The 228409-nt window shown below is 63.1% G+C and carries 204 protein-coding genes and 2 pseudogenes (2 of these 206 running past the window's edge); 97 read left to right on the forward strand and 109 right to left on the reverse strand.

Annotated elements, in window-relative coordinates:
• The 4 genes from ACFQX9_RS22215 to ACFQX9_RS22230 all read right to left on the reverse strand — a co-directional run.
• Nucleotides 1-455: the 5' portion of a GNAT family N-acetyltransferase gene (locus ACFQX9_RS22215; RefSeq protein WP_018454550.1), read on the reverse strand. It extends 367 nt beyond the left edge of the window; 455 of the gene's 822 nt are visible here — the first part of the coding sequence; its start codon is at nt 453-455; the stop codon falls past the left edge of the window.
• Nucleotides 442-1479: an NAD(P)-dependent oxidoreductase gene (locus ACFQX9_RS22220; RefSeq protein ID WP_018454549.1), complete on the reverse strand. Its 1038-nt coding sequence runs from the start codon at nt 1477-1479 to the stop codon at nt 442-444. The genes ACFQX9_RS22215 and ACFQX9_RS22220 overlap by 14 nt, the downstream gene beginning before the upstream one ends.
• A gap of 18 nt (nt 1480-1497) precedes the next feature.
• On the reverse strand, nt 1498-2268 hold the full coding sequence (locus ACFQX9_RS22225; RefSeq protein ID WP_026232760.1) for an ABC transporter permease: 771 nt from the start codon (nt 2266-2268) through the stop codon (nt 1498-1500).
• 84 nt (nt 2269-2352) lie between these two features.
• Nucleotides 2353-3000, reverse strand: coding sequence for a TetR/AcrR family transcriptional regulator (locus ACFQX9_RS22230; RefSeq protein ID WP_377790503.1), 648 nt, complete (start codon nt 2998-3000; stop codon nt 2353-2355).
• A 100-nt stretch (nt 3001-3100) separates the two neighbouring features.
• On the opposite strand from ACFQX9_RS22230, the gene ACFQX9_RS22235 reads away from it, so the two are divergent.
• From ACFQX9_RS22235 to ACFQX9_RS22255, 5 genes are all read left to right on the forward strand, one after another.
• A complete protein-coding gene (locus ACFQX9_RS22235) occupies nt 3101-4117 on the forward strand; it encodes an ABC transporter substrate-binding protein (protein WP_018454546.1) in 1017 nt (338 codons plus the stop codon).
• Nucleotides 4118-4390: 273 nt separating this feature from the next.
• Nucleotides 4391-5089 carry a septum site-determining protein MinC gene (gene minC / locus ACFQX9_RS22240; protein WP_026232759.1) on the forward strand — a complete coding sequence of 233 codons (699 nt, stop codon included), beginning with the start codon at nt 4391-4393 and terminating at the stop codon, nt 5087-5089.
• 19 nt (nt 5090-5108) lie between these two features.
• Nucleotides 5109-5924 carry a septum site-determining protein MinD gene (gene minD, locus ACFQX9_RS22245; RefSeq protein WP_007591740.1) on the forward strand — a complete coding sequence of 272 codons (816 nt, stop codon included), beginning with the start codon at nt 5109-5111 and terminating at the stop codon, nt 5922-5924.
• On the forward strand, nt 5921-6202 hold the full coding sequence (gene minE, locus ACFQX9_RS22250) for a cell division topological specificity factor MinE (protein WP_007591739.1): 282 nt from the start codon (nt 5921-5923) through the stop codon (nt 6200-6202). The genes minD and minE overlap by 4 nt, the downstream gene beginning before the upstream one ends.
• A 176-nt stretch (nt 6203-6378) precedes the next feature.
• Complete coding sequence (locus tag ACFQX9_RS22255; RefSeq protein ID WP_018454544.1) at nt 6379-6564, forward strand: hypothetical protein; 186 nt, start codon at nt 6379-6381, stop codon at nt 6562-6564.
• Between the two features lie 13 nt (nt 6565-6577).
• Here the strand turns inward: ACFQX9_RS22255 and ACFQX9_RS22260 are convergent, their stop codons facing one another.
• The 4 genes from ACFQX9_RS22260 to ACFQX9_RS22275 all read right to left on the reverse strand — a co-directional run bounded on the left by ACFQX9_RS22260 (nt 6578) and on the right by ACFQX9_RS22275 (nt 9044).
• The gene (locus ACFQX9_RS22260) at nt 6578-6829 is read right to left on the reverse strand and encodes a hypothetical protein (protein WP_018454543.1); all 252 of its coding nucleotides are present in this window, start codon (nt 6827-6829) and stop codon (nt 6578-6580) included.
• A gap of 108 nt (nt 6830-6937) precedes the next feature.
• Nucleotides 6938-7327 (reverse strand): hypothetical protein, encoded by a 390-nt coding sequence (locus ACFQX9_RS22265; RefSeq protein WP_018454542.1) that lies wholly within the window; start codon nt 7325-7327, stop codon nt 6938-6940.
• A gap of 92 nt (nt 7328-7419) precedes the next feature.
• A complete protein-coding gene (locus ACFQX9_RS22270) occupies nt 7420-7650 on the reverse strand; it encodes a DUF6894 family protein (protein ID WP_007591727.1) in 231 nt (76 codons plus the stop codon).
• A 371-nt stretch (nt 7651-8021) separates the two neighbouring features.
• Entirely contained in the window at nt 8022-9044 is a 1023-nt protein-coding gene (locus ACFQX9_RS22275) for a hypothetical protein (RefSeq protein ID WP_377790508.1), read from the reverse strand.
• Nucleotides 9045-9410: 366 nt separating this feature from the next.
• Here ACFQX9_RS22275 and ACFQX9_RS22280 point away from each other — a divergent pair, with 366 nt between their 5' ends.
• Complete coding sequence (locus ACFQX9_RS22280) at nt 9411-10028, forward strand: L,D-transpeptidase (protein WP_018454540.1); 618 nt, start codon at nt 9411-9413, stop codon at nt 10026-10028.
• A gap of 7 nt (nt 10029-10035) precedes the next feature.
• Here the strand turns inward: ACFQX9_RS22280 and ACFQX9_RS22285 are convergent, their stop codons facing one another.
• A complete protein-coding gene (locus ACFQX9_RS22285) occupies nt 10036-10464 on the reverse strand; it encodes a hypothetical protein (protein WP_018454539.1) in 429 nt (142 codons plus the stop codon).
• Between the two features lie 179 nt (nt 10465-10643).
• On the reverse strand, nt 10644-11108 hold the full coding sequence (locus ACFQX9_RS22290; protein ID WP_085353562.1) for a MarR family winged helix-turn-helix transcriptional regulator: 465 nt from the start codon (nt 11106-11108) through the stop codon (nt 10644-10646).
• Nucleotides 11109-11211: 103 nt separating this feature from the next.
• On the opposite strand from ACFQX9_RS22290, the gene ACFQX9_RS22295 reads away from it, so the two are divergent.
• The 3 genes from ACFQX9_RS22295 (at nt 11212) to ACFQX9_RS22305 (ending at nt 14742) form a co-directional block, all read left to right on the forward strand.
• Nucleotides 11212-13134 carry an FAD-binding monooxygenase gene (locus ACFQX9_RS22295; protein ID WP_085384030.1) on the forward strand — a complete coding sequence of 641 codons (1923 nt, stop codon included), beginning with the start codon at nt 11212-11214 and terminating at the stop codon, nt 13132-13134.
• A gap of 168 nt (nt 13135-13302) precedes the next feature.
• Nucleotides 13303-14289 carry an SH3 domain-containing protein gene (locus tag ACFQX9_RS22300; protein WP_085353596.1) on the forward strand — a complete coding sequence of 329 codons (987 nt, stop codon included), beginning with the start codon at nt 13303-13305 and terminating at the stop codon, nt 14287-14289.
• A gap of 174 nt (nt 14290-14463) precedes the next feature.
• Complete coding sequence (locus ACFQX9_RS22305) at nt 14464-14742, forward strand: hypothetical protein (protein WP_026232756.1); 279 nt, start codon at nt 14464-14466, stop codon at nt 14740-14742.
• A gap of 54 nt (nt 14743-14796) precedes the next feature.
• On the opposite strand, the gene ACFQX9_RS22310 is transcribed toward ACFQX9_RS22305, so the two are convergent.
• Entirely contained in the window at nt 14797-15039 is a 243-nt protein-coding gene (locus ACFQX9_RS22310) for a DUF3551 domain-containing protein (RefSeq protein ID WP_231188564.1), read from the reverse strand.
• Nucleotides 15040-15178: 139 nt separating this feature from the next.
• Here ACFQX9_RS22310 and ACFQX9_RS22315 point away from each other — a divergent pair, with 139 nt between their 5' ends.
• Both ACFQX9_RS22315 and ACFQX9_RS22320 read left to right on the forward strand, forming a co-directional pair.
• On the forward strand, nt 15179-15358 hold the full coding sequence (locus ACFQX9_RS22315) for a hypothetical protein (protein ID WP_026232755.1): 180 nt from the start codon (nt 15179-15181) through the stop codon (nt 15356-15358).
• A gap of 83 nt (nt 15359-15441) precedes the next feature.
• Nucleotides 15442-15756 carry a hypothetical protein gene (locus tag ACFQX9_RS22320; RefSeq protein ID WP_085353560.1) on the forward strand — a complete coding sequence of 105 codons (315 nt, stop codon included), beginning with the start codon at nt 15442-15444 and terminating at the stop codon, nt 15754-15756.
• Between the two features lie 254 nt (nt 15757-16010).
• Here ACFQX9_RS22320 and ACFQX9_RS22325 read toward each other — a convergent pair whose 3' ends face one another.
• Nucleotides 16011-16745, reverse strand: a complete 735-nt coding sequence (locus ACFQX9_RS22325; RefSeq protein WP_377790513.1) for an O-methyltransferase — start codon at nt 16743-16745, stop codon at nt 16011-16013.
• Nucleotides 16746-16772: 27 nt separating this feature from the next.
• On the opposite strand from ACFQX9_RS22325, the gene ACFQX9_RS22330 reads away from it, so the two are divergent.
• From ACFQX9_RS22330 to pdxY, 3 genes are all read left to right on the forward strand, one after another.
• Nucleotides 16773-17417, forward strand: a complete 645-nt coding sequence (locus ACFQX9_RS22330; RefSeq protein ID WP_026232754.1) for a TetR family transcriptional regulator — start codon at nt 16773-16775, stop codon at nt 17415-17417.
• A 92-nt stretch (nt 17418-17509) separates the two neighbouring features.
• The gene (locus ACFQX9_RS22335; RefSeq protein ID WP_085353559.1) at nt 17510-18151 is read left to right on the forward strand and encodes an FMN-binding negative transcriptional regulator; all 642 of its coding nucleotides are present in this window, start codon (nt 17510-17512) and stop codon (nt 18149-18151) included.
• A 49-nt stretch (nt 18152-18200) separates the two neighbouring features.
• Nucleotides 18201-19013, forward strand: a complete 813-nt coding sequence (gene pdxY / locus ACFQX9_RS22340; RefSeq protein WP_018454527.1) for a pyridoxal kinase — start codon at nt 18201-18203, stop codon at nt 19011-19013.
• A 10-nt stretch (nt 19014-19023) separates the two neighbouring features.
• On the opposite strand, the gene ACFQX9_RS22345 is transcribed toward pdxY, so the two are convergent.
• Nucleotides 19024-20334 carry a hypothetical protein gene (locus ACFQX9_RS22345; protein ID WP_247368626.1) on the reverse strand — a complete coding sequence of 437 codons (1311 nt, stop codon included), beginning with the start codon at nt 20332-20334 and terminating at the stop codon, nt 19024-19026.
• Nucleotides 20335-20661: 327 nt separating this feature from the next.
• Between ACFQX9_RS22345 and ACFQX9_RS22350 the strand changes: the two genes are divergently transcribed.
• The 4 genes from ACFQX9_RS22350 to ACFQX9_RS22365 all read left to right on the forward strand — a co-directional run bounded on the left by ACFQX9_RS22350 (nt 20662) and on the right by ACFQX9_RS22365 (nt 22699).
• On the forward strand, nt 20662-20865 hold the full coding sequence (locus tag ACFQX9_RS22350; protein WP_377790516.1) for a hypothetical protein: 204 nt from the start codon (nt 20662-20664) through the stop codon (nt 20863-20865).
• A gap of 174 nt (nt 20866-21039) precedes the next feature.
• Nucleotides 21040-21294, forward strand: a complete 255-nt coding sequence (locus ACFQX9_RS22355) for a hypothetical protein (RefSeq protein WP_085353555.1) — start codon at nt 21040-21042, stop codon at nt 21292-21294.
• A gap of 247 nt (nt 21295-21541) precedes the next feature.
• Entirely contained in the window at nt 21542-21688 is a 147-nt protein-coding gene (locus ACFQX9_RS22360) for a hypothetical protein (RefSeq protein WP_018454523.1), read from the forward strand.
• 90 nt (nt 21689-21778) lie between these two features.
• Nucleotides 21779-22699 carry a DMT family transporter gene (locus tag ACFQX9_RS22365; RefSeq protein ID WP_247370969.1) on the forward strand — a complete coding sequence of 307 codons (921 nt, stop codon included), beginning with the start codon at nt 21779-21781 and terminating at the stop codon, nt 22697-22699.
• 123 nt (nt 22700-22822) lie between these two features.
• Here the strand turns inward: ACFQX9_RS22365 and ACFQX9_RS22370 are convergent, their stop codons facing one another.
• The gene (locus ACFQX9_RS22370; RefSeq protein WP_018454521.1) at nt 22823-23173 is read right to left on the reverse strand and encodes a zinc ribbon domain-containing protein YjdM; all 351 of its coding nucleotides are present in this window, start codon (nt 23171-23173) and stop codon (nt 22823-22825) included.
• 191 nt (nt 23174-23364) lie between these two features.
• Between ACFQX9_RS22370 and ACFQX9_RS22375 the strand changes: the two genes are divergently transcribed.
• The 3 genes from ACFQX9_RS22375 to ACFQX9_RS22385 all read left to right on the forward strand — a co-directional run bounded on the left by ACFQX9_RS22375 (nt 23365) and on the right by ACFQX9_RS22385 (nt 25193).
• Nucleotides 23365-23901, forward strand: a complete 537-nt coding sequence (locus ACFQX9_RS22375; RefSeq protein ID WP_026232752.1) for a helix-turn-helix domain-containing protein — start codon at nt 23365-23367, stop codon at nt 23899-23901.
• Nucleotides 23902-24122: 221 nt separating this feature from the next.
• Nucleotides 24123-24773 carry a cell envelope biogenesis protein TolA gene (locus tag ACFQX9_RS22380; RefSeq protein ID WP_377790520.1) on the forward strand — a complete coding sequence of 217 codons (651 nt, stop codon included), beginning with the start codon at nt 24123-24125 and terminating at the stop codon, nt 24771-24773.
• A 144-nt stretch (nt 24774-24917) separates the two neighbouring features.
• Nucleotides 24918-25193 (forward strand): hypothetical protein, encoded by a 276-nt coding sequence (locus ACFQX9_RS22385; RefSeq protein ID WP_377790522.1) that lies wholly within the window; start codon nt 24918-24920, stop codon nt 25191-25193.
• 119 nt (nt 25194-25312) lie between these two features.
• Here the strand turns inward: ACFQX9_RS22385 and ACFQX9_RS22390 are convergent, their stop codons facing one another.
• Entirely contained in the window at nt 25313-26110 is a 798-nt protein-coding gene (locus tag ACFQX9_RS22390; RefSeq protein ID WP_247368616.1) for a transglycosylase SLT domain-containing protein, read from the reverse strand.
• A gap of 205 nt (nt 26111-26315) precedes the next feature.
• Here ACFQX9_RS22390 and ACFQX9_RS22395 point away from each other — a divergent pair, with 205 nt between their 5' ends.
• A complete protein-coding gene (locus ACFQX9_RS22395) occupies nt 26316-27323 on the forward strand; it encodes an acyl-CoA desaturase (RefSeq protein ID WP_018454517.1) in 1008 nt (335 codons plus the stop codon).
• Nucleotides 27324-27446: 123 nt separating this feature from the next.
• Nucleotides 27447-27917 carry an SMI1/KNR4 family protein gene (locus ACFQX9_RS22400; protein WP_377790524.1) on the forward strand — a complete coding sequence of 157 codons (471 nt, stop codon included), beginning with the start codon at nt 27447-27449 and terminating at the stop codon, nt 27915-27917.
• Nucleotides 27918-28041: 124 nt separating this feature from the next.
• On the opposite strand, the gene ACFQX9_RS22405 is transcribed toward ACFQX9_RS22400, so the two are convergent.
• A complete protein-coding gene (locus tag ACFQX9_RS22405) occupies nt 28042-28776 on the reverse strand; it encodes a DUF1236 domain-containing protein (protein ID WP_377790525.1) in 735 nt (244 codons plus the stop codon).
• A gap of 374 nt (nt 28777-29150) precedes the next feature.
• On the opposite strand from ACFQX9_RS22405, the gene ACFQX9_RS22410 reads away from it, so the two are divergent.
• The 3 genes from ACFQX9_RS22410 to ACFQX9_RS22420 all read left to right on the forward strand — a co-directional run bounded on the left by ACFQX9_RS22410 (nt 29151) and on the right by ACFQX9_RS22420 (nt 29951).
• On the forward strand, nt 29151-29348 hold the full coding sequence (locus tag ACFQX9_RS22410) for a hypothetical protein (RefSeq protein WP_085353549.1): 198 nt from the start codon (nt 29151-29153) through the stop codon (nt 29346-29348).
• Nucleotides 29345-29650: a GlsB/YeaQ/YmgE family stress response membrane protein gene (locus ACFQX9_RS22415; RefSeq protein WP_085353548.1), complete on the forward strand. Its 306-nt coding sequence runs from the start codon at nt 29345-29347 to the stop codon at nt 29648-29650. The genes ACFQX9_RS22410 and ACFQX9_RS22415 overlap by 4 nt, the downstream gene beginning before the upstream one ends.
• Nucleotides 29651-29732: 82 nt before the next feature.
• Nucleotides 29733-29951 carry a hypothetical protein gene (locus ACFQX9_RS22420; RefSeq protein WP_007609614.1) on the forward strand — a complete coding sequence of 73 codons (219 nt, stop codon included), beginning with the start codon at nt 29733-29735 and terminating at the stop codon, nt 29949-29951.
• 435 nt (nt 29952-30386) lie between these two features.
• On the opposite strand, the gene ACFQX9_RS22425 is transcribed toward ACFQX9_RS22420, so the two are convergent.
• The gene (locus ACFQX9_RS22425) at nt 30387-31445 is read right to left on the reverse strand and encodes a hypothetical protein (protein ID WP_377791049.1); all 1059 of its coding nucleotides are present in this window, start codon (nt 31443-31445) and stop codon (nt 30387-30389) included.
• Between the two features lie 222 nt (nt 31446-31667).
• Between ACFQX9_RS22425 and ACFQX9_RS22430 the strand changes: the two genes are divergently transcribed.
• The 3 genes from ACFQX9_RS22430 (at nt 31668) to ACFQX9_RS22440 (ending at nt 33462) form a co-directional block, all read left to right on the forward strand.
• A complete protein-coding gene (locus ACFQX9_RS22430) occupies nt 31668-31964 on the forward strand; it encodes an HdeA/HdeB family chaperone (RefSeq protein ID WP_240543383.1) in 297 nt (98 codons plus the stop codon).
• A gap of 335 nt (nt 31965-32299) precedes the next feature.
• A complete protein-coding gene (locus tag ACFQX9_RS22435) occupies nt 32300-32590 on the forward strand; it encodes a hypothetical protein (protein WP_377790529.1) in 291 nt (96 codons plus the stop codon).
• 365 nt (nt 32591-32955) lie between these two features.
• Nucleotides 32956-33462: a hypothetical protein gene (locus ACFQX9_RS22440; RefSeq protein WP_026232748.1), complete on the forward strand. Its 507-nt coding sequence runs from the start codon at nt 32956-32958 to the stop codon at nt 33460-33462.
• A 142-nt stretch (nt 33463-33604) separates the two neighbouring features.
• On the opposite strand, the gene ACFQX9_RS22445 is transcribed toward ACFQX9_RS22440, so the two are convergent.
• Complete coding sequence (locus tag ACFQX9_RS22445) at nt 33605-34120, reverse strand: ParB N-terminal domain-containing protein (RefSeq protein WP_018454508.1); 516 nt, start codon at nt 34118-34120, stop codon at nt 33605-33607.
• 228 nt (nt 34121-34348) lie between these two features.
• Nucleotides 34349-35131 (reverse strand): NYN domain-containing protein, encoded by a 783-nt coding sequence (locus ACFQX9_RS22450; protein WP_377790531.1) that lies wholly within the window; start codon nt 35129-35131, stop codon nt 34349-34351.
• 179 nt (nt 35132-35310) lie between these two features.
• On the opposite strand from ACFQX9_RS22450, the gene ACFQX9_RS22455 reads away from it, so the two are divergent.
• Together ACFQX9_RS22455 and ACFQX9_RS22460 are read left to right on the forward strand one after the other, a co-directional pair.
• Entirely contained in the window at nt 35311-35697 is a 387-nt protein-coding gene (locus ACFQX9_RS22455) for a hypothetical protein (RefSeq protein WP_377790533.1), read from the forward strand.
• An 18-nt stretch (nt 35698-35715) separates the two neighbouring features.
• On the forward strand, nt 35716-35895 hold the full coding sequence (locus ACFQX9_RS22460; protein WP_377790535.1) for a hypothetical protein: 180 nt from the start codon (nt 35716-35718) through the stop codon (nt 35893-35895).
• A gap of 511 nt (nt 35896-36406) precedes the next feature.
• Here ACFQX9_RS22460 and ACFQX9_RS22465 read toward each other — a convergent pair.
• The 13 genes from ACFQX9_RS22465 to ACFQX9_RS22525 all read right to left on the reverse strand — a co-directional run bounded on the left by ACFQX9_RS22465 (nt 36407) and on the right by ACFQX9_RS22525 (nt 53278).
• The gene (locus ACFQX9_RS22465) at nt 36407-37561 is read right to left on the reverse strand and encodes a patatin-like phospholipase family protein (protein ID WP_377790537.1); all 1155 of its coding nucleotides are present in this window, start codon (nt 37559-37561) and stop codon (nt 36407-36409) included.
• A 362-nt stretch (nt 37562-37923) separates the two neighbouring features.
• Nucleotides 37924-38982 carry a ComEC/Rec2 family competence protein gene (locus ACFQX9_RS22470; protein WP_377790539.1) on the reverse strand — a complete coding sequence of 353 codons (1059 nt, stop codon included), beginning with the start codon at nt 38980-38982 and terminating at the stop codon, nt 37924-37926.
• A gap of 2 nt (nt 38983-38984) precedes the next feature.
• Complete coding sequence (locus ACFQX9_RS22475) at nt 38985-41810, reverse strand: hypothetical protein (protein WP_377790541.1); 2826 nt, start codon at nt 41808-41810, stop codon at nt 38985-38987.
• Nucleotides 41811-42390: 580 nt separating this feature from the next.
• Nucleotides 42391-43947 carry a TniQ family protein gene (locus tag ACFQX9_RS22480; RefSeq protein WP_377790544.1) on the reverse strand — a complete coding sequence of 519 codons (1557 nt, stop codon included), beginning with the start codon at nt 43945-43947 and terminating at the stop codon, nt 42391-42393.
• A 2-nt stretch (nt 43948-43949) separates the two neighbouring features.
• Nucleotides 43950-45059 carry a TniB family NTP-binding protein gene (locus tag ACFQX9_RS22485; protein WP_377790546.1) on the reverse strand — a complete coding sequence of 370 codons (1110 nt, stop codon included), beginning with the start codon at nt 45057-45059 and terminating at the stop codon, nt 43950-43952.
• Entirely contained in the window at nt 45059-45322 is a 264-nt protein-coding gene (locus ACFQX9_RS22490; RefSeq protein WP_377790548.1) for a Mu transposase C-terminal domain-containing protein, read from the reverse strand. The genes ACFQX9_RS22485 and ACFQX9_RS22490 overlap by 1 nt, the downstream gene beginning before the upstream one ends.
• A gap of 14 nt (nt 45323-45336) precedes the next feature.
• Complete coding sequence (locus tag ACFQX9_RS22495; RefSeq protein WP_377790550.1) at nt 45337-47508, reverse strand: Mu transposase C-terminal domain-containing protein; 2172 nt, start codon at nt 47506-47508, stop codon at nt 45337-45339.
• A complete protein-coding gene (locus ACFQX9_RS22500; protein ID WP_377790552.1) occupies nt 47505-48332 on the reverse strand; it encodes a TnsA endonuclease N-terminal domain-containing protein in 828 nt (275 codons plus the stop codon). Before ACFQX9_RS22500 ends, ACFQX9_RS22495 begins: the two co-directional genes overlap by 4 nt.
• A 459-nt stretch (nt 48333-48791) precedes the next feature.
• Complete coding sequence (locus ACFQX9_RS22505) at nt 48792-49460, reverse strand: hypothetical protein (protein WP_377790554.1); 669 nt, start codon at nt 49458-49460, stop codon at nt 48792-48794.
• A gap of 50 nt (nt 49461-49510) precedes the next feature.
• Nucleotides 49511-51445, reverse strand: a complete 1935-nt coding sequence (locus ACFQX9_RS22510; protein WP_377790557.1) for an AAA family ATPase — start codon at nt 51443-51445, stop codon at nt 49511-49513.
• Complete coding sequence (locus tag ACFQX9_RS22515; protein WP_377790559.1) at nt 51442-51945, reverse strand: hypothetical protein; 504 nt, start codon at nt 51943-51945, stop codon at nt 51442-51444. Before ACFQX9_RS22515 ends, ACFQX9_RS22510 begins: the two co-directional genes overlap by 4 nt.
• A 164-nt stretch (nt 51946-52109) precedes the next feature.
• Nucleotides 52110-52616 carry a hypothetical protein gene (locus tag ACFQX9_RS22520; RefSeq protein ID WP_377790561.1) on the reverse strand — a complete coding sequence of 169 codons (507 nt, stop codon included), beginning with the start codon at nt 52614-52616 and terminating at the stop codon, nt 52110-52112.
• Nucleotides 52613-53278: a hypothetical protein gene (locus ACFQX9_RS22525; protein ID WP_377790562.1), complete on the reverse strand. Its 666-nt coding sequence runs from the start codon at nt 53276-53278 to the stop codon at nt 52613-52615. Before ACFQX9_RS22525 ends, ACFQX9_RS22520 begins: the two co-directional genes overlap by 4 nt.
• A gap of 227 nt (nt 53279-53505) precedes the next feature.
• On the opposite strand from ACFQX9_RS22525, the gene ACFQX9_RS22530 reads away from it, so the two are divergent.
• Nucleotides 53506-53763 carry a hypothetical protein gene (locus tag ACFQX9_RS22530; protein WP_377790564.1) on the forward strand — a complete coding sequence of 86 codons (258 nt, stop codon included), beginning with the start codon at nt 53506-53508 and terminating at the stop codon, nt 53761-53763.
• Nucleotides 53764-54027: 264 nt separating this feature from the next.
• Nucleotides 54028-58932: an AAA domain-containing protein gene (locus tag ACFQX9_RS22535; RefSeq protein ID WP_377791050.1), complete on the forward strand. Its 4905-nt coding sequence runs from the start codon at nt 54028-54030 to the stop codon at nt 58930-58932.
• Nucleotides 58933-59527: 595 nt separating this feature from the next.
• On the opposite strand, the gene ACFQX9_RS22540 is transcribed toward ACFQX9_RS22535, so the two are convergent.
• Nucleotides 59528-60523 carry a helix-turn-helix transcriptional regulator gene (locus ACFQX9_RS22540; protein WP_377790565.1) on the reverse strand — a complete coding sequence of 332 codons (996 nt, stop codon included), beginning with the start codon at nt 60521-60523 and terminating at the stop codon, nt 59528-59530.
• 81 nt (nt 60524-60604) lie between these two features.
• On the opposite strand from ACFQX9_RS22540, the gene ACFQX9_RS22545 reads away from it, so the two are divergent.
• Nucleotides 60605-61363, forward strand: a complete 759-nt coding sequence (locus ACFQX9_RS22545; RefSeq protein WP_377790567.1) for a pentapeptide repeat-containing protein — start codon at nt 60605-60607, stop codon at nt 61361-61363.
• Nucleotides 61364-61445: 82 nt separating this feature from the next.
• On the opposite strand, the gene ACFQX9_RS22550 is transcribed toward ACFQX9_RS22545, so the two are convergent.
• Nucleotides 61446-61586, reverse strand: a complete 141-nt coding sequence (locus ACFQX9_RS22550) for a hypothetical protein (protein WP_377790569.1) — start codon at nt 61584-61586, stop codon at nt 61446-61448.
• 57 nt (nt 61587-61643) lie between these two features.
• Between ACFQX9_RS22550 and ACFQX9_RS22555 the strand changes: the two genes are divergently transcribed.
• The 10 genes from ACFQX9_RS22555 to ACFQX9_RS22600 all read left to right on the forward strand — a co-directional run bounded on the left by ACFQX9_RS22555 (nt 61644) and on the right by ACFQX9_RS22600 (nt 79399).
• Nucleotides 61644-64094, forward strand: a complete 2451-nt coding sequence (locus tag ACFQX9_RS22555; RefSeq protein ID WP_377790571.1) for a PD-(D/E)XK nuclease family protein — start codon at nt 61644-61646, stop codon at nt 64092-64094.
• Entirely contained in the window at nt 64091-67426 is a 3336-nt protein-coding gene (locus ACFQX9_RS22560; RefSeq protein WP_377790573.1) for a UvrD-helicase domain-containing protein, read from the forward strand. The genes ACFQX9_RS22555 and ACFQX9_RS22560 overlap by 4 nt, the downstream gene beginning before the upstream one ends.
• Nucleotides 67416-68816, forward strand: a complete 1401-nt coding sequence (locus tag ACFQX9_RS22565) for a hypothetical protein (protein WP_377790575.1) — start codon at nt 67416-67418, stop codon at nt 68814-68816. The genes ACFQX9_RS22560 and ACFQX9_RS22565 overlap by 11 nt, the downstream gene beginning before the upstream one ends.
• Nucleotides 68817-70775 (forward strand): hypothetical protein, encoded by a 1959-nt coding sequence (locus ACFQX9_RS22570; protein WP_377790577.1) that lies wholly within the window; start codon nt 68817-68819, stop codon nt 70773-70775.
• A complete protein-coding gene (locus tag ACFQX9_RS22575) occupies nt 70775-72910 on the forward strand; it encodes an SNF2-related protein (RefSeq protein WP_377790579.1) in 2136 nt (711 codons plus the stop codon). The genes ACFQX9_RS22570 and ACFQX9_RS22575 overlap by 1 nt, the downstream gene beginning before the upstream one ends.
• 1124 nt (nt 72911-74034) lie before the next feature.
• On the forward strand, nt 74035-74538 hold the full coding sequence (locus ACFQX9_RS22580) for a hypothetical protein (RefSeq protein WP_377790581.1): 504 nt from the start codon (nt 74035-74037) through the stop codon (nt 74536-74538).
• A 25-nt stretch (nt 74539-74563) separates the two neighbouring features.
• Nucleotides 74564-76657, forward strand: a complete 2094-nt coding sequence (locus tag ACFQX9_RS22585) for a hypothetical protein (protein WP_377790583.1) — start codon at nt 74564-74566, stop codon at nt 76655-76657.
• Nucleotides 76654-77484: a hypothetical protein gene (locus ACFQX9_RS22590; protein WP_377790585.1), complete on the forward strand. Its 831-nt coding sequence runs from the start codon at nt 76654-76656 to the stop codon at nt 77482-77484. Before ACFQX9_RS22585 ends, ACFQX9_RS22590 begins: the two co-directional genes overlap by 4 nt.
• Complete coding sequence (locus ACFQX9_RS22595) at nt 77485-78231, forward strand: DUF6339 family protein (protein WP_377790587.1); 747 nt, start codon at nt 77485-77487, stop codon at nt 78229-78231.
• A gap of 223 nt (nt 78232-78454) precedes the next feature.
• Nucleotides 78455-79399 (forward strand): HNH endonuclease, encoded by a 945-nt coding sequence (locus tag ACFQX9_RS22600; protein WP_377790589.1) that lies wholly within the window; start codon nt 78455-78457, stop codon nt 79397-79399.
• Here the strand turns inward: ACFQX9_RS22600 and ACFQX9_RS22605 are convergent, their stop codons facing one another.
• The 4 genes from ACFQX9_RS22605 to ACFQX9_RS22620 all read right to left on the reverse strand — a co-directional run bounded on the left by ACFQX9_RS22605 (nt 79400) and on the right by ACFQX9_RS22620 (nt 84268).
• Complete coding sequence (locus ACFQX9_RS22605; RefSeq protein WP_377791051.1) at nt 79400-79801, reverse strand: very short patch repair endonuclease; 402 nt, start codon at nt 79799-79801, stop codon at nt 79400-79402.
• A gap of 28 nt (nt 79802-79829) precedes the next feature.
• On the reverse strand, nt 79830-81041 hold the full coding sequence (dcm, locus tag ACFQX9_RS22610) for a DNA (cytosine-5-)-methyltransferase (protein WP_377790591.1): 1212 nt from the start codon (nt 81039-81041) through the stop codon (nt 79830-79832).
• A gap of 438 nt (nt 81042-81479) precedes the next feature.
• Nucleotides 81480-82493, reverse strand: coding sequence for a hypothetical protein (locus ACFQX9_RS22615; protein WP_377790594.1), 1014 nt, complete (start codon nt 82491-82493; stop codon nt 81480-81482).
• A 1073-nt stretch (nt 82494-83566) separates the two neighbouring features.
• A complete protein-coding gene (locus ACFQX9_RS22620) occupies nt 83567-84268 on the reverse strand; it encodes a metallophosphoesterase (protein WP_377790595.1) in 702 nt (233 codons plus the stop codon).
• Nucleotides 84269-84417: 149 nt separating this feature from the next.
• Between ACFQX9_RS22620 and ACFQX9_RS22625 the strand changes: the two genes are divergently transcribed.
• From ACFQX9_RS22625 to ACFQX9_RS22635, 3 genes are read left to right on the forward strand one after another with little or no spacing between them, the layout of a single operon-like run.
• Nucleotides 84418-85671 carry an MBL fold metallo-hydrolase gene (locus tag ACFQX9_RS22625; RefSeq protein WP_377790597.1) on the forward strand — a complete coding sequence of 418 codons (1254 nt, stop codon included), beginning with the start codon at nt 84418-84420 and terminating at the stop codon, nt 85669-85671.
• The gene (locus tag ACFQX9_RS22630; RefSeq protein ID WP_377790599.1) at nt 85661-86677 is read left to right on the forward strand and encodes a hypothetical protein; all 1017 of its coding nucleotides are present in this window, start codon (nt 85661-85663) and stop codon (nt 86675-86677) included. Before ACFQX9_RS22625 ends, ACFQX9_RS22630 begins: the two co-directional genes overlap by 11 nt.
• Nucleotides 86656-87669, forward strand: coding sequence for a hypothetical protein (locus ACFQX9_RS22635; protein WP_377790601.1), 1014 nt, complete (start codon nt 86656-86658; stop codon nt 87667-87669). Before ACFQX9_RS22630 ends, ACFQX9_RS22635 begins: the two co-directional genes overlap by 22 nt.
• A gap of 542 nt (nt 87670-88211) precedes the next feature.
• Here the strand turns inward: ACFQX9_RS22635 and ACFQX9_RS22640 are convergent.
• Nucleotides 88212-88553, reverse strand: coding sequence for a hypothetical protein (locus tag ACFQX9_RS22640; protein WP_377790602.1), 342 nt, complete (start codon nt 88551-88553; stop codon nt 88212-88214).
• Between the two features lie 1191 nt (nt 88554-89744).
• Nucleotides 89745-89969, reverse strand: a complete 225-nt coding sequence (locus ACFQX9_RS22645; protein WP_377790604.1) for a hypothetical protein — start codon at nt 89967-89969, stop codon at nt 89745-89747.
• Nucleotides 89970-90134: 165 nt separating this feature from the next.
• Here ACFQX9_RS22645 and ACFQX9_RS22650 point away from each other — a divergent pair, with 165 nt between their 5' ends.
• Nucleotides 90135-92483 (forward strand): EVE domain-containing protein, encoded by a 2349-nt coding sequence (locus ACFQX9_RS22650; protein ID WP_377790606.1) that lies wholly within the window; start codon nt 90135-90137, stop codon nt 92481-92483.
• 452 nt (nt 92484-92935) lie between these two features.
• On the opposite strand, the pseudogene ACFQX9_RS22655 reads toward ACFQX9_RS22650, so the two are convergent.
• The 4 genes and pseudogenes from ACFQX9_RS22655 to ACFQX9_RS22670 form a co-directional block, all read right to left on the reverse strand.
• Nucleotides 92936-93128: pseudogene (locus ACFQX9_RS22655) on the reverse strand (transposase); the annotation flags it as partial.
• 326 nt (nt 93129-93454) lie between these two features.
• Nucleotides 93455-94552: an agmatine/peptidylarginine deiminase gene (locus tag ACFQX9_RS22660; protein WP_377790608.1), complete on the reverse strand. Its 1098-nt coding sequence runs from the start codon at nt 94550-94552 to the stop codon at nt 93455-93457.
• Nucleotides 94504-95115: a DNA-3-methyladenine glycosylase gene (locus ACFQX9_RS22665; protein ID WP_377790610.1), complete on the reverse strand. Its 612-nt coding sequence runs from the start codon at nt 95113-95115 to the stop codon at nt 94504-94506. Before ACFQX9_RS22665 ends, ACFQX9_RS22660 begins: the two co-directional genes overlap by 49 nt.
• 184 nt (nt 95116-95299) lie before the next feature.
• Entirely contained in the window at nt 95300-95521 is a 222-nt protein-coding gene (locus ACFQX9_RS22670; protein WP_377791052.1) for a WYL domain-containing protein, read from the reverse strand.
• A 143-nt stretch (nt 95522-95664) separates the two neighbouring features.
• On the opposite strand from ACFQX9_RS22670, the gene ACFQX9_RS22675 reads away from it, so the two are divergent.
• Both ACFQX9_RS22675 and ACFQX9_RS22680 read left to right on the forward strand, forming a co-directional pair.
• The gene (locus ACFQX9_RS22675; protein WP_377790612.1) at nt 95665-96006 is read left to right on the forward strand and encodes a S16 family serine protease; all 342 of its coding nucleotides are present in this window, start codon (nt 95665-95667) and stop codon (nt 96004-96006) included.
• A 141-nt stretch (nt 96007-96147) separates the two neighbouring features.
• Nucleotides 96148-96348: a hypothetical protein gene (locus ACFQX9_RS22680; RefSeq protein ID WP_377790614.1), complete on the forward strand. Its 201-nt coding sequence runs from the start codon at nt 96148-96150 to the stop codon at nt 96346-96348.
• Nucleotides 96349-96948: 600 nt separating this feature from the next.
• Here the strand turns inward: ACFQX9_RS22680 and ACFQX9_RS22685 are convergent.
• From ACFQX9_RS22685 to ACFQX9_RS22700, 4 genes are all read right to left on the reverse strand, one after another.
• Nucleotides 96949-97902 (reverse strand): hypothetical protein, encoded by a 954-nt coding sequence (locus ACFQX9_RS22685; protein WP_377790616.1) that lies wholly within the window; start codon nt 97900-97902, stop codon nt 96949-96951.
• Complete coding sequence (locus ACFQX9_RS22690; protein ID WP_377790617.1) at nt 97899-99038, reverse strand: patatin-like phospholipase family protein; 1140 nt, start codon at nt 99036-99038, stop codon at nt 97899-97901. The genes ACFQX9_RS22685 and ACFQX9_RS22690 overlap by 4 nt, the downstream gene beginning before the upstream one ends.
• 662 nt (nt 99039-99700) lie before the next feature.
• Nucleotides 99701-100150, reverse strand: coding sequence for a hypothetical protein (locus ACFQX9_RS22695; protein WP_377790619.1), 450 nt, complete (start codon nt 100148-100150; stop codon nt 99701-99703).
• Nucleotides 100151-100192: 42 nt separating this feature from the next.
• On the reverse strand, nt 100193-100510 hold the full coding sequence (locus tag ACFQX9_RS22700; RefSeq protein ID WP_377790621.1) for a hypothetical protein: 318 nt from the start codon (nt 100508-100510) through the stop codon (nt 100193-100195).
• 254 nt (nt 100511-100764) lie between these two features.
• Between ACFQX9_RS22700 and ACFQX9_RS22705 the strand changes: the two genes are divergently transcribed.
• Nucleotides 100765-101616 (forward strand): DUF3883 domain-containing protein, encoded by an 852-nt coding sequence (locus ACFQX9_RS22705; protein ID WP_377790623.1) that lies wholly within the window; start codon nt 100765-100767, stop codon nt 101614-101616.
• 29 nt (nt 101617-101645) lie between these two features.
• Here the strand turns inward: ACFQX9_RS22705 and ACFQX9_RS22710 are convergent, their stop codons facing one another.
• The 7 genes from ACFQX9_RS22710 to ACFQX9_RS22740 form a co-directional block, all read right to left on the reverse strand.
• Nucleotides 101646-102647 carry a hypothetical protein gene (locus ACFQX9_RS22710; protein WP_377790625.1) on the reverse strand — a complete coding sequence of 334 codons (1002 nt, stop codon included), beginning with the start codon at nt 102645-102647 and terminating at the stop codon, nt 101646-101648.
• 63 nt (nt 102648-102710) lie between these two features.
• The gene (locus ACFQX9_RS22715; RefSeq protein ID WP_377790627.1) at nt 102711-103805 is read right to left on the reverse strand and encodes a hypothetical protein; all 1095 of its coding nucleotides are present in this window, start codon (nt 103803-103805) and stop codon (nt 102711-102713) included.
• Nucleotides 103806-104030: 225 nt separating this feature from the next.
• Nucleotides 104031-105887: a TniQ family protein gene (locus ACFQX9_RS22720; RefSeq protein WP_377790629.1), complete on the reverse strand. Its 1857-nt coding sequence runs from the start codon at nt 105885-105887 to the stop codon at nt 104031-104033.
• Nucleotides 105884-106951, reverse strand: a complete 1068-nt coding sequence (locus ACFQX9_RS22725; protein WP_377790631.1) for an ATP-binding protein — start codon at nt 106949-106951, stop codon at nt 105884-105886. Before ACFQX9_RS22725 ends, ACFQX9_RS22720 begins: the two co-directional genes overlap by 4 nt.
• On the reverse strand, nt 106951-109128 hold the full coding sequence (locus tag ACFQX9_RS22730) for an integrase (RefSeq protein WP_377790633.1): 2178 nt from the start codon (nt 109126-109128) through the stop codon (nt 106951-106953). The genes ACFQX9_RS22725 and ACFQX9_RS22730 overlap by 1 nt, the downstream gene beginning before the upstream one ends.
• 84 nt (nt 109129-109212) lie before the next feature.
• Nucleotides 109213-109944: a hypothetical protein gene (locus tag ACFQX9_RS22735; RefSeq protein ID WP_377790635.1), complete on the reverse strand. Its 732-nt coding sequence runs from the start codon at nt 109942-109944 to the stop codon at nt 109213-109215.
• Between the two features lie 508 nt (nt 109945-110452).
• Nucleotides 110453-111418, reverse strand: coding sequence for a hypothetical protein (locus ACFQX9_RS22740; protein ID WP_377790637.1), 966 nt, complete (start codon nt 111416-111418; stop codon nt 110453-110455).
• Between the two features lie 126 nt (nt 111419-111544).
• On the opposite strand from ACFQX9_RS22740, the gene ACFQX9_RS22745 reads away from it, so the two are divergent.
• Nucleotides 111545-111763 (forward strand): hypothetical protein, encoded by a 219-nt coding sequence (locus tag ACFQX9_RS22745; protein WP_377790639.1) that lies wholly within the window; start codon nt 111545-111547, stop codon nt 111761-111763.
• 235 nt (nt 111764-111998) lie between these two features.
• Nucleotides 111999-113741 carry a diadenylate cyclase gene (locus ACFQX9_RS22750; protein ID WP_377790641.1) on the forward strand — a complete coding sequence of 581 codons (1743 nt, stop codon included), beginning with the start codon at nt 111999-112001 and terminating at the stop codon, nt 113739-113741.
• Here ACFQX9_RS22750 and ACFQX9_RS22755 read toward each other — a convergent pair.
• The 6 genes from ACFQX9_RS22755 to ACFQX9_RS22780 all read right to left on the reverse strand — a co-directional run bounded on the left by ACFQX9_RS22755 (nt 113738) and on the right by ACFQX9_RS22780 (nt 122389).
• Entirely contained in the window at nt 113738-114247 is a 510-nt protein-coding gene (locus ACFQX9_RS22755; protein WP_377790643.1) for a Mov34/MPN/PAD-1 family protein, read from the reverse strand. The two genes, ACFQX9_RS22750 and ACFQX9_RS22755, sit on opposite strands and share 4 nt — an antisense overlap.
• The gene (locus ACFQX9_RS22760; RefSeq protein ID WP_377790645.1) at nt 114244-115968 is read right to left on the reverse strand and encodes a ThiF family adenylyltransferase; all 1725 of its coding nucleotides are present in this window, start codon (nt 115966-115968) and stop codon (nt 114244-114246) included. Before ACFQX9_RS22760 ends, ACFQX9_RS22755 begins: the two co-directional genes overlap by 4 nt.
• Complete coding sequence (locus ACFQX9_RS22765; RefSeq protein ID WP_377790647.1) at nt 115965-117014, reverse strand: cyclic GMP-AMP synthase DncV-like nucleotidyltransferase; 1050 nt, start codon at nt 117012-117014, stop codon at nt 115965-115967. The genes ACFQX9_RS22760 and ACFQX9_RS22765 overlap by 4 nt, the downstream gene beginning before the upstream one ends.
• On the reverse strand, nt 117011-118126 hold the full coding sequence (locus ACFQX9_RS22770; RefSeq protein ID WP_377790650.1) for a patatin-like phospholipase family protein: 1116 nt from the start codon (nt 118124-118126) through the stop codon (nt 117011-117013). Before ACFQX9_RS22770 ends, ACFQX9_RS22765 begins: the two co-directional genes overlap by 4 nt.
• Nucleotides 118127-118374: 248 nt before the next feature.
• Nucleotides 118375-122139 (reverse strand): vitamin B12-dependent ribonucleotide reductase, encoded by a 3765-nt coding sequence (locus ACFQX9_RS22775; RefSeq protein ID WP_377790652.1) that lies wholly within the window; start codon nt 122137-122139, stop codon nt 118375-118377.
• 61 nt (nt 122140-122200) lie between these two features.
• Nucleotides 122201-122389 carry a hypothetical protein gene (locus tag ACFQX9_RS22780; RefSeq protein ID WP_231188561.1) on the reverse strand — a complete coding sequence of 63 codons (189 nt, stop codon included), beginning with the start codon at nt 122387-122389 and terminating at the stop codon, nt 122201-122203.
• 509 nt (nt 122390-122898) lie between these two features.
• On the opposite strand from ACFQX9_RS22780, the gene ACFQX9_RS22785 reads away from it, so the two are divergent.
• Complete coding sequence (locus ACFQX9_RS22785; RefSeq protein WP_377790654.1) at nt 122899-123795, forward strand: DMT family transporter; 897 nt, start codon at nt 122899-122901, stop codon at nt 123793-123795.
• 123 nt (nt 123796-123918) lie between these two features.
• Here ACFQX9_RS22785 and ACFQX9_RS22790 read toward each other — a convergent pair whose 3' ends face one another.
• The 3 genes from ACFQX9_RS22790 to ACFQX9_RS22800 all read right to left on the reverse strand — a co-directional run bounded on the left by ACFQX9_RS22790 (nt 123919) and on the right by ACFQX9_RS22800 (nt 128012).
• Nucleotides 123919-124356 (reverse strand): hypothetical protein, encoded by a 438-nt coding sequence (locus ACFQX9_RS22790; protein WP_377790656.1) that lies wholly within the window; start codon nt 124354-124356, stop codon nt 123919-123921.
• Nucleotides 124357-125178: 822 nt separating this feature from the next.
• Nucleotides 125179-125880, reverse strand: coding sequence for a cellulose biosynthesis protein BcsS (gene bcsS / locus ACFQX9_RS22795; RefSeq protein WP_377790658.1), 702 nt, complete (start codon nt 125878-125880; stop codon nt 125179-125181).
• Between the two features lie 50 nt (nt 125881-125930).
• The gene (locus tag ACFQX9_RS22800; RefSeq protein ID WP_377790660.1) at nt 125931-128012 is read right to left on the reverse strand and encodes a glycosyltransferase family 2 protein; all 2082 of its coding nucleotides are present in this window, start codon (nt 128010-128012) and stop codon (nt 125931-125933) included.
• 3440 nt (nt 128013-131452) lie between these two features.
• Here ACFQX9_RS22800 and ACFQX9_RS22805 point away from each other — a divergent pair.
• On the forward strand, nt 131453-131917 hold the full coding sequence (locus ACFQX9_RS22805; RefSeq protein WP_204511068.1) for a GrpB family protein: 465 nt from the start codon (nt 131453-131455) through the stop codon (nt 131915-131917).
• A 178-nt stretch (nt 131918-132095) separates the two neighbouring features.
• On the opposite strand, the gene ACFQX9_RS22810 is transcribed toward ACFQX9_RS22805, so the two are convergent.
• The 3 genes from ACFQX9_RS22810 to ACFQX9_RS22820 all read right to left on the reverse strand — a co-directional run bounded on the left by ACFQX9_RS22810 (nt 132096) and on the right by ACFQX9_RS22820 (nt 132956).
• Nucleotides 132096-132290, reverse strand: coding sequence for a hypothetical protein (locus tag ACFQX9_RS22810; protein ID WP_018454499.1), 195 nt, complete (start codon nt 132288-132290; stop codon nt 132096-132098).
• 123 nt (nt 132291-132413) lie between these two features.
• Nucleotides 132414-132572 carry a hypothetical protein gene (locus ACFQX9_RS22815; RefSeq protein WP_204511069.1) on the reverse strand — a complete coding sequence of 53 codons (159 nt, stop codon included), beginning with the start codon at nt 132570-132572 and terminating at the stop codon, nt 132414-132416.
• 156 nt (nt 132573-132728) lie between these two features.
• Entirely contained in the window at nt 132729-132956 is a 228-nt protein-coding gene (locus ACFQX9_RS22820) for a hypothetical protein (protein WP_085353535.1), read from the reverse strand.
• 333 nt (nt 132957-133289) lie between these two features.
• Here ACFQX9_RS22820 and ACFQX9_RS22825 point away from each other — a divergent pair, with 333 nt between their 5' ends.
• On the forward strand, nt 133290-134213 hold the full coding sequence (locus tag ACFQX9_RS22825; protein WP_377790665.1) for an arginase family protein: 924 nt from the start codon (nt 133290-133292) through the stop codon (nt 134211-134213).
• On the opposite strand, the gene ACFQX9_RS22830 is transcribed toward ACFQX9_RS22825, so the two are convergent.
• From ACFQX9_RS22830 to ACFQX9_RS22840, 3 genes are all read right to left on the reverse strand, one after another.
• Entirely contained in the window at nt 134210-136462 is a 2253-nt protein-coding gene (locus tag ACFQX9_RS22830; RefSeq protein ID WP_085353533.1) for a CHASE3 domain-containing protein, read from the reverse strand. The genes ACFQX9_RS22825 and ACFQX9_RS22830 overlap by 4 nt on opposite strands.
• Nucleotides 136459-136881: a response regulator gene (locus tag ACFQX9_RS22835; RefSeq protein ID WP_377790668.1), complete on the reverse strand. Its 423-nt coding sequence runs from the start codon at nt 136879-136881 to the stop codon at nt 136459-136461. The genes ACFQX9_RS22830 and ACFQX9_RS22835 overlap by 4 nt, the downstream gene beginning before the upstream one ends.
• 240 nt (nt 136882-137121) lie before the next feature.
• The gene (locus tag ACFQX9_RS22840; RefSeq protein WP_377790670.1) at nt 137122-137829 is read right to left on the reverse strand and encodes a BA14K family protein; all 708 of its coding nucleotides are present in this window, start codon (nt 137827-137829) and stop codon (nt 137122-137124) included.
• 246 nt (nt 137830-138075) lie between these two features.
• Here ACFQX9_RS22840 and ACFQX9_RS22845 point away from each other — a divergent pair, with 246 nt between their 5' ends.
• Nucleotides 138076-138483, forward strand: coding sequence for an NADH:ubiquinone oxidoreductase subunit NDUFA12 (locus ACFQX9_RS22845; RefSeq protein WP_026232746.1), 408 nt, complete (start codon nt 138076-138078; stop codon nt 138481-138483).
• A gap of 421 nt (nt 138484-138904) precedes the next feature.
• On the opposite strand, the gene ACFQX9_RS22850 is transcribed toward ACFQX9_RS22845, so the two are convergent.
• Complete coding sequence (locus ACFQX9_RS22850) at nt 138905-139591, reverse strand: DJ-1/PfpI family protein (RefSeq protein ID WP_085353530.1); 687 nt, start codon at nt 139589-139591, stop codon at nt 138905-138907.
• A gap of 91 nt (nt 139592-139682) precedes the next feature.
• Here ACFQX9_RS22850 and ACFQX9_RS22855 point away from each other — a divergent pair, with 91 nt between their 5' ends.
• On the forward strand, nt 139683-140624 hold the full coding sequence (locus tag ACFQX9_RS22855; protein ID WP_026232745.1) for a GlxA family transcriptional regulator: 942 nt from the start codon (nt 139683-139685) through the stop codon (nt 140622-140624).
• Nucleotides 140625-140806: 182 nt separating this feature from the next.
• Nucleotides 140807-140983 (forward strand): hypothetical protein, encoded by a 177-nt coding sequence (locus ACFQX9_RS22860; protein ID WP_018454491.1) that lies wholly within the window; start codon nt 140807-140809, stop codon nt 140981-140983.
• Between the two features lie 79 nt (nt 140984-141062).
• On the opposite strand, the gene ACFQX9_RS22865 is transcribed toward ACFQX9_RS22860, so the two are convergent.
• On the reverse strand, nt 141063-142079 hold the full coding sequence (locus ACFQX9_RS22865) for a Na+-dependent transporter (RefSeq protein WP_377790673.1): 1017 nt from the start codon (nt 142077-142079) through the stop codon (nt 141063-141065).
• Between the two features lie 13 nt (nt 142080-142092).
• A complete protein-coding gene (locus tag ACFQX9_RS22870) occupies nt 142093-143040 on the reverse strand; it encodes an alpha/beta hydrolase (RefSeq protein ID WP_377790675.1) in 948 nt (315 codons plus the stop codon).
• A 204-nt stretch (nt 143041-143244) separates the two neighbouring features.
• On the opposite strand from ACFQX9_RS22870, the pseudogene ACFQX9_RS22875 reads away from it, so the two are divergent.
• Nucleotides 143245-144293, forward strand: a pseudogene (locus ACFQX9_RS22875) (DUF2155 domain-containing protein).
• Nucleotides 144294-144300: 7 nt separating this feature from the next.
• On the opposite strand, the gene aat reads toward ACFQX9_RS22875, so the two are convergent.
• The 10 genes from aat to ACFQX9_RS22925 all read right to left on the reverse strand — a co-directional run bounded on the left by aat (nt 144301) and on the right by ACFQX9_RS22925 (nt 154260).
• Nucleotides 144301-144981 carry a leucyl/phenylalanyl-tRNA--protein transferase gene (aat, locus tag ACFQX9_RS22880; RefSeq protein WP_026232743.1) on the reverse strand — a complete coding sequence of 227 codons (681 nt, stop codon included), beginning with the start codon at nt 144979-144981 and terminating at the stop codon, nt 144301-144303.
• A 50-nt stretch (nt 144982-145031) separates the two neighbouring features.
• Nucleotides 145032-146135, reverse strand: coding sequence for a sensor histidine kinase (locus ACFQX9_RS22885; RefSeq protein ID WP_018454486.1), 1104 nt, complete (start codon nt 146133-146135; stop codon nt 145032-145034).
• Nucleotides 146132-146572 (reverse strand): response regulator, encoded by a 441-nt coding sequence (locus tag ACFQX9_RS22890; RefSeq protein WP_018454485.1) that lies wholly within the window; start codon nt 146570-146572, stop codon nt 146132-146134. Before ACFQX9_RS22890 ends, ACFQX9_RS22885 begins: the two co-directional genes overlap by 4 nt.
• Nucleotides 146569-148086, reverse strand: coding sequence for a CHASE3 domain-containing protein (locus ACFQX9_RS22895; RefSeq protein WP_377790678.1), 1518 nt, complete (start codon nt 148084-148086; stop codon nt 146569-146571). The genes ACFQX9_RS22890 and ACFQX9_RS22895 overlap by 4 nt, the downstream gene beginning before the upstream one ends.
• A gap of 107 nt (nt 148087-148193) precedes the next feature.
• Complete coding sequence (gene accC, locus ACFQX9_RS22900) at nt 148194-149552, reverse strand: acetyl-CoA carboxylase biotin carboxylase subunit (RefSeq protein ID WP_377790680.1); 1359 nt, start codon at nt 149550-149552, stop codon at nt 148194-148196.
• Between the two features lie 60 nt (nt 149553-149612).
• Entirely contained in the window at nt 149613-150101 is a 489-nt protein-coding gene (gene accB / locus ACFQX9_RS22905; RefSeq protein ID WP_007591611.1) for an acetyl-CoA carboxylase biotin carboxyl carrier protein, read from the reverse strand.
• Between the two features lie 36 nt (nt 150102-150137).
• Nucleotides 150138-150605, reverse strand: coding sequence for a type II 3-dehydroquinate dehydratase (gene aroQ, locus ACFQX9_RS22910; RefSeq protein ID WP_247297418.1), 468 nt, complete (start codon nt 150603-150605; stop codon nt 150138-150140).
• A 228-nt stretch (nt 150606-150833) separates the two neighbouring features.
• Nucleotides 150834-151697 (reverse strand): DUF1236 domain-containing protein, encoded by an 864-nt coding sequence (locus ACFQX9_RS22915; RefSeq protein ID WP_247405123.1) that lies wholly within the window; start codon nt 151695-151697, stop codon nt 150834-150836.
• A gap of 265 nt (nt 151698-151962) precedes the next feature.
• Entirely contained in the window at nt 151963-152730 is a 768-nt protein-coding gene (locus tag ACFQX9_RS22920; protein ID WP_018454480.1) for a DsbA family protein, read from the reverse strand.
• A gap of 126 nt (nt 152731-152856) precedes the next feature.
• A complete protein-coding gene (locus tag ACFQX9_RS22925; protein WP_085357769.1) occupies nt 152857-154260 on the reverse strand; it encodes a M48 family metalloprotease in 1404 nt (467 codons plus the stop codon).
• 234 nt (nt 154261-154494) lie between these two features.
• Between ACFQX9_RS22925 and ACFQX9_RS22930 the strand changes: the two genes are divergently transcribed.
• The 3 genes from ACFQX9_RS22930 (at nt 154495) to ACFQX9_RS22940 (ending at nt 157743) form a co-directional block, all read left to right on the forward strand.
• Nucleotides 154495-155682 carry a pyridoxal phosphate-dependent aminotransferase gene (locus ACFQX9_RS22930; protein ID WP_377790684.1) on the forward strand — a complete coding sequence of 396 codons (1188 nt, stop codon included), beginning with the start codon at nt 154495-154497 and terminating at the stop codon, nt 155680-155682.
• An 87-nt stretch (nt 155683-155769) separates the two neighbouring features.
• The gene (locus ACFQX9_RS22935) at nt 155770-156324 is read left to right on the forward strand and encodes a biotin transporter BioY (RefSeq protein ID WP_377791053.1); all 555 of its coding nucleotides are present in this window, start codon (nt 155770-155772) and stop codon (nt 156322-156324) included.
• Between the two features lie 84 nt (nt 156325-156408).
• Nucleotides 156409-157743 carry a dicarboxylate/amino acid:cation symporter gene (locus ACFQX9_RS22940; RefSeq protein WP_018454476.1) on the forward strand — a complete coding sequence of 445 codons (1335 nt, stop codon included), beginning with the start codon at nt 156409-156411 and terminating at the stop codon, nt 157741-157743.
• Between the two features lie 92 nt (nt 157744-157835).
• Here the strand turns inward: ACFQX9_RS22940 and ACFQX9_RS22945 are convergent, their stop codons facing one another.
• Both ACFQX9_RS22945 and ACFQX9_RS22950 read right to left on the reverse strand, forming a co-directional pair.
• Nucleotides 157836-159068 (reverse strand): FAD-binding oxidoreductase, encoded by a 1233-nt coding sequence (locus ACFQX9_RS22945; RefSeq protein ID WP_085353519.1) that lies wholly within the window; start codon nt 159066-159068, stop codon nt 157836-157838.
• Between the two features lie 64 nt (nt 159069-159132).
• A complete protein-coding gene (locus ACFQX9_RS22950; RefSeq protein WP_247405130.1) occupies nt 159133-162204 on the reverse strand; it encodes a ribonuclease E/G in 3072 nt (1023 codons plus the stop codon).
• Nucleotides 162205-162911: 707 nt separating this feature from the next.
• Between ACFQX9_RS22950 and ACFQX9_RS22955 the strand changes: the two genes are divergently transcribed.
• From ACFQX9_RS22955 to ACFQX9_RS22985, 7 genes are all read left to right on the forward strand, one after another.
• Nucleotides 162912-164204 carry an N-acetylmuramoyl-L-alanine amidase gene (locus ACFQX9_RS22955; protein ID WP_204511084.1) on the forward strand — a complete coding sequence of 431 codons (1293 nt, stop codon included), beginning with the start codon at nt 162912-162914 and terminating at the stop codon, nt 164202-164204.
• Nucleotides 164205-164477: 273 nt separating this feature from the next.
• Nucleotides 164478-166985 (forward strand): penicillin-binding protein 1A, encoded by a 2508-nt coding sequence (locus ACFQX9_RS22960; protein ID WP_018454472.1) that lies wholly within the window; start codon nt 164478-164480, stop codon nt 166983-166985.
• A 111-nt stretch (nt 166986-167096) separates the two neighbouring features.
• A protein-coding gene (prfB, locus tag ACFQX9_RS22965) for a peptide chain release factor 2 (protein ID WP_143273426.1) occupies nt 167097-168228 on the forward strand; the annotation gives its coding sequence in 2 pieces (ribosomal slippage) (nt 167097-167165 and nt 167167-168228; 1131 coding nt in all).
• Nucleotides 168228-169109: an NAD(P)-dependent oxidoreductase gene (locus ACFQX9_RS22970; protein WP_247338036.1), complete on the forward strand. Its 882-nt coding sequence runs from the start codon at nt 168228-168230 to the stop codon at nt 169107-169109. Before prfB ends, ACFQX9_RS22970 begins: the two co-directional genes overlap by 1 nt.
• A 13-nt stretch (nt 169110-169122) precedes the next feature.
• A complete protein-coding gene (locus ACFQX9_RS22975) occupies nt 169123-169998 on the forward strand; it encodes a DMT family transporter (RefSeq protein WP_204511085.1) in 876 nt (291 codons plus the stop codon).
• 80 nt (nt 169999-170078) lie between these two features.
• Complete coding sequence (locus tag ACFQX9_RS22980; protein WP_204511086.1) at nt 170079-170990, forward strand: DMT family transporter; 912 nt, start codon at nt 170079-170081, stop codon at nt 170988-170990.
• Between the two features lie 106 nt (nt 170991-171096).
• Nucleotides 171097-172332 (forward strand): ABC transporter substrate-binding protein, encoded by a 1236-nt coding sequence (locus ACFQX9_RS22985; protein WP_018454467.1) that lies wholly within the window; start codon nt 171097-171099, stop codon nt 172330-172332.
• Between the two features lie 117 nt (nt 172333-172449).
• Here ACFQX9_RS22985 and ACFQX9_RS22990 read toward each other — a convergent pair whose 3' ends face one another.
• The 3 genes from ACFQX9_RS22990 to ACFQX9_RS23000 form a co-directional block, all read right to left on the reverse strand.
• Nucleotides 172450-172935, reverse strand: coding sequence for a low affinity iron permease family protein (locus ACFQX9_RS22990; RefSeq protein WP_204511087.1), 486 nt, complete (start codon nt 172933-172935; stop codon nt 172450-172452).
• A 99-nt stretch (nt 172936-173034) separates the two neighbouring features.
• A complete protein-coding gene (locus tag ACFQX9_RS22995) occupies nt 173035-174393 on the reverse strand; it encodes a M23 family metallopeptidase (RefSeq protein ID WP_198957644.1) in 1359 nt (452 codons plus the stop codon).
• Nucleotides 174394-174503: 110 nt separating this feature from the next.
• Complete coding sequence (locus ACFQX9_RS23000; protein WP_377791054.1) at nt 174504-175196, reverse strand: peroxiredoxin; 693 nt, start codon at nt 175194-175196, stop codon at nt 174504-174506.
• A 204-nt stretch (nt 175197-175400) separates the two neighbouring features.
• Between ACFQX9_RS23000 and ACFQX9_RS23005 the strand changes: the two genes are divergently transcribed.
• On the forward strand, nt 175401-179198 hold the full coding sequence (locus ACFQX9_RS23005) for a DUF3971 domain-containing protein (RefSeq protein ID WP_204513931.1): 3798 nt from the start codon (nt 175401-175403) through the stop codon (nt 179196-179198).
• A gap of 32 nt (nt 179199-179230) precedes the next feature.
• Here ACFQX9_RS23005 and ACFQX9_RS23010 read toward each other — a convergent pair whose 3' ends face one another.
• The 4 genes from ACFQX9_RS23010 to tyrS all read right to left on the reverse strand — a co-directional run bounded on the left by ACFQX9_RS23010 (nt 179231) and on the right by tyrS (nt 184515).
• Nucleotides 179231-180925, reverse strand: coding sequence for a methyl-accepting chemotaxis protein (locus tag ACFQX9_RS23010; protein ID WP_377790690.1), 1695 nt, complete (start codon nt 180923-180925; stop codon nt 179231-179233).
• Nucleotides 180926-181308: 383 nt separating this feature from the next.
• Nucleotides 181309-181713: a DoxX family protein gene (locus ACFQX9_RS23015; RefSeq protein WP_018454461.1), complete on the reverse strand. Its 405-nt coding sequence runs from the start codon at nt 181711-181713 to the stop codon at nt 181309-181311.
• 219 nt (nt 181714-181932) lie between these two features.
• A complete protein-coding gene (locus ACFQX9_RS23020) occupies nt 181933-183204 on the reverse strand; it encodes an MFS transporter (RefSeq protein ID WP_377790692.1) in 1272 nt (423 codons plus the stop codon).
• Between the two features lie 57 nt (nt 183205-183261).
• Nucleotides 183262-184515, reverse strand: a complete 1254-nt coding sequence (tyrS, locus tag ACFQX9_RS23025) for a tyrosine--tRNA ligase (protein WP_018454459.1) — start codon at nt 184513-184515, stop codon at nt 183262-183264.
• Between the two features lie 164 nt (nt 184516-184679).
• Here tyrS and ACFQX9_RS23030 point away from each other — a divergent pair, with 164 nt between their 5' ends.
• From ACFQX9_RS23030 to ACFQX9_RS23040, 3 genes are all read left to right on the forward strand, one after another.
• Nucleotides 184680-185783, forward strand: a complete 1104-nt coding sequence (locus tag ACFQX9_RS23030; protein WP_247390510.1) for an anhydro-N-acetylmuramic acid kinase — start codon at nt 184680-184682, stop codon at nt 185781-185783.
• 98 nt (nt 185784-185881) lie between these two features.
• The gene (locus tag ACFQX9_RS23035; RefSeq protein WP_247390512.1) at nt 185882-186559 is read left to right on the forward strand and encodes a glutathione S-transferase family protein; all 678 of its coding nucleotides are present in this window, start codon (nt 185882-185884) and stop codon (nt 186557-186559) included.
• Between the two features lie 10 nt (nt 186560-186569).
• Nucleotides 186570-186893, forward strand: a complete 324-nt coding sequence (locus ACFQX9_RS23040; protein WP_247390515.1) for a multidrug efflux SMR transporter — start codon at nt 186570-186572, stop codon at nt 186891-186893.
• Here the strand turns inward: ACFQX9_RS23040 and ACFQX9_RS23045 are convergent.
• Together ACFQX9_RS23045 and ACFQX9_RS23050 are read right to left on the reverse strand one after the other, a co-directional pair.
• Complete coding sequence (locus ACFQX9_RS23045; RefSeq protein WP_247390517.1) at nt 186890-187402, reverse strand: DUF1697 domain-containing protein; 513 nt, start codon at nt 187400-187402, stop codon at nt 186890-186892. The genes ACFQX9_RS23040 and ACFQX9_RS23045 overlap by 4 nt on opposite strands.
• A 7-nt stretch (nt 187403-187409) precedes the next feature.
• Nucleotides 187410-188057 carry an alpha/beta hydrolase gene (locus tag ACFQX9_RS23050; protein ID WP_007591562.1) on the reverse strand — a complete coding sequence of 216 codons (648 nt, stop codon included), beginning with the start codon at nt 188055-188057 and terminating at the stop codon, nt 187410-187412.
• Nucleotides 188058-188400: 343 nt separating this feature from the next.
• Between ACFQX9_RS23050 and ACFQX9_RS23055 the strand changes: the two genes are divergently transcribed.
• The 8 genes from ACFQX9_RS23055 (at nt 188401) to ACFQX9_RS23090 (ending at nt 196003) form a co-directional block, all read left to right on the forward strand.
• Nucleotides 188401-189540 (forward strand): cysteine desulfurase family protein, encoded by a 1140-nt coding sequence (locus ACFQX9_RS23055; protein ID WP_377790695.1) that lies wholly within the window; start codon nt 188401-188403, stop codon nt 189538-189540.
• A 116-nt stretch (nt 189541-189656) separates the two neighbouring features.
• Nucleotides 189657-191153, forward strand: coding sequence for a Fe-S cluster assembly protein SufB (gene sufB / locus ACFQX9_RS23060; protein ID WP_377790697.1), 1497 nt, complete (start codon nt 189657-189659; stop codon nt 191151-191153).
• 62 nt (nt 191154-191215) lie between these two features.
• Entirely contained in the window at nt 191216-191968 is a 753-nt protein-coding gene (gene sufC / locus ACFQX9_RS23065) for a Fe-S cluster assembly ATPase SufC (protein ID WP_007609807.1), read from the forward strand.
• A gap of 11 nt (nt 191969-191979) precedes the next feature.
• The gene (gene sufD, locus ACFQX9_RS23070) at nt 191980-193284 is read left to right on the forward strand and encodes a Fe-S cluster assembly protein SufD (protein WP_377790699.1); all 1305 of its coding nucleotides are present in this window, start codon (nt 191980-191982) and stop codon (nt 193282-193284) included.
• Complete coding sequence (locus ACFQX9_RS23075) at nt 193281-194528, forward strand: cysteine desulfurase (protein WP_018454451.1); 1248 nt, start codon at nt 193281-193283, stop codon at nt 194526-194528. The genes sufD and ACFQX9_RS23075 overlap by 4 nt, the downstream gene beginning before the upstream one ends.
• Nucleotides 194525-194896, forward strand: a complete 372-nt coding sequence (locus ACFQX9_RS23080; protein ID WP_007591551.1) for an SUF system Fe-S cluster assembly protein — start codon at nt 194525-194527, stop codon at nt 194894-194896. Before ACFQX9_RS23075 ends, ACFQX9_RS23080 begins: the two co-directional genes overlap by 4 nt.
• Before the next feature lie 74 nt (nt 194897-194970).
• Entirely contained in the window at nt 194971-195381 is a 411-nt protein-coding gene (locus tag ACFQX9_RS23085; protein WP_007609828.1) for an iron-sulfur cluster assembly accessory protein, read from the forward strand.
• Nucleotides 195382-195562: 181 nt separating this feature from the next.
• Nucleotides 195563-196003 (forward strand): TfoX/Sxy family protein, encoded by a 441-nt coding sequence (locus tag ACFQX9_RS23090; RefSeq protein ID WP_204511095.1) that lies wholly within the window; start codon nt 195563-195565, stop codon nt 196001-196003.
• Nucleotides 196004-196063: 60 nt separating this feature from the next.
• On the opposite strand, the gene fabA is transcribed toward ACFQX9_RS23090, so the two are convergent.
• The 4 genes from fabA to ACFQX9_RS23110 all read right to left on the reverse strand — a co-directional run bounded on the left by fabA (nt 196064) and on the right by ACFQX9_RS23110 (nt 200739).
• Complete coding sequence (fabA, locus tag ACFQX9_RS23095) at nt 196064-196594, reverse strand: bifunctional 3-hydroxydecanoyl-ACP dehydratase/trans-2-decenoyl-ACP isomerase (protein ID WP_085353496.1); 531 nt, start codon at nt 196592-196594, stop codon at nt 196064-196066.
• A 105-nt stretch (nt 196595-196699) separates the two neighbouring features.
• Nucleotides 196700-197767, reverse strand: a complete 1068-nt coding sequence (locus ACFQX9_RS23100) for a GGDEF domain-containing protein (RefSeq protein WP_247390523.1) — start codon at nt 197765-197767, stop codon at nt 196700-196702.
• Between the two features lie 166 nt (nt 197768-197933).
• The gene (locus ACFQX9_RS23105; protein ID WP_377790703.1) at nt 197934-199502 is read right to left on the reverse strand and encodes a DEAD/DEAH box helicase; all 1569 of its coding nucleotides are present in this window, start codon (nt 199500-199502) and stop codon (nt 197934-197936) included.
• 271 nt (nt 199503-199773) lie between these two features.
• Nucleotides 199774-200739, reverse strand: coding sequence for a helix-turn-helix transcriptional regulator (locus tag ACFQX9_RS23110; protein ID WP_377790705.1), 966 nt, complete (start codon nt 200737-200739; stop codon nt 199774-199776).
• A gap of 210 nt (nt 200740-200949) precedes the next feature.
• Between ACFQX9_RS23110 and ACFQX9_RS23115 the strand changes: the two genes are divergently transcribed.
• Nucleotides 200950-202464: a caspase family protein gene (locus ACFQX9_RS23115; protein WP_018454444.1), complete on the forward strand. Its 1515-nt coding sequence runs from the start codon at nt 200950-200952 to the stop codon at nt 202462-202464.
• Between the two features lie 156 nt (nt 202465-202620).
• Here ACFQX9_RS23115 and ACFQX9_RS23120 read toward each other — a convergent pair whose 3' ends face one another.
• A complete protein-coding gene (locus tag ACFQX9_RS23120; protein ID WP_007591544.1) occupies nt 202621-202755 on the reverse strand; it encodes a hypothetical protein in 135 nt (44 codons plus the stop codon).
• A 119-nt stretch (nt 202756-202874) separates the two neighbouring features.
• Between ACFQX9_RS23120 and ACFQX9_RS23125 the strand changes: the two genes are divergently transcribed.
• Both ACFQX9_RS23125 and ACFQX9_RS23130 read left to right on the forward strand, forming a co-directional pair.
• Nucleotides 202875-204131 (forward strand): FAD-dependent oxidoreductase, encoded by a 1257-nt coding sequence (locus ACFQX9_RS23125; protein WP_247297404.1) that lies wholly within the window; start codon nt 202875-202877, stop codon nt 204129-204131.
• Between the two features lie 179 nt (nt 204132-204310).
• Nucleotides 204311-205081, forward strand: a complete 771-nt coding sequence (locus tag ACFQX9_RS23130; RefSeq protein ID WP_204511099.1) for an outer membrane protein — start codon at nt 204311-204313, stop codon at nt 205079-205081.
• A gap of 108 nt (nt 205082-205189) precedes the next feature.
• On the opposite strand, the gene ACFQX9_RS23135 is transcribed toward ACFQX9_RS23130, so the two are convergent.
• From ACFQX9_RS23135 to parE, 4 genes are all read right to left on the reverse strand, one after another.
• Nucleotides 205190-205960: an SDR family NAD(P)-dependent oxidoreductase gene (locus ACFQX9_RS23135; RefSeq protein WP_018454440.1), complete on the reverse strand. Its 771-nt coding sequence runs from the start codon at nt 205958-205960 to the stop codon at nt 205190-205192.
• A 20-nt stretch (nt 205961-205980) separates the two neighbouring features.
• Entirely contained in the window at nt 205981-206166 is a 186-nt protein-coding gene (locus tag ACFQX9_RS23140; RefSeq protein ID WP_007609848.1) for a hypothetical protein, read from the reverse strand.
• Between the two features lie 221 nt (nt 206167-206387).
• Entirely contained in the window at nt 206388-207170 is a 783-nt protein-coding gene (locus tag ACFQX9_RS23145; RefSeq protein ID WP_018454438.1) for an outer membrane protein, read from the reverse strand.
• A gap of 455 nt (nt 207171-207625) precedes the next feature.
• The gene (parE, locus tag ACFQX9_RS23150) at nt 207626-209668 is read right to left on the reverse strand and encodes a DNA topoisomerase IV subunit B (protein ID WP_018454437.1); all 2043 of its coding nucleotides are present in this window, start codon (nt 209666-209668) and stop codon (nt 207626-207628) included.
• A 273-nt stretch (nt 209669-209941) separates the two neighbouring features.
• Here parE and ACFQX9_RS23155 point away from each other — a divergent pair, with 273 nt between their 5' ends.
• From ACFQX9_RS23155 to argC, 3 genes are all read left to right on the forward strand, one after another.
• Entirely contained in the window at nt 209942-210472 is a 531-nt protein-coding gene (locus ACFQX9_RS23155) for a DedA family protein (protein WP_018454436.1), read from the forward strand.
• A gap of 223 nt (nt 210473-210695) precedes the next feature.
• Entirely contained in the window at nt 210696-211364 is a 669-nt protein-coding gene (locus ACFQX9_RS23160) for an FMN-binding negative transcriptional regulator (RefSeq protein WP_085353489.1), read from the forward strand.
• Nucleotides 211361-212344, forward strand: coding sequence for an N-acetyl-gamma-glutamyl-phosphate reductase (gene argC / locus ACFQX9_RS23165; protein ID WP_085358768.1), 984 nt, complete (start codon nt 211361-211363; stop codon nt 212342-212344). The genes ACFQX9_RS23160 and argC overlap by 4 nt, the downstream gene beginning before the upstream one ends.
• A 65-nt stretch (nt 212345-212409) precedes the next feature.
• Here argC and ACFQX9_RS23170 read toward each other — a convergent pair whose 3' ends face one another.
• The 3 genes from ACFQX9_RS23170 to ACFQX9_RS23180 all read right to left on the reverse strand — a co-directional run bounded on the left by ACFQX9_RS23170 (nt 212410) and on the right by ACFQX9_RS23180 (nt 215632).
• A complete protein-coding gene (locus ACFQX9_RS23170; RefSeq protein ID WP_018454433.1) occupies nt 212410-213177 on the reverse strand; it encodes an outer membrane protein in 768 nt (255 codons plus the stop codon).
• A 182-nt stretch (nt 213178-213359) separates the two neighbouring features.
• Entirely contained in the window at nt 213360-213758 is a 399-nt protein-coding gene (locus ACFQX9_RS23175) for an MAPEG family protein (RefSeq protein WP_018454432.1), read from the reverse strand.
• 65 nt (nt 213759-213823) lie between these two features.
• A complete protein-coding gene (locus ACFQX9_RS23180; RefSeq protein ID WP_377790712.1) occupies nt 213824-215632 on the reverse strand; it encodes a PHA/PHB synthase family protein in 1809 nt (602 codons plus the stop codon).
• Between the two features lie 254 nt (nt 215633-215886).
• Here ACFQX9_RS23180 and ACFQX9_RS23185 point away from each other — a divergent pair, with 254 nt between their 5' ends.
• The 5 genes from ACFQX9_RS23185 to ACFQX9_RS23205 all read left to right on the forward strand — a co-directional run bounded on the left by ACFQX9_RS23185 (nt 215887) and on the right by ACFQX9_RS23205 (nt 220832).
• Nucleotides 215887-216162, forward strand: a complete 276-nt coding sequence (locus ACFQX9_RS23185; protein ID WP_027517741.1) for a hypothetical protein — start codon at nt 215887-215889, stop codon at nt 216160-216162.
• 214 nt (nt 216163-216376) lie between these two features.
• The gene (locus ACFQX9_RS23190) at nt 216377-217597 is read left to right on the forward strand and encodes an LL-diaminopimelate aminotransferase (RefSeq protein ID WP_018454429.1); all 1221 of its coding nucleotides are present in this window, start codon (nt 216377-216379) and stop codon (nt 217595-217597) included.
• Between the two features lie 29 nt (nt 217598-217626).
• Nucleotides 217627-218943 carry a homoserine dehydrogenase gene (locus ACFQX9_RS23195; protein ID WP_085353485.1) on the forward strand — a complete coding sequence of 439 codons (1317 nt, stop codon included), beginning with the start codon at nt 217627-217629 and terminating at the stop codon, nt 218941-218943.
• Nucleotides 218944-219023: 80 nt separating this feature from the next.
• Entirely contained in the window at nt 219024-220025 is a 1002-nt protein-coding gene (gene glpX / locus ACFQX9_RS23200; protein WP_018454427.1) for a class II fructose-bisphosphatase, read from the forward strand.
• A gap of 87 nt (nt 220026-220112) precedes the next feature.
• Nucleotides 220113-220832 (forward strand): haloacid dehalogenase type II, encoded by a 720-nt coding sequence (locus ACFQX9_RS23205; RefSeq protein WP_377790715.1) that lies wholly within the window; start codon nt 220113-220115, stop codon nt 220830-220832.
• Nucleotides 220833-220892: 60 nt separating this feature from the next.
• Here ACFQX9_RS23205 and ACFQX9_RS23210 read toward each other — a convergent pair whose 3' ends face one another.
• From ACFQX9_RS23210 to ACFQX9_RS23220, 3 genes are all read right to left on the reverse strand, one after another.
• Nucleotides 220893-222713: a peroxidase family protein gene (locus tag ACFQX9_RS23210; RefSeq protein ID WP_377790717.1), complete on the reverse strand. Its 1821-nt coding sequence runs from the start codon at nt 222711-222713 to the stop codon at nt 220893-220895.
• 172 nt (nt 222714-222885) lie between these two features.
• Complete coding sequence (locus ACFQX9_RS23215; protein ID WP_085353482.1) at nt 222886-223857, reverse strand: MBL fold metallo-hydrolase; 972 nt, start codon at nt 223855-223857, stop codon at nt 222886-222888.
• A 310-nt stretch (nt 223858-224167) separates the two neighbouring features.
• Nucleotides 224168-224833 (reverse strand): GntR family transcriptional regulator, encoded by a 666-nt coding sequence (locus ACFQX9_RS23220; protein ID WP_377790719.1) that lies wholly within the window; start codon nt 224831-224833, stop codon nt 224168-224170.
• 118 nt (nt 224834-224951) lie between these two features.
• Between ACFQX9_RS23220 and ACFQX9_RS23225 the strand changes: the two genes are divergently transcribed.
• The 4 genes from ACFQX9_RS23225 to ACFQX9_RS23240 form a co-directional block, all read left to right on the forward strand.
• The gene (locus ACFQX9_RS23225; protein ID WP_018454422.1) at nt 224952-225746 is read left to right on the forward strand and encodes an enoyl-CoA hydratase/isomerase family protein; all 795 of its coding nucleotides are present in this window, start codon (nt 224952-224954) and stop codon (nt 225744-225746) included.
• 9 nt (nt 225747-225755) lie between these two features.
• On the forward strand, nt 225756-227015 hold the full coding sequence (locus tag ACFQX9_RS23230; RefSeq protein ID WP_204511108.1) for a CaiB/BaiF CoA-transferase family protein: 1260 nt from the start codon (nt 225756-225758) through the stop codon (nt 227013-227015).
• Between the two features lie 52 nt (nt 227016-227067).
• Nucleotides 227068-228060 carry a tripartite tricarboxylate transporter substrate binding protein gene (locus ACFQX9_RS23235; protein ID WP_085353479.1) on the forward strand — a complete coding sequence of 331 codons (993 nt, stop codon included), beginning with the start codon at nt 227068-227070 and terminating at the stop codon, nt 228058-228060.
• Between the two features lie 101 nt (nt 228061-228161).
• Nucleotides 228162-228409 carry the 5' portion of a tripartite tricarboxylate transporter TctB family protein gene (locus tag ACFQX9_RS23240; protein ID WP_085353478.1) on the forward strand. Its footprint extends 235 nt past the window's final position, so only the first 248 of its 483 coding nucleotides appear in the window; it begins with the start codon at nt 228162-228164; its stop codon lies off the right edge, out of view.

Genomic DNA, 228409 nt, shown 5'->3' on the forward strand with positions numbered 1-228409 from the left:
GCGCGGAGCGCGTCGAGCGTCGCGGACGAAGGTGCCTGCCCGGACGCGGATGCCGATTTCACCAGCTTGAGCCGGCGCAATTGCAGGGTCGGCGTGAACCCGAGCGGCCCATAGACGGCAGCACCGTCCGGGGTTGCGTCGAGCCAGCTCGTCAGGCCGCGTTCGCGCGCCATCGCCAGGCAGGCGTCGACGAGCCGCGTGGCGAGACCGCGTCGGCGATGGCTTGCCGTCACCAGCACCATGCTGATCCAGGCGTTGTCGCCGGGGTAGGGCAGGAGTGCTGCGGTCGCGACCAGTTGCGCGCCATCACGGATGCCGAACGCGACGCCGTCGCTCAAGAAAAACCGCCAGTCGTCTTCATTCTGGTTCCAGTGCGCCTCTGTCGAGAGCGCGAGGCCCGCCGCAGCATCCTCGACGCCAAGCTGGATGATGCGCGGATCGTCAGTAGCGTCCATCGCGCACCTCGTATTTGGTGGGCTTGCCGAGGCTCGGCATGGCGCGCGACACCCAATCCGCCGTCCAGGCGATCAGCTGCTCGGTGTCGACGACCGGCAGGCCGAAAAGCTCGACTGCCTTGGACGTGTCGGTCAGCCACGCGGTCGGCTCTTCGTTTCCTGTCAGCACCGGCATACGGCCGAACCTGGCGCCGAATCTTGCTGCGAGGTCGCGCACCGCCAAAATCTCGTGGCCGCTGACATTGATCGGCGAGGTCGGCGCTGTGCAATGCGCGAGGCAGCGCAGCGCCTGCGATGAGGCATCGCCCTGCCAGATGAAATTGACATGACCGATGCTGAGGTCGATCGGCGTGCCCGTGAGCACTTTCAAGGCGATGTCGTGCAGCACGCCATAGCGCATGTCGATCGCGTAGTTGAGGCGGAATAGCCGCCCGGGCGTTCCGAACTTGCGCGAAAAATACTCGAACATGCGCTCGCGGCCCACGCAGGACTGGGCGTACTCGCCGGGCGGGTTCGGCGCCATGTCCTCGCCCGATCCTTTGCCGTCGACGGGGACGAACGGATAGATGCAGCCGGTCGAGAACGCCACGATCCGCGACGAGGGGAAGGCCTGCGCGATCAGTGCCGGCACGTGCGCATTCATCGCCCAGGTCAGCGAGAGATCGCCCTCAGCGCCGAATTTGCGGCCGGCCATGAAGACAATGTTGGGCGCCTTCGGCAGCGCCTGAATCGCGGTCTCGTCCATTAGGTCGCAATTGATAGTCTCGACGCCACGCGCGTGCAGCCAGTCCTTGACGCCGGCGTCGCTGAAGCGGGCGACGCCGATGACACGGCGATCGGGCGCTGCGGCCTTGGCAAGCCCCGCAAGCGTCGGCCCCATCTTGCCGGCGACGCCGAGGATCATGATGTCGCCGTCGACCCGGGCGAGGTCGTCGATCAATGCCTGGGTCGGCCGGCACAGGAGATCGTCGAGCGCAGCGATATCAGGGATGGTCTTCGGCAGGTTGTGGCGGGTGAGGAGCATGGTTTTGGTCCTTGATCTTCAAGTTTGTCTTGCGTCGCCGACGACGAAGATGCGTTCGAGGACGAGCACGAAGCCGTAAAGCGCGACGCCGAGCAGGGTGAGCAGCACGACGGCCATCACCATCGCGGGCGTGTCGAGCGACGACTGCACCTGGATCATGAGGTAGCCGAGCCCGCGCTCGGAGGCGATGAACTCGCCGACTATGGCGCCGGCGACCGCGAGGATGGCGCCGACCTTCATTCCGGAGAAGATGTAAGGCAGCGATCCCGGCAGCTGGATCTTGCGGAACAGCGTCCAGCGCGAGCCGCGCAGCGATTTGACGAGGTCGAGCAGATCCGGCTCGACCTCGCGCAAGCCCCGCGCGGTGGTGAGCAGGATCGGGAAGAAGCAGATGCTGAAGGCGATCAGGATGTTCGGCACGATGCCGTAGGAGAACCAGACGATGAGGAGCGGACCAAGCGCGACCTTCGGGATCATGTTCAGCGTCACGAACAGCGGCAGCAGCACGAGGCTGATCAGCGGCGCCCAGCTGAAGATGACGGCCAGCGTCACGCCGACGAAGGCGCCGAGCGCAAAGCCGCCGAGGATCTCGATCGCCGTCACCAGCGTGTTGGCGCCCCAGGCGTAGCTCGCGGTTCCCAGCGTCTGGATTGTCGCGAGCGGCGAGGGCAGGATGAACTTCGGGACGTGGAAGGCATCGACCAGCACCTGCCAGAGCACCAGCACGGCGAAGTGCACGATTAGGACGATCGCAAAGCTGCGCGTATTGCGGGCGCCGTCTCCTGTCACCGGTTACCCCCTGCTGTCAGCGGCCACCTTGCCGCTGGTCGCAAGCCTAGCCGTCCCGGAGGGAAGTTTCAACCAGTTGGTTGATTATGGCCGGAGCGAATGCAGCACGAGATCGGCGACGTGCCGGCGGCGGGCGCGGCGCGCGGCCCGGCTCGACAGGTCCTTGCCGAAGATCGCCGACAGCGTCGGCGTGTTGGAGAGATAGAAATAGCTGAGGCCCGCGATGGAGATATAGAGCTGGATCGGGTCGATCCCCTTGCGGAACATGCCGGCGCGGACGCCTTCGTGAAGGATGTAGGACACGCTCTTCACCAGCGGCGAATGCATCGCCTCCAGCCGCGTCGAGCCGCGGACGTGGCGGGCACCGCCGCGGTTCTCGTCGTTCAGAAGCACGATGAAATCGGGGTTCGTCGCGAGGTAATCGAACGAGGCCTCGATCAGTTTCCGGATCGCCTTTCCCGGCGGCAGGCCTTCGAGATTGAGCTGACGTTCCTGCTCGCGGATATCGGCGTAAACCCATTCGAGCACGGCGAGATAGAGCGCGTCCTTGTCGCCGAAATAGTGGTAGACGAGCTGCTTGTTGACACCGGCGCGCTCTGCGATCTCGTCGACGCGGGCGCCGGCAAAGCCGTGCCGGGCGAACTCCTCGCGCGCCGCGGTGAGCAGCTTCTTGCGTGTGGCGACCGGGTCGCGCCGCTGCGGCACGGTGTCGCCTGAACGTTTTGCGGGCATTTCCAACCAAACAGTTGACAAGTTGAGGGCGGCCTTGTTGCATTGGTATCCTCACGGGGGGAGAGCGACAAGCCGGTCGCGGGCAACGAGGAGAGATGCGATGAAGCGTTTGCAGGCGGCGGGCTCGGCCCTGGCGGTGGCCCTGATGCTCGGATCACCAGTCGTGCCCGCGAACGCGGGCGAGGCGGTCAATCTGATTCTGAACTGGGCGCCGACGGCCGATCACTCGCCCTATTATTACGCCAAGGCGCAAGGCTGGTACGAGAAAGCGGGCATCGATCTGACCATCGAGGTCGGCAAGGGCTCCGGCGTCTCCGCCGCCAAGGTCGGCTCCGGCGGCTCGCCCTTCGGCGTCGCCGATCTCGCCACCATGCTGGTGGCGAAGAGCAAGGGGGCTGACGCTGTTGCCGTGATGAGCGTCTACGCCAACACCGGCCAGACCTTCTACTGGTTGAAGAGCTACGGCGTGAACGGGGTGAAGGATTTTGCCGGCCACAAGATCGGCAATCCGCCCGGGGACGCCTCGCGTGTGATGTGGCCGGCCTTCGCCAAGGCTGCAGGGCTTGCGCCCGACTCCGTCGGCTTCGTCAATGTCGGGCCGACGGCGAAGATCGCCGCGCTCAAGAGCCATACGGTCGACATCATCAGCGACTTCTACAACGAGCACGATTTGAAGGTGATCGAGTTCGGAAGCGATCTCGGCTACGTCAATTGGAAGGACATCGGGCTCAACCCTTACGGCAATTCGCTGATCGTCAACGGCGGCTATCTGCAGAAGAACCCGAAGCTGGTCGAGGCGTTCGTGCGGGTCACGCAAAAGGCCTTCGCGACCTGCGTCGCCGACGCCGCGCCCTGCCTGAAGGCGCTGCTCGATCAGGTCTCCGGTCTCGACAAGGAGAACCAGGAGCGCCAGTGGGAGCGCATCAAGTCCCTGATGACGGACGAATTCACGACGACGAAGGCACTCGGCTGGATCGACGGCGAGCGGATGAAGAAGGACTACGATCTGGTCCAGACCTATCTCGGCATGGAGAAGCCGTTCGACGTCACGACGGCGTTCACGACCAAGATGCTGGACCCCGCCATCAAGATGGATGCGAGCAAGGTGAAGAAGTAGGGGGCTGGTCGCCGCGCCGGCCCCACATTCCGCTGTCATGCCCCGGCTTGACCGGGGCATCCAGTACGCCGCAGCCTTTCGGCTGACCCGCAACCGTCTCGGAGTACTGGATCGCCCGCCTTCGCGGGCGATGACCGTTGTGCGGGGCGAGAGCGCCTGCTCAACGCCCTTGGTGCGCTTCCATGCCACGTAACCCCACGGAGAAATTAACCGGCCATTAACCATATCGGCGGCATCGTTAACCATTCAATAACAGGGGACGAGTCGGCCGCTATGGAGGCTGCAGTAAAACCTCAACGCCAAATGGTTCGCCTGCGCGGGCGCTCCTATGTGGCCTTCGTCTTCGTGCCGACGGTTCCCATCCAGGACTGGCTGCAGGAGATCGACACCACCATCGCGCGCTCGCCGGGCTTCTTCGCCGGCCGCCCCGTGGTGATCGACCTGTCCTCGGTCGATCTCAGCCAGTCCGGCATCGGCCATCTGCTCACCAGCCTTCAGGACCGCAACATCCGCGTGCTCGGGATCGAGGGCGTGGAGGAGGGCCGGTTGAACCCCATGATGCCGCCGCTGCTTTCGGGCGGGCGCAGCTGCGTGGTCGAGCCGAGTGCGCCCAAGAAGGTCGAGGCAAAGGTCGAGACCAAGCCGACCTCGCTGCTGCTCGAAAGCCCCGTGCGGTCGGGCCAGACCGTGATCTTCCCCGAGGGTGACGTCACCATTTTGGGCTCTGTCGGCTCCGGCGCCGAGGTCGTTGCCGGCGGCTCCATTCACATTTACGGCGCGCTACGCGGTCGCGCCATGGCGGGCGTGAACGGTCACACGAGCGCGCGCATCTATTGTCAGAAGATCGAGGCCGAACTGCTTGCAATCGATGGTTTTTACCAGACCGCCGACGATATCGACGCGGCCCTGCGCGGCAAGCCGGCCCAGGCCTGGCTGCAGGGCAACACCATGCGAATTACTGCGCTGAACTGACCAGAAGGAGATTTGAGAGATGGCCAAGGTACTGGTCGTGACGTCAGGCAAGGGGGGCGTCGGAAAGACCACGACGACCGCCGCACTGGGGGCTGCGCTCGCGCAGCGCGGCGAAAAGGTCGTCGTCGTCGATTTCGACGTCGGCTTGCGCAACCTCGACCTCGTGATGGGCGCCGAACGCCGCGTCGTGTTCGACCTCATCAACGTGGTGCAGGGCGTCGCAAAGCTGCCGCAGGCCCTGATCAAGGACAAGCGGCTGGAGAACCTCTGGCTGCTGCCGGCCTCGCAAACCCGCGACAAGGACGCGCTGACCGAAGAGGGCGTGGGCAAGGTCATCGACGATCTGCGCAGCCGTTTCGACTGGGTGATCTGCGACAGTCCGGCCGGCATCGAGCGCGGCGCCTCCATGGCGATGCGCTTTGCCGACGAAGCCGTGATCGTCACCAATCCCGAAGTCTCCTCGGTGCGCGATTCCGATCGCATCATCGGCATGCTCGATTCCAAGACGGTGCGGGCCGAGAAGGGCGAGCGGGTCGAGAAGCACATTCTCATCACCCGCTATGATCCCTCGCGCGCCGCGCGCGGCGAGATGCTGACCATCGAGGACATCCTCGAAATTCTTGCAACGCCCCTGCTCGGCATCATCCCGGAGAGCCAGGACGTGCTGCGCGCCTCCAACGTCGGCACGCCCGTGACGCTGTCGAACGCGGAAGGCGCACCGGCGCGGGCCTATATCGACGCGGCCCGACGGCTGTGCGGCGACACCGTGCCCATGCAGGTGCCGACCGAGCGCAAGGGCTTCATGGACCGCCTGCTGCGACGGAGGGCCGCATGAGCATGGGTCTGCTTCGGCTTCTCCGCGGCAACAAGGCCTCTGCACCCGTCGCGCGCGAACGGTTGCAGATCCTGCTTGCCCATGAACGCGGACTGCGCGGCCAGCCCGATCTGCTCGGTGTGCTGCGTGAGGAAATTCTCGCGGTCGTCTCCAGGCACGTCACGCTGGACCCGACCAAGGTCATCGTCCGGCTCGATCGCGGCGACGAGGTCTCGACCCTCGAGGTCGATATCGAGGTGCCCAACGATTTCGAGCGCAAGCGCGCGGCGGCCGGCTAGGGACCTCGGCCGCGACGCTTCAAATTTGGGGTTGGTGAAAAGGCGGTCCGCTGGGCATAGCGGGCCGCCTTTTGCTTGCTGACGTGAACGCTACGGAACGAGGTCCGGGGCTCAATCGTTGTGAACAACCCGCGGCGGCGCGATGCACCGCGGTTTCGTCAAACGGGAGAACGCCCATGATGACCGAGGTCCAGGTCCACACCGTCGCGCGCCAGATGCTGGAACAGCATGGTTTTGCTGCGATCGCGAAGGCCGCCGAACAGGCCAGGGCTTGTGAGGGCCGCGGCGAGGCCGACGAGGCCAAAGAGTGGCGTCACATCGCGGACGCGATGAAGATCATCCGCGGTCCGCACCAGAGCTGACACTCCCCCGCGTTCAACGCTCCCCGCGGTCAGCGCCCTGCGGCGAGGTGCGATTCTGTGTCTGCGGCTGGGAGCGCTCGCCCGTCTCCTTGCAGGGGAGCGGCTCCCACGAGCCATCCGGCGCCTGCTGATAAGCGCTACACGACGAAGACGAGGTCGATTTGTCCTCGCCCTTCTGGGCATTGGAATTCTTCGCCAGCACGGGCGCAGTCAGCATCGGTGCGACGGCAAACGCGACCGCGAGAAGGACATGGTTGATCCGCATGGAGCTCCCCTGTTCGAGTTCGAAAGAGCCGCATGCTGGCGAGAAATGTGACGATTATTGGCCGAAGCAAAAATTCCGGCGCGGCGTGCTTAACGCCGCACGATCACGCTAGCCGCCCTTGCTGCGGATCAGGCCGGCGAGGTTGGTCTTCTGGGCCTCGCACCAGTTGGGCATGCCGAGGCGGCGTTGGTTGAGGTCGGTCGCCTGGGTGGCCACCGCGACCTCGGCCATCAGATCGTCGTCCTGCTTCTCGCCCATCTTGCCACCCGTGTGCATCCAGGCGATCGCCTTGCGGACCTTCTCGGTGGTGCCTTCGGGCAGCTGCATCTGCTCCGCCTTCTGCACCAGATCCTGGTAGGCGATATCGGTGCCCGGACATTCGACCTTGGCGGCGAAGGCCTGCAAGACCAACGTGACATAGGTCGAGCGTGGATGGTCGGCCGCTTGGGCGGACGCGGCCAGCAGCAACAGGGCCGTCATCAGAAAACCAGTGCGCATCCTTGGTACCTCCCCGAATTTTCGGGAAGGCTAGCGGCTGCCGCGCCGCTCCGCAATGGGGATAGCGTGCGCCCGCGAAGCCGGCCGGCGGGTTAGCGCCGCCAGGCCGGCACCGGATCGAGCGGCGTGCGATAGACCTCTTTGTGATCGCGGTCGGTGACGCGCACAGCGCAACCCTTGCTTTGCAGCTCGGGCTTCACCTGCGACAGCTCGGTGGCCAGTTGAACGGCGCGATCGGAGGCGACCTCGATGTCTTCGAGGATGATACCGCCCTGGTTCTTGAACTCTTCACCAACCACGAGATCGAAGGAATAGTAAGGCATCCGAATTCCCCGGTGTGACGAATTGAGCTTCGGGTGGACGTTTCAACACATGACCGATGGTACCACTGAGTCGATGTTTATCGAATGAACGGCGCGCGCAATCTCTCTGCTTATGCGCAGAAATGATGTGCAGCATTCAAGCGTGTTAAGATTTTATTAAATATGTCGGCGTGATCATGAGGCATGGAATTGCAGCAGAACCGGGCTCCGGGAACCGGCAGCTGCAAGAGAAGGCCGCCGGCATAGATCCCGACGGCCTTTTCTCTTGATGGAAAACGATCGAAGCTCGCTTCCCGTAGTCATCCGGATTCAACGCATCACATCGACTCTGACAGCATCGCTGGTGCGACGCGTCGTCGCGTGACGATGGTTCAGCGCAGCGGCATTGGCGGGCGTACGACAGGTCCGTCGTCGTCGGCAACGGCTTGCGTCGTCATGGCAGCGGGCGGTGGGGCTGCGGCAGCCTGCGAGGCCGGCGGCGGCGGAGCGAGCGGCGCCGGCGAATAAGCCGGCATGTAGGTGTGCGACACGACCGGCTTCGGTTTGCGAACCGGCGGCGCCGCGGGCCGCGGCGGTAGCGCGGACATTTGCGCGCGCGGATCGACGCGCGGCTTCGTATCGGCCACCGGCTTCGGCGCGGGCGGCTTCGCCATCTCGCGTGCCATCTGCTCCTGCCCGGCCTTCAACTCGGCGATGTTGGCCTTGAGCTGCTCGATCTGTTGCGCCATCGCGGTGAGATCGCGCGTCATCGACTGCACCGATTGTACAGGATCGGGTTGTGTTGCCGGGGGCACTGCTGCTGCAACCTGGGTTGCAGGCGGAGCCGCCGATTGGTCGGCCGCTTGATCCGTTGTGGCTTGATCCGTTGCGGCCTGGTCCGCAGGCGGCGCAGCCTGTGCGGCGGCGAGCGGTGCGGTCTGCGAGGTCGAAGGCAGCAGCGACGCCAATGCCGGGGTCCATTCGGCGAGCATCTGTCTTGCGGTGTCGCCATGTTTCTCCCAGGCGACAGTAGCGGCCGCGCTTCCGCCCGCAAACAGCATCGTGACGAACGCGCCGCGCAGCCATTTGCCAGCGGAGGAGCGCTTCTGCCGGCTGAGACCATCACCGGCCGCAACGCGCACGGCGGTGTCGACCGAGGGCGCTGCCGTCTGCGGCTCCGCGACGGGACTGAACTTCGGCTCCGGATTCATTCTGGACTTCAGCGTGAACGCCGGATCTATTTTGGGTTCGGGACGGGCCGTGATCTCAGGCGCGAGCGCGGGCGCAACGCTGAGAGGGCGCGAGGCCAGCAAAATGTCAGGCGAAATCTGCACCGCGTCGTGCGGGTCGTTGTTCGTGACCGTGTCCTTCACGATCTCATCGACGATTTGCCGAGAGTTCAGCGTCGCGAGCATCGCAGCTCCTTTGAAGCCTGGGTGTTTTGAAGCCCCAGGTGTTGAGTATTGAGGTATCGGTCGTTCGCATTGGCGCGAGCAGATCCGTTGAGGTGGGCCCATCCAAATCCCCAAATCCGATGAGGCCCAAGCACCATGACCCACGAGTCCAGCCGGGTTTGACCAAAGCAAGGCGAGGGGATGGAGACTGTGCGACGCTCTTGCGCCGTTTGTGGTGATGGAACCCGCCTCAGACAACACGCGTAATTGTTCCACAATGCCTTGTTTTCAGCACGATTTTGGCAGCATCTGGTGTTGCTGGGGGCGCTGCTATCGCTATTGGGGCCGGCGGTGCCAAGATCCTTATTCGTTCTACTCGTCCTTGCCATGCTTCCGTTGGGCGGCTGCATGCAGACGACGCTTTCGCCATCGACGGACGCGAGCATGACGACCCGCGACCGGCAGTTGCTGGCGCATACGCCTTACGCGCAAGCAAACGTGCCCGAGCAATATCTCCGTCATATCGTCGATTATCCGCGCAAGGAGCAGCCGGGCACGATCCTGGTCGATACCGATGCGCGCTATCTCTATTTCGTGCTGCCCGAAGGCAAGGCGATCCGCTACGGCGTCGCGGTCGGCGAGGAGGCCATGGCGTTCTCCGGAGTCGCGCGGGTCGGTCGTCTAGCGGAATGGCCGGATTGGGTTCCGACGGCGGACATCCAGGCGCGGCTCGGGCCCTATCCGGCGCGGGTGCCCGGAGGCCCCGCCAATCCGCTGGGCGCGCGGGGCATCTATCTCTATGCCGGCAACAAGGACACGCTCTACCGCATCCACGGCACCAACCAGCCGGAATATATCGGGCAGGCGATCTCGTCCGGATGCATCCGGATGCGCAACGAGGACGTGATCGATCTCTATGACCGGGTGAAGCTCAACTCAATGGTCGTGGTGCTGCCGCCCGGACAGAACGCGCAAGTCGAGGCGCGGCCCAGCTGGCGCGGGTGAGGTCGCCCTAGTTCTCGGGACGGGCGACGCGCCATTGCAGCGTCGTGGCATTGCCATTGGCCTCGCCCGGCGCCTTGTCGGCCGGCGAGGTGTAGAGCGGACGATAGCGATAGGCCCACATCTTGCTGCCGTCGTTACGGTTGATCACGGTGAAGTCGCCGACCGCTTTGGCATCGGCCGTTGCGGGCAGCGGCACCCAGCTCTCGACGCATTTGCCGTTGCAGTTCGACGTCTTGCCGGTGGTATCGCGCTCGTAATAGTAGAGCGTCATGCCGTTGAGGTCCACGAGCGTGGGGCCCTGCTTGGTCAGGATGACTTTCGCCGGTGACGTCGCGGGCTTCGGCGGCGGAGGGGCATCGCCGCCGCCATGGCCATTCGCGAGCGCCGGAGCGGTCGAGAGCGCGATCGCCGCCGCCGCAATGAGGAACCTGAACATCCGAAACTCCAGACCGGCAAAGTTAATCGCGCGTTAAACGCCGAATGCCGTCGACCGTAACAGCCGAAGGTTAGTTCCTGGTTTCGCGATACTGCGACAATGAGGGGTAGAATTACGGGGCTTTCTGTCTTGGCACGTTTTCTTGACGCGAAGCGGTATCCACCTCGCTCGAAAACGCTCTATGCCTGCACTCCGCGCAGCGGGGCGCGGCTGAGCTCGTTGCCGGCGGCGATGGCCTTGTGCAGAAGGCGCATCAGATCCTCACTTTCTTTCGCGCTGAGGCCGCGCAGCATGATGCGTTGCGCGGATTCCACGGCCGGCGTGATCTTGCGCAGCGTGCGGCGGCCTTCGTCGGTGATCTCGAGCTCGCGGGCACGGCGGTCGCGGCGCGAGGCGCGGCGCTCCGCGAGCCCCTTCTGCACGAGCCGGTCGACCACGCCGGTGATGGTGGTGCGGTCGTAGGCGATCAATCCTGCGAGCGTCACCTGGTCGAGCCCCGGATTGGCCTTGATGGTCGCGAGCGCGGCGTATTGCACCGGCGTGAGGTCGAAGCCGGCATCCCCGACCTCGGCCAGAAACACCGCGACCGCGATTTGCTGGAACCGGCGCGCCAGATGTCCGGGCATGTCGTTGTTGTCTTTCACCGAATTTCTCCGTTGGGGCAGAACGGCCGGGGTCGTTGACAAGTATACTGATAGTCAGCATACTGAGCAATATCCAAACAGAACATCGGCGGGAGAGGTGCTCATGCAATTCCATCTCAATGGATTTCAGCCGGGCGACCCCGAAATCGCCGATCCCGCCGCGCGCATTCAGCCTTCTGGCGCAACGGGGGGCGTGCCCGAAGAGGTCGATGTCCTCATCGTCGGCTGTGGCCCTGCGGGCCTGACGCTTGCGGCCCAGCTTGCGCAGTTTGCCGACATCAAGACCTGCATCGTCGAGCAGAAGCCGGGCCGCTTGCTGGTCGGGCAGGCCGACGGCATCGCATGCCGCACCATGGAGATGTTCCACGCCTTCGGATTCAGCGAGCGCGTCCTGAAGGAAGCCTGTTGGGTGAACGAGACGACATTCTGGAAGCCGGACGAGCGGGTGCCGGAACATATCGTCCGCAGCGGCCGGGTGCAGGACGTCGAGGACGGTTTGTCGGAATTCCCGCACGTTATTCTCAACCAGGCGCGCATCCATGACGGCTTTCTCGACGTCATGCGCAAGGCGCCGGGCAGGCTCGAGCCCCATTACAGTCGGCGCCTGCTCGACCTTCAGGTCGATCCGGCCGCGGGTCCCGCCGACCATGCCGTGACAGCGCGGCTCGAACGGGTCGATGCCGAGAACGAGGGCAAGGTCGAGACCATCAAGGCGCGCTATGTCGTCGGCTGCGACGGCGCCCGCAGCACGGTGCGCAAATCGATCGGTCGCGAGTTGCTCGGCGATTCCGCCAATCATGCCTGGGGCGTGATGGACGTGCTGGCGGTGACCGATTTTCCCGACATCCGCTTCAAGGCTCTGATTCAGTCGGCGAAGGACGGTAGCCTGCTGATCATTCCGCGCGAGGGCGGCTACATGGTCCGCCTCTATGTCGAGCTCGCCAAGCTCGACATCGGCGAGCGCGTCGCCAATCGCAATATCACCGCCGACGACGTGATCGCGAAAGCGCAGCGGATCCTCAAGCCGCATACGCTCGATGTGAAGGAGATCGCGTGGTGGTCGGTCTACGAGATCGGCCAGCGCCTGACCGACAAGTTCGACGACGTGCCGGAGACCGAGACGGCTACGCGTCTGCCGCGGATATTCATCGCCGGCGATGCCTGCCACACCCACAGCCCGAAGGCGGGGCAGGGCATGAACGTCTCGATGCAGGACGCTTTCAATCTCGGCTGGAAGCTCGCTGCCGTTTTGCGGAAGCAGTCTGCGCCGAGCCTGCTGCATTCCTATTCGGCCGAGCGCCAGGCGGTTGCCAAAGAGCTGATCGATTTCGACCGGGAATGGGCGGGGATTCTTGCGTCCGCCGCCAAGGCCGGCGGCGCCGACGCCGCCAGGACGCAGGACTATTTCGTGAGGCACGGTCGCTACACCGCGGGCACGGCGACGCATTACCGCCCGTCGGTTCTGACGGGAGCGACGTCCCACCAGCATCTCGCGCAAGGCCTCGTCATCGGCACGCGATTTCATTCCGCACCGGTGATCCGGCTTGCGGATGCCAAGCCGGTGCATCTCGGTCACGCTGCGCAGGCGGATGGCCGCTTCCGCATCTACGCTTTCTCCGGCGCTGAGGATCCCGCAGCAACCGGATCGGCCGTTCGCGCCTTGTGCAATTTTCTCTCCGATGCGCGGGAGTCGCCGGTCCGGCGTTACACCCCCGCGGTCGCCGACATCGATAGCGTGATCGACCTGCGGGCGGTCTTCCAGCAGGATCATCGCGAGCTCGCTCTCGAGGCGATGCCTGCGCTGCTGCTGCCGCGCAAGGGCCGCTACGGCCTGATCGACTACGAGAAGATGTTCTGTCCGGACCTCAAGAATGGTCAGGACGTTTTCACCATGCGCGGCATTGACCGCAAGGCGGGCTGCATGGTCGTGGTGCGGCCGGATCAGTATGTCGCGACCGTGCTGCCGCTCGATGATTTTGCTGCGCTTGCTGCGTACTTCGACGGCTTCATGCTGCAAGTGAACTGACGGGCCGGCGGCGCACACGTAGGCTCTCTCTGCGCGCGGTGTCGATGAACGGCGAATGAATATTGAACCGCGCGCGGCATCCGTCTCGATCTTTTGGCGGATGAGACCTTCGTACGCGGAACGCCCGTTCCGCTGGCGCGTTCCGACTCGAAAGAGGAGGACTACGCCATGAAATTCCGAAGCGTGTTGTTAGCCGCATTGCTGCTCGCCCCGACGGCCGCGCTGGCCGCACCGGGCATGGTCACCGTCTCGACCGGCCTGCGCGCCGGGCCGGGTTCGGGCTTTCCCCTGGTCGATCGCATCCCCGAGGGCGCCCGCGTCGATATCCATGGTTGCCTGCGCGGCAACGCCTGGTGCGACGTGAGCTTCTCGGATGACCGTGGCTGGGTGTCGTCGCAATACCTCGAATATCTCTACCGCAATCACTACGTCTATCTCCCCGACTATGTCGACGAGATCGACGTGCCAATCGTCCCCTTCGTGCTGACCTCGTACTGGTCGAGCTATTATCAGGGGCGGCCCTGGTATCGGCGGCATGCCCACTGGAATAGCTACTGGACTTCGCATCAGCGCGACGCGATGCGGATGACGATCGATCCGCGCGCGGCTCGCATCGGCCGCGCGGCAACGCGCGATGCGGCGGTCGCACTCGGGCGCAACGGTGCGAATGTCAAGGAAAGTGTCAAGGGCGCGGCCGCGGTCTCCGGTCGCGATGCCATAACTTCACGGCGCGACGCCGCGATGGCGAGGCACGAGACTGCGGTGACGGCGGACCGCAGCCGTGCGGGACGAAGCGACCGCATCGCGCATGAGCGGACCAATCTCCAGGGCCGCAATCCGCGCGATGCACAAGCGCGCATCATGCACGAGCAGGCCGCACACCGCGCGGCTGTGCGTGCGCAGCCGATGGCGCGCCCGCATGAGGTGCCGCGTGTATCAGCGGCGCCGGCGAGCCGGCCCGCGATGCCGCATGTGGCCCAACCCAACTTGAGCCACGGCTCGCCGATGAACGCTCATGCCCAAATGCCTGCGCCGCGCGCGGCTGCGCCTGCGATGCCTCACGGCGGTGGCGGCGGCGCACCTCACATCAACGCCGCGCCGCACGGCGGCGGTGCCCCGGCCGGCGGTCCCGGTGGCGGGCACCAAAAGCACTAAAGTTGCCAACGAAAGCCCGGCCCTCGCGCCGGGCTTTCTGTTTGGGCCGGAACGGGTTCCCTGCCCATACAATTTAAGAAGCTTCTTCGCGGGCAGATTTCATCGATCGTAATATGTCTACTCAAAGCTGTAAGCATTCCACTCGGGGCAGCGGGGCACGGGAGGATGACGACGATGAGACAGAACCAGGCGGAGACGCGCCGCCACAATGTCGCCAAGCGGTCGATGACCAAGGAAGCCAAGCAGCTGTCCGGCCTGATTGCCGGATTGCGCCAATCTCTCGAGGTGATTCAAAAGGAGCGATCGAGCACCAAACTCTCCGGCGCCGAGATGGGCCTTCTCGACGAACGCCGCAACAATTTGTTGCTGACCATCGCAGCTCTCGACGACCGCCTCTCGGCGGTGCAGGGGCTGATCGATCTTGGCCGTCCCCATATCATTCGCGTCCACTGATCGGAGCGCTGACCTGATGCTATCGGCTTCGTCGCGGCGGCGACGGAACCGGGCTCAGCTGTCTGCTCCGCGTGGCATAGGATTGGCGTAGCACTGGGCGGACTGCCCGGAGGCGGTCGCGGCGCACTGCGCGATCGTCGCAAAACTGCAATCGATGCTGCGGCCGTCGATCGTGTAGATCTCGATGCAGACGGGATGGCGCGGAGCGTAGGTCTGGGCGGCTGTCGGCGGCACGCCGAGCAGGCCCGCACCAAACAAGCCCGCGACAAGCAGAATCGCATTGATGAAGCGGCGCACGATCGATCTCCTTCGCTCAGCCGGAACAAAGCACAATGCTGCCGCGGACGGCACCAAATTGCCACGCTCCCGGCGAATTGCCGCCAAAGCCCGCTGCCACGACGAGAGCAGGTGCAGGGGCAACGCAAGGGGATGCGCATTGGCCTACAAGATGGTCGCAGAACGCGACAACGAGAAGTGCAGTTTTGCCCGCGAGAGCCGTTTGCTCATCGTGGCGAAGGCGAAGGTTTGGGCGAGCGAGGGGTGGAAGGTCGTCATCACCGACCAGGACGGCAAGGCCTACGCGCCGCCCGACTTCGATCAGCTATTGGCGGCCTGACCGCAAGACCGGGCAGGACGACATTGATCTCGTACTTTCGACCGGGGCGCGATCTGATCGCGCCCCTGATGACTCTTCCAACGATGACTCTTGCAGCCGCGGCCGTTCTGACGGCGACATTTGCCGCCGCGCAAAATCTCGATGCCGGCAAGTCGCCGCAAAAGCTCTTCGCCGATGGTTGCACGACGTGCCATCGCAGCCCCCGCGGCCTTGCCAAAGGGCGCTTCAACCTGACGCTGTCCTGGTTCCTGAAAGACCATTACGCAACCAGTTCGGATACAGCCAAGGCACTTGCCGCCTATCTGGAATCGGTCGATGCGGCGCCGCCGCGAGTTGCGGCCAAGCCTGGCGCGAAGCGATCCAGGCCGCATCCTCCCAAGCCGTCGCAAAGCCAATAGCGTGAGCCGGCTGCGAGACGGCGTCGCGAAGCTGAAGGCCTTGCCGGCATCAATGCACCGTGGCCGCCGAGAACAGGTTGATGACCACCACTCCGGACACGATCAGCGCGATGCCGACGAAGGCGGCAGCGACATTGCCGGGTCCAACTATCACGCGTCAGTGACGAACCTGCGACACGGCGGAGCGCAGCACGAAACCGCCGCGCGATGGTTCGCGCGGCGGTTCATTGGTGTCGCGCCGATTCGACGTGGCGTTAGTTGATCCGCACGGAGAGTTCGACGTCCTCGGCAAAGGCCATGGACATGTAGCCGCTTCCGGGGCTGCGCATGCGCGCCAGATAGTCGGGGCTGTCGTCGGCGTTGTCGGCGACGATGATCGCGCCCGGCCGGAGATGGCCTTCGACCAGATCCAGGATATCGGGGTAGAGCGCCTTGGCGCCGTCGAGCAGCACGAGATCGATCGTGTCGGGCAGGTCGACTTGAAGCATCTTCAGCGCGTCGCCTTCGCGGATTTCGACGAGGTCCAGCAGCCCGCCGGCCGCGAGGTTCTCGCGCGCCCGGGCCACCTTGGACGGTTCGAATTCGCTGGTGATGAGGCGGCCGCCGCCATTGTCGCGTAAGCCCGCGGCAAGGTGCAGGGTCGAGATGCCGAACGAGGTGCCGAACTCGACGATCGCTTTGGCGCGGGAGCTGCGTGCGAGCATGTAAAGCAGTTGACCGGTCTCGCGGGAGACCGCGAGCGGTGCGTCCTTCAGCCGCCCGTAGAGGTCGCGGTAAGCGGTCTTGCTCCGCATCATCCGTGCGCGGTCGGCGTCGGTCACATCGGCGAAGGCGGCTCGCATCGCGCCGCGCGCCGCTTCGTCCTGGTCGAACAGACGATCGAGCAGTGGCGCAAGTGATGTGATGGTCGGGTGGTCATGTGTAGTCTCCAGATGTCGCCGTGCTGCGAGTGCTTGCGTGAGAATTGAAATACGACTAATTCGTCGCATTCGCTATTCGCGTTGCCCGAGGGTGCCATGGCAGATCGCCGAAGCCATTCAGTTTCCTCACGAAAACAGCCACAGCAGGCCCGCTCGAACGAGCTGGTGGCGGCCATTCTGGACGCGGCTGTTCAGGTCTTGGCCAAGGAGGGGGCGCAGCGTTTCACGACGGCGCGAGTGGCCGAGCGGGCCGGGGTGAGCGTCGGGTCGCTCTATCAATATTTTCCGAACAAGGCGTCGATCCTGTTCCGCCTCCAGAGCGACGAGTGGCGGCGCACGAGCGAGCTCCTGCGCGGCATCCTGGCGGACCGGGCGAAACCGCCACTGGTACGGCTGCGCGCGCTCGTCCACGCCTTCATTCGTTCCGAGTGCGAGGAGGCTGCGATCCGCACGGCGCTCAGCGACGCCGCGCCGCTCTATCGCGATGCGCCCGAAGCACACGACGCGCGGGCCGCCGGTAAGGGCATCGTCGCGGCCTTCATGCGGGAGGCCCTGCCCAGGGCGCCGGATGCGACGCGGGCGCTTGCCGGCGAGTTGATCAAGACGACGCTGAGCGAGGTTGGCAAGCAGTTCTCGGAGACACCGCGCAACGAGGCGGAGATCGCGCGTCACGCCGACGCAATGGCCGACATGTTCTGCGCCTATATCGATGAGCTGGCACGACTCCGGGATCATTCCTGACATCCGCGTTTGCGGGCCAATACCCCTTCTGACTTGACTGGATCATGAGTTAGCCTCGGTTTGTCCTTCAGCCAGTCAACGAGCGCCCCGCCATGCATGTCCTCCGCCCCCAATTCCGCATCGAGGAGCAGCAAGCGCTGGAATTCGCAAGCCAGCGCGGCTTCGGCACGATCGTCGCGGCGGATGAGCGCGGTCCACGCGCCTCGCATGTGCCCTTCGTGCTGGAGCAGCGCGACGGGCACACGATCGTGCAAATCCATTTCACCGCCAGGAATCCGCTCGTCCCGCTCGCGGATGGTGCGGGGCGCTTTCTGCTGATCGTTGCCGGCGACGACGCCTACATCTCCAATGACTGGTATTCTTCGCGCGACAACGTCTCGACCTGGCTTTACGAGGCCGTGCACCTGTCGGGCGTAGCGCATCTGCGCGGGCTAGACGAGAACCGCAGGCACGGCGATGCACTACTCGCGGTCTCGGAAGCGCGCTTGCCAAAAAAACCTTGGGACCTCGCACAGATGGAGCCCGGCAAGCGCGAGAGCATGCTGGCTGCGATCCGCGTCGTCGATCTCGTGGTGGATACCGTCGAGGGGCAGGCCAAGCTCAATCAGCACAAGAGCGATGTGGACCACGTCGCGGTCGCCGGCCGGCTTGCGCGGTCGGAGGAGAGCGGGCATCGGCGGCTGGCGCGGAAGATGCAAGCGCTGCGGCCGGGACTTGGATATGAGTTTTCGTGATCCGGGCGACCCTTCTCTCGCTAGACAATTACTCCTACGGACCTCCCTCATGCTCGTCATCTCCATTCAAAGCCAGGTGGTCCACGGCCATGTCGGCAACAGCGCCGCCGCCTATGCGATGCAGGCGGAAGGGGTGAATGTCGCGGCCGTGCCGACAACGCTGCTGTCGAACCATCCGCGCTATCCGACCTTGCGCGGGCGGGTGCTGGAGACAGAGCTCGTTTCAGATCTGCTGAGAGGCGTCGAAGAGCGCGATCTCGTCGACGAGGCTGCGGTCCTCGTTACCGGCTATCTCGGTTCGCCCAGCAATGCCGCTGTCATTGCCGATTTCGTCGAGCGGGCGCTGACCCGCAATTCGAAGCTGGTCTATCTCTGCGACCCCGTGATCGGCGATGACGGCCGGGTTTATGTCGCCGACGGCATCCTGGACGTGGTCCGGCACCGGCTGCTGCCCGCCGCCAATCTGACCACGCCGAACCAGTTCGAGCTCGGGCTGCTCGCAGGCCTCGACATCGCGGATGCGCAGGGCCTGCGCGCGGCGTGCGCGGCGCTGGCCGGGACTGGGCGCATCGACGTGGTCGCCACCGGTTGCACGCTCACTGATACGGCGGAAGGGCAGGTGGAAACGATTCTGTGCGCCGGCGGTCAGTTGTCGCGCTTTGCGACGCCGCGCCTTCCGATCCGCCCCTCAGGCACCGGCGATCTTCTCACCGGCCTGATCGCGGCGCATCTGGCCAAGGGCACAGCGACCGAGGCGGCGGTGCGGCTCGCAGTCGAAACCATCTATGCGGTGCTGGTGCGCACGCAGGAAGCAGGCACCGCGGAGATGCGGCTTGTGCCGTTGCCGACGCCGCGACGATAAGCCGTCAAACTCAGGTCGCGCGCTTCGTGGCTGATTGCGCTGATTTCTGCGGCTTCGCGGGGACCTTCTGCTCGCGCGTCGCCTGTGCCTTCGCCTTCGGCGGCTTTGCGCTTGCCACGGCCCGCGCTTTTCTCGGCTTGACGTTGGCTTCCTTGCGGTCCGACGTGCCTCGGCGCGAGACGTATTCCGTACCATCGACCGGGCCGACATGCGGGGGATCGCGGCCGAGATAGGGGCGGCCGATGCCGAGCGCCTTGCCATTGGCGTCGACCCACTTCCACAGCACCTCGGTCGAGACCCAGCGCTGCGCGCGGTTGTCGCCCTTGGTGCTGACGATGTCGGCCGCCATGCCGTGCCCGTAGCCGCCGCGCGTGCTGCCGCCGTGATAGGAACGGTCGGAGGCGGCCTTCAGGCCACTCGCGATCGACTGGCGATAGTCGTCGCGGAACGCGCTGGTGATGCCCGGCGAAAGCCCGGCAGCCTCAGCCGCGAGCAGTGTGCGAAACAGCTTTTTCTTGAAACTCTTGTCCATGCCGCCGATGACGTAGTCCATCATCGACATGCCGGCGCGGTCGGCCGCCTTCGGATCCTTCCAGCCAAAGTCCTCGTCAACCAGCTTCGTGAAGCTGCGCATCACTGTGACCATCTTGCCCTTGCGCTTGACGGTGACGGCCCGGCGATCTGTGACCTTGATCGAGTCTTCCTTGGCCGTGCGCTGGTAGAGCGCCCAGAGATAGCGGTCGATGCAGGCTTCCATCACGTAGCATTCGTCGAGTACCGCGGTCGTGTCCGCAGACGGCGAGGCCTTGCTCGCCACGGGCGCGGGGCCGGTCGCGATTGTCGCGGGCGACAGCGCCTCCGTCGTCACGATCTCAGTGGGATCGGCGGATGCGAGCTTTATCACGGGCTCCGACGCCGGAGCCGGAGCAACCTCACTGGCGACTGGTGTCGGGTCAGGCGAAATCTGCGGCGCGAGCGGCGCTTCGGTCGGCAAGATCAGCACTGGGTCCGCCGAGGCGAGCCTGATAGCCGGAGCTGGCGCCTCGGGCGCTGCCGCTTCAGCATTGACCAATTCTGGTGTCGCAGCGACAGCGGCCGCGATATCGGAGGTCAGGGCGACGCCGTCCTCGATGGCCGCAGCGTGCGGGATGTCGGCGAGGTCAAGTCGGCTGAGATCCTTCGCGCGCGAGACGGCGGAAGCATTGGCGCCGCTGTTCTCGATGAGGGCCGGGGCATAGGCGGACAGAGAGAGCGCCAGCCAGCCGGCGAGAACCGCCGAGGGGCAGGAGACCGCCACCAGAAGAGACCGCCGATCATTCATGATCCCTGCCTCCAAACGGTTCTGTTGAACCTCGTCTTCTCCGAACAGTCTGACCAGACAGTCTTGGCCAAACAGTCTTGCACGAAAAGGCACGCCGCGCGTCGATTGTTCGGAGGACGGTGTGGCGACGCAAGGGCGCAGTTCGGCGAAAGCGGGCTTTTCGAGCAGGTGTTGCGCGGCGGCAACGCGGGTTCCATCACGGTTCCACGCGCGCTTGCTCGCCAGCGTTGTACGAAATTCGATAAAGGCGAATATTGGCACGGACGCCGTGACGGTGTTTCGCAGGCACGTTGGGCAACCTTGTCACGGCCAGTGCGTTAGGCGCGCATGACGCATTCCTCGCTTCGTCCGATGGACGCCTTCGATCCCACCGAGCCCGCCATCCTGCACGACCAGCTCTCCGACACGATCATCACCTGGACCGCTGAGCAGGCCGACGATTTCAGGCGTTCCAGCCAGCCGGGCCAGGACGGAACCGTGATCTGGAAGGCCTACGTTTTCGACGGCTGGGGCCACGTGCTCGGCGGCTGACCGCCGCTCATTAGAGTGTCATTTCGCGCCGGGGCGGTGATTTTGCCAAGACATTGCGCGCATTAAACATATTGCCATGCACCCGGCGCGTTGTTGCGTTGCAGCAGCGCATGTCGCAATGCAGCAAAATGCGCTTAAATGTGCTCCGAATCTTCCACTGAAGGAGCATCACCCATGAACAAGAAGACTCTGTCGATCGCCGCCGCCATCCTGACGATCGCGGGCAGCACCGCGGCTTTCGCCGCCGAACTGCCGACTTATGAGGCGAACGGCTTTCCGGTCTCCCCGATGCAGGTGCGCGTGCTCGGTGCCGCGCATGTCGAGCAGCAGGCCTCGGCGCCCACTACTGTCGCTTCGGTCCACCAGGCCCGCGTTCTGTCGCCGCGCCAGGTGAAGACGGCTGACGTCACGACGGGCAGCGCCCGCTGATCTGGGGACGCCACAAGCCAACGTCAAGCCAATGTGATGCAGGCTCGCTTTCTCCGAGTCTGCCCGGACCGCGTTCCCTTTCGGGAGCGCGGTCTTTTTTTGGCGCAGCGAGTCATGATCACGTGCCGGTTGTGTACGGCCGTTCAAAGCGAGTGTGATCTCTTTGATAGTTGCTTTCTGAATCGCGGCGCTTGATGCGGGCGCCGCATATTGAGCAGCCAAGAATCATTTTCATAATGGAGTAGTCATGCCCGTTGCACAGAAAGCCGTTGTTGCAAGCGTCTCGCCCCGCGCGTTCATTCTCAAGCATCTCGCCTTGTTCGCAGCCGCCGCGCTGTTCGTGTTCGTGCTCAGCCTGACGTATGGGCTCGATCTCAGCCCCGGTTTTTTCTGAGCGATGGCGCGCTGGCGTCTCTCGCTTGCGTGCCAGCCTTGCAGGCACATGGGTTGAGCGACGGCCTCTGTCGGCGTACCGCTTTGTCCCATGGATCAGCGGACGAGCGGCGCTGACGCTCGCATTCGGAAGAACGATCAAGCGCCGGCGCTTGTCGGCGTGCTCTGCGGCCTCGCCGCGGCGCTGTTCTGGGCGCTCGGCTTTGCCGGCACGCGGCATGGCCTCAAGCTCGGCTTCACGCCGGTCGATCTGCTCGTGCATCGCTATGTCTGGTCCGGCATCGCGTTCCTGCCGCTGGTGATACGCGGCGGAATCTCCGATCTCTGCGGCATCGGCTGGGGCAGGGGCCTTGCGCTGATGGTGCTCGGCGGCCCCGTGATGTCGCTGATCTCCTACACTGGATTTCTGTTCGTGCCGCTCGGTCATGGCAGCGTAATCCAGCCCTCCTGCGCGACGCTCGGCGGCCTGCTGCTCGCGGCCTTGTTCCTGAAAGAGCAGGTCTCCGCGTCGCGCATCGCCGGCGCCTTTGTCATCGTCGGCGGACTTGGCGTAATCGGCGCGGAATCGATCGGCCATATCGGGGCCGACGGCGTGCTGGGCGATCTGACCTTCGTGCTGACCGGATTGATGTTCGCAGGTTTCGGCGCGCTGGTGCGCCACTGGCGTGTCTCAGCCCTATCGGCTGCGCTCGTCATCAATGTGCTGTCGCTGTTGCTGCTGCCGATCTACCTCATGACCGGCGGACTCGCGCGGATCGCGTCGATCGGGTTCAGTGAGAACGCTATCCAGGCGCTGGCACAGGGCGTGCTCGCCGGCCCGGCTGCGCTTTATCTGTTCGCCGTCTCGGTCCAACGCCTCGGCGTCGCCCGCGCCGCCGTTGTCCCCGCCTGCGTGCCCGCGCTGACGGTGCTCACCGGCTGGCTCCTGCTCGGCGAGCCGCCGACACTATTGCAGACGGCGGGATTGGTGACCGTGCTGTGCGGATTCTATCTGGCGCAGAGACAGCGATAGATCGCAGCCTCCAGACGGCGCTTACCATTCGATGGTGGTAAACTTGACGCCGCGGCAGGTCAGCTCCCGCCCCAGCCGTTCGGCGCGCTCGCTGGCGGATTTGCCGCGAGTCCGGGGCCTCGGCTACGCCTTCCTCACGAACTCCGATTTCAGGTTCATCGCGCCGATGCCGTCGATCTTGCAGGCGATGTTGTGGCCGTCGGTGGCGTCCTGCAGGCGGATGTTGCGGACCTTGGTGCCACCCTTGACCACGGAGGAGGAGCCCTTGACCTTGAGATCCTTCATCACGATGACGCTGTCGCCGTCGGCGAGCGCATTGCCGTTGGCATCGCGCACGCCGGCCTCTTGCGCGGCGTCCGCGACGGCCTCTGCCGTGCCGCTCCATTCATGGCCGCATTCCGGGCAGACCCAGAGGCCGCGATCCTGATAGGCGTGCTCGGAGTTGCAGGTCGGGCATTTCATCGCGTCGGTCATTATTCGCCTCGTCGCCCGTCACGGGCGCGCCGCACGCTGTCCGTCGGATAAAGACGGATTGGGAGCAAATCCTTTACCATGGCTTTCAGTCCTGGTCGAACCCTTGGAAATTTAGGAGTTCAGGAAAAACTCTGCGGTATCGAGGTCCGGAATTTGCGGCTGCGACGTCGCCGCGCAAGGAGCGTCCCGTCATGAGCGAGCACCGCGCCGCCGTCAGACATCACATTTTGCGGACCGGCATTGTCGAGTTCGACAACGGCACCGGCAAGGTCATCAGCGCGCCCTGCACGATCCGCGATGTCTCCGGCACCGGCGCGCGCCTCGGCCTCAACGCCTCGCTCTGGGTCGCCGAGCAGTTCACGCTGGTCTTCAGCAGCGGACTGCGCAAGGACTGCCGGGTCGCCTGGCGCAAGGGGAGGCTGATCGGCAGCGCGTTCGCGGACGGCTATGCCAGCGCGGACGAGCAGGCCGTGATGATGACCGCGGACGAGCAGTCCCGGCACCGGCTCGGGATCGGTGCGCGCGTGAGAAGCGCGCGCGAGAGGCGCGGCTACACGCAAACGCAGCTCGCAGAGCTGATCGGCGCCACGCCGGTCTTCGTGTCGCTGGCCGAGCAGGGTGAGGCGGACATTCCGCTCTACCAGCTCATGCACATCGCCGATCTCCTGATGGTCGGCCTCGACGGGCTCGTCGCGGGGCCGGCGCCTGAGGATGTCGACGCAGCGTAGGTGGCGAGCCGTCAAAACAAAAACGTCGAAAACAACCCCATGCACAGTAGAAATCTCGAGGGATTTCAGTGTGTTGGAAATCCGAAAACGTTGGTATTGGGCCTCCGCGCCCGGTATCGACTTCGGCGATACCGAATCGAATTTGACTCGTCGGGCAAAACAGGGGCAGTATGGCATGATGGCGCCGCAGGAAGCTGGTGGCTTGCCAGCTGCGGAGCGACATGCCGAAAAAAGCAAAACCAAAAAGAAAACTCAAGACCTACCAGACCTCGCTCGGCTTCTACGACCAGGCGATCGCCGCGCCCTCGATGAAGGCGGCACTGGACGCCTGGGGCGCCAGGTCCAATCTGTTCCATCAGGGCGCCGCGAAGGAGACCGACGACCCCGACATCGTCGCGGCAACGATGGAGAAGCCGGGCGTGGTGCTCCGGCGTCCGGTCGGCTCGGACGGCCCGTTCACCGAGCATTCCGAGTTGCCGACCGATCTCGCTGACGACGAGGCCAAGCCAAAAAAGCCCAAAGCCAAGTCCAAGCCGAGAAAGCTTCCGACCAAGGCTGCAAAGCAACCATCCCGCAAGATCGACGATCAACAGGTGCGCAAGGCCGCCGCGGCATTCGAGAAGGAAGAGCGGCGGCGGGAAGCCGAGCGCCGCAAGGAGGAGGCCGCTAGCGCCAAGGAGCGCGCGCGCCGCGACAAGGCGGTCGCGAGCGCGCAGGCGGCGCTGGACGAAGCGAGGCGGGAGCACGAATCGCGGACGGAGGCAATCGAAGCTGAGCGCGCGGCGCTCGAGGAGCGTGCCGAGACGGAGCAGAGCCGGTGGGACAAGCAGAGGATGAAGCTGACGGAGGCGGTGCGGCGCGCGCGGGAGTAAGGGCCACGGTCGACAGTCTGGATTGCTTCGCTCCGCTCGCAATGACGGCGGGGCGCGGCATCGGTCATTCCGGCAAAGCTTGATCGCAAATTCGCTTGCCTTGCTTTGCGTCCTTTTGCACTCTGGCGGGAAGGAGACCAACGCATGAAGATCATGACTGTCGCGTGTGCGCTCGGAATCGCCCTGGTGCTGTGCAATCTCGGGATATCGGATGCCGAAGCCCGGGCGCGGAAGGCGCGAGTGGTGGATGAACAACGGCTGAGGGTGGATGTCCCCGTGCTCCGGCCGACGCCTTGGGATTACAATATCGTTCCACGCTATCGTTATCGCCCGGAAGACGACCGGGTCGATCCCTACGGCCCCCCCTTGGTATCGTCATATGTCCGCTACGAGGGATGGCGCTGGCCGTACTGGTGGTGAAGGCCACCGACGGACGCGGAATTGATTGGCTCCTGTAGCCCGGATGAGCGAAGCGATATCCGGGACGTTGCCGCAGCATTCCCGGATGTCGCTTCGCTCATCCGGGCTACGCTCCTTTGCTAGTCGCCGTCCTCCGCGGCGAGCCGCACAAACTGCCGCTTCATCGCGTTGACCCTGGCGACATAGCTCGCGACGAGGTGATCGCCGCAGCGTTCGTCGGCGGCCATTTGAAACTTGCGGCGTGCGAAGGCCGTTGCGGGGCCTGCGCCGCAGAGATGGATGAAGGCGGCGAGATCCTGCCTCTCGCGTGCACTCGCCTTCACATCGCCCGCGCGGGCGAGAACATCGGCGAGATTGCGGTCGAGATACACCGATGCCAGCTCGATGGCGTGGCTCGGAATCGCGCGGCTATAGAGGAAGGTCGAGCCGCAGCCGGCCTCCGTGACCGCGTTGCCACGAACGCAGAACCGCGCGGCGTCAGCATAGGCTGCGTCCAGCATCTGGAAGAGGCCGACGGCGCTCGATGCGGGCCGATAGATCGCGAGCGGATTGAAGCTCCATCGCCAGCGCCAGTAGGTGCGCGCGAGCGGATTGCCCGATGTCTCGACCTGCGCCAGCGCGGCCAGCAATTCCGGCGTGATCGTCGCGGTGGAATGCTTGCGGAACAGCGGCCCGTATTGCCGCCACGTGTCCGATGGCTCCTTGTCGAGCGCATGGCCGACTAGAACGAACAGCTCGGTCGGCTTGCGCACCGTTTGATAGGCGATGTTCACGAGGACGAGGACCGCAAGCAGCATCGCCGCGCCGCCCGCGATCCGAACCATCCGCGGTGCGCGCGCGAAGGTCTTTCGCATCGATCGCGCGCTACGCCGGAGCTTGCGAAGGCGAGGGAGGGGGCGCTTGCTTTGTCCTGGCATCGGTCTTCTGGGAGTGCATTGCGGAGGCTTTGTACCTGGTTAACGCTGTCACCAGGCCTTGAAATCCGGCTTCTTTTTCCTCTGGTCGCCTGTTTTCAAGTCGCCGCTCCGTACTCCCACGGCAGCTCGAATCCTTGATGGAAATAACCCGAGGTTGTACTGTGCGCCGCAGTAGGGTTAATTTTGTGTGAATGGATCGGCTGGAATGACCGTAATCGAAAGCGTGGTGCCGGCGGAAGCTGCGGAGCGGAAAATGCCGCCGGGCGTACTGGTCGAAGGTCCCGTGGTCGACGCCAAGTTTCGCGATTCCTACATCTCCTTCGTCATCATGATCGGTGGGTCGATCGCGGCGCTGGTCTGGGCCTTCTGGCAAGGCATCGGCTGGGTGGAGGTTTCGGTCTTCGCCGGCACGTTCGCGCTGTCCACGGTCGGCATCGGCTTCATGCACCGCTACTTCGTGCACCGCAGCTTCCGCTGCGGTCCGGTGATGCGGACGCTGTTCGCGGCCATCGCCACCATGGCGGTGCAGGGCTCGATCCTGAAATGGGTGAGCAATCATCGCCGGCATCATCTTCACTCCGACAAGCCCGGCGACGTCCACAGCCCTTACTATGACGGCGACGGCAACCCCTATGTCACCTTCGCTAAGGGGATGATGCATGCGCAAGGCGGCTGGGTGTGGGACCAGGCCACCACGGATGCCGAATACTACGCCAAGGATATCCTGGCCGATCCGATCGCCATGTTCTTCACCAGGACGCGCTGGTACTGGTACGCGCTCTCGGCAGTGATTATTCCGGGCGCGATCGGCTACGCGTTTGGCGGCGTGCACACGATGACCGGCTGCATCCTGTTCTCCGGCCTGTTCCGCAGTTACCTCATGACCATGGCGACATCACTGGTCAACTCGGTCTGCCACAGCGACGGCCGCTATGGCTACCGCCGCTTCGATCTCGACGACGGCACCACCAACGAGTTCGTGACCACGATCCTCACTTTCGGTGAAGGCCTGCACAACAACCATCACCGGTTTCCGCGCGACGCCTACATTTCGCACGCCTGGTACGAGATCGACATCAACGGCCTGATCATTTTGGGACTCGGCAAGCTCGGGTTGGTGCAGGACATTTTCTCTGCCGGAAGCCGGACGCTTCGCTCGGGAGATCCGGACGGCGGAAAACGTCCAGTGGCAGATACCGAAGCGATGGTCTGAAGCATACGGGCTCGGTGTTCCACTACGCCAAGGGATTCGGCCACACCAATCTGGTTGTGTGGTGAGGCGGTTGGCTCACTGGCGCGGGCGCTTTGATGACCCACGGGGCACAAAGTTAGGCCGATGAACTATCTGGATCTCATGGACGACCGACGGCCACCGGCGCCCTCCAACGCCATCCGTGCGCTGGAGCAACACATCGGTGCGCCGTTGCCCGCGCCCTACAAGGAGCTACTGGCGCAATCGGACGGCGGCGGCTTCGACCGCTGCGGCGTCGAGCTGCCTTGGCGCAACGACCGCACCGTTTTGGACGTGCTGTTCACGACGCATCCGACCGACAGCTACGGCGTCATCGACAATTACGATGTGTATCGGGTCATGAATCGAATTCCCCGACTGAGCTGCCCCTTCGCTCCCGATCCCGGCGGCGACCTGTTCCTGCTGAGTCTGGAGGAGGACAGTTATGGCCAGGTCTTCTACTGGGATCACGAGCATGAACCGGTGGACGGTGGCGACATGTTCGCCGATTTCCCGAACACAAACGAACTCGCGCCCGATCTTGAAACCTTCATTCTCGGCTTGGGAGAGGGGTGATGGATATGCAGCCGTTCGGGCGGATTGAGCCCTTGCGAAACCCATCATGATCGCGTGGGGCCGAACGACAAAAGGGCGGCCATAAGCCGCCCTTTCGGTTTGCGCGTCATCCGTCGGATTTCGCTTAGCCCCCGATGATATAGACGATCTCGTGGGTGTGCGGACGAAGAATGACGTACCTGCCGTGCACCAGAATGAACTCGTATCCGCGCCACTCCGGATAGATTTCGACGATGCGGCTCGGGATCGCATGATAACGAACGCCTGCCGGGACGGTGGTGCCGATCGAGATGTTGAAGTTCACGTTGGTGACTTCCTCGACCTTCTCCTGCTTGATGGCCGAAGTGATCTGGGTACGCTTTTCGGCGGGAGGCGCCGCGACCGCCGTGGTAGCGGCATTGCCGGTCGTCTTGCCCTCGGGCGCCGAAGGCTTGCTCTCGGCGGTCGGGGTCTTCACGTCCTTCGACGTGGTGGCCGAATCGGGCGCCTTGGTCATCCCATTCGCCTTCATCTCGCCGGGCGTCTTGCTGTCGGCAGTCGGCTTCGAACTGGTGGCCGGGGCCATTGTTTCCGTGGTCTTCGCCTTGCCATCGGCCTTGACGTCGCCGGAGTGCTTTGCGTCAGGCGCGCCCTGTGCGTGCTGCGGCGTTGCCGCTGCTGGCGAGCCGTGCGGTGCCGCGGTGGGGGCGTCCTTTGCTGTGGGCGCATTCATCGGTGCCGCGGTTTCGGCTTTCGGCGAAACGGCAGCGGGGGACTCCGCACCCTTGGCGCCGCCCTGATTGACGCCTTGAGCCATTGCAGTGCCGGTCGCAGCGAACAACGCCACAACGGCGACGGAAGCCAGCAAAGTATGTTTCATCTGATCTCTTTCAATTCATTTGAATATGATGCCGACGAACGTCAGCCATGGGAACGAACGGTCTCGACGGGCTGCAGTTCCGATTCTATTTCTGGTTTAACGACGATTGATGCCTCGATATCCGAAAAAGCTGCAAAATAGATGAGTCGGCGATAACAAGAGCTTTGCATCCCGCGTTGGCTTGGACGCGACCGATGAATTTCAAACATAAGTTGTGATCGGAAGGAACTCTTGCTCGATGGGGCTGTTGTGTCAGTGATCCCCGAGCGTTGCGAGATCGAACCTCCGATCCTCGCCTGAGTTAAAGACCGCAGTCGCGTTGTGAGTGCGACTCGGCGCGAAGCGTCCTCCGTGCGTATCAACCGGAAACCTTCATGAACAACCCCCATGTTCGCAATGCCATTCAGATCGACCGCGGCTCCAGCCTGGCGATCTCTCATGAAATAGCAGACCGCCTTCGGATCAGGCTTCGGGGTGAGCACGACCCATTACCGCGACATCTGACGGCCCTGGTCGACCGGATTGCGCAGATCAGCAGCCATTTCAACCAAGTGATCGAGGTCACAAAATGAGAATGTCCGGCGAAAGCCTTTTGGTGATCTTGTTTGTCGGTCTCGTCGCCGGCTGGCTGGCGGGCCAGATCGTCCGCGGGACCGGCTTTGGGATCATCGGCGATATCATCATCGGAATCCTGGGCGCGTTTGTCGGCAGCTGGTTGTTGCCTCAGCTCGGCGTGCATCTCGGCAGCGGCATGATCAGCGCGATCGTCAACGCGACCGTAGGCGCGGTCCTGCTGCTCCTCGTCGTCCGGCTGGTGCGCGGTGGTGGTGGATGGGGAAGCAGCTGGCGCGGCAGCTGGGGCCGGCGTTGGTGACCCTTGCTCACGCAGCCGCATCAGGCGCCGGTGAGACGCCCGCGGCAAAGACGCTCGTGATGACCTCCGGATCGGATCCAGCATGTTAGACTTTTCGAATGCATCTTTTACGCCTGAAACCATCGGCATCATGAAAACTGCGCTGGACACGGCGGTGGCGTCACTGCCGGCCCCGGTCAGCTCCGCGCATGTCCGGTCGATCGCGGAAACAATCCTTCGCACAGCGAAGGAGGGCGAGCGAGACCCCGCTGTCCTGGAGCGCATGGCGTTGATGGAGCTTCAGATCTCGCCGCGTGATTGATGCCGGTCCGCGAGCGTGCGTGCCGGCGCAGAAGGGCTCGCGTTCATTGCCGTTCCCTGATGTTTCGATGGAACTCTGGGGCGGCGGAAGCATTCATCTCTGCCGCTATCACGCGGCTCCTGGAGAATCCCCAACATGATACGTCATTTGTTGATCGGCTTTGCCGCGTGCGCAATCGCGGCAATGTCGACATTTTCCGCTTCTGCCATGCCCCGCGTTGCGGCTGAGACGTTGGTCGCTGGCTCCGACAGTCCGGTGATTCTCGCGCGCGGAGGCCATGGACATGGCCACGGTCACATGGGACGTGGCGGCCGCGGTCATCACTACGGCTGGAGCAGGGGCCGTCATCGCGGTTGGCGCTAGCCGCACCAACGCAACATCCGGGGCCGCCTTCGATTGGCGGCTCCGTAACGTCAGCTCATCCGCCCCGCGGGCTCACCAATCCGGATCCCCATAGTAGGGATCGACCATATAGGGCGGGGGCATCCAGGGCCCTCGCGACGGCCGGGGTCGCCGAGGTGCGGCCGCTTGCACGTGCGGCCGTGCGGGCGCAGCGGTCTCGTTGGTGATCACGCTACGCGCGGCGGGTTTCGCGGACGCAGGTGCGGATGACGATGCGGATGACGTCGTCAGCTCCTTTTGCAGCGCCTGGACCTGTGCGGCAAGGCGCGCATTGGCCGCCGCATCCTTCTCCTGCGCCGCCTTGAGCTGCTGAATGGTGTCGGCCTGCTCGCGCAGCGTCTGCTCGTTGCGGCTTTTCAGTTGCTCGAGCTTTCCGTTGATGTTCGCAAGCTCGCTGGTGATGGTCTTGAGCGATTGCGCGAGATCGGACGACGAGGGGTCGGGCGTCGTGGCGCCCGTTGTTGGAGCGTCGGGTCTTGAAGCAGCTGGTCTTGAAGCGTCAAACCCTGCATTGCTCTCCGTGTCCTTGCCGGCCGGCGGCGCGGGCACCGTGCCGGGCTCATCCGCGGCAGCCAGTTGCACCGCCGGCGGTTGCGCCGGAGTTTCAACCGCGGACGCTTGGCGAGGCTCAGTCCCGGCCGGCGGAGCCCATCGCGCCATGATCGATTTGGTCATAGACCTGGCCCGATCGCTGTATTGCGAAGCGAAGGCGGCGCCGAGAATGCCGATCGCCAGCACGAGGCCGACCAAAGCGCGCAGCATGGGCCGATCTCCCCTCAGGCCTTGACTGCGAACCCTGCTATCCGGCGCCGGCGCCGTGCTCTTGAGAGTCTTGGCCTCGGGAGCCTTGTCCTTGGGAGTCTCGACAGCCTCCGCACCGGCGCTTGCTCGCGAGGCCGCTGGGATTTCGCTGCCGCGTTCCATTCCGGAAACCAGCCGGTCCAGCCGCGCAAGGTCTTGCTCTGCGCTCTTGATCCGATCGTAGGCCCGCGCCAGCCCGCCATCGGCGCGCCCCTCGTCCGGCTTGGGGGCGTCAGGCTTGGGCGCGTCTGGCTTGTGGTCGTCAGGTTTGGGGTCGTTCGTCTCGGGCACCGATGCGCTCTCGATCCAGTCGGGCGTCAATGGGAGTGCGGCAGTCTGATCGTCGGAACGATAGGTCTCGCCGTCATCCAACACAACGCGCGTCCGAAGGAGAAATTATGGCGAGGCCTCGGGGTGGGGCGGTCGCGGGGTATGCAACGGGCGCCCTTGATCTGGATCAAGCATGCAGCGCCCGACCGTCGCCACCGTGCAGACATTCATCGGAAGGAACACATGGTTCAGACAAGAGCGATCGTCCTTGGTGCCTTCGCGGCCCTGCTGCTGGCCGTGCCGGCCAAGGCCCAGGTGCTGGTCGACGTTTCCAAGATCAGCTGCGACCAGTACATCACCCAGCGCATCACCCACATGCAGACCGTGAACGTCTGGCTCGCCGGGTTCTACGCCGGCCGCCGCAACAATCCCGTCGTGGATACGCAAGCGCTGAACAAGAACGGCAACAAGCTCTCGCGCTTCTGCGAGTCGCATCGCGAGATGCCGCTGCTGGAGGCGGTCGAGGCCGATACGAAGTAGGGGCGGGGCCGCCCAGCCTCGGAGTGCGGCAGTCCTATCGCCGGAAGGAGAGGTTGCGCCGCTGTCCCCCCAACGCGCGTGCGAACGAGAAATTATCGCGGGCACGGGGGTGGGGCGTGGCATTGCCGAACCGGCATGCGTCGCGAGCGTCAGGTACATGACCGAAAGCGGTGTGGCTCCCGCTGATGCCCTATGTAGGTAAAGCGTGACACTTTCGCTGTCTCGTTATGAACCCGGCCGCCAGATCGCAAGGGCCCGCATTGTTCTAAATCAACAAACCCGCTCATTAGCGAATTGCGCTGACGCACCGTCCCAATCCAAGAAGGAGAGTGGACATGTCGCGCCGAACCATCGTTTCACTTACCGCATCCGCAATCATTGGCATCGCCTGCATCGTGACTGTTTCGACTGACGCCTTCGCCTATCGAAGAGGCGTCGGGGTTGGTCGGGTTGGTGTTCATCACGGCGGTGTCTATCGCGGTGGCGTCTATCGTGGTGCAGCCGTGCGCCGCGGAGTTGCCGTGGGCGTCGGAGCTGCTGCGGTTGGTGCGGCAGCTTACGGGGCTGACGGAGCCTACGGCGGCTATCGCCGCTGCGGCTACGAACCTTACCCGCCTTGCTACTAGCCGGTCTTTGCGCAGCGGCCAGAGCACCGTCGGTCGGCTGTGCGCGGAGCACCTCTCTCCGAGTGGGGAGAGGTGATCCGAGTTCCGGGCCCGCACACACGCGATCCGAGCTGTGCTCGCTTCACCGTGCGTATTGGCGCGTCTGTTGCTCGACAGGTCGACTTCTAGCGAGGCGCACGTGCCATCTTCGCCGGCCGCGACCAGGAGAGGTTGAACGCCGACAAATCTATCCATGCGTGCAATTGGGCAATCGGGAAAAAGCGGCAAAACTGCGGCTGTCAAGGATACATCAGAGTAGAATGGAGCTTATCCCCGTAATAAACCCGATGCTGTTAAGGGTTCGGGGTGCGTATGGGAGATCAATAATGGCAAATGTCGAACAATTGCGCAGGCGGGACGGAGTAAACTTGGTCCAGCTCGAGGAGGACATTGCATCGATACGCTCGGGAAGCTCTCTTGCTTCCATTGCTCTGCCTGATTACGTCGAGCACACCGCGGGCGTGACGCGCGTCGGCGCGCTCAGTGCAGAGGCGGTCGTTCGGGACTATGAGTCCGCTGCAAAAGAGATCGAGGCCATGGGCACCGAGTTGATCGACGCCGCGCAAAAATGCGAGGCGCTGACTGCCCAGGTCCATGATGCGATCGCCTTCATGCGAGAAACGGCGGCGGAGTATCGTGAAGAGGGTCGGAAGATCTTCAAGCGCATCGAAGAATGCGCGCTGTTCACCGAAGACGTCCGCAAGACATGCGAACAGGTCAAGCGCAGGATGGTCGACGTCTCGCTAGGCTCATCGTCCAACGAGGAGTTCGCACCGCAACAGCCCGAGTTGAGCGGGATCGCCGCCAAGGTGTCGATGAGCGAGATACGGTGAGGCGGGCGTAGATAGCGCGTAGGCTGGGTTGAGCTCTAGGTCGTAGGATGGGTTGAGCCCTTACGAAACCCTTCATCTCTCGCCGATCGAGCGGTGATGGGTATCGCTTCGCTCCACCCATCCTACGAGCTGGAGCCAACAATCAATAGCGACCGCCGTGGCCCTTTTGCTGCGTGATCCAGTCCGACAATGTTTTCGGTGTCGATTTCGCAGTCCGGCCCGGTGATGCCTTCGGATTGTCGCGAACGCCTTTCGTCGTACGGGTGCGCGGCGCTTCCGTTCCGTTGACGCCCTTCCGGCCAGCGATCGATGCCTCCGCGGCTTCCTTCTCCAGGCGCAACTGTTTCAATCGCGCCATCTTGAGGCGCTCTGCCTCGACTTCGGGCCGTTCGGCAAGCTGCGGCTTGTGTTGAGCGACCTCCGCCGGGACGATGACACCGATAATGGTTGTCTCGCCGAGCGCCTTGCAGGCTTCGAGCCGATGCAGTCCCTCGACCAGAACGAGGCGGTCTCCGTCGAGCCGGACGGAAATGGGTTCCTGTTGTCCGATGTCCAGCATACTTTCAGCGATCTCCCCGACGATCTCGGGCTTGATGGCTTTCTTCTGCTTCGTGGGAACGAAGATCTTCTCGATCGGGAAGCTTTCCGGTTTGGGCATAATCTGACTCCGCTTCTACCGGGCCCGCCGGAACCGATGCCGGTGAGGACGAGAGTTTAGGAGGGAAGGGCTCGACCGCAAAGGCAATTCGGCGGCAGGGTGTTGATGAGCTCGTAGGATGGGTTGAGCCCTTACGAAACCCATCCCTTCTGTCGATCTGGCGGCGATGGGTATCGCTTCGCTCCACCCATCCTACGGGCTGCACTCCAGCCATCCTGCGAGCTACAGTTAGCGGTTCAATTGATCCAGGTGGACACGCTTGCCGACGCGGGCCTCAAAGGCATCGACAATATGCTCCCATCGGTTAGAGCGCATCAGGCTCGAAGGATTATACGCCATGGCGCGACCAACGAACGGCATGTCGTCGTCCTGGTAAATATAGAAGTCTAGCCCTTCGTAATTGCCGATCATGCATAGCTTCCGAGGATTCACGTCGCCCAAAGCGATGTTCCACTCGACGTAGCTATCCTTCGATTGGTGGTGCATCCACTGCAATATCTTGAATGGATTGACTGGCACCACGACATCAGCCAACGCCATTAATTCACTGGAAGTCTCGGCCGGATAGCAGTGCAAATGCACTGCTACAGGGGTGTCCCGCAATGCTTCAAAAAGTGGAAAGAAGTCTAGGTCCTTCGTCATGATGTGGGCTTCGGACATGTGGCCAGACGTTGCATGTTTGAAAACGTCGATTGCGAGTAAGATGTCGACGCCTTTTTGACGCAGCGTCTTGTTTTGTCCCCGCGTCAGCCCCTCTCGAACGTGCATAAAAGGCGTGCGATTAACCAGCTCGAATTGTTCTCGCTTGCGTTTCACTCGTCGTTCGTATTCCTCGCCAGATTCATTGTCCTTTTGGGCGGGCAAAGCATCGTAGTAAAAGGTTCTTTGATGCCCGCCAGCGATTGCCCGGTAATCGATTTTGTTACGACTGAGGTCGATCGCGAAATATTCGGATGTCTTCCGCACCATTGCGTCGATAAAGCCACCATCAACAAATGCATATTTTGTCACGGCTGCTGTATCCCTCGATCTGCCGCCTCCGCGGGCTCCAAGTGTCCCAAAGCTCATTTCAACCAGGTTCAGAAGTAGTTATCGATAGAAAACCATAAGTTGCAAGGCGACAATGAAAAAAGGGCGGCCTTCTGGCCGCCCTTCGTAGATGCTCGAGGCAAATCCGCGCGCCACCTACGATGGCAGACAAACTGACCTTCACAACCACGCTGGACGCGTCTGCTACTCCCAAGATCACCTTCACACCGACAGGTACGGCGTTTCAACTGATCGACGCGGGTCTTACGGGAGAAGTAAGTCGGACGGACCAGCACGAAGTGACGGTCGGCTTGGCCCTGCCGCCGAGCGCGACCGTTTATCTCAACAGTCTCCGGTCCTTCCTGTTCACGCCGGCGCGCGCGGTGGTCGCCCTGAAACAGGCAGCCGCCCCCGGGAGGAAGCCGGCCGAAACCGCGCTCGTTCTCGGCAACCGTGTCACGGGCGGCGGTTCGCCTGCAGAGACCTTGGCCGTCTATGCGGTCGACCAGCTCAAAAGCAAGCAAGTTCAGGTCCAACCAGCGCCTTAGGCAAGACAGGAGAATGTCATGGCGAAGAAGGCCACGAAGACTAAGAAGGCGGTGAAGGCTAAGAAGGCAACGAAGAAAGGGACTGCGAAGGAGCCGAAGAAGGCGAAGAAAGCGGCCAAGAGAGGGGTCATCGATCCCTTCCGAGGAAAGCGCGATGGCTGGCCGCGCCCATCGCCGAAACTCGAGAATCTCCCGTGATCCAGAGGGCGATTCCCTCGGGACGTCGCGCGGGTTGGCAAAAGTTATCGGTCAGCGAAATGCAACGTGAGCCCGGCCCGCGCGAGCGTCATCGCGCCTGTCGTCGGCTGTGCGATATGCTTCAGCACCACGGTCGCCCTCGCTGCCCATTCCAATGCTCATCGGAGGAATGATTATATCGTCGTTGGCTGGACGGCGCCGTCCGCATTTACGCTTTCGGCGCCGACCCCTGTTTCCACTTCTAGTTATCATCGGCGGTCACGTCTCGAGCGGCTCGCGTCCGGCTTCGCCGGTAGCGAGGGAGTATGATGGTCCAAGCGGCAAGCTTTTTGGCTTCCTCCAGGCGTCTTGGATGCGGGAGATACGCACTGGCGCGTAAAGACGTTTGTGAATAAACAGAACGAAAATCGAGAGATCTGGACTGTACCTGCTGGGCTAATCTAAGGGGTCCTGCCTCTTGGGCAGATCCACCTGTAGACACGCATGCTGAGGTGCGCCGGAAAGTTTATGCTCAATAGCCCCCGTCGAAGGGAAAATTCGTCGGTAAGCCTATCTTCACGCCGAGCTTGGTCTGCAGCGCCGCGTCCAGGTGAGCGCGTAGGGCCGCATCGCAGATGGCGTATCCCCAGTTCATGAGGCGGTCTTGGACGTTGCGAGGCATAGCTTCAAGCCGGGTCGGAATCTCGGCGAGCGCGACCGGGTTTCTTGTGGCGCACTTCAGCGGATCATCGGCTAACTGGTAGTCGGCGAACGAAGTGCGGATACCCCAATAGGTCCCGGTGTGATCTTTGCGGTGATAGGAATCGATCAGGTGGCGCTTGCGGAGGCTCCTGACTTGGTTGTCAACCGTGTCAAGCACGCGCAGCGAATGCCTCGCCCAGTCGCGGTGGGGATCCGGTTCCGGAGCGATCTTCTGCCCTGCATCGCTGACAAGAAGCGTGGTATAGCGCTTCACAATCGTCTCCAGCCCGAGATTGTCGTAAACGCCTCCGTCGCTCAGCACCGCGGTCCCGATGTACGGCTCCTTGTGCAGGTCGGCGCCAGGCGTATTGATGACTGGTTGCGCGATGTCGAGCTCGGAAGGAGAAAGCACCGGTGGGAAGGCGGACGACGCTGCGACTGCGACCGCCAGCGACACGTCCGGCTGTTCGACCAACCCGACGCGGTAGTCGCCCATGTAATTGCGCGAGAAACGCCAGAGCGCGGCCGTTTGTATGTTAGTGGCGTTGATTACGAAGCGGGGATTGCCCGGTTGAGAGTCATCGGGCAGCGCTTCAAGCCTGGCGCCTTTGAAGAGCGTCTTGTCATAAGCGTTGGCCACCCGCTCGCTGATCGAGCCTGGAAGCAAGATGCCGCCGATGATGGCGCCGGCGTCGACTGTGACGTCAGCCATCTTCCTGACGCGTTCGACGACGATCTCGAAGTTGGATGCAACGTCGTTGGTAAATTTGAGCTCGTTCCAGCTCGTTCCGAGTACGCCAGCTGTGATGGATCCGCCGGAAACGCTCGAAATTCGCTTGATCTTGCGCAGCAGAGCGACCTCATTGAGTCGGATCAACGCCCCCACGTGGAAGACCATCGCGCGGTAGCCGCCGCCCGATAGCGCGAGCCCAATTCCGTCCTCCGGCTGTGCAGGCGGCCTGTCGAGAAATTGATCCAAGGACATTGGGGTTACTCCCGGTTGCGCACTCCCGCATCTAGTATTTTGCAAACAGGCTGACCGTGCAAGGTTCACCTTGATAGGAGGAGCAACCGCATGAAGAGCTTCGCAATCCGTTTACAATATTTGCCGTCCTTTCCACTCAATTTCCAGGCAAAGCATGGACATAGGATTTCCGCGTCTAGTGGTTTTCGCGTTTACATGCTCGAGCGCAACTCGTCGCATGGCGGGGTAGGACCGGCGATCGGACGAGAACTCCGACCGCCTGCTGAGCCGCCACGTCGCCTTCGCTGACCCCGCCGGGCAGGCACTATTAGGAGCGGCCGAGAGCCCGCTCCGGGTGCTCAAAATCTCGCACGTCAGCCGCTTCAAAATTCGATCAAGATCCCTTGCTCGCCCACACCCGGATACTGTGTTGTGTATCTTGGCGCCTTCCTGATCTTCCGGTCGGCCCATCGCTCCGAATGCTCGGCTCTATAATTAAATACAAGCTTCGGGTTCTTGCCTCCGTGCAACAACACGCGCGCCATCGCTTCGGCGTCCGGATGGCCGAAGTAGCTACCATTGGATGAAATCAAATACTGGTTGCAGGCGACTTTGCCGAGAAGCTCGCTGCTGGTGCTCTTGGCGCTGCCATGGTGGGACAACTTGAATGCGTCGAGCGAGATACGCTCTTCTTGTTGGGGCAAACGGTCGAGCGAGTTGATCAGCCTGCCCGAAAATGCGTCGGCAGCGCAGAGGATGCACTTGCCCTGATATTCCACCAGGAATGCGATGCTGGAGCCGTTCGCCTCACCGACATCAGGCCGGAATCGCCTTTGAGCAAGCGCGGCCAGGTCGGGCGGCCACGGATCGCCGCGTCCGAGCAAATCACCCTCTTGACGCTCGCCGGTCGCCTGCTCCTCCTCGGCGACAACGTCTTCCCAGACTTTCGCCAGCTTCGCGAGTTGCGAACGATCCGGTCCCAGCAAGGTGAGCGCCAGACCGTCCTGGCGGACAATGCGCGGCAAAGCGCCCTCGTCCGGGATCACCACCGCTCGGCGGTGGAATGCCTCGTTCCATGGCAATCGCCGGGCGTCGAGCACGGCAGCTAGGCGCTCCCCCTGGTCCGGACCGAGCCGATCGGGCGGCAACAAATGCCGGTAGGCGTTGAACCAGATGTCGCTGAAGCTCAGTCCCGTGGGAAGGTTCTCCAGCAGTTCGAGCACGCCACCGATATGGTCATTGTCGACATGGGTCACGACGAGCAGATCGATGTGCAGCTTGCGATTGGGGCTTGCCGCCAGCATCTGTTCGACGCGCGAGAGCAGCACGCGGCTGCGCTCGGGTCCACCATCGATCACGAGATGGTGCGGCGACTGCTCCGATCCGTAGCTGAACCATAGACAGTCCCCCTGCCGCGCCGGCAGCATGGCGAGCCTGAACATGTTCAATCTCCCAATAGCCAATCGGCATCCCCGAAAGCGACCAGTGTCAGGCCGATCGGAAGCCCCCTCGAAAGGAACGCCCGCCTCACATTCGTGAGGGCATCGCCAATGGTCGTAACCCTGCTGCCGCCGAACCAAAGCTGATCGAGCTGCTCGATCAACGCGCTGGCGATCGGCGCTGCGTGGCGGCCCAGGACCGGGGTCAATGTTCCGATCACCACATCCGCTCCGGCGTGTCGGAAGCTGGACACGAAACTCGCAAGCCGCAATTCCGGCCTAGCCGTCTCGCACCCGAGCAGGATCACGACGACCGGATGGTTCGTCCCGACGACATCCTCGTCAATCTGCGCATTGGTCAGCAGGTCTCCGCTGCCGATCTCGATGACGTCGTTTCCGTTGTCGACATCGGTGTGCGGCAGCAGCACACACAGCGACGGCGTGTTTTGCTGCACGAAAGCACGCCATTGATCCCACTTGATCGCTGCAAAAGCCTTGCCTGCCGGTTTCGTCGCCAGATCCAGGCGTTGAACGAGTTCACGCAGGGCACCCGCCCCACCGGCGAAATTGCCGGCGCGCTCGCTGCTTGCAAAGAGTCGGCTGGACGGGCGCTTGATCCGTTCGCGGTCCGGTGACGGACCTCTCGCCGTGATTTCATCCTTGCCTTCGGAACCCGGCTTTCTCTTGCCAAAGATGTGTCGTTCAATGACCTTTGTCAGTCCCCAGAAACGCATCGCGCACACGTGCGTGCTGACCTCTCGATTTGGACAAGCCTCGCACGAGCCGCTGTTCAGCGCCCTTGCCTGATTTGGGCATACTTGCGCGGTTTTGGGATCCGGGGCCTTGCCGTCATAGATGAAGTCGACCGGAAGCGCTTCGTCGGGCTTGGCAGCCACCACCTGAATCCGATCAGGATTGCGGGCGAGAATCGGCTTGAGTCCCGCATCGCTCAGGTGTCGGCGGATCAGAACTCCGTCGTTTGCGAGATTTCGCAACAGAGCCGCTGTTACCTCCGAATCGGCGGCGCGAAAATCCTTTGGCGACTCGACCATCTCCTTCAGACGCGCGCCGACGCGGTCGGCAATCTTCTTGATCTCCGCAAAATCCTGCAGAAAGACCGTACCGTCGGCGATCAAGGTGCCTTGCGGCGCGCCGGTGAGGCTGTCGTTGGTCAGGATAGCCAGATCGAATACCCGCCGATCGCCCAGGTCCTGCAGTTCCGACCGGATCATTCCTTCTGGTACAAGCTGGATGATTGCCCCGGTTTCGGCAGCCTCTTGATCGGCCGCACCTGCCGCACCCGACTCAACGCTGGAATTCCTGCTGTGGACTTCTGCATTGAGGATGGCGGTTTGCAGAACGCGATTGGCATGCACGACTAGAATGCGCGCTTTGATGGAACCCGCATTGCGTGGCCGGATGAAGAACAACGCATCGCTGCTCGAACCGACCGAGTGAATGGTGATCTCGGCGGATGCCGATTCTTGGGGGCGCTCGTCGAATATGAACATCCTCTCAAGATAGGAAATCTCGCCAATTGGCTGGCCATAGCGAAGATCTTGCACAAAATAGTACGGTGCCGATAGCAGGTCGCAGTTTGGCGCCGTCACGATGATGGAGAGTGTTTGCTGATCCTGCGACCAATCGATCCGTTCATCGGGAAAACTTGGAAGATCCTGAGGTCCGGCGCGCGGCGCGATGTTTACCGCAAGAAGGCGCCATTCGTTGCGCACGAACGCATTGGCAAACTTCGTTCGGACCTCGGCCCTGCCGGTCCGCCCGAAGACGGGTTGCAGCGTCGCCCCGATATAACGCGGGTGCGGGGTCGATCCTGCTAGTCCTTCATTGATCTTCTCGGCCAGGAGGCTCGCGTCGCCGAGTTCCGAGTGGAAGATGCCGCGATTGATCGACCTAATTTCATTGGCGATGCCTAGCCCGGTCATTTCGAGTGATCCGGGGTCGCCTTGCGCGCCAAGTCTTGCGGCCCAGAGATTGCCCACCACGGTAATCTTGCTGTGATGGATGAATTCCTCATCGGCCACGATAAGGGGGATCCCGCCGCACTTGCGCGCTGCGCGGCTGATCGCCCAATCGAAGGACACGTCGTGGCTGATCTCTTCGATGATATCGACGATCGTCTGGTCTTTCTTCGTGTTGGAAATCGACGCGATGGTTGCCGCCCGCGCGGATGCTCTTAGTTCGAGGAAGTCGCGGGCATGCTCGGGAGTGGCGAATGGCTTGCGGTCCAGCAACACGATGGTGGTAGCTTGAACCCTGTGTCGCTCGACCATGGCCCTGGTTTCGGCGGCATCAAGCGGAGACAGCAACATGTCGCAGCCCTGGCCGGTCGCAGCCACATCGACGGGGCGGGTAAGTCGGCCAGACCACGCGTCATGTCTCGTGGTAAAGGCCGTCATGAGTTCCTGCGAGGAAGCATCCGGCAGAAATCCGAGGCGCAGTGGCCAGTGCCAGGCGTGGCGTGATTCCTCTCCCCGGATTTCGAAGAAGATCGATTCGATCCTGGCTTCCGGAGTCCACAGCAGTTCGGCCAGCCATGGGACTAACTCCGAGAAGGCATCCTTCTCAGGGTAGGCGAAGCCGGCCTGAAGCTCGACAAGCCCGTGCGCCTTGACAAAGCTCTTCCAGGCTTCTGCAGCGATCTTCGGTGAAAGTCGCCGCTTCAGGCCCTCCCAATGAGCGCTCGGGGATAGCCACCAGTGGAGCCGTCTCGAGGGTTGCCAGACGGCCCGCTTGTTCATCTCCGCGTCGAACGCCTTCGCTATTTGCTCCGGGTTGTCGAGATCGGGCTCGGTTCCGCCGAACGCGCTCACGGCAACGCCGAGAGCGGCGACCGCCAGCGCCCGCTCCGGCATTGGCAGTGCGCCAGCCCAATCTCCGATCTCGCGAGGGGGCATGATGTATCACTTTATAGGTGTTACGTCCGACCATACAATTATCACGGGATTTGGTCTGGTGGGCGAATTTTTGACATGCTTAGGCCTCGGTCGTGGAGTGACGGCCCATCGCCCGGATCCGGCCGGGCACGTCGGTCCCGCGCGCGACCTGCAAGCGGCGCCGGCGGCTGCATGCGAGGCCACGGTTGCAACCTGCGCCAGGAAGCCGACGACCATGAATCCGGAGCCGAAGATCCAAATGCTCAACGCCGTAGTGGCGAGCGGCGGTACGAAACCAACGATGAACGCCGCAAGCGAGACACTGGCGGAGAGCCCGGCTTGAATAACCTGATACCGCAAACCTTTCGCACCGAGCGCGGCGATGTCGCGCAGAGTGGTGCGGACGCGGCCGACCGCGCTCGGCAAAGCGGGGTGCTGAGGGATGCGATTCCATGAAGCGGCGTTGCAGTGCCGAACGAAGCGAAGGCGCCGCGCGGAGACTTCAGGGGCGCGGGCGCTAATAATTGGTGGATCTAGTCGCGCGAAGTCTGCTCTTGTAGCCGACCACGTCTTTGATATCCACGAAAGCTGTTCGGAGATTGCGATCTCCACTGAGGATGCCGCGCACCGGGATTTCCCGACGGACGATCGCGTCAAACAACGTGATGACGGGGATTCGGCAGTCGTAGGGGGCATCCGCCAGGCTAACGGCGCCAGCCGGTGCGATTTGGATCGTCGGCGCTCCCGTTAACAGGTCTTCCAGCCACTTCATGGTCTCGGCGCGGCGAAACAAGTAGCCGTGTTGGCCAATAATGCCGCCTTTGACCCAGAACGGGATAACGTTGTGTCGGACGATCTTTAGCAAGGCCTTACGGCGGATGCCGAGATGTGCTTCCAGATCGGTAAGCGAAAAAGCGTCAGCTATATCGCGTGCGATGCGTTCCGCGACCGAGGGATCCACCATCACCGGCACCCCCTTACGCTTCTCGGGGCGGATCAACCCTTCCATTAGGAGCAACTTACGCATCGTGCCGTGCCTGACTTTGGCCATGAACGCTGCCTCGGAAAGGCTAATCGTCCGGCGCGAGGCGGAGAGAACCGAACCAGCACCAGCTCTCGTTAAACTCGAAAAAGCGCGCCGCGTGACTTGGATTTTGGTCCCGGCGTGTCTGAAGAGTATCTCGCCGACACGGTGGAAAAGTCGCGCGCCACCGTTGCCCAAGAACCAGGGATAAAACCAGCCGTACATTCGGCCGAGCGACGGCGACGGGTCCCCAGTGGATTGCAGATATCCAGCGTAGGCATTCTCGAGGGCAGTCTCTACGGTGTTGGAAGCGACGAGTTCGAATCCTCTGATGCGCGCATTGCGATTGTCCTCGGAACTGGTCAATTGCGGCCAGCTCAGTCGGTAGCCGCAAAGGTCGAGTGCGCCGATGCGCCTCACCAACTCGGCCGCATATCCGAGCGGAACGTCGTCGAGCAATTCTGCGCGAACCTGGTTTGCAGCAACGTAACGATCGATCGCCCACTGGTCGGGCGCGGTCATTCTCGGATGTGCCGGTTCCGTCGTCAGGCTTCGCACGTCGCCATCCGTGCACTCGCGGCATTTGGCCACCGAGCCATCCGCCCAAGAGAGGCGATTTCCGCAGCTGCACCGATCGACGAGCATGCAGGAGTGGAACGGGCAGGTGGACACGAATGACCAATCCCACCAGACCCGATGGTAACTGGACTCAATCAGGCAGGTCGGGCAGACGCGCCGCACGGACAAGGGCGTGAGGTCCGCACCAGGGCGCAGCACGTGGCCGCCGACGACGGCGCGCGCATTGTTCTTGTGGATCGTTGCATTGGCCATGAGTTCTTCGATGTCGCAATGCAGTACAGCCGCGAGCTGCTCGAGATCTTTGCCGGTTTTGATATTGCCGACACTCAGGCCCGTGAACTGACGGATCTCTTGAATTCCGGCAAGACCGTTGCACTCAGCAAGTCGCAGAAGGCAGCCGTGCGGCGGCTCAAAGGGGGCCGGCGTCACCCACCTGGGAAGGGGCGAGTAGGATTTGCCAATAGACTTCACATCTACATCCTCGCGCCAAACGCGGTCTTGACGCGCTTCTGAGCCGCCTGCTTGGCCCGGCGATTTTCGGCCTGAACAATACGTTCCCTGCGAGCTTTCTCCACGATCGCAGGATAATTCGCTGCGGCGTCACGATTCATGAGGAAGATGTTCGCGTCGTCGGCGATGCCTTTCTTGACGCGGAGGAATGACGTCAGCGTCGGCACATCCACGTGGCTCGCTCCAATCGAGATCGCGTACGCCGTGACCTGATGAACGAATTTGGCGATGCGCCCGGTAAAGCCGTTTCGCAGCAGCGCGATCCGGAGCACCACATCATCCTCGTCGAGGCAGGACGGCTGATCGAATGGAAGCCGCAGATTCAAGGCGGACATGAATGCCTTCAAGTCCGACCCGGGTGACAGGTCGAGCGCGAAGGGACCGACGGTGTAGCGGCCTCTCTCGCACTCCTGGACCTGTTGATTTGCGTCAACCAACTCCATCATGTGCGGCAGACCGCAGCAGATCACGCCGGCGCGGCCGCACTTCGCCACGATCTTGAACACGTCGCCAGCATCGTACGTGCCGTCCGGATCCTTGTATTCAGAAATGTGGTGGCACTCGTCGAACGCCATGATGCGCGTCTGTTGCTCGCGCAGTTGCGTAGTCAGTAGGGTGAGCCGGTCCTGGGTGTTCATCCTCTCGGGGACCCTCTTTACGCCCATCGTCGAGAGTACGCCCGCGAATACAGCTTTGTACTTCGGCTTTTTGGGTACCTGCACCTTCACGATGGGCCGCAGCCAGCCGTTCGGCGTCTTAATCTCGATGGCCCAAAAAGCCGGATCGTCCCCGAGCGGTTGGACCTCGAAGCCCTCGCGGCCCTCATAGGCTTCGTTGATCTTGGCATGCTTGTCGATGATGAACTCGTCCAGCGCGGTCGTTTTTCCTGCGCGAGTCTCTCCTTGGATGAAGGAGATTTCGCCCTCAGGCGCTTCGCGCCAGGAATCCCACAGGTCATCTATGAGCGATATGGCGCCCGTTAGCCCCGGCGTGAAGGCGATAAATTGACCGATATGCTGTCGTCGAACGGAGCCGGACTTGGCTTCCCACGGAAAGTCTTGTTCGGTGCTCATCAGCGTTTCCGCCGATAAAGTCCGAAAGCCAATTCGTCGATCTCGCCTTGCGTGGCCAACCGCTCGAACTCCGCGAGCGGCACCTTGATCCAGACGGAGCGAGAAGGGTGCCATACGCTGACGTACCTGACGTCTTCAGGATCCGGTTGCACCCGAACCGACGCCGACCCAAACTGCTCGCGCAGCCGCTGCAGGATCGGCGACTGATACCGAATGCCATGGACCTCGATACCGTCGCATCGCAGCCGACGTTCGATCGTCACGTGTTTGCTTTTGGTCATATGTCTGCCTTATGGATTGTAGGGCGCTGCCGCCCGGAAAGAGGGCCTGTTGGAACGAGCGATTCCGTCCCCCCATTCGGCGTCGTCGTCGGTGAGCCGGGCGCTTCCCGGCGCTCCGGAGCGAACTGCGGTTCGAAGAAAGGATTCGGGAGAACTCGCTCGCGATAGGGACCGCGGGCGTCGGGCGGGTCGGATTTGGGGCCGGCATCGGCGACATGATGCCCGCTCAGCGGACGTTCGCTTTCGTCGGGATCGTGACGGGATTGATGAACGTGTTCTGCGGGCTTGCGCCCTTCGCTGACGAAGCGGGCGTCTCTTTTGGCCACTATCTTCTCCTTCGGTGCGTGAGCCTCGACGACATCCAAGACCCTCTGAAATGCCTTGGCGATCTTGAGACCGCGCTCCTCGTCGTAGACGTCGAGGTCGCCGAGCTCCTTCTTGATGTGCTCATATTGCGCGAGCGTGAGCTTCTCGACGTCGGTCTCGCTCAGAAGGTCGCCGTCGATCCAATCGTGGGTGTCCTCGTCGAGTACGTAGGCCTTCTTCAGATCCAATGGATCTATACGCACCATCACGTTCGAGCCGGGTCCGATCCGGTTGAGCAGGGCCGTGAAGGCGTTCGAGTTCCAGCGGAGTCTGTTATAGCGGACGCCCGCACGGCTCAGCGACCGTCTGACGACCAGCCCAGTCATGGGCGCGATGAGCTCTTCGGAAGGAGCGAGAGGCTGTCCGCCGATCTCCAGTCCCCGGAGATATCTTACGGCCGGCGGCTCGCCCGTTGCGGAATGCTTGACTTGGTTGTAGACGTCGATGATCCAGATCGCGACGATCACCTTGAAAGCCGACAACGGCAGGATGGCATTGCCCTCGGAGTCGTAGTCTCCGCGGTCCAGCACATTCGAGCGTGTGGTGCCCGGTAGAAGGTGCGTAAGCTGCTTGGTCTGCGTCCGGAACCACGACTCGATCTTGCCTTTCAGATCGCCTCGCGCTCGCGGAAGGTCCCGCGGCGAGATGTTGAGAACGGCGCAGGTCGCCTTCATGGACTCCGATCGGAATTCGCGACCGTTGTCGCACCACAACCGAATACATGGGCCGTAGACATCCCAGCTAAACTGGAAGCCGCCGCCCAGCGACTCGAGGAAGCTCTCCTTCGGCATCACCGCTACCCTCAGCGCAGCCATGACGCTCACCCAACTTGGCGGAGCGAATCCAATTTCGTAGCCGACGATGATGCGGCTGTAGCGATCGATGATCGCAGTTAGATACGGCTTACCGAACAGACGGCCCGTTCGATCGTCGCGGATGATCAAGTCGACCGGCGTGTGGTCGACCTCCCAGTCCGAACTCGAGTAGTCGCCGGGTGGCCCGATGCCTAGATTGCGGATCTCGTTGTCGGCCCTCCGTTTGGTGAAGCGATTGACGATCAGCGGATATTTCTCGCGTCGCGAAAGCACGCGCGCGATAGCGTTCTTGCCCAAGACCTCTTTGGCGCCGTTCTTCGCAGCCGAGGTCGTCAGACCATCTCGTTCGGCCTTAAGAAGAATGAGATCGCGAGCTCGTCGCCATGCGGCCTTCTCCGAGCCGCGTATCTCGGCATTGTAAATTTCGTCGATGGCGCGGTCGATCTCCTGGCGCTCCCACTCCTCCAACCGCTCGTTCTTGTTGCCCTTCTTGCTGTGGAAGTCGACCAGCGCGCGAATGTCGCGTCCGGCCGAGATCCAGCGCACGAACCAGCCGATGACCTGTCGCCTGGTCGGGAGCTCGTCCTTGGGGAACGGGTCTTTCGTCCTAGGATCCGAATTGACCCTGGCGATCAATTCATCGAGTACCTTGAGCCTGTCGCGAAACAGAATTTGGAGGTCGTCGATCTCCTTCACGAACGGGTACTTCTTGTAAGCGCTTTCGACCTCCACGGCAGTGAAGGAGCCGAAGTCGCGGGTCAGCGCCTCCCGGACGTTCTCGGTGAGCGCCAAGTACACGCCTTCCGACGTGATCTTCATTTGCCGGGCCAAGCCACGAACCGCCTGCGCGGTATATTTCACCGGGCGGGCGGTCTCGTCCTGAGGATCGTCGGGCGTGAAGTGCCAATATCCGTCGACGTATCCGACAACGAGATACCGACGCCCGAAGAGGCGAACCAGACCGCCCTGAATAAACCTGACGTTCATTCGCGAGCCCCGTGGGGTTCCGTCACCTTGGTGATGGTAGAGTCCAGCGAATAACGGGTGCGCCGATCGATCCGAATGTGACCGAGGCGCTCCAGCCGCACGGCAAGCCCGAGGCCGAAGATCGGATGCAGGGGAGCGATCAAGTGAGCGAACTCCTTGATCGTCAGAGTGGCCGGCGCTGCGGCCAGAGCGGAAAGACCGATGACGACGGAGGAGGGCGAGACGAGCGGGCCGTTATGGCGGTGAGCGATATGGGCGTTGTAGAGGCGCGGTTCGACCCGGATCTCGTCCTCGGTGAGCAGCATGAACGAGAAGCCGCGCCGGGAGCACGCCGATCGGAGCGCGTCCAAGCGCGCCCGCGCGAGCGCAGCTTTGGTCGGATCCGAATGATACAACCACGAAAGGATCTTGACCTCGACCAGTTCGTCCTGGCTATCCTTCCTGACGATGAGGAAGTCGGGCGTCCAACGACGAAGACGGCCGCGTACTTCGATCTCGATTGTGAACGGCTGCGCGACGACGTCCTCGAAGCCTCCGTCGTAGTCGAGCAAGAAGAGAGCATCGATTTCGAGAAGACTGTCACCGCTCACCAGCTTGCCGTTCAGGCGCGTCATGGGCACGTCGCCGACGTAGTGATCGTGACGGCCGGTCCGGATTTTTCGCGCCTCGGCGCCCTTGATGAGGCGATGGGTCTTCTGCTTCCAGCGGCTAACCTTAGCGCCACGTCCCGGACGACGACGCGCTGGTTTTGCGGCGCGGTGCGACGCAGTGCGGCCACCTGGATACCGAGTGGACAATTTCTCTCCTTCGCCGTCCAAAGACATGCGTTCTCAGCCGGCGTGCGAACGCCGCTTGCTAATTTCGATTTCTTGGGAGAGAATCCGGGTGTTGTTGGTCGGATTTACTCTGTCCAGAACGCTACGATCGGGACGGGGCCTGACTGGTGATCAGGTCCCGTCCTTTCAAATCGGGGGATCGGTCATTTCGTCTCCTTGCGTTCTGACGGAGGCTGACTCGCTGTCCGGCTCTTGACCAGCGGAAAGTCGAAAAGCTGAGTCAGCTGAATCACTTACGAAATAATGCTCTTGATTTTTTCGCGAGGAACGTTGCAAAGCGAGCTTCGGTCTCCTCCAAAATGCGTTGCGAGGCCGCGGTAATTGAACTGATCGATCGTCGGCGCGCGTGGCTTGGCGTCTCAAGTTGACCGAGCAGTCTCGGGTGTCGCGATCAAGATTCCATTTGATTTGCAAAATCTGTTGACGGCGCATCGACGCTCAGCCCCTTCACCGCGGCTTGATCATAAGATTGTGTGTGGAAAACCTCTCACCACCTGAGAGCCACGCAGTTCGAAGAGCAACGGGCGCCACCGTGAATACTTTGGTATTGGTGCCCGACGCCGAACGGCGCCTAACGATGCTGTCCGGTCCAAGAGGCTTGACGGCAAGCTCACCGATCTCGATCAAATCGGCGCAAGCCATGGAGAGCAACGAGGTTTCGGATCTGCGCTGAATCCGGAGGGTCGACACCAGTTCTCCTAGAGGCACATGGCCGCAACCCGCCAAAAGCTCGAGAATTTGCGTTCGAATACCATTGGAGACGCGTCGCGCCTTATGTGACCAGATCAGCCGGTGGTTCGAGATGGCAGGCTCGCAATAGAGTTCTTGCATCGTAAGGGTCAATGGCCGAAGCCGCGACTCTTCGAAGGCAAGTGGCGAGAAGGACGTCATCAATCGAGCGTCGCCGTCGAGGCCGTACGCGAAGCGGCCGTCATCGCGTAGTACGACAGCCAGGTTGCGTACCAAGACTGATCCCGACATCTTCTCGATCGAGCGTACAGCGGGATCGAGAGAAGCCCGGATCAGGGCATCGCGGAAAACACTGCCCTCGATAGGGATCGGACTCTGAGTCTTAGCCGAGGTGAAAAGTTCTCGCGATTCGTTCGAATGTGCCATGACGGCTCCTTCCATGTATCAGAGCGCAACAACTCCGAGCTTCGGTCCCATCAGTTCTCCGACCGTGATTTCGCTCGCGAACGACTGGTCTTCTCGAACAAGGCTCGGATCGCCTCGCCGGTCAGGTGCCGCTTCTCGGCGAGGGCGTCTGCGACGGCCACGATGGCGTCTCGATTACGCCGGACCAGCCGGGCGGCTTGCTTCTCCAGGCGGACGAGATCGGCTTCGACGCGCCGGCGCAGCGACTTGTCCCGCGAAACGGCCTCGAGTACGTGGTTTTGATCCGACGTGAAGGCGAGCTTGTTTCCCAAGCCCGTCGCATGAAGTGTTGCGATCATTCGCGTGGCGATCGCCATGTCGCCTTGTTCATCGAGACCGCTGCCGACGCAAACGTCTCCCACCAACAAACGCTCGGCGGCCCGGCCGCACAAGGTGGCGACGACGCGAGCTTCGAAGTCGTGTCTTGTCGGAAGATCGCCGTCATCCTGGACCGATGTCGTCTGTCCCGCCGCACCATCCTGCGTCCGGACGACGATGCCGCGTAGGGTGGCGCAACGCAGGACCAGGATGCCGACCGCGTGCCCGGCCTCATGCACGCAGATTCGACGCAAGCGCGCCGGTGGAATGGCCTCGTCGGGCAGGGCGACCGCACGCACGTCATCCGCTCGGAGCGACCGATCCTCGCGTCGCGCGATCCGTCTCGCGTCGCGCGTGACCATCATCAGTTCGGCGCCCGTCGATCCCTCGAGCAGCCGTCCGAGCTCGGCACGCTCGCCGCTTTCGATCTCCGGCAGATAGTGGGAGAGAATGTTGATCGTGCCGGCGAGATCAGGACGCCGGACCTCGATGGCCTTTTCATAGCGGCCCGGGCGCAAGAGCGCCGAGTCGATGCGATCGAGATAATTTGTGCAGGCGATGAAAATTGTCTCCTCGCCACGACCGCTGCCGCCGCGCGAAAAAGCAACGTCTAACCTGAGCATGAAGTTGGTCAAAACGGGCAACCACCAGTCACGTCCTCTACTTGAAATTGTGGCGCGGTCCGGTAGCGCGTCAAGTTCATCCAGTAGAAAAACGCAACTTTGAGTAGATACCATATCGAACATGGCATTCGTCGCCTGTACCACCCCGCCAAGCGCACCATCCGACCGGGCGAAGAGATCCGCGATCGAATAAGCGAGGAGCGGACGATTCATGTGCTTCGCCACCAGTTTTGCGAGGGTCGTCTTGCCCGTTCCGGTTTCGCCGAACAGCACGACTGAACGGCTTAATTGACTGAAAGGAACACGGTCTTTCAGATCGGTAGCGAGATCCAAGAAGAATTGGCGTGCTGCACCGTATTCAACGGCGGAATAGAGCGACGGCAATCGATCGTCGCCGTCGGAGCCGATCCTCCGCTTAGTGGCTCGCTCTAGACGGGAGAAGATTTGGCGCGACGTCGATCGAGGACGAAAGGCGGCGGCCAGATCGTGGATGTCCAATCCGGAACCGATCAGCGCCGGAGCCTGAATGGTGATGGCACGACCGAAGTGCGTTTCGAGGACCTGCCGCAGCGTATCGCCTATCGGGGCAGACAACGTCATCGTATGATCCGCGCTCGCGCTCAGCGTGGAGGGAAGAATGTCGGTCGATGTGGCGATGCCGACTACCGAGCGTCCGTCCGCGAGCACGCCGGACACGTTGGAGTTCCCCACGGTGCTCTTGTGTTCCGAACGATTCGCGCCGTCTCTGGCGACGACGTGCCAGCGATCACCAAAGGTGCGCTTCCAGAAACGCTCGGAAGGGACGATCCATGCGGCGGTGGGAACGATCACGACGACCGCTAACCCAGTCTGGCCGGAAAGCGAGCGGCGCAGCGCCGGCTTCATGGCCTGCTCGAACGCCACTTGGACGATCGTATCGGTTGGAGACCGCTTGTCGCGGGTAGGCATTTCGAGAATCTCCGGAATTTCGACTTCCTCGGCAGGGCGCAGGTCCCGAAAGCTCACTCGCGCAGCCTAGTCATGGTTCGTGGTCCCAGCGCCGCCGAGATCAGGTCCAATTCGACGAGATCGGCGCACGCCAAAGCCAGCACCGCCGTCGTCGGATCGCGGTCGCTCCTCAGGCGTTTCAAGAGATCGCCGAGCGTCATTGCGCCCTCATCGGTCAGCGCGCCGAGAATCTGCAAGCGCAGCCCGACGTCCACTGCCCGATTGGCATGCTCGAAAACCGTCCTGGCATTGGTACAGCGAGGCTCGCGCAGGACGTCGGATTCCGTCCGAACCAATGCACGAAAGCCCAGGTCGACCAAAGCCTGCGCAACCATAAGACGCTGAGCTATTGAACGGCTCGGCCTAGCTTCGACAATATCCAAATGATATCGACCGTCGTCGCGTTCGATGACGATAACATCGACATCGCATGTAGAAGGCACGGTAGGAACGGTCGGCAGATACTCGATCGATCGGATCGCCGGGTCGAGCGCAGCTTGCACCAGGGCGTCCGTCATGACGGGATGCCGCAGCGGGACGACTGATCCTCCGCATTTCACCGATACGAACTGGCCCACCCGGCACAGTCGTTCGCTCCTCCCTATACCCATCTTTTGCCCTTTCTTTGCACTCTCCCGTCGGCGCATGCACGATCATCCATGAGACGCGTTCGCCTTTGGATCTACCGAGGTCGGACATCCAGGAAGGCATCCGTGTCCCAGTCGTATCGGGATCGGACGAGAACTGGGCGCTCTCTCACGACGCCCCGCCGTAGGAAGACATCGCGACCCGCGGCGATCGGAACGGGCGTGCCGCGCTGGTGGAGCTTGCAGAGCGGTCCGAGTACGAAGTCGGTAGCGAACAATCGCCCCTCGGCACCGCAATCGACGCACGCGCTTGCGGAGCGAGCCTCGGCGAGGCCGATCGCTTCGTCGATCTTGAGAGCCTGTCGTTGGGGAATTTCGGACCTGCTATTCCAATGCGTGCGCAACACGCCGTTCTCGCAGACCATGTGGGTGAAATAGACAGTGCCGTCGTTCGCCGCATCGGCCACTCGTTCGACCAAGCGCGTGACGACATGATGCCAACCCGGGGCGCAGCGCGGATATCCCGGCGCAAACGCCACCCCACGGAATGACCGCACGAAAAGAGTTGGATGCCTTCGGATAAGTTTCTCTTGCCAGGTCATTTCGGGGCTCCGAGTTTCGATCTTGTCGATTTCGCCGTCTTGCAGCTCGGCGATGAGTTTTCGACCAAGCGATCGGAGCGACGAGCCACCCAGGCGTCGCGATCGGGAAAGGTCGCGAGGTCGGTGCAGAGAACGCGTTTGCAGATCAGATTGCTGACGATCGGCGTGATGTTCCGTTCTCCAACGGCATGGCCCAGTTCGCGAACGCTGAGGCGATCCCTCTCAAGCGCACGTTCAATCCTCAAGCCCAGGTGATGGTCGATCTCGAGCCCGCGATGTTCCCAAATGCGCTCGCAGTGATGGGCGAGCGGCTGCGCACAGATCGAAAAGGTGTCCACTGCGCGTAAGATGATGTCGTGCTGATCAAGCGCGATCAGCAACAGTCCCTCGCTATCGATGTCACGATCAACGCGCTCGTCTACGATGTCATATGCGACGCACCCGTCGTCGTGCTCAGCAACCAGCATGCCGACCTCGATTTGCTCGCCCGCGAGGGGCAGGGTGGCGACAAACCTCAACGAGCGGACCGCCGGATCCAACGTCAACTGGACCGCAAGCCTCCGACAGTTCGATTCATTTCCGGAACCGAGCAGTGCTCGGCCGCTGGCCGAAAGCAGATCGATCGATGGGTAGCGACGAGAACCGGCTTTTGTCTGCGACACGAATTGTCTCCGACTTCACCGGAAAAGGTAGATCGCCAGGCCTCTATCCGGTCCGCGGGCCCAAAGAGAGCAGGGACCTTCGCTAGAGTCAAGATAGTTAGCTATCTAGATGGATTGCCGACTGGCTACGGCTTGGACCGAGCGCGCTTTCTTGGGATGTGGATATCTTGGGGTTTTCCGAAAGTCAGCACTTCCGCCGGACTCGACCCGATGCTAAAAGGACCTAGATGGTCAGCTATCTGACCCAAGGGGAGCATGTCGTGCGCGAGCCGAAGAAGAAGGTGTCCAAGGCGCGAGTGCGAAAGGACAAGAGGAGCCAACTCTTGATCTACATGCTCCCGAGCGTAATCCGGCAACTCAAGCTCGCAGCGCTCGCGAAGGGGAAGCCGTCATATGAGCTCGCGGAAGAAGCCATCATAGAGTGGTTGAAGAGCCACCAGGCCGAGATTAGGGAAGGCACAGCGAAGATCTCGCGTGGTGAGTAGAGCGGACGCTGCGGACCCGGACGGCCGACCTACCCAAAGCGCACTGCCGTTTAGACTAGCTTCCAATTCGATGCGATTCTGCTTTCCGCCTGAGTGTCGCTCTCGACGCCCGGACCAAGAACCCGACCCCAGAAGAGCTTGCTGGATCGGCGGCCGCATTCTTCGGGCAACGCCCAAAGTCCCCGCCATTCGCGAAAATTCCGGGTACAGCCCGGTCAATTTGGATAGGATGCCACCGATCGGGGAGGCGTTAGCTTGGATTCGGTGAAGGGGGATGCCGCGCGTTCGGGCCGTACGGACCACGTGCCTGCGGAACGGCTATTGGAATTGCTGGACTACGTCGGCCAGGTCATCAGGCTCGACGAGCGTCCGGCTTTTAGGCTGTCCGAACACCGGCTGGCAAACGGCCAATCCTTCATCTTCCATCAGCATGAACTTCATTCGCTCCCCGGAATCACGCACGATCTGGTCGACGAAGACGGAGCGGTCTGGCTGTGCGCCGAACGGCTGAAGCGAAACGATCCGCCGCCGCCCTCCGAGACCCTCGCGCCTTGGCTCGAACTCACCCCGGATCCCGACAGCACTCCGTATCCACGCGACCACATACTGCTGACCGTCGCTAAGCCCGAATGCGACGAACTCGTCGCTACCGGGCAAGCCCGCGCCGAGGATTGCGCGGAATCACTGGCCCCCGACGCAAAGGGACAATTCGACGTCCGTCTCCGTCTGGAAGATAAGCCCGGCATCGCCGCGGAAGCCGAACAATACGTCACCCTATCATGGCTGCCGTGGTCGATCGCCGAGCGACCCCGGCGCCGTTCCATAGCGCTCTACCAGAAGCTTTTCGAGGTCGTCCAACTGTCGGAGCTAGGAGGCGCCGAACAGACGTTCGAACTCGTGTGGGGCATAGGCCTGTCGCGCTGGGTGAAGGACGGCGCGGTCATCGACCTTCCGCTCATCGAACGCCTCGTCGAGATCGAGATCGACGAAAGGGCCGCCGGCACCATCCGGATCCGCCCCCGGCAGGCCCCAGCCACCGTGAATCTTCGGCCCTACGACGAATTGAAGATCGACGGCGTACCCGTGGCGCAGGACGCCGCCCGAAGGGCGATCGCCATCGTTGACGAGGACATGGGGGTCGGCCCGTTCAATCGCGATACCTTCGAGCCCGTGCTGCGGTCCTGCCAGACCAGGCTAGATCCCGAAGGGACCTATTTGCCGGACACCCAGCAGACCGCTCCGGATGCGGCCCCGCCGGCGGCTTCGCAGCATCTCGTCGTATCGGACCGGTGGGTCTTCTTCGCGCGCCGGCGATCCGACAACTTTTTGCTGCAGGACCTGGCGAGCCTCAAGGCCTCCGTCGAACGGGCTCCGGAAGACCTCCCCGGACCATCACGCACGTTGGTGATGGGACCAGCGCGTGCCGCTGGCGCGCGCTGGAAGCCGCTATCAGACGCCATGGGCGCAGCTGCCGGCGGCGCGGGGCCGCCGGATGCCGACCCGACGCCTCTCGGCGATCTGTTCTTCCCTAAACCGTTCAACGACGAGCAGGTCGAGATCGTCCGCCGCCTCGAGGTGAACGACGGAGTAGTGGTGCAGGGCCCGCCGGGTACCGGCAAGACCCACACGATCTCCAACATCATTTGTCATTTTCTCGCCCAGGGCCGCCGTGTTCTCGTGGTCTCCCACGGTGAAGCCGCTCTCGCGGTGCTGCGCGATCAGCTTCCGGAGCAGGTCCGCGATCTCGCCATCAGCATCACAACTTCCGAGAAGGAGGGGTACAAGCAGCTCGAAGGCGCCGTTCGTCTCCTCCAGTCCATCGTTGAAAGCCTGCGTCCGAACGAGCAGTTGCGCCTGATTGCCGATCTCGAAGCGTCGATCATCGGCATGCGCGGCCGCATCCGCGCCATCGATGCCGAGATCGGAACGCTCGCGGCTCAGCAATTGTCGGCCGTACCGGGTCAGAAGATCCGGCCCGCCGAACTCGCGGCGGCGGTCGTCGCGGCGACCGGCACGTACGACTGGTTCACGGACAGGCCCGCGGAATTCTCCGCGCAGGTCGGGGTATCCGACGACGATATCGCTCGGATCCGAAGCGCCCGTGTGGCGCTGGGTGCACGGATTGAGCACTTGCAGAGTCGGCTGCCGTCGAGCGCCGACCTGCCCGGCGGACGCGCGCTCGCGCATCTCCACGCGGATATCCTGCGCGCCGACGAGTACCGTGCGCAGGCGAAGAACGATCCGTCCGTCGCGCTCCGCATCAACTCGGCCGAGGCGCTGGACCAGGCGGATCGCGCTGCCGACGGCCTGGACATGCTGCTCGACGCCTGCCGTCATCTCGACGCATATCCGTTCCTGCGCCCCTTGTGCGTGGCGCTTCACTCGGTTCGCGATGCTCCCTTCGACGCGGCACTGAGATCCTTTCTCTCGGAAGCGGCGGGCGTGCTCGCGGAACACAGGAAATTTCTCGAGACTCCTGTAGCCGTGCCGGAGGAGGCCGTCTCCTCGCCGGAGATCTTCGAGGCCATCTCGCGGCTCGCCGCCGGCGAGAGGGTCTTCGGCGTGTTCGCGTTCAAGCAAAAGGCCTTGAAGCCCGCGATCGATGCCATCCGCATCCTGTCGCGCGCACCTGCCAGCGATTCGGAATGGACGCACGTTCGCGACTACCTGTCTTGGCGCGGCAGATTTCTCGATGCGCAGCTTCGCTGGCGGGGTCTGGCGCCCGAACTCGGGGCGGACGCGGCTGGCATCGCCAGCCTACGGCAGCTTTCCGAACTCACCGTGGCGCTGAACGACATCATGATAGCCGCGCCGAAAATACACGGCGATTTCAGGACCGCCATGCGGGTCGTGGCGGTCGGCGAGACGCAGCAACTGTGGCCCGACGAACAGCGAATGCGCGCGATGCGCACGTTGCTGCGCAATGCTGCTTCTGCCGTCCGTCTCGCCGCTGCCCGCGAGGAAGTAAACCGCCTGTCGGCCCTGTTCGGTCCGGCCGCAGGCAAGATTGGCGCCCTCGCGAAAGCATTCCTCACGAGCGCGGTCGGAAGGAGCGATCTCGACGAGGCCAGGATCGAGGAGACCTGGTCGCGGCTGCTGGAGGCCATCGACGACCTCGCCCGGCACCAGCCTCATTTCGATGTCCTTCGTTCGGGAGCCGACGACGTGGCGGCCGCCGGCGCGCCGGAGTGGGCCGACCGGATGCGGAGCTTGGCGGTTGTCGACGGTGTCGACGCGCAGACGCCATCCGGCTGGCGGGAAGCTTGGGATTGGGCGGCGGCGCAGCGGTATCTTGCCGATCTGGACCAGCGTGACCACGTAGCCGCGCTGGCTAGGGAGCGGGCGACGCTGGATGCGTCCGTTGCAAAGGGCTTCGAGCAGGTGGTTCGCGAGCGCACGTTCTACGCGCTGGCCAATTCGATGACAGGACCCGTCCGCGCGGCGCTGATGATGTTCGCCACCGCGCTTCGTAGGATCGGCAAGGGAACGGGGAAGGGCGCGCTGCGGCACCGGCGCGACGCCCGCAAGGCGATGGCCGCCTGCTACGACGGCATACCCTGTTGGATCATGCCGTCGTGGCGCGTCGCCGAGCAGCTTCCCGGCGAACTCGGCACGTTCGACCTCGTCATCATGGACGAAGCCTCGCAATCCGACATTAAGGAGGTAACTGCCCTGCTGCGCGGCCGCAAGATCCTCGTCGTCGGGGACGACAAGCAGGTCAGCCCGACGGCCGCCTTCATCGACAATGCGAAGATCGACCGCCTCGAACGCACGTTCCTGACTAATCAGCCGTTCAAGACGCTCCTGCTTCCGGGCGCCTCCCTCTACGATCTCGCGAAGGTGATGTTTCCGGACAAGTTCGTCATGCTGCGCGAGCATTTCCGCTGCGTCGAGCCCATCATCCGCTTTTCAACGCAGTTCTATACGGAGGCGCTGGTCCCCCTGCGCATACCGACTGCCCATGAGCGGATTGATCCGCCGCTGGTCGACATCTACGTGCCGGACGGCAGGAGGACCGGCGACAAGATCAACCGCCGTGAGGCGGAGGTCATCGTCGACGAGGTAGTGCGGATCGTCGGAAATCCTTTGCTGTCGAGGGTCGGCGACGGCGAGCGCTGGCGCAGCATCGGTGCCATCTCGCTCATCGGCTCGAAGCAGGCCGCCCTAATCAATCGCATGCTTCTCGAGGCGCTTGGCGAGGAGATGGTGCTGAGGCACCGGATCGCGTGCGGCGATAGCGCGACTTTCCAGGGCAACGAGCGGGACGTCATCTTCCTCTCCATGGTGGCCGACCCGGCGAGCAAGCAGGCGCAAACCGCGCTCCATTTCGAGCAGCGCTTCAACGTCGCGATGTCGCGCGCCCGTGACCGCATGTACCTGGTGCGGTCCGTCCGCGAGGAGGAGCTCAAGCCCGACGATCTCAAGGCAAAGGTGCTGCGCCATTTCCGCGATCCGATGAAGGGCCGCAAGCGTCCGGAAGGCGATCCGTCCTCGCTGTGCGATTCCGATTTCGAGCGCGCCGTCCTTCGCAGGCTGCTGGACCGCGGATACCGCGTCACGCCCCAGGTCGGCGCGATGGGTTACAGAATCGACCTGGTGGTGGAGGGCGCCGGCGACCGGCGCCTCGCGGTCGAATGCGACGGCGACCAGTATCATGGGCCTGAGCGCTGGGCGGACGACATGGCGAGGCAGCGCGTGCTCGAACGCGTCGGGTGGCGGTTCTGGCGTTGCTGGGCATCGAGCTTCACGATCGACCCCGACGGCTGCATGGCGGAGCTTTTCACCGTGCTCGATGCCAACGGGATACAGCCGACGACGGAAGACACCCGGCCGGAGAGGTACACCGAGCTTCGCGTTGCCGAACCGCGGCCTGTGGGAACTACCGGCGGGACCGACGCACCAGATCCGACACTGCGCGGCAATGCCGACAACGGCATCAAGGTCGGCGACAGCATCGTTGTCCGGTTCCTCGACGACAACAAGACGACGAGCTTCGTATTGAGCCGCGACCGCCACGATCCGGTCAATGGCCTTGTGGGGGCGGAAACGCCCTTCGGAAAGCAACTACTCGGATCCGACGAGGAGGACGAATTAGAGGTCGAGGCCGAGGGGCGCAGCCGGCGGATTCTCATCGTACGGACCGCCCGGGAGCGGGTCAGCTTGCACTGATGGACCACGTACGCTTAAAATCTACCAGAGTGGAAGTCGCCACCGGCTAGGTTCCGCGCGCTCGCGGTCTTGGTGACCGCCGGCTTGACGTTGGCGCCTTCTCGGCGCCGGTGGTCGCTGCGCAAGCCCGTTTGGACGTGTCGATATCGGCCGACTTGGCCTGTTGTCCCGACGAGCAGAAAAAACGGCTGCAAGGACTGGCCCTTGGTTGCGACGTGCGTTCTGCAGGCGGTGCACGCGGGCCCTACCCATGCCGCCGCCCTCCCGCTGCGGCATGCGAGCGGTACCAGGCGGCTGGTCGCAGAAACGTAGTCGGTCATGGTCTGATCCATCCACCTCCCGACCAACCCCCTCGAATCCTGGCCTGACCGGTGCTTGACGCCGATTCCCTTCGCGCGCGGATGCCGTCGTAATTTCGATCCCGGCCGCCGGCGCTCATTGGCCCGGTGAAGGCGTCCTCCCACTTTGTGGATGCGGGCGCTGCGGCCGCCGTGGTCTAGGCCCGCCAGGATCGCGCCGGAGCCAAAAAGCGATCCTTAGAACGTTATGTCGCCGATCGGCGGGTGGTAGGCGAGCAAGAAGGCCCGATTGATTTTCAGGGAAGCGCGGGGAAATCAGAGCGCCTATAGCGGTGAACCATTTTCCTGAGCGATTTCGGAGCTAAGACCTCCACCTTGTCCCCCCACGTGTAAAGGTGCCAACACATCTCGAGATGACCAGCGGCCCTGAACCGCACTATCAGAGATCCGTCAGGCTGGTCTTCCAAGACCTGAGCTGGATGGAAAACAAAGGACCGTGCGTGGTCGGCGGCCGACCGAGAGAATTTCCAAACAATCTCTTCAATCTCGGTCTCGTTCTGAAACAGGCCAAACGCCTTCTGTGCGTGGGCGTCGATGTTGAATTCGCCATCGCGAACGAAAAGCTCGCCGGTCAGTTCCGCGCCCATGATGTTCTCAGCGACGTAGTGGCGCAAAGGGCCCTCCGGATCGGATACAGCCTTTGCTACAAGGTATCGCCGCGCGCCAATCAACACGCCGTAAGGCTCCACGACGCGCACGGTCGCGCGAGTTGCACCTCGCGAAAGATATACGATCTTCAAACGCTCGCTGGCCTTTAGCGCCGTCGAAATAGCCGAAGCGATGTGCGGAGGTAGGCGAGCAGAAGGCCCCGGCCTGGCAGCCAACCCCTGGGCCTCGAGCAACGCTTCATGGTCGGTCTCAATGCGAGAAATCCTGTCACGAGGCACGAGAGCAATGATCTTTTCGCGCAGAGTTTCGAGCTGTGCGGCTTCAACGTCTTGAGCGTTGCGCTTGAGTGTCGCGATCGACAGATCTAGTGCCGCGAGTTCGTCAGACGAGAGCGTCAGCAAATCACGGAGGGCACCGGTCCGAAGTTTCCAGCGCTTGCGCCCGTGTTCGTCAAATTCGCACTCGGCGTCTGGAAATTGCACTTCCAACGTGTGCAGCAGACGCTGGGCCGTCCGCTTGGATGACCCATATCGCGATTGAATGTCTTCGATTGTCACGCCCTGGCGGCGCGACGCGACGTAAGTCGCCAAATCGATCAGCCTCTGCGCCTTTTCCAAAGCCATTTCGCCGGTCCTCGGGGGTGACACATTTTGTCACCCCCGACCTGTAAGGTCTAGCTGGCTTTTGGACGAGGAGTTAACGAGATGAGCCTGACCAGACGAGCTGTGTTCGAAGGTATCGGCCAAGTGGCCGCGATGTCCGTCGCCGCGGCCGCCGCGCCGGCAATCGTGGAAAAACCTAGCGCGAACGTATCTCAAGACGAATTGACCGCCTCTATCATCTCACACAGCGCTTGGCTCCGGAATCCGCAAGAGGGTGCACGGGCGAACTTCTCCTATCGCGATCTCTCCGGCCTAGACTTTAACGTCGGGTCGACCGCTCTAGTCGACCTGAGCGATGCTGACTTGACCGGCGCCGACTTAACTGGCGTCAAAGGAGCGAACGTGAGCTTCCTTCGAGCGTCGCTGCACGACGCGCGGCTTTCTTGGTCGCTATTCGAGCAAGTGTCGTTCAACCACGCGTGCCTCCGGCGGTCCAAATGCGACAACGTCACTTGGGGATGGGCGGCATCATCCAACCGCAAGCCCGGTCGCGCGGATCCGCACGAATCATCGGGCTTCCAGTACATGGATGCCAGCTACGCGGATTTCTATCGAGCGACTGTCCGAGGATTGTTTCATGAGGCGAAATTCGTGGCCGCTCAGATGAGCGAGGCCGATTTCTCCTATTCGGAGTTCTGCGGTACGGGATTCTCCATTACCTCCTTCCATGCCGCCGACCTCGCTGCGGCAAGATTTAGATTCGCAAACCTTTCGTACGTGAATTTCTCCTCGGCAAAATGCACGGAGACAGACTTCACCGGCGCTGATGTCGGATACCGAACGAGGTTCTCCGAGGCGTAGTGGACGGTGCGCTGGATGGACTATCGCGACTCGACAAAAACGTGCTTCCAAGGACGGCTCGTGAAAGGGCGACAACGTGATCTCAGTCCGTCGAACCATAGTGGTCCATACCAAGCTCGCCGGCCATATGAGTCGGGTAGACGCCGCCCGTCGCAATGAAGCCGGCGTGCAGATTATGACCATGGGGCAGCTTGCCGCGAGGCTTGCCGGCGGTCTTCTTCAACCGTTGGATCTCGACGTCCTCACGGAAGCTGTCAGCGACACGCTCCTGCACATCGAGATGGGCGAGCTCGAGCCTATCAAGGACCTGCCGGGAATGCCGGCGGCCGTCTGTGCCACGTTCGATAAGGCGTGGCGCGCCGGGATTGATCTGTTGGAGGTCGGCCATCCGCGAACCGACGCATTGGCTTCGCTCGAACAAGCGGTTGTCCAGCGCTTGCCGGCATCGATGAAGCGTCCGCGCGAACTGGTGGAGATGGCGCTGCGACGGATTGGGCATGCGCCGGCCATAATCGGTCCTCTGGAAATCCAAGGCCACAGCGAGATGTCGCCGTGCTGGAGACCGCTCCTGATGATGCTCGCGGACACAATCGAGGTGTCCTGGATCGCCGGTGCACGGCATGTTCCGCAATGGCTGAGAGGTTCGAAAGTCTCCGTGGTGAGGACGGATCCGGCCGAGCCGCCGACGGAACTGTTCTCTTGCGCGAACCAGCTGCATGAGGTGACTGAAGCATTTCGCTGGATGAGGGCGCTGCTGGCGCAGGGGGCGCCGGCCTCGGACATCGCGATCACGTCGTCGAGCCTGGGCGACTACGACGACCATGTATTTTCGTTGGCCCGGGACAGCAATCTTCCGATCCATTTCGTCGGCGGCATCAAGGCGCTGACTACAGCCGAAGGACAGGCAGCCAGCGCTCTGGCCGAGGTGATGGTCAAAGGTCTGTCGCAAGAGCGGGTTCGTCGGCTGCTCGCGTTGCTGCGGGGCGGGCCCGCGCTGCGCGACCTCGCAGGAGAATGGACCAGGCTGCTTCCCGCCGATGCGCCGCTGACCTCGGTCGAGCGCTGGGAGCGGGTGCTGACGCAGGCCGACGCCGCCGCCTGGCCCCAGGGCAAGAACAGGGCCTCCGAGGTGATTGCGGTGATCCGGCTCCTCGACCGTGGCGCCGAGGCGGCGGAGGAGGCCGGCGAGACTCTGTTGAGTGGATTGCAACGGTCGCTATGGCGGCGCGCGCTGCGGGAGGGGCCGGCACAAGCACTCCCAGTTACCCTGGCGCGGTTGCGCATCGATGACGACATCGAGCCCGCGGCCAACGCGATCTGGACGTCGGCGATTGCGCTGGCGTCGCGGCCGCGCCCGCACGTCTGGTTGATGGGTTTGAATGCCGGGCGCTGGCCGCGGCGGATTTCGGAGGACAGGCTCATTCCGGATCACGTGCTGCCAATCGAGAAGCTCGATCCGCTTCCGGTGGCCGACGGTGATAAACGGGATTTGCGGACCATCGTGACCATGGCGCGGAGCGTCGCAATTTCGTTCAGCCGGCGCGACGCTGAAGGCCGCATGCTCGGTCGCTCGCCGCTGATCTCGGATCTGACGGAGACTTATCTTGATCGCGCCGGCACGCCTAGCCACGCCGCCAGCGAATCCGATCGGCTTCTGGCCCGTCCGTCGGAATTCACGAACCTGCCGATCGCAGTCTCCGGGCTTGCGTGCTGGCGGGACTGGCATCGCCACGAGATCACAGAGCACGACGGCCTGATTGCGCCGGCCCATGCCCGGCTAACGAAACTGTTCGAGCGGCCGCTATCGGCGACGTCGCTGAAGATGCTGTTGCGCGACCCGATCCGCTTTGTTTGGCGCTACGGTCTCGGCTGGAAGGCGCCGGAGGATGTCGACGAGCCGTTGAGGCTCGACCCCAATGTCTTCGGGACCCTTGTTCATGCCTTGCTTCGGGGCGCCGTTGAGCGCCTCGAGGACGAGGGCGGCTTGGCCGGCGCTCGCCAGCACCAGATCGACGCCGCGCTTGCCGCTGCGCGCGACCGGACTATCGCGGACTGGGAGGATGCCAAACCGGTGCCGCCGGACGTGATCTGGCGCAGCACGAGCGCCCGTGGCCACGAGCTGGCGGCGGCCGCGCTCGCCTATGACCTCGGAAAGTTTCCGGGTCAGCAGACCTGGTGCGAAATTCCGTTCGGCGAAACCGGTCCGGACGAGAGGGGTCGCGAGCTTCCGTGGAAGACCGACGTCGCCGTCGAGATCCCGGGCACCGGCCTTCTAATCAAGGGGCAGATCGATCGGCTTGATCTCGCGGGCGACCGTTCGCGCGCCCGTGTCGTCGACTACAAAACGGGCAAGCTCGCCAAGAAGATGGACGAGGTGGTCATCAAGGGCGGCACCGAGTTGCAGCGCTGCCTCTATGCGTTCGCCGTCAAGACCTTGCTCGGCAACCACGTGGCTATCGAAGCCTCGCTGCTTTATCCGAACGCCCGCGGGGGCGAACAGGCCGTCTTTCCGCTGTCCGACCTCGACGGTGCGCTGACGAAAATTTCGATGGCGGCAGCCGCGTCGCGCGATGCGTTGCTGTCAGGTGTGGCGCCGCCCGGACAGGATGCGGCGGACGACTACAACGATCATGCATTCGCGTTGCCGGCAAACGCCGGCTATCTGCCGCGGAAGCTACCCTTGGCGCAGGAGAAGCTCGGCCCGGCCGCAGCTGTTTGGGGCGAACCATGAAGGCGATCCCCGACCTGGCTGCCCGCATGACCGCGCTGACCGCCATTGACCGCACCCTGCTGGTCGAGGCTGGTGCCGGTTCCGGCAAGACCTCGGTAATGGCGGGGCGCGTCGCCGTGCTGTTCGCCGGAGGCGTCGAGCCGAAGCACATCGCCGCGATCACCTTCACCGAATTCGCCGCCAGCGAGCTCCGGCTCCGGATCGAGCGGTTCACGACGGCGCTATCGATGGGCGAGGTGCCTCGCGACCTCAGAGACGTCTTTCCGAACGGCGTCCCCGAGGCACAGAAGGCAAATCTCTATCGGGCTTGCGAGGCGTTCGACCAACTGACCTGCAGCACCATTCACGGCTTCGCCCAAGCACTGATCAAGCCCTATCCGGCCGAGGCAGGCATCGATCCGGGAGCGGACATCGTCGACCCCACCGAGGCCGATCTGGCGTTCAAGGAGCGATACGACGCATGGCTGAAGGAACGGCTCTCCGGAGACGAGGGCGACGGTTTGATCGCCCAGCTCATCCTCGGGAGCGAGGCCGCCGGGTTGAAGCTTGTGGAAGACGTCGCTCAGTTTTTGCGGAGGAATCGCGACGCCGAGTGCGCGCAGGTTGCGTGGTCGCCCAAAGCCATGACCGACCTCATGGCGGCCGCAAAGCAGCTCGAGGCCGAGCTCGGCGGTTACGGGTATCAGGAGGAGAAGACCTCCGCCGCTTGCCGGGCGTTGCGCGATCTCGCCGATCTGCTTGACGGCCACAAGCTCGCCGACGCGACGCCCAGCAACGCCGCCCTGATCGGCGCGCTGAACTTCGAGCGCGACGAGACCTGCTTCATCCAGACTGGCGGCGCGAGAGCGCTTCAGACCAGCGGGAAATGGCAAGACGCCGCCGCCAAGGCGGGCCATTCCAAGGCCGACGGAAAAGCGGCGTTCGACGCGATCCTTCCCCGGTATAAGGCCTGCCACGAGGCCCTGCAGGCCTTGCTCGGTGCCATCGCAGGCGAACTGTTGTCTCGCCTGCGCAACGAGATGCAGAGTCTTCGCGACGACTGGCGCGACTACAAGCGGGACGCCGCGCTATTGGATTTCGATGACCTGCTTTACATCGCGCGCAAGCTGCTTAGGGACCATGAGGAGGTACGGCGGGCGCTATCGCAGCGATTCCGCCACGTCATGGTCGACGAATTCCAGGACACCGATCCGCTCCAGATCGAGATACTGTGGCTGATCTGCGGGGACGACTGCGAAAAAGGCGACGCGCTGGCGCGACCGCTGCGCTCCGGCAGCCTATTCATGGTGGGCGATCCCAAGCAGGCGATCTACCGCTTCCGTGGCGCCGACGTGAACGCCTACATCGCCGCCCGGACGGCGATCAGCACCGGCTCCCGGATCAAGATCACCGCCAACTTCCGCTCCGTCGAACCGATCCTCGCATTCGTCAACAAGCGATTCGAACCGGCGCTGTCGGCTGACGGGCAGCCCGGCTTCTCCGAGTTGTCTCCGATCCATCCCGCGATCGGGACCAGGCCGGGCGTCTGCGCGCTGGATGTGGTCGTCGAGGGGGAGAAGCCGAAGGCCGCCGCTATACGCGACGGCGAAGCGCTGGCGGTAGCCGATCTCTGTAACAGGTTGGTCGGCAACCTGGAGGTCCGTGATGATCACACGGGCGAGGTGAGGGCGTGTCGTTTCGGCGACATCGCGCTGCTGGCGCCAGTAGGCACCGAACTTTGGCGGTTCGAGGAGGCGCTGGAGGAGTTGGCGATTCCGGTCTCCACCCAGGCCGGCAAGGGCTTCTTCCGCCGCCAGGAGATCCAGGATCTGATCGCACTGACCCGCAGTCTCGCCGACCCCCGCGACACGCTCGCGTTCGGCGCGCTGCTGCGTGGGCCGCTGGTCGGCCTGACCGAGACTGAACTGCTGGATCTCTCGGAAGCTCTGCCGGTTGATCCGGAACGGCAGGGCCTGCCGATGCTTACGCTCCAGACCGATCCGGCAAGCGTGAACCATCCGGTCGCCAAGGATGTGCTGACGAAGCTTTCTTCGCTCCGCCGGCGCGCCCGGACTACGACGCCCTACGCGCTGCTGGCCGATGCGACTGCGGCTCTTCATGTTCGTCCGCAGATCCGACAGCGCTTCAAGGCCGGTGCCGAGCGGGCGGTCGCTAACGTTGATCTCTTCCTCGAAATGGCGCGAGCCTACGACGTCCGCGGATTGCGGGCTTTTGCCGGCGACATGTGGGCCAACTGGGAGGAGGCCGTCCGTCAGGTCGAGGGCCGGCCAGATGCCGAGCAGGAGGCGGTCTCTCTGATCACCGTGCATGCCGCCAAGGGGCTAGAATGGCCGATAGTGATCCCTATCAACATGACCGGCACGCCGAAGTCCGAATCCGGCCTGGTGCAGGATCGCTCGAAGAGCCTGTTCTCGATCCCGATCCTCGGCAACTGCCCCGCTGACTATGCCGGCATCGAGGCCCGCGCCGAGGAGGAGCAGCGGCGCGAGCGCGTGCGGCTTTGGTACGTGGCCGCGACCCGCGCACGCGACCTGCTGATCCTGCCCAGACATTCCGCCGCTCTGTCGGACAAGTGCTGGGCGAAGCTCGTCGATCTCGGCGTTGCCGAACTGCCGCCGATCGATCTCGAGGACACTGGCACCGCTAAGGAGCGAACTGCGTCGCCGCAGGAAAACGGACAGAGCCGGGAGATCTTCGCCGCAGAGGCAGCCGCCATTTTCGGCGGCCGCAAGGTCGTGACGTGGCGCCGTCCGAGCCGCAGCGAACTCGATCAGGTCGGCGAGGGGGGAGCCAAGATAGAAAGCGCCGAAATTCCGGAAGCGGTCGAAATTGCTCCGGCCGCCGTCCTCGGTAGCTCGACGCGCGGCACCATCCTCCACAAGCTGATCGAGGAGGTGCTGACCGGCGAAGCCGAGGACGCGAAATCCGGCCTGGATGTCCGGGCCGCCGACCTGATCCGGCAGATGGGGCACGAGCCCGCGCTGGACCCAAAGGATGGCATCTGTGCCGCGGAATTGGCCGGCACGGTCCTCCGGACGCTCGCGCTGCCGGACATCGCGGTGCTCCGACCGCGGCTAGTTCCTGAACTGCCGGTGTTCGGAAGCCAGACGCGGGACGGCGAGGAGATATTGCTCTCGGGTTTGGCGGACGCGGTCGCATTCGACGAGGCCGGCGCCATCGAGGTCGTCGTCGACTGGAAGAGCGACGTGGCTCCGGAACAGTCGGGCATCGGCCACTACCGCCAGCAGATCGGCGACTACCGGAAGCAGACCAACGCCCGGCGGGCGCTGCTGGTGTTCATGACAACTGGGCAGGTCATCGATGTCGTTTGAACATCTCGGTGAACCGACCCAAGGGCCACGGCTGCTATTTACGGAGCCTTGGGATCCGATCGTCGTCAGGCGCGGTGACGCGCTCGGTCTTCTTGCTCTCACCAGCGTGTTCGCCGAGATGGTGGCGCCGGGACTGACCAATCGTGTGCGTGACGGACGATGGGTCACCATCCTGTCCTGGTGTCTCGTCCGGTCGCAACAGATCTTCCAGGCGAGCGGAGGCAGGTCCGTCGTCACCCGGGCCGAGCAGAGCGCGCGGTACGCATGGCTGCGGCCGCTCGAACTCATGTGGGCTGCCAGGACCATCGGGCTGGCGGAAGATGGCTGGAGGGATCGGCCGCTGCTGGGCCGCCGGCGCATCCAGCCCTGGTACGAAGATTACAGCAATCGGAGGTATTCGGCCGATCGATTCGGAATGTCCGTCGACCAATTCCGGGCCTATCGACAGACCGGCACGTATGGCGGATATCGCGTCGCATTCCGCAAATGGACTGGTATGACCGTCGGCGGCGACGGCTGGACGCCAGGCCCGGCAGCGAACAAGCTGGCCAAGTGGCTGGATGCCAGACTTGGATCGGCCGCTCCGGATTGGCCTCTTAATGCCAGCCACCTCAGCGACGACGGGATTTCGATCAGGAGCGCCAAGCTGGGTCGCGGCGATGAATGCAAGTGGTGGCTGCAGCACTGGAGCAATTTCGACCGCAGCGGCAAGCGGGCGGAGGAAAGTCTGCCGCGCCCCCGGGACGAGTTCGAGATCCTGCCGGAGGTGGATCTGCTTCGCCCTATCGTGTTCGAGGACCATGGCGGAAAGAGACGCCGCAGAGTCGCGCTAGAGATCGCCAAGTGCGGCGCCAAAGATCATCTCGGGGTGTGCAGGCACTTGGGGCTTCTGTTCAAGGACGAAGAGCCCGCCATGGCATTGCTGCCGCGGTTTTCCCGCCTGGCCGACGCCGGGATAGCGGCGATGGAGGTGATCGCAAAATCCCTTGGCGGGAAAAGTCAGATTCCTCTCGCGGAGGCGGCCTCTTCGCCCTCGGCGGGACGAGTTTGCCAAGAGCTCGTTGCTGCCGCCCGAGAATGGCCAACAGCCGCCGATCTTACGCTCCGGCACGTCGATACGGCGCACAGGTTTGCGAACGCGATCCGGAGCGCCGATCCCGTCGAGTGCTTCACGGACCTGCTGCAGCATCATGAGATGTACGGTGGAGGATTGCGGTGGTTCGTGCTGCGCAACGGGCGGATCGAGCCGCGGATGCCGCCGCTGGCCAATGCCTCCGGCTACCGCTTTCGGCTCTGGTCTCTTTGCCGGCTGGCGACGCAGTGCGGAGTAATCCGCGAGATGCCCGCAGGTCTTCGCGAAGAGGACGACGACCTGACCGAGGACGTGTAAATGGGGGCTATCGGTTGGGAAGCGCTTCTGAAGACCGACGCTCCGCCGGAATGCACCCTGGTCCGCGCCTTCTTCAGCACCTACAATCGGGGAGATGAGCGTCTGCTTGTCGAGCACGCGCTTCCGCTGTTTCTGAAGCTCGGCCATGAACCGGCGGGGGACGGAGCCGAACGTCAGTATTTCCTGATCGAGCTCGACCGGCGCCTGCGGCAGATGCATGATCGCATCGTCGTGGTTTCGTCCAATGCCCGCGAAGAGCCGGTGGAGCAGGACGGAGGCGACAGCGCATACCAATGGATTTGGCGCTCGATCCGCCACCTCACGGTCGGCAGTCGCGGAAGGGCGGTTCAGCACTCAAAGCTATGGCTCCTGCATTGGAGCAGTCCGGACGGACCCGACTACTTGGAAATCGTCGTGTCGTCCGCAAACCTGACGCTTGCGGCGCTGAAGGGGCAGCTCCAGTCCGCGTGGCGGACCCTGATCACGCTGAAGCCTCAACGGTCTGACGCGAGACTGTCGACCTGGGGGATCCTGCCCAGTTTCGTGCGTGAACTGGCCATCTCCGCCGGAGACGGCCAGAATCTTGATCCTTTCCTAGAGCTGCTCGCGCGCGGCGAATGCCCCGAGTCGATCACCTTCGTGGCGAGCGTTCCCGGGGTGCACTCGCGCGCTGTCCTGCGGCGCACGCCCTGGGGCGCTGCGGGGCTGGCGAAGATTGCACCGGCGGGAAACGGCGCGGCCGGCGCCTCCATCACGACGCCCTATGTCGGGTCTTGGGACGCGGAGACGCTTCGCCGATGGTGCGGCAACTTCGGCGGCACTACCGAACGATTGGAGCTCGTCTGGATCGAGAAAAGTCATCCATGGCAACGTTGCTGGCTGCTGCCAAAGAACACGCTCCGCTCTTTGCTCGAAGCTGGAGCCTCCATCCTGAGGCTGGGCCGCGACCCGGCGGACTCGGACCGGTCGGATGGGTTCCACGTGCGGCACCGTCAGGCCGACGACCGCTGGAGCCACGCCAAGCTTTACCATTTCAGGCGCGGTAACTCGCGCCGCCTCCTGGTTACCTCGGCGAACTTCAGCATGGCGGCGTGGGGTCGCGAAGATGAGCAGGGGGCGCTGACGATCGAAAATTTCGAATTGGGGGTCTCTGTCGAACAGGCCGACTGGCCGTTTGAGCACCTCGAACCGTTCGACGACGAGAAGGACATCGCGACAGTCGCGGACCTTGGCACCCGCAGTTCGCCCCTGATCAGCTGGGGCAGCGCGACCTGGAACGGAGAAGTGATCCGAATCGAATGCCGCTGCGGTTCTCCGTCGGAGGTTTCCGGCGAGTTGCGTGCGGGCGGCGAGACGGATCCTGTTGCGCGATGGACGAGCGACGGTGCCGACGGTCTCTGCCGTGCAGACATGCAGTACAGCGGACCGTGGCTCTCTCCGTTCGTCGTCGAGCTGACCTGCCGGGACGAATGCCTCCGGCTTCCGGTGTTCGATGAACGCGAACTGGAGGACCGGGAAAATACTCTGCTGCCGGAAGTAGACACGGCGCTGCTGCAAGCTCTCAGGGACCAGCTTTTGTTCGAGGAGTACGGCGGCCGCACAGCGGCTGAGGATCCGGCCGAAACCGCTGATGCCATCGATGATCTGGCGTTTCCGGAGGACGGCGATGACGAGACGCCAGATGGCTCCCGTTCCGAAAGTTATGCGGTCCCCGCCTTCGTGCTGGCACGACGGCATCTCGCTGTCGTGGATAGCTGGGCGGACGCCGTGAAGGAGCTGTCGCGAAGGCAGCCGGACGACTTCCGTCGGAAGCATCTGCGGCGGGACGGCGAACTTCTGGTGGAGGCGTTCCGGCGACAGTCCGAGCGCGACCGAACCGCCGGTCCGACCGGCGCGCTGGGGGCCGGTCTCGCGGCCGAGGAACTGGCCATTCGCCTCAAACATTTTCCGGAGTGCTGATGCTGCCGATCGAGCCTCTTAATCTTCGCGCCCAGCAGTGGCAGTTTCTGTCCAATTCGGACGCGTACATCAAAGCCAGCGCCGACGGCGGGAGGGTGCTGGCTGCCGACAGCACGCGGCGTCAGTTTGACACCGCGGCCGACATCCTCGTGCGGCTTAACGGCAGTTTGGGAGAGCGTGCACGGCGAGGATTGCTGCTGGCGGATGACGTCGGCCTCGGCAAGACAGCCGTGGCGGCCCTGGTCGCGTGGGTGGTTGCTTCGGCGGGCGAGGGTCGTTCCGTTCGGATACTCGCGCCGAACGACGTCATGGTAAGGCGGTGGGAAGCGGAGCTTCTCGATCACGTTCTTCCCATGGGCAGATGCGCTCCGCATCTGGACGTTCGCGAGTCGCGCGTGAAGGCGCGCAAGGTGGAGAGGCTCACGACGGGCTCGATCCAGGTGGTCAAGCACTCCTACGCTTCGTCGGATTTCAATCTTGGATGCGATCTGCTGATCGTCGACGAGGCGCACAGGGCGAAGGGCGATCAGACCTGCTTCAGCAAGGCCCTGAAGCGGCAGCGCAAGCACGCAAAACGCATCCTCATCCTGACCGCCACCCCCTTCAGCATCCGAATCGATGAACTCCAGCGCATGCTGAGCCTGATCGGTGCCGAGGAGGCCTCTTCGCCTGTGCGCGCCTTCAGTCGAACCCTGGATGACCTGTATTCCGGCAACACGACGCGGAATCCGGAAGTCGTAGCCGAACGCCTGGTGGGGAGAGCGAAGGCGGCGATCGAAGCGATGGCGCCGTTCGTCATTCGGCATGGGGTCGATGATCTGCCGGACGAGCAGCACTCGTTCGGCACCCGCGAAGACTGGTCCATACCCGTTCCGCAAGCCAGCCCTTCGGAGGAGGAGTTGATCCTCCGGATGGATCGGGCGCTCAGAGTAGCTTCACAAGGCGCCGGCCGAGCCAGAAATGATCCTCGCTTCCACGTCGGGTGGCGACACTACGATGCGGAAAGCGAAAGGCTTGGACGCGACAGGATTCAACTTGGCGAACCGGCCAAGTCAATCGTCGGAAACCACCTCTCGGCGATGGGCCGCCTGCGTAGGGAAGTGGGAATCCATTCCAAAGTCGCGGCAGTGACCAGGGAGGTCAAGGAAGTCCTCCAAAGCGGCGAAAAGGTGCTGCTGTTCTGTCACCATCACGCGACCGCACAAGAACTCGCCGCCAGCCTGCATTCGAACCTCCCGGCGATAACGAAGCATCCTGCGCCCGCTCCGAAGATCTGGGAGTCCGCTTGGAATGAGGCGCTAGACCGCGAATCCGAAGACGCCGTGGGCCAGGAGTTGCGGCGAACGTTCATAAGGTGGTTGTGCGGCGATCTTGTAAGGACGCAAACTTGGGCCTGGCTGGGCGCCAGCCCGAGCGCTATGTCGGATCTCGCACATTCCATCACCACCGGGCGAGCGCGAGGCTGCGATAATGCGGAGTACATCGGCGAGGCGGCCATGCGTCTGTATGATGCGCTGGTCCACTCGAGATCCAGCCGCGAGGTCTTGAAGAGGTCGGCCGAGCGGCTCGATCTCCTGCCAGGTGCAAACGGAACGTCGCGCGTTTTGGCGGTATGCGAGCCCAGCGAAAGCAAAAAAGAGGCTCTGATTTTCGTTCACAACCGGCAGCCGGACACGGCGATCTCGGTTTTCAACAGCCCGTTCGGTCCCGACGTGTTGGTGGTGACCGACAAGCTCTCGGAGGGTATCGATCTCCATCGGTATTGCAGACATCTCATTCACTACGAACTGGATCCGAGTCCGATTAGGACGGTACAGCGGAACGGGCGGCTTCGGCGCGTGAATAGCTGGGCCGCCGTAACAGAGAAAGGCATCCGATACGCTTATCCTGCATTCCGCGGAACACGCGACCACCGCGTTGTACAGATCATGAAGAAGCGTATCGACAGCTTCTCGCTGCTCCTTGGGGGCGTTCAGGACTTCGATATCGACCAGGTGATCCATTCCGATGAGCAGTGGCGCAACGAAGTCATTCGGATCGCCAAGAAACGCCTAACCAGTAGCGCGACGATCCTTCGGGCAAAAAGGTCGACTGAGTACGCGAGAACCGCTCCTGTCGAAAGTCTCGCTCCTTAGCCGCTGCCGCGCGCAAACTCACTTCTGGGCGTGCTTGTGTCGGGTCCCCCTGCGGCTGCAACCCGTCTGCGCCGTTGCATATTATCGCGGGCGTGCCAGACTGAGGGCGCTTCGTAGCATTTCTAGGAGCGCTCCAATGATTGACCAACATACGGAGCCTTATGCCGCTTTGCTGCTTCGTGTGACGATTGCGGGTCTGTTCATCGCCGCCCTGTGGCCTTTGCGCTGAAGACGCTCCGGCTGCCATGGGGGGTCGGCTTCAGAAGGCGACTGCCTGAGCAGACCGATATTGGGGCCGCAAACCTGTCCCCGCGAGCATTTCGCGCTCGCGGCAGGTCTCGCCGAAGGCCGGCACGATGTCCCCCGATTCAGGCATCGCAGGTCCCGCCGCCTACCTGGGGGTGAGGGCAAAATTCTCGAGCATGAGGAACTGGATCTGGTCCTTCCAGACCTCGCGGCGGCTGGCCGAGATCCATCGGCGCTCTGAGAGGCGGGTCGACGGATCGCCAGGCGACCCCTTTCTCGTCGGAGAAAAAGGGGCTCTCAGCAGCGTTTGGGTGCCGCCATGGGTGATTGATCATCTCCAAGTGGCCAGACCGGCTCTACGGTCACTCGGGATGGCCTCGTCCTGAGCCTTCCACGCGGCATCGATCTTTTCTTAGCTTCCCATAACTCCCGAGAGGCGAAAAACGCGGTGTCTGGGGTACTCGGACCCGCAGGATCGTCAGGCGGTGCTGCGTCGGCTGAGCACCGGGACGTGGAGATGAAGGGGCGGCTGCTGCGACCGGCCGGTCTGCAGACCGAGCGGGTAGCGGTATCGCTTTTCCCGTCGACGACCTAACGGAGGAGCGGCGGAGGAGCTCAAGCCGATTGACAGTCAAATGATCGATTAGGCGTCGATCCAGTGTGCACAGTCTCTCGCGCCTCGATGCCAGCGGTCGAATGAGGGTCATGGCTCCGTTCCAGAAGTGGCTGGCGTTACGCTGGGCGCCGACTTCGGGGCGGGAGCCGAGGCGTTCTCAAACCGAGTGGCACGTTGGCGGCGATCCGGGCAGCCGTGGACGATTTCGCGCTACGGCCGATTCGGATAGCCTGATGTTGCTGGGGCGAGAAGTGGGATCCTCATGGCCGCCGATCCGAAGCCGACTAGGAGGAAGCTGCGGCGGCGCAGGCCGCGCGAGCCGGATGTCTACTACGTCGTCACGATCGAGGACTGGCATTGGGGCTACTCGCTCAGCCTCAACACGGACCGGCAGGCGATCGATCCCTATCACGAATTCCGTCATCTTCAGGTACGTGGAAGGCTGCTGCATCCGAAGGGCTTGAGGACAGACCGGACTGAATTGACGTTCCTGCCGTCGAAGGATTTGGAGGCGGAGGCGCGCAAGACTCTGCAACCTTTGGCCGTCGGATCGCTCGACGGCTACGGCGATCCGATCACGGGATTGCTCCCGCTGCCCGACGACGCGCTCCCTCCGATCCTGCAGATGATGGTGGGGGGCCGCTTCCGGTTCGTGGTGATGCATGGCACACGGTTCAGCCACCGTCGGGCGACGCTACATGGTTTTCGGTTGGAGATGAAGCTCGATCCCGACGATCTTCCGGAAGGTGTCGAGCTGGAGACCTGAGAGCAGCAGTGCGGGAATGCCGCGGATGTGCGGCGTTGTCCGCCGATCGACCTTCAGCAGCGGGGCCGGTCAGCCTAGATACCCGGCCGGATACGACGATGTGCCTGGCTTCCCCATCTTGCAACCGCGCGTTGAAACAGCCTATTGTTTCCAAAGAAGAATTGCTGGCAACGCGGCAGTGATAACGGGGGCGCAAGGGGTGGCAAGGATCGGGCTCGAGTTTCTGGAAAATACAGGTGGCGAGTCTGAGGGGCTCAGCGATCCCGGCGTAGAGAACTTCCGCGACAAGCCGTTTACTGCTGTGGCCCGCGAAACCGGACAGAACAGCAGGGACGCGAGGCTTGACCACACCGGTCCGGTCCGCCTTACCTTTGACGTCCTCTCAATCAAGTCCGACGATTTCCCGTCCATCGCCGCCTTCCGGGAGGCCGCCCGCCTGTGCCTGAAAAAGGCCGACCGACCCAAAAACGAAAAGGAAAAGGGTTTCTTCCAGCAAGCCGTGCGCGCGCTTGAGGCGCCGGAAACCCGGATACTGAGGATTTCCGACTTCAACACCACGGGCGTCCGTGGTCCCTGCGAGGAAGGATATCCGTTCCATGCACTTGCCAAGTCCGACAGCGTCAGTGCCAAGGAAGATGTCAGCTCCGGCGGCTCCTTCGGTATCGGCAAGAATGCCGCTCTTGCGGTGTCCGACATCCAGACTGCGTTCATCTCGACCCGCTACAAGGACGACCAGGGAGTGGAGCACGTGCTCTGCATGGGCAAGACGCTCTTCATCTCGCATACAGATGCTGCGGGGAAGCCAAGACGGCGCAAGGGCTACTGGGGCAAGATCGACGGATACCTGCCCTTGGACAATCCGGCTGAAATACCGGGATGGCTACTCCGCGATACGCAAGGCACTTCCATCTTCTCGATCTGCATGCGGGATGATGATGCCGACTGGCGATACGAAATGGCCGCGGCGATCATCATCAATTTCTTCGCTGCCATCGAGCGGCGGGAGATGGAATTCGAGATCGACAACGGCGCCATAAAGATCAACCGCAACACCTTGCAGGCACTTTTTCAGAATCCGAAGGTGCTCGAAGCCGTGAAGCTCACCAACGCCGGTGTTGCCTTCGACACCGCCAGAACACTGCACGGCTGCCTGATCGACGAAAAGACGACCCTCACGATGCTGGACGTGCAGGGGCTGGGCAAGGTGCAGATGCGCGTGCTGTTGCGGGACGGCCTGGGCTACACGATCGGCATCATCCGCAACGGCATGTACATCACGGACAACCTCGCCAAATTCAACGAGCCCTTCAAACGTTTCCCGCTCCACCGTGAGTTCGCTGTCGTCATCGAGCCGGACGGCAAGCCTGAAGGTGAATGGTTCAAGCGTCTGGAAAACCCGGCGCATGATGACCTGTCGGCCGACCGGATCACCGATCCGCAGCTCCGGGCACAGGGCAAGCGTGCCTTCGAGCGGCTTGCAAAGCAGATCCGCCAGCGCATCCGAGAGCTCGCAAAGACCGAGCCGAGCAGCAGCATGGAGCTTGATGAACTCAATGACTTCTTTGCCTCGGATGCGACCCGTGAATGGGACGACGCGGGTCCCGAGACCGATCCCCGCGTACTAAAACCGACGGCAATACAGAAATCGCCACCAAGGCCGCGCAGGGCGGCGAGTCCGTCAAGCGAGGATGATGATCCGCCGATCCCGGGGCCCGGACCATTACCACCCGAACCGGCGCCAGGGCCGGAGCCTGGACCTGGCCCGGGGCCCGGTCCCGGACCGAAGCCGCCAAGGCCACAGCCGCGGGCAAGGAGCATCGAGCTGCAGGGCGAGCGCAATCTGCTGCTTGACGGGACTGCCGGCAGGAAGCGACGGATATTCTTCACGTCTCCCGTCGCGGGCCTGGTGAGTGTGCAGGTGGAAGCTACAGGCCTGAGCAACCCTGACCAGCTGGCGGTAACCGCGGTTTCCGGCGGCACGCTGATTAGCGGAAAGATTGAGGTCGCCTGCAAGCGAGGCGAGCGCGTGGGCCTCGATATAGAATTCGACAGTCCCTATACGGGACCGATTGAACTGGATGCCGTCGTCGCGCCGGTTGCTGAGGAAACACCCTCATGAAACTTAACGAGAGCATGAGGTATCCTCACCCTGTCCTGAGCGATTTCTCATCCGACTATGTCACCGGCGAGTTTCGTTGCTCCTTTGTCCAGCAGATGACGGCGGAAGGCGAGCTTAAGCTCACCGCCGAGCTGGAGCTGGCGTCAGCGGATCTAGAAAAGCTGATTCAGAACCAGCAGGCTGCTACCGGGTACTTTGTGGTTTGCCGGCGGACCTATTTCAATTTTCTCCAGCCGGCGCCCCTCGGACGCAGTGAAAGGCACTTCGACGGCGCGAAGCTTTTCGGCACTGTCACCATCCGTCCCGCGGTGTGGACGCTTGTACCCGTCCAGAATTTCAGCAGCGCGCTTATTCACAAGGAGTTCGGCACGGCGGTCGATCTACCCAAAGGCTCTGTTGTTGCGCTGGGGCCCGAATTCCGGTTCTCGATCGACAAGAAGAAATTCAAGCCGTTCGAAAGCATCTTCGAGCTTGCGGTTGCCGAGGGGATCGAGCCGGGCATGGTCCAGGTCGACCCGCTGCGCGACCGGATTACGATCCTTGCCGAACCGAAGACGCACAAGGAGCTTGCTGAGATGCGGAATGTGCCGGCTGCCCGGAATATCCTGCTGGGGTCAGTCTACATGCCTGCAGTCATGGAGGTGCTCGCACTGTTGCAGAGCGGGGACACGACCGCGACCGGCATGAACTGGTACAGGATCTTCAAGGCGAAGTGCGACGATCTTGGGATCGATCCTGCCAACCGCAACGATACCCCGCTGCTGACCGCACAGAAGCTGCTGAGGGCACCGTTGAAGAAGGTCATATCTGTCGCCGGGACGATCTAGATGGTTGCACAGCTCAAATATCTTTCCGACAAGGCTCTCACCCAGGCGAAGGCCGGCGTGCAGGGCAACAACGCCCGGTACAGGACAGACGGTTTCGCCGATCTTGCCGATGATCCGGGCTGGAATATCGGACTGGGTGTTGACTACGACGACGCGCTGCTGGCGACGATAGATCACAGCACACCACGAAGCGTGGCGGCGATCGATATGGCCAATTCCCGTATTGTCGGGAAAGCGCTCGCAAACTTGTCGCCGACACTTGCCAACGAGGAACGCATCTGGGTCCGGCTCACCCACATCGAGGCCTTTGCCTATTCGCGCGACCGTTGGATAGGAACGGCCGGCGACGCGGCCATTCCGAAGCTGGTCGAGGACCATTTCTTCGCATCAGGTCAGACAAGGATACGTGATGACAACGCCATGTCGCGCCTCTGGTGGAATTACCAGATCGCCCGCACCTGCAATCCGGATAATGCCGACGAAGCTCTGGGCCTTATCCTGAAGACTGCCGATATCCGGAGCAATTTCGTCGAACGGATCTGGATGACGAGCCGCCGTAGTATCGCCTCCGCTGTTCTTGAGCTTATGAAGTCCGAGCCGTGGGTCACCGGGGCCGAGCAGAACTTCAGAAAGTTCATGAGATCGTTGAACAAGCTCGGTGGTGGTATCGTGTTTGAGGTGCTTGACGCCAGCGACATAGACCGCTTCCTGAAGGACTGCGTTTCTTATGCCAGCAGGCTCGCCTAAACCCCGACGTGGCGCGATCTATTGCAATCATTGTCCGCGTTCGGCGCTCTCGACAAGCGGCTTGTTAGCCCGCGGTACTTCGGCTCGAACCTGAGTTTCCTGCAAGCGCGGAGGGGGCGTGATGCATGGGGGCAGACCTGTGGGTTGAACCAATGGCTAGTGCAACCGGTCGGACTCTGAAAGCAAAGAATCAGATACGGCTCTCACGGCAGGGGGATTTGCCGTGGACGAACTCGAATTCGACAAGCCGGTTTTCAAGCAGCTGGCACCAAATGATACAGGGCAGGCCGCCGGACATCAGGGCGGCATGGTTATTCCTAAGGACCTTGATCCCTATTTCCCTCAGCTGCAGGGAAAGACATCGGCCGCAAATCCCACCATCGACGAGAACATCAGGGCGATCCTCGTCGTGGGCGGTCAAGAGGTGGCCACCGTCAACACCCGTTACCAGTTCCAGACCTGGGGCGGCGCACGCTCACCGGAACGACGGATAACAGGCAACCTCGGGCCGCTGCGTGACAAGGCTGCGGGCGATGACATCCTCATGATCGAGCGAAGTCTGGAAGACAGGTCGCTGTACCGGCTGACCCTGCTCAAGAGGGGCTCCCAGAAGCATAAGGCTGTGCTCGCGGCATCAAGCGGCAAACGATGGGGCGTCGTCAACCCGCTGGACCCGCCGGTTTCAGAATCAGAGCTCGATGAGGCCGAGGCAGAGCAGGAGACGCACGAGAAAAAGCCTCTCGATCTTTTCGACAACGAGGCGGCGTCGGTTGAGACGCGGTCGAAGCGGATTGCCCGCGGCCGCGCCTTTCAGAAGCTCACCTCAAAATACTATGACAACAAATGCGCTCTCTGTGGCGCGGGCTTTGTCACTGCGAAGGGCTGCGAGGTCGAAGCCGCCCATATCGTTCCTCGTTCAAAGAAGGGCGCAGACGACGCCAGAAATGGCATCGCGCTTTGTCGTTCACACCACTGGGCTTTCGACAAGGGGATGTGGGGGGTTGGCGCCGACGGAAAAATAGTCGTCGCGACGATCCACGGCGGCAAGGGCAGTAATGATCTTCTGAAGCCGTTTGCGGGGAAGGTCCCCGCGCCGCCCAAACACGCGTCCATGACGCCGGACCCGAAGGCCTGGGCTTGGCATCTCACGCACATGTTCGGCAAATAGTTACTCGATTTCGAGTTGATCCCGCTTGGAGTTCAGCCAGGCGCCGCATTTGTTCGCGATCGTATCAAGCCGTTTCCGATCACGGGTTGCACACTCCCATACAACGCCAACACGCCAGCCCTGTCCAAGCAACTTCTGAACGTTCCGCTGGTCGCGCTCGAAGTTGCCATTGATTTTGGTGCGCCAGAATTCCACGCGCGTGACGGGCCACTTGAAGATGCTGCACTCATGGCGGTGCCAGAAGCAACCGTGAACGAAGAGCACGGCTTTGTGTTTCGGAAAGACGAGGTCAGGCTTGCCTGGAAGGTTAGCGTGAAGCCGGTAGCGAAAGCCGCGCGCATGCAACAGTTTCCGCAGGATTAGCTCTGGCCTTGTGTTCTTGCCGCGAATGCCGGACATCATCCGGCTTCTTGCTTCGGCGGATACGATGTCAGCCAAAGGCTAGACGCCGCTGTCTCTCGGCGCCCGGCTGCACCGCTCTGGCCAGGTGGTCTTTCATGTTTTCAGCAACGAACTTGACCATTGGTACGACCACCGAATTGCCGAATTGGCGATAGAGCTGCGTATCTGACACGCCGCGGATATTGAATGGCTTTCCTTCTTCATCGAAACCCATGAGTCGAGAACATTCGCGCGGGGTCAGGCGCCTGGGGCGGTTTCCGGGTTGCGCAATAAGGATCTCCGAACCGTCCTTGTGATATCGGGCTGACAGCGTGCGGGTAACGTCGTTTGGCCCAAACAGGCTGTATCCGAAACCGTGGCCGGCGGCCTCGTGCTTCCTCCGGTAATCCTGCAGATAATTCCAGAGGTGCTCGGTCAGTGTGTACTTCGGGTCGACCTCTTCTTCCAGTATGGTCCCCAGCTTCGGTCCCAGGGAAGGGTCAGGCAGGACAAGCGCGTTGAGGTCGAAGTCGTTCTTCTTGCGGAAGCCGACGATGATGACACGCTGACGCTTCTGCGGGACCCAAGATTCCGAACTGATGACCCGCGCCTGGACCTGATATCCCAGCTCCTCCTGAAGGACGTGCATGATTGTGCCGAAGGTTTTGCCTCCATCGTGGCTCATCAGGTTCTTGACGTTCTCGAGGACGAAAGCGTCGGGTTCGTGATAGGCAATGATCTGTGCAGTGTCGAAGAACAGCGTGCCCTGGGTGTCGCACAAAAAGCCGTGCGGACGACCGAGAGAGTTTTTCTTCGACACTCCTGCCAAAGAGAACGGCTGGCAGGGGAAGCCTGCAAGCAGGACGTTGTGTGAGGGGATCAGGGAAGGCTTCTTCGAGAAAGGTCGAATATCACCTGCGATCGGGTGGTTGTCAGGGAAATTCTGGGCATAGGTCTGCTGACTGTATTTGTCCCACTCCGACGTGAATACACAGCGTCCGCCAATGCTCTCAAAACCCTTCCTCAAACCTCCAATTCCCGCGAAGAGATCGATAAAGGTAAACCAGCCAGGGGTACTCGCCATCCTTGCCGCCGCGGCTTGGGCGAGCAACTTCATCGCAGCGGGTTTGGGACGACTGGCGCCGGTCCGATAGCGGTAGCCCGTGCTGCGCGAAACCTCGATGTGCTCAATTGATTCTTCGAAGGAAAATCCTGCTTGGCGACTCAGTCGGGTGAATGCTGTCAGTTTCTTCTGCTTCACGGTACCCCCGAATCGCTGTGCCACTTTCGTTCAAAATGACACAAAGATTCCCAGCGAACAATCGAAGCGTTCCTCGTTTGTTCGGTTTGCCGCCTTGGCGCACAAGAAAATTGCAACTATGTCGCTGGGCAGGAGCAGGAGGGAACTGATGCGGCCGAGGTAAGCGAGATCGAGAAGCTGCGCGAGTAGAGATCGTTGGTGGTCTCGCCTTCTTTGGTCGAACAGGGCGTCTGCGACATTTTCGGTCATAGCAGACGGTTAGCACGCAAAGCGGCTGTCTGGTTCCCTTTTCATGCGCGGCCTGTTCGCTCGCCGCTCCATGCGCGAAGCTGGGGGCTGTCCCGAAGGCCCATCGCCGCGGCTACCTGCGTCCATTCGCTTGACTAATTCCCGTTCCTAACGACCGACGCGAATCATCTGCTATGGATCTTTGGAAGATTAGAAATTGTGGTCTTTGGTGGGGAATGGCAACTTCACTGCGCCCAGCTTCTTGCGAAGGCGGGAGATGTTGAAGTCCCATTTCGCGCCGGCCCAACCACCGGACGCGGCTTCCTCATAGAGCTCGACCGCTTCCTCGAGACGACCCGCGTCCTCGAGGTGGCGCGCGAGACGCAAGTATCCGGGATGGACAACGGCGTTGGCACTCGGGGGGCTGGCCAGGAACATGCCCGCCGACCTGGCCGCCCGGCCGCGGAAATGCTTCTTCATGTCCTTATCTTTTGTGAACTGAATGAGATCACGGCATGCCGCTTCGAATCTAACGGCATGGCTTTGGTCGTCCTTCAAAATCCTCCGGAGGCACTCGACTTTGAAACCACCCAGAACGAAACGCTGGGCAAGGTTGCCCGCCTCGAGCAGCGTCGCCGCCTTTTCCAAGAACCGGAGCGCAAGATCTACGCCGTATCCGCTTTCGCCTTTCGCAGACCAGATGCTTTGCGCCTTCTGGAACAGAAAGTCCGCCGCGCTTTCGCCGAGAAGCCTTTGCGGGACGTCCCCGCCGTCGATCGTCGACGTCTGTTCGTCATAAGGAACCGCGTCCGCAAATCCGCTATCGAGAATGACATGGCGGGCCATCGTATCCGCATCGTCGCGTTCGCGACCATCGTGGTAGCGATGAATATCTCGGATGTATTCTCGCTCCAGTTCGTCGAAATCCTTCTGCCACCAGTCTTGCAGACCGTACTGCTCGATGCGACCTCCGGATCTCTGGCGCATCAGGCGAACGACGTTGCCCTGATCGGTGTCAGTCGACTCGGTTATGGGTTTCTCGATCTTCTGCTCGAACGTTTGCTCCGGCGGTAGGGCCTTAGCCTCGTCATTCTTTGTAGCCTTCTTGCGTGGCTTAACCGGGAATTTTGGCTCGAAGCATCGCGGACAGCCCCACCACTCGTCCCCGACGAGCTTGTCGAACAGGACAACAGAAGTTGGCATCATGCGAACCAAAGCCGTCATTGGTTTGCCTTGCTCCAGTGTGCAGGACTCGCACAAATACTGGCTGGCTCTCAAACTGATTTCGACCAATTGCGCCCCGCAATTCCAATAACAATTCCTCCAATAGCTGCAATAGACGGTACGGCACAAGCGGTTCCGGGAAGCTGAAACTGAAAACGGGCCGCCGAGTGTGTTTCGGCTTCGAAATTGAACTCCTTCGGCACTCAGTCTGCACGGGCGAGGGCAGCAAAGCCCGCCAAGAAGCCGCGCAAGACGGCGGCGGGCTAGAAGGAAATGCTGATGCCGATTCAAGGCAAGAAGCAGGCGAAGGAAGCGCCGGCGAAGAAGCCGGTGCCAGGTCACATCGGAAATCGGGGTAGATTGCTCCGGTGTGAACATCTGGGTCTCGCTGACGGTAAGGGGCAGGTCAGACGCGGGCCGCACGGCGCCAAGATAGGTGGCCCAAGTCCAAGCGGTCTCATATCGTCTAAGTTTATCGTACATCCTCGCGATGACGGCACGAGCTCGGATCGTCCACGTCTGTCGCCTCGCGTCGCGATCGGCATGACGGGCGATTTGCATGCGCATGATGTGCTTGGGCGGTGGAGAAGGCTGGCAACCATTCGCCCTGACCTGCCGATATGAAAAAGCGACTTGCACGGAGCGCCGCAGACGGGATCGAGGGGCGGACTGTGACCATGCCGCCCTGCGACGAGACTTGGTGACTATCTGGCACAAGCAACATCACGCGATGCCGTGGATCGGCACCGTAAAGTTATCTCATGGCAAACTTCCGAGGCCACACCAATCGCATGCCGCAACGATCCTACGGATTTCCTCACCCGAAAGCTGGCGTTGAGCGGCAAGCCGGTCGGCGACGGCGATGATCGCGTCGCAAAAGTCGAGCGGAACCTGCTAAGTGCTTGCACTGTCAAAATGGCACCGCTGAGTGTGTCGCGGCCAGCGTAGTATGGAGTCCCGCATCCGGCGGGAGCTGGTCAGAGATGAGAAGGCTAAGAGCGAGGAGGGTGGAAGGACGCCCGGTCTGCGTTGCAACCTCACATTTGCTAAGATCCAGCCGAGATAGTCCGCATCTAGGCGGGTCGCAGTTCAAACCTCAAACGGTCGCTGTTGACGAAGAACAACGGCCCCGGCTGCCCCGCACCGAACGCCGCGGCCGTGAGCGGTCCGCCAAAGCAGGCGCCGGTGTCGAGATTGACGCGATTGGCGCGAACGTCGGGAGCGCGCGTCGTCATGGGCGTATGGCCGTGCACCACGAGAGCGCCATGCCAGAGCTTTGAGGACAGGAACGGCTCGCGTATCCACATCATGTCATCCCCGGATTGGGCGTCCAGGGGAATGCCGGGTCTGACGCCGGCATGAACGAAGAAACGGTGCTCATCGCTGATATGAAGCGGCAGCGCCCGTATCCATGCGAGGTGCTCCGCCGGAAGATCGGCGGGGTCCTCGATGCCGTAGGCCTCCAGTGTCTGCTCGCCACCGTTTGCCCACCATTGAACGAGATCGGCATCGGAGCGGCCCGGGTCCGCGGCGCGGCACAGCATGTGGTCGTGATTGCCCATGAGGCAGCGGAATCGCGCGGGGGCGTTGGTCTGCTCCTCCATCAGACAGGCAATCACGCGATCGGAGGCGGGCCCGCGATCGATATAGTCGCCCAGGAAGACGAAATCGTGCGCGGCGTCGCCCGCGCTGCTTCGGCAGATGTCGAGCAGAGCCCTGAGCTCGTCGAAACATCCGTGGATGTCTCCGATCGCGAAGGTTGTGCGTTCGTCCATATTGACCGGCCATTGCAACGCATCTAGTTGACATCGGGTGGGGGGCTTCGCCATGAAAATATTTTTCAAAAATATTCCATAACGTGTAAATTTCTCGGGGCCTCGATTGAATATAAGAAAAGTGAAATGAGCGGGGGCGAAGTCGCGTAGTGAGATTGCGGATCCATCGGGGCACGCGAGAGATTGGCGGCACATGTATCGAGCTGGAGAGCGAGGGGGTCCGGATCCTGCTCGATCTCGGCCTGCCGTTGAACGCGAAGGACCTCGCTTCCACGCCTCTGCCCGACGTCGATGGGCTCTCCGTCCCCAGCGCCAGCCTGCTCGGCATCGTGCTGTCGCACGGTCATCGCGACCATTGGGGGCTGGTGCCGAAGGTTAACGCCGCGGTCCCGCTCATCATGGGACAGGCGACCGAGAGCATCATCCGTGCGGCCGCGGATTTCGTTCCCGATGCCGTGGCTTTGAGGGCAAGTCATCACCTCGAACATCGCAAGCCGCTACAGCTTGGCCCCTTCACCATCACGCCCCGTCTCGTCGACCATTCGGGTTTTGATGCCTATGCCATGGAAATCGCCTCCGGCGGCAAGCGCCTGTTCTATTCCGGCGATCTGCGCGCCCACGGCCGCAAGCACAAGCTGTTCGACGCGCTGATCAGCGATCCGCCCCGCGACATCGACCTCATGCTGATGGAAGGATCGAGCCTCGGCCGCCTGGCCGACAACGCGACGTTTCCGTCGGAGGAGAACCTCGAGGAGATTTTCGTCACGCGCTTCCAGGAGACCGAGGGCCTCGCTTTGGTCGCCTGCTCGGCCCAGAACATCGACCGGGTGGTCACGGTCTATCGCGCGGCGAAGCGAACCAGCCGCAGCCTTCTCATCGATGCCTATGCCGCCGAGGTGCTGAAGGCCACGGGACGCGACAGCATCCCCCAGCCCGCGCCGGGCTGGTCGAATCTCGCGGTCTACATCCCGCAATGGCAGCGCGTTCAGTTGAAGGCCAAGGGGATTGCGCCCCTGGTCGATGGGTATCGCGGCTTTCGAATCTGGCCCGGGCAGCTCGCCGAAACTGCGCCGCGTTCGGTCATGCTGTTTCGGGGCTGGATGATGTCCGATCTCGATCGGGCGGGCGCGCTCAAGGGAGCGCGGGTGTTCTGGTCGCAATGGGATGGCTACTTGGTCGAGGGCCAGTCCGGAGCGGCCTTGAAGGCCGACTGCGAACGCCGCGGCATCCCGTTCGAAACGATACACACCTCGGGACACGCCGGCCCGACCGACCTGAAGCGCCTTGCCGCCGCCGTTGCGGCGAAGCGCCTGATCCCCATCCATACATTTGAACGGCTACGGTTTCCGGATCTCTTCGGCAACGTGGAATTGGCAAACGATGGCGAATGGATTGACGTCTGAACTGAACTTCCTCAAGCGCGGACTTTCGGGCTCGCAAATCGAAGGTTTGAAAAAGCTTGCGGCGAGCCCGACTGACTATTGGTGGAGAGAGGTTCTGGAGAGCAAGGACCTGTTGCTGGCGGTCCGGAACGGATACTTGAATGCCTACGTCAAAGGTCAGAGCGTCTTCAAGATTGGCTTTGGCAAAGGCAGCAGCGGCAGCGAGCCCCGCCTTGCTATCCATTACAAGTACCTGGTGAAGCCGGCGCTCGAGACGAGAGATCCGTATGTGTCGTTCAATGGAACGAAGTTTGATCTCGAGCCCGAAGACATCATCAATACCGAGTATGAGTCCAAGCTCACCCTGCCGCAGCTGATCAAGACGGCTGCGCGATTTGCCGGGCCCGAGAAGAGCGGCGTGCACAAGATCGCTAGGAAAGAGCCCAAGGTCGTTGATCTCGAGATCGCCTTCACGAAGGCCGGAGAGAACGGCGATCTGTCCGCGCCGCGGATGGACATCGCCGTCCTGGTGCCGGGGAAGCCGGGCAAGGCCGAGCTGGTCTTCTGCGAAGCGAAATGCGCTGATAATCCCGAATTGTGGGGCCTGGAAAAGCTTCCCAAGGGAGTGAAAAGCCTTACTCCTCCGGAGCGTTTGAGCGCTGTGATCGCTCAAGTCAGGAAGTATGAGCAATTCATTCAGGCCGAGGAAACCCAGGAAGGCCTGATCGAGGGCTACGTCAGGGTCTGCAGGAATCTGGTGGAGATCAGCAGCCAAATCCCGGGCCGGCCGGTCGATGATCTCGTCAGGCAGGTTGCAGAGGGGAAGGTGGAGCTGAATATCCACCCTCGCGTCTATCTCCTGATCTACGATTTTGGCCAGGATGAGAAGGACGGAAAGATCAAGAGCAAGCGGCAGCAGCTGAAAGAGGCAGGAGTAAGGACCGTTGCCAAGGGCAAGCCCGGGGACTTCCGGTTGGCGGACGACGTATTGAGCGAGATGAAGAAATGGACTGGTTCGAACGCCTGACGGGTTTCCGCGAGGGCACCTACGCCGACACGCGCGCCAGGCTCAAGGTGGAGGGACGTGAGCTTCACTCCCTGGTCAACGGGAAGAGCTATGGCATCGGCGAGCTCGAGCTGATGTCGCTACAGTCGTTGCGCGAGCGGGTGATGTCCCTCGGTGCCGTGGGAGGTCGGCTGAAATTGTCGGCCGTCAGCGGCGACGTGCGAGGAATGCATCGCCTGCCCGAGAACGCCGGTGCCCTGTTCCAGGTCGCCTCCCAATTCAACCTGCTGGAGATGACCGGCCCCGGGGTGACTCCCGAGGACGGGGTTACCCGCTATCAGGGTGACCCGACCCAGGGTCCGGCGTGCGCCATCGCGGCCGGGGCGGCGACGATCTACAGGAATTACTTCGCTCCGGTTGGCGACAGTTTTGGACAGACGGCAACGCGCCAGCTCGACGGACTGGCCGACATTGGTGACGCGCTCGCTGCGGATCTGAAGCGGCCGGCCGAGGCGTTGTGGCAGATGACCAATGGCTACGCCCTGAGCACCCGCGCCGGACTTGACGCCATTGCAAGGCACCTGGAGGGGCTGACGCCGGACCAACTCGATAGGCTGCGGGCCAGGCTGCGCGTCGGTGTGCACAGCGGCGTGGAGGTCACGGACGCCGAGGGCACGCAGCGACCACGGGTGTCGCAGGTGTTTTGCTCGGCGCTTCCGGTGGCTTACAGCGATGTTCCGTCGGTCCACTGGAAGCCCTTCGCATCGCTCGTTCTGGAGGCGGCCTATGAGGCCACCTTGCTGGCGGCCGTCATGAACAAGCAGCTGCGCATGTCGAACGTGGTCTTGCTCACCCGTCTTGGCGGGGGGGCCTTTGGCAACGAGGACGAGTGGATTGACTCCGCCATCCGGCGAGCTCTGACGACAATGTCGCGTTTTGAACTTGATGTGAGGCTTGTGAGTTTCAGGGAGCCGACGCGGAAAACCCGACAGTTGCTGGAGGACTTCGGTTGACATCACGCTTACTGCCGCTGATTGATTGTAGATTGCAGCCGCTTACAGCGGAAAAATTCCAACGTGGTCTCTGGTGCGACTTCGTCCTAAACTCGCGAGCTTGATTACGCGCAAGCTGGGCGGCATTTTCGCCGAGCGAGATCCTGGTCTCGCCCGGTAACGTGGCGTGAACAATCCTCGGGTCGAATCGTCAATCGCCAATCCCAGGGGGTGATCCGGACTCGCGGTTTCTCCACCAGACAAAGATGGGGCGGTCGCTATAATTGCTCGCGCGCTTTCTGGCCGTATCGACCCATCGTGGGCTCGCCCGCGTTCATGGCTCGCATAATGCCGATGTGGGCGAATACCGCGCCCGATCACCAGCAACAGGGCCTCGGCCGCCGCCTGCCATTCTGGCCGCTTCTGAGCCTACTTTGGCAGCCCCGAGATGTATTCCCCGGCATCCAGCAGGGTCACCAGCTTCTGCCGTTCGGCAGGTTGATCGGGATGTCGAAAGGCCGCCCCCAGCTTTGGGTCACGTGATTCCTGACACGCTGCGGCGATTAAGCTTTCTTTAGAGCAACTTTCTCTCTGAGAAACGTATCGACGCTATCAAAATCCATGGACGCAGTGCTCCAGTTGTTGGTCACGGCATCGGGGTTTTCAAATGCATCGTGTGTGTCCCAATAGGAGCCATAGATCACTTCCGTCCCCGATGGGGTCAGGTAGAACACGCGATAGCACGGCTGCTGTCCTGATCCCGTTATGCCTATGCGGACGTGGGCATTGCCGTGCTGCTTTTGACATGTGAGCATCTTGTGGCGCACGCCTGCGACGTAAATCCGTTGCTCAGCTAGATGAGGCCATACCGATGCAACCGTCGAGTCATTCGGAATCTTAGTCATTCAAATTCATTCTCCTCTAAAGGACGCGCGTGGAAGCTAACGGGGCAATCTAAATGATGACTCGTCGAGCAAGACGAAAGGGCGGCACCTCGGCGATTCCTATGTCCATGAGAGCGGGGCGGTTCCGAAAAAGGAGGCATTCTTCAATCCCTGAAAGTCGTGGAAACCAGCGATTTATCGAGCATAGAGGTTTGATGGGTGGGTCTGTCCGTGGGACGAATCTGCTTTCTTTTAAGCATTGCGGGTCCGTCGAAACAAGGCGGTCAAGCCAAGACGTAATAAAGTGTGGGGCATTCGTCGGCAGATGCAAGTGCGTAGAACGGTGGTCGTCCATACGATTCTCGCCGGTCACATGGTTCGGGTAGACGCCGCCCGTCGGAACGAGGCCGGCGTTGAGGCACGCGAGCGCGCGGTCGCCCTATGGGAGAATCCCAGCCGGTGCCGCCGGACGTGATCTGGCGTAGCACCATAGCGCGCGCGGCGCTAAAATGCCGCCTATGCCCGTCGTGGAGCCTTCCCAAGGGCCATTACCCCCCCGGCGAAGTGGCGCGCTTCATCTCAAGCAAGGTTCTCGTGGGGACAGCTGAGCGATAATTCGATCATCATAGTACGGGAAACTTAAGCCGGGGCGACCAACCATCACTATCACCACAGCTTCAAGCACAGCCATCAGACCCGGCACAGCAACCATCATCGGCACAAGCATCACTCGACGAAGCATCGTCGTTATCACAAGCCGCACGACTATCACGGTAGGCATCATCATTAGGAGGATGATGTGAAGCGATCACAGACAAAGACTTGGACCAAGGAGCTTCGATGGTCCGAGGTGGCTCGCGCCGCCAAGCTCCTTCGCCGGATCGATCTCATTGACCGTCTGCCGGAGAGCCGCATCAGGGCTGCACTGAAAGCATCGCAGAACGTCCAGAAGCGCAAGGTCGCCCCGGATGACAGTCCGCCTGTATATCTCAGGTCGAGGAGAAAGCCGAAATGAAACTGCTGGGATCGAACAGGGGGCAAAAGCAGATGCCTCAGAGTGAGAATAACGGCCTTCCGTACAGGGTACGTTAGGGACGTTAGATAGTCGCTGCCTTCGCTACAAGATCAGATGCTGGGAACTTGGCGCGTGAAAGAAGCATCGATAAGTACGGCACCACGTTCATCATTCACACCGCGCATAACATCGTCGCCTCATTCCGTGAAGGCGATGAAGTCGAACTGCTTGAATGAGCCGAAATCGTATAGCATCGCAGCGGTCACGGCGTGGAGCCGGTCTTCGTCCGGCACGCGCCGGCGCATCAGGATGAGCAGCGTCTGCGCCGATGCCATCGCGCCCTTCATCTCGATCAGGTGCGCCAAATCGCGATCGGCTGCCCCCGGCGTGGGGCTCAACGCATATAGCGTGAGGATCGTCACACGGAGAGCCGAGACAGACGTTCCGCCTCTTGGCGGCAATCGGCTGGCTCGGGGAGCGTTAAGCGAGTAGAGCCCGATGGTGAAGCCACGCGCGCAAGCGGTTTTTGATTACAAGCCATTGGGTTTCCGGCATGATGGGGCCCTTCAACAAGCAAGGGCAATGCCTTGGACGAGCGCCTCGCACGTATTATCCGCAACATCTCGACGTTCGGGGATTTGGCGCAGTTCGAGAAGAACGCCGAACAGCGCCACGCCTTGGATGCTGACCTGCGTCAGGCGATCAAGTCGCGCTCGGCTGAGTTGGGCCGCGCGCTCATCGCGCAGCGCACCGGCATTGAGCTGACCGACCTCTCTCCTGCGGAAGAGAAGATTGTCCAAGCCGTCAGCGAGTACGTCGGCGTCATGAAACACGAAGGCAAGGCCGCCACACGCACGTTCATTCAGCTAAAGAACCGAGGCCTCATCGACGCGGCGGAAGCGGCGGTTGCGAAGCTCAAGCCGACGCAGGGATTTCAGACCCTCGCCGAGGCCGATCTCGCGGAGCTGTCTTACGAACAAATCATCGTTGATCACGCTGAAGAATTCTCGCCACGCGCGCAGTGGTACGCGCGACGAACCCTGGGCCTTCCCAACGAGACCGACAAGCCGCCCGCGCGCGCCATCACGCCTGTGCAGAGGCGGACCGAGCAGCTTCTCGAATGGCTACAGGCTCGCGCGGAAGAGCATGCGGGCCTCCTGCCGCCGCATAGTAACGCCGAAGCCGCCGCCGTGCTCGGGTTGGGCGACATGCACCAGTTTGGCCGGGTGTTCGGCAACATTCAGTCGCGGACTGATTTCGCGTGCTATCTGGAAGGGCTGCCTCCGCTGGGGCTCGCCGCGTCCGAGCCGTTCGCTATGGCTTGGAGCCAACAAGATCGCACATGGGCGTTTCCAGTCGAGGAAATGCAGAAAGCGGCCCGTACGCATCGCTGGACCGAGCGTGACTTCGAGGCGGTGTTGCGACAGTCGCAGGGCTTGCCGGGACAGGCGCATCTGTCTTGGAAGAAAGATCTGAGCACGAATGAGGCGCAGGTCCAGGCCTGGGCATTCGGCCTTCATGCGCAGAGCCAAGATGCCGATTCCGGCGAAGATGCGGATACCGAGATCGATCCCGTGGGGAAGCGCAATCCCGCGTGGTCGCGCGACGAGCTGATCTTAGCGCTTGACCTGTATCTGCGGTTTCGGGAAGCGCCACCTGGCAAGGACAGCGAGGAAGTCGCGGAGCTGTCGGCATTCCTTGGGCGCGTGGCGCACGGGCTAGAAGTCACCGAAGCCAAAACGTTCCGGAACGCGAACGGCGTCTACATGATGATGATGAATTTCCGGCGCTTCGATCCGGAGTACGCGGCGGCGGATAGCAAGGTCGGCTTGACGCGGGGCAACAAGGAAGAGGAAACGGTCTGGAACGAGTTCGCCAACGATCCGGCAGCGCTCGCTGCCGCCGTCGCGGGAATCCGCGCTGGCGTTGACGGCTCGGAAAGCCCGGCGAATTTCACCGAAGCCAATGGCGACGCGCTATATTGGGTGTTCGTCTGCAATCCGAAGAAATGGGCCATTGATCGCTTCCTGGAGACGGGCGTTGAACGCGACACCTGGGGAATCCGCCCCTCGGACCGCGCGCGCTTCGCGCCTGGGCAGCTCGGGATCGTCCGAGTTGGCGTCGATCAGCGCAACGCGGTGGAGCGCGGCGGCAAGCCGCCGTTGGACTCCGGCATCTACGCGCTATGTGAAGTCGAGAGCGCGGCATTCGACGGCACGGGCGCGTCGAGTGAGTTCTGGGCTGCGGGCGCGGAACGCGCGCCGGGTTGGCCGACGGTCAACATTCGATACCTGAAGACCTACGGCGAGAACCCACTGACCATTGAACGTCTAAAAGCGGAGCGTCCGGATTTGTCGCGGCTGCTACTCAACGGATTCCAGTCGTCATCGTTTCCGATCACGGCGCGTGATTTCCACGCCGTGATGGAGTTGCTCGGCGAGGACCTCGACGATCTCCCGTCATCCCCGGAGGACAGTGCCGACGCGGATGCATTGGCCGCGTTGGAAGCGAAATATCTCAACGCAAGCCCGGAGGTGAAACTGCGGGTGAGCAAGTCCATCGAACGCGGGCCCGTGGGACGCATCGTAAAGAAGGCAAATGGCTTCAAGTGTCAGGTCTGCGAGGCGCTCGGCAACGATCCAATCGGATTCCTCAAGAAGAATGGCGAGCCCTATGTCGAGGCGCACCATGTCATGCCGGTCTCAACAAAGCAGATCGGATCGCTCTCGGCGTCAAACGTCATGACCGTGTGCGCCAACCATCATCGGCAACTGCACTATGGTGGCGTGGCAGTTACAATCACCGACCACGCATTCGATCTTGAGATGCTCGGCAAGCCGCTGAAGATTCCGCGCCTTGTCATTGGCGGCAAGCCTGTCCCCGCACCAGCGTTAGATGCCGAACTCCAAGCGGCAGCACTTCAAGCGGTGAGTTAGATCCCAAGCACTTCCGTGAACTGCCATCACCGCTGTGGGGTGGGATCGAACAGGCAAAGACCATTGTTCGAGCGATTCAAAATCCTGATCAAAAATCCAATCTTCGCATTTATTTTGAATATTCCTTCTCAAAAGGAAAATTCGTACGATAGCTACTACGAAATCAATCATTGGACGATTGAGAGGAAGTTCCTTCCACCGACTGGGAACCTCGCGCTTGTGGATTCCAAGGGTATCATATTTTGCACATCCGGCACACGAACTAGTGGCTGACGGACAGCTTTATGAGCCTAGCAGAAATTCATTCACTCACGGTTGCTTGCTAGTTTCTTGCCGGTTCGGCTTTTGGCCGAATCCATTGAAAACGGCGGCAGTAATCCGATGTATTGGGGGCAGCGGCGATGCGTCCGAACGGCTTTGCTGGCCTCTATGCAGGCCTCAAAGGTTGGATCGGAGCGCTTGGCCATCTTGCGAAGGTCCTGGGCGGTGGCCGCGAGGGTGAACGTCGCGCGCGCCGTTTGGGCCTCGTACGCGTAAGCGGTCGACCTTGAGAATGCGCTTAAGGTGTGCGAGCAGCATCTCGATCTTTTTGCGGAGCCGACGCGAAGTGCGGCCTTCCCACGACCTTGCGATCTGGCGCGCCACGACCTTGACGAGATCAGGCGAGACCTGGCGCCTTTCTACAGCAGCATTGGGCGGCCTTCGATCGACCCCGAGTCGATGATCCGGATGAAGAAAGCTGACATCTCCCCAGGTCGCTAAAGGGCCGATTCCGTTGAAAAAGGGCGGCTGTTGCGGCGCAGAGATATCCGTGATTCAGTCTGTCCAGTTGGCAGGACTGAAGGTCATGAGGTCATGATGGGGCTTGGCAATTCGAACAGGCTGCGTTGTTCTATGAGTTCTCACTCGAGAAGCATGTTCCCGCTGACCATCTACTGAGGTCGATCGACAGGTTTGTCATGGGCCTGAGTTTAAGGTGAGCCGAGTTCTACCGGCCGAGCCAGACCTTTGGGGCCATCTCGGCGACTCGGAGCCGGGACCGGCTGGGTCAGGCAGCGGATGCCGCCGCCGCCGCGCAGGACGGCGTTGATGCGGAGCATCCTGATCTCGCGGCCGGGAAACAGCGCGGCGAGGTCGCGACAAGCGGCGTCGTCCGCTGCGCCTAAGCCGGCGGTGATCAGCGAGCGGCGGGTGACGAAGAAGTTGAGATAGGTGGCGGCGAAGGCGACGGGCTCGCCGGCGAGAGTGTCGGCGTCCGGCGGGGCGCATCGGCGGAGCGCAGAGATGCTTCCGTTCGCGACCATGCGCTGCAGGACGGCGATGTCGCGTTCGCGCCGGCGTCGGCCACGGCCGCGGGCAATGGGCTCGACCAGGAGGGTGCCATCGGGAGCGAAGGCGATCCAGCCGTCCGGGTGCCCCGAGGTGATCGGCTCGTCGCGGTCGCCGTGGAGCCAGATTGTCGTGCGCATGCCGATGGAGCCGAAGGCGGCCGTGAGGTCGGCCTCCGCGAGATGCCGATTGCGCGCGAGCAGGCAGCTTCGGGTCGCGATCGCGAGGCCCCTGCCGTCGGTGAGGAAAGCGCCGCCCTCGCCGACGAAGGGAACGGAGAGCACCGGCACGCCGAAATCGAAGATGCGCGCCAGCCGGTCGCCGGGCCGCGACGGACGCCGCCAGGAATTGTCCCAGCCGTTGAAGTTGAGGTCGACGGCCACGATGCCGCCGTCGGCCGCGTGGGCGAAGACCGGCGCGATATCGCGCATCCAGACATCGTCCACCGGCGCCGGCACGACCTCGACGTTCGCGGGAAAGCCGCGGGCGCGCGCCGGCCCGACGCGGTCGGGCGGCGTCAGCAGCAGCACCGGCTCGTCCTCGGCGATCGTCCTGATCACGGTCTCGAGTTCGCGCTCGACCCGCTCGCGGTCGCCGCCCCATTCGCGGTTGACCGCGAAGGCCATGACGGTGCGGGCGTGCGGTTCGAAGTCGGCCGGGATGCGGACGGTCTGGCTGCGAACTTCCTGCATCAGGCGTCCGTCGCCAGCACGGACGGGTTGCGCCAGGTCCAGCGCCACGGCAGGTGGGCGTCCTTGCTGACGTTGACGCGCGTATCGGGGAGGATGTCGACGATCGGCTCGACCGGGCGGTAGATGCGGAAGGGCTTGTCGAACAGCCAGGCCCCGTTCAAGGCGGGCTGGATGTCGCAGGCCTCTCCGAAGTTGCAGGGGCCATCGGCGATCAGCTTCTCGTAGCCTCTGGCGCGGTCGTGGATGGCGCGACAATGGGGCTTGCGGCGTTCCCGCATGGTCTCAAGTCCTGCGACCGGGATACCGCCTGCGATCAGCACGGAGCTGCCATGGCCCCTGGGGGCGCAGACGAAGTCCATCGCCCACATCCCGCAGCGGGGGTAGAAATGGATGTAGGCGTGGCCATCGGCGAGGAACTGCGTGTCGACGCCATGAAAGGCGCCCTCGCACTGGTCGTAGGCCTCCGTGGCGGACAGCGCCATGGCGATGCTGGCGCCACGGTAGTCCATGCAGAGCACGCAACCGATCAGGCGCGGGGCCACCATCCAGGAGGGCGGAGCGAAGAAGTCGGGCTCGATGGGGACGTATTGCTTTCCGAAGTATCCGATCATCCAAAATCCCTTTCCTTCAATAAAAAGGCCGGTGCGACATGCGCGAGCCATGAAAGAAACCTGCAGTGGCCCCGATCAAAAGTCAAATAATCTATATAATTCAATGTGTTATAATCGATTTATATTCGGGGGCGCCTGCAGCGCGCAAGTCTATTTGGTCCACGTTTTGGTTCATGCGGTCGATTCAAGGGAGCGCAGCAAAGTCTGAGCGCCGATAGGGATGAACCATTCTCCTGAGCGACATCGGAGCTAGGACCTCGACCTGGTCCCCCCATGCGTAGAGGTGCCAACACATCTCGAGGTGACCAGCGGCCTTGAAGCGCACGATCAGGGAGCCGTCAGGCTGGTCTTCCAAAACCTGAGCTGGATGGAAAACGAAGGTCCGTGCGTGGTCGGCGGCGAACAGAGCTTCGCGGAAGCCGTCCTTCGCTGCGCTCGAAAGGACCTGAGGTCGCTGAACCGCAGGCTTCGCGTGAACTGACTATTATTCGTCGTGAATATTGCCCCCTAAGAGTGGGCTCTTTGAGCCGGACAGGTTGGGAGGACTAGATGGCCAGGACGGCTGCGCTTTCCACCCTGAACGGCACCGGTGAAGAACGGTTCGTCGGTGTTCCGGAGCAGGGCGGTCGCAACATGATTTCGGCCGACCCCCTGCCGCCGGGCAGCGTCTACACCGCGGCCGTGGCCCCGGACGGCACCGTCGGGATGTACCGTATCGAAGTCTCGGTTTCGTCCGGATCCGGAAAGCTGAAGACGGCCGGCGGCGTCAACGGTGTCACGAAGGAATCGATCAACCGGGCGTTCAGCTACCTGCTCGCTAAGAAGGGGGACCTTTCCATCGCCCGCGAGCCGACGTGTCCGACCTCCACGTGGAGGTCATCGACCTCATGAACAACCGGGTCGAAGGCGAAGTTGGGCTCGGCTCCTTCATGGCGGCGTTCTCCGCACTCAAGAAAGCTCCGCCGTGGCAGGCGATGCTGGTCGTGGGAGATCCAAGGCAACATCAAGGGCTTGCGGTCGCTGGCGGAGCCGTTGCAGCTCGCCATGGACAACGGGGCCAAGCGGGCCTTGATCCCGATCGAGAACAAGCGGAGCTTCCTGGAAGTCACCGGTGACGTGGTCGAGCACGTCGACCCGATCTTCTTCGGAGATCCCAAGACGGCGGCCTTCCAGGCTCTGGGCAATCGATTAAGGGGTCTGTCGTCGGCGGAAATGGGGCAAGGAAGCGAATGAGTCGAAAAGGGCACTTCTTGGGCGGCGGCACGGAGATAGGTGCGCGGAATCCTACTTGGTTTAGCAAGGGCTCCACGCGGAGGCTACCCAACGATAGCGCGGCCAGACCGCCGCTCTCGCCGGCGGAAGAAGCTGCCTTTCGGGCCTTCAAGGAGGAACGTGAATCCGGCCACGCTGATCCGGAGAGGCGAGGCGGGGGCGTCCAAGAAGCGATTACCGAAGGCCAAGCCCGGCAAGCCGAAATCCCGGCGCTGAGCTTGGGCGTCGGGTCAGCGCCCCGTGATCTCCGCGCAACGCTGCCGGGCGTGGTCCCAAGCCGAGAACTTACGGGCGCGCCGCCCGGGCCGTCGTGGGCGATGAAGGGATCCTCCCCGAATGCCTTGTAGCTCTCAAAGAGGGCATCGGCCGTCATCCCCGCCTTAAAGGCGTCGTCCAGGTAGGCATCCACGATCGATTTGCAGGCGGCGACCGCTTCCTCCGACGACGCGAAGACGCCGTGCTCCACGCGCTCGGATTCGTCCTGATAGTGGAGGTTGTCGTCGATAAAAACCGGTAGGCCCTCGTTATCCGTCCTCCAAGCAGTCTGAAAGAGGCTATCTGCTACCGCGGATAACGGCGACGCGCAGCGTATCTCTGGCGCAGCGCGTCCGCGTTGGTGTCTAGGATGTGCACCTTCTTCGATACGAAAGTGGCGACCGACGAGACCTCCGTAGACTTAGCTTTCAAGTTGATGGCCTCATAGACGCCGGTATGACCGTCGATTGACCGGATGATCACGTCGCCGGTCTTGGTCGTCATCAGCCGGATGCCCTCTTCGTGCAGCAGGTCGCGGATTTCTTGACGGGGATGATCGTATTGATTGTCGAAATTCGACGAGCAGATCGCCACACTTGGACCTATGTGTCTCACGAAATTCTTCGTGGTAAAGCCGTTGTCCGCGCCATGGTGCGCGAGGATCATGACATCGGTTTCGCTAGTGAGAATCCGACACCTGCGGAGCCGGGCTCCGATTTTCGCGTCCTCGACATCGCCGAGGCTGAGGACGTTGAAGCAGCCGCCACGGAAAAGCTTCACGGTTGAGTTGTCATTGGCGTTCTCAACGATGTGATAGGGATTGTAGAAGGTGTTGTTGAACGCCAGGGCCGCCGCGGGCTTGAGCCCTCCGATGAACATGGGTGTGATGTGTTCGATCGCCGGAACAAAGCCTGTATTGCGCCGTCTGGTGCGATATTCGTCGATGATCTCCAGACACTCCTCGCCATGGCCGGAATCCTTAACCGGATTATAGCCCGGACATTCGATGCGCCGCGGCTGAATGAGGTTCAGCAACGCCGGTAATTCATACTTGTTGCAGTGGTCGGCATCCCAGCTGGTGATGTGAAGGCTGTCCGCGGCGTCGACACCGCAGCGCTCCATTTCAATCTCTACCTGCGGCCGGCTGTCCTCGGTGAGACGGCCTTCGATCATCGTGAAGCGCCCGTCCGCGAAGTAGGAGAACGACGAACCGGAAGTGCCGAGATAATAGGCGCGAAACCGCGTGCGGATATTTCTCATGTGAGAATCCCCCAAGCCGACGATTGCGGAAAACGCGCCGGCACGTACGTCGTCAGCGTGGCGTCGGCGATCTCGAATCCATGGCGCGCGAGCATGTCAAACTGCGCCTCTGAGGGCGCCTTGAGGTCCGTTGGATGCCGCAACGCGAGTTCGGCCTGCTCATCGGTCTGGAAGGCCTCGTAAAAGGACACCGGCCGAGCCGCTCCGCTCTTGACGTCGACGGCGCGAACCGAGTTACCCATGCGCAAGAGGACGCCTTCCACAGTCCCAGCGGCGATGTCCGCGATGAGGATCCGGCTGCGCAGTGCACGGATCTGGTCGCCAGCGACATCAAACAACCGCGGGCCCGACAGACTACCGCGCAAAAGCGCCGCGACAGAAGATTCGCCGCACGTTCGCAATGGACCGGAGGCGTCGCTGCAGATCAGAAAGTTGCAGGAACGCAGACCGCGTCCTGGTTTGGTCAGCGCTTCGAGCCCCATGTTGTCGTAGGCGCCACCGTCCCAGAGTCGCACCCGCGTCTTCGGCGGCGGCTTGGGCCGGGTCTGCCGGCGAGTAGCCGGGTCGGTCTCCCACCAGCCCGTCGCAGGTAGTGCCAGAGGCATCGCGCCGATCGCGTACGGCACCGCCGCCGATGCAGCGGCAGCGACAGAAATTCGCACGTCAGGGGCATAATGTCGCCCGAACGTCCAGTCACCCATCTCACGCTTCGAGAAGCGCCAGTTCTTGCCCGTATCGATACAGGTCGCGTTAATCAGCCATTCCGGCACGTCTGGAAGATCGGCGAGGCATCCCGAGACGCCCCACACCCGCTCGAGCATGGTCGCCAAAATCCCGGCTCGGCTTTGGATGAGCGCGAACTTGAACTCAGCCAGGCCAGACCATCCGAGCGACTTGAGGCTGAAAAGGTCGGCGGCGGTGATTCGACGTCGGAGCTCGGGATACACCGAGCCCAGATATTCGCCAGATGTCGGCCATCTCATGCCGCACTGGGACATGACCGCCGCCGTGATGAGGCTACCCCCAGACACGGTCGAAATGGCCGAGACGCTCTCTAGCAGGCCCTCGTCGGCAAGGCGCCGCAGAACGCCGAGATGGAAGACTGCGGCGCGGATGCCGCCGCCGGAAAGCGCCAAGCCGATGCGATGGGATGCCGCCCGCGGGGCGGTTTTCGAGTCGGCCTCGTCTGCAGGAGTTGCAGTCGCTTGGTCGCTCACAGGTATGCCCACTAGGTCCACGCCACCAGCGCTTCTCCGCCACAACGCTCGTCACCGTACGTCCTAAGCCGATTCACGTTTCGTTCGATCCGCAACTTCGCGGCGAAGCCGAGGCCCGCCGCGAACGTTCCGCGTTCACTAGGCGCCGACGGCGCCTAGTGACATTTATTCAGGGGGCACGTTTTCCCCGTGGCCGCACTCGTCGCCGCACCGACCCCACAGTCAGTCGGCACAATCAACTGCGCCCGGCGGTACTTCCGCAGTCATCGCATCTCCGGCACAAGCCCGAGCTCACTATGCTGCCTTTTGGTTGTATCGCGCGTTACCCCGAATTGGGGTGCACCGCGCGATTTATTGGGGTGGATGCGGCGACGAGCATAAAGGGCCCTCTAGAGAGCCGCCAACCCACTGAAGAGTCTGCCGCCTCGATAAACGGCCCTTGGGCCGGCGCCCTGAAGCCGAACATAAGGCGCCAGCTACCTTTTTCAGATTACGAACTCAGTAGCAGGACTCGGCTCGGGCGCCGGGCGGCCATCTTAACCGATGGAGAACGACTTTCCGCGATTGCGCTCCGATCCGGCTTACAGGTCATCATCATAATCAGTAGGTCGGGGCGGATCTGCCGCCATGACCATCTGCTTAATAAGAGCGATCCTGTCTGGGGGCAGGGTGGAGCTCTTTCCTTTATGCAGAAGAAGGATGGCAGTCAGCATGATACAGTCAGCCATCAACGCCGTTTTAGCCGAACGCTGGTTCCAAACGTGAACGGCGACTGCTTGTTGCTTTGCTCCCAAAGCTGCGGCTTGCTGGATGTTGAGTCTCGAGAGTATTTCGGAAAAAGAATACTGATCGAGGTGGATGCCTTCTTTGAAGGTATTGATCACCGATCGTAAGCGGACCAAAAAATCGTCCCTGGCTTCGTTAGACGTCGCCTTGTCTCCGACAAATCCCAGTATCCGCCAATAGCAGGTGTCTTCCGACATTTCGGTGTCGGCGTAGGTTTTCTTTCGCCCTGTCAGCCAGCCGAACATGGGAGATCCTTTCCTAACAACGGGCCGTTGCCCAAAACGCCTTTACGCTGCTCTCCGCCGTCGCTTCGATTCCTCGGCCCTCGGCGGCGGCTTCCCCGCCCCCGAGAAGACAAGCAGCAAGATGATCCCGCCAAGAACAGCGGCAATCATGATGCACAACCAGAGGAATGGACCGACCACAACGGACGGGACGCCTGCGCGAGGGGGCTCGACGACGACGAAGCCGAGATAGAGGAAGAACAGCATCGACAATCCCATCGCCCCGCGGGCGAAAAGATCGCTGAATTCCCGGTACGTCTTGGTCGATGGCCGTCCGCGCAGGGCAAGCCTGAAAACAAATGTCACGACGACGAAGACCATCGTGCCGAGCAAAAGCGACAAGATGATCTTGGAGCAGCCCGACGCGGCCGCGTCGACTATCGGCTGGAAAATATTCGGTGCGCTACCGTTCACGGCGTTTCTCCGGACTGACCTCGATAAGCCTGCACCTATCGATTCAGGCCTTGGATTCCCTGTCAATGCCGGCCGTCATTTCCCCGGTGGAGAGCGTCTTGGTCCCTTGGTTGCGCTTCCGGCCCCGCCTGGTACGATTCCTTCGGGCAGGGGACGCTTGCGTGACCGTCGACGGCATCGATCCGAGCAAGGAGGGCACCGACTGGACGGCGGATGAGGTCGCCGTGCTGGTCGGCAGCTATTTCCTGATGCTGGCGGAGGAGAAGGCCGGGCGCGAATACAACAAGTCAGAGTACCGGCGGGGCGTGATCGCCGCGATCGGCCGCAAACCGGGATCGATCGAACGGAAGCTACAGAACGTCTCCGCCGTCCTCGACGAGATCGGGGTGCCGTGGATACAGGGCTACAAGCCGCTACCGCACTACCAGGACGCCCTGGTCGCAGTGGTCGAGCAGCAGCTGCTGCGCCATCCGGAGCTATTCACGATTGGCGCCGGCCCGCTGCGAGTACGGGATGAGAGCGACATCCTGGTGGCGCCGCCAGCCTTCCTGAACAGCGATCCTGAGCACCGCCCGGCGGCCATCCGTCGCCTGGTCGGAAAATTCGACCCTGCAGCGCGAGACGCCCGCAATCGCGACCTGGGGCGCGCCGGCGAGGAGTTCGTGGTGGGCTTCGAGCGCCGCCGGCTGGAACAAGCCGGCAGGCCCAACCTGGCCAAGGATGTCCGGTGGGTCTCCGACCTCGACGGCGACGGCTACGGCTACGACGTGCATTCGTTCGACGCCGATAGCGGCGAGCCTCGGCTGCTCGAGATCAAGACCACCTGCGGCAACGAGCGTACCCCGTTCTGGATGACCAGGCGGGAATGCGACGTCGCCGCGGAGCAAGGTGGCATCTACCGGGTTCGGCGGGTCTTCCACTTCCGTAATCAGCTGAAGATGTTCGAGATCGCGCCGCCGTTGGAGTCCCGGCTCCGACTGGCGCCCGCGACCTTCATGGCAACGCCGCGGTAAGACGGCCGCAGCTGCAGGGCAACCGCAACCTACAGGCTGCTTTTCGTCATTTGAACCAGGGCGGCTTCGACATTTTCCGGTGGTCTCGTACCCCACAAGACTGGGTCGGTAAACTCAAACAGATCGCGCAGCCTGCGGCTAAAAGAATGTCCTAAGTCGATGTCGTGAGTAGCGGGAAAAACGTAATTCACCACCTTTTTGATTGGTGACTCTGCCGACTCGAACCTAGTCGAAAAGAATCTAACCCCGTCGCATTCCTCCTTACTCATGACCCACTGAAGGACCATTTGGGGAATGATGTACTCATGCGCAAACGGTTCTCCGTCATGCATCCGTTTGATAGAACAGGCCGCTAACAACGGCCAGCACACCGCATAACTCACGACCAACTTGTCCAGCCCAGGGTTGTTGCCAAGGGTTGCAGCTCGCGCGTAGTGAGCCATGACAGACGGCCGATAACCAAAATCTAGAAACCTTGCCGCCCGCCGGAACGCAAACGCGGCAACAGCAGCCTTTGGCAGATCTTCGCCAGAAACCCGGCATTCGCTGGCGCAAAGCTCCAGGGACCCGCCGAGATAGAGGCACGGAAATCCGGGGATACCGTATCGATGTTGCCCGACCTTGTGCCGGAGCCCGAAGGGAGTATGAAACAGCCGCTCTTTGCCGGGGAGCGCGTCGTCAGTGCGAGCCAATCGATAGAGCGGTCCGACGCTGTCAGGATCAACCGGGATGGATTGCAGACTGCTCAATCTGAGATACACGAACTCCACCGCTGCCACGAGGTGGCCGTAAGCTGCCGCTGGACTACCCGCCAGATATTCCCCCAACGCCTTCAAAATAAGATCGTTCAAGCGCTCGATGTCGTCCCGTGCTGCCAAAATCTGGACGTCTAACCGGCGGCTAGAATCTAGTGAAGACACACCTCGAAGGTATTCATCGAATACGGAAGCCATATAACGCTCGAAATCTTGGTCATCTCGGTCTCGAGGCAGCACTGCTGCAGGACTACCAAGGAGCTCGGAAGTGTCCATCGATTGAATTCCTACTACGACCCGCCGTTACCCTCGGGAAGGCGGGGTGAGATACAGTGACGTTCAAGCTTCGTCGGGAGGTACCACGCGAGCCACGACATCTTTGGGAAGCCCGCTCCAGTGGACATCTACCACCAGCAGATCGGAGGCAACAGTATCCGTTGAGGAAGCAACGATAGTGAACCTATACCTGCCTCGCTCCCAAAATTGCCGCGCTCGGTCCTGAATCCGGACCCGTGGCAGAATGACGAAAAACGGAGGCGCATTCATATCGCCGTTGCCCAACCTGTCGTTCAGCCTGGCAGAGAGAAATTCGACGGTATGCTCCCCGGGGGTCAGTAGCTCCGGCCCAAATTTAACGCGTTCGGCAAACTCGACGTGCGCCCAACCGAGGGGGAGCGAGTTCTTGGAGTGCGGAATGGGCCGCAGTGCACCAACTCTTTCGTCATAGAATTCGATCTTTTGAACGAAGACCCTGCAGTCACGCAGAGGGACATCGGCCGTGTTCTGCACGATGACGTTTAACGTCAACAATGACTTGTCACGCGGCTCAAGCTCGGGGTCGCCCAGACGCAATTTCAACCGAGTCAAGGGCTTCGGGATAGTCGGCGCTCTCTCGGACGCAATATCGCTGGAGGTATGAGCAACGAGAACGGCGGCAGCCTGCTGCGTTTCGATGTCCGCAGCCTTGATGCGATCCAGCTCTTGCCGCTCCATCTGAAGCAGCTCCGTCACGCGCTCGACTGAGAGATGCGAGGCAGCTTTCAACTTGACGTGAAGCAAATCCAACATGTTGCGGCGGATTGGGGCATCCGCTCTCATGTCTTCGTAGACGCAGTTGGCGATCCCATAGAGCAGCCGGGCAGCCCCCTCCAAGTCGTAGCCTCGATATTTGACATAGCGGGCAGTAACCGGGTTTTGTGTCCGAGCGATGCTTCGCAACGCCGCTCCAGCCTCGCGCAGAACATCGCGCGTTGCGCGACCAATCTCGGCGTCTTCTTCAAAGGAACGCGGCCTCACGAAAGCCTTTTTCTCCGCCGTTTCCAAAGCAGATCGACGCTTCTCGATCAGGTCAAGGATTTGCTTTCCATAAATGTTGACGAGAAACCAAGCCGCAAAACCAGTGATAGTCGAGAGGGCCGCGATAACGTAGGTCATTGAAGTCTGCACCGTCGTGGAGGCGAGGCGCGCATCGATTCAGGCCGCCGAATATCTGTCAAGCTTGGCACACGATTTTCCCGTGGAAAGAGCAACAACGGCATCCATCAGCAACAGGATGCTCCTACGAATTCACGCGTTGACCACGCAGGCCGCGAGGGCATCGCGGAAGGGTCCGCTGGCGCGGGTCATGTTGGCGTAGGACTCTCCCTTTCCTTTGGTTGATCAGCCTGCTTGAAGGAATGCGTCGGCCAGGTCGCTGCGGCGATAGATCGTCGCCCCGACCTTCTCGGGCTTCATGGCGGGCTTCACGCCGGCGGCTTCGATCTCCTTCTTGATCGCCATGTGATGGCGGCCATGCTGGCGGGCGATCGCGAACAGGGTGACGAATTCGACCTCGAACCGCTCGATCTCCTCGGTCGGCACGATCGTGACCGGGCAGCGGTTGACGGGGTTGATCGCGGTGACGGTGCGCAAGTGGCCGCCGGTGATCAGCTTGCGGGTGACCTTTTCGGCGACGCGCAGCCTGTCAGCCAACGCCTGGCTGGTGAGGCCGCCAAGGTCGGCACCGCGGACGAGGCCCCGGACCTCCTCGATGTCGACCAGGACGGACATGTAGCCGCGCTCGCCAGCGAGCCGGGCCTTCCGGATCAGGCGGCCGTCGAGGACGCCCTGGACGATCTCGACGGAGCCACAGCAGGCAGCCTTGGCCGCGGTCGGGATGTCGACCTGGCCGTCGGCTGCGGTGTCGACCGGGACGGCACCGTCGAGCAGGCGGGCCAGGAAGGCGTCCAGGTCCTCGGGGGCGAACTGATCGGCAGCACCGTGGTCGGTCGCCTTGATGCGGGGGACGATGATGCCGGACCGGTAGAGCATGTCGCGCTGGACGCGCGGAGCGTTGAGGTAGGTGCCGGCATCGCGGACGGAGAGGCTGGCCGCGGCCGCGGACCGGGCCAGGGAAGCGACCTTCTCGGCGTCGAAGAGGCAGTTTCCGTCCGCGAGCCGGTCGGCGTTCGGGGGCAGCATTTCCGCCGACGAGAGCAGCTTGCGGAGGCGCTTGGGGTGGAGGCCGGTCTCCATGGCCAGGGTCCGGATCGAATGCAGCCGGCGGGCCTCGACGGGCTTGCCGAAGACCGTGTCGCCGGGCCCCACCGGGAAGTTTCTCAGGATGAAGTCCCCGACCAAGTCGCGCAGCAGGTCGTAGGCCTTATCCTCGCGGCCGAACTCGAGGACCTGGTAGATGCGGCCGAAGATGGCCTGCGGCCCCTCGGTGCCGGCGCGCGTGTAGGGGTAGGAAGCCTGGAGCCCTGCGAGGAACGCTTCGATGCCGGGCTTGCCTGCGGCGATGATGTTGACGCCGGCGGCGCCGGCCTGGCGCCATTCCTCGTCAGTGAGCGTCTTGAGGTTCGGCATGGGCCCGAACGCGGCGACCGCCCCGAACAGCTCGCAGGCGGTAATGGCGACATGCAGCGGGAAGGTGTCGATCAGCCCGGCGCCGGCCGCCACGCCGTTGGTGCGGTTGAGGACGTAGGTCTCGAAGCCGGTGAGAGGGCGCCTGACGGCATCGACTGCGAGGCGAGGCAGCCGGGGAAGGATCTTGCTGATGTGGTGCGACCAGTCGTGCAGGGTCCGCGGGTTCATGTCCTTGTCGACCACGACGAGCGGCGCGAGGTGGGTCGGGCAGGTCTTGAGGGCGGCGATCTGCCAGCGCGCCCGCTGTACGACGACAGTCTCGGGGCGAGCTCGGGGCGCTGCGGCCAGGTCTTCGGCGAGACATTTCGGGCAGACGACGACGGTCGCGCGGAGCAGGTCGTCGCGGGTCAGAGCTTCGCCCCGGAAGCTGAACTGATGCCCGTCGCCCTTGACGAAGGCGTTGTCGGCGAGGGCCGAGACCTCGACGCCTGCCTTGAAGGCGATGATGGCGAGGGCTTTCGGATCGCCGTCGACGACTTTTTGGAAGGTCGTGCCCATGTCGAGGCAGAACTCCCGTGCGCCCGTCCGGTGAAGGGCGGCCAGCCTGGAGACGAACGACGCCGGAGTTTCGCCGGTGCCGAGGGGGACGGTATGGCGGAGCGGTCTCACGACTTGCGGCTCCTGCGCTTGCGGCCGACGGGCGTGACCGTGTCGTCGATCTTGTCCTCGTCCTTGCTGTAGAGGCGGGTGATGTCGATCGCGTGCCAGCCCGAGGCGACGAACGGGTTTTGGTCGTCGGAGAGGGTGAAGCGGTCCGCGAAGCTGTTGGCGAAGTCGACGCGGCGGAGCTTGCGCGAATTGCCGTCGAGCGCTTCCGTGACGGCCTCGACGACGATCTCGAGGCAGAGGCCCATTTCGTACGCGCCGGCGTGGAGCAGGCGACCGGCCAGGTCCTCGTCGGGTTTGACGTCGAGCTTGATCTTGCCGGTCTCGCAGAGGTGTTCGATGGCGCTCTGCAGGAAGGCCGCGTGGTCGTTGGGCTCCAGCTTGGAGAGATAGAGGTAGCGGAATCGGCGGCGGAATTGCCTGTCCTGGCGGAAGAAGGGCAGCATCTCGGGGATGCCGGTGACGATCAGCTGCAGCGGCCATTCGGGATTGTTCATCAGGTCCTTGAGGCTGTTTCTGACCTTCTGAAGCTCCTCTTCGCTGGTGAGTGTCAGCATGTTGTTGAGGTCGTCGATCCACAGGAACAGGACGTTGTTGAGCATCATCTCCGGCAGGAGCTTGCTCCAGGCCTGGTGCTCCCTGAGGTCGCGCTCGACGGAAAATCCGAGCGTCTGCAGGCCGCGGAGGCTCATCGCGCCGAGGTTTCCCGACCCGGGCGCTGTGATCCCGATGAGCGGGGACCATTTCTCCGGCACGCGGAAGTTCGGGAAGGCGGGATGCGTCCGGAAGGTTTCTTCGAGGAGGGTGGATTTCCCGGAGCCGCTGGGGCCGATGATGCAAAGGCCCTTGCCTTCGACGCGGTTCGAGCCGCTGTGGGGCCGATCCGGATCCCGCCTGATCTGCGCGTTCTCGGTCAGCCTTCGGAGCAACCGCAGGAGATCGCGGTCGCGCCCCGACGTGAAATAGGTCGTCTTGACCTTCTCCAGGATTTCGACGCGCTGACGGTCCTCGGGGGTGAGCAGCGCGCGCAGGTACGCGGTGGGGTCGGAATTATCGGTGAAGGCCATTATTTGCGTTCCTTGGGTTTCCAGGGTTGGACCGGTCTGCGGGTCGTGACGCCGCCGGCGGCGGGCGGTTTCGCCGGCTTGGCGGGTTTCACGGGCTTGGGCGCCTTGGGCCTGAGACCCCTCCTGACGACGGGATCGTCGGCGGGCGCTGGCGCCGGCAGGTGCTGCGGATCGCGCGGCGGCGCCTTGGTGCCGACGGGGATGCTGCCGGCGAACATGTCGGCCTGCGTCTCGGGCCGCCCGGGGGTCGCGCGTTTGGCGGCGTGACGGATCGAGGGACCGATCGAGTTGCGCAGCGTCTCGAGTTCTTCGGCCGTCTTGAGGCGGAAACGGATTCCGAGCCGTGCGCGGGTTTTGGCGTCGGCCTCCTGGGCGTAGGCGATGGCGCGCAGGACGACGTCTTCGGTGATAGCTTCGAGATGCTTCTTTTCGCGGCGCATGGAGCCGAGCGCCATGTTCCAGACGTCGACGTTGATGCCGTTCATGCAAGGCGGGCCGGCCACTTCGAGCCATTTGCCGTTTTCGATTCCGACGGAGATGCCGCCGAGGTCTTCCTCGTCGACGATGACGACGTAATCGCGTTCCGGGAGGTCGCGCGCCCTCTTTTCGAGCGCGGGGTTGCTGTACCAGTTGCCGAAGATCTCGATGCCGCTCGGATGCAGCGTGACCTTGTAGCGTTCGCCGAACATGCGGCGCAGGAGCGGCTTGCCCGAGGCCCGCGGAGCCAACTTTTTCGTCAGGCGCAGCCAGCAGGCTCGCGGCGTTTCGTCGTCCAGGCCCTCGTGCGGGGTGTTGTGGTAGACGTCGACGATGAACCTCAGCAGCAGCGCCGCGAGTTCCTGGACGGTCGTGACGGCGCGCGCTTCCGCCTCGTATTTGCCGCGGACCTGCGGGTTGCCGAAGGCCCGGCCGGAGAAGCGGAGCAGCGACCGGACGTCGAAGGTCTGGAAGACGCGCTCGACATTGGAGCGTTGCTGCGGCGTCTCGACCTGCGGGCAGAGATATTCGATCCCTCCGGCCTCGCAGATGCCGTTGGTGATCGAATTGAGGATGGCGGAGCCTTCGTCGCCGGCGGCCTGCCACATCCGTCCCCGATATTCGTAGGGCGTCTCGCAGCCGACGGCGAGCGCCATCGGCGTCTTGTCGGTCATGCACATCCGGAGCAGCGTCTTGATGTTGGCCGAGTGCGGACCGAGCGACAGCACGACGGCGGGCAGCACCTTGGTGACGCAGCAGATGGCGGCCGACAGATTGGCGCGGGTCTTCTCCGCCGCTTGCTGCACCTCGGGACTGATGTGCTCCCAGAGCTCCAGGTCTTCCGCGATGTTATGCAGGTGGCATTCCCAATCGTCCATCTCGATGCGCTGCATCGGCCGGAAGAGGCCCGGGATGCCGCCACGGGACGGATGGTATTTGCGCTTGGCATACTCATCGAGGTGACGCCCGGCGGCGACGTCGAACGGCGCGAGCCGGTTGACCGTCTTGCACATGAAATCGTAGCTCGGCGTAGGTAGATCCGGCTGGCCGGCGCGCCGGCGCACGTCGTTGAGATTCTTAATCTCGATCTTGAGGTCGTCGTAGGCCAATTGCTTGGTCGGACGTTCCGCGCGCAGAAAGGAGCGGGCATGCTTGGCGACGAGTGCCAGCACCGGCGGAAGGTAGCGATCCTTGCGGTTGCCGCGCTTGTGCTTCCGCGGGACGAGCCCGAGCTTTCCTAACTTTTCGTACCACCGGACCCACTTGAGGAACTGGTGGGCCTTGGGGATGGGAATGCTGACATAGCCGTGCTTGCGCGCCTCCGTGTCGACGTGGGCCTGGATCACGTCGTCGATCGCGGTCTGAACGGCGGGCTCGTAGCGCGAGGACTCTTCCTCGTCGCACATCTGCTTGAATTTCCAGATGGAGATCTCGCGAAGATCGACGATGGCCTGCTGGGTTTTTGCGAGTTCGGCGATGGAAGCCACGCCGGCCTTGAGTTTCGCCTGAGCCATCTTGAGGCTCAGTCCCTCAGGTTCGAGATCGAAGTCCTGTGACTCGAGCAGGTCCTCGTACTGCTCGTGGTTGAACGAGAAGTTGGTGTTTTCGTCGTGGCACGACTGGAAGATCTTGCCGGCATCATCATCCTGCACGAGCTTGCACGGAATGCCGTAGATCGTCGCCTTGTCGGCGTCGGCCACGTGCCAACGGATCGCATGCCGCCCTTTTGGGCGGCGCGGCCTTTTCGGCAGGAAGCTATAGGCGCGGCGGCGGGTCAAAGGACCTCAGTCGTTCCGCTTGGCCGGCTTGGCGACGACGGAGTCGAAATCGAGCGGGCCGTACTCGACGAGCCTGAGCCTGCGCGCGTCGACGGCGCGCACGACCGCATCGAAGCCGTAGCCGCCGAGACGGGAGCGGTCGACGAGGTCGCCGATCGTGGTCTCCTTGTTGAGCTTGGCGACGACCTTGGCGACGGCCGCGTCGTCATCGGGCCATTCGTCCCGGGTGGCGAGGTTCACGACCTCGGCGTTGAACAGGTCGGTCTCGGTCAGCAGTTTTTCCGTGAACAGCGAGACCTCGTCCGCGATCGAGGGCGAGACCTGTTCGGCGACCAGGTCGACGATACGGTCGATGCCGGTCGGGGTGACCATGGCGCTGGGCTTGACGGCCGTGAGCACGCGGCGGGCCGTCGTTGTGAACCGGAAGTCGAAGGTGTGGTGCCGGCGCACGCCGTCGTCGTCGATGAAGACGATCGGGGGCGGCTGCTCTGCCACCTCGACGATGTCCGGACGCAGGCGGCCGAGCAGGGCGGCGCAACGCTCGAGCATGCTCTCGTACCAGGTGATGCGGCCGTCGATGAACGTGTAGCCGTGGACCGAGATCGCCGAATGCAGCGTCATCGCGCGGCTGGACACGCTGGGCTTCCGATCCACCAGGATCTCCGACCAGGGGCGGTCGTTCCGGATGTTCGGATCGGGGGCGAAGTATTCTTCGGGAGTGATCAACGTCTGACGCATGCGGCTGTCGGCCATCCGGGCAAGCCCCCGCCGTTCGCCGGAATTGCGGTTCCGGACGCGGGCGGTGGATTGCGGGGATCTGGAGAGAAGTCGTCCGGGGCAGCCCTTGCCCGACCCGCACAGATCTGTTCTGTTCGGGTCCTCTGTGGGTGTTGGCTGTTTCCGGACGAGGTTTTCCTCTCTCCAGATCGCTATCACCGACGAAAGGCGGTCGCGGGGTGCAATCCGTGGCCGCTTTTTTCGTCTGTGGGTCCGGTTGGCGCTGCTCCTTTCCGTTCGGTTTGCGTGGGCGCGACGATGGCGATCGCCCGGTTCGAAGGCAATGGAAGGCGACCCCCGCCGCCGTGGCGCGTGGTTTCCAAAGCCGGGAATCCGACTTCTCTCGAGATTCTCGAGATTTAGCCGGAGCGGCTAGGCAGACGAGTCCTTGAAATCTTGGATTTTCAACGAGTTACGATCGGTTTGCCCCGTGTGTATTCTGTGGATAAGCCGGGCTTTTTCACCCTCTTCATGGTTCTCTGAGCCTCATCCGGCCGTGATCCGGCAGGTCGTCCATCACGGCTTCCTGGTGCTGGTCGAACTTGTCCGGCCAGCATTCCTCGACCATCCGCACGGCGAACTGCGCGCGGCGGTCCCAGATCTCGTCTTTGTCCCTCAGGCAGTACGCCGCCATCGCGTAGACCCGTGGCTCCGGGACGCAGAGCTCGATCGGCCGGGTGTCCCGGCTGAAGGTCAGCGCCCGCAGCCAAGGCATTTCGAAACCTTGCTTCAGGGTTTTGCGCGCGCTGCGCTCCAGCCGGCCGAGGAAGTAGGACGGCCGATAGATCTCGGCCACGACCTTCTCGTCCGCCCGGATCGCGAACACCCCGTTGTCCAGGGTCACCCTCATCTCCTCCTCGCCGTCGCCGCAGGCCTCCGCGATCTCTTCCAGGCCGATCTTCTCCGGATCCTCCGAGTGCGCGATGAAGCGCAGGCGATCCTCCTTGATCAACTCGACCGGGGTCAGCGTCTTGGAGCCGCTTTCGTACGCCAGCAGCGCCGAGCCCCCGAACAGGGCCACGCGCTTATTGGCGTCCGTGTACCAGAGCCAGTCCAGGGTCTCGGCGAAGCGGCCGTGAAGCCGGGCGATCCCGTACGCTTTCGCCAATTTGCAGCTCAGGAGAACGTCCTCTCGGTACTCTCGACGGATGCGCCGTGCCTTCAGCACGGTGCTCTCGAATTGCTCCATGATGGCTTCGGTCTCGGGGCTGCGCCGGCCGAGGGACCGGCCCTTCTTCTTGCTGTTCTCCTGCGTGTAGCGCGTCAGATACTCGACGCCGTCGACCGTCCGCCAGCCCATGCCGCCGCCATCGGAGGCCGCCAGGACCTGCAGCGAATTGCCGAATTCCGGCCACAGCTGCTCGATCCGGGCGAATTGCTCGGCCTGGCCGTCGGTGAGCGGAACGAGCTCGATCTCGTCGTCTGAACCTTCCATAGATTTCCAGATAAGGTATCAGGGGTTCCGAGTCAAGGGCGCACATGTGCGCATGGATGCCGCCGACGTTGCCCCCATGGGCGCGGCGTGCATCATGGCCGGAGCGGTCGAATCAGAGGATTTCGGGTGGCGAAGACGAGCAAGCCCACGGGGCGGAAAAGCCGGAGCGGGCCTCGCGTGCCCGAGGGCAAGGCTCCGCTGCAGGTCCTCATCAACGAGCAGACGATCGAGGACGCCAAGATCAGGGCGATCCGAGAGAAGACGAAGGTGTCCGGGGTGGTGGAACAACTGCTCCAGGGCTGGCTGGACGGCACCTACAAGCTGCACCGAAAGAGCGACGGTTAACTACAGATCCACAGCCTTCTACGGAGCGGCCTTGCTCTTGTCGCGCGGCTCCGCATATTCAGCCCGCTCCGTCGTCACCTAAAATACATCGGCGGCGACACGTCATCTGGGGCTTGCCGAACTGGCCCCGTCACAGGCGCTGGAACCCGGCGCTAAGAAATAGCTCCAGCGGTAGCGGGCCGGAAAACGGTAGCCTGCGACCAACCTAGACGGCCAGCTATCAGGAGGGGCGCGATTGAAACCCATCATCGACCAGTTCATGTGGCCCTACCAGGACTCGTTCAGGGAGGGTGTCCAGCATCTGGCCCGAAGTGTTTTCGCAGACATCGGCTTCGAGGACGGAGCGGCCGTCGTTTTCCTGGTTGGACTCGCCGCCCCGGGCCACCACGGGCGCCACGCCGTTTGCATCGAGCCGGAGGACGGCCCTTGGAAGCAGGAAACGTTCGCAACTCTCCCCGCGGATGTAGAACGCGCGATTCCTACCGATCCGATGCAGCGGATGCACTACGACGATCAGACCGCGATGCGCGAAAAACCGGAGAATATTCGCCGGAACGTCATCACGAAGGAGATTGCGCGCCGTTTGGAGGTCGAGGGCGAACGAACCGGGATGCGCAGCTTCTGCTCGCGCGCCACCAAGTACGGTGACTTCTACATCGTCGCCGTTCTACAGGTTCCGGAACGCGGTCTCACGGTGCTACCTACAATCCGTTACCGGTGGCAGGATCAGGCGGGCGAAACGAACCTGGTCCTGGAGTGCATCAGCCAGATACTGGATCAGGCGGCGCAGGAGTTGTCGAGACCGCATCCCGAGCCAGGTCGGGCAATAGGCGACCGTCACCGTCTGGCGTCGAAGGAAATCGCCGATAGGGCCGCAGGTCTTCTGATGCGTACGCCGTTCATCGCCGGCGACTACGCCAATTGGGGGCTATACGAGTCGATCGAAGAGGTCTCGAAGCTGATGTACGAGGGGTCAGTCGGAACCGGAAGGATCATCCTAGCCGCAGACAGTGACCCGAGCCTGCGCTACGTGCTGAAGCTGTCCTCGCCCGTTCTGCTGAATCAGACGCGCTGGTTGAGAAAACTGCTGCAGATGTCCACGCGGGAGACCGCGCTGATCTGCGGGTACGCCAAAGCGTTCGGCCTGGGATCGGTTTCCGACGTGAGTGCGCCGCTGTTTTCAATCGATTTCACGGGTCGTCACCAATGGGACTTGCGCAGGGGCGACCTTGTATTCCTGAGGGTGAAGGACGGCCAGCCGCGGCTGCCGCAGGACCCGATCCAAGTCGAGCGATTCGAGGAAAACATGCGCCGCATTTTCCCCAGGATCGCGGATTCCTCCATCGCTTTGGCTCGCAACGTCATGGACCTGCTCTTCAGGATGGGGCGCGGCAGCACGATCGTTTTCGCGGCCGATGCGGCAGAGGAGGCTGCACGACTGGAATCCCAAGGCACCAGAATCCAGCCCGCTGCGATCAACAAGGAATTTCTAGAACGGGCGAGCTCCATCGACGGTGCGATTATCGCCGATCCGCATGGGGTCTGCCACGCGGTCGGCGTGATCCTCGACGGAAACGCGACGCCGACATGCACTCCCGCACGTGGCGGTCGCTACAACTCAGCAGTCCGTTACGTCGGCGACGGCTCAACCGGCCGGCTGGCTCTCGTCCTCTCGGAAGATGGCACGCTGGACGTGGTTCCTCTTCTCAGACCGCAAATCGACGGCGATGACCTCGAGCGGGCGGTCGAAGCGCTCGGCTCCGCGTCCATAGACAACTACCACCCGACACTGAATCTTCTCGATGAGAACCGCTTCTATCTGAACGCCGATCAGTGCCGACGCGTCAACGAGGCGCTAGACCGGATCGGTAGCACTCCCGTCGAGGGCAATCGTCTCGTCTGGTTGCCCACCAGATTCAAACCAGATCCGGAGATGAACGACGGCTACCTCAAGAAGAAGCGGGACGGCGGCCGCTAGAAGGACGTGGGGTCGCTGTCGGTTAGAAGGGTCAACTCATTCGCGTCCGATCGAGAGCCGCCGACGGAATGGAACGAGGCCCAGAGCCCGCCAGGAAAGGGCTTCCGTCCGACGATCAGAAGCAGGAAGCCCGGCAGGTGGTGATTGGATTGCCGGACCATCCTGTCGATGCTCGAAAGGTCGTCGGAAGAGGGTGTCGGAACGTCTTCCGGATGGGTGTGCCAGTCGCCGACGTAATCCAGACCCTGTTCATGGTGACGGAAGATCTCTTCCTGTTCGGACGGGCGATGAGGCTGGAACGAGAAGCGTCCGCGGCGATCCCGCGACCTCGGTCCGGTCGCCGCAATGATTTCCCAGTCGTCGTCGCGCACGTGCGCGAAAAGCTGGCCGCCGGCCTCGCGCTGATAGAAGTGTCGTTGCCGGTGAGCGTCGAACGTCGCCAGTGCCGGGGGGCCGACCCGAACCACGATTCGGCCGACCTTGAATGTCACGACCTGCGCGCTCACGAAAACGTCCAATCGCCTTCGTACGGGCCGCCTACTTCGTCCGGTTGTCCGCGCGCGGCGGCCCAGCCGGACGTCACGGATGCGTCTGCCTCCTGGAATGCCGCAGCATCCGCCAGCCAAGATCGCCAGGCCGGCGCGCTCGCCAGTCCGCGTAAGGCGTCGAGGGCGAGCCGTGCGACCAAGGCCTGTGCGTGGGCGAGTTCGACGGCGCCGAACGGTGTCGACGCGCCGCCGCATTCGGCGGGCGGCGGCTTGCCGCCCGCTACAGCAGGGAGCCGAAATCCTCCTCGATCGTCGAAGCCATCGGCAAAATTGCTGCCGTTCCCAATCAACACCGCATGGCTCGCCAGCGCGTGCGGCTCCATCCAGCCGTAGATCGCGACAGCTTTCTTTCCAGATTGCGACAGCGCATCCTCCACGGAGGCGTCGGCCGCCCACTCGCCGGTACAGGAGATGACCAAGTCGGCCGCCTTGAGGACTTCCGGATGCTCGCGCGCGAAGGTGGCAAAGGTGGAGGCGAACCCCTCCACCAGGCCGATTGTCGGCAAGCTCGCCCGGATGCTGTTCGCGAGCGATTTCGCCTTGCCGGTGCCGACCGCCAGCGCGCCGAGTTCGTGCCGTCGGATGTTTTCCCAGCCGAGGTCCTCGGGATCGACGAGTCGCAGGTGTTCGACCCCGGCTTGCGCCAGCATTCGGGCTACGCCTGAGCCGAGCGCTCCGCATCCGGCGATGATCACCTTGGCGCCCGTCATCTGGGCATTAACGCCTTCCGGCAACCGCGAGGCAGACGAGTCCATCCGCTGTGTGGCGACGCGATCGAGCTCAAAACGTCCGAAGATGGCTTTGGTCGCTTCCTTGGACGGAACGATGTTCTTGCGCATGGTCTGCCGATTGAACGGCTTGCCGCCACGGTCCAGCGGGCGGCGCAGGTACATCGCAGCGTAGTGTTCGCGTCCTGAAGGAGCCTTGCCCGCAAGGACGACGACCGCTTGCTTCGGCGAATTTTTCATCAGTCGCTTCAGAAGGCCGACTCCGTCTTGCGAACGTGACTCGACGAGAGCCCAAAGCTCCTCCGCGGTTTCCGGATATCGGTCCGGAGCGGGGAGAGGATCGATAGCGATCACCGGCGTTTCCCGCAACGCCACGGGAGGCGCCCCCGTCAGATTCTTCCAGACCTTCGTGGCCTCCGCCTTGCCGGGAAAGACAAGCGTCCGCCCGTTGGTCGTCGTCACAGCCCGGCCGAGAATGGTCTTGTCCGCTCCATGTAGGCCCGGCAGGACTTCGACCCTGGCACCGCCCCGGGTCGCCCACGACAACCAATAGAGGCCGAAGTCATCGCGGAAGTCGTCGTCGTGCTTCCGCGTCTCGTTTTCAGCCAGCAACTGGATGGCGTTCGCGACCACCGCCTGGACCGTCCTAAGCCGGTCGCCAGGCACCGCCTTGGCCGCAAGGCAGAGCTTGCCGTCCCTTTCTACGTGGGGCTCCGCCTTCGCGCGCGAGTAACCTACAAGGTAGGCCGTCGCGACGCTGAAGGGGAAATCCGCGTCGACCTGGATCTCAAGTTCGCGGCCTCGCCATAACAGCCGCCAACCTTCGACCATCCGGGGGCGCAACGAGCCGACGGGAACCCGTCCCGCGAACTCGTCGCCGAGGCTGGCGAACCAGGCGTCGAGGCCGAAATCGCCGGAACCGGCGGTCGTAGCTTCAAGCGGAAGGCTCACGCGTGACGGCGCTCCTTCGCATAGCGGCTCTCGCCCTGCTTGATCACGGCGGGACCGCTGGCCTTTTCGATCTTCGACTTTTTGGACGGATCGGGCTGCTTCGAGAACCAGTCGGTGTAGAACATCGCGTCCCAGGCCTTCATCGCGTCATCGTGCGTGCAGTCGAGCCTGTCGAGGACTTCAAGGTGCTTGAGGTTGTCGTCGATCTTTTCCTTGAGGAAGGTGGTCTTGGCGTCGCCGGGTTCGGCCAGGTTCTCATTGAGCACCGGGTGCCGCACAGCGATGTTCAGCGCGAGCTGCAGACTGATGCCCTTCAAAGTTTGCCGGAACGACCTGTCGTCACGCCCGTCGTCGCGCGAAAAGTTGTCGCAGCACAGTTTGGAGATGGTGAAGCCGCTCGCGATCTCGTTCGTCCACGTCCAGCGGCTGCGGGCGAACGCCTTAACCATGCGAACGATCCGCACGAACTGGCCGTCGTTGCCGTCGGCGGAAGCGTCGGGCGATTTGCTGTCGTTAGCGTCCTTGAACCACTGCGTGTTTGCCAGCGGATCAGACTGCCTCCACTTGTCGCTGGCGGCGATCTCGAACGATTTCTTTTCGGCGCCCGTGAAGGGATCCGTCGTGCGGTTCTCGCGGTAGACCGGCACGTCGACATGGTAGCCTTCGGACTTATAGTAGACTCGCACGCAGTTGTTGCGAGCTTCTGGCTGGTCGGTGAAGCGCTTGTCCTGCAGCGCGTCGCTGACCATCTTCCTCGCGTCCACGGGAGACTTATCCTGCCCCTGGTCGTCCTTCAGCTTGTCGCGCTTGAAGTAGACGCCATCGTCGACGTCGTAGTCGTTGCGGTCGTGCTGGATCATCGTCTTCATCGCGTAGGAGCCTTGCGTACGCGAGCCGATGGCCTTCGGGCTACCGTTGCGGTCCAGCCCGTTGCGAAGCCGGTCGCGGTTGATTTTGGCCTTGCCGAAGATGTCGGCGCGGTCGTCCTTCGACATGCGCACCGCCGCGCGTTCGAAGCCCTTCACCTGTTCGTTGCAGTCCTTCACGCTGTCGTCTCCATCTCCACGCCGGTCTTCGGCATCGCCGGCAGACTCATCATCAGGGCCTTAACCATCCGTCCCTCGGGATTGTTTGGGTCGTCGCAGGCGCTCTTGGCCAGATCCGCATCATTGCTCGCCTGCTGGATCAGCCGGTTTAGAGCTTCCCGCCGCGCGTCATCGAGCGCCAGATATTTCATCATCTCCGCCGGCACGTCCTTATTCGGAAAGCGCAGCCTTGTGACGGGCTGGCCCAGCGCCGTGAGCTTGTTGCCGATGAGGCGGGCCATGTTATCAAATGCGTACTCCTGAGCCGTAATGCTCAGGCCGGCTGCCTCGGCGCCCATCTTCCAGCCAAGGATCGAGCGATGCAGCTCCCAAGGCTCGATGTGTTCGCCCTCCGGGCGCGAACAGGTGCCGAGTGAAAAAATCTCGATCGGCGCACCTTCCGGCGCGCAGGCCAACGCGTCAACGAGCCCCACCATGATGGGATTGTTCGCCCACAGACCGCCATCGGCGAAAACCTGCATGACATCGTGATCGCCGTTAGGATCGTCCACCGGGGCCAGCGACCGGAAGATCGGTGCGGCGCTCGAAGCCATGCAGACGTCCACCAGCTTGTAGTGATCGTCGCGCACGCCGCTCGTGGGCGTCTTTTTGAAGACCCAGGACCGGTGGCTGCTCATCAGGACCGCCGGAATAGAGAGCGAGAGACCGCGCTTCTGAAAGACGTCCAGCATGGTCGTCTCACGGAGCACGCCGGTCAGGGCCTGGCGCAACACCTTGTCGCCATTGCGGACGTAGCGTCCGCCCACGAACATGCGCCAGATCGCGCTGGCGGTGCCCTTGATGCGGTGAGGGAAGATATCGCGACCGTGGTCGCGATACATCTTTACGATCTCGTTCATGGGCCGCCCGACCGCCAACGCGCAACCGACGATCGCGCCCGTGCTCGTGCCGGTGATCAGGTCAAAACCCTTGCCGAGATCGAGGCTTTCAACGCCACGCGTCCGGGCGAACTGGTTGACGAGGCGGTCGAAGAACGCCGCGGTGTAAATTCCGCGCATTCCCCCGCCATCCAGGCTCAACACCCGATAAGGCCTGACGGCGACCGGCGCCACGGGGCCTCCCGATACTGATTCTGCAACCAGGCTCGTCACTGAACGTCTCGAAGTTGATTCATGATTCGTTCGTTTTGTGCTTTCGCGGCGAGGCCGAAGCCCGCCGCGATCCTTCTTCGATCCGCTCGGCGCTGACTGCGCCGAGCGGGACACCTCCGAAAGTAGAAGGCGTTTAATTAGGGGGCGTTTTATGGTCGTCGCCGCAGTGGAATGCAGCCTTTTAGGGTGCGTTACAGCTGTCTAGCCCCTCACGAACACCCCGTCGTGCTTCCACACGTATCGCACTTCATACAAGTACCATTCCGCACCAGCGTGAAGTTGCCGCACTCGCTGCACATCTCGCCCTCATAGCCCTTGGCTTTGGCTTCCGCGCGGCGCTCGGCCTTGCTGGGCACCGCGACTTGCGCGCTGCCGGCCTTGCTCCACTGCAGGGCTTCGAGCTTCTCGGTGGGCGAGAGGTCGTGGGTCACTTCCTGCTTCAGCGCGACCGCGCCTTCCAGGACGTCGCCGGCACGGCCTGCGCCGTGGGAGGCGAGCGAGGTGACCTTGCTTCCGCCGGCCGGTGCGCTGTCGTTGCCTTGGGCGACCGCGGTCGAACCGCCGCGCATCACCACGAGGTTGTCGGTGCGGGAGCGGGTGAGGCCGCGCGACACCAGCTTGGAGGCGCGCTGGCCGTGATCATCAGGCTCCTTGCCCTCCTCGACGCCCTTGCCGAGCACGTCGAACCCGGTCTCGCTGGGATCGACATGGGCGAGGTCGAAGCGGCTGAGATAGCTCACCGCCAGCTCGCGGAAGACGTAGTCGAGGATCGAGGTCGCGTATTTGATGCTGTCGTTGCCCTGCACGGGGCCCGCCGGCTCGAAGCGGGTGAAGGTGAAGGCGTCGACATATTCGTCGAGCGGCACGCCGTACTGGAGACCCAGCGACACCGCGATGGCGAAGTTGTTGATGAAGGAGCGGAGTGCCGCGCCTTCCTTGTGCATGTCGATGAAGATCTCGCCGATGCGGCCGTCGTCATACTCGCCGGTGCGCAGATACACCTTGTGGCCGCCGACGACCGCCTTCTGGGTGTAGCCCTTGCGGCGATCCGGCATCTTCTCGCGCTCGCGCATCACGATGATGCGCTCGACCAGCTTCTCGACGATCTTTTCCGAGACCTGGGCGGTGCGCGCCGCCATCGGCTTGTCGTAGAGGCTCTCGATCGCATCGTCCTCGTCCTCATCGTCGGCGATGAGCTGCGAGTTGAGCGGCTGGCTGAGCTTGGAGCCGTCGCGATAGAGCGCGTTGGCCTTGAGCGCCAGCTTCCACGACAGCATGTAGGCGGACTTGCAGTCCTCCACGGTGGCGTCGTTCGGCATGTTGATGGTCTTGGAGATCGCACCCGAGATGAAGGGCTGCGCCGCCGACATCATGCGGATGTGGCTCTCGACCGAGAGATAGCGCTTGCCGACCTTGCCGCAAGGGTTGGCGCAGTCGAACACCGGATAGTGCTCGGCCTTGAGGTGCGGGGCACCTTCCACCGTCATCGCGCCGCAGATGTGGACGTTGGCCGCCTCGATCTCGCGCTTGGTGAAGCCGACGGCCTGGAGCAGGTCGAAGCCGGGGGCCGCGATGGCCTCGGCACCGATGCCGAGCTGGTCGCGGATGAAGTCCTCGCCAAAGGTCCATTTGTTGAAGGCGAACTTGATGTCGAACGCGGTCGGCAGCGCCTTCTCGACCTTGGCGATGGCTTCGTCGGTGAAGCCCTTGGCCTTCAAGGTCGAGGCGTTGATGCCGGGCGCGTTGGAGAGCGAGCCGTGGCCGACGGCGTAGGCTTCGATCTCCGCGATCTCGCTCTCGCGATAGCCCAGCGCGCGCAGTGCTGCGGGGACCGCACGGTTGATGATCTTGAAGTAGCCGCCGCCGGCGAGCTTCTTGAACTTCACCAGGGCGAAGTCGGGCTCGATGCCGGTGGTGTCGCAATCCATGACGAGGCCGATCGTGCCGGTCGGCGCGATCACCGTGGTCTGGGCGTTGCGATAGCCGTGCTTCTCGCCGAGCTCGAGCGCCGCATCCCAGGCCGCTTGCGCATGGGTGACGAGGTCGGTCTGCGGGCACGACACCAGGTCCATCGGCACCGGGTTGACGCTGAGCCCCTCGTAGCCGTTGGACTGGCCATGGGCGGCGCGGCGGTGGTTGCGGATCACGCGCAGCATGTGCGCGGCGTTCTTCTTGTAGCCGGGAAAGGTGCCGAGCTCGGCCGCCATCTCGGCCGAGGTCTTGTAGGTGATGCCGGTCATGATCGCGGTCAGCGCGCCGGCGATGGCGCGGCCTTCCTTGCTGTCATAGGACAGACCCATGGTCATCAAGAGGCCGCCGATATTGGCGTAGCCGAGGCCGAGCGTGCGGAACTCGTAGGAGAGCTCGGCAATCGACTTCGACGGGAACTGCGCCATCATCACCGAGATTTCGAGCACGATGGTCCAGAGCCGGCAGAGATGCTCGTAGCCTTCGACGTCGAAACGCTTGGAGGGGATGTCGTAGAACGTCAGCAGATTGGCGGAGGCGAGGTTGCACGCCGTGTCGTCCAGGAACATGTATTCCGAGCACGGATTGGAGGCGCGGATGTCGCCGGACGCCTTGCAGGTGTGCCAGTCATTCATGGTGGTGTTGAAGTGCAGGCCCGGGTCGGCCGACGCCCAGGCGGCGTAGCCGATTTTTTCCCAGAGGTCGCGCGCCTTCAGCGTCTTGGTGATCTTCTTCGTGGTGCGTCCCACGAGATTCCAGTCGCCGTCGGTCTCGACCGCGCGCAGGAAGTCGTCCTTCAGCGACACCGAATTGTTGGAGTTCTGCCCCGAAACCGTGAGATAGGCTTCCGAATCCCAGTCGGTGTCATAGACGTCGAACTGGATGTCCTTGTAGCCCTGTTTTGCAAATTGGATGACCCGCTTGATGTAGTTGTCGGGTACGAGGCTGCGGCGCGCCAGCTTGATCTCGCGGCGCAGCGCCGGGTTCTTCTCGGGATCGAAGCAATCGTCGCCCGAGCCTTCGCAATTGACGCAGGCCTTCAGCACCGCCTTGAGGTGCTTCTGGTTGATCTTGGATCCGGTGACGAGAGCGGCGACCTTCTGCTCCTCCTTCACCTTCCAGTCGATATAGGTCTCGATGTCGGGGTGATCGACGTCGACGACGACCATCTTGGCGGCGCGGCGCGTGGTGCCGCCCGACTTGATCGCGCCCGCGGCGCGGTCGCCGATCTTGAGGAAGCTCATCAGGCCGGACGAGCGGCCGCCGCCGGATAGGCGTTCGCCTTCGCCGCGCAGGCGCGAGAAGTTGGAGCCGGTGCCGGAGCCGTATTTGAACAGGCGCGCTTCGCGGACCCAGAGGTCCATGATGCCGCCCTCGTTGACGAGGTCGTCACCGACGCCCTGGATGAAGCAGGCGTGCGGCTGCGGATGCTCGTAGGAGGATTTCGACCGGGTCAGCTTGCCGGTGAAGGGGTCGACGTAATAATGGCCCTGGCCGGGACCGTCGATGCCGTAGGCCCAGTGCAGACCGGTGTTGAACCATTGCGGCGAGTTCGGCGCGACCATCTGCATGGTCAGCATGTAGCGGAGCTCGTCGTAGAAGGTCTGGGCGTCCTCGTCGGAGGAGAAGTACTTGCCCTTCCAGCCCCAATAGGTCCAGCAGCCGGCGAGACGGTCGAACACCTGCTTGGCCGAGAGCTCGCTGACGAACCGCTCTTTCTCGGGCAGGAGGGCGAGCGCCTCTGTGTCGGGCACGGAGCGCCACAGGAAGGAGGGGACGGACTCTTCCTCGACCTTCTTCAGGCGCGCGGCAACGCCGGCCTTGCGGAAGTACTTCTGGGCGAGGACGTCGGAGGCGACCTGCGACCACGCGGTCGGCACCTCGACATTGTCGAGCTTGAACACGACCGAGCCGTCGGGATTCCTGATCTCCGACGTGGTCAGCCGGAAATCGATGCCGGCGTAAGGTGACTGTCCCGAAGTGGTCTGGCGCCGCTCAATCCGCATGGTCTTGCCCCGTCCTATCCTTGACCGGACCGCCTCCGTTCAGGCGTGCCGGGTCATCATTTCATTTCGCGGTGCTCGAGGCCGCCTGGCCCTTGGCATCGCAGCTCAGCCGGTAGACCCGGCCCGTTTTCTCCCGACGCGATTGCTCGATGCGCGCACCGATCATCCGCCGGCACGTCCAGACCCATCCGCCCCAAAGGGATGAGCCCGACATGCGTTCAACGCCCCACAACGTCACGTCTTCAACCATTGCCATCCGGGCCTGTTTCCAGCCCGTTCAGGCGCCCGAAAAGTCCGCTCTCGCCGGGCAGACAAGCCCGTATCCCGCTGCCCTTGTCTGGCTTGGCGGAGTGCTGTTTTGCAGACCCTTTGGGGGAGTGCCGGCGGGACGCAAACACACTCGCGCCGAACGGATCGAAAACTAGGACTCTCCGTTACGCCCGTCAAGAACTAGTGCGAGTTCCTGAATCAAATACTAAATATGGTGGATTATGGGGGATAACAGGGGCAGGCCCGCGCCTTTTGTTGAGCCAAGTATCAGTGAGTCCTCAGGGATTCCCAACCGAAAAAATTTGCATCTTGGGGGGCCGCTGAGGCTTCACCCCGCTGTTCACAGGGCAGGTATATTTTTGAATCGCGGGCTTGCCTCGGGGGGACTCACGTAGGGCTACGGAAGGTGAGGGCAGGCATGCCCGCCGGGGTGGTGGTGGGAGGCGCGAATCCGCGCCAAGCTGCCCTCGATTTTGCCGGACTACCCACATGCTTGATTCGACTCGGCCGGTGCTGCGAGCGCGCATCGCCCCGGCCGGCCTGATATTCCTCGCCATCACCTCGGTGGGCTGGGGTTTCAATTGGCCGGTGACGAAATTCCTGCTCTCCGAGCTGCCGCCGCTGACCTTGCGCGGGGCGACGGGAGTGCTCGGCGCGGTGCTGCTGGCGGCGCTGGCACTGATCCGCGCTGACAGCCTCAGCGTCCCGCGCGCGATCTGGCCGCGCCTCGTGACCGCCGCGATCCTCAACGTCACCGGCTGGATGGTGCTGATGGGTCTGGCACTGCTGTGGCTGCCGGCGAGCGAAGCGGCGCTGATCGCCTACACCATGCCGGTCTGGGCCTCGCTGATCGCCTGGCCGGTGCTCGGCGAGCGGCCGACCTTGTTGCGCACCATCGCGCTGGTGATGGCCTTTGCCGGCCTGGCCTCGATCATGGGCGGCAACGGCTTTGCCGCCACTGCGGACAAGCTGCCGGGCATCATCATGGCGCTGTGCGGCGCGCTCGGCTTCGCCGCCGGCACGGTGTTTTCGAAGAAGTACCCGATCCGCCTGCCGCCGATCACGGCCGCGGCCTGGCAGATCGGGATCGGCTGCCTGCCGATCACTATCATCGGCCTCGCCATCGAGACCACGCATCTGGAACTGGTGACGCCCGTCGGCTGGTGGCTCCTGGTCTATTCGACCGTGGTGCAGTTCTGCATCGCCTATGTCAGCTGGTTCGCTGCCCTTGCGCGCCTGCCGGCCTCCGTCGCCGCGATCGGCACCATGGCGGTGCCCGTCATCGGCGTCGTGGCGTCCGCGATCGCGCTCCACGAGCCGCTGGGGGCAGGGCAGATTGCCGCGCTGGTGTTCACGCTGGCGGCCGTGGTGCTGGCGACGCGGTAGGGCGTATATTCATGAGCGGCTGGCCGCCTGGACTTCCGGTTCATCGTCAACATCGGCCGGAGAGCGGAAGGTCTCCGAGCTCGCAGATGCGCCAAGAGCCGACCTGCCTTGCGGGGATTGTCTCTACCCAAATCGGTTGGCGAACTCTACGACCGCTGCTGCAACATCTTTACGCTTGGCGTCCGTGCGTGTGAATCCCAGCGGTCCTGTGAACCTGATAACCACCTTTTCAGGATTGGATTTCGGCCGAGCATCGGTCGTCCAAGATAGCTCTCCGGCCCGGACCTTGACAACATCGCGACTGGTGCACGCGGACTCGATCGATGAGAATATCTGCTTTGCTTCATCGACCGAAAGCTTCATCGATTGACACTCACCAGCGCCGACCGACACAAGGGTCAAACCAGACCGTTCGACGCGGAAGTACAGCCCATTGGTCAGCGTGACTTTTTCCTCAGGTCCCAGCTCGGCGCTAATACGGGCCAGCGCTTGAGACCCAACTTGCGACAGGAGCCGTCCCAACACCTCAAAAAAGACTTTGATCTTTCGGTGATCATTCATGGGTCGGGCGCCATCGTACGTGGTCCGATGGGGGGACCAAAGCACCTCGCCATTGGCAAACAGTACAACATCCGCTTCGGGTCAGCATACGAAGAACTCAACTGAGCAAATCTGGTCCGCCATGCTTCGGGGAGCGACCTCCTGGAGGGCTGCCGCCATCTGCAAACCTTCTCAGAAATACTACGTCTTTTCTTTCTACCCCGGGAGCGAGGTTTCGGAGAGCGTTCGTAGCGAGATATATCTCAAGCCCGACCAGAAGCGGTATTCCCGCGCCCCAAATGTAGATCAGGCCACGCATTGTTGCCTCCGTCAGGATAATTTTGAGCCGCTGCTTCGGGCAGTCTTCCAGGCCAAGGAAGCGGCCACGACAAACGACACGAAACAGAACGCGATCACCCCCAAAGCGCGGACATCGCGGCGCGGCTCGTTGAGCCACACGAGAGCCGCCAGGCAAAGGAGCGCCGGGACCGCGCAGGCTTGTGTTGCGATATACCGACGCCTCAGCGCCAACGGCGCGCGGTCCCCCCAGATAAACGCCTCAACCTGAAACTTGCGAGAAATTGCGTCCGTCCGGGGGAGGCACGACCTATCGAGCTCTGCCACGATGGATTGAAATCCCCATCCGGCAATGCCCAGCAGTGAAAGTCCAAAAAGAGTAAGAACAGCGACACTTCACGTGTCTAGCAGCTTCAACACAACCGCGCGAGACCAGTTAGTCCGCAATGGGCCACAAAAGACTTCGCCGATGTTCGCCGCTTACGGTGATGCAGAAATGCTCATACGACAAATAGTCGCCAAGGTAGGCCAGTGCGGGGGATCTGGTCAGAAATTGACCTGAAAGTTCAAGCCGCCGTAGACACCTTTGCCGTAGTTACTGTCTCGCACAAAGCCGAGCGAGACGCCCGTGTTTATACCGCCGACGGTAAACCCTGTGATGTGTCCGCCGAGACGAGCCTGGTTGTAGGTCCAGCTTCCTGAGTAGGCTGCTTCAGGCCCCACGAAAATATTTGGCGCGATTGCAATGCCTGTTTTGCCCTGCGCGTAATAGAATTCGGATGCAGTGTTGTAATGCGCTTGGACGTAGACCATCGTTTGGTCCGTCGGCTTGCCGTAGAGTGACGTTAGAAGCTTCAGCCCGTACAACTGCGTGTCGGATCGAGGCAAGCCGGACGCGGCATAGAGGTGGCTGTTAACAGCGGTCATGCCAGCGGCGACAAGCCATGACCAGCCATTCGGGGTGAATTGGTAGCCTGCAAGCACATCGAGTGTCGTATCGAGCCCGACGCGTTTCTGACTGGTATCAACAAAACTGTAGCGACGGGCCGAGGCAATGCCCTCCACACGCCAGCCAGACTCCCACAAGTTTCCGAATGGAGAGTATACGGCTGTGAGGTCCGTGTAAAAAGCACCGTAGGAAGCAAAATCACTGGTACTCTGCACTGAAAGGCGTGGCGGCTCCTGCGCGGCTGCGACCCCCACCAGACCAGCCATCAAGACCCAAGCGAAGCCCTTCAACAACTTCACCGGTTGCCTCCGGTCGCGTCTGATCGACGAAACGTCATGAGCCTCTTCCCTTAGAGGCTTGCCTGCTCAGCAAGCGTCGTCGCCTCACCGCGTGCGTAACGACCGGTTTTCCGCGCCAAGATGCCAGCTCTGATATCCTCTACAGCATCGCGCCAGCCAATCAGGCGCCAGATGCCATACACAAGAAACAGCGCATTGACTGCGGAGAACCCACAGAAGAGTACGCTACCCCCCCACAGGTTGGCTGCAGCCGAAACAATGGAGGTAGTCAGAAGACCGGCCAAAAAGATTAGATGGGATGGCGGCGCAGCGGTTCGGCCATCGATCTTAGGAGTGCGGGCGAACGCGCTCTTACGCCCGGTAACTAACTGCTCCAAGGATCGATAGACTCCAGCAAGATTGACGGGGACGAGCAGCAGCGTCAGGGCATAGACCCGCACTGCATCCGACCATTTGTATCCACATCGAATAAGGTCTCGTCCATACAGGAAGTAATACGGCGCAGCAGCGACCGGAAACCAGATGTTGGAGAATCCCTCACCGAAGGGAACTACGAGAAGCAGCAACAGGCCGATGTTGGCCAGCGCTGGCGAGATCAAGTAATGAGACCTGACGAATGTTTCGAGTCCGCCCGCGCGAGCCGACCCGCGATCACGCCAAAGTGCAAGAAGGCTCGGCAATATGATCAGACCGCCATTTGCCCATCGCTGACGCTGAATGACGAGCGCACCAAAGTCAGGAGGCGTGGCGCTATACGCAAGTCGTTCGGGATGATTGTGTAAGCGCCACCCCTTGGCGACGAGGTCAATCGTCGAGCCGGTGTCTTCAATGAGAGTTTTGTCTTGGATGAAGACAGGCACGGCGTGACCACGCTCGGTCGTCATGGCTTTGATTTCATTCAAAGCTGAATGGCGCAGCACCGCATTGGCGCCCACCCAGAAGGTCGCGTTGTAGGCAGTAAACCCTTGATGGACAAGGTACTGAATATCGGTAGTTGCACCGGCCACCCGCTCCAGCCTTGAAGGTGGGTTTGGATAGGCAGAGTACGGCGTCTGCGCAATGGCGATGCCTGGATCGGCCTGCATGATGGAGACGAGCTTGCCGATGTAGTTGGGTAGGATGATGCTGTCGGCATCGATGGTGAGGACGTAATCTGCCGCTGGCACAACGAGGTCTGCCTCGCTTTCGGGACATTCCTTGAGAACCGACATGCCATCCGGTCCCTTGGACACACGAAACGCGCGTCCAATCAGGCCAATATAGCTATTGAGGTTCATCGCCTTATTCGGCGCATGTGAGAGGTTTCCAAATTGCTTGCGCTCGAAGCAGTCGATCGGCACGTCGAAATGGCTCACCAATCGTCTGTACTTCAAGTGAATGCGCTCAAGGTCTAAGTCCGCCGGATCGCGAAGGGCTGCAGCAAGCCTCCGATACTCGGCATCGAGATGACCGATGACTTCACGCGCGAAAACTTCGTCCGCGTGAGCAAACACCGGTTGAGAGCGCTCCGCGTAAAGCAGTCCAAGCCGGTTCACGAAATCCGCGGCTTCTACGTAAAGTCCAGCAAGGACTACGCGCTCTTGCTCCAAGGACAAGCCGCCCGACACACGGCGAACGTTGAAGTCGTCGGCGGCCGTACGAAACTGCCGCGACGCTCGACAAAAAAGATCATCCAGTTCAGAGACTAAAGCGCGTGCGACTTCAAGCCCCGCCAAGTGGGCCGCTTTGCCTGTCGGTGGATCGTCAAGGAGCAGCGTAATTCGCCGATTGGGATGCTCGGAAAGAGCTGCCGACAAAACCGTCTGCATTATGACCGGGATCTGCTCCTTATACGACGGTATGAGGATGCTGATCCGCGGTGCTTCCGCACCATTAGCCGCGTCGCGATTGATTGCGTCCTGCCGGTGAGCGGCATGCCGTCTGATCTCGCCGAGTCGCGTCAGCTGATAAACGATGTTTCCATAGAAAAGGCTGATCACGGCGGCGCAGAAAACCAACGTCAGGAGAGCCTTCTGCACAAAGGAGCCATCGAAGTCCGGCTCCAAATCAGAAACCACGGTAGCAAGGCCAAGCGCAAACGCGAGCGTGCTCACGCCCGCGGCGACGCGGGTCAACAGGATTTCGTACTTCATTTAGGAATAAAGCCCCTAGTGATGCGGAAATTGCGGTGATGCGGATTTACAGGGGGGCAAATGCGAGGATGAAGGTGACGCAAATGCGGCCCAGATAGTGGGAAAAAGTGGCAATGCGCGTGCATTTTACCGGCCCCGGCCCTCCGCGTCCTTGAGAACGAACGTTGGTAGGCGCGGAGTAGTGTTACCTTTGCGAGTGGTTCAAATGATTAAGCAAACTGCGCAGCTATTTTCGTGATCTGCATCAGCATCGGGCGGAAAACGAAGCGCGTGTATTTCATAGCAATGAAAATAGCTACCAACCTTCATTTGGACCCATCATGCGGCAATTGGAGTGCTGGATGATCTTTCGCGCGGCTGAGTTGCTTGCATACCTGCCCGCCAGCCGATCTATCATCTCCAGATGTGGAATTTACTGCCGCAATTGTATGGCTCTACGCCATTGCGGCCATGGGAGGGGCGATCATCGGCACGTTTTTCGGCATCCAATAGCGTCCTGCGATGATCCTGAAGGCGCTGGGCTGCGTGCTTATCGTGGCTGGACTGAAGCTGACCGGAGTTTATTGAAGACCGTTCATGCCGCTCAGGTTGGCGGATTATCCGGCTCGAGTTCGCCGCTCTCGATCAATCGGCTTCGCTCTTCCGCCAGGAGTCGATAACAGGCAGCGAGATCGGCGTAGCGGCGTTTGAGCGCAGGCTGCGTTGCTCGCTCCGCCAGTTCGTCGAACTCGGCCGCTCGGCTTTGGTACTCAGTAACAGTTCTCATCGCGCCCCCGTGGCAATCTAGCCGCTGGGCAACGTCCCCGTCACTCCCTCAGGAGTGCAGCTTCTGCCGGAGCTTTCCTGATCAATTCGCGGACGTCCGCGGCATACTCTTCCGATGATGCGCCCCCGGGGCCTCGTCGTCCCTCTCGCGGGGCTTCACTTCTGGTTTGGCTGGCGGCTTATCGTTCATGGCATCACATCAGCCGCCCGGCGGCAGACATGCGGCCGATGCTCGCGGGCCAAAACCCGAAAGTGCAAATCGCCGCGATGCCCAGCTTCTCGCCTCATTACCCAGCGGCAAACACCGGTGACAGTCTAAGGCTCCCTCTCAGGCGGCCTTCTGCTCTCAGCGATAGTTATTAGGCATACACCACGCCGGCCGTCGGAGCTGCCAATTGCGGTGCTACAAAGTGAGGTCGAAAGCAACGCTGTAATAGTCGGAGGTGTTACGGAGGCGAATCTGCCGCAGGATCTTAAAAATTCCTGCCGATCGTCTTCTTCTGGAGAGGACATTGCGGCTCCTATGATTTTCTTGAAATAATTATTAGCCGATTAGAGAGTTAGGCAGTTCAATCACGAAATGTGCATCGGAGACCCGCCGCTTGGGGCGCTGAAGTGTTGCCCGAGGTCCGGTGCGGGTCACAAGCGGACTTGCATCCACTGCCTTCAGGTGGGCATGCGTCGCCGTCCATTCCTCATCGGGACGGTCGCCTTGGTAACAGTCTCACTATGGGCGGGGCGCTCGAGCCTTCGCCAGGCGACCCTAGTACAAGGCTTAACGCGCCGCTCTGCTTCTTCGATTTGACATCGGAGATCTCCGAGTTCGGAGAGCAGTAAAGCGATTTCGTTCAATCGTTGAGCAAATTGGATTTGGCGAAGTCCCAGCAAATGCGCCTCCCCTCCATCCACTCTGAAAGACTTCAAGTAAGGGGCGGGAGTCGGCAGGCGTCAATAAAGCAAGTGCCATATCCGAGGCGGGGTGCTTCGATCTGTCACGGCGCGCGCAGTGTCCAGTTCCGCATATGGTACGCTGCCATCCGCGCCCTTAGGGGCGGAGTTGAGATGACCCAAAACCCGTTGATTGCCGCTTCTTAGTGCGAAGAAACGAGCGCTGCAAAGCTAAATGCCAGCACGCACGCGGCAGCCAACGACCAAAACGCTATCGCGAATTCCTTGGGCATGTTGCACCAATGTGGGAGCGCGCATCGAGTTCTTGCTCGGCTGCTAGCTCGCCTCTCAGTTCGTCCTCAAGCTCTCGGATATGCTTCGCAGTTAGTCCGTCCGGAAACTCTTTCATCAACTCGCGACAATGCGCCAGCTTCCGTTGGATCGCTAAGATAGATGGGTCATGTTCCATCACAGGAAAATCCTCTGGCCCGGGCTACCTCTTGTAAAGCAATATGCCCTGTTCGCGAGCTTGCCGACGCACCGAGCTAACGCGACGCCCAAGCACCTTGGCCGCCTCGGCTGCGGTGACCCTCTCTCTGGCGAGGAGGGTTAGGCGAGCTAGTTCATGCTGCGTCCAAAATGGCTTAGGCCGGGGCGAATCTTCAACTGGGTCCATGTCCCAAGGTGGTGCTTCATGGTTAATGAACCTTAAGCGCGCGCTCCGTATTCAACGCTGGCACCAACTCGAACCCCGGACATTGCGTGACGCTTACCAGCGGTGATGGTGCCGCCAGCCATAATGATGGCCTCGGCCTCTGCCCCAACCGTAATGATGACCACGCCCGCCGCGATGACCCCACCCATGGCCGCCGCCATGTCCGTGGCCGCCCTTGATCTCAATAGTGGAACTCTGAGGTGCGGCCAGTGCGCCCGGCTTGGCCGCGGGCATGGCGGAGGCAGACGGTGCAGGCGTTAAAGCAACGGCCGCCGCCACAAAGCCGACCAAGTAAAGCCACCGCATCAAGTCGCCTCCACCAGAACACGGAGCACCCAGCCCGCACCTGCGGCCGCGTTGCTCCAATCCATCAACAAGGAAGGCGGGAAAAAGTTGCAATGAGAGCTGACGATGGTCCGGGAGGGCACGATCCTATGCTCGGTGCGTGGTCTGCTTCGGGCGCTTATCGCAGGTCAGATTGCCGGCGACTGGAGGGACCGCGACCGTTGGCAGGACACAGACGCCTGCGAAAACTGTCTCGATTATCTCCGGGCGCCCGCACTTGGGACATAAGAAAAGATGAGCGATGGTCGAGCGGCCCCGCCGGACTAACTCGGACCGGAACCACCGCATTCTGACCTGGCAACTCGGGCAGCTTGGCGGCTCGAGGCCTCCAAAGCGATCGCTTGGCCTGCCCACACGAACCTTTACTTGAGGCCAGTGTACGAGCGTCGATGCCCCTAGCACTATCAATTGATACTGCTCATCAATTTTCGGATTGCCTAGCTCGCCGAGGCTCGGAGCCATTGAGATAAGTGCCCGCTTTGGGTCAAAGTGCGAAGAACTCAACCTGAGCAAATCTACTCCGCCATGCCTCGCTGGATGGACCTCAATATGGTGCGCCCACGACGTCGCTGAAGCCCCAAAAGCTGACCCGTATATCGGGAGATGCCGCGCATTGCAGTGAGTCCGATCACATGCAGGAACGGTGGTCTGCTCCAACAGGGCCGTTTGAGAAGGGTAGCTTCCAGCGAGGGGACAGAATGGAGAAGTATGGAGGGGCGCCATCGAGGTGCGTGACTATGACCCCGACTGGCCGGTTCGTTTCCAGCAGGAGTGCCGTCGCTTGCGATTTGTGGTCGGTCCGGCGCTCAAGATCGAACACATGGGCAGTACGTCTGTGTCCGGCCTCTCGGCCAAACCGATTATGGACATCTTGGTCGGCCTCCCGAACTTGTTGCGCGCGAAGTCCACGTTTGTGAGGCCATTCGCGCAACTCGGATACACCTACATCCCCGAGTACGAAGCATGGTTACCTGGTGAACTGTTTTTCCGGAAGAGGATGCCCGGACCCTGGACACACCATCTTCACATCATGGAGCAATGCAATCCACGCTGGAGAGATTTCCTGCTGTTTCGCGACTACTTGCGCTTACACCCGGAAATCGCTGCCGCGTACGGAAGCCAAAAGAAATCGCTCGCGGATGAATTTGGCAAGAACATCGAGGGCTTTCGCAAAACAAAACATCGGTTGTGAGGGAGATAACCGACAAGGCGCTATCAGCATTCGGGAAGTATTGTTTGCGCTGCCACAGCGACGGGATATGCCGTGCGGCGCTGCTAAGATGTCCGCTTCGGGTCCACAAGCGGGAATGCCAACGAGCAGCTCCTTGCTCGAGCCTCACAGCGCAAGGCACGGGTGGAGTTCTCTCCCTTCAGGCGCTTGGCAGGGACCGAGTAAGGAGCTGCCGGCGAGCCTTCTTCAGATCGGTCGCCAGTTTTATTTTCTCTCTCAAAACGAGGATTTCGGAATATTCCTTTTGGATCTCTGGGCGGGTGCGAAGTGCTTCAAGCTGCTGGGCGGTCAGTTTCAGTATCGCGGCAATATGCGTACTCTGGATGTGGTGCATGGCAATCAAATCCGCTGTTGGAAAAAAACGGAACGGCACGATACAGCGAACTGCGGTGCGGCGTCGCTGGAAATAAACAGCCAGCCTTACTGTCGTTTTTTTTGCAGCGCGTCACTGCCCTCATCAGGTGGGGGGCTGCCGTCTGCTCATAATGAATTTCTTGACCGCATGAATCGTGCGAGCAAGCTGTCGCGGCCGGCGACTACGCGGCGGCGTGACTAACACAACGAAGAGCAGGTTCAGCAGCAGCCAGCAGCCGACCGCGATGAAAATGTACTTCATAACTCCTCAAGGGTGCCCTCGGAAGAGCACTGCAAGAAGAGCGGCAGCAACAATCGCGAGCCAGATCATCGAAACAACGAAGCTGGCGAAATGCCAATCTACGTCGCGGCGCCTGGTCTGCATTGTGTCTCCTTCCGGAGGCCGTGTGTCGTCGTCTCAGCGGCCTCTATCGTCCTTGCCGTTGGGGCTGCCGTCTCCGCCGCCGTTGCCCCAGCCGTTGTTGCCGTGATGGTGATGGTCGTCGTGGACCGCGCCTGCGCCCGACTTCGCGATCGCATCCGATGTAAGGGATGTCGACAGGAGTAGGGTGATGGCTGGAGGTGTCACCGCCGCGAACTTTCCGCAGGTTCTTAAGAACTCGCGACGGTCGTCCTGATCTGGCATGCGTTTCTCCGTCCAGAGATAAGCCCAAATTAAATCACAATAACTGAATTAAATCAATTTAATTTCGTTCCAGAAGAAAGCGGCCCGCCCACTCGTCCACTCCCTCAGGGGAAGCTCGACGCGCTGGAGTCCGCTGTGGTCACAAGCCGCCGACCACGCCGAAGGTGGGAGCTTCCGCTTTGCCTTGGTAAGCCGACGTTTATGAGGTCACGTCCTCCGCGAGAGCGGCTTCGACCGCTCGGCTCGGCGGCAGGCCAAGAGCAGGTCAGGAACTCGCGGAGGCGTTGCGGATTGGCTCTGTCGGCCGGACTGAGTGCCTCCAGCGAGACGGCTATGGCGAGCGACCGCAACACATTCCTCGGCGTCGCGGCGTGCGACCTTGCCCTGCCTCTTGGCGAAGCCGACGTCGTCATCTTCGGAGCTGCCGACGCCACGCCGCATGTGAAGGGCAGGACCAGCCATGCCGCGAATGGCCCAGCGGCCATTCGCAATGCTTTGCGCGTTTATCAGACCGACGTTGCCAGGTGGGATTTCGACCAAGACGGAATCCTGCTCGACCCGGAGCAAATCCGGGTCGTCGATGGCGGCGATCTTGCCACGTCACCCGAGGCCCCCGAGCAAAACCGGAATGCAATCAGGTCCGCCACCAGGAAGATCCTGAAGTCCGGCGCGGTACCCATGCTGCTCGGCGGAGATGATTCTGTCCCCATACCGTTCTTCGAGGCGTTCGAAGACATGGGCAAGCTGACGATCCTGCAGATCGACGCGCATCTGGATTGGAAGGACCAGCGCGACGGCTCAGCACATACGTTTTCCAGCACGATGCGGCGCGCCAGCGAGTTGCCTTGGGTCGAACGCATTGTGCAGGTCGGTTTACGGGGTATCGGCGGCTCGGGCCTGCAGGAGCTCAGTTGCGCGCGGAATTGGGGCTCCAGGATTATTACGGCACGAGAGCTCAAAAGCCGGGGCGTTCAAGCCGTCCTGAGTGCAATCGAGGACAGCGCGAATTGCCTGATCACGATCGACTGCGACGGCCTGGATCCGTCCGTCATTCCCGGCGTGCTCCTGCCGCAACCTGGCGGCTTGTCCTATTTCGACGTCATAGACCTGATCGCGAGCGTCGCCTCGAAGGCCAGAATTGTCGGTCTTGATCTGGTCGAATTGGTGCCGGAGCGTGATCCGCAGAATATTGGGGCGATCTGCGCAGCGCGGATCATCTGCAACGCCATTGGACATATCGCCAAGCAGAAACGCTAGCCGGTGGGCATGTGTCCGAGCGCCTTGCGGATCATCGCGGCGAGCTGGTTGCGGCGGTAGGGTTTTGTCAGCAGCATGACGCCGTCGTCGAGCTTGCCGTGGTGGACGATGGCGTTGTCGGTATAGCCGGAAGTGTAGAGCACCTTCACGCCGGGGCGGATCGTCGCCACCTTGTCGGCGAGGTCGCGTCCGCTCATGCCGCCGGGGATGACGACGTCGGTGAACAGCAGATCGAACGGCTGGCCGGCCCGGATCAACTCCAGCGCGGCCTTGCCGTCGGGCGCGGCGACGGTCTGGTAGCCGAGGCTCTGGAGCTGCACGGTGACGAAGTTGCGCACCAGCGGATCATCCTCGACCACAAAAATGGTCTCGGCGCCACCCTCGGCCGGCGGTGCGGCAGAGGTGACTGGCTCGGTCATGCCTTCGCCCGGCGGCAGATAGAGCTTGATCGTGGTGCCGTGGCCTTCCTCGCTGTAGATCTTGATGTGGCCGCCGGATTGCTTGACGAAGCCGTAGACCATGGAAAGGCCGAGGCCGCTTCCCTTGCCGACCTCCTTGGTGGTGAAGAACGGCTCGAACGCCTGCTGCTGCACCTCGGCCGGCATGCCGGTGCCGGTGTCGCTGACGGCGAGCATCACGTAAGGGCCGGGCCGCACGTCGGGATTGCTTTGCGCATAGGCCTGGTCGAGCACGACGCGGTGGGCCTCGAGCAGCAGCTTGCCGCCGTTCGGCATGGCGTCGCGGGCGTTGATGGCCATGTTGAGCAGGGCATTGGTGAGGCGGGACGGATCGATGTGCGCGGTCATCTGCCCCTGTTCGAGCACGGTCTCGATCTCGATCTGCTCGCCGAGGGTGGGGCGCAGGAGTTTCGCGATGTCCGCGACCGCGGCGTTGATCTCGACGTTGCGCGGCTGCAGCGGCTGCCTGCGCGCGAAGGCGAGCAGATGCTGAATCAGCTCGGCGCAGCGCTCGGCGGCCTCGTCGATCAGGCGTGCCACGCGCTGGAGCTCGGGCTGCTGCTTCAGGCTCGCCACCAGAGTCTCGGTATTGCCGGAGATCACGGTCAGCATGTTGTTGAAGTCGTGCGCGACGCCGCCGGTGAGCTTGCCGATGGCATCCAGCTTCTGCGACTGGTACAATTGCCGCTCGGTCTCGCGCGAGGTGGTCGCGTCGTGATAGACCAGCACCGCGCCGGAGACGTTGCCTTTCCCGTCCAGCATCGGCCGGCCGCTGATCATGAGATGACGGGGAGCATTGCCGCTGTGCGGGCGAACGATCATCTCCATGTTCTCGAACGGCTCGCCGCGCAGCACGCGTGCCGACGGCAGCTCGTCGGGCTTGAGCGGGGTGAGGCCGTCGCCGTGAAGCACGGTGGACATCGCGCGCAGATTGCGCAGGTTCATGCCGGTCCGGTGCAGCAGCATGCGCTCGGCGGCGGGATTGGACAGAAGGACATTGCCCTCGGCATCGATGACCAGCACCGCCTCCGCCATGCTGTGAAAGGTGCTCTGGAGCACGTTGACCGAGAGGCGCAGCTCGTCATGCGCGGTGACCAGATGCTCGGTGCGCTCGGCCACGGCGGCCTCGAGCTGCTGCTTGGCGGCCGTGGTCTCCATTAGCGTGCTCTTGAGTGCGCCCTCGCTGCGCCGGCTCTCGCGCATCATCATCACGACCAGCAGCAGGATCACCAGCGCGCCGGCGACGTCGATGCCGAGCAGCACGATTCCGGTGCGGCGCGAATCCTGGGAGCGCGCCGCGAGCAATCGTTCTTCCTCTGCGCTCAAATGGTCGAAATTGCCCATCACCGTGTCCATGAGGCCACGGCCCTCGCCCTTGCCCTGGACTGCTGCAATGCCGGCCTGATCGTTTCCGGCGCGCAGGCGCATCACTTCGGCGGCGATCTCGATCCGGCGCAGCGCCAGCGGCTCGGTGCCCTCGAGCAGCGCGACATGTTCGGGAGTGTCGCGCACGCTGCGCTTGAGATCGGCGAGTGCCGGTGCGATCCGGGCGTGCACCGCCTGGAATTCTTCGCTGAAGCTCGGGTTGCGATAGATCTCGTAGCCACGTGCGGCGCTCTCGGCACTGCGCATCAGCACGCGCAGGTCGGAGATCTTCTTCAGCACCTCGACGGTGTGATTGACCCAGGCCGCATCGGACCGTGACTTGACGTCGAGGCCGATCGAGGCCGCGGTGATGATCAGGAGGATGGCAAGTCCAGCACCGAGAATGACGCGCTGCGTTGGGATCAAGGGACTTCTTTCTTGTCCTTCGGCTGCGAGTCATCGCCCGGCACGGCGATGCATTCCCGGATCGTGGTCAGCAGCGCGTCCGGCGTGAACGGCTTGCGCAGGCAGCGGGTCGCGCCAAGCTCCAGCGCCATCCGGAGGAAGTCGGGAGAGGGCGAGGCGGATGATGCGAAGGCGTAGCCGGACATCGCGATTAGCGGAACCGCCGGCGCGCGCTCGTGAAAGATGCGAATGGACTCGAAGCCGCGCATATGCGGCATGAAGATGTCAACCAGCATCACGTCGAAATTCTGTGTTTCGAGCGCAGCCAAACCCGTTTCTCCGCCATCAGTCAACGTGACGTCGAAGCCCTGACGTTGGAGGAGGACCTCGATGGTCGCGCCGACCATCGGATCGTCATCAACCACGAGAATGCGCGGCATGACACTTCCCAGTCATCGAAGTCCCCACAGCCAAGTTGATACAGGTGAATCGCGCGTCGGGTCAATTTGGGATTGGATGAGGGTAGATATGCACGGTGCGGTGAATAAAGGTCCGCTCGCATCGATTGTACGCGACACTTGCCGATGACGAATACGAGGCGAGCGAAACAGGTGAGGCGCCTGAATGAAAAAGGCGCCGCATCGCTGCGACGCCTTCTTCTTCAAGTGTTTCAGGTCGTGTTACGGGCAGGGATGACGCTGGCCGTCATAGCCCAGATAGGTGCCGGACGCCGGATCGTAGGACTTGTAGCGCTGCGCGCAGTAGGCCGCGGAGTCGCCGCCGCCATCGGGGACCACGGCCACTGTCGGTTCATCATAGTAGCTGTCGCCGTAATAGTAGGGGTCGTCGTAATACCCGCCGCCGTAATAGGCGTACGAGCCGAGGCCGCCGATCGCAGCGCCGGCCGCGAACCCGGGCCAAAAGCCGCCGCCGTGACGATGATGCCAGTGACGACCACTCCAATTGCCGCCACCGCCCTGCCAGTTGCCCGCAGTCGCGACGCTGCGTGTACCGCTGTAGGACGGCGAGAAGGCCTGTCGGCTCACCGTGCCGGCTGCGAAGCTGCCACCGCCCGGACGTACTGCTGCGCCGGCCGCGAAATTGCCGCCGCCGCCGCCGATCCGCGCGCCGCCGAAGTTGCCGCCGCCCATGCGGGCGCCGCCGCCACCGAAATGTGCCCCGCCGCCACCGAAGCGTGCTCCGCCGCCGCCGCCACTGAAGTGTGCTCCGCCGCCGCCGCCACTGAAGTGTGCTCCGCCGCCGCCGCCACCAAAGTGTGCTCCGCCGCCGCCGACCGCTGCGGCCCGACTTTGGGCAAAGCTCGGCGTCGCCAACGGGATAACCAATGCCACTGCCGCAGCCGTGCTCAAGACTTTCAGACTTTTCATGATCAAAACTCCTTTTCCCGGAAGCAAACCCCATGAAAGGGCCGGAGTTCCTGGGATCACGGGGGTTTGCGTGCGACGAAAAGTTCTCATGGCGACGCTGTATCCGGCATGAACGGATCGCGTCCGATTTGCGGCAGCGTTCCGTGCCGGGGACCGCATCTGCAGCGGGGCATTGCCGCCCGCGCCGAACTGGACATTTCGCCGTCCGGATGGCATCAGGACCCGACGAAGCAGGGCCCTTGCCGCATGAAACAGTTCTTCCTCAAGTTTTTCACCTGGTGGAATGGCCAGACGTTTGGCACCCAACTCTGGACCAAGCGCTACGGCGAGCTGGTCGGCCAGGACGAGCAGGGCAACCTCTATTATCGCACCCGCGGCGGGGCGATCGACCCGGTGCTCGGCTTCGAGCGCCGCTGGGTGGTCTATAACGGCTACGCCGAGGCCAGCCGTATCCCGCCGTCCTGGCACGGCTGGATGCATCACACCGTCGACGTGCCGCCGACGCAGGACAACTACCAGCCGCGCGAATGGGAAAAGCCGCACCAGCCCAATCTCACCGGCACGGCCAATGCCTACCGTCCCGCGGGCTCGACGCTCGCCAGCGGCAAGCGGCCGAAGGCGACCGGCGACTATCAGCCCTGGACGCCGAGCTAGCCTTCCGATTCCCGTCTCAACCCTTGTCGTGGGGGTGGATGCACCCGCATCCGCCTCGCTTTGCTGTGGACAACGGGAACAGCGGGGATGAGTGCTGCGCGGGCATTGCAGCCACGCGGGCGATGCGGCTCAATGGTCGCATCTTACGGAGATGGGAGACCATCGCGTTCGGTTCGGGCAACAGTTCGCGACTGTCCCGAAATGCAGCGGCCGCCGACCAGGACTCGATCGGGAGATAGGCCCCCGGTCTGGAAGCTCCGAAATCGCCCGATGAAATGTGCAGCCGCCGTAAGACAGGAAAGGCCGCTCGGGAAACCGGGCGGCCTTTTTCTTTGATAGAGGGACGACTGGATTTCGCGTGCCCCGGACGCTGCGCGGCACCGCTACGCGATGCATCGCGTCCGGGACACGAGAGTGGAGACTAGGTCATCCGCTCGGCCGCACGCTTCACCGCCTCTAGCCGGCGCGCCTGACCCTGCGCGCCGCGCTCTTTTAGTAATGCCAGCACCTCCGCCGGCGCGGTATCCGGCGAGCCTGCATTGAACGGCGGGGCCGGATTGTATTCGAGCTGAAGCTGGATCGCCTCCGCGGTGGTGCGATCGACCATGATCGACACCAGGGTCAGCGCGAAATCGATTCCCGCGGTGACGCCGCCGCCGGTGATGCGGTTGCGGTCGACGCAGACGCGCGTCTTGGTCGGCGTCGCGCCGAACTGAGCGAGCATCTCCATCGCGCTCCAATGCGTGGCGGCGCGATAGCCCTTCAAGAGGCCGGCGGCGCCGAGAGCCAGCGATCCCGTGCAGACCGAGGTGACGTATTTGGCACCCTCGGCCTGCCGGCGCAGGAAACCGAGCACCTCCTCGTCATTGAGCAGATCGTTGGTGCCGCCGCCGCCGGGCACGCAGATCACGTCGAGCTGCGGGCAGTCGGCGAATGTCGTGGTCGGCGTCAGCGTCAGCACGGAATCGCTCGGCACCGGCTCGACCCGTTTCCAGATCAAATGCAGTTTTGCGCCGGGCACGGAGGAGAACACCTGCAAGGGGCCCGTGAAATCGAGCTGGGTGACGCGCGGAAACACCAAGAGACCGATCTGGAGCGGGGACGACATGAGAGCCTCCAATTATGAGCTTGACGGAAGCAGCCTCTCATGATGCCTTTCCGTCCAGAATGGCGTATTTCCCTCGCTTTCGGACATGACCATGATCGGCATCCTGATCTTCCCGGACTTCCAGTTGCTCGATGCGGCCGGCCCGATCTCCGTGTTCGAGATCGCGGCGCGCTGCACGGGCAAGACGACGACCGGGATCCGCGTGCTGGCGGTGAGCGCGGGGCCGGTGCGCAGCTCGTCGGGCGTGGAGATGATGGCGCGCGACTTCAAGTCGGCCAATGCGATCACGACGCTGGTGGTGGCGGGAGGCGCGGGCGTGACGGATGCCGCGCGCTGCGAGGTCACGCGCGCCTTCGTGCAGCGGCTGGCGCGGCGCGGCGTGCGGGTCGCGAGCGTCTGCTCGGGCGCCTATGTGCTCGCCGAAGCAGGCCTGCTCGACGGCCGCCGCGCCACCACGCATTGGGGACGCACGCGGGATTTCGTCGCGCGCTATCCCAAGGTGAAGTTCGAGCCGGACCAGATTTTCACCCGCGACGGCAATGTGTGGACGTCGGCCGGCATCACGGCCGGCATCGACCTTGCGCTCGCGATGGTGACGGAGGATCACGGTGAGCAGATCGCGCAGGACACGGCGCGGCAGCTCGTGCTGTATCATCGCCGCAGCGGCGGCCAGTCGCAATTCTCGTCACTTCTGGAATTGAAGACGCCGAACGGCCGCTTCGGCGCGCTGCTGTCCTGGGCGCGCGAGAACCTCGACGCTCGCTTGACTGTCGAAGATCTCGCCGACCGCGCCGGCATGAGCGCGCGGCATTTTGCCCGCGCCTTTGCCGCCGAGACCGGCACGACGCCTTCGAAGGCCATCGAGCGCTTGCGCATCGAGGTCGCGCGCGAGCGCGTGCAGTCCTCGCGCGAGGCGATCGAACTCGTCGCGGAGACGACCGGTTTCCGCGATCCCGAGCGCATGCGGCGCGCCTTCATTCGCGCCTTCGGCCAGCCGCCGCAAGCGCTGCGGCGCGCGGCAAGGGCCGGGTAGGGAGAATTGATCGAGTTGGAGAGCCCGCTTGAGCGGGTGAGCACACTTGGATATTTGAGCAGACTTGCATATTGCGCGGCATTTCGCCCTTTGGACCCGGAACGGACCTCGTCAAGCGAATGCACCCGTTGTAGACGATGTGTACAACACGTACCGTCGCCGATCCGATGCAAGGAACCCCAATGACCGATCGAGAAAAGATTCTGATTGCCCTTCGCGAAAAACCTCTGAAGACCTTCGAAGTCATGAAGCGCGTGAACATCAAGAATCAGGACGACTGCCAATCGCTCCTGTTGAAGATGCGTGACGAAGGCGCCGTGAAGTTTGATATTCACAAGGGACATTGGCGCGCTGCGTGACGACATTCGCTGGGTCACCAGCGGCCTCGCGATGGCAGAGCGGACATGACTTGCGTGTTGGCAAGGCTTGCGGATTGGTTCAGCCCGATGCGGCCTTGCCGCCGGTCGCCGCAGCGCCCGAGGCCTGCGCGCGCGCCGTCAAGCGCCGCGCGATCGGCATCAGCATGTAGGGCGCCAGGTGAATGGGAAACTGCGTCATCGCGAAATAGAGCCAGGTGGTGGGCGGCAGCGCGCCGGCGGTCGCGGCGAGCATCAGGCCCAGATTGCGCTGTGACACCATCAGCCCGAGCGCCAGCGCGCGCTCATAGCCGATGCGGCGGAACAGCAGCGTGGTCACGGCGAGCAGCGTGAAATAGATCGCGAAGGCGAGAGCCGCGAAGCCGATGGTGGAGACCGGCCGGGCGACGAGATCGCTCGCGACGTCGCCCATGATTGCGGTCGCGAAGACCAGCAGGATGACGATGTTGAAGCCGTCGATCGGCTGCCTGTGGCGCTGGATCGCGGCCGCGCCGAAGATCTGTCGGATCACGGTGGCCGCCAGCAGCGATGCGGCGAGGATGCCGAGCAGCTTCAAGCCCAGCGCAGGCGGCGAGATGCTGAGCATGCCGTCGAGGAACAGGCTTGCGAACAGCGATGCCGTGAACGGTACCAGCGCCGTCGCGCTCACCAGCGTGACCAGCACCAGCGTGGCGTCGAGGCCCATCAGCGCGGCCAGCGCCGGTGCGGCCATCATCGGCGAGGCCATGCTCTGCAGCATCAACGCCAGGGCAAGGTCGGGCGCGCGCGCCGTGAGCCCGGTGACATGGACGATCAGCCCGATGATCACAGGCACGCCGATCATGGTCCAGACGGTCGCGGTCGCGACCAGCGCCGGCCGGCGCAGATGGCCGGTGAGCGCGGCAAGGTCGACCCGCATGAAGGAGATGCAGAGCAGAACGAAGATCGCCTCGGTGACGTAGGGGCGCACCAACGCCCCGAGCGGCGGCACCGCGAGCGCGATGAACACGACGGCGGCCACCGCGCGGGTGCCCTGGCCGCCAAGCCATGTCAGACCGCGCAGGGGGAGGGCGAATATGCTTTGAAGAACAGGCGGCATCGGGAATGGCGTTTCAGGCCAATCCTTTCAGCCACGCGCCGATCTCGCTTACGGCGACATTGGCCTCTCGCAGCAATTTCCCCATCGTGAGAAAGCCGTGGAACTGGCCGGGATAGTGCTTGTAGGCCACGGCCACGCCGGCCTGCCTCAGCCGCTCGGCATATTCGTCGCCTTCGTCGCGCAGGGGATCGGCACCGGCGGTCAGCACATAGGCCGGCGGCAGGCCGGCCAGGTTTGTCGCCCGTGGCGGCGAGGCGCGCCAGTCGTGGATATCGGCGGCGCCGTTGAGATAATGGTCGCGGAACCAGCGGATCACCGAATGCGTCAGCAGCACGCTCGTCTCGGGTTCGCGGTGAGAGCCGTGCGTCATGGCGAAATCGGTTGCCGGGTAGATCAGCAACTGGCCCGCGATGGCCGGACCGTCGCCGTCGCGCGCGGCGAGCGCGACGACTGCGGCGAGATTGCCGCCGGCGCTGTCGCCGCCGATCGAAAGCCGGGAGGCGTCGATGCCGAGTTCGCGCGCGTTGGCGGCGACCCATTTGGTCGCGGCGATCGCGTCATCGATGGCGGCGGGAAATTTGTGCTCGGGCGCGAGGCGGTAGTCCACCGAGATCACGATCAGCGCGCCGGCGTCGGCGAGCTGGCGGCAGACGACGTCATGGGAGTCGAGATCGCCGATCACCCAGCCGCCGCCGTGGAAGAACACCAGCGCCGGGGACAAGCCATCATACCGGCGCGGCTCTTTCGGAACATAGAGGCGCGCGGGAATGGCGCCGTGCGGTGCCGGGATCGACAGCGGCGTGACGCGCGCGAGGTCAGGTGGCTCGGGATTGGTCGCAAAGCGCGCCTGCGCGTAATAGGCCCGCGCTTCCGGCGCGGTCAGGGTCTCGTAGGCGGGCCGGCCGGCCTCCTGGAAGGCCTTGTAGACGGCGGCGGCATCGGGATCGAGCACGACGGGCATGGGAAGCGACCTCTGGGTTTCTGATTGTTCGTTGGACGTCGTTTTCGGGGCGATGCCCGCCTGACCCCTGAGAGGAGTGCTCGACTATTCCATCCGGGGGCCGATCTGGCCAGACCGGGCCGGGAAGGGCAGGGATGCCGCCCTTCCCCCGCCGTATTCGCCGTGTTAACCGGATGGCCTGCGAGCGGCGGTATCCCCTGTAGAATGTCCTCCAGCAAGCCCGATTCGCTGTTGAAGCCGCGCGAGATATGTTTCGAACATTTACCCTGACAGGTCTTGCGGCGCTTCTGGCCGCCACCGCACTGACGGCTGCGACGCCGGCGCAGGCGCAGATCGGCACGATCTTCTCCGATCCGCCGCCGCTGCGGCCGCCCGGCACCATTCCGCGTGGCCAGCCCCAGCCGCAGCCGCAGATCCCCGATGACGACGAAGAGGTGCCGGAGCTGCCGCCGCAGGGCCGTGTGCTGCCGTCGCGTCCGATGGCGCCACCGCCAGGCCGGCAGGGCAATGTGATGCCGGGGCCGGTCGAGACCCAACCTCTGGCGCCGCCGCCCGGTTCTAGCGCCGCTCCGCCAAACCAGCCGCCGCCCGTCGCGGTCGCTCCGCCCAATCCGCAAGGCGCCCCGGGTGCGCCCGGTCAGCGTCAGCCACAGCAGAAGGGCGGACCGGGCGGCGCTGTCCCGCAGACGCCGGCGAGCCTTCAGCCGGGCGACGAAGTCGTCACCGAGCCGCCGGCCCAGAAGATCGTGAACAAGAAAGCGACCTTCTCCGGCCTCGACAAGATCACCGGGCGCATCATCAACTTCGACGAGGAGATCGGCGAGACCGTGCAGTTCGGGGCGCTGCGCGTCAAAACCGACGCCTGCTACACGCGGCCGGCGACCGAGGCCGCCAACACCGACGCCTTCGTCGAGGTCGACGAGATCACCTTGCAGGGTGAGGTGAAGCGCATCTTCTCGGGCTGGATGTACGCGGCAAGTCCGGGCCTGCACGGCGTCGAGCACCCGATCTACGATATCTGGCTCACCGACTGCAAAGAGCCGCAGCAAACGATTGCGACCGCGGCACCGGATCCCGGCACCAAGCCGGCACCGCCGCCGCCCGCGCAGAAGAAGGCCGCGCCCAAGCAGGTGCAGCAGCGTCCGCCGCAGCCGTTACCGCCGATCCAGCAGCAGCAGCCGGCACCGCCGCCACCACCTCCGCCGCCCGAGCAGCGGCCGGGTCTGTTCGGTTTCCCCGGGTTTGGCCGGTAATTGCTGATTATTGCCGCGCAGCGATGATCTCGAGCGCGCGCGCGCCCGGGATCGCTTCGCCGGCCGAGAGCCTCAGGAAATCGCCAGGCTCGCCCGCGAGCGCCTTGTCGAGCAGCGCGGTGTAGCGCCGCCGCGAAATCTCGGCCGCGCCAAAACTCTTCAGGTGTTCGGTGACATATTGGGTGTCGAGCAGCTCGAAGCCGCCATGGATGAGCCGCGCGACCAGATGCACCAATGCGACCTTGGAGGCATCGCGTGCGGTGTGGAACATGCTTTCGCCGAAAAAAGCCCGGCCCAGGCTGACGCCGTAAAGGCCGCCGACGAGGTCCTCGCCCTGCCAGGCCTCGACGCTGTGGCAATGGCCGAGCTCGTACAGCCCGCCATAGAGGTCGCGGATGCGCTTGTTGATCCAGGTGTCCTCGCGCCCGGCTTGGGGTGCGGCGCAGCCGGCGATCGTGGCCTTGAAGGCGGTATTAACGGTGACGCGGAATGAATCCGAACGCACGGTGCGCGCGAGCCGCGAGGCCACGCGAAATCCGTCGAGCGGGATGACCCCGCGCAACTCCGGCTCGACCCAGAACAGGGTCGGATCATCGGCGCTTTCAGCCATCGGAAAGATGCCGCAGGCATAGGCGCGCAGCAGCACGGCTGGCGTGATTTCAGACGGGGCAGAGTCGCGCGAAGTCATGGCGCGCCATAATAGCAGGATCGCAAGGCGGGTGCGATGGGCGGTGCGGATCAGTTCGCTGCGGCAGCAGCCGGCTTGCCGGCGGCAGCCGGGACACGGCGGAACATCAACATGACGCGGGTTCCTGAATGGTTGGGGTCGCGCTCGACCGAAGCGTCGAGCTTGCTGGCCATAGCTGCGACGATACGCTGGCCCATGCCGGTGGAGCGCGGATCGGCCTTGACGTTGTCGCCGACGCCATCGTCGCTGATCGACAGCAGGAGATCGTCGCCCTGCGAGGTCAGCTCCACATGGATCGGGCCGGCGCCGTCAGGGTAGGCGTATTTTACCGCGTTCATCACCAGCTCGTTGACGATGATGCCGACGGCGACTGCACGGTCCGGATCGATCTCGATCGGTTCGGCCTTCAGCGTCAGGCGCGACATCCGGTTGCCCTCGGCCGAGCGGCGCAGATCCTCGAGCAGCGAGTCCAGATACTGGTTCAGGACCACGCTCTTCAGGTCTTGCGAGGTGTAGAGGCGGCGGTGCACTTGCGCGACTGCGGCCACGCGGCCCATCGCATTGGTCAACGCAGCCTTGACCTCGTCCTGCGCGGCGGAGCTGGCCTGCAGGTGCAGGAGGGAGGCGATGATCTGCAGCGAGTTGCCGACGCGGTGGTTGACCTCGCGCAATAGCAGCTCGCGTTCGGCTGCAAGAGCAGCGTAGCGGTCGCGCGAGGCATGGATCTCGGCTTCGGCTTCCTCGCGCGCCTTCTGCAATTCGGCCTGGCGCAGCGCGCCATCGGCCGCGACGTGAAGCAGGGGAATGAAGTCGCCCTTGACGTCCTTGACGAGATAATCGGCCGCGCCCGCCTTCAGCGCCGTCACCGCGATGCTGGAATCCTGCGAGGCCGTGACGAAGACCACCGGCGGCGCGCCCGGGATCGCCATGATCTGCTCCAGCGTTTCCAGTCCGTCGAGGCCGGGCATGTATTGGTCGAGCGCCACCACGTCGATACCGCCGGTCGTGGCCGCGCGGCGGATGTGCTCGAGGCCTTCCTCGCCGCTTGCGGCGTGAACGACCTTGTAGCCGCGCCGTGTCAGGCCGCGATCGACCAAGCGCGCCAGCGCCCCGTCATCGTCGATGTAGAGCAGTGTGGGCGTACGTTGATTCATGGGGCGGCGGGCGGGACCTGGATGACCGAGAAGAACAAGCCGAGTTGCCGGATGGCATTGGCGAAATTCTCGTAGTTCACGGGCTTGGTGATGTAGACGTTGCAGCCGAGCTCGTAGCAGCGTTTGATTTCCTGGGAATCGTCGGTGGTGGTCAGCACCACCACGGGCGAGGCCTTCAGGTATTTGTTCTCCTTGATCTGCTTTAAAATGTCGATCCCGGTCATGTCGGGGAGGTTGAGATCGAGCAGGATCAGGAGCGCATTGCCTTTTTGCACGAGCCCGCTGCCGTCGGGCCCGAACAGGTGCTTCATCGCCTCAGTGCCGTTGGCAAAGGAGATGATCTCGTTGTTGACGCCGGACCTCCGGATGTTCCGCTCGATCAGCCGGGCGTGGCCCTCGTCGTCCTCGATCATGATGATGGTGACGGGTTGAGTCATTGATCCGCGTTCCGGTTGCTGGCGTTCCAGGTGATGGGCAGCGTGATGGTGAACGTGCTGCCCGTATTCAGTTCCGATGATACCGACATGGTGCCGCCGAGGCGACGCACAAGTGCACGCACATGCGCAAGACCGATGCCCTGACCGGGCTTGTCCTGGGTTCCGGCGCGGCGAAACAGGTCGAAGATCCGCTGGTGGTCCTTGGCGTCGATGCCGCGGCCGTTATCGCTGATCTCGAAGATAGCGTAGCCGAGCTTGGTGCGCCCGCGGATTCTGATCTCGCCGGGGACGCCGGGCTTGAGATATTTGATGGCGTTGTCGATCAGATTGGAGAAGATCTGCTCCAGCGCCAGGCGGTCGCTGACGAGATCCGGCAGCGGCGCGACGTGGATCTCGGCCTGCGCTTCGGCGGCCTGATGCGCCAGCGTCGATACGATCGCTTCGATCAGCTCGCGCGTGTCGATCTTTTCCGGCTGGAACTCGCGCCGGCCCTCGCGGGTGAGATTGAGGATCGCCGAGATCAGGCGGTCCATCTTGGCGATCGACGACTTGATGAAGCCCAGCGCTTCGGAAAAATCCTCTGACAGCTGCTTGTCCGGACCTTCGAGCGCGATCTCGCCGTCCGGCAACGGCGGCCCGTCGGCCGGGACATGGGTGAGGCTGCCGATACGGCGGAAAATGTCGCCGCCGAGCTCTTCGAGCTCGCTGGTGAAGCCCATGATGTTGACGAGTGGCGAGCGCAGATCGTGGCTGACGATATAGGCAAAGCGCTGGATCTCGTTGTTGGCTTCGCGCAGATCGGCCGTGCGTTCGTCGACCACGCCCTCCAGATTGACATTGGCATCGCGCAGGCGCGCCTCGGCATCGTCGCGGGCAAGGGCCGAGCGCCGCACCAGCCAGATCGAGATCAGGGCCAGCAGCACGACGAGGCCGGAGCCGATGCCGGTCATCGACGCGGCCAGGGTCTGGCTGCGGTCCGAATTGACCGTTCGCAGCCGGAACAGCCGTTCCTCCTCCTGAATCATCCCGGTCGCGACATTGGCGATCGCGGCAGTGGTGTCCGTAGAGGCGATCTCGCGGACCAGCGCTGCGGCCTTCTCCGGCTCGCCGCGCCGGATGAAGTCCATCTCCTGCACGAACTGGCCGAGCCTCGTCTCGATCGCCGCGCTCAGCTTCTCGATGCTTTGGCGTTGCTCCGGATTGTCGCCGATCAGGCGCGTGAGCCTGTCGAGAGCCGGGACGATGGCCGCCACGGCCTTGTCATGGTCGACCTTGAAATCCTCGCCTTGTGTCAGAAGGTAACCCCGGGCGGTGCTCTCGGCGCGGCGGATTTCCAGCAGGAGGGCGTTGATCTGGTTCTCCGCCTCGATCGTGTGAATCACCCATTTGCTGTCGTCTCTCGCCTTGTTGACGAGGTAGACGGAGCCGGCGCTGATCACGGTCAGCACCAGGAGACCGGCTGCGAACAGCAGGATCTGCCAGAATCTACGCCGCCGCTGCGCGTCAGCGATCACGACGGTCTCGCTCGATCAGGCTTGCCGGACTTCACAACGCCCCCCTCGGAACTGTCCCCATCGTGCCAAACGCGATTGGGGCCAAAGGGTTCCACGGGAAAGGACGGCTACTTCGGGGCGGGTTCCGCCTTGTTGGCGAGATATTGTTCCAGCCAGTGGATGTGATAGTCGCCGTTGATGATGTCGTCTTCGCGCACCAGAGCGCGGAACAGCGGCAGGGTGGTCTCGATGCCCTCGACCACCATCTCGTCCAGCGCCCGGCGCAGCCGCATCAGGCACTCGCCGCGGCTCTTGCCGTGCACGATCAGCTTGCCGACCAGCGAGTCGTAATAAGGCGGGATCGTATAGCCCTGATAGACTGCGGAATCGATCCGCACGCCGAGCCCCCCGGGCGGGTGATATTGCGTGATGCGGCCGGGCGAAGGACGAAAGGTCTGCGGATTCTCGGCGTTGATGCGGCACTCGATCGCGTGGCCGATGACCTGGACCTCGTCCTGCCTCGCCGGCAGGTCGCCGCCGGCGGCGATGCGGATCTGCTCCAGCACGAGGTCGATGTCGGTGATGCTCTCGGTGACGGGATGCTCGACCTGGATGCGGGTGTTCATCTCGATGAAGTAGAACTCGCCGTCCTCGAACAGGAACTCGATCGTTCCGACGCCGAGATATTTCATCTCGCGCATCGCCTTGGCGCAGGTCTCGCCGATCTTGGCGCGCGCAGCCGCGGTCAGCACGGGCGAGGGGCCTTCCTCCCAGACCTTCTGGTGGCGTCGCTGCAGCGAGCAGTCGCGTTCGCCAAGATGAATCGCGCCGCCGCGGCCGTCGCCGAGGATCTGGATCTCGATGTGACGCGGCTTCTGCAGATATTTCTCGAGGTAGACGGAAGCATCGCCGAAGGCGGATTTGGCCTCGTTGGCGGCCGTCGACAGCGCGACCTGAAGATCGGCCTCGCTCTCGGCCACCTTCATGCCGCGGCCGCCGCCGCCCGCCGCGGCTTTGACCAGCACGGGGAAGCCGATCTTCCTGGCGATCGCCATCGCGTCGTCGTTGGGGCCGACCCCTCCGTCGGAGCCGGGCACCACGGGAATGCCGAGCTTCTTGGCGGTCCTCTTGGCCTCGATTTTGTCGCCCATCAGGCGGATGTGCTCGGCCTTCGGGCCGATGAAATGCAGATTATGCTCAGCGAGGATTTCGGCGAAGCGCGCGTTTTCCGACAGGAAGCCGTAGCCGGGATGCACGGCATCGGCCCCGGTGATCTCGCAGGCCGCGAGCAGCGCGGGCACGTTGAGATAGCTGTCCTTGGAGGCCGGCGGCCCGATGCACACGCTCTCGTCCGACAGGCGCACATGCATGGCGTCGGCGTCGGCGGTTGAATGCACGGCGACGGTCGCGATCCCGAGCTCCTTGCAGGCCCTGAGGATGCGAAGGGCGATCTCGCCGCGATTGGCTATGAGGATCTTGTCGAACATGGTGTCCTTATTGGACTGACGCGCGGAAAGCGGCGAGGGCGATGAGACCGCCCTCGAACGTCACTCAATGATCACGAGCGGCTCGCCGTACTCGACCGGCTGGCCGTCCTCGATCACGATCTGCGTCACCGTGCCGGCGCGCGGCGAGGGGATCTGGTTCATGGTCTTCATGGCTTCGATGATCAGCAGCGTCTGGCCGACCGAGACCTTGCTGCCGACCTCGATGAACGGCTTGGCGCCGGGCTCCGGCGCCCAATAGGCGGTGCCGACCATCGGCGAGGTCACGGCGCCGGGATGCTTCGACAGGTCGGCAGCGGCAGGCGCGGCGGCAGCTGCGGCCGCCGGGAGCGCGGCGGGGGCAGCTGCCATCTGCATCGGCATGGTCGCGGCGACGCTGATATTGCGGGCGACGCGCAGGCGCAGGCCGGCACGCTCGATCTCGATTTCGGTGAGGCTGGTCTCATCGAGCAGCAAGGCGAGCTCGCGGACGAGGGCAGAATCCTCGCTGGAAAACTTTGCGGCTGCTTTGTCGTCTGGCTGGCGCGCCATGTTGTTTGATCCGAATGTTCTGTGTGAAGGGGAGCGTCAGGCTTTGGGCTTGAGGCCGAGCTTGGCGGCAAGGCCCTGGATGGCGAGGCGATAGCCCTCGACGCCGAAACCGCACAGGGAGGCGAAGGCCGCGCGCGCGGTGTAGGAGTGATGACGGAAATTCTCGCGGGCGTGGATGTTGGTGACGTGCACTTCGACCGTCGGGATCTGCACCGCGAGCAGCGCGTCGTGCAGCGCGATCGACGTGTGCGAATAGCCGCCGGCATTGATGATGATGCCCTTCATCTTGCGGGCGTGTGCCTCGTGGATGAAGTCGATCAGCTCGCCTTCGCGGTTGGACTGCCGGCAGTCGGCCTTGAGGCCGAACGTCGCCGCCGTCTCCCGGCACAGCGCCTCGACGTCGGCCAGCGACGCATGCCCGTACTTCTCGGGCTCGCGCGTCCCCAACATGTTGAGGTTCGGCCCGTTCAGGACAAGGATCGTGTCGGTTGCTGGTTCGGCCATTCCAATCCCGCAAGAGCTGCTTCAGCGTGGCGGGGGTTATAGGTAACAAAGCGCGTGAGGGGAAGCCTTGAAGGACCTTCGAGGTGGCTTCAGATACCTCATCCGGGGTGCAAAAATCTGTGTGGAAGCTACGGAAATTGCTTGTTAACCAGTCCGAAGCATGGCTGCCGGCCGAACGGCAAAGGGGCGGGCATTGCTGCCCGCCCCCGATGGTTGCCGGGTATCGTCTTACGTGTTCAGGACAGCCACGATCTCATAGGTGTCCGGATTCACGATCACGATCTCATCCTTGACCAGGACGTAGCGATAGGTCCGCCATTCCGGATAGATCGTCACGACGCGGGACGGCAGGGTGTGCAGCTCAATACCCTCGCGCGGAATGCGGGTGCCGACCGAGATCGAGAAGTTCACGTTGGTCACCGGACGCACGTGCTCCTCGCGGATCACCGAGGTGATCTGCGTGCGTTGCTCGGTCGAGAGCTTGGCGCCCGCGCCGGCCTGACCGACCGTCGTGTTGGTGCTGCTCTGACCCTGCGCGTTCTGGTTGGTGCTGGTGCCGGTCTGGCCCTGAGCGTTCTGGTTGGTGCGCGTCTCGGTACCCTTCTGGTTCTCGGCATTGTTGGTGCTGCTGGTGCCGCTCTTGGCGCCCTCAGCCTTCATGTCCTTCTGGTCCTTGGCGCCGGACTTGCTCGTGTCCTGACTCATGCTCTTGGACTTGTCCTGCTGACCCTGCGCGCGTTCGTCGGTGTGCTGGCCCTTGGTGGCGCCGGACTTGTCCTCAGCCGCGTTCTTGTTCATCTCGCGGCCCGAGTGCTCGTCCTTTGTTGCGCCGGAGGATTTGTCCTCGGCGGACGTGCCGGACTTCATGCTGCTGGAGCCGCCGGCCTGGCCGACGGTGCCCTTCTCATGGGCGGATTCCTTACCCATCGAGCCGCCGCGTTCGGCGGCGCCGCCGGAGGGCTGCGAATGCTGCGTCTGCGCACCACCGGCGCCGCCACCGCTGTCGCGGTTCATGGTGCCCTGTGCGTTCGCCAGACCGGTGCCCGCGACGAGCGCGAGTGTGGCAACCGAGATCATAAAGCGGTTAGACATGGAATTCTCCTCACGTGTTCATTTGCGTCATTGCCCGCGCCGACAACGAAAGGAGATTTGAGTTGTTCCGGAACTTCGGTGGTTCCGAGGCTTTTGTTTGTTGAATGCCAGATGAATGCGCGCGCCAGATTTCGGCGCAATGAAAAGGCCGGCTTTTCAGCCGGCCTTTTGCATGCGTGAAGTTGTAGAGCAGATCGCTGATCAGTCAGATCGCTGATCAGCAAGTCGCCTTGGTAGCAAGTCGCCTTGTTAGCAGGTCGCCTTTTTAACAGGTCGCCTTGCCGCAGCGGGCCACAGCGATCTTTTCCTTCAGGCTATCGACGCCGACGGCGCCGACAACGATCTGCTTGCCGATCACGTAGCTCGGCGTGCCGTTCATGCCCATTGCTTCGGCGAGCTTGAAGTTCTCCTCGATGGTGCTGCGCACCTCGGCGCTGCCGATGTCCTTCTCGATTCGAGCGGTGTCGAGGCCAGCTTCCTTGGCCGCCTGAAGTGCGCGCGCCTTGTCGGCCGCGCCACGACCGCCGAGCAGCTTCTGGTGGAAGTCGAGGTACTTCTTGCCGGAGGGATCCTGCATGCGCACCGCGACGGCGACCTGGGCCGCTTCGACCGAGCCCTGGCTCAGTACCGGAAACTCCTTCAGCACCACCTTCAGCTTCGGATCGGCCTTCATGAGGGTGAGCATGTCGTCCATCGCGCGCTTGCAGTAGCCGCAATTGTAGTCGAAGAACTCGACGAAGGTGACGTCGCCGTCCTTGTTGCCGAGCACGACCTGGCGCGGTGAGTTGAAGATCGCATCGGAATTCTGAGCGACGCTGGCCTCGTGTTTCTGCGTCTCCGCCGCGGCCTGGCGCTTGGTGAGCTCGGTCATCGCTTCCTCGAGCACCTCGGGATGGGTGACGAGATAGTTCTTGATGATCGCCTCGATGTCCGTGCGCTGGGCATCGGAGAAGCTGTCGGCCGACGCGGGCGCGGCTGCGCCGAACATGGCGAGCGCAAACAGCGCGGGAGCAAGCAGGCGCAGCGAAGGCATAGGCAAATCCTCTTATCCAAAGCAGGTTTCGGAAAACGTCCCGGCGGACTTAAGCTCGGTGTCGTGACGTCGTTTCGTAAGGCGTCGTGGCGTAAGGCGTCGTCTTGTAAGATCGTCTTGGTCTTGTCAGTTGCGCGGCGGTTTCGACGCCACGATGTCGTCGGCCTTGACCCATCCGGGCGTGCCGACGGCGAAACGGGTTTTCGCGCGCGTCGCAAGCTCGCGGGCGGTCTTGTTGTCGCCGCGCAGATAGGCGGCCTGCGCCGACGCCAGATCCGCCTCGGCATAGTCGCCTTTCCGGCCATACGCCATCGCGAGCTGCATGTAGCCGAGCACGGCCTCCGGTTCCCGTGCGACCGCGGCCCGGAGAATCCGAACGGCGTCATCGGTGTAGGCCTTATTATCGGACCCAACCAGAGCCTGCCCAAGTAACATCTCGATGAGGGGCGCGTTGTTCGAAAGTGCGACAGCCTTGCGCAGGGCCGGGATCGCCTCCGCCGGCTTGCCGCCCTCCAGCAGCGCCTGGCCGCGCACCTCGTAAAAATACGCGTTGTTGGGCTGGACCTGGATCAGCGCGTCGATCTGGGTGAGCGCGCTGCGCAAATCCCCGTGCAGATAGGTGCTGATGGCGCGGGCATAGCGCGCCGGCATGCTGTCGTTGGTCAGGGGATAGCGGCGGTACACCGTTTCCGGCCGCTCCATGAAGGCGGAGATCTTGGCGCGCACCATGTCGTGGCGCAGCTGGAGCGCGGGATCGTCCTTTTTGTCCCAATAAGGGCTGGCGCTGGCGAACTCCTGCAGTGAAGCGACGCGCTCGGCGGGCATCGGGTGCGACTGGAGATAGGGATCGGCGCCGCGCGCCGCGAACAGGCTCTCGCTGGTGAAGCGCTTGAAGGTTTCGTACATGCCCCTGGGCGACTGCTGGGTCGCTGTCAGGAATTTCACGCCGGCGCGGTCGGCGTTCTCCTCCTGCTGGCGCTGATAGGACAGCAGCGTCCGGCGGATCATCTCCTGCGGGCCGGCGAGGGCGGCGGCTCCTGCATTGGCAAGGCCATTGTTACCGGCGCTGCCGCTGCCGCGGGTGCTGCCCACGGCCATCGCGCCGGCGCCGAGCAGCATGGCGATGATCATCTGCGTCTGGGCGTTGGCGAGCTGCTCGCGCAGCTTGGACAAATGGCCGCCGGCCAGATGCCCGGTCTCGTGCGCGAGCACGCCGATGATCTGGTTTGGCGTTTCCGACTGGAGGATCGCGCCGTAATTGACGAAGATGCGGCGGCCATCGGCGACGAACGCGTTGAACGAGCCCTCGTTGACGATCACCATCTGGATGTTCTGCTTCTCCAGGCCGGCGACGCGCAGGATCGGGCGGGTGTATTCGCGCAGCAGCTGCTCGGTTTCGGTGTCGCGCAGGACCGGCGGCCCCTTGGCCTGCGCATGCGCGGCCGAGAACGGCGTCAGCGCGATCGCAGCCGCCGCGAGGAGGGAGATGAGGGCGGTGGCCTTCTTGCGCAATGTGATCTGGAACAACATCAAGCGGTCTGGGTCAAACGGTCTTATCAGCAGGCTGGTCAAGCATTCTTGGTCGAGCAGTCTTGGTCGAGCAGTTTCGTGATTGGTTTTGGCGATTGGCGGCGGACCGGATACGCGATATGCCCTTTTGAGCCGTTCCCCTTATGAGCCGTACAATGCGGCCAGTCTGGGGCGCAAGCACCCCGTTTTTCCCGGGTCGGACGGATCGGCCCCGCCAGCGAATAGCAGAAATCGATGCACGATGGGACCTTGAGGAACCGGTTGGGGCAGTGGCTCGCGCCCTCCCGCCGCAGCGATGTTCCCCCGTTCATGGTGATGGACGTGATGGCCGCGGCGGCCCGAATCGAGGCGGCCGGGGGCCATGTCATCCACATGGAGGTTGGCCAGCCCGCCGCCGGCGCGCCTAAGACCGCGATTGCAGCCGCCCGTGTGGCGCTCGAGGCCGGGCGGATCGACTATACCTCAGCGCTCGGCATCCCCTCCTTGCGCGAGCGCATCGCGCGGCATTATCGCGATGCCTATGGCTGTGACGTCAGCCCCGAGCGGGTCGTAGTGACCACCGGCTCCTCCGGCGGGTTCATTCTGGCTTTCCTGGCGATGTTTGAGCCGGGCGACCGCGTTGCCGTGACGGTGCCGGGTTATCCGCCGTACCGTCATATCCTTACCGCGCTCGGCTGCGAGCCGGTGCTGATCGAGACCACGAACGAGACCCGCCATGCGCTGACGGGCGAGGCGCTGCTGGCCGCCCATCGCAAGGCGCCGCTGAAGGGCGTGCTGGTCGGCAGTCCCGCCAATCCGACCGGGACGATGATGTCCCGCGAGGCGCTCGCCGGCCTGATCGCTGCGGCGGAAGACGCCGGCATCCGTTTCATCTCGGACGAGATCTATCACGGGCTCGACTACGCGTTTCCCGCCGTGACGGCTGCGGCGCTGTCGGACCACGCGCTCGTGATCAACTCGTTCTCGAAGTATTTCTGCATGACGGGCTGGCGCGTCGGCTGGATGGTCGTGCCCGAGATTCTGGTGCGGCCGATCGAGCGGCTGCAGCAGAACCTGTCGATCTCGGTGCCGTCGCTGTCGCAGATCGCGGCCGAAGCGGCCTTCGACGGCGCGGCCGAGATGGAGGAGATCAAGCACGGCTATCAGGAAAACCGGCGCATCCTGATCGAGGGATTGCCCAAGGCCGGCCTGACCAGATTTCTGCCGGCCGACGGCGCGTTCTATCTCTATGCGGACGTCTCGGATTTCACCTCCGACAGTTTCGAGTTCGCCAAGCAGATGCTCGAACAGGCCCATGTCGCGGTCACGCCGGGCCTCGACTTCGATCCCATCCATGGTGGTTCATTCATACGGCTCTCTTATGCGCGTTCGGCTGCGGAGATGCGGGAAGCAGTTGACCGGATCGCTCACTGGCTTAAATAGCCGCCAGTTTTCGCCCGCCTTCTGGAGTGCAACTTGTCTGACCGTTCCCTCCCCTCTACCGCCACGCATTCTCCTCTCGCCGCATTGATGTGGCCGATCCGGCCGGGTGAAACCGTCGGCGCCTTGCGCGCCGTCGTGCTGATTGCGCTCGGCACCGCCTTAATGGCGCTGTCAGCCAAGGTGAACCTGCCGCTGCCTTACGTGCCCATGACATTGCAGACGCTGGTCGTGTTGATGATCGGCGCCGCCTACGGCTGGCGGGTTGGCAGCGCAACCATGATCGCCTACCTCGCCGAGGGTGCAATGGGCCTGCCGGTGTTCGCCGGCCCCGTTGGTGGAATTGCACCGCTGGTGGGCCCGACCGCGGGCTATCTGTTCGGCTTCATTGGCGCCGCCTTCGTCACCGGCTGGCTCGCCGAGCGCGGCTGGGATCGCAGCGTAACGCTGCTGTTTGCGGCCATGGCGGCCGGCCACATCCTCATTCTGGCCGCGGGCTTTGGCTGGCTGGCCTTCGGTCTCGGCCTGGGCGCCGCAAAGGCGTGGCAGGTCGGCCTGATGCCGTTCGTTGCGGCGTCGCTGGTCAAGAACGCGCTGGGCGCGACGTTGATGCCGGCGATACGCCGGGTGGTCGATCGCGGGTAAAGCGCGCAATATCGAGCAGTTCCGATTGACAGGGCCGGCCAAGTTGATCTTGGCTGGCCTGGCGTTTTGAGGGGGAGTGAAACAATGACGACGACAACGATGGTGGGGGCGCCGGTCGCGCCGCCCGCCGCCAAGCCGTGGTACAAGGTACTTTATATCCAGGTGCTGATCGCGATCGTGCTCGGCGCCATCGTCGGCTGGCTCTGGCCGTCGGTCGCCACCAATGAGTGGATCAAGGCACTCGGCGACGGCTTCATCAAGCTGATCAAGATGGTGATCGCGCCGATCATCTTCTGCACCGTTGTCTCGGGCATCGCCCATATCCAGGACGCCAAGAAGGTCGGCCGCATCGGCGTCAAGGCGCTGGTCTATTTCGAGATCGTCTCGACCTTCGCACTGGTGATCGGCCTAGTCATCGGCAATCTGGTGAAGCCGGGTGCGGGCTTCGGCGGTGCCGCCGCCAATGCGCAGGCCGTCGCCAACTACGCCAAGCAGGCCGAAGGCCAGAAGTCGGTCGACTTCGTGCTGCACATAATTCCGGACACCGTCGTCGGCGCCTTCGCGCAAGGCGAGATCCTGCAGGTGCTGCTGTTTTCGGTGCTGTTCGGCTTCGCCATCATGGGGCTCGGTGAACGCGGCCACACCATCCGCTCGTTCATCGACGACGCCGCGCATGCGGTGTTCGGCGTCATCTCCATCGTGATGCGCGCAGCCCCGATCGGTGCCTTCGGCGCGATGGCCTACACCATCGGCAAGTTCGGCACCGGGGCGATCCTCAACCTGGTCGGCCTGATCGCGACGTTCTACCTGACCGCGGCGCTGTTCGTATTCGTCGTGCTCGGAATCATCGCGCGCTTCGCCGGCTTCTCCATCTTCAAGTTCCTCGCCTACATCAAGGACGAGCTGCTGATTGTGCTCGGCACCTCGTCCTCGGAAAGCGCGTTGCCGTCCTTGATGGAAAAGCTCGAGCGCCTCGGCTGCTCCAAGTCGGTGGTCGGCCTCGTGGTGCCCACGGGCTATTCGTTCAATCTTGACGGCACCAACATCTACATGACGCTGGCGACGCTGTTCATCGCGCAGGCGCTGGGCTTCGATCTCACCTTCGGCCAGCAGCTCACCATCCTGGTGGTGGCGATGCTGACCTCGAAGGGCGCCTCCGGCATCACGGGCGCGGGCTTCATCACGCTGGCGGCGACGCTCGCCGTGGTCGATCCGCGCCTCGTGCCGGGCATGGCGATCGTGCTCGGCATCGACAAGTTCATGAGCGAGTGTCGCGCGCTGACCAATCTGTGCGGCAACGGCGTTGCCTGCGTGATCGTCGCCTGGTGGGAGGGCGAACTCGATCGCGACAAGCTCAACGCCAACCTCGCCCGGCAGATCGATCCGACCGACATGGAAACGGCGGTCACGACGGATTGATCTGCATGTGGCGGTGCCGAGCGCCGTCAGATGTTGAAATAATAGGGCTGGTCGAGATCCTCGATCAGCCCTTTTTCTTTCGCTGCGAGGGCTTAGAACCGCTCCGGCCGGTACGGCGTGGGATCGATCGCGGGCGTTTCGCCGCTCATCATCTCCGCGAGCAGGCGGCCGGTCGCGGGTCCAAGCGTAAAGCCCTGGTGGCCGTGGCCGAAGTTCATCCAGAGGCCGGCATGGCGTGAGGCAGGGCCGAGCACCGGCAGCATGTCGGGCGTGCAGGGGCGGGTGCCGAACCATGGGTCGGGCTCGACCCGCTTGCCGAGGTCGATCAGCTCGCGCGCGGAAGCTTCCGCGCTGGCGAGCTGCACGGGCGTTGCCAGCGCGTCCAGGCCGGTCAGCTCCGCGCCGGTGGTGATGCGGATACCCTTCGCCATCGGACCCATGGCGTAGCCACCGGCCTTGTCGACCAGCGGCAGATCGAGCGAGGCGCCGCCGCTGTAATGCATGTGGTAGCCGCGCTTGCGCACCAGCGGGATGCGATAGCCGAATTTGAGCAGGAGATCGGGCGACCACGGCCCGAGCGTCACGACGGCGTGGGCGGCGTCGACGCGCCCATGGTCTGTCTTGACCGACCAGCCGGTGGCGGTCTGCTGCAGGCTTTGGGCATCACCGAGCACGATGGTGCCGCCGAGGCGCTCGAACAGATCGGCATAGGCCGTGACCAGCGCGCCGGGATCGGACACGGTCCAGGTGTCGAGCCAATGGATCGCGCCGGGCAGGTCGTCGCGCAGGACAGGTTCGGCCTTGGCGAGCTCGGCGCCCGAGAGCGCACGAAACCTCACGCCGAATTCGCGCTGGTCTTCTTCCGCCGCCTTGACGGCGAGATCGAACGAAGCTGCGTCGCGATGCAGGTGCCGGTATCCCGCGCGGCGGATCAGATTGTCGGCGTGGGCTTCGCGAATGAGGATGTCGTGCTCCGCCGTCGCGTAGGCGATCAGCCGCGCCCAGGCGTCGATCGCCTCACGATGCCGCTTCGGCGCCGAATGCCACCAATAGCGAAGCAGGGGCTCGATATGGAGATGAAGCGAAGACAGGCTGTAACGCACGTCGTTGGTGCGGCCGGTCGCGATCTTCAGGAGCGTGGCGAGGTCGCGCGGCATCGGGTAGGGGCGCACCGCTTCCGCCTGGATCATGCCGGCATTGCCGTAGCTGGTCTCTCGGCCCGGCTCTCTGCGGTCGATCAGCGTGACGGACCAGCCACGCTGCTGCAGGTGCAGCGCCGCGCTGACGCCGATCATGCCGCCGCCGAGGACGATCGCGCTTTGCATTGAACTGACCTCGCCAAATCAAAACCGCCCGGTTTGGCCGGGCGGTTTCAACTATCTTGTTGCTCTATTCGCCGCCGCCGAAGCGGCGGGACCACCAGCCGGCACGACGCGGTGCGGGCGAGGTTTCGCTTGCCGCTGCGGGCGCGGGCTCCGGAGCGGGGGCGGGCGGGGCAACCGGCTCGGCCGCCTGTGCAATCGGTGTCGGTTCACTCTGGCTGCTCGACAGGAAGCTCACCTTTTCCCGAACCGTCGAGCGGCGTCGTGCGGCCTTGTCGTCGGCGTGCTCTTCGTCCGCGGCAGCAGGAGGCGGCTCAGGCTGGGCCGCTGCCTCGATCTTTGCCTCGGCGCGCGGCTCAGGCTGGTTGACCTGGGGTTCAGAGGTGTGCTCGGCCTGCGCGATCGAGGGCGCAGCCTCGCTGCCAAAACCGTCGAAATCGGCGACTGCGTCGGTCGCTTCCGACGGTGCATTGGCAGCGAGCTCGTCGCTGATGGAGCCGGCGAGACCTTCCTCTCCAGGACCGCGACGGCGGCGTCCGCCACGGCGACCACGCCGGCGACGGCGGTCGGCGCTGCCCTGCTGCTCGCCACGGGCTGCCTGTTCCTCGCCTTCCTCGCCGTCCGGCTCGGCCTCGGCATCCTCTTCGCCTTCGCCGGCTGCCATGGCCGTCTCGGCAATAACGGGAGCGCCATCCTCGCGCGTCTCCTCGTCGCGCGGGCCACCGCGACCGCGGCGGCGACGGCGACGCTTGCGGCGCTGGCCGTCCTGCTCGGTAACGGCGTCGCCTGCGGTCTGCTCCTCGGCGAGACCTTCAGTCTCCTCGGTCTCGACCTCGGATTCGGTCTCCGGATCGAACTCCTCGTCGTCATAGGCCTCTTCGACCAGGGGCGGCGGGCTTGCGGCCGCCTGCGCCGCCAGCAGAGCCTTGGCGGCTTCCAGCGTATGCACCTGCTCGCCGCGGTCGATGACATAGGCCTGCGGTCCGCTGACGCTCGGGTCGGCGATGACCGACAGCGTGACCTTGAAGCCGTTCTCAAGGTCGCGCAGATGGCCGCGCTTGTGGTTCAGCACATAGAGCGCGACGTCGGTGCGGGTGCGGACCACGAGGTTGTGGGTTGCGCCCTTCATCAGGATCTCTTCGAGGCCGCGCAGCAATTGGAGCGCAACCGAGGACACCGAGCGGACATGGCCGGTGCCACCGCAATGCGTGCAGGGATCGGTCGAGGATTCCAGCACGCTAGCGCGGATGCGCTGGCGTGACATCTCGAGCAGGCCGAAATGCGAGATGCGTCCGACCTGGATCCGCGCGCGGTCCTGCCGGAGGCAATCGGACAGCTTGCGTTCGACCGCGCGGTTGTTGCGCTTCTCGTCCATGTCGATGAAGTCGATGACGATCAGGCCGGCGAGGTCGCGCAACCGAAGCTGACGCGCAACCTCCTCGGAGGCCTCGAGATTGGTCTTGAGCGCGGTATCTTCGATATGATGCTCGCGCGTCGAACGGCCGGAGTTGACGTCGATCGAGACCAGCGCTTCGGTCTGGTTGATCACGATGTAGCCGCCGGAGCGCAACTGTACGGTCGGCGAGAACATCGCATCCAGCTGGCTTTCGACGCCCATCCGCGAGAACAGCGGCTGGCCGTCGCGATACTGTCTCACCGCGCTCACATTGGCGGGCATCAGCATCTTCATGAAGTCGCGCGCTTCGCGGTAGCCGGCATCGCCCGCCACCTGGATCTCGTCGATCTCCTTGTTGTAGAGGTCGCGCAGCGAGCGCTTGATCAGCGAGCCTTCCTCGTAGACGAGGGTCGGGGCCTGCGACTTCAGCGTCATGTCGCGCACCGTCTCCCACATGCGGATCAGGTACTCGAAATCGCGCTTGATCTCGGGCTTGGTGCGGGCGGCACCCGCCGTGCGCAGAATGATCCCCATGCCCTCGGGCACGTCGAGATCCTGCACCACTTCCTTCAGGCGCGAACGGTCCTGCGCGCTCGTGATCTTGCGGCTGATGCCGCCGCCGCGCGCGGTGTTCGGCATCAAAACGGCATAACGGCCGGCGAGTGAGAGGTAGGTCGTCAGCGCCGCGCCCTTGTTGCCGCGCTCTTCCTTGACGACCTGCACCAGCATCACCTGGCGACGCTTGATGACTTCCTGGATCTTGTACTGGCGGCGGGGACGGAAGGTGCGCTCCGGCACTTCCTCCAGCACATCGTCGCCGCCGACGGATTCAACGACGTCCTCTTCGGCTTCCTCGTCGTCCTCGTCTTCGTCGTCATCCTCGGCCGTCGCTTCGGAGTCGTGATGCGGAGCCTGCGCACTCTCACCTGCGGCGTACACGGCGTCGGCAGGCTCAGTAGCCGATGTCACGGCCTCGGCAAGATCGTGAGCGTGCGCGTCGGAGGCAAACTCCTCCGGCTCGGCAACGGCCTCGGTGGCGACCGCGGGCTCGGCGCCGATCGCCGCGACAGGCGCCGGTGTCTCGTCGGCATGATCATGGTCGTGATGATCGTGCTCGCCATGATGATCGTGGTCGTGATGATCGTGCGCGTGATGATCGTCACCATGGGCATGATGATGGTCGTCGTGGTCATGCCCTTCGTGGTCATGTGCTTCGTGGCCGTGATGATCGTGGCCTTCGTGCTCGCCGTGATGCTCTGCGTCGGCGTGCAGGTGCTCGCCCTCGTGCGAAGCGCCCTCAGGCAGGGCCTCGCCCTGGACCTGCCGGGCCGCGGGATCGCCTTCGACGACCTCGCTGCGGACGCGCTCGCCATGGCTACGGCGGCGGGAATTGCGGTGGCGGGAGCGGCGGCGGCCCTGGGAGCGGTTCTCGCTCTCTTCCTCGGCCTCGCGATGGGCCTGCTCCTCGGCTTCGATCAGCGCCTGCCGGTCGGCAACCGGAATCTGGTAGTAGTCGGGATGGATTTCGCTGAAGGCGAGGAAGCCGTGGCGGTTGCCGCCATATTCGACGAAAGCGGCCTGGAGCGAGGGTTCGACCCTTGTGACCTTGGCGAGGTAGATATTCCCGCGCAGTTGCTTGCGTTGCGCGGTCTCGAAATCAAACTCTTCGACGCGATTGCCGCGGACCACGACGACCCGGGTCTCTTCCGGGTGGGTGGCATCGATCAACATCTTGTTGGGCATGTCTTAACTCTTGGCGGCGGCGGGCGCGATTCACCGTGGGCGCCATCAGCGCTGCCGGGTGACGCGACGGTCCACCTGATTCGGGGGTGAGGGGAAGGCCGAAACACCGTCTCTCGCGCCTTGCCGAACCGAAAGCCGGAGGACCGAAGCGGCGCGCGGAATTGTCACTCCGCAGCGTCGCGAATGGTCCTTCAGAATTGGTCGGCACAGTCTGGCGCATCAAGCGTCGGCCCGTATGAAACATTGGGCGGCGGGGCCGCCCCTCAATCAGTTGCTGTTGGCCAGGCATGGCGCGAGCGCGCTCGCCTTGGGGTATTACGAACCGCTCCCTTGGGATTAAGGGACCGGGTAACGGGTTGCGCCGCTGTCAGAACCGTCCCGGAAACGTGTTGGTAACCGAGGACCGTTCCGCCGCCGGGGCTTGCCCCGCTCCACCTTGCTGCCGCGCACCGCGCTGGACTTAGAGGGGAACGGAAAAACGCTGGAATTCCCAAACCTTGAGAGTTCCGGCGCTGCACCGGGAGGCTGAATGCGACACAACCGGAAATATCGGCCGTCAGCATTCCGTACATACGTGGATTGGGCCATCCGTGCAAGGAGCGTCGCACGGCGGTCACAGTCAGCGAGTTTCGCGTATCTTGTCATTAAGGATCGTTTAACCCTGTGGTTCTATTGCGTTAAAGAGGCTGCTCGGAGGCACGGAATCGGTGGCGAGCCGCGCAAATCAAAGGATCCTGCTGGGATGCGTGCTGCTCTGCGCGGCGGCATTGCCGTGTGCTGATTCCTCGCGCCTGAAGGCCGCGGAAAGTCAGCCTCAACTCCCTGTTGCATCAGCGAATTTCCCAACGGCCTCGGCCGCCCGACTGGCCGGGGACGGCAGGCAGACTCGCTTTGTCCTCGACATCGATCAGACCGTTAGCTTCCGCGCAGTCACTCTGGCCGACCCGTATCGGGTGGTGGTCGACGTTCCCCAGGTCAATTTTCAACTTCCCGCCGGCACCGGGTCCGGCGGACGCGGACTGGTCAAGGCCTTCCGCTATGGGCTGGTGATGCCCGGAGGCTCCCGAATCGTGTTCGACCTGACGGGCCCCGCCAAGATCGCCAATTCCTACGTGGTGGAGGCTGCCAACGGCCAGCCGGCGCGGCTGGTGCTCGAAATGGAGGAGGTCGAGCGCACCGCCTTCGTGCCGTCGCTGGCTCCGGAAAACCGTCCTGAGCTGCGGCCGGCTATTGCCGATCCGCCGCCCGCGACGGTTCCCGCATCTGCCCACCCTGAAGCCGGGCAGAAGGCCGATGGCCGCGCGGTCGTCGTCATTGATCCCGGCCATGGCGGCATCGACAACGGCACGCAGTCGAGCGGCGAGAGCGAGAAGAATCTGGTGCTGGCCTTTGGCCTGGCGCTACGCGAACGGCTGGAAAAGACCGGCAAATATCGCGTGGTGATGACCCGAGACGACGACACCTTCATCCCGCTCAACGACCGGGTCAAAGTCGCCCGCAACCTCAAGGCGGCGTTGTTCGTCTCGATCCATGCCGACGCGCTGCCGCGCGCCGAGGGCGATGCGCAGGGCGCGACCATCTACACGTTGTCCGACAAGGCCTCCGACGCCGAGGCGCAGCGGCTGGCGGATGCGGAGAACCGGGCGGACGCCATCGCTGGCTTCAACCTCGCCGAGGAGCCGACCGATGTCGCCGACATCCTGATCGATCTCACCCAGCGGGAAACCCGTACCTTTTCAAGCCGTTTTGCCCGCCTGTTGATGGGCGAAATGAAGTCGACGGTGCGGATGCACAAGCATCCCCTGAAGTCAGCCGGCTTCCGGGTGCTGAAGGCCCCCGACGTGCCGTCGGTCCTGGTGGAGATCGGCTATGTCTCCAACAAGGGCGACCTCGAGCATCTGGTCTCCGAGGGATGGCGGTCGCGTGCCGTGGGCTCGATGGCGCAGGCGATCGATGGATTTTTGGCCAAACGGATGGCCACGGCCGGATCGTCGAATTGACGACCGGGGGATCGTCATATTGACGACCCGGGGATCGTCGAATTGAGAGTGATTTTCCGTCCCGCCGCAAAAGCCCTAGTTTGGCCACAGCGGGCGCTTTATAAAAACGCCGCAGGGGGTTCCGGAATCGGCGAGAATCCCGCTCGGCAAGCGCCTTGAGTCCGGCACTAATAGTATTGAGTAAAGCCGGTGAATTCGCGATGGTTTGGTGCCTGTTTCTGGTGCCAGGGCTGATCTTTGGGCTGATCCAGAGTTTGAACGGATAAACAGATAATGCGCTTGCTGGTGCGGTTCATGGGCTTCCTGTTCGCCGCGGGAACGGTGTTGTTCCTTGTCGGGGTCGGTGCCGTCGCAGGCCTGATCTGGCATTTCTCCAAGGACTTGCCGGACTACTCTCAGCTTCAGGATTACGAGCCGCCGGTGATGACCCGCGTGCACGCGACCGACGGCTCGCTGCTCGGCGAATACGCCAAGGAGCGGCGGCTGTACCTGCCGATCCAGGCGGTGCCGAAACTCGTGATCAACGCCTTCCTTGCGGCCGAGGACAAGAATTTCTACGAGCATGGCGGCATCGACTACACCGGCATGGCGCGCGCCGGCGTGGTCTACATCCAGAACTACGGCTCCAACCGCCGTCCGCAGGGCGCTTCCACGATCACCCAGCAGGTCGCCAAGAACTTCCTTCTGACCAACGAGGTCTCCTTCGCCCGCAAGATCAAGGAAGCGTTGCTGGCGATGCGGATCGAGAAGACCTACTCGAAGGACAAGATCCTCGAGCTTTATCTGAATGAAATCTATCTGGGCCTTGGCGCCTACGGCATCGCAGCCGCGTCGCTGGTTTATTTCGACAAGTCGGTGAACGAGCTGACCGTGGCGGAAGCGTCCTATCTCGCGGCGCTGCCGAAGATGCCCGCGACGCTGCATCCTGTCCGCAACCGCGACCGCGCCATCGAGCGCCGCAATTACGTGATCGATCGTCTGGTTGAGAACGGCTGGGTCAAGCAGGCCGATGCCGACAAGGCGCGCAAGGAGCCGCTGGCCGTTACCAGCCGTTCCAACGGCGCCCACACCTTCGCCGGCGAATATTTCGCCGAGGAAGTGCGCCGCGACATCTTCGAGCGTTATGGCGAGAAGAAGTTATACGAGGGCGGTCTCTCGGTCCGCACCACACTCGATCCCAAGATTCAGGTCATGGCGCGCAAGACCATGGTCGCCGGTCTCGTCAACTATGACGAGCAGCAGGGCTATCGCGGCGCCATCAGCAAGCTCGACATTTCTGGCGACTGGGGCGTGAAGCTCGCCGAGATCAAGTCTCTGTCCGATATCTCGCCATGGCGCATGGCCGTGGTGCTGGAGACCAGCGACCAGTCGGCGCGCATCGGCTTCCAGCCGAGCCGCGAACTCGGCGGCGCCATCAGCAAGCAGCGCGAGACCGGCCTCATCACGCTCGACGGCATCAAATGGGCAAGAGCGGCCTCTGGGGCTGCGAAGGGCAGGGCGGCGAGCGCGGTGTCGCAGGTGCTCCAGCCCGGTGACGTGATCTACGCCGATCCGCTCTACAAGGACGCCCAGCCTGTCGAGGGCCAGTACCGCCTGCGCCAGATCCCCGAAGTGTCCGGCGCGATGGTGGTGATGGACCCCTGGACCGGCCGCGTGCTGGCGATGGTCGGCGGCTTCTCGTTCGACCAGAGCCAGTTCAACCGCGCCACGCAGGCCTATCGGCAGCCCGGTTCGTCGTTCAAGCCGATCGTCTATTCGGCTGCGCTCGACAACGGCTATACGCCTTCGACTGTCGTGCTCGACGCCCCGATCGAAATCGATCAAGGCCAGGGCGCGGGCGTGTGGCGGCCTGAAAACTTCTCCTCGGGCAAATTCCAGGGGCCGGTGACGCTGCGCAACGCATTGCGGCAGTCGCTCAACACGGTGACGGTGCGCCTCGCCCAGGACATCGGCATGCCCTTGATCGGCGAATATGCCCGCCGCTTCGGTGTCTATGACGAACTGCCGAACTATCTGTCCTACGCGCTCGGCGCCGGCGAGACCACGGCGATGCGCATGGTCACGGCCTATTCGATGCTCGCCAATGGCGGCCGCCGGGTGAAGCCGACCCTGATCGACCGCATCCAGGATCGCTACGGCCACACCATCTTCAAGCACGACCAGCGCGAATGCCGTGGCTGTGACGCGCCCGGCGGCTGGAAGAACCAGAACGAGCCGCAGCTGATCGACCGCCGCGAGCAGGTGCTGGATTCCATGACCGCCTATCAGATCACCGAGCTGATGGAAGGCGTGGTCCAGGCCGGTACCGCGACCGTGGTCAAGCAGGTCGGCAAGCCGATCGCCGGCAAGACCGGCACCACCAACGAGGCCAAGGACGCCTGGTTCGTCGGCTTCTCGCCCGACGTCGCCGTTGCCATCTATATGGGCTATGACAAACCGCGTCCGCTCGGCAAGGGCAACGCCGCGACCGGCGGCCATCTCGCAGCTCCCATCGCACGCGACTTCCTCCAGCTCGCGCTCGCCGACAAGCCCGCGGTCCCGTTCAAGGTGCCGGCCGGCATCAAGCTGGTGCGGGTCGTCGCCAAGTCCGGCATGCGCGCCGGTCCGGGCGAGACCGGCGGAACCATTCTCGAAGCCTTCAAGCCGGGCACGGCGCCGCCGGATAACTACTCCGTCATCGGCGTTGCCGATGCCGATGGGCGAGGCGGCGTGCCGGCGTCGCAGCAGCAGCAGCCGGATTCCGGTTTCTTCATGCGGCCGGGCACCGGCGGGCTGTACTAAGGCCTAGGACAAGACAAACGTTCGTCGCCGCGGCGGTTGCGCTTTGCAGCCGCCGCCGCTACATCCCGTTGTCATTAGACGCGGAAAAATTCCGCGAGACCAGAGAACCACATGCGCGCCGAAATCGAACGGTTGGTAGAAGAGATCAAGCAGTCTGTCGGGCTGCTGAGGAGGCATCTTTGACGTCGAGAAATCGACGGCGCGCCTCGCTGAGCTGAACAAGCTCGCAGAAGATCCCAATCTCTGGAACGATCCCCAGAAAGCCCAGAAATTGATGCAGGAGCGCACCTCGCTTGAGGATGCGCTCTCCGGCATCGGCAAGGTCGAGCAGGAGCTCGAAGACGACATCGGCATGATCGAGCTCGGCGAAGCCGAGGGCGATGAGGGTGTTGTCAAGGAAGCCGAAGCCGCGCTCAAGACCCTCAAGAAGGAAGTCGCCCGGCGCGAGCTCGAGGCGTTGCTGTCGGGCGAGGCGGATAGTTTCGATTCCTATCTCGAAGTGCATGCCGGCGCCGGTGGCACCGAAAGCCAGGACTGGGCCCAGATGCTGCTTCGCATGTACTCGCGCTGGGCCGAAACCCACGGCTTCAAGGTCGAGGTGCTGGAAGAGTCCGAGGGCGAAGAGGCCGGCATCAAGTCCGCGACCATCCAGGTCTCCGGCCACAATGCCTATGGCTGGCTGAAGACCGAGGCGGGCGTGCATCGCCTGGTGCGGATCTCGCCGTTCGATTCCAACGCGCGGCGGCACACCTCGTTCTCGTCCGTCGCTGTGTTTCCGGTGATCGACGACACCATCAAGATCGACATCAAGGAATCCGACGTCCGCGTCGACACCATGCGCTCCGGTGGTGCCGGCGGCCAGCACGTCAACAAGACCGAGTCCGCGGTGCGGCTGACGCATATCCCGACCGGTGTCGCCGTGGTCTGCCAGGCCGGCCGCTCGCAGCACAAGAACAAGGCGCAGGCCTGGGACATGCTCCGCGCGCGGCTTTACCAGATCGAGCTGAAGCGGCGCGAAGAGAAGGCCGCCGCCGACCAGGCCGCCAAAACCGACATCGGCTGGGGCCACCAGATCCGCTCCTACGTGCTCCAGCCCTACCAGATGGTGAAGGACCTGCGCACGGGTGTGCAGACCTCCGACACATCAGGCGTGCTCGGTGGCGATCTCGACGACTTCATGGCCGCGACCCTGGCGCAGCGCGCCTTCGGCACTCCCGGCGCCGACATCGAGGACGTCGACTGATGCCCCGGATCGCCTTCATCGGGCTTGGGCGGATGGGCCATGGCATGGCCGGCCGCTATCTCGATGCTGGCTTCACGGTGACGCTGTGGAATCGCAGTAAAACAAAAGCGGAAGACCTGATCGCGCGCGGCGCGCTCTGGGCGACCTCGCCTGAGGACGCGGCGATCGACGCCGACGCCGTCGTGACCATGGTCGCCGATGATGAGGCCTCGCGTGCGGTCTGGCTCGGGCCCGAGGGCGCAGCCAAGACCGCGAAGGCCGGCACCATTGCGATCGAATGCTCCACCGTCTCCTATGACCATGCGCGCGAGATGGGCCGCGAGATGAACGCTCGCGGGCTGATCTATATCGATTGCCCCGTGACGGGATTGCCGGATGCGGCCGCGAGCGGAAAGCTGACCTTGCTCGTTGGTGCCGATGCCGCCGATCTCGAACGCGCGCGGCCTTATCTGACGCCGATCGGCTCGACCATCCGCCATTTCGGCGCGGTCGGCTTCGGCACGGTCTACAAGCTGATCAACAATCTGATGGGCGCGATCCAGATCGCCGGCCTCGCCGAGGGGCTTGCCATTGCCGAGCAGGCCGGGCTCGACATGAACCTCGTGCTGGAGTCGATTCAGGCTGGCGTGGCCGCGAGCCCGCAGGTGCAGCGTCATTCCAAGCGCATGGTCTCCCGCGATTTCTCCGGCGCGACATTCACGGCAGCGCTGCGGCACAAGGATGCCGCCTACGCGGTGAAGCTCGCCGAGAGCCTGCTGGCCGACAAGCCGCTGGTCGCGCGCGCCGCGGTGGAAGCCTACGCGCAAGCGAAGGCCGCGATGCCTGACGACGACGAAGGCAAGATGATCGAACTGGTGTCGCGGCCGAAGAAACCGTCCTAGCGGCCGCATCGACATGGGGCAGCCTCGTTCGGAACGCGGTCTCGGCATTGCCCTCGTCATATCAGCTGCGATTGCCTGGAGCACGGCGCCGTTCTTCACACGTCTGTTGCCGTTCGATCCCTGGACCATTCTGTTCTGGCGCGGCGTGTTCGGCGGCAGTCTGATCTCGGTGTTTCTCGTCGTGATGCAGGGACGCGGCGCGCTGCGGCAATTGGTGGCGCCGGGACGCGGCGGCTTGCTCGTCGCCTCATTGTCCACGCTCGGCATGGTTTCCTTCATCCCCGCGCTCCAGATGACCAAGGTGATGAATGTGGCTGTGCTGATCTCCACGCAGCCGTTCGTGGCCGCGGCGCTGGCGTGGCTGTGGCTTGGCGAAGCCGTAACATGGCGTACCCTGATCGCGAGCCTCGTTGCCTTTGGCGGCGTCGCCATCACGGTCGGAGGCATCGAAGCCGGGGCTGATGTTGGAGGCGTGGCGCTGAGTTGCCTCATGGTACTCGCCATCTCGGCGATGACGGTTGTGATCCGACGCTACCAGGAGACATCGATGGTGGCAGCGGCGGCGTTGTCGAATTTCCTGGGAAGCCTCGTCAGCCTTCCGTTTGCGCACGACCTCGTCCATATCGACAGCGCCAACCTCGCGATCCTCGCGATGTTCGGCTGCTTTCAGGTGGCGCTGGGGCTGACATTCTACATGCTCGGCTCGCGCCTCCTGCCGTCGAGCCAGGCTTCCCTGATTGCGACGCTGGAAACGCCGCTGATGCCGTTCTGGATCTGGATTGCCTTTCGCGAGATACCTGCTGTCCACGCCCTTGTTGGCGGTGCCCTGGTCATTGGGGCGGTGGTTGCGGATATCGCGGTTGACGCGCGAAGTCGCGATCGATCCTGAATCTCGCCCTTTACCCGGAAATCGGGTGGCAATTCTGGTCGCGCAGTCCTAGCAGATCGGACCATCGCTGTGAGACGCCCATGTCCCCGAACGACAACCGTATCGACGCGCGCGACTGGTCGCTGCTCACGGTGCTCTCGGTGCTCTGGGGCGGCTCGTTCTTTTTCAACGGCGCGGCGCTGCGGGAATTGCCGCCGCTCACGCTGGTGCTTTTGCGCGTTGCACTTGGCGCCGCCATTCTGCTACCGCTGCTCCGTATCCAGGGTATTGGCTTTCCCAAGGGCATCGCCGGCTGGAAGCCGTTCGTCGCGATTGGGCTCCTCAACAACGTCATTCCGTTCTCGCTGATAGTGGTCGGCCAGACCTTCATTCCGAGCGGGCTGGCGTCGATCCTGAATGCCACCACGCCACTCTTCACGGTCATCGTGATGGCGGCGGCAGGCGAAGAGGCTTTGCGGCTGCGGCGCGTCGTCGGCGTGGCACTGGGTCTCGCCGGCGTGATCATCCTGCGCGGATGGGGCGTCGAGACACGGGCGGGGCAGGGGCTCGGCATCCTGCTCTGTCTCGGTGGCGCCTTGAGCTATGGCTTTGCCGCGCTGGCGGCGCGGCGGTTGTTGAAGGACGCAGCCCCGCTGGGGACGGCCGCGTTTCAACTGATGGCTTCCACGGTGATGATGGCGATCGTCGCTGGCGCAATGGAGCAGCCGTGGCGTTTCCCAATGCCGGGCGTGACGATTTGGCTGGCGGTGCTTGGCCTTGCCGGGTTGTCGACGGCGCTCGCCTATATCGTCTTCTTCCAGATCCTGCGGCGGTCGGGCGCGACCAATGTGATGCTGGTGACACTGCTCATTCCCGTCACCGCCATTCTTCTGGGATGGCTTGTGCTGGGCGAGCCGATCTGGATGCGAGAGATCGCGGGCGCGATCGTGATCGGCAGCGCATTGCTGGTGATCGACGGGCGCGTTCTGGACCTGCTGCGGCGCGGCACATAGTTCTGGAGCGCTCGTTTCATCTCACGGAAAATCGCGGCGCTTGCCAGCCGTAAGCGAGCTTGCGACACTCTCGGCAAAACAAGACTACAAAACAGGGGAGAGAACGATGCTGGGTCGTCGCAATAACCTTGCTGCCCTCGCCATTCTTGCTGCCGGCGTGCTCGTCACGACGCCGGCCCTGGCGCAGAAGAAATACGATCCCGGCGCCACCGACACCGAAATCAAGCTCGGCAACATCATGCCCTATAGCGGGCCGGCGTCGTCCTATGGCGTGATCGGCAAGACCGAGGCCGCGTTCTTCAAGATGATCAACGACCAGGGCGGCATCAACGGTCGCAAGATCAATTTCATCAGCTATGACGACGCATATTCGCCGCCAAAGGCGATCGAGCAGGCGCGCAAGCTGGTCGAGAGCGACGAGGTGTTGCTGATCTTCCAGCCGCTCGGCACGCCTTCGAACTCCGCCATCATGAAATACATGAACGCCAAGAAGGTGCCGCAGCTCTTCGTCGCCTCCGGCGGCACCAAATTCGGCGACCCCAAGAATTTCCCTTGGACCATGGGCTTCCAGCCGAACTACCAGAGCGAGGGGCGGATCTACGCGAAGTATATCCGCGACAACTTCCCCAACAGCAAGATCGCAGTTCTTTGGCAAAACGACGATGCTGGCAAGGACCAGTTCAAGGGCCTGAAGGACGGACTCGGTGACAAGGCCGATATGATCATCGCCGACAAATCCTATGAGGTCAGCGATCCCTCGATCGACTCGCAGATCGTTGCGCTTCACGATTCCGGCGCCGACATCTTCTTCTCATGGGCCGCGCCGAAAGGCTCGGCACAGGCGATCCGGAAGGTCGGCGAGCTCGGCTGGAAGCCAAAATTCTTCCTCGCCAATACGGCTACCTCGATCGCCTCGGTGCTCAAGCCCGCCGGGCTCGACTATGCCAAGGATATCATCTCGACAGCATATTTGAAGGATCCGACCGACCCGACCTGGGACAAGGATCCGGCGGTCGTCGCGTGGCGCACCTTCATGGATAAGTACTATCCCGAAGGGGACAAGACCAACGCCAACAACCTTTATGGCTACGTCCAGGCGGAGGCGATGGCGCAGGTGCTGAGGCAGTGCGGCGACAATCTCACCCGTGACAACGTGATGAAGCAGGCCACCAGCCTGAAGGATTTTCACACCGACCTGATGCTGCCCGGGATCATGGTCAACACTTCGGCCGACGATTATTTTCCGATCGAGCAGATGCAGCTGATGCGCTTTAACGGCCAGGCTTGGGAGTTGTTCGGCGACGTCATCACCGGTGAGGTCGGCCACGAGCGCGGCCAATAGTCAGGGCTGGCTCCGCGGCGGGCCAGTTGCCTGGTGTGATGAAGACGGGGCGAGCCTGCCGAAGCGTTGCGATTGCGAACGAAGCTGCGCACCTCGTCGTTCCCGGCATCCGTCCGCTTATTCGGTGACGAGATCGGCGGCGCGTTTCGCCTTCTTGCCGGTATTCTTGACTGTCTCGTCTCCGACCTTTTCGGCCTTGGCGCGAAGCTCACATTTGGTGCGGATCTCGTCGAGCTCGTCGTCGGTCAAATGCTCAATTCCCACGAAGGAATTTTGCACCGCGCTCACCCGGATCAGTTCGTCGAGCTTCACCTGAATGGCCGCGCTATCGCGATTCTGGGAATTCTGAATCAGGAAGACCATCAGGAATGTCACGATGGTGGTGCCGGTGTTGATCACCAACTGCCATGTGTCGGAGTAATGGAAGATGGGACCGGTGACCGCCCAAACCAGGATGATGCCGGCTGCAATCATGAATGTCAGCGCTCGCCCGGCCGCTTGAGATGTTCGGTTAGCAATATCGCTGAAGAGTTGAGCCGCGTTGTTACGTGGCTGGTCCGCTTTGCCCTTGGCCGGACGAGCTTTCGTATGGGTCTGTTGCATCAGAAGATCGCGCCATTGAGGACCTGCGACCTAACGCGAAGGGAACTCCGAAGTTCCGCCATGTAAACCTGGGACGAGACGAGCGCGCTCTCAACGAGCCTAGCCCGCGCTGAGTCGCACGCCGGCGCGCAAGAACTTCTGCGGATCGACCGCTTCGCCGTCGATCCGGGTTTCATAGTGCAGATGCGGCCCGGTGGAACGGCCGGTCGACCCGACGAGACCAACGACCTGGCCGATTCTCACGATCTCGCCGACCCGGACATTGATCTCGGAGAGATGGCCATAGCGCGTCGCAAGGCCATTGCCGTGATCGACCTCGATCATGCGGCCGTAGCCGCCGGACCAGCCGGCCGAGACGACCTTGCCGTTGGCGGTGACGCGAACGGGATCGCCGCTCGCGGCGCGGAAGTCGAGCCCGGTATGCATCGCGGGCCGGCCGAGGAACGGATCGCTGCGCACGCCGAAGCCGGAGGTGAACTCGACCTCGCCGATGACGGGCTTGCGATAGGGCACGAGCGCGAGCGTGCGATTGAGCCGGTCCATCTCGGCTCGGGTGTTGTTGATGCGATAGAGCTGCTTCTCGAACGGCCCCGAACTGGCGGTGATTTTAACAGGCACGAACGGCCCGCCCATCGCGGTGCGCGGCACGGCGGCTTCGAGATTTGCGAGGTTCAGGCCGAGATCGCTGACGACGCCGCGCATCCGGCGCATGCGCGAATCCATGCCTTCCTCGACGGCGTTGAGCGCCGCCATCTGGCGACGCTCGACCTGGTCCAGCGAGGTCGTGAGCCGAACGACGACGTTGTCGAACCCCTGGTTCTTGGCGAATTGATTGACGGGCGGAGCTGCGAGGGTCGGCGCGCGCGATTCGAGCCGCGCTTCGCGATCCGGCGGCGCCACGAAGATCACGGTGTCGCTGATCGGCGAGGGCTTTGGCGTGCCCTGCGTCGTCTGGCTGGCATCGCCACGCTGCGGGGTGGAACGTGGAATCGATCCGGTCACGTCCGGCATGGACCCGAGCGCCGTGGCACGGGACTCCAGCGCCGTCTGGCGCTTCATGATCTGGTCGAGCTTCTGGTCGAACTGCTCCTGGTCGAGCAGCTGCCGGCTGGTGGTGCGGTCGACCTTGGCGCGCAGCTCGGCGATGCGGTCCTCATAGGCGTATTGCATCTCGGCCTGCCGGGCGATCAGCCGGGTGAGGACGTCGTCGCGGAAGGCGAAATAGGTCGCGGTTGCGGCCGACCAGAGCCCGAGCAACACGACAGTGCCGACCACGATCCAGAACACCACAGGTCCCAGGCGAACCTGCTTGCCGTGATGCACGATGGTGTAGGCGTCGTCGGTGTCCGGAAGGGGAAGCGCGGTTGCCACTGCGGCGGCACGGCGATGAAAGGCCCGTCCATGGTCGTGCGGGTGATGTTGGGGGTACTGCGAGAGTTGGGCAGAACTTTTCGACATCGGCACTCCCGCGCCGATCGGATGAGTCCGTGCGGCCTAATTGCCGCGGCAATCTGGGCCGGTCATGGTTAATTTTCCGGAAACGGAACCCCTTGAATTTAAATGATTGGTTAAAGGCTCCTTGCGGCTTCCAGCACCTCGTCGGCGTGGCCTTCGACCCGGACATTGCGCCAGATCCGCGCGATCTTGCCGTCGGCGCCAAGCAGCATCGTGGTGCGAAGAATTCCCAGGAAGTTCTTGCCATACATGGACTTTTCGCCCCAGGCGCCGTAGGCCTCCAGCATCTCGTGCGTCTCGTCCGAGATGAGGGGCACGCCGAGACCGTGCTTGTCCCGGAACTTGTCCTGAGCCTTGACCGGATCGGCGGAGATACCGAGCACGGCGGTGCCAGCCTTGGCGAAGGCGCCGGTGAGCCGGGTGAAATCGATGGCCTCCCTGGTGCAGCCCGGCGTGTCGGCGCGGGGGTAGAAGAACAGGACCAGCTTCTGGCCGGTATAATCCGACAGCGCGACGACGCCGCCGCCGTCGCGGGGCAGGCGGAAGGCGGGAGCCTTCTGCCCCTCAGCCAAGCCGGCCTTCGCCGCCGTTTCAGGCGCGGATGCCGATTTGGAAGAATTTAACCGTTTCGATGCGGCCTTATGCGATGCTGTCCTTGCTATGGTCCCAGTTGATTTGCTCGCCGGTGTCCGCTGTGTTTTCGCGAGCTTGGTTTGAGTCGCAGCCCGCGCTTTCACGGGCGTCTTTTTAGCCGTCGGAGTGACGGAGGGCGTTTTGGACGATTTCTTTCGGGATTTCTTGGACATACGCCTTCCTTTCGTCGCTTTCGGCGGGTCAACCAAAGCGGTATTGCAGCCCTTTTCCGCTATGCCGGAATCGTGCCCTCGGCGGGGCGAGTCTGACGACGCCGGAGTCTGGTTACAAGGAATTCCACGCACCACCCCACTGCTCGTTGAACGCGCTCCCGGGGCGACATGACGAACAGAAGGAATATTCGAGGTATGGCGGCAATGCCGGCGCGGGAAGCTTCGCTTCCCGTCGACGGCTGCGGCCCCGGCGGCGCACAATCCCACGACGGGCGCCTGTATCGAGAGGCAATGGCAAGGAATACGTCGCCCCAGGATTACAATCGGGATTTGGATCGGCGCGGCAGCCAACCAGAGCAGCAGCAATGGGACGACGCCGACTGGGATCCGGATCAGGAAGCGGCGGCGGGCCATCGGGCGCGCCGGCTGTTGTCGCGTTCCAATTCGGGCTTCCATCGCTTCGCTGACGGGTTTGGGCCGTTGCGCCGCTGGTTGGGCGGCGGTCGCTGGCTGAAGCGCGTGGCCGTGGTCGTCGGTGTCCTGGTCGTCATCTTCGTCGGCTGTTTCGGCGCGCTGTGGTGGCGGCTCGGCGCCGGTCCCATCAATCTCGACATTGCGACGCCGTGGCTCGCGGCCGCGATCGAGGACAATATCGGTCACGGCAACACCGTGGAGGTCGGCGGCACGCAGATCGAGCGGGCCGGGCGGATCCGCATCGCCGTGCGCATCCGTGATATCGTCGTGCGCGACCACGATCACGTCATTGTCGCCACCGCGCCGAAGGCCGAGGTGAAGCTGTCGGGTGCGGGCCTGCTGATGGGGCATCTGCGCGCCGAAAGCCTCAACCTCGTCGATGCCGAGCTCGCAATCCGGATCGCGCCTGACGGCACCGTCACGGTATCGGCCGGCGACACCGCAAAGCCGCTCGCAACCGGCGTCGCCTCCAAAAGGGACGCGGGACTGCCGCCGACTTTCCCGCGCAACGGTGTGCCACCGCCGCCATTCGCCACCGAGCCTGCGACCTCCGACGCACCGCAAGCCGCGCCCCAGGCCACGTCCCCGACTGGCATTCTTCAGGGCCTCGACTGGCTCGACAGTCTGAGCATGACCGGCCTCGACGGCCAGAATCTCAACGAGATCGGCCTGAAGAACGGCAATCTGATCGTCGACGACCAGCAGCGCGGCAGCAAATGGACGTTTGAGAACATCACGCTCAGCCTGCGCCGACCGAGCCGTGGCGGCGTCGCGCTCAGCCTCGGTGAAGAGGGCGCGCGTCCGTGGTCGTTGCGTGCCACGATCGGCCCCACCGAGAACGGCGTGCGCTCGGTCGATATCCGCGCCGACAAGGTCTCGACCGCCAACATCCTGCTGGCGCTGCGGGTGAAGGACCTCACCTACACCGCCGACCTGCCGCTGACCGGCGAGCTCAAGGGCGAGCTCGGCCGCGACGGCGTGCCGACCTTCTTTCGCGGCAAGATCACGGTCGGTGCGGGCAACATCATCGACACCGATACGCCCGATTATCCGATGGCGATCGACTCGGCCGAGATCAATGTCGAGTGGGACGCCAACCGGCGGGTGCTGGTCGCTCCGTTCAAGGTCCTCTCGGGCGCGAACCGCCTGACGCTTCTGGCTCATGTCGAGCCGCCCAACGGCACCGTCAATGACTGGCAGCTCGGTTTCAGTGGCGGTTCGATCCTGCTCGGCGGCATCGACAACGAGCCGCCGCTGGTCTTCAACCGTATTGCGATCGGCTTCCGCTTCGACACCGACCACAAGAGGCTGCTGTTGACGCAGGCCGATATCTCCAACGGAGAGATCGGCGTCGCCGGCACCGGTGCCATCGACTATTCGGGCGAGCCGCGGCTGACATTGGGTTTTGCGGGAACGCCGATGTCGGCCTCGGCGCTCAAGCGGATGTGGCCGACCCTTGTCGTTCCCGAGTTGCGCGAGTGGGTGATCGAGCGGATCGAGCGTGGAACGCTCCAGCGCATCGAGATCGGCGTTAATTCGCCGACGAAGAATCTTCCGCGCAAGGGCCCACCCATTCCCGACGACGGCTTGTCGGTCAATATCGTGGCGAGCGGTGTCACGGTTCGCCCCGTCGATGGCCTGCCCGTGGTGCACGATGCCGATTTGAAGGCGCGCGTGACCGGCCGCACCGCGACGGTGAATATCGGGCAGGGCATTGCCGATACGCCGGCGGGGCGCAAGGTCACGATTTCCGACTTTGTTTTCGAGGTGCCCGATATGGCGCCCAAGCCGTCGCCGTCGCGGACGAGGTTTCGTGTCGAAGGTCCGGTGCCTGCGGCCGCCGAAATGCTTTCCAACGATCGCTTGAGCGATCTGTCGTCGACCGTCATCGATCCCAATACTAGCAAGGGGACGTTCTCGGCGAACGTCCAGCTTGGGCTGCCGGTCAAGGGCGAGCTGACCAAAGCCGACACCACCTACAGCGTTACGGCCGATCTCAACGGTTTTGGTGCCGACAAGCTGGTGATGAACCAAAAGCTGGAGGCCAACAACCTCAAGATCGTCGCGAGCAACCAGGGCTATCAGGTCAAGGGCGACGTCAAGATCAACGGGCAGGCGGCCTCGCTCGATTACCGCAAGCCGGCCGAGGGCGATGCGGACGTCAAACTGCAGACCACGCTGGACGATGCGAGCCGCGCGCGCCTCGGATTCGATCTGGGTCCCGCCGTCAGCGGATCGGTGCCGATCAGGCTGTCGGGCAAGATCGCCGGGGGACCCGACCAGACGACGAAGCTCGGCATCGAGGCCGACCTGACCTCGGTCAAGCTCGACAACATCCTGCCCGGCTGGGTCAAGCTGCCGGGCAGAGCGGGCAAGGCCAGCTTCAAGGTGGTGCCGACGGCGCAATCGACGCGTCTGGAGGACATCGTCATCGAAGGCGGCGGCGCCTCGATCAAGGGGGCGCTCGAGGTCGATGCCAACGGCGAGCTCATGAACGCGAACTTCCCGACCTACGCGCCATCCGACGGCGACAAGGCCTCACTGAAAGTGGAGCGCAGCCAGGACGGCGTGCTCAAGGGTACGATGCGCGGCGACGTATTCGACGGCCGCGGCTTCCTGAAGTCGGCGATCTCAGGCAATTCCAAGGACGATGCCAAGAGCAAGACGAAGAACCTCGATTTCGACATCGACGTGAAGCTCGGCGCCGTCATGGGTTTCAACGGCGAGGCGATGCGCAGCGTCGACGCCAAGATGTCGCGGCGCAATGGTGCGGTCAAAGCCTTCACGCTGAGCGGCAGGATCGGAAAAGACACGCCCGTGGCAGCCGACCTGCGCGGCGGCCGCGCCCAGGGCAACCGCGAGGTCATCTATCTCCAGACCAGCGATGCCGGCAACTTCCTGCGCTTCACAGACACCACCAACAAGGTCTTCGGCGGCCAGATGGTGGTGGCGATGGAGCCGCCGACGTCCGAGCCTACGACACGGGAAGGACTGATCAATGTGCGTGACTTCTCGGTCAAGGGAATGGAGCAACTCGATCGCGTCGCGGCGGGGGCTCCCAACGGCGCCCAGAACGGCGTAGCCTTCACGGCGATGCGCGCGGAGTTCACGCGGCAGAACGGCGCGCTCACGATCCGCGACGGCGTGGTCAAGGGGCCGATGATCGGCGCCACCATCGAGGGCTCAATCGACTTTCCCGGCAACCAGGTTTGTATGAGCGGCACCTTCGTCCCGATGTACGGCGTCAACAACATCTTCGGCCAGATCCCGTTGTTCGGCATCTTCCTCGGCGGCGGCAACAATGAAGGATTGATCGGCGTGACCTACGAGGTCGTCGGCACGCCGGCAGCGCCCGTAATGCGCGTCAACCCGATTTCGGCGATGGCCCCCGGTCTGTTCCGCAAGATCTTCGAATTCAACACCGGCAAACAGAACTCGCCGTTCGAGGAATTCCCGTCGCAGTCGAACGATGGCTCGACCGGATCGACGCGCCAGCTATCGAGCGGCTGCACCCTCGCGCGACGTTAGTGGCGAGGCTACACCTTGGTTTCCGCGCCGCCTTACGCCGCGCGCACGCCCGCCAGGAAAGTCCCGACTTCGCCAGAGAGCTGCTCGGCCTGCTTGGAGAGGTTTGAGGCTGCTGCGAGCACCATGCCTGCGGCATTGCCGGTCTCGTTCGCTGCCGTACTGACGCCCCCGATATTGGTGGTGACTTCCTGGGTTGCCTCGGCCGTCTGGGAGACGCTGCGGGCGATCTCGGCCGTGGCGGCGCCTTGCTCCTCGATCGCGGCGCCGATCGAGGTCGCGATCCGGCTGACCTCCTCGATGGTGGCGGTGATGCCGCCGATGGCGTCCACCGCTTCCTTGGTCGCGCCCTGGATCTGGGCGATCTTGTCGCCGATCTCGCGGGTGGCTTCTGCAGTCTGGCTCGCCAGCGACTTCACCTCCGAAGCGACGACAGCAAAGCCGCGGCCGGCTTCACCGGCGCGTGCGGCCTCGATGGTGGCATTGAGCGCGAGCAGATTGGTCTGCGCCGCGATGCTGGAAATCAGCTCGGCGACGTGCTCGATCTGCTGGGCGCCGTCCGAGAGGGCGCGCACGATGGTGTCGGTGCGGCGGGCGCTGTCCACGGCGCGGCCGGTGACCACGGCGGACTGCGCGACCTGACGGCTGATCTCGGTGATGGAGGAGGAGAGCTCCTCGGCCGCGGCCGCGACCGTCTGGACGCGCTGGCTGGCTTCGGTGGCGGCCGAGCCGACGACGGCGGCGCGGCGGTTGGTGCCTTCCGCGGTCGACGACATCGACTTGGCGGTGACCTCCAGCTCGCCGGAGCCCGAGGCCATCAGGCCGACGAGCTGGCCGACGGAGGCATCGAACCGGTCGGCAAGCGAGATCAGCGCGTCGCGCTTCTCCTGTTCGCTGCGGGTCTTGGCGGCGACCTGCTCCGCCTCCAGCTTGCGGGCCGTCAGCGCGGTCTGCCTGAGCACTTCGAGGGTCTCGGCCATGCGGCCGATCTCGTCGCCGCGACCGGTCTCCTCGACCGCCGTGTCGATGGCGCCTTCGGAAATGGCCTGCATGCGGTTCTTCTGGCGATCGAGCGCGCCGAGCACGTCGCGGGCGATCAGCCAGGACAGTGTCGCCATCAGCAGCATCAAGCCGATGCCAATCGCCCCCAGCTCCAGCGTCAAGGCTCGCACGTCGGCGTCGATGTCGTCGACATAGAGGCCGTAGCTGATCGTCGCGTTCCAGGGCGCGAATTTGCGCGCGAAAACGGTCTTGCGGACGGGCTCCGTCTGGCCGGGGCGGGGGTAGAGATATGAGGTTACGCCGCCCTGAGCAGCCTGGTTGCCGGCCGTTACGATCGCATCTGCGATGAGGACACCGTTGGAGTCCTTGGCGCCCGTGATCTTGCCTTCGAGCTGCTGGTTCGCGCCATTGATCAGGATCGAGGTATCGGCGTTATAGACCACCGGATAGCCTTGGCCGCCATTGAAGCTCATGCGGCGGCCGCGCAGATGGAACTGGATTTTCGCTTCGGCCTGCGTCAGCTTGCCGGCGCCGACCTCCTCTTCGAGTGATTGGGCGAGGTTGTGGAGCATGTCGACCGCGGTCCGCATCTGCTGAACGCGATCCTCCAGCATGCGGCTCTTGCTGAGCACGGACGACACCCCGATGATGGCCGTGACCGTGAGTGCCGAAAGACAGACCATGCTGGCGAGCTTGGTGCGGATCTTGAGGTGACTCAGCAGCTTCATCACGGCCTCGACGGAATGGTTATTGTTGCTCGCGTCGGTAGCATGAAATTCTTACCAATCATGAATGGACGCGTGCGACGGCTGCTGCGCAAGCTGCGTGCGCAGCCGCGTGCGCAAACATGCAGGTCGTCATGCGCTTCTCGGGCGCATGGCGCGTCAACTCGGAGAAAAATCGTGTGGGTCTTTAGTCGCGACCTAATCCGTTGGGAGCGGCAATGAACCGATTCGTTCACCGCCTCATCATGTCGATGCTGCTGGTCGCGGTCCTCGTCCTGGTCTGGAACGTGCTGGGCTCGCGCTGAGATGGCACCCGTGAACATACGGATGCCATCTCTTCATTCGCGAATCAATCGCTGACGCCTCAGCGCCGCGCGAACGCGCCGCTAGTCCTTGCCCATCGCCGCATCGGCGCTGACCGAGCCGCCGCCGGCTGCCGAGAGGTAGAGGCAGGCGAAGCAGAACAGGATCGCCGCGGTGCCACCATTGAGCAGCGGCAGGAACACCGGCGTTTCGCCCTTGAACATGTGCCCCATGAAATAGGCGAAGGCCATCTCACCCGAGAGGATGAATGCCGCGAGGCGGGTAAACAGGCCGATCATCAGCAACGCGCCAAGCACGAGCTCAAGCGTACCGGCTGCGTAGATGATCGGCGGGATGTTTGCGAAGTAGGGAAGCACCGGAAACTTGAACAGCTTGGCGACACCGTACTGGAACAGCAGCAGGCCGGTGATGAAGCGAAACAGGCTCAAGAGAACCGGTTGAAAGCGAACGAGATAGGGAAAGTTCATTGGTTTGTGCCCTCCATCCAATGCTGCGACTAGGACCGCATTCAGTTCCGCCCTGCAAGCCGCCCAAGGGCAATTTGCGCTGACATTTTTGTCATGTCGGACAAAACACCGCAGGAAGGACTTTCAGCCGCGTGCGATCCACATCTTCGTAGCTGTTCGCGTCGTGCCCATCCGTAATTTCCCGGTGACGCGAATGCGCTCAAGTTACCTTCAGGAGACCTACCGCCGCAAGGCGGACACGACCAGGAACGGGATCATCCCGAGCACCACGCTCGCGAGTGCGAAGGCGAGCAGCGCGTTGTAGCCATGGGTCGCGTCATGGATCAGGCCGCCGCTCCAGGAGCCGAAAGCCGAGCCGAGCCCGCTGCCGATCGAGATGGTGCCGTAGATGGTGCCGACGCGCTTGCCCCCAAAGATCTTCATCGCGGTCGCCGTGATCAGCGGTCCACGTGAGCCCATCATGCTGCCGAAGCAGACCACGAATCCGGTGAGCAGGAGGAAATTGGCGGAGTATTGCAACAGCCACAGCAGGAAGATGCCGAGGATCGAGATCGCGTAGCTGAGCAGCACCGACGGCCGGCGACCGATCAGGCCGTCGAGCGCGGACACGCCTAGCATGCCAAACACCAGCACGATGCCGGAGAAGCCCCAGGCCGTGGCGGCCTGCAGCGGTGGAAAGCCGGCATCGATCAAATAGGCCACGATCTGGGCGGCGATCGCATACATGCCGACCGCGGTGAAGAAGAATGTCGAGAACAGCGCCCAGAAGGCGTGATGGCGCATCGCGCTCGGAAGGGTCCAGCCGTGATCGACGAAATCCGGATCGGTCTTCTTCGCGATCTGCGGCGAGCCCGAGGCGAACAGCCGCCATGGCAGCAGCATGAGCGGCACCAGCAGGCCGAGCGCGGCGAAGCCGAACAGCTGGTAGGTTTCGCGCCACCCCAGATGATCGATCAAAAGCTGCGAGGCCGGCAGCAGCGCCAGCACGCCGCCACCCATGGCCGAGTAGACCACCGCCATCGCGGTCGGGAGTTTTGGGCCGAACCAGCGGCCCAGCAGGATCGAGTTCGGCACATTGCCGATGAAGGCGACGCCAATGCCGACGCAGAGTCCGATCGAGAGCTGGAACTGCCAGAGTGACTGCGCGTGGCTTGCGATCAGGAAGGCCGAGCCGAGCAGCAAAAGGCCCAGTGCATAGACGATGCGCGGTCCGGAATGATCGAACAGGCGCCCGACCAACGGCGCCGTCAGTCCGCTGACGAGCCACGTCAGCGAATAGATCGAGACCACTTGGGCGCGATCCCAGCCAAAGTTTTCCGAGATCGGCTTCAGGAAGACGGTGAAGCTTTCGCTGAGGCCGCGGCCGAGCACGGCGAGTGTGAAGCAGAGCGCGAGCACCACCAGCGCGGTGCGCACGACGCCCTGCGGCGTCGCCGTGACGCGTTCCCTGGTCGCTTGCTTGGACTGTTCCTCTAGCGTGTTCTGGTCCATTGCCGATCAGGGAGCGCGCTTCAGCGCGCCCTGACAAGCAGCGAAAAGCTCATACGCCTATGCAGGCCTCAGGAGGATGTGCTTCTTCTTGCCGAACGACAGCTTGACCACGCCTTCCGGCGTCAGGTCGGCCGCCGACAACGCCATCTTCTCGTCGGTGACGGGCTCGTCATTGACGCGCAGGCCGCCGCCCTTGATCTGGCGCCGTGCTTCGCCGTTGGAGGCAACGAGGCCCGCCTTCACGAAGGCGTTGAGCACGCCGAGGCCGGCGTCGAACTCGCCGCGCGGAATTTCCACGGTCGGCAGGCTCTCGGCCAGCGCGCCTTCCTCGAAGGTGCGGCGCGCGGTCTCGGCCGCCTCGTTCGCTGCGTCGCGGCCATGCAGGAGCGCGGTCGCCTCGGTGGCGAGCACCTTCTTGGCCTCGTTGATCTCGGAGCCTCCGAGCGCCTCGAGCTTCCTGATCTCGGTCATCGGCAGCGTCGTGAACAGCTTGAGGAACTTGCCGACGTCGGCGTCTTCGGTGTTGCGCCAGTACTGCCAGAAATCATACGGCGAGAACTGGTCGGCGTTGAGCCAGACCGCGCCCTGAGCGGTCTTGCCCATCTTGGCCCCCGACGCCGTCGTCAGCAGCGGCGTCGTCAGGGCGAACAGCTGATGCGTGCCCATGCGGCGGCCGAGATCGACGCCCATGATGATGTTGCCCCACTGGTCGGAGCCGCCCATCTGCAAGTTGCAGCCGGTCCGCCTGGCGAGCTCGACGAAGTCGTAGGCCTGGCAGATCATGTAGTTGAACTCGATGAAGCTCATCTCCTGCTCGCGCTCGAGGCGCAGACGCACGGAGTCCATGGTCAGCATGCGGTTGACCGAGAAATGCCGCCCGACGTCGCGCAGCATCTCGATGTAGTTGAGCTTTGTCAGCCACTCGGCATTGTCGAGCATGATGGCGTCGCTCTTGCCCCCGCCATAGCGCAGCACCTTTGCGAACACGCCGCGGATCGATTCCTTGTTGGCCTCGATCTCGGCGACGGTGCGGATCGCGCGCGTCTCGTCCTTTCCGGAGGGATCGCCGACCATGGTTGTGCCGCCGCCCATCAGCGTGATCGGCTTGTTGCCGGACTGCTGCAGCCAGTGCAGCATCATCATGGTCAGGTAGTTGCCGATGTGCAGCGAGCGGGCGGTGCAATCGTAACCGACATAAGCCGTCGCCTCGCCCTTGGCGGCGAGGGCGTCCAGCCCCTCGAAATCGGAGCATTGGTGGATGAATCCACGTTCCTGCAGCGTGTTGAGGAAATCCGATTTGAATGCAGTCATTTGTCGGCGCGCCTGACAATTCTTGGTTTACTGTTTTGGGAGCAATTTAAGGGTCATCCGTGGGAACTCGGTTGCTGCCCGCTACTTTGGCCTGTGGCATTATAAGATGTGTCCCTCTGGCACAAGATCGGCATGCCGGAAGGGTCTCTTGAGGACGCTGATCCATGATGTTGACGACACTCGGTTTGATGAGCGGCACCTCGCTGGACGGGGTGGATGTTGCGCTGATCGAAACCGACGGAAAGCAGGTGAAGGCATTCGGGCCGTCCGGCTACCGGCCGTATAGCCCGGCGGAGCGCAACCTGCTGCGTCAGGCGCTGAGCGAGGCCGTGCACCTGGCCCAACGCGATGCTAGGCCGGGAGTTCTGGCCGAGGCCGAACGCGCAGTGACGCTCGCGCATGCCGAGGCGGTGGCCGCCTTCGTCGCCCAGAACCGGATGAAGCCGGAAGACATCGACATCGTCGGCTTCCACGGCCAGACCGTGCTGCACCGCCCCGAGAAGCGGCTGACGGTGCAGATCGGCGACGCACCGGCGCTGGCCAGGGCGATCCATATCCCCGTGATGCATGATTTTCGCGCCGCCGACGTCGAGGCCGGCGGGCAGGGCGCGCCATTAGTGCCGGTTTATCACCGCGCGCTCGCCCATTCGCTGGAGCGCGAAGGGCCGATCATCGTGGTCAATATCGGCGGCGTCTCCAACATCACCTATATCGACGGCAACGACACGCTGATCGCCTGCGACACCGGACCCGGCAACGCGTTGCTCGACGATTTCATGTACCGCACCATGAATCAGGCGTTCGACGCGGACGGAAAGCTCGCAGCCCTCGGCAAGGCGGACGAGGCCTGGATCGCGCGGGCGCTGCAGCTGCCGTTCTTCGCAAGCCCGCCGCCGAAATCGCTCGACCGCAACGATTTTGCCGCGCTGAAGCTCGGCGATGTCCTGCCGGCCGACGGCGCCGCAACGCTGACCGCCTTCACCGCGGCGGCCATCGCCCGCGTCATCCCGCTGCTGCCACGCAGGCCGCGGAGCTGGATCGTCTGCGGCGGCGGCGCCCGCAACCGGACCATGCTCCAGATGCTGCGGGAGCGCGTTGGGTCCGCCACTGTCGAGGCCGCGGAGGCAGTCGGCTGGGCCTCCGACGCCATCGAGGCGCAGGCCTTCGGCTTCCTCGCCGCGCGCGGCCTGAAGGGCCTGCCGCTGTCGTATCCCGGGACCACGGGCGTGCCGATGCCGATGACGGGCGGGGTGATCGCGCGGCCTTGAGATCATAGGCGGGATGATGCAGATGCATTGATCTTGACAGGTAGATGCACATGCATCTATCTTTGATGCAGTTGCATCTAACCGTCGGGATTCTCGCCATGACCGCTTCACTGAAACTGATCAGCCACAAGCTTTGCCCCTATGTGCAGCGCGCGGTGATCGCGCTCAACGAGAAGGGCGTGCCGTTCGAGCGGGTCGACATCGATCTCGCCAATAAGCCCGACTGGTTTCTCAAACTGTCGCCGCTCGGCAAGGTGCCGGTGCTGGTCGTGACGAGCGAGAAGGGCGAGGTCGCGCTGTTCGAGAGCAACGTGATCTGCGAGTACATCGAGGAGACGCAAGGCGGCGTGAGACTGCATCCGGCGGATGACTTGGAGCGTGCCGAGCACCGGGCGTGGATGGAGTTCGGTTCAGCAGTGCTCGCCGATCTCTGGGGCCTGGAGACCACGACCGATGCGGCGACGTTCGAGAGCAAGCGCCAGGCGCTGATGGTGAAGTTCGCCCGGGTCGAAGCGGCGCTCGGTGCCGGTCCTTATTTTGCTGGCGAAGCGTTCAGTCTCGTCGACGCCGTGTTCGCCCCCGTCTTCCGCTACTTCGATCTGTTCGACGAGCTGACCGACCACGGCATTTTCCGCGATGTGCCGAAGGTCCGCGCATGGCGCGCCGAACTGGCGAAGCGTCCGAGCGTCCGTACTGCGGTGGGCGCGGACTATCCGCAATTGCTGCGCGCCTTCCTCGTGCGCCACGACGCGCATCTGCTCAAGCTTGCGGCCTGAGCCCACGCCGATGTCGCAATCCATGGCCTGGCTGATGCTGGTGATCGCAGGCGCACTCGATGTCGGTTGGGCGATCTCGATGAAATATGCGGAAGGCTACACGCGCGCTGGCTGGAGCGTCGTTTCGCTCGTGCTGCTCGTCGCCTTCGTTGTCCTGCTCGGGCGTGCCTTGAAGGTGCTCGAGGTCGGCGTCGCCTATTCGGTCTGGACCGGCATCGGCGCCGCCGGCACCTTCGTCATGGGAGTGGTGCTGTTCGGCGAGGCGCTGAGCGCGATGAAGATCGCGGGGATCGTGCTGGTGCTGACGGGGATCGCGGCGCTCAAGCTGGCCTAGAGCTCTGCGGCCATTTTCGCGAGCGTCGCGATCGTTTTCATGTTGCGCGCGGTGCCGGTCTTGGCGGCGGGGATGACCAGCTTCGACGTGCCCATGCCGTCGCCGTAATGCACGTAGATCTCGCGGCCGCCGAGGCGGACCTCCTCCTTGTTCTGGCCGCGAATGCCGGCAAGCGCATCCGCTGGCGGCGCCTTGTCGAGGAAGATCGCGACGGTACGGTTGGGCGCGGCCTTTGGAAACGGATTATCGGCCAAGACCTGCGCCATCTCGGCGGCGCTGCGCACGAGCACGCCGACCGGCGCGCCGGCATAGGCGTGCAACCGCTTTTCGAGTGCGGTCTTGATCGCAGATTGCGACTTGCGGCTTGTGAAGACGACGTTGCCGCTTGCAATATAGGTGCGCACGGCGGCGTAGCCGAGCTCCTCGCACATGGCCTTCAGTTCGCTCATCGGCAATTTGCCGGTGCCGCCGACATTCACGGCACGCAACAATGCGATGAACGCGCCCACAGAAAGCTCAGCGCACGTTGGCGAGGCGCATGTCGAGATAGGCGGTAATGGTTTCCATCAGCGGCTCGAGCTTGGCGTCGAAGAAGTGGTTGGCGCCCGGGATGACCTGCTGGTCGATCACGATGCCCTTCTGGGTCTTCAGCTTCTCGACCAGCGTGTTGACGTCCTTGGGCGGCACCACCGCGTCCTTCTCGCCATGCACGATCAGCCCCGAGGACGGGCAGGGCGCGAGGAACGAGAAGTCGTAGAGGTTGGCGGGCGGCGCGATCGAGATGAAGCCCTCGACTTCGGGGCGGCGCATCAGCAGCTGCATGCCGATCCAGGCGCCGAAGGAGAAGCCGGCAACCCAGCAGGCGCGCGCTTCGGGATTGATGGTCTGCGCCCAGTCGAGCGCCGCGGCCGCGTCCGACAATTCGCCGGTGCCGTGGTCGAACGAGCCCTGGCTGCGGCCGACGCCACGGAAATTGAAACGCAGCACCGAGAAGCCGCGATGCGCGAACGCATAGTAGCACTGGTAGATGATCTGATGATTCATCGTGCCGTGGAACTGCGGATGCGGATGCAGGACCATCGCGATTGGCGCGTTCTTCTGCTTGGCCGGATGGTAGCGGCCTTCGAGGCGGCCGGCGGGGCCGGTGAAAATAACTTCAGGCATGATGATCTCTTGATTGATCCCTTGAAGACGCTCTTCAACAATCAACCGATTGTGCGGATTTCATCGGCTGCTGGGCCGATCAAGCCGCGAATGGAAGGGTGGAGCGGCGCCCTCGGATGATGCGCGAGCGGCGCGCGGCGAACTGACGCGCGCGTTCTAACATGAGCCGAGGGTCAAAAAGCAAGCATCTTGAACATCGCCCAATGAGCTCAAGGCGTTAGCGTCATGGCCGCGTCGTCGCGCGATGGGGGAATCCGGAATCGAGATTGCCAAGTGCTCCAGGGGAGCCCATGTCGGGTACCAGCGCTGGCGCAGCAATCAGTCTCAGGTAATATAATACTCTATGCCGAGCCGCATCTATCTCGACTGGAATGCGACCACGCCGCTTCGCGCCGAGGCCCGAAGGGCGATGCTCGGAGCCTCCGAGCTCATCGGCAATCCGTCCTCGGTTCATGCCGAGGGGCGCGAGGCGCGGCGCCTTGTCGAGGACGCGCGGGCCCTGCTTGCGACCTCCGTCGGCGCGCTGCCGCGGAACGCGGTTTTTACCTCCACGGGAACCGAAGCCAACGCGCTGGCGCTGTCACCGGGTCTTCGAGGGCCCTCTGGCGGGCCTGTCGAGCGGCTTCTGGTCTCGGCTGTCGAGCATGCTTCGGTGCTGGCGGGCGGCCGGTTCCCGACCGATCAGATTGGTCAGATCAGGGTCACGCGCTCCGGCGTGATCGACCTCGACCATTTGAAGGCGCTGCTCGGCGACGGCCCGCCGGCGCTGGTCTCCATCATGGCGGCCAACAACGAGACGGGCGCGCTGCAGCCCATCGCCGAGGCCGCGGGAATCGTTCACGGGGCTGGCGGCCTGCTGCACGTCGACGCAATCCAGTCGTTTGGAAAAATCTCATTTGATATCAAAGTGATCGGCGCAGACCTTGCGACCTTTTCTGCACACAAGATCGGCGGCCCCAAGGGGGTCGGCGCGCTGGTCGTGGCCGAGGGCGTGGCCGGACTTGAGCCGTTGCTCCGAGGCGGCGGGCAGGAGCTCAACCGGCGCGCCGGAACCGAGAATGTCGCCGGTATTGCCGGCTTCGGCGCAGCGGTGCGGGTCGCCCTTCAGGCTTTGCCCGAGGATGCGGAGCGGATGGCAAGCCTAAGAGATCGCTTGGAAAATGGCATTCGCTCCATGGCGGGTGCAACGGTCTTCTCAAGTGATGTTGGGCGGTTACCTAACACCGTTCTTTTCACGGCTCCCGGGTTGAAAGCCGAGACGGCGGTGATCGGTTTCGACCTCGAAGGTGTCGCGGTGTCCTCGGGATCTGCCTGTTCCTCGGGCAAGGTGCAGCCGTCCCACGTGTTGTCGGCAATGGGGTATGATCCGACCGTCGCCCAAGGAGCGGTGCGTCTCAGTCTGGGCTGGTCCACGGAGCCGGATGACATCAACAGGGCGTTAGAGGCTTGGCGAAAGCTCGGTAATACCCTACTTAAGGGATAAGCGATGAAACACGCCTTGAACGGTTCTAAGCGCGTGCGTCCCGCCAAGAAACATCGTAATAGTCGTCCGAGTTTGATGATCCACCGCGGTCCTTGAAACCGCGAGCGGAGGATAGAATGCCAGCCGTGCAAGAGACGGTCGAGCGCGTGAAGCGCATCGACGTCGATCAGTATCGTTATGGGTTTGAGACCCTGATCGAGTCCGACAAGGCCCCCAAGGGGCTGTCGGAAGAGACCGTCAAGTTCATCTCCGAGAAGAAAAACGAACCCGCCTGGATGCTCCAGTGGCGGCTCGAGGCCTATCGGCGCTGGCTGACCATGACCGAACCGACCTGGGCGCGCGTCGACTATCCCAAGATCGACTTCCAGGACCTTTATTATTATTCGGCCCCGAAGCCGAAGAAGACGATCAACTCGCTCGACGAGATCGATCCGGAGATCCTCAAGACCTACGAAAAGCTCGGCATCCCCTTGCGGGAAGTCGCCATGCTCGAAGGCGTCGAGCCCAAGCCCGGCGAGCAGGATCCCAACAGGCGCAAGATCGCGGTCGACGCTGTCTTCGATTCAGTCTCGGTTGCGACCACCTTCCAGGCAGAGCTGAAGAAGGCCGGCGTGATCTTCATGCCGATCTCGGAAGCGATCCGCGAGCATCCAGAGCTGGTGCAGAAATATCTGGGATCCGTGGTGCCGACGTCGGACAATTTCTACGCAACGCTGAACTCGGCGGTGTTCTCGGACGGCTCGTTCGTTTACGTGCCGCCGGGCGTGCGCTGCCCGATGGAACTGTCCACCTACTTCCGTATCAACGAACGCAACACTGGACAGTTCGAGCGCACGCTGATCATTGCCGACAAGGGCTCCTACGTCTCCTATCTCGAGGGCTGCACCGCGCCGCAGCGCGACGAGAACCAGCTGCACGCGGCCGTGGTCGAGCTCGTCACGCACGACGACGCCGAGATCAAATATTCGACGGTGCAGAACTGGTATCCCGGCAATTCGGAAGGCAAGGGCGGCATCTACAATTTCGTCACCAAGCGTGGTGACTGCCGCGGCAACAATTCCAAGATCTCCTGGACCCAGGTCGAGACTGGTTCGGCGATCACCTGGAAGTATCCGAGCTGCATCCTGCGCGGCGACAATTCGCGTGGTGAATTCTACTCGATCGCGATCTCGAATGGCTATCAGCAGGTCGACAGCGGCACCAAGATGATCCATCTCGGCAAGAATACGTCGAGCCGCATCATCTCCAAGGGAATCGCAGCCGGCAAGTCGCAGAACACCTATCGCGGGCTCGTTACCGCGCATCGCAAGGCGACCGGCGCGCGCAACTTCACCGCCTGCGATTCGCTGTTGATCGGCGACAAATGCGGCGCGCACACCGTGCCCTACATCGAAGCCAAGAACTCGTCGGCGACGTTCGAGCACGAGGCCACCACGTCCAAGATCTCCGAGGACGTGCTGTTCTACTGCATCCAGCGCGGCCTCACGCAGGAGGAGGCGGTCGGCCTCGTCGTCAACGGCTTCGTCAAGGACGTGCTGCAGCAACTGCCGATGGAATTCGCGGTGGAAGCGCAGAAGCTGATCTCGATCTCGCTTGAAGGATCGGTCGGCTAGCGCCGGCCCTCGCGGCGCGCGTCGCGCGCCCTATGCATCATTTGAATAAACTGGACACCAAGATGGCTTTGCTTGAAGTGAAAGACCTCAAGGTTCGTGTCGAGGAGCGTGAGATCCTCCATGGGTTGACGCTGACCGTGAACGAGGGCGAGATCCACGCGATCATGGGGCCGAACGGCTCCGGCAAATCGACGCTGTCCCACGTCATCGCCGGCAAGCCTGGTTACGAGGTCACCGACGGCGAGATCCTGTTCAAGGGCGAAGACCTGCTCGCGATGGCGCCCAACGAACGGGCCGCCAAGGGCGTGTTCCTGGCGTTCCAGTATCCGGTCGAGATCCCCGGCGTCTCCACCATGAATTTCCTGCGCACCGCGCTGAACGCGCAGCGCAAGGCGCGCGGCGAGGGCGAATATTCGACGCCCGACTTTTTGAAGAAAGTCCGCGAAGTCTCGAAGTCGCTGAACATCCCGCAGGACATGCTCAAGCGCGGTGTCAATGTCGGCTTCTCCGGCGGCGAGAAGAAGCGCAACGAGGTACTGCAGATGGCGCTGTTCGAGCCGAGCCTGTGCATCCTCGACGAGATGGATTCCGGCCTCGACATCGACGCGCTGCGGATTGCGGCCGACGGCGTCAACGCGCTGCATTCGCCCAAGCGCGCGATGGTCGTCATCACCCATTATCAGCGGCTGCTGAACTACATCGTGCCTGACGTCGTGCACGTGATGTCAAAAGGCCGTGTCGTGAAGAGCGGCGGCAAGGAACTGGCGCTGGAGCTGGAAGCGTCCGGCTACGCCCAGTTCGAGGACGCCGCGTAAGGAATTTTGAGATGAACGTTGCTGTGGCAAAGACCGGAAACGGCCGCGCGGTGAGCGATCTCTTCGCCAGCGCCGAAGGCCGGCTGCCGGGTTCGCCTTCCGTGATCGCGGTACGCCGCGAGGCGTTCGAGACCTGTGAGCGTCTCGGCCTGCCGCACCGCCGGATCGAGGAGTGGAAGTACACCGATCTGCGCGCGCTGGTCGGCGAGGTACTGCCGCTCGCGGCTGCGCCCGATGCGACTGCGTTGAAGCGCGCCGCGGACGCGGTGAAAGCACATGCGATCGCCGGCGCCCGCAAGCTGGTGCTGGTCGACGGTGTGTTCGCTCCCGATCTCTCCGACGTCAAGGCGCTCGCCTCCGAGGCGAGCTTTAAGACGTTGCGGGAGACGCTGGAGAAGGATTCCGGTCTGTTAAGGACCGCGGCCATCGATGCGGTGATCGCGCTGAACGCGGCGATGGCGACCGACGGTGTCGTGCTTGATATCGCCGACGGCACGCAGCTGTCCGCGCCGATCCAGATCATCCACATCGCGGTTGCATCTTCCGCGTCGGCTTTCACCCGCTCGCAGGTTGCGGTCGGGAAGGGCGCTCGTGCCACCATCATCGAGAGCTTTGTCGCGGCCGGCGCCAAGGCTTACCAGGTCAACGATGCCGTCATCCTCTCGGTTGGCGATAATGCCGACATCGCGCATATCCGTCTGATGGACGATTCGCCGGATGCGGTGAACATCACCTCGCAGTTCGTCACGGTCGGTGCGAATACAAAGCTCAACTTCTTCAACATGACGACCGGCGCGGCAGTCAGCCGCCTGCAAGGCTTCATCACGCTGGCAGGCGAGGGCAGCGAGCTCTCGGTCAACGGCGTGAACCTGTTGCAGAAGACCGAACACGGCGACACCACGCTGGTGGTCGACCATGCCGTGCCGAACTGCGTCAGCCGAGAAGTTTTCCGCGCCGTGATCGACGATCGCGCCCATTCGGTGTTCCAGGGCCGCATCATCGTTCGTCCCGATGCGCAGAAGACCGACGGCAAGATGATGATCCGCGCGCTGCTGCTCTCGGATGAGGCGGAAGCCGACAACAAGCCCGAGCTCGAGATCTTTGCGGACGACGTCTCCTGCGGTCACGGCGCCACCGCCGGTGCGCTGGACGACAGTCTGCTGTTCTATCTGAAGGCGCGCGGCCTGCCGGAGAAGCAGGCCCAGGCGCTGCTGATCCAGGCCTTCGTCGGCGAGGCGATCGAGCAGATCGCCGACGATGATCTGCGCGAGCACGTGATCGGCATTGCCGAGCGCTGGCTGGAGCGGCGCCAATGAGCACGCATCCGGCAGTCAAGAACGGCTCTTACGACGTTGCGCGCGTGCGCCAGGATTTTCCGGCGCTGGCCATGCAGATCTACGGCAAGCCGCTGGTCTATCTCGACAACGCCGCATCTGCGCAGAAGCCGAGCGCCGTGCTCGATCGCATGACGCAGGCCTACACCTCCGAATATGCCAACGTGCACCGCGGCCTGCATTATCTCGCCAACGCCGCGACCGAAGCCTATGAGGGCGGCCGCACCAAGGTGGCGCAGTTCATCAACGCGCCGCGGACCGAGGAAGTGATCTTCACCCGCAACGCGACCGAGGCGATCAACCTCGTCGCCTCGTCCTGGGGCGAGCCGAACATCAAAGCAGGCGACGAGATCGTCATTTCGATCATGGAGCACCACTCTAACATCGTGCCCTGGCATTTCCTCAGGGAACGCCATGGTGCCGTGATCAAATGGGCGCCGGTCGACGACGAGGGCAATTTCCTCATCGACGAATTCGAAAAGCTGCTGACGTCGAAGACCAAGCTGGTCGCGATCACGCAGATGTCGAACGCGCTTGGCACCATCGTCCCGGTCAAGGACGTTGTGAAGATCGCCCACGCCCGCGGCATTCCCGTGCTGGTCGACGGCAGCCAGGGCGCGGTGCATATCCCAGTCGACGTCCAGGACCTCGGCTGCGACTTCTATGTCTTCACCGGCCACAAGGTCTACGGGCCGACCGGCATCGGCGTGCTCTGGGCCAAGTACGACCACCTGGTCGCGATGCGCCCCTATAACGGCGGCGGCGAAATGATCCGCGAGGTCTCGCGCGACATCGTCACCTACGGCGATCCCCCGCACAAATTCGAGGCCGGCACGCCGGCGATCGTCGAGGCCGTCGGGCTCGGCGCCGCGATCGACTACGTCAATTCGATCGGCAAGGAGCGCATCGCCGCGCACGAGCACGATCTCGTCACCTACGCCCAGGATAAGCTGCGCGAGATCAACTCGCTGCGGCTGATCGGCACGGCGCGGGGCAAGGGCCCGGTGATCTCCTTCGAACTCAAGGGCGCGCACGCCCACGACGTCGCCACCGTGATCGACCGCCAGGGCATCGCGGTGCGCGCCGGCACCCATTGCGTGATGCCGCTTTTAGAGCGGTTCAACGTCACAGCCACGTGCCGGGCGTCGTTCGGCATGTATAATACGCGGGAAGAAGTCGATCATCTGGCACAGGCGCTGTTGAAGGCGCGGGATTTGTTCGCATGAGTGACACGGCCGAAATCAAAGCCAATCCGATGGAAACCCAGTCGGCGCTGCCGCCTGAGGAGACCGAGCGTCTCACCACCGAGATCATCGCCGGGCTCAAGACCGTGTTCGACCCGGAAATCCCGGCTGATATCTACGAGCTCGGCCTGATCTACAAGGTCGAGATCAAGGACGATCGTTCCGTCGATGTGCAAATGACGCTGACGACACCGAATTGCCCGGCCGCCGGCGAGCTGCCGACCATGGTCGAGAACGCGGTCGCCAGCGTCCCCGGCGTCGGCGTGGTCGACGTCAAGGTGGTCTGGGAGCCGGCCTGGACGCCGGAACGCATGAGCGACGAGGCCCGCCTCGTGCTCAACATGTGGTGACGCGTAACCTCGGCTTTAGATCCTTGTTAGATCCTTGGCATTGAATTCGCTCGGCAACGGACCACATCATTGACATGACACAGATATCGTCGGGCTCGACACCAGCATCCACTCCAAAGCCGAGGCGGCCCCGCCCGCAGGTCATGCGGCTGACGGACGCTGCCGCCCAGCGCATCAGCGAGCTGACCCAGCGGGCCGATTCCGAGATCGTTGGCCTGCGCGTCGGCGTCAAGAACGGCGGCTGTGCCGGACAGTCCTACACCGTCGAATACGCCCATGATGTCCGGCCGACCGACGAGGTCGTCGAGGACAAGGGCGTCAAGATCCTGGTCGATCCCAAGGCCGTGCTGTTCCTGCTCGGCACCGAGATGGACTACAAGGCCGACAAGATGCAGGCCCAGTTCGTTTTCAATAACCCCAACCAGATCTCCGCCTGCGGCTGTGGCGAGTCGGTCGAGCTGCGTCCGGCGCAGATCGACGGGTAGTCCGTTTCTCGCAAATCACTCCGCTGTCGTCCTGGCGAAGGCCAGGATCCATACCGCGTGATCTCGCGGTGATCGTCGGTGCCAATACCGACGCTGGCACGACTGGCAGTCTTCGCTAAACTCCCTCCCGTGGAATGGGTCCTGGCTTTCGCCAGGACGACCGTGCGGAAATAGTTCAGCCATGGACCGCGAATTTCTGATCGACCTGTTCGCCGATTTCGGCCCCGTCGCCATCCGGAAAATGTTCTCCGGCTACGGCATCTCCGCCGACGGCGTCAACTTCGCGCTGGCCTTGCGCGCCGGCCTGTTTTTTCGCGCTGACGAGATGACCATCCCGGATTTTGAGGCGGAAGGCTCGAAGCCGTTCCAATACTCGACCCGCGCCAAGACCGTGGTGGTGAACTCCTATTGGGAGCTGCCGGCCCGCCTGTTCGACGATTCCGCGGAACTCGCGCAATGGGCGAGGGCCGCGCTTGCTGCTGCCCAGCGCGCCAAGGTGAAGAAGCCGCCCAAGGTGAAGAAGGCGGCGAAGAAGGTTGCGAAGAAGCCCGTTGCAACGAAGCGGCCGACCAAGAAGAAAACAATGCGCAGGGCGGGCAAAGCGAAGCGTGCCCTCCGCTGAGGTGCTGGTGTGGGAGATGATGGGCATGGCGCTGAGCGCCTTTGCCCACCCGATGGGACTTCACTCCACGGCCTTGGTCAGACCAACCCGCATGTCCCTGGCGGTGAAGACGCAGACGCCGTCGGCCAGCACGCGACCGTCGGCAATTCCGAGCACCAGCTTGCCGCGCCGGACCATCCTCATGGAGACCTCGTAGCGCACGCGTTGCGCGTTCGGTGTGACCTCGCCCGTGCACGCGACTTCGCCGACGCCGATGGCGCGGCCCTTGCCCGGCGAGCCCGACCATCCCAGCCAGTAGCCGACCATCTGCCACATGGCATCCAAACCCAGAGACGCTGGCATCGTGGCATCGCCGTGATAGTGGCAATCGAAGAACCAATGGCCCGGCGCGATGTCGAGCTCGCCGACGATATGGCCCTTGCCGAACTCTCCGCCATCCAGGCTGATCTCCGTGATGCGGTCCATCATCAGCATCGGCGGCGCTGGCAATTGCGCATTGCCCGGCCCGAAATAGCCGCCCTCGCTCGATCTCAGCAGCTCGTCCCTGGTGTAGGACGGTTGCGGTGAGTGAAAATCATGCGGATTGGGCAAGACGACAAGTCCTCCGGATCTTCGCAGTCGGACGCCTCAAGACGGCGAGGGAGATGTCGTTCGTCGGGTCAGAATGTCAAGCGCTGGCGGTGCGCGGCTTCGGCGTCACGCCACCCGGTTATGGGTCTCGACCGTGAATTCCGGATCGGCCTCGCAGATCACGCGGTTGCGGCCGTTGCGTTTGGCGGCGTACAGGCAGGCATCCGCGCGTTCGATCAGCGCATCGGTGTCGTCACCCTGCTTGAGCATGGAGACGCCGACGGAGATGGTGACCCGGCCAAGGATTTCGCCGGTGGACTTCTTCTTTAGTTCCTTCGCCATCACCGCGCGGCGGATGTGATCGGCCACCGTGAGGGCCTGGCGCAGCGCGGTGTTGGGCAGCACGACCGCGAATTCCTCGCCGCCATAGCGGGCGGTGATGTCCTGGCCCTTGATGGTCTGCTTCAGCGACAGGCCGACCAGCCGCAGCACCTGGTCGCCGGTGAGATGGCCGTAGGAATCGTTGAACGACTTGAAATGATCGATGTCGACCAGCAGCAGCGACAGCGGCTCGCCGGAGGCGAGCGCGCCTTGCACGGCCATGTCGATCATGCGATCGAAATATTTGCGGTTGCCGAGCCCCGTCAGCGGATCGGTCAGGCTCTCGGCGCGGATCGCCTCCAGGCTCTGCTGGAGGTTGCTGATCTCGCTCCTCGAGAGCGTCAGCCGGTCTTCCAGCGCCTTGTTGGTCTCGCGCATCTCGCTGGTCGAATGCAGCAGCGTCTCGACGATCGACTTGATCTGCTCGCGGCTTTCGGCCGATGACAGCTTTTTGGTCGCGTCCGACAGGCTCGCATCGTAGGAGCCGGTCATCGCGAGCGCGTCGCCGAGAACCTTTATGACGTCGTCGATCTCGCCGATGACGCGCGCGCCGACCTTGTCGATGCGCTCGGTGGTCTTGATGTGGGAGAGGTAGGTCTCGTAGATGTGATCGAGATCGGCTTCGGTCAGCTTGCCGCTTCGCGCCAGCGTCTCGTTGATGATCTTGTTGAGCGGGGCGTTGTAGCCGGTGGCGTAGACGTACCAGATCTCGTAATTGCGGGGAATTGCCGGCTGCCGTAGCGATCGGATCTGACCGAGCGCTACCTGGGCGAACGCCATCGTGCGTTCGTGTTCGTCGAGCACCTTGACCACGGAACATACCCCACAGCGATCGGCGTGCCGACGACCGCAGCAATACTTAAATTATGTTCGTAGGCTAACGGACGATCGTGAACGCCCCGTAAATATACGTCCACGAATGCATCCGAAAAAGTGCGCGCCGGCTTGGTTTCAACCAAAGCCGGGCGCGCATCGTGCTTCAGGCGCCGGCGGGGGAGCGAACCGGACGCAGCAGAAATGCCGGCAGATGCGAGTGGTCACCCGGCTCGCTGTCGGCTTCGCGTTGGCGGCGCGGCTCGGGACGGCCGATCGACGGTACATGCGACGGATTGGCCGGCTGGCGCGCATCGTCACGCGGCTCGGATGATGGCTTGGCTTCGCGCGGCGGCCTGGCTTCACGCGAAGGTCTGGCTTCACGCGGAGGCCTTGCCTCGCGCGCGGGCCTTGCTTCGGAAGCGGGCCTTGCTTCGGAAGCGGGCCTTGCTTCGGCCGAAGGCTGTGCCTCGCCACGCGGTTCGCGCGGCTCGTGGCTGCGCTCACGATCGCGGCCGCGCTGCGGCTTGCCGCGTCCGCCGCGTGACCGTTCACGGCCGCGCTGCTCGCGCGGACGCTCGCTCGCGTCGGAAGCATCGGTGCGGACTTCGAAATCGCCTTCGGCGCGTGGAATGCTCTGGCCGATCAGCTTCTCGATCGCCACCATCGACTTCTGGTCGAGCGGCGTGACGAGCGAGATCGCCATGCCGGACCGACCTGCGCGACCGGTGCGGCCGACGCGGTGGACATAATCGTCGGGATGGTGAGGAACGTCGAAATTGAAGACGTGGCTGACCTCGGGGATGTCGAGGCCGCGGGCGGCGACGTCGGATGCGACCAGCAGGGGCAGCTCGCCCTTGCGGAACTGCTCGAGTGCCGCCGTGCGGGCCGACTGGTCCATGTCGCCGTGCAGCGCGCCGACGCTGAAGCCGTGCTTTTGCAGCGATTTGTGAACGACGGCGACCTCGCGCTTGCGATTGCAGAAGATGATCGCGTTCTGGAGATCCTTGGCCTCGCGCAGCAATCGGCGAAGCAGCTCGCGCTTCTCGTGCGCCTCGCGCCCGGCCGGGACCTGACACTGCGTAACGGTGACAGCGGTGGTGGCGGGCTTCGATACCTCGATCTTCTGCGGATTGTGCAGGAAGGTTTCGGTGATGCGCCGGATCTCCGGCGGCATGGTCGCGGTGAAGAACAGGGTCTGCCGCGTGAACGGGACGAGCTTGCAGACGCGCTCGATGTCGGGAATGAAGCCCATGTCCAGCATGCGGTCGGCTTCGTCGATGACGAGCAGCTCGACGCCGGTGAGCAGCAGGCCGCCGCGCTCCGTGTGGTCGAGCAGGCGGCCGGGAGTGGCGATCAGCACGTCGACGCCGCGCGTCAGCTTGGCATCCTGGTCGCCGAAGGAAACGCCGCCGATCAGGAGGGCGACGTTGAGTTTCTGGCCCGCGCCGTAGCGGTCGAAGTTTTCCTTCACCTGCGCCGCGAGTTCGCGGGTTGGCTCAAGGATCAGGGTGCGCGGCATGCGCGCCCGGGCGCGACCCTTTTCGAGGATGGTGAGCATCGGCAGCACGAAGGCCGCGGTCTTGCCGGTGCCAGTCTGGGCGATGCCGAGCACGTCCTTGCGAGCGAGGACGTGAGGGATCGCCTGTTCCTGAATGGGGGTGGGGGTGGTGTAACCGGTGGCCGCCACTGCAGCGAGGACTTTTTCGGATAGTCCGAGATGGGTAAAAGACATTGAGCCTCTGGTCGAAACCGCCGTTCGGAATCGAGGGTAATAAGGCTGTCGCGTTCCACCCCAAAACGGCGCGCTCTCAAAGAAGCTGGGGGTGCTGACTCACGCGAACAAAGCGCCAAGCTCAGGAATCGCTCTTCGATCTGAGCCGCGTCGCCACGGAACATAGGGGGGAATCGGCCAAAGTCAATGGAGCGGGCGCGGGAAGGCCCTAAAAAACCTGAGGTTTTCGCCAAATAGTGGGAGCGGCTGCGGTTTTCCGCCCAAACGTCGGCTAGCGCCCCTCCGGCCCCTGCGCGCGGAAGTCGCCGGGCGCGATCCCGTAGGCGGCGTTGAAGACCCGGTAATAGGTCGCGACGCTCTCGAAGCCGCAGGAGGTCGCGATGTCGGCAATCAACCGGTCCGGGGCTTCGCGCATCAAGCGGCGGCTCTGGTTCAGGCGTTCGTCCGTCACGGTTTGCGAGAAACTCCTGGCCGCGCTTTCGAACAACGTATGTAGGTGACGCACGGAGACGCCGAGCAGGTCGGCCACCATGGTCGGCGCCAGATTTGGGTCTTGCAGGTGCCGCGCGATCAGGCGCCGTGCGTACGAGAGCCGGGCGGTCCGCAGTGCGGCCTGCCCGAGGCGGCTGCCGGGCCGCAGGATGCCGCGCTCGATCAGCGCCAGATGAGCTAAAGCCTCGACGAGCGAAGCGGCATCGGCCGCGCCGTCATCACCCGCGGCAACCTCGCCGAGATCGGCAAAGCAGGCGCCGAGCAGAGGCTTCAAGCCGGGATCGTCGAACGTCCGGGGCGCAAGCTCGCGCATGCGCTTGTCCTGCGTGGAGAGGCCGCTCAGCGAGACTTTCAGGATCCGCAGGTGGAAGCCTCCCGTGCCCAGCGGCGCGGCGCGATAGGGCTGGTCGGTATGGCTGGTAGCGAAGCTGCCATTGGCGATCGTGAAGTTGCTGCCGCGCATGCCGCCGAACCAGCCGCCGCTGCCGAGCTGCTGATAGACGCAGAGGCTGTCGCCCGGCGCGTGAGCGATATCGGTCACGCTGCGCTCGACCGTGTAATGGGAGGCCTTCAGCTCGACGAGGCCGGCTCCGCCAAGCTGGCGCAGCGAGAATTCGCCGAAGAAGTCCGCGCGGCGTTCGCGCTCGAGTTCGACGGTGATGCCAAACAGGCCCTTGGCGCGCACCTCGCGCCAAAAGTCGAAGCGGTCGTGCGGCTCGACCTCGTCGGTGCACCAGCGATACACGGCGGCCCCTCGCTTCCAGCGGAATTGCCCACAAGAATTGACTGAGAAAAAGCAAATTCCGGTGGCATCTACCATAGGCTAGACAACAGACCTGAGTCCTCAGGGCGGTTGAACCAGCGATGTGGCTGGGCCGACTATCACATCAACGGCGCGGTTCCCATGAACCGCTGTTCGAGGGAACCGGCGTGGGCCGTTCTTGAGGGATTTTCGATGACGCGTCGGCTTCTCAGAGTACTGGCAGCGCTTGGCCTTGCGGCCGGCCTCAGCGGTTTCGCGCTTCCCGCCTGTGCCGAGAAGCGCGTTGCGCTCGTCGTCGGCAACAACGACTACAGGAACGTTCCGAAGCTGCTCAAGGCGGTCAACGACGCCCGCACCATGGGCGATACGCTGAAGCAGCTCGGATTCTCCGTGATGCTCGCCGAAAACCAGAGCCGGCAGCAATTTTCGGAGACGCTGCTCGCGTTCGATCGGACGATCGAGCCCGGCGACACCGCGTTCTTCTTCTATGCCGGCCACGGCTTCGAGATCGCAGGCCAGAACTATCTGCTGCCGACGGACGTGCCCGCTGCGACGGAAGGGCAGGAAGAACTGGTGCGTGACGCCTCCATCCTGGCCGATCGCATCGTCGAGCGCCTCCAGAACAAGAAGGCGCGGACCTCGATCCTGGTGTTCGACGCCTGCCGCAACAACCCGTTCGAGCGCAAGGGTACCCGCGCCGTCTCCGGTGGCGGCGGGCTTGCCCCGATGGTGCAGCTGCCTGAAGGCGTGTTCTCGGTCTTCTCGGCGGGCCCGCGCCAGACCGCGCTCGACCGCCTCTCCAATGACGACGCCAATCCCAATTCGGTATTCACGCGCACCTTCGCCAAGGAACTGCTCCAGCCCGGCGAGAACCTGGTGCAAGTGGCGCAGCGTACGCGCCGTCTCGTGAGCGAGATGGCCGACACTGTCAAGCACAGGCAGGTGCCGGTCTATTTCGATCAGATGGTCGATGACGTCTTCCTCAGCGGCATCGCCAAGGATGCCGCCGCGCGCCCGGCCGATCCGCCGGCGCAGAAGCTCGCGGCGCTGCCACCGGTGTCGGTGCCGCGCGTGCCGAAGGAGGAGACCACCAACGCGCCGATCGCGAGCTTCTCGCGTCACAATGGCGGCTGGAGCGTGGTGTTCTCCTTTGCCGATCCGACCCTCGGCGTTTCCTGGCGCATGGCCGGCAACGGCGACTTCCGCGAAACCGGCTTCATCGATACGCTCGACCCGCGCACGCGCAAGAGGATGCCGAACCCGTCGATCGAATTGCCGCCGGACGCGCAGGCCGGCACCATCGAGGTTCGCTATGTCGACCAATCCGGTGACATGCAGGGGCCGTTCCCGATCAGGTTCGATCCCGAAGCCGCGCTGATCCGTGACCAGCGCAAGATCCTGGACATGACCGCGACGAGCTGGCTGTCATTCCGCGAGTTCAACGGGCTGCTAGTCTACTACACGCACCTCGTGTCCTACCGCTGCGCCATCCGCGAGGTGCGCATCGGCATCGACACCGCCGTTCCGAACCAGGTGTTGAAGATGCCGGGCTGCGACATGCGCGATCCCAGTGCGATCAGCGCCGGCATGCCGCTCTCCATGAAGCTCGCGCCGGCAACGCAGTTCATCTCGGTGGAGCTGACCTATCGCGACGGCAGCGTGTCGGAGATCAAGAGCTTCCGCAGCGCGAACCGCAGCAACAACTGAGGTGTCGAGCAGGCCGCGTAGCTATTCGCGGCGCTTCCGGATGAAGCGTTTGAGGGCCTCGATCAAGGACGGGGTCAGCGGGAAGAAAGCGCCCATCGCGATCGAGATGATGACTTGGCGCGGCAGGAGCTTGACCTACTCCTCGTGGAGCTTGACCTACTCCTCGTACGGATAACCGTTCTGTTCGATGCGCACCGGCGCAAGCGGCGGCCTGCGCGGTGCGATCATGATCAAGACGAAAAGCACGTTGATCAGGATCCAGACGCCGAGCAGTATGAGGATTGTCTGCACTGCAATTTCCCGAATGAGTCGGAATTGGAGGCAAGGCTAACGGCCATTCACAACCGCAGCAAATGAATCTTGCTTGCTGCACTGCACAGAATGCTTGGCTCGTGAAGGAGGACCCGACCGTGAAACCCGATACGTTGCAGCGTCCCCAGGGCTCCCCGCTGAAGGTGCGGTGTTGCATCGTCGGCGGCGGACCGGCGGGCATGATGCTCGGCTATCTCCTCGGGCGCGCCGGCATCGATGTCGTGGTGCTGGAGAAGCATGCGGATTTCTTCCGCGACTTCCGCGGCGACACCGTGCATCCTTCGACGCTCCAGGTGATGGACGAGCTCGGCCTGATCGACGGATTCCTGAAGCTGCCGCATCAGCGCTTGCAAAAGCTGGACGGCCTGTTCGGCAGTACCCCCGTTCGCATCGCCGATCTCAGCCGCCTCCGCACCAAGTACCCCTTCATCGCCTTCATGCCGCAATGGGATTTCCTGAATTTCCTGCGCGAGGCCGGCCAGCGCTTCGCCTCGCTGCAGGTGATGATGAACACGGAGGCCGTCGATCTGATCCGCCGCGGCGAGACCATCGCCGGCGTGCGGGCGAATACGCCTGACGGTATCGTGGACATCGAAGCTGATCTCACCATCGCATGTGACGGCCGGCATTCGACCGTGCGCCAGCATTCCGGCCTCGAGGTCGAGGAGATCGGCGCGCCAATGGACGTGCTGTGGTTCCGCGTCGGACGCAAGGCGAACGAGACCGAGAACCTGTTCGCGCGCGTCGAGCCCGGCAAGATGATGATCACCTTCGACCGCGGCGACTATTGGCAGTGCGCCTATGTCATCGCCAAGGGACAATACGACGCGGTGAAGGCGAGGGGATTGCAGGCGCTGCTCGACGACGTCGTTCGCATGGCGCCGGTCCTGAAGAGCGGCATAGCCGAGGTGAAGAACTTCGATGATGTCAAGCTGCTCACCGTCGCGATCAACCGCCTGCCGCGCTGGACGCGGCCGGGCCTGCTTCTGATCGGCGACGCCGCACATGCGATGTCGCCGGTCGGCGGTGTCGGCGTCAATCTCGCCGTCCAGGATGCGGTCGCGACCGCAAACCTGCTGGCGGACGAGCTGCAGCGCGGCTGCCCGTCGGAGGACGAACTCGATGCCGTGCGCCGTCGCCGCGAATTCCCGGTGAAGATGACGCAGCGGATGCAGATGATCGTGCAGAACAACATCATCAGCGGCGCCTTGCAGGGCGGCGACCGGCCGCTGAAAGTGCCGCTGGTCCTGCGCCTCATCACCGCGCTGCCGTGGCTCCAGGGCATTCCGGCGCGCCTGCTCGCGCTTGGCGTCCGGCCCGAGCACGTGCAGTCGAAGGCTGCGCCGGCACGGTAGCGCAAGGGCCCGGTAGGGATAACGCGGCGTTAAATCGCGCTCGACGCGTTGCCTGCGTGCAACAGCGCAAACGGATTGAAGGCGCGCTGCTTGCCAATCCGACGTCTTAACTGTCTTGATTCAAATTTGAGTAAGACCTGCGTGTGAGCGTGCACCCATCAAAGGACACGGGGTGTACCATGCGTAACAAGTTGATTGCCGCCTTCGCCTGCACGACCGCTCTGATTTCGACCGGCGCCGCTTCCGCCGCCGATCTCGGTGCTCGGCCCTACACAAAGGCGCCGGCCTATATGGAGTCGATGTTCAACTGGACCGGCTTCTATGTCGGCGGCCACATCGGCGGTGCATGGACCAACGAGCAGTTCATCAACAACGGGACCGGCGCACCGTTTGGCGATCTGACCCCGGGGCAGGGCTACCGTCAGCGCAACTCCGGCATCCTGGGCGGCGCCCAGATCGGCTACAATTGGCAGGCCAACAACTACGTGTTCGGTATGGAAGGCACGATCTCGGGCCTCGACAACAAGGGCTCGTTCTTGAACACCGCGTTCGGCGCGGGTGACGACGTGTTCTCCTGGCGCACCAATGTGCTTGCCACCGTCGTCGGTCGCGCGGGCTTCGCCGTGCAGAACAACCTGTTCTACATCAAGGGCGGCTATGCCGGCGTGAACAACCGTCTGTCGGTCACCGATACGGTCGGTCCGGCCACCGGTTCCGGCGGTCAGACCCATTGGGCCAACGGCTGGACCGTCGGTGCCGGCTGGGAATACGGCATCACCCGCAACTGGATCGTCGGCCTCGAGTACAACTACGCAGCCTTCGCCAGCCAGACCTATCAACTCGGCGGCACCTCCGGCAATTACAGCTTCGATGCCAAGCCGCGCGACCTGCAGTGGGCCGTCGTGCGCGCCAGCTACAAGTTCGACGCGCCGGTCATCGCCCGCTACTAAGTGGGTCAACGAACGACCAAGCAGCCATAAAAGACGATCACTGCCCAAATTCAAAAGCCCCGGCATTGTCCGGGGCTTCTTTTTTGTGTGCAGATTTATTGGTGCGGCCTACGCCATCACCGAGAACCCGCCATCGACGGGGATCGCGGTGCCGGTGACGAAGTTGGAGGCGGATGAGGCGAGGAACACGGTGATGCCGGCGAAGTCGTCGATGTCGCCCCACCGCCCCGCAGGCGTGCGTGCCAGCACCCGCTCGTGCAATCCCGATACCTGCTGCCGCGCACCGCGGGTCAGGTCGGTGTCGATCCAGCCCGGCAGGATGGCATTGACCTGGATGTTGTCGGGCGCCCACGCATTGGCGCAGGCGCGCGTGTACTGAACGATGCCGCCCTTGCTCGCCGCATAGGCCGTTGCGAAGCTCGCGCCGAAGATCGACATCATCGAGCCGATGTTGATCACCTTGCCGTTGCCGGACGCCTTCAGCGCCGGATAAGCCAGCTTCGAGCACAGAAAGGCGCTGGTGAGATTGGTGTTGATCACCGTGTTCCACTCGTCGAGCTCGAGCTCGTGCGGCGGCTTGCGGATGCTCATGCCGGCATTGTTGATGAGGATGTCGATGCGGCCGAAATCCCTGACGACGCGATCGATCATCGCGGCGATGGCCGCCTTGTCGGTGACGTCGGTGGCAACACTGATCGCCTTCACGCCGCGTTGGCTGAGGTCGGCGACGGCGGCGGCGGATTTGGTTTCGTTGCGTCCGACCACGGCGATGTTGGCGCCGGCATCGGCGAGGCCACGGGCCATTCCGAGCCCGATGCCGCCATTGCCTCCCGTGACGATCGCGACTTTGCCGCGGAGATCGAACCGACTGGTTGTCATGCTGCTATTCCCTGGTTCTTCTATTGGTTGCTCTGCCAGATCAGCACCAGCCCGAAGCCGGCCATGGCTGCGCCATAGCCGGCCCATTGCAGCTGGTTGACCATGAAGCTCGATCGCGGCCACGCGACGGTGCCCGTACCCTGTCCGATCCAGAGCAGCCCGACGGCAAGGGCAAACAGGCCTGCTATCAGCAGAAATCTGCGCATGCATTCCTCCCCGGCGGTTTGCTTCTGTCGTGACGCGACATGACGATTGCCGCGGCCCGAAAACTTGCCGGGAGACTAGCCGTAGCCGTGGTCGGGATACAATGGCCGCTGATGCAGGCCGCAGGGCGGATGCATGTCCATACGCAAGGTCCGCTGAAGCACCGTACAACGAAAAAGCCCCGGACGATGCCGGGGCTTTGACGTCTGAACTTGCGTTCGGATCAGTACTTCGCGACGACCGGACCGGTCCAGTTGAAGCGGTAAACCAGCGAAGTCGAGATCGTCTGGTTCCAGCTGTTGGCGCGAATGCTCTGACCGACCGGGAGGTTACCGGCATCGAACAGGATGTCCTGGGTCTTGGCATTGTAGAAGGCCGAACGGTACTCGGTCTTCATGAACCAGCCGGGCGACTGGATGCCGAAGATGTTCAGGTTGTTCTCAACGCCGCCGCCGATGAACCAGCCATTGCGGTTGTAGCCGTTGAGGTGAACGCCGGCCGGAGCGCCAGCCAAGGTCATGAAGTTGGTGCTGCCGAAGTGGGCGCCGGAGTAACCGCCGTTGACGTAGGAGAGAACGTTCGGAGCGACCAGCCAGCCGAGGCGCACACCAGCGGCCCAGGAGTCTTCCAGCTTCTGGTTGCCGGTGATGCCGAGCAGGGGATCTTGAATGGTAGCACGGATGCTGCCGAACTGACCGTCAGCGAACACGCCGGCGACCCAGGTGCCACTGAACTGCCAGTCGTAGCCGAGACCGACGGTGCCGAACCAGCCCGAGCCACCCTGGCGCTGATCGATCGTCAGGGGAACTGCGCCAACCGTGGTCTGGACGCGCTGGTCAGAGGCCGAGAGGCCGCCGCCGGCGCCGCCGAAGATGTAGAAGCCGGTCCAGTTGGCGACGGGAGCCGCCATCGGGGCCTTCGCGTAGGGACGGGCGCCAAGGTCAGCGGCCGAAGCCGAAGCGGTCATGGCAGCAACCGCGGTCAGTGCGAGCAAAATCTTCTTCATCTTAAAAATCCCCAAGCTTTGGTCTGTCTGGCAGGCGCGAGCGCACTGAAGTCCGTGTGATCTGATGTCCCGGACTATACCTGCTTCTCTCCGAAATGCTGTTGCAGAGCAGGCACAGTCGCCGGGAAACGCCGCACGGCAGGGATTCTGGGTGCCGTCGTGGAAATGTGAAATAAGTACGCATTATCAATGCAGTACGTCGAATTTTGCGATTTGCGTTTTGGTAGCTTCTCGTTAGCGAATTCGGCTTTGTCCGAAATGGAGGCAGTCCTGCATCAGTCATGGCTCGGTGAGTCGTTGGCCGAGTCGCGGCGCGATGAGGCCGGGAATCAACGAAATCGAGGCGAACGTTGGCAGGATTGGCGGGAAAGAGCGGTTGTCATCTCCCAAAAACAAAAGAGCCCCGGGCATCATGCCGGGGCTCTGGATGGATACGACCGGGCAGCGCCTGCGGATCAGACGTCCAGCAGGTCGTCGTTGGCGAATTCGGCCTTGTCCGAGATGAACGCGAAGCGCGCTTCGGCCTTGGTGCCCATCAGGCGCTCCACCGAATCCGCCGTGGTGTCGCGGTCGTCGGCGAGCAGAACCACTTTCAACATGGTCCGCTTTGCCGGATCCATGGTGGTTTCCTTGAGCTGCGCCGGCATCATTTCGCCGAGGCCTTTGAAGCGATTGACCTCGACCTTGGCGTTGGCGTTGAACTCGCTCTTGATCAGCGCTGCCTTGTGCGCGTCATCGCGGGCGTAGACCGACTTCGTGCCGTTGGTCAGCTTGTAGAGCGGCGGCACGGCGAGGAAGAGATGGCCTTCGTCGATCAGCCGCGGCATCTGCCGGTAGAAGAAGGTGATCAGCAGTGAAGCGATGTGGGCACCGTCGACATCGGCGTCGGTCATGATGATGATGCGCTGATAGCGCAGATCCTCTTCCCGATACTGCGCGAGCATCCCGCAGCCGATCGCCTGCACGAGGTCGGCGAGCTGCGTATTCGCCGTCAGCTTGTCCTTGCCGGCGGACGCGACGTTGAGGATCTTGCCGCGCAGCGGCAGCACGGCCTGGGTCTTGCGGTCGCGCGCCTGCTTGGCGCTGCCGCCGGCCGAGTCACCCTCGACGATGAAGAGTTCTGAGCCTTCCAACCCTGCATCGCTGCAATCGGCGAGCTTGCCGGGGAGGCGCAGCTTCTTGCCGGCGGTCTTGCGCGCGGTCTCCTTCTCCTGGCGGCGGCGCAGCCGCTCCTCGGCGCGGTCGACCACGAAGTCGAGCAGCCTGTTGGCCTGGTTCGGATTGCCCGACAGCCAATGGTCGAACGGATCCTTCATCGCCTGTTCGACGATGCGCTGCGCTTCGGCGGTGGCGAGACGGTCCTTGGTCTGGCCCTGGAATTCAGGCTCGCGCACGAACACCGAGAGCATCACGGCTGCACCCACCATCACGTCTTCTGACGTAATGGACGACGCGCGCTTGCCCTGGCCGACGCGTTCGGCGTGGTCCTTGAGGCCGCGCAGCAGCGCGCTGCGCAGCCCGGATTCGTGCGTGCCGCCGTCGGGCGTCGGCACAGTGTTGGTGTAGGAAGACAGGAAGCCGTCGGCATCCGCGGTCCAGGCCACCGCCCATTCGCAGGCGCCATGCGCGCCGTTGCGGCCCGACTTGCCGGAGAAGATGTCGGGATGCACCAGCGTGTCGGCGTGGATCGCGGCGGCCAGATAGTCCTTGAGGCCACCGGGGAAGTGGAACGTCGCTTCCGCCGGCACGTCGTCGACGCCCTTAAGCAGTTCGGGCGCGCAATTCCAGCGGATCTCGACGCCGCCGAACAGATACGCCTTCGAACGCGTCATCTTGAACAGGCGCTGCGGCTTGAACGCTGCCTTGGCACCGAAGATGTCGGTGTCCGGCTTGAAGCGCACGCGGGTTCCGCGGCGGTTGTTGATCTTGCCGAGATCCTCGAGCTTGCCCTTTGGGTGGCCGCGCTCGAACGTCATGCGATAGAGTTTCTGGCTGCGCGCGACCTCGACCTCGAGCAGCGAGGAGAGGGCGTTCACCACGGAGATGCCGACGCCGTGCAGGCCGCCCGAGGTCTCGTAGACCTTGGAGTCGAACTTGCCGCCCGAGTGCAGCGTACACATGATGACTTCGAGCGCCGACTTCTTCGGGAATTTTGGATGCGGATCGACCGGGATGCCGCGGCCGTTGTCCGTGACGGTCAAAAAGCCGTCCGCGCTCAATTCGACTCCGATGAAGGTCGCATGCCCCGCGAGCGCCTCGTCCATCGAGTTGTCGATGACTTCGGCGAAGAGGTGATGCAGCGCCTTCTCGTCGGTGCCGCCGATATACATGCCGGGCCGGCGGCGCACCGGTTCCAGACCTTCGAGGACCTCGATGTCGGCTGCGGTGTAGTCGGCCTCGGCACCGCCCGCGCGCGGGGCGGCCTTGGCGGCGCGGGGCTTGGGCTCATCGCCGCCGAAAAAATCGTCTTTTGCTTTGGGCTTCAACTGCTTGGACATATATCTTTATGCGTTTTGAGGGCCGCATGAGCGGCGAATCGGTTGGGCCGACTATGCCACTTCTCGCCTGGAAAGGTTATCGCGGGGCGGGCCGGGCGGTGTGGTTGGGAACCAATCCCGGCGATTTTACGCGGCATCCCCATCAATTCCCGGCAATGTGACGGTCCGGTCCGGCTGGACTTGGCTTTGTGACTTGATGTCACACAAGTCATTGGCTTACCAGTCCTTTTCATCGAGCAGCACCTTCGGGCAGGACGGAAAGGCTATTTTTGAATGGAGCAGTTTGCGCACGGACTCGCCGATTTCGTGCGCGCTCACCAGACGTGGGCAGCTCCCATCGTGTTCGTGCTCGCATTCGGGGAGTCGCTCGCCTTCATCTCGCTGCTGATCCCGGCCTGGGGCGCGTTGGTCGCTATCGGCGCGCTGATCGGCGCGAGTGGCATCAGCTTCTATCCGGTCTGGATCGCCGGTGGCATCGGGGCGGCGCTGGGCGACTGGGTCTCTTACTGGTTCGGCTATCGCTACAAGGAGCAGGTCGCGCAGATGTGGCCGCTCTCGCGTTATCCGGAACTCCTGCCCAGAGGCGAGGCCTTCGTGCGCAGCTGGGGCGTGCCGAGCATCTTCATCGGCCGCTTCTTCGGCCCCTTGCGTGCCTCCGTGCCGCTTGCAGCCGGCATTTTCGAGATGCCCTATTGGAGCTTCCAGGCCGCCAATTTCGTCTCGGCACTGATCTGGTCGGCGGCGCTGCTGCTGTTCGGAGATGTGATCGCCAAGATCATGGAATGGATCTGGGGCGTGGTGTGACGTCGGAACCTTGACGGCGACCGCAGCTGGCCTTATAGCACCGCGCCATGATCAACGCCGCGACCATCCTGTTCGCCCGTCGCCGCCGCCGCTCTTTAGCGGTTTGGGCGGTCGATCGCGTTTGAGATCATCGTCTTTGCCGCTGGATCCGATCCGCGGCATTCTCTCTCCTGTCAGTGCGATCTGATCCGGCGGCCACCAAGGAGGCCAGCAGGAGACTACGATGTATACGCCACCCTTTTTCAAGCAGGACCGCGCCGCGAGCCTGAAATTCGCCGACACGCGCGGCTTCGGCACCATGTGCGCCTTCGACGGCCACAAGCCGATCGCCTCGCCGCTGCCGTTCTATTTGACCTATGCCGCGGACGGCACGCCGCAGGCCGCGTTTCATGTCGCCCGTCACAATCCGCTGCTAAAGCTTGCGGACGGGACGACCTCCTGGCTCCTCGCGGTCAACGGCCCCGATGCCTACGTGTCGCCGGACTGGTACGTCTCGCCGGATCAGGTGCCGACCTGGCTGTACCAGTCGGTCCATCTGACCGGGCCGGTGCGGTTGTTGTCGGATGGTGAACTGGCCGTGCAAATCGATACGCTCAGTAACAAGTTCGAAAACTGGCTGTTGCCGAAGAAGCCGTGGACGTCGGGCAAGATGACGGCCGGGCGGCTCGAGGCGATGAAGAAGGCGATCGTGGGTCTGGTCATGACGGTTGAGGAGGTCGAAGCCAGCTTCAAGCTCAACCAGCACAAGTCCGACGCCGATTATATGGCGATCGCCAATGCGCTTGGCGCGCAAGCCCATGCCGACGCCAGGGAGATCGCGCAACTGATGCAGGACGTAAGGCCGGAGGCCTTCGCATCCGAAACCAACATGCTCGAAAGGAGCGCGCCATGAGCCTCACTGAAACGACGAAAGCACCGACCACTGGCGCTGCGACAAAGCCGGCCACCGTCTTCGTCGACGGCGGCTCCGGCACCACCGGGCTTGGCATCAACGAGCGGCTGAAGCTGCAGAGCGACGTGGTCGTGAAGACGATTGCCGACGACAAGCGCAAGGATCCCGCGGCCAAGAAGGCGCTGATGGAGAAGATTGATCTGGTCATCCTCTGTCTGCCCGACGATGCTGCCAGGGAAACGGTTGCGCTCATCGACAGCATGGGGCCGTCGGGCCCGAAGGTGCTGGATGCCTCGACCGCGTACCGGGTCGCGCCCGACTGGGCCTATGGCTTTCCGGAACTGACGCCGGATCAGGCTGGCAAGATCAAGGCTGCGAAGAAGGTGTCCAATCCCGGCTGCTATCCGACCGGCGCGATCGCGCTGCTGCGACCGATCGTCGATGCCGGCCTGCTGCCGCGCGACTATCCCGTCACCATCAATGCGGTGAGCGGCTATTCCGGCGGCGGCAAGTCGATGATCGCGAGTTTCGAGGACGGCAGCGCGCCGTCCTTCGAACTCTACGGCCTCGGCTTCGAGCACAAGCATCTGCCGGAGATGCAGCTCTATTCGAACCTGACGCGGCGGCCGATCTTCATCCCGTCGGTCGGCAACTACCGGCAGGGCATGCTGGTGTCGGTGCCGCTCCAGCTCGACACGCTGCCCGGCAAGCCCAGCGGCGCCGATCTCCAGGCCGCGCTGGCAAAGCGTTACGCCGGCTCGAAATACGTCTCGGTGATGCCGCTGCAGAACGAGACGACCAAGGGTGGCAAGCTCGAGCCGGAAGGGCTCAACGAGACCAACACGCTCGAGCTCTACGTCTTCGCCAGCGACAAGTACCATCAGGCGGTGCTGGTCGCGCGGCTCGACAATCTCGGCAAGGGCGCGTCCGGCGCGGCCGTGCAGAACATGCGACTAATGCTGGGATTGCCGGAGGCGTAGGAGCAACATTCGCTGCTCGTCATGACCGGGCTTGTCCCGGGCATGACGGCCGCGAGGGGCGCTTCTCAGTACTTCGCGATGATCGGGCCGCCGAACCTGTAGTTGATGCGGGCCGTGATCAAGTCGACGTCCTGGCCAATGCGGTCGGTACGTGAGAACGTGCCGACGGGTGCCAGCACGCCGTTTGCCGTGAGGGTAACGTCGCGCCGGCCCATGAACAGATGGTCGTATTCGAGGCCGACCGACCAGTTCGGCGCAAAGCCGTATTCGATGCCGACGCCGACCGTGCCGCCCCAGCGGGTGTCGTCGGCACCGTCGAACTCGGCTCCGGCCAGACCGCCGGTTCCGATGCCGCGGTAGCGATTGCGGGTGACGGCGGCGCCGCCCTTCGCGTAAAGCAGTGCGCTGTTCCAGGCGTAGCCGATCTGGCCGGTGAACAGGCCGAAAGCATCGACACGGGTGCGGTTCGCGACGCCGAGCACGGTGCTGGCGTTCCGGCCGGAGAGGTCCGCCCAGTCGCCCTGCGCTTCGAGGCCGAATACGAAGGCGCTGCTCTGCCAGCGATAACCGATCTGGCCGCCGGCGACGGCGCCCGTCGCGTCATGGCAGCCTTCCGCAACGCCGGCCGCGAAACCAACCGTCTGGTCCCAGCAATTGCGTGACGAGCCATATCCGCCGTTGGCGCCGATGTAGAAGCCGCTCCAATCATAGATCGCGGCGATCATCGGCGGCGCCTTGGTGTAGGGACGGGCGGCGAGATCTGCGGCGTTAGCCTGGGTCGCGACGGCAACGAGCGACAACGCGCCGACGGCGGATGCAATCTTCCAATTCATGTCTGCCCCGAATCAATCAATTGCGATGGGCAAATATACCTCTGGATGTGCGATCCATCGTGTCAGCCCAAGAGGGCATTGCTGCTTTTTTCCGCACTGTCGTCATTCGGCAACACCGGCAGCCGCGATAGGCCTTCGAGATTTCACCCGTTCGTTGCAGGCGCCAACCCAACCGGGGCCGATCAGAGCACCTTGAAGATCGCGAGCGCCAGCACGGCTTGGGCGAGAAAACCGACGGTGAAGGCGAGGGTGCGGAAGACGGGAATACCCATCGCATAGACGATCAGATGCGCAACGCGCGACCAGAAATAGACGGCGCAGGCAAGCACCGTCCACTTCGAGGAGTAGTCGATCGCATTCAGGATCAGCACCAGCGGCGCGAACAGCACGAGGTTCTCGACGGCGTTGTCATGCGCGAACATCAGGCGGTTCGCCCATTCCGACTGCGGCTTGTCGGTGCGCGAGGGATTGGCCATCGCACCACCAAGCCCGCGAATCTGGCAGCGGTTGATGGTGTAGGGAATCCAGAGGATTCCAGTCAGGACCACCGTCAGTGTCAGCCAGAACAATTCACGCGTCATAACCCGGTCCCCTCATCAATTTCTGCTGCAGGCATGGAGCTTATACGAAAGCGCGAAAGATTCTGCTATGCGCGAACCCTGACATAGCTGCCGGGTGCGTCCTCGATCGGGGGAAACGCCTCGCTGCCGACCGTGCGGGCCGGGACTTCCTCGGGATCGAGTGCGCCCAGCCATTGCCGCCAGTCCGGCCACCAGGAGCCCTTGTGCTCGACCGCGCCCTTCATCCACTCGGCGACGTTGGCGGACTTCACGTTGTCGTTGGTCCAGTACTGGTATTTGTTCGAGGCGGGCGGATTGACCACGCCGGCGATGTGGCCCGAGCCGGACAGCACGTATTTCACCGGGCCGCCGAAGAACTGGGAGCCGTACAGCACCGATTCAGCCGGCGCGATATGGTCCTCGCGGGTTGCGAGATTGTAGATCGGCACCATGACCTTGGAGAGATCGAGCAAGGTGTTGTCCAGCACCAACGTGCCGGTGGAGAGCCGGTTCTCAAGGTAGCAATTGCGCAGGTAGTACGAATGGTTCGACGCGGTCATGCGGGTCGCGTCCGAATTCCAGTGCAGCAGGTCGAACGCGCTCGGCTGCTGGCCTTTGAGGTAATTGCTGACGACATAGGACCAGATCAAATCGTTGGAGCGCAGCATGTTGAAGGCCATCGCCATCTTCGAGCCTTCGAGCACGCCCGCCGCCTTCATGTCCTGCTCGAGGGATGCGATCTGCTCCTCGTCGACGAACACGAGCAAATCACCGGCATGGGTGAAGTCGACCTGTGCCGCGAAGAACGTCGCGGACGCCACGCGCTGGCGGCGCTTCTCGGCGAGCCAGGCCAGCGTGGTCGCGAGCATGGTGCCGCCGACGCAATAGCCGGCGGTGTGCACCTTCATCTCGCCGGTGACCTTCTCGATCACGTCCATCGCCGTGAGCGGGCCTTCCTTCATGTAGTCTTCCCAGCTCTTGGCGCCGAGGCGTTTGTCGGGATTGACCCATGAGATCACGAACACGGTGATGCCCTGATCGACGCACCATTTGATGTAGGATTTCTCCGGCTTGAGATCGAGGATGTAGAATTTGTTGATCCAGGGCGGGATGATCAGGAGCGGCGTGCGCAGCACCTTCTCCGTCGCCGGCGCATACTGGATCAGCTGCATCATCTCGTTCTGGTAGATCACCTTTCCCGGCGTCGTCGCCATGTTCACGCCGACGACGAGATTGTCCGGATCGGACTGACGGATCTTCAGCGTGCCCTTGCCGGCGGCGATGTCCTCGGCCAGCATCTTCAGGCCGCGCGCGAGATTTTCGCCGCTGCTGGCCACCGTCGCGCGCAGCACTTCCGGATTGGTCAGCACGAAGTTGGAGGGCGATATCGCGTTGGTGACCTGCTGGACGTAGAACTCGGCCTTGCGGCGGGTCTGCGGATCGAGGCCCTCGGCTTCGCGCACAAGCTCCAGCGCAAATTTGGTCGTGAGCAGATAGAGCTGCATCATGAAATCGAAGAACTGGTTCGACTTCCATTCCGGATCGGCAAAGCGCTTGTCGCGCGGCGAGGGTGCGATCGCGGGCGGTGCGTCCTGACCGGCCATGCGGCGCGCCGCCGAGCCCCAGAGGTCAAGATAGTCCTTGGCGAGCTTGGTCTGGAGTGCGGAGGCCCGCGACGTATCCGACAGCCAGTATTCGGCGACGGCGGTGAAGGTCTTGATGACCTCGGTAAGCTCCGCCGGCGGACGATCCTGCACCTCGCCGCTCTCGCGCGGCTTCAGGTACGCGGCAAGCGCCTTGCCGCCGCTTTCCATCGCCCGCGCGACATTCATCGCGAAGGCTTCCGCATCGAACTTCGTCTCGGGTTTGGGCGTATCGGTGGTGGCCATACTCATGAGGAGAACAGTAACGATTCATTCCGTATTCGTCACCGCGAAGCTCGCATGTTTGGCGTTAAACACTCTCGAAGATGTGTTGCAGTGCGACAAATTTTCTTGGTTCCGTCACAATCGAGCCGCACCGCTCGGCTTGATGGACTGGGGCTATTTTCTCGCTCGCACCATTTGGGCAGCAATGGGTTTGAGCTTGGGCGCGGACTTGGGTAAGGTTGCCCGGGGCCGTGCTTTGGGACGAAGTGGGGATTTCCCTAGTGTTGGCGTTGAGGGACCTGCAAAAGTCGCGGCGGATCTGTGGCGCGCTGCTGATGGCGACGCTCGCCCTGGGCGGCTGCTCGAGCCAGCTCGCGGATATGACGCCTTCCGATGCTCAAGCGCATCCCAGAGAGGCCGGTAGCTATCTGCCGGTGCACGATCTGCCGCCGGATCGCGATCAGGCCGTCATGCCGCCGGACCAACGCGCCAAGATCGAGGCCGAGCTTGCTGCCGCGCGCGACCGTCAGGCGGTTGCCACCAAGGACGCGAAATAGGGCGCCGCAAGGTAATCGCTGGCGCCTCCGGCTCGCCGTGCTAAAAGACCTTAGTTCAGCCGAGAGTCAGGGCGAACGACTTCAGTCAATATCGTCGATGATTGCTCTAAGTATTTGATCTTGAGTAATTTTCGCGAGAGATGCGGGCGCCTTCCGCCTGGTCTTTATGGCCTGTCGATTCTGTCCTGACCGGTTGCCCGGAGCCGAGAGAGCCATGGAAGAATTTTACCGCATCCGCCGCCTTCCGCCTTACGTGTTCGAACAGGTCAACCGGGCCAAGGCAGCTGCGCGGAACGCCGGCGCCGACATCATCGACCTCGGCATGGGCAATCCGGACCTGCCGGCGCCAGCGCACGTGCTGGAGAAGCTGAAGGAGACGCTGGGCAAGCCGCGCACCGACCGCTACTCGGCCTCCCGCGGCATCCCCGGGCTGCGCCGGGCCCAGGCCGGCTACTACGCCCGCCGCTTCGGCGTGAAGCTCAACCCCGACACCCAGGTGGTGGCGACGCTCGGCTCCAAGGAGGGCTTTGCCAACGTGGCGCAGGCGATCACCGCGCCCGGCGACGTCATCCTTTGTCCCAATCCGAGCTACCCGATTCACGCCTTCGGCTTCTTGATGGCGGGCGGCGTGATCCGTTCGGTGCCCTCGGAGCCGACGCCGCAATTCTTCGAGGCTGTCGAGCGGGCGATCGTGCATTCGATCCCGAAGCCGCTGGCGCTCGTGGTTTGCTATCCTTCGAACCCGACCGCCTATGTCGCGAGCCTCGACTTCTACAAGGACCTGGTCGCGTTCGCGAAGAAGCACGAGATCCTGATCCTGTCGGATCTCGCTTATGCCGAGGTTTATTTCGACGAAAGCAACCCGCCGCCCTCGGTGCTCCAGGTGCCGGGCGCGATGGACGTTGCCGTCGAGTTCACCTCGATGTCGAAGACCTATTCGATGGCTGGCTGGCGCATGGGCTTCGCGGTCGGCAACGAGCGCGTGATTGCGGCACTCGGCCGCGTCAAATCCTATCTCGACTACGGTGCGTTCACGCCGATCCAGGTCGCAGCGACCGCCGCGCTGAACGGACCGGACGATTGCATCAAGGAGATGCGCGACACCTACCGCAAGCGGCGCGACGCGCTGGTGGAATCGTTCGGCCGTGCCGGCTGGGAGATCCCGCCGCCGGAAGCATCGATGTTCGCCTGGGTGCCGCTGCCGGAAGCCTTCCGCAGCGTCGGCAGCATGCAGTTCGCGACCCTGATGGTGGAGAAATCCGGTGTCGCGGTCTCGCCCGGCGTCGGCTTCGGCGAGCATGGCGAAGGATATGTCCGCATCGCCATGGTGGAAAACGAGCAACGGATCAGGCAGGCCGCGCGTGGCGTGCGCCGCTTCCTTGAAAGCGGCATCGAAACGTTGCACAACGTCGTTCCGCTCGCCACTCGGCGTTAAGTTCTCTTCCGCAGGTTTTCCAAGGCATCATGGTTGCACCCCTGAAAGTGGGCATAGCGGGGCTCGGCACCGTGGGCGCCGAAGTTGTCCGTCTGATCGAAACGCAGGCGAGGGTGCTTGCCGGCCGCAGCGGCCGTGGCATCCGTGTCGTCGCCGTCACCGCACGCTCGAAGGCGAAGAAGCGCGGCGTCGATCTGCGCGGCATCGAATGGGTCAAGGATCCGCTTGCCCTCGCCACGCATCCGGGCATCGACTGCTTCGTCGAGCTGATGGGCGGCGCGGGCGATCCCGCGCTGGCGGCGGTCGAGGCCGCGCTCGCCGCCGGCAAGTCCGTCGTTACCGCCAACAAGGCGTTGCTGGCAAAGCACGGCCTCAAGCTGGCAAAGGCCGCCGAAAAGCACGGCGGCGCGCTGAATTTCGAAGCAGCCGTCGGCGCTGCGATCCCTGTCATCAAAACGTTACGCGAAGGTCTTGCCGGAACCGGCATCAACCGGGTCTACGGCATCCTCAACGGCACCTGCAATTACATCCTGACCCGGATGGAGCAGGAGGGCCTGTCCTTCGCCGAATGCCTGAAGGACGCGCAACGGCTCGGCTATGCCGAGGCCGATCCGTCATTCGACGTCGACGGCCACGATACCGCGCAAAAGCTCGCCATTCTCGCCAGCCTCGCTTTCGGCACGAAAGTTGCTCAAAGCGCGGTGTATGTCGAAGGTATCTCCTCCATCGCGCCGGAAGATCTCCGTGCCGCTGACGATCTCGGTTACCGGCTCAAGCTGCTCGGCGTCGCGGTTCGCACCGCCACGGGCATCGAGCAGCGCGTGCATCCGACCATGGTTCCGAAATCCTCCTCGATAGCGCAGGTGATGGGTGTCACCAACGCGGTCACGATCGATGGCGAGGGCATCCCGCCGATCACGCTGGTCGGCCCCGGTGCCGGTGGCGCCGCGACCGCATCCGCCGTCGTCGCCGACATCGCCGACGTTGCGCGCGGCATTCGCGCCAATCCGTTCGGCCGGCCGATTTCGCAGCTGCGCGACACCAAGAAGGCGCCGATGGAGCGCCACGAGGGCGGCTACTACATCCGCCTTCTGGCACGCGATTTCCCGGGCACCGCGGCTGCGATCGCGACCCGGCTCGCCGAGCAGAAGATTTCAATCGAGTCGATCGTGCAGCGCCATCCCAATGGCGGCGCTGCGCCGGCAGACGGCAAGGCGGTCCCGGTGCCTGTCATTCTCATCACCTATGCCACGCATGAGGACGCCGTGCGCCGTGCGCTCGCGGCCGTGCAGAAGGACAAGGTGATCAGCGGACGGCCGCAGGTTATCAGGATCGAGAAGAACTGACACGGTTCGAACGAACTGTGGGTGTTACGAGTTGATGCGGCGGAGATGTCCGTCCAAAACTGTTTCGAAGGAGTGAGCCGATGTCGACCCATATTTCAGTCCCGCCGCAAGCATTGCTCGAGCGCATTCTCACGCTGGAGATCGTGCGTGTGACGGAGCGGGCGGCGGTGTCTTCGGCGCGTCTGCGCGGGCACGGCAACGAGAAGGCGGCCGACCAGGCCGCGGTGGACGCGATGCGGCGCGAGCTCAACAAGCTCCCGATCGAGGGCACCATCGTCATCGGCGAGGGCGAACGCGACGAGGCGCCGATGCTCTTCATCGGCGAGAAGGTCGGCATGAACGCCGGCCCGCAGGTCGACATCGCGGTCGACCCGCTCGAAGGCACCACGCTGTGCGCCAAGAACATGCCGGGCTCGATCGCCACCATGGCGATGGCCGACGGCGGTACTCTGCTGCACGCCCCCGACGTCTACATGCAGAAGCTCGCGATCGGTCCCGGTTACGACAAGGGCGTCGTCGAGCTCGATGCGACACCGGCCGAAAACGTCCGCCGGCTCGCCAAGGCCAAGGGCGTCAAGCCCGACGGCATCACCGTTCTCGTGCTCGACCGGCCACGCCATGCCAGCATCATCGAGAGCGTGCGATCGACTGGCGCCGCCGTGCGCCTGATCACCGACGGCGACGTCGCCGGCGTGATCCACTGCGCCGACCCCGACAATACCGGCGTCGACATGTATCTCGGCACCGGCGGCGCGCCGGAAGGCGTGCTCGCGGCCGTGGCGCTGCGCTGCATCGGCGGCCAGATGCAGTGCCGTCTCATCCTCGACTCCGACGAGAAGCGCGAGCGCGCCGCCAAGATGGGCGTCAGCGATCCCAAGATGATCTATGGCATCGAGGACATGGCGCGCGGCGACTGCCTGTTCGCCGCCACCGGCGTCACCACGGGCTCGCTGCTGTCAGGCGTCAAATTCCGCAAGGACGGCGTGATCGAGACCGAGACGGTGGTGATGCGCTCCGTCACCGGCACCGTGCGCTACATCAAGGCCGAGCACCGCGAGCTGGCGAAATTCCACCTGGACTAGGTCACGACACGCTGCCGTCATTCCGGGCCAGCGCCTCGCGGTGCATCCCGGAATGACCAAGAATAAGTAACATACGGGAAAGCGCCCATGTCCGATCTGTCCGCCGTCAAAGCCCTGGTCTTCGACGTGTTCGGCACCGTCGTCGACTGGCGCACCAGCCTGATCACCGACTTCATGTGGTGGACGAAGGGCCGCGGCATCAGCGCCGACTGGACCGCCTTGGTCGACGGCTGGCGCGGCATGTACATGGCTTCGATGGATGACGTGCGCAAACATCCCGAGCGCGGCTACGTCATGCTCGATGATCTGCATCGCCGCTCGCTCGAAAAACTGGTCGCGCAATTTTCGATTCCAGGCCTGACCGAGGCCGATCTCGATCACCTCACCAAGGGGTGGCACCGCTTGCACCCGTGGCCCGACAGCGTCGCCGGCCTGACCCGACTGAAAACGAAATTCGTGATCTCGCCGCTGTCGAACGGCAATGTCGCGCTGCTCACCAACATGGCGAAGTTCGCAGGGCTTCCCTGGGACCTCATCATGTCGGCCGAGCTGTTCGAGCACTACAAGCCCGATCCCGAAACCTATCTCGGCGCCGCGCGCCTGCTCGGCCTCAAGCCGGAGCAGGTGATGATGGTCGCGGCCCACAACGGCGATCTCGCCGCCGCGCAGAAGAACGGGCTGAAGACGGCCTTCGTGGCGCGGCCGACCGAATACGGTCCGCTTCAGAAGGTCGATTTCGAGGCCACCGGCAATTGGGACATCGTCGCCAAGGATTTTGGTGGGATCGCCGACAAGCTCGGGTGCTAGGGCGGCTGACGCTCATCCGAGGCGGACGAGGCCCGGAATGCTGAACATATGGGCCAAGGCTCAGCCTCGCAGGACGTTCCACGGGGCGAAGGCATTGTTGACGCCCTCGAGCGCCGGTCCGAGTTGCGGCATATGCCGCAGCAGCACCGATTTCATTCCGTTGTTGTGGATCCAGTCCAGACCGAAGTTGGTGTAGAGTTCCGCGCGGTAGTCATCGGTGAAGAACCGGTCGCTCTTCAGACGCCGCGATGCCATCAGGATGAAAATGCGGAAGGCGGTATCGCTGAAGCCGAAACCCTCCGGCAGGTCCTCGGCCAATAATCCGACCATCAGATCAACGCGATCGACGTTGCCCTTGTAGATCGCGCGCATCTTCCTGGCGGCACCGGGGATGCTGGTGATTTCTTCGAATGTGTTGACCCGCTTCTTGCCGACCAGCTCGCGAAACCGGTTGTAGCGCGGCACGCCGCGCTCGCGATCACGCATGATGTCGATCGCGGCCACGTCGAGCAGCGGCTGGCCGTCTTTCGTGAACCGGCGCAGGAAGTTGGGAAAATTGTGGAGGCGAATGGCGCCGGGATGAGCGGTGCCGAACGAGTACAGCAGGTTGGCGAAGCCGTGAGTCTGCATGAACTTGCGGGAGGCGGGGCCCTGCATTTTGACCAAGTCGCTAGCGGTAATCTCTGTGCTATCGAGCCGCCGTACATCAAGGTTTTCCGGGATCAACGGGTGCAGGCGGTACACGGCGGTGAATTCCTCGGTCATCGCGTAGGGCGCGCTGTGCTGATCCGTCGGAGAGCCGATGATGCCAAAGGCGGCTTCGCTGTTCTTGCCGAGCACGGCGCGCAGCACCCGGCACGGGATCCCCGACCAGTTGGCGTGCATGCTGAAGTCCAGTGCGGGATGGCCGAGGATGCCTGGCGTCCATTCGACGGTGTGGATCTTGGCGATCAGGGCCGCGTTGATCAGGCGCGCATGCTGGAATAGCTCCTCGTCCTTCCAGGTCGGATACCGCGCCTTCAAGCCGTCGCAGATGACATTGTGCTCGCGTGCGAAGAGGTTGTGCAGCAGGCTGAGCCCCACCCACCAATTGTCGTTGAAGCCGGTGAGATCGGCGCCGGGATGCACCGGATCGGCTGGAAGCATCCCATCATCGCCGACCGCGATCTTCCCATCTGCCCCGGAACGGATCTGCATCTGCCTTGCGCGGTCGCTGCCGTAGATTTGTCCGGCGTCCCACCAGTGCGAGTTGAGGTTGCGGAACGTGGGGGTCGCGCCGAGCCATGGTTCACGTGGCGTCTCGTCGCAAACGGTCCGACGGATCTTCATGCAGTCGTCGATCCGCTCATCCGCAGGCCATTCGTCGTTTGGCGTCAGCGGAATTTTGAACTCGTTTCCCGACTTAGGGGCCCCATGGCTGAACCAATTATGCGTTTCGAACTGGATCCAGGCGGCGGCCAGCAGATTGAGGCTGGTCGCCGGAATAAATTCGTGGCGCGCCAGCAATTCCTCCGAGATCACGCGCGGACTGGGTTCGAGCAAATCGTCCAGGCTGTCCGGTACGCATTCTGACAGCGCGAAATTGCGTCCGAACCGGGCGCCAGCCATGCCCATGCGCGGATGGTCGAGGCTGTTGAACGAGCCGTCGGCGGAACGCCACCGGTCATTGCCCGTGTTCCAGCGAGGCGATGTCGTGCCGTAGCCGGTATGGTGCAGATTGCGCTCCCGCAGCCGGTCGCGGAACGCCGAGAGATTGGCGGCTCCGAGCAGGGTCGGCAGTTTGTCCCATGTGACAAAGAAGTTGACGGCCCGATAGATAACATCCGGGACCCATTGGAGCAGGTCGCGATGGAAGACAAAACCATCGTTCTCGCGGGACATTGACGCTCCCAAACGCAATTGAGCGAAGTGAACTTAACTTGCAACTAGGAAGTAATGTTTGCCAACGCCGCCGAGGCATCACGAATTTGAAGTTCTTTACCGGCCAGTCGGACGGCGGTGATCGTTCGGATGGTCCGGGCGGCGCGTGCGTCGCCCGGACCAGATCCGGCGATTACAAAGTCATCTGCATCGGTTCGGGATAATAGTGGAATCCTTCACCCGCCTTGGCGACATGGCCATAGCCCGGCCAGGCGAAGTGATAGGACATCACGGGCGTCTTGTTCGCAGCAAGCATGGTCAGCAGTTTTACGCGTGACTCGGCCGCCTGCTTCGGGTCCGTGTCGTAGGAGAATTCCATCCGCGGCCGCTCGAGCAGCAGGACGGGATGATGCGACAGGTCACCAAGGAAGGCGAAGGACTTGCCGGCCGACGAGACCATGAAGATGGTGTGGCCGACGGTATGACCGGGCGCTGCGATTGCCTGCACGCCAGGCAGAAATTCCTGGCCGTCCTTGAAGAACACGATGCGGTCGCGGACCGGCAGCAGGTTCTTGCGGGCGTGAACGACGAAATCCTTGGCCGCGCTGCCAAGCTTGCCTTCGTCGGTCCAGAAGTCGAAATCGGTCTGCGAGATGTAGATCTGCGCGTTGGGAAACAGCGGCTTCCCGCCGTCGTCCACGATGCCGCCGATGTGGTCGATATGGGCATGCGAGCAAACCACGGCGTCGATGTCGCCGGGCTTAATGCCGGCCTCGGTCATGCTCTTCTGCTGCCGACCGGTGGTGGCGCCGAACATCTTGGATGAGCCCATGCCGGTATCGAACAAGATGAGCTTGTCGCCGGTGTTGACGATCGGCGAGTTCTGCTCGAGCACGACATTGTCCGGCGACAGGAAATTGTCGACGAGCATCTTCTTCACCTCTTCCTTGGAAACACCGGTGAAGGTGCCCGAGGGATCGCCCAGGGGAAGCGGTCCGTCGGACACGACGGTGACTTCGGCGTCGCCGAGAACGAAGCGGTGCCAGTAGGGCGTCTGGGTGCCGAGCTTGGGAGCGCGCGCCAAGGCGCTGCCGCCGAGCATTGCGCTGGCACCAAGGCCAGCCCCGAGGGTCAACAAGGACCGACGTGAGACATCGATTGTCATGCGTTTCCTCCGCTTTTGTCTTTTGTTTTGCGCAATTGCTTGCGCGTTACATTCGGCCCGCGCCGATGGTCGAATGCTGCGCCGGTTCAGGCAGGCGAGCAAGTGGAATTGATTTGGCGATGATCTCGGTTTGTCGAAGTTGGATGCCCAATTCCGGCGCGCGACAAAAAACGTCCGTTGCCGACGAGCCTCGTCAGCACGATCCGTGCCAGTACAGCCAAAAGCAATCAATGATTGTGTCGTGATTGTGTCTGCTGGCCGCCCGATCCGGCGTGACCGCAAGATTCTTTGTACGTCGCGAACCTATGGCTCACGCAATTCTCGGCGCGAGCTCGCTCCCTTCCGTTTCGGCAAAGCCCGCCTGCAAAACCTCTTCGCGCTTGTGGCGCAAATGCGCTCGCAGGATATGGGCGAGGCCGACGCCGTCGCGCCTCTGCAGTGCGTTCAGGATGGCATCGTGCTCCTTCACGGCGACCGCCCAGCGTTCGGGCGTCATCGGCGTGACATAGCGCGCGCGGCGGATGCGCGCGGTCACGGACGTATACAGCCCCGCGAGCACCGGGTTTCCGGCCGCAACGACGATGGCTTCGTGAATGGCGCGGTTGCCGCGATAGTACTGGATCAGATCGCGTTCGCGATAATGCCGCACCATGTCCGCGTGCGCGGCGGCGATCTCGTCGATCTCGGCATCGGTGATGCGTTCGCAGGCGAGTTCGCCGGCGAGCGCCTCGAGGCCCTGGCAGACCTCGAACAGGTCGCGCATATCCTTGTCGGTCAGTTTTGCCGCACGCGAGCCGCGATGCGGCAGGAGTTGCACGAGACCTTCGGCGGCGAGCACCTTGAGCGCCTCGCGGAGCGGCGTGCGCGATATCTGTAGCCGCTCGCACAGTTCGCGCTCGGGAATCCGCGCGCCCGGCGGGATCTCGCCGTCGAGCAGGATGGCCCGGATGCGGCCGACGACTTCCTCATGAAGCATGGGTCTGAAGTCCATTTGAATGCAAAAATGGAGTTATATACGCATTAATGCAAGTTCCGGCTTGTAAATCGATCATTTTGCATTCAAAAATGTAGAAAAGCAGATGGACATCGAGGAAATGGACCAGCAGGTGAAGGCGGAAGACCTCGTTTTCGAGCGCCAGGACGGGATCGGGCGGATCACCTTCAACCGCCCGCAGGCGCGCAACGCCTTCACTTTCGCGATGTATGAGCGGCTCGCCGCGATCTGCGAGGAGATCAACGACGATCACGCGATCAAGGTACTGGTGCTGCGCGGGGCCGGCGACAAGGCGTTTGCCGCGGGCACCGACATCAATCAGTTCCGCGATTTCAAGTCGCCGCAGGACGCGATCGACTACGAGAACCGCATCGATCGGGTGCTGACCACGCTCGAACAGTGCCGCGTGCCGACGATCGCGGCGATCAACGGGTTCTGCACCGGCGGCGGCGCGGGCATTGCCGCGGCATGTGACCTCCGCATCGGCACCCAAAGCGCGAAAATCGGCTTTCCCATTGCCCGCACGCTCGGCAACTGCCTGTCGATGTCCAATGTCAGTCGTCTCACCGCGCTGATCGGCGCCGCCCGCGTCAAGGATCTGATCTTCACGGCGCGGCTCGTCGACGCGACCGAGGCTGCCAGTGTCGGGCTGCTCGGCGAGGTCGTCGAGGATATCGCCGCGCTCGAAAGGCGCGCGGACGAGGTTGCCAAATTGCTCGCCAGCCACGCGCCGCTGACGCTGAATGCGACCAAGCAGGCCGTGGCGCGCCTGCAAAGGCGCCTGACGCCCGACGAGGGCGAAGACCTCATCCTGATGTGCTACACGAGCCAGGATTTTCGCGAAGGGCTCGATGCTTTCCTCACCAAGCGCGCGCCGCAATGGCGCGGCCAATAGGACGCCCCGATGCAAAGCGATCGCTCGCAATCAACCTCCGGCCGTTCGGGGCCGCTTGCCGGCCTCAAGGTCATCGATCTCACCCATGTCATGGCAGGGCCGACCTGCACCTTGATGCTGGCCGATATGGGCGCCGACGTCATCAAGATCGAGAAATCGCCGAACGGTGACGACACCCGCCATTCGGTGCCGCCGAAGATCGGCGACGAGGCGGCCTCCTTCCTGATGATGAACCGCAACAAGCGCGGCATCGTGCTGGATCTGAAGACCGATGGCGGCAAGCAGGTGTTGCGGCGGCTGATCGCGGGCGCCGACGTGCTGGTCGAGAATTTTGCGCCGGGCGCCATGGAGCGCCTCGGCTTCGGCTATGACGACCTGCACAAGCAGCATCCAACGCTGATCTATTGCTCGCTGTCTGGCTTCGGCCGCACCGGACCCTACAAGCATCGCCGCGGCTTCGATCTGGTCGCCCAGGCCATGAGCGGAATCATGAGCTTTACCGGCGAACGTCCCGATGGTCCGCCCGTGAAATGCGGCCCGCCGCTGTCCGACATCACCGCCGGCCTGCTGGCGAGCATGGGCATCCTCGCGGCCTACACGCACCGTCTCAAGACCGGCGAAGGGCAGTGGGTCGAGACCTCGCTCTATGAGGCCGCGCTGGTGCAGACCTACTGGCAGTCGACCATCGCGCTGGCCGCGGGCACCGCGCCGCGGGCCATGGGTTCGGCGCATCCGCTCAACGCGCCATATCAGGCGTTCGAGGCCTCGGACGGCTGGTTGGTGGTCGGCGGCGCCAACAAGAAGCATTGGCTGTTGATGCTGGAGGCGCTCGGCGCAAGCGAGCTCGCAGCCGATCCACGCTTCGTCACCGGCGCCGACCGCATGGCCAATTTGAAGGAACTCGAAGCTGTTCTGAGCGAGCGCTTCCGCACCCGCACGCGCGCGCACTGGCTGGCGGCACTGGACGAGAAGGGCGTGCCGTGCGGCCCCGTGCACGACATGCTGGAGGCGCTCAGCGATCCGCAGACGCTGGCGCGCGAGATGGTTGTCGAGGTCGAGCATTCCACGCTCGGGCCCGTGAAGACGATCGGCTTGCCGGTCAAGTTTTCGGAGACCCCAGGCAAAGTGCGCACGGGCGCGCCGGTCTACGGTGAGCATACAAGCGAGGTGCTGGCCGAGCATGGGTTCGACCGGAAGCAGATCGACGCGCTCGAACAAGAAGGCGCAATCGTGTTGGCATCGGGAAGAGGCGAGGAACGGGTCGCCTGACCGGACGTCGAAAACAACAAGAACAAGAGACAAAAATAAGCTGGAGGACATCATGGGTCAGACATCAAAACTTCTGCTCTCCGCAGCCGTAATTGTGCTCGCCGGCACGACGCCGGCGCTCTCGGCCTGGCAGCCGCAAAAGCCGATCGAGTTCGTGGCGACCGCCGGGCCCGGCGGCGGCACGGACAATCTCGCGCGCGCCGTGCAGAACATCATCACCAAGCACAAGCTGGTGGAGCAGCCGATCGTCGTCGTCAACAAGGGCGGCGGCAGCGGCGCGGAAGGCTATGTCTACGGCAAGGCGTCCGCCGGCGATCCCTACAAGGTGATCTTCGGCACGTCGAATGCCTGGCAGCAGCCGCTCGTCTCCAAGGTCGCTTTCAACTACACCGATCTCACCCCGATCGCGGCGATGGCGCAGGACGAGTTCCTGCTCTGGGTCAAGCAGGACGCGCCCTACAAGACGGCGGGCGATTATCTGAAGGCGGCCGCATCAGGCGATTTCAAGATGGGCGGCGCGCAGTCAAAGGATACCGACGAGGTGCTGACCCGCATGATCGAGAAGGCCGGCCACATCAAGCTGACCTATATTCCCTTCAAGAGCGGCGCTGAGACCGCCGTGCAGCTCGCCGGCGGACACCTCGACTCTCACGTCAACAATCCCAGCGAGAGTCTCGGGCAATGGCGTGGCGCCACCCAGCGCCCGCTTTGCGTCTTCAGCCCGAAGCGGCTGCCGCAGGGCGCCAAGGTCACCGCGACCGAAGGCTGGGGCGATGTTCCGACCTGCGTCGAGCAGGGCCTCGACATCAAGCAGTATGAGCAGCCGCGCACAGTGTGGCTCCCCGGCAAGGTCACGCCGGACCAGGCCGCGTTCTATGTTGACCTGATGAAGAAGGTGCAGGCGACGCCGGACTGGAAGGACTACATCGAGAAAACCTCCCAGGTCGACACGTTCCTGACCGGTGCCGAGTTCGACAAGTTCATCAAGGAGGATCTCGAGCGCGTCAGGCTGGTTGCGAGCGAGCAGGGTTGGTTGGTCAAGTGAGGCGGCGCACGCCTCAAACCCCTCCGCCGGAACGACAGCGAACGCTGGGAAAACACGTGCGCCATAATCGGACACTGTACGTGGCCTGACCGGAGCCCTCGATGATATCGCGCCGCGCTCTCGAACTTGCGACAGCCGTTCTCACCGGCAGCTTCGGTGTGGCGGTCGTCATTTCCAGCCTCGATAACGGCATCGGCTGGTCGAGCGCGGGCGTGGACGCCGGGACGTTTCCGTTCCTGACCGGGATCATCATCGTGCTCGGGAGCCTCTACAACCTGTTTCGAGGTGTCATGCCGGCCGCGACGCTCGCCAGCGTCCCAATTGCCATCACATCGATCGAGCTGCGCCG

Origin of the sequence: Bradyrhizobium sp. GCM10028915 (assembly GCF_042666195.1) — a bacterium.
In the GTDB taxonomy this organism is placed as follows: Bacteria; Pseudomonadota; Alphaproteobacteria; order Rhizobiales; family Xanthobacteraceae; genus Bradyrhizobium; species Bradyrhizobium canariense_D.

Excerpts from the sequence above, each read along its gene's own strand:
- ACFQX9_RS22220 (WP_018454549.1), bottom strand. The coding sequence starts at position 1,479 with ATGCTCCTCACCCGCCACAACCTGCCGAAGACCATCCCTGATATCGCT.
- ACFQX9_RS22230 (WP_377790503.1), bottom strand. The coding sequence starts at position 3,000 with ATGCCCGCAAAACGTTCAGGCGACACCGTGCCGCAGCGGCGCGACCCG.
- ACFQX9_RS22235 (WP_018454546.1), top strand. The coding sequence starts at position 3,101 with ATGAAGCGTTTGCAGGCGGCGGGCTCGGCCCTGGCGGTGGCCCTGATG.
- minC (WP_026232759.1), top strand. The coding sequence starts at position 4,391 with ATGGAGGCTGCAGTAAAACCTCAACGCCAAATGGTTCGCCTGCGCGGG.
- minD (WP_007591740.1), top strand. The coding sequence starts at position 5,109 with ATGGCCAAGGTACTGGTCGTGACGTCAGGCAAGGGGGGCGTCGGAAAG.
- minE (WP_007591739.1), top strand. The coding sequence starts at position 5,921 with ATGAGCATGGGTCTGCTTCGGCTTCTCCGCGGCAACAAGGCCTCTGCA.
- ACFQX9_RS22255 (WP_018454544.1), top strand. The coding sequence starts at position 6,379 with ATGATGACCGAGGTCCAGGTCCACACCGTCGCGCGCCAGATGCTGGAA.
- ACFQX9_RS22260 (WP_018454543.1), bottom strand. The coding sequence starts at position 6,829 with ATGCGGATCAACCATGTCCTTCTCGCGGTCGCGTTTGCCGTCGCACCG.
- ACFQX9_RS22265 (WP_018454542.1), bottom strand. The coding sequence starts at position 7,327 with ATGCGCACTGGTTTTCTGATGACGGCCCTGTTGCTGCTGGCCGCGTCC.
- ACFQX9_RS22270 (WP_007591727.1), bottom strand. The coding sequence starts at position 7,650 with ATGCCTTACTATTCCTTCGATCTCGTGGTTGGTGAAGAGTTCAAGAAC.
- ACFQX9_RS22275 (WP_377790508.1), bottom strand. The coding sequence starts at position 9,044 with ATGCTCGCGACGCTGAACTCTCGGCAAATCGTCGATGAGATCGTGAAG.
- ACFQX9_RS22280 (WP_018454540.1), top strand. The coding sequence starts at position 9,411 with ATGCTTCCGTTGGGCGGCTGCATGCAGACGACGCTTTCGCCATCGACG.
- ACFQX9_RS22285 (WP_018454539.1), bottom strand. The coding sequence starts at position 10,464 with ATGTTCAGGTTCCTCATTGCGGCGGCGGCGATCGCGCTCTCGACCGCT.
- ACFQX9_RS22295 (WP_085384030.1), top strand. The coding sequence starts at position 11,212 with ATGCAATTCCATCTCAATGGATTTCAGCCGGGCGACCCCGAAATCGCC.
- ACFQX9_RS22300 (WP_085353596.1), top strand. The coding sequence starts at position 13,303 with ATGAAATTCCGAAGCGTGTTGTTAGCCGCATTGCTGCTCGCCCCGACG.
- ACFQX9_RS22305 (WP_026232756.1), top strand. The coding sequence starts at position 14,464 with ATGAGACAGAACCAGGCGGAGACGCGCCGCCACAATGTCGCCAAGCGG.
- ACFQX9_RS22320 (WP_085353560.1), top strand. The coding sequence starts at position 15,442 with ATGACTCTTGCAGCCGCGGCCGTTCTGACGGCGACATTTGCCGCCGCG.
- ACFQX9_RS22325 (WP_377790513.1), bottom strand. The coding sequence starts at position 16,745 with ATGCGACGAATTAGTCGTATTTCAATTCTCACGCAAGCACTCGCAGCA.
- ACFQX9_RS22330 (WP_026232754.1), top strand. The coding sequence starts at position 16,773 with ATGGCAGATCGCCGAAGCCATTCAGTTTCCTCACGAAAACAGCCACAG.
- ACFQX9_RS22335 (WP_085353559.1), top strand. The coding sequence starts at position 17,510 with ATGCATGTCCTCCGCCCCCAATTCCGCATCGAGGAGCAGCAAGCGCTG.
- pdxY (WP_018454527.1), top strand. The coding sequence starts at position 18,201 with ATGCTCGTCATCTCCATTCAAAGCCAGGTGGTCCACGGCCATGTCGGC.
- ACFQX9_RS22345 (WP_247368626.1), bottom strand. The coding sequence starts at position 20,334 with ATGAATGATCGGCGGTCTCTTCTGGTGGCGGTCTCCTGCCCCTCGGCG.
- ACFQX9_RS22350 (WP_377790516.1), top strand. The coding sequence starts at position 20,662 with ATGACGCATTCCTCGCTTCGTCCGATGGACGCCTTCGATCCCACCGAG.
- ACFQX9_RS22355 (WP_085353555.1), top strand. The coding sequence starts at position 21,040 with ATGAACAAGAAGACTCTGTCGATCGCCGCCGCCATCCTGACGATCGCG.
- ACFQX9_RS22360 (WP_018454523.1), top strand. The coding sequence starts at position 21,542 with ATGCCCGTTGCACAGAAAGCCGTTGTTGCAAGCGTCTCGCCCCGCGCG.
- ACFQX9_RS22365 (WP_247370969.1), top strand. The coding sequence starts at position 21,779 with ATGGATCAGCGGACGAGCGGCGCTGACGCTCGCATTCGGAAGAACGAT.
- ACFQX9_RS22370 (WP_018454521.1), bottom strand. The coding sequence starts at position 23,173 with ATGACCGACGCGATGAAATGCCCGACCTGCAACTCCGAGCACGCCTAT.
- ACFQX9_RS22375 (WP_026232752.1), top strand. The coding sequence starts at position 23,365 with ATGAGCGAGCACCGCGCCGCCGTCAGACATCACATTTTGCGGACCGGC.
- ACFQX9_RS22380 (WP_377790520.1), top strand. The coding sequence starts at position 24,123 with ATGCCGAAAAAAGCAAAACCAAAAAGAAAACTCAAGACCTACCAGACC.
- ACFQX9_RS22385 (WP_377790522.1), top strand. The coding sequence starts at position 24,918 with ATGAAGATCATGACTGTCGCGTGTGCGCTCGGAATCGCCCTGGTGCTG.
- ACFQX9_RS22390 (WP_247368616.1), bottom strand. The coding sequence starts at position 26,110 with ATGCCAGGACAAAGCAAGCGCCCCCTCCCTCGCCTTCGCAAGCTCCGG.
- ACFQX9_RS22395 (WP_018454517.1), top strand. The coding sequence starts at position 26,316 with ATGACCGTAATCGAAAGCGTGGTGCCGGCGGAAGCTGCGGAGCGGAAA.
- ACFQX9_RS22400 (WP_377790524.1), top strand. The coding sequence starts at position 27,447 with ATGAACTATCTGGATCTCATGGACGACCGACGGCCACCGGCGCCCTCC.
- ACFQX9_RS22405 (WP_377790525.1), bottom strand. The coding sequence starts at position 28,776 with ATGAAACATACTTTGCTGGCTTCCGTCGCCGTTGTGGCGTTGTTCGCT.
- ACFQX9_RS22410 (WP_085353549.1), top strand. The coding sequence starts at position 29,151 with ATGAACAACCCCCATGTTCGCAATGCCATTCAGATCGACCGCGGCTCC.
- ACFQX9_RS22415 (WP_085353548.1), top strand. The coding sequence starts at position 29,345 with ATGAGAATGTCCGGCGAAAGCCTTTTGGTGATCTTGTTTGTCGGTCTC.
- ACFQX9_RS22420 (WP_007609614.1), top strand. The coding sequence starts at position 29,733 with ATGTTAGACTTTTCGAATGCATCTTTTACGCCTGAAACCATCGGCATC.
- ACFQX9_RS22430 (WP_240543383.1), top strand. The coding sequence starts at position 31,668 with ATGGTTCAGACAAGAGCGATCGTCCTTGGTGCCTTCGCGGCCCTGCTG.
- ACFQX9_RS22435 (WP_377790529.1), top strand. The coding sequence starts at position 32,300 with ATGTCGCGCCGAACCATCGTTTCACTTACCGCATCCGCAATCATTGGC.
- ACFQX9_RS22440 (WP_026232748.1), top strand. The coding sequence starts at position 32,956 with ATGGCAAATGTCGAACAATTGCGCAGGCGGGACGGAGTAAACTTGGTC.
- ACFQX9_RS22445 (WP_018454508.1), bottom strand. The coding sequence starts at position 34,120 with ATGCCCAAACCGGAAAGCTTCCCGATCGAGAAGATCTTCGTTCCCACG.
- ACFQX9_RS22455 (WP_377790533.1), top strand. The coding sequence starts at position 35,311 with ATGGCAGACAAACTGACCTTCACAACCACGCTGGACGCGTCTGCTACT.
- ACFQX9_RS22460 (WP_377790535.1), top strand. The coding sequence starts at position 35,716 with ATGGCGAAGAAGGCCACGAAGACTAAGAAGGCGGTGAAGGCTAAGAAG.
- ACFQX9_RS22465 (WP_377790537.1), bottom strand. The coding sequence starts at position 37,561 with ATGTCCTTGGATCAATTTCTCGACAGGCCGCCTGCACAGCCGGAGGAC.
- ACFQX9_RS22470 (WP_377790539.1), bottom strand. The coding sequence starts at position 38,982 with ATGTTCAGGCTCGCCATGCTGCCGGCGCGGCAGGGGGACTGTCTATGG.
- ACFQX9_RS22485 (WP_377790546.1), bottom strand. The coding sequence starts at position 45,059 with ATGAGCACCGAACAAGACTTTCCGTGGGAAGCCAAGTCCGGCTCCGTT.
- ACFQX9_RS22495 (WP_377790550.1), bottom strand. The coding sequence starts at position 47,508 with ATGAACGTCAGGTTTATTCAGGGCGGTCTGGTTCGCCTCTTCGGGCGT.
- ACFQX9_RS22500 (WP_377790552.1), bottom strand. The coding sequence starts at position 48,332 with ATGTCTTTGGACGGCGAAGGAGAGAAATTGTCCACTCGGTATCCAGGT.
- ACFQX9_RS22505 (WP_377790554.1), bottom strand. The coding sequence starts at position 49,460 with ATGGCACATTCGAACGAATCGCGAGAACTTTTCACCTCGGCTAAGACT.
- ACFQX9_RS22515 (WP_377790559.1), bottom strand. The coding sequence starts at position 51,945 with ATGACGGACGCCCTGGTGCAAGCTGCGCTCGACCCGGCGATCCGATCG.
- ACFQX9_RS22520 (WP_377790561.1), bottom strand. The coding sequence starts at position 52,616 with ATGACCTGGCAAGAGAAACTTATCCGAAGGCATCCAACTCTTTTCGTG.
- ACFQX9_RS22530 (WP_377790564.1), top strand. The coding sequence starts at position 53,506 with ATGGTCAGCTATCTGACCCAAGGGGAGCATGTCGTGCGCGAGCCGAAG.
- ACFQX9_RS22540 (WP_377790565.1), bottom strand. The coding sequence starts at position 60,523 with ATGGCTTTGGAAAAGGCGCAGAGGCTGATCGATTTGGCGACTTACGTC.
- ACFQX9_RS22545 (WP_377790567.1), top strand. The coding sequence starts at position 60,605 with ATGAGCCTGACCAGACGAGCTGTGTTCGAAGGTATCGGCCAAGTGGCC.
- ACFQX9_RS22555 (WP_377790571.1), top strand. The coding sequence starts at position 61,644 with ATGGGCGAGCTCGAGCCTATCAAGGACCTGCCGGGAATGCCGGCGGCC.
- ACFQX9_RS22560 (WP_377790573.1), top strand. The coding sequence starts at position 64,091 with ATGAAGGCGATCCCCGACCTGGCTGCCCGCATGACCGCGCTGACCGCC.
- ACFQX9_RS22565 (WP_377790575.1), top strand. The coding sequence starts at position 67,416 with ATGTCGTTTGAACATCTCGGTGAACCGACCCAAGGGCCACGGCTGCTA.
- ACFQX9_RS22570 (WP_377790577.1), top strand. The coding sequence starts at position 68,817 with ATGGGGGCTATCGGTTGGGAAGCGCTTCTGAAGACCGACGCTCCGCCG.
- ACFQX9_RS22575 (WP_377790579.1), top strand. The coding sequence starts at position 70,775 with ATGCTGCCGATCGAGCCTCTTAATCTTCGCGCCCAGCAGTGGCAGTTT.
- ACFQX9_RS22580 (WP_377790581.1), top strand. The coding sequence starts at position 74,035 with ATGGCCGCCGATCCGAAGCCGACTAGGAGGAAGCTGCGGCGGCGCAGG.
- ACFQX9_RS22585 (WP_377790583.1), top strand. The coding sequence starts at position 74,564 with ATGTGCGGCGTTGTCCGCCGATCGACCTTCAGCAGCGGGGCCGGTCAG.
- ACFQX9_RS22590 (WP_377790585.1), top strand. The coding sequence starts at position 76,654 with ATGAAACTTAACGAGAGCATGAGGTATCCTCACCCTGTCCTGAGCGAT.
- ACFQX9_RS22595 (WP_377790587.1), top strand. The coding sequence starts at position 77,485 with ATGGTTGCACAGCTCAAATATCTTTCCGACAAGGCTCTCACCCAGGCG.
- ACFQX9_RS22605 (WP_377791051.1), bottom strand. The coding sequence starts at position 79,801 with ATGATGTCCGGCATTCGCGGCAAGAACACAAGGCCAGAGCTAATCCTG.
- ACFQX9_RS22615 (WP_377790594.1), bottom strand. The coding sequence starts at position 82,493 with ATGACGGCTTTGGTTCGCATGATGCCAACTTCTGTTGTCCTGTTCGAC.
- ACFQX9_RS22620 (WP_377790595.1), bottom strand. The coding sequence starts at position 84,268 with ATGGACGAACGCACAACCTTCGCGATCGGAGACATCCACGGATGTTTC.
- ACFQX9_RS22635 (WP_377790601.1), top strand. The coding sequence starts at position 86,656 with ATGGACTGGTTCGAACGCCTGACGGGTTTCCGCGAGGGCACCTACGCC.
- ACFQX9_RS22640 (WP_377790602.1), bottom strand. The coding sequence starts at position 88,553 with ATGACTAAGATTCCGAATGACTCGACGGTTGCATCGGTATGGCCTCAT.
- ACFQX9_RS22665 (WP_377790610.1), bottom strand. The coding sequence starts at position 95,115 with ATGATCGGATACTTCGGAAAGCAATACGTCCCCATCGAGCCCGACTTC.
- ACFQX9_RS22675 (WP_377790612.1), top strand. The coding sequence starts at position 95,665 with ATGGCCAGGACGGCTGCGCTTTCCACCCTGAACGGCACCGGTGAAGAA.
- ACFQX9_RS22685 (WP_377790616.1), bottom strand. The coding sequence starts at position 97,902 with ATGAGAAATATCCGCACGCGGTTTCGCGCCTATTATCTCGGCACTTCC.
- ACFQX9_RS22695 (WP_377790619.1), bottom strand. The coding sequence starts at position 100,150 with ATGTTCGGCTGGCTGACAGGGCGAAAGAAAACCTACGCCGACACCGAA.
- ACFQX9_RS22700 (WP_377790621.1), bottom strand. The coding sequence starts at position 100,510 with ATGGTCTTCGTCGTCGTGACATTTGTTTTCAGGCTTGCCCTGCGCGGA.
- ACFQX9_RS22710 (WP_377790625.1), bottom strand. The coding sequence starts at position 102,647 with ATGGACACTTCCGAGCTCCTTGGTAGTCCTGCAGCAGTGCTGCCTCGA.
- ACFQX9_RS22715 (WP_377790627.1), bottom strand. The coding sequence starts at position 103,805 with ATGACCTACGTTATCGCGGCCCTCTCGACTATCACTGGTTTTGCGGCT.
- ACFQX9_RS22725 (WP_377790631.1), bottom strand. The coding sequence starts at position 106,951 with ATGGCCTTCACCGATAATTCCGACCCCACCGCGTACCTGCGCGCGCTG.
- ACFQX9_RS22735 (WP_377790635.1), bottom strand. The coding sequence starts at position 109,944 with ATGCGTCAGACGTTGATCACTCCCGAAGAATACTTCGCCCCCGATCCG.
- ACFQX9_RS22740 (WP_377790637.1), bottom strand. The coding sequence starts at position 111,418 with ATGGAAGGTTCAGACGACGAGATCGAGCTCGTTCCGCTCACCGACGGC.
- ACFQX9_RS22775 (WP_377790652.1), bottom strand. The coding sequence starts at position 122,139 with ATGCGGATTGAGCGGCGCCAGACCACTTCGGGACAGTCACCTTACGCC.
- ACFQX9_RS22780 (WP_231188561.1), bottom strand. The coding sequence starts at position 122,389 with ATGGTTGAAGACGTGACGTTGTGGGGCGTTGAACGCATGTCGGGCTCA.
- ACFQX9_RS22785 (WP_377790654.1), top strand. The coding sequence starts at position 122,899 with ATGCTTGATTCGACTCGGCCGGTGCTGCGAGCGCGCATCGCCCCGGCC.
- ACFQX9_RS22790 (WP_377790656.1), bottom strand. The coding sequence starts at position 124,356 with ATGAATGATCACCGAAAGATCAAAGTCTTTTTTGAGGTGTTGGGACGG.
- ACFQX9_RS22800 (WP_377790660.1), bottom strand. The coding sequence starts at position 128,012 with ATGAAGTACGAAATCCTGTTGACCCGCGTCGCCGCGGGCGTGAGCACG.
- ACFQX9_RS22810 (WP_018454499.1), bottom strand. The coding sequence starts at position 132,290 with ATGCACCACATCCAGAGTACGCATATTGCCGCGATACTGAAACTGACC.
- ACFQX9_RS22815 (WP_204511069.1), bottom strand. The coding sequence starts at position 132,572 with ATGAAGTACATTTTCATCGCGGTCGGCTGCTGGCTGCTGCTGAACCTG.
- ACFQX9_RS22820 (WP_085353535.1), bottom strand. The coding sequence starts at position 132,956 with ATGCCAGATCAGGACGACCGTCGCGAGTTCTTAAGAACCTGCGGAAAG.
- ACFQX9_RS22825 (WP_377790665.1), top strand. The coding sequence starts at position 133,290 with ATGGCGAGCGACCGCAACACATTCCTCGGCGTCGCGGCGTGCGACCTT.
- ACFQX9_RS22835 (WP_377790668.1), bottom strand. The coding sequence starts at position 136,881 with ATGCCGCGCATTCTCGTGGTTGATGACGATCCGATGGTCGGCGCGACC.
- ACFQX9_RS22840 (WP_377790670.1), bottom strand. The coding sequence starts at position 137,829 with ATGAAAAGTCTGAAAGTCTTGAGCACGGCTGCGGCAGTGGCATTGGTT.
- ACFQX9_RS22845 (WP_026232746.1), top strand. The coding sequence starts at position 138,076 with ATGAAACAGTTCTTCCTCAAGTTTTTCACCTGGTGGAATGGCCAGACG.
- ACFQX9_RS22850 (WP_085353530.1), bottom strand. The coding sequence starts at position 139,591 with ATGTCGTCCCCGCTCCAGATCGGTCTCTTGGTGTTTCCGCGCGTCACC.
- ACFQX9_RS22855 (WP_026232745.1), top strand. The coding sequence starts at position 139,683 with ATGATCGGCATCCTGATCTTCCCGGACTTCCAGTTGCTCGATGCGGCC.
- ACFQX9_RS22860 (WP_018454491.1), top strand. The coding sequence starts at position 140,807 with ATGACCGATCGAGAAAAGATTCTGATTGCCCTTCGCGAAAAACCTCTG.
- ACFQX9_RS22865 (WP_377790673.1), bottom strand. The coding sequence starts at position 142,079 with ATGCCGCCTGTTCTTCAAAGCATATTCGCCCTCCCCCTGCGCGGTCTG.
- ACFQX9_RS22870 (WP_377790675.1), bottom strand. The coding sequence starts at position 143,040 with ATGCCCGTCGTGCTCGATCCCGATGCCGCCGCCGTCTACAAGGCCTTC.
- aat (WP_026232743.1), bottom strand. The coding sequence starts at position 144,981 with ATGACTTCGCGCGACTCTGCCCCGTCTGAAATCACGCCAGCCGTGCTG.
- ACFQX9_RS22885 (WP_018454486.1), bottom strand. The coding sequence starts at position 146,135 with ATGAATCAACGTACGCCCACACTGCTCTACATCGACGATGACGGGGCG.
- ACFQX9_RS22890 (WP_018454485.1), bottom strand. The coding sequence starts at position 146,572 with ATGACTCAACCCGTCACCATCATCATGATCGAGGACGACGAGGGCCAC.
- accC (WP_377790680.1), bottom strand. The coding sequence starts at position 149,552 with ATGTTCGACAAGATCCTCATAGCCAATCGCGGCGAGATCGCCCTTCGC.
- accB (WP_007591611.1), bottom strand. The coding sequence starts at position 150,101 with ATGGCGCGCCAGCCAGACGACAAAGCAGCCGCAAAGTTTTCCAGCGAG.
- aroQ (WP_247297418.1), bottom strand. The coding sequence starts at position 150,605 with ATGGCCGAACCAGCAACCGACACGATCCTTGTCCTGAACGGGCCGAAC.
- ACFQX9_RS22915 (WP_247405123.1), bottom strand. The coding sequence starts at position 151,697 with ATGTCTAACCGCTTTATGATCTCGGTTGCCACACTCGCGCTCGTCGCG.
- ACFQX9_RS22920 (WP_018454480.1), bottom strand. The coding sequence starts at position 152,730 with ATGCCTTCGCTGCGCCTGCTTGCTCCCGCGCTGTTTGCGCTCGCCATG.
- ACFQX9_RS22925 (WP_085357769.1), bottom strand. The coding sequence starts at position 154,260 with ATGTTGTTCCAGATCACATTGCGCAAGAAGGCCACCGCCCTCATCTCC.
- ACFQX9_RS22930 (WP_377790684.1), top strand. The coding sequence starts at position 154,495 with ATGCACGATGGGACCTTGAGGAACCGGTTGGGGCAGTGGCTCGCGCCC.
- ACFQX9_RS22935 (WP_377791053.1), top strand. The coding sequence starts at position 155,770 with ATGTGGCCGATCCGGCCGGGTGAAACCGTCGGCGCCTTGCGCGCCGTC.
- ACFQX9_RS22940 (WP_018454476.1), top strand. The coding sequence starts at position 156,409 with ATGACGACGACAACGATGGTGGGGGCGCCGGTCGCGCCGCCCGCCGCC.
- ACFQX9_RS22945 (WP_085353519.1), bottom strand. The coding sequence starts at position 159,068 with ATGCAAAGCGCGATCGTCCTCGGCGGCGGCATGATCGGCGTCAGCGCG.
- ACFQX9_RS22950 (WP_247405130.1), bottom strand. The coding sequence starts at position 162,204 with ATGCCCAACAAGATGTTGATCGATGCCACCCACCCGGAAGAGACCCGG.
- ACFQX9_RS22960 (WP_018454472.1), top strand. The coding sequence starts at position 164,478 with ATGCGCTTGCTGGTGCGGTTCATGGGCTTCCTGTTCGCCGCGGGAACG.
- ACFQX9_RS22970 (WP_247338036.1), top strand. The coding sequence starts at position 168,228 with ATGCCCCGGATCGCCTTCATCGGGCTTGGGCGGATGGGCCATGGCATG.
- ACFQX9_RS22975 (WP_204511085.1), top strand. The coding sequence starts at position 169,123 with ATGGGGCAGCCTCGTTCGGAACGCGGTCTCGGCATTGCCCTCGTCATA.
- ACFQX9_RS22980 (WP_204511086.1), top strand. The coding sequence starts at position 170,079 with ATGTCCCCGAACGACAACCGTATCGACGCGCGCGACTGGTCGCTGCTC.
- ACFQX9_RS22985 (WP_018454467.1), top strand. The coding sequence starts at position 171,097 with ATGCTGGGTCGTCGCAATAACCTTGCTGCCCTCGCCATTCTTGCTGCC.
- ACFQX9_RS22990 (WP_204511087.1), bottom strand. The coding sequence starts at position 172,935 with ATGCAACAGACCCATACGAAAGCTCGTCCGGCCAAGGGCAAAGCGGAC.
- ACFQX9_RS22995 (WP_198957644.1), bottom strand. The coding sequence starts at position 174,393 with ATGTCGAAAAGTTCTGCCCAACTCTCGCAGTACCCCCAACATCACCCG.
- ACFQX9_RS23000 (WP_377791054.1), bottom strand. The coding sequence starts at position 175,196 with ATGTCCAAGAAATCCCGAAAGAAATCGTCCAAAACGCCCTCCGTCACT.
- ACFQX9_RS23005 (WP_204513931.1), top strand. The coding sequence starts at position 175,401 with ATGCCGGCGCGGGAAGCTTCGCTTCCCGTCGACGGCTGCGGCCCCGGC.
- ACFQX9_RS23010 (WP_377790690.1), bottom strand. The coding sequence starts at position 180,925 with ATGAAGCTGCTGAGTCACCTCAAGATCCGCACCAAGCTCGCCAGCATG.
- ACFQX9_RS23015 (WP_018454461.1), bottom strand. The coding sequence starts at position 181,713 with ATGAACTTTCCCTATCTCGTTCGCTTTCAACCGGTTCTCTTGAGCCTG.
- ACFQX9_RS23020 (WP_377790692.1), bottom strand. The coding sequence starts at position 183,204 with ATGGACCAGAACACGCTAGAGGAACAGTCCAAGCAAGCGACCAGGGAA.
- tyrS (WP_018454459.1), bottom strand. The coding sequence starts at position 184,515 with ATGACTGCATTCAAATCGGATTTCCTCAACACGCTGCAGGAACGTGGA.
- ACFQX9_RS23030 (WP_247390510.1), top strand. The coding sequence starts at position 184,680 with ATGATGTTGACGACACTCGGTTTGATGAGCGGCACCTCGCTGGACGGG.
- ACFQX9_RS23035 (WP_247390512.1), top strand. The coding sequence starts at position 185,882 with ATGACCGCTTCACTGAAACTGATCAGCCACAAGCTTTGCCCCTATGTG.
- ACFQX9_RS23040 (WP_247390515.1), top strand. The coding sequence starts at position 186,570 with ATGTCGCAATCCATGGCCTGGCTGATGCTGGTGATCGCAGGCGCACTC.
- ACFQX9_RS23050 (WP_007591562.1), bottom strand. The coding sequence starts at position 188,057 with ATGCCTGAAGTTATTTTCACCGGCCCCGCCGGCCGCCTCGAAGGCCGC.
- ACFQX9_RS23055 (WP_377790695.1), top strand. The coding sequence starts at position 188,401 with ATGCCGAGCCGCATCTATCTCGACTGGAATGCGACCACGCCGCTTCGC.
- sufB (WP_377790697.1), top strand. The coding sequence starts at position 189,657 with ATGCCAGCCGTGCAAGAGACGGTCGAGCGCGTGAAGCGCATCGACGTC.
- sufC (WP_007609807.1), top strand. The coding sequence starts at position 191,216 with ATGGCTTTGCTTGAAGTGAAAGACCTCAAGGTTCGTGTCGAGGAGCGT.
- sufD (WP_377790699.1), top strand. The coding sequence starts at position 191,980 with ATGAACGTTGCTGTGGCAAAGACCGGAAACGGCCGCGCGGTGAGCGAT.
- ACFQX9_RS23075 (WP_018454451.1), top strand. The coding sequence starts at position 193,281 with ATGAGCACGCATCCGGCAGTCAAGAACGGCTCTTACGACGTTGCGCGC.
- ACFQX9_RS23080 (WP_007591551.1), top strand. The coding sequence starts at position 194,525 with ATGAGTGACACGGCCGAAATCAAAGCCAATCCGATGGAAACCCAGTCG.
- ACFQX9_RS23085 (WP_007609828.1), top strand. The coding sequence starts at position 194,971 with ATGACACAGATATCGTCGGGCTCGACACCAGCATCCACTCCAAAGCCG.
- ACFQX9_RS23090 (WP_204511095.1), top strand. The coding sequence starts at position 195,563 with ATGGACCGCGAATTTCTGATCGACCTGTTCGCCGATTTCGGCCCCGTC.
- ACFQX9_RS23105 (WP_377790703.1), bottom strand. The coding sequence starts at position 199,502 with ATGTCTTTTACCCATCTCGGACTATCCGAAAAAGTCCTCGCTGCAGTG.
- ACFQX9_RS23115 (WP_018454444.1), top strand. The coding sequence starts at position 200,950 with ATGACGCGTCGGCTTCTCAGAGTACTGGCAGCGCTTGGCCTTGCGGCC.
- ACFQX9_RS23130 (WP_204511099.1), top strand. The coding sequence starts at position 204,311 with ATGCGTAACAAGTTGATTGCCGCCTTCGCCTGCACGACCGCTCTGATT.
- ACFQX9_RS23135 (WP_018454440.1), bottom strand. The coding sequence starts at position 205,960 with ATGACAACCAGTCGGTTCGATCTCCGCGGCAAAGTCGCGATCGTCACG.
- ACFQX9_RS23140 (WP_007609848.1), bottom strand. The coding sequence starts at position 206,166 with ATGCGCAGATTTCTGCTGATAGCAGGCCTGTTTGCCCTTGCCGTCGGG.
- ACFQX9_RS23145 (WP_018454438.1), bottom strand. The coding sequence starts at position 207,170 with ATGAAGAAGATTTTGCTCGCACTGACCGCGGTTGCTGCCATGACCGCT.
- parE (WP_018454437.1), bottom strand. The coding sequence starts at position 209,668 with ATGTCCAAGCAGTTGAAGCCCAAAGCAAAAGACGATTTTTTCGGCGGC.
- ACFQX9_RS23155 (WP_018454436.1), top strand. The coding sequence starts at position 209,942 with ATGGAGCAGTTTGCGCACGGACTCGCCGATTTCGTGCGCGCTCACCAG.
- ACFQX9_RS23160 (WP_085353489.1), top strand. The coding sequence starts at position 210,696 with ATGTATACGCCACCCTTTTTCAAGCAGGACCGCGCCGCGAGCCTGAAA.
- argC (WP_085358768.1), top strand. The coding sequence starts at position 211,361 with ATGAGCCTCACTGAAACGACGAAAGCACCGACCACTGGCGCTGCGACA.
- ACFQX9_RS23170 (WP_018454433.1), bottom strand. The coding sequence starts at position 213,177 with ATGAATTGGAAGATTGCATCCGCCGTCGGCGCGTTGTCGCTCGTTGCC.
- ACFQX9_RS23175 (WP_018454432.1), bottom strand. The coding sequence starts at position 213,758 with ATGACGCGTGAATTGTTCTGGCTGACACTGACGGTGGTCCTGACTGGA.
- ACFQX9_RS23180 (WP_377790712.1), bottom strand. The coding sequence starts at position 215,632 with ATGAGTATGGCCACCACCGATACGCCCAAACCCGAGACGAAGTTCGAT.
- ACFQX9_RS23190 (WP_018454429.1), top strand. The coding sequence starts at position 216,377 with ATGGAAGAATTTTACCGCATCCGCCGCCTTCCGCCTTACGTGTTCGAA.
- ACFQX9_RS23195 (WP_085353485.1), top strand. The coding sequence starts at position 217,627 with ATGGTTGCACCCCTGAAAGTGGGCATAGCGGGGCTCGGCACCGTGGGC.
- glpX (WP_018454427.1), top strand. The coding sequence starts at position 219,024 with ATGTCGACCCATATTTCAGTCCCGCCGCAAGCATTGCTCGAGCGCATT.
- ACFQX9_RS23205 (WP_377790715.1), top strand. The coding sequence starts at position 220,113 with ATGTCCGATCTGTCCGCCGTCAAAGCCCTGGTCTTCGACGTGTTCGGC.
- ACFQX9_RS23210 (WP_377790717.1), bottom strand. The coding sequence starts at position 222,713 with ATGTCCCGCGAGAACGATGGTTTTGTCTTCCATCGCGACCTGCTCCAA.
- ACFQX9_RS23215 (WP_085353482.1), bottom strand. The coding sequence starts at position 223,857 with ATGACAATCGATGTCTCACGTCGGTCCTTGTTGACCCTCGGGGCTGGC.
- ACFQX9_RS23220 (WP_377790719.1), bottom strand. The coding sequence starts at position 224,833 with ATGCTTCATGAGGAAGTCGTCGGCCGCATCCGGGCCATCCTGCTCGAC.
- ACFQX9_RS23225 (WP_018454422.1), top strand. The coding sequence starts at position 224,952 with ATGGACCAGCAGGTGAAGGCGGAAGACCTCGTTTTCGAGCGCCAGGAC.
- ACFQX9_RS23230 (WP_204511108.1), top strand. The coding sequence starts at position 225,756 with ATGCAAAGCGATCGCTCGCAATCAACCTCCGGCCGTTCGGGGCCGCTT.
- ACFQX9_RS23235 (WP_085353479.1), top strand. The coding sequence starts at position 227,068 with ATGGGTCAGACATCAAAACTTCTGCTCTCCGCAGCCGTAATTGTGCTC.